Annotated in this window: 196 protein-coding genes, 2 tRNA genes, 1 other RNA gene, 1 pseudogene, 3 riboswitches and 2 other annotated features (1 of these 205 only partly in view); of the genes and pseudogenes, 42 read left to right on the top strand and 158 right to left on the bottom strand. The window is 35.6% G+C overall.

Going from position 1 to position 202,451, the window contains the following annotated elements; all coding sequences use genetic code 11:
• Positions 1 to 145 precede the first annotated feature (145 nt).
• The gene (locus HF969_RS03580; protein WP_090289399.1) at positions 146 to 1,480 is read right to left on the bottom strand and encodes a DEAD/DEAH box helicase; all 1,335 of its coding nucleotides are present in this window, start codon (positions 1,478 to 1,480) and stop codon (positions 146 to 148) included.
• 150 nt (positions 1,481 to 1,630) lie between these two features.
• Between HF969_RS03580 and zwf the strand changes: the two genes are divergently transcribed.
• A complete protein-coding gene (gene zwf / locus HF969_RS03575; protein WP_090289398.1) occupies positions 1,631 to 3,073 on the top strand; it encodes a glucose-6-phosphate dehydrogenase in 1,443 nt (480 codons plus the stop codon).
• A 61-nt stretch (positions 3,074 to 3,134) separates the two neighbouring features.
• On the opposite strand, the gene HF969_RS03570 is transcribed toward zwf, so the two are convergent.
• From HF969_RS03570 to HF969_RS03540, 7 genes are all read right to left on the bottom strand, one after another.
• Positions 3,135 to 4,118: a DHH family phosphoesterase gene (locus HF969_RS03570; protein WP_090289397.1), complete on the bottom strand. Its 984-nt coding sequence runs from the start codon at positions 4,116 to 4,118 to the stop codon at positions 3,135 to 3,137.
• The gene (locus HF969_RS03565) at positions 4,118 to 5,452 is read right to left on the bottom strand and encodes a DRTGG domain-containing protein (protein WP_090289396.1); all 1,335 of its coding nucleotides are present in this window, start codon (positions 5,450 to 5,452) and stop codon (positions 4,118 to 4,120) included. Before HF969_RS03565 ends, HF969_RS03570 begins: the two co-directional genes overlap by 1 nt.
• Positions 5,453 to 5,498: 46 nt before the next feature.
• Positions 5,499 to 6,314 (bottom strand): ZIP family metal transporter, encoded by an 816-nt coding sequence (locus tag HF969_RS03560; RefSeq protein ID WP_090289395.1) that lies wholly within the window; start codon positions 6,312 to 6,314, stop codon positions 5,499 to 5,501.
• 13 nt (positions 6,315 to 6,327) lie between these two features.
• Entirely contained in the window at positions 6,328 to 7,446 is a 1,119-nt protein-coding gene (dinB, locus tag HF969_RS03555; RefSeq protein ID WP_090289394.1) for a DNA polymerase IV, read from the bottom strand.
• 141 nt (positions 7,447 to 7,587) lie between these two features.
• Complete coding sequence (gene yajC, locus HF969_RS03550) at positions 7,588 to 7,965, bottom strand: preprotein translocase subunit YajC (protein ID WP_090289393.1); 378 nt, start codon at positions 7,963 to 7,965, stop codon at positions 7,588 to 7,590.
• Between the two features lie 57 nt (positions 7,966 to 8,022).
• On the bottom strand, positions 8,023 to 9,162 hold the full coding sequence (tgt, locus tag HF969_RS03545) for a tRNA guanosine(34) transglycosylase Tgt (RefSeq protein ID WP_090289392.1): 1,140 nt from the start codon (positions 9,160 to 9,162) through the stop codon (positions 8,023 to 8,025).
• Between the two features lie 18 nt (positions 9,163 to 9,180).
• The gene (locus tag HF969_RS03540) at positions 9,181 to 9,960 is read right to left on the bottom strand and encodes a glutaminyl-peptide cyclotransferase (protein ID WP_090289391.1); all 780 of its coding nucleotides are present in this window, start codon (positions 9,958 to 9,960) and stop codon (positions 9,181 to 9,183) included.
• 111 nt (positions 9,961 to 10,071) lie between these two features.
• Between HF969_RS03540 and HF969_RS03535 the strand changes: the two genes are divergently transcribed.
• Positions 10,072 to 10,710 carry a lysophospholipid acyltransferase family protein gene (locus HF969_RS03535; RefSeq protein WP_090289390.1) on the top strand — a complete coding sequence of 213 codons (639 nt, stop codon included), beginning with the start codon at positions 10,072 to 10,074 and terminating at the stop codon, positions 10,708 to 10,710.
• Positions 10,711 to 10,791: 81 nt separating this feature from the next.
• Here the strand turns inward: HF969_RS03535 and HF969_RS03530 are convergent, their stop codons facing one another.
• Both HF969_RS03530 and HF969_RS03525 read right to left on the bottom strand, forming a co-directional pair.
• Positions 10,792 to 11,010 (bottom strand): YneF family protein, encoded by a 219-nt coding sequence (locus tag HF969_RS03530; protein WP_090289389.1) that lies wholly within the window; start codon positions 11,008 to 11,010, stop codon positions 10,792 to 10,794.
• A 47-nt stretch (positions 11,011 to 11,057) separates the two neighbouring features.
• On the bottom strand, positions 11,058 to 11,300 hold the full coding sequence (locus tag HF969_RS03525; protein ID WP_090289388.1) for a DUF896 domain-containing protein: 243 nt from the start codon (positions 11,298 to 11,300) through the stop codon (positions 11,058 to 11,060).
• A gap of 88 nt (positions 11,301 to 11,388) precedes the next feature.
• On the opposite strand from HF969_RS03525, the gene lexA reads away from it, so the two are divergent.
• The gene (lexA, locus tag HF969_RS03520) at positions 11,389 to 12,003 is read left to right on the top strand and encodes a transcriptional repressor LexA (RefSeq protein ID WP_090289387.1); all 615 of its coding nucleotides are present in this window, start codon (positions 11,389 to 11,391) and stop codon (positions 12,001 to 12,003) included.
• Between the two features lie 55 nt (positions 12,004 to 12,058).
• Here the strand turns inward: lexA and HF969_RS03515 are convergent, their stop codons facing one another.
• The 15 genes from HF969_RS03515 to HF969_RS03445 form a co-directional block, all read right to left on the bottom strand.
• On the bottom strand, positions 12,059 to 12,571 hold the full coding sequence (locus HF969_RS03515; protein WP_090289386.1) for an adenine phosphoribosyltransferase: 513 nt from the start codon (positions 12,569 to 12,571) through the stop codon (positions 12,059 to 12,061).
• A gap of 1 nt (position 12,572) precedes the next feature.
• Positions 12,573 to 14,891: a single-stranded-DNA-specific exonuclease RecJ gene (gene recJ / locus HF969_RS03510; protein ID WP_090289385.1), complete on the bottom strand. Its 2,319-nt coding sequence runs from the start codon at positions 14,889 to 14,891 to the stop codon at positions 12,573 to 12,575.
• 29 nt (positions 14,892 to 14,920) lie between these two features.
• Positions 14,921 to 15,850, bottom strand: coding sequence for a ribonuclease Z (gene rnz, locus HF969_RS03505; protein WP_090289384.1), 930 nt, complete (start codon positions 15,848 to 15,850; stop codon positions 14,921 to 14,923).
• A 25-nt stretch (positions 15,851 to 15,875) separates the two neighbouring features.
• Entirely contained in the window at positions 15,876 to 17,720 is a 1,845-nt protein-coding gene (locus HF969_RS03500; protein ID WP_090289383.1) for an acyltransferase family protein, read from the bottom strand.
• Positions 17,721 to 17,731: 11 nt separating this feature from the next.
• Positions 17,732 to 19,036, bottom strand: a complete 1,305-nt coding sequence (gene obgE, locus HF969_RS03495) for a GTPase ObgE (RefSeq protein ID WP_090289382.1) — start codon at positions 19,034 to 19,036, stop codon at positions 17,732 to 17,734.
• A gap of 19 nt (positions 19,037 to 19,055) precedes the next feature.
• Entirely contained in the window at positions 19,056 to 21,107 is a 2,052-nt protein-coding gene (glyS, locus tag HF969_RS03490; RefSeq protein WP_090289381.1) for a glycine--tRNA ligase subunit beta, read from the bottom strand.
• A 10-nt stretch (positions 21,108 to 21,117) separates the two neighbouring features.
• The gene (glyQ, locus tag HF969_RS03485) at positions 21,118 to 22,005 is read right to left on the bottom strand and encodes a glycine--tRNA ligase subunit alpha (protein WP_090289380.1); all 888 of its coding nucleotides are present in this window, start codon (positions 22,003 to 22,005) and stop codon (positions 21,118 to 21,120) included.
• Positions 22,006 to 22,241: 236 nt separating this feature from the next.
• Complete coding sequence (gene recO, locus HF969_RS03480) at positions 22,242 to 23,021, bottom strand: DNA repair protein RecO (protein ID WP_090289379.1); 780 nt, start codon at positions 23,019 to 23,021, stop codon at positions 22,242 to 22,244.
• 14 nt (positions 23,022 to 23,035) lie between these two features.
• Positions 23,036 to 23,938 carry a GTPase Era gene (gene era / locus HF969_RS03475; protein ID WP_090289378.1) on the bottom strand — a complete coding sequence of 301 codons (903 nt, stop codon included), beginning with the start codon at positions 23,936 to 23,938 and terminating at the stop codon, positions 23,036 to 23,038.
• 35 nt (positions 23,939 to 23,973) lie between these two features.
• On the bottom strand, positions 23,974 to 24,351 hold the full coding sequence (locus HF969_RS03470) for a diacylglycerol kinase (protein WP_090289415.1): 378 nt from the start codon (positions 24,349 to 24,351) through the stop codon (positions 23,974 to 23,976).
• Entirely contained in the window at positions 24,335 to 24,817 is a 483-nt protein-coding gene (gene ybeY, locus HF969_RS03465) for an rRNA maturation RNase YbeY (protein WP_090289377.1), read from the bottom strand. Before ybeY ends, HF969_RS03470 begins: the two co-directional genes overlap by 17 nt.
• Before the next feature lie 10 nt (positions 24,818 to 24,827).
• The gene (locus HF969_RS03460; RefSeq protein WP_090289376.1) at positions 24,828 to 27,050 is read right to left on the bottom strand and encodes an HD family phosphohydrolase; all 2,223 of its coding nucleotides are present in this window, start codon (positions 27,048 to 27,050) and stop codon (positions 24,828 to 24,830) included.
• The gene (locus HF969_RS03455; protein WP_090289414.1) at positions 27,022 to 28,035 is read right to left on the bottom strand and encodes a PhoH family protein; all 1,014 of its coding nucleotides are present in this window, start codon (positions 28,033 to 28,035) and stop codon (positions 27,022 to 27,024) included. The genes HF969_RS03460 and HF969_RS03455 overlap by 29 nt, the downstream gene beginning before the upstream one ends.
• A 194-nt stretch (positions 28,036 to 28,229) precedes the next feature.
• Positions 28,230 to 28,403, bottom strand: a complete 174-nt coding sequence (gene rpsU, locus HF969_RS03450; RefSeq protein WP_066126806.1) for a 30S ribosomal protein S21 — start codon at positions 28,401 to 28,403, stop codon at positions 28,230 to 28,232.
• 130 nt (positions 28,404 to 28,533) lie between these two features.
• Positions 28,534 to 29,022 carry a Fur family transcriptional regulator gene (locus HF969_RS03445; RefSeq protein WP_090289375.1) on the bottom strand — a complete coding sequence of 163 codons (489 nt, stop codon included), beginning with the start codon at positions 29,020 to 29,022 and terminating at the stop codon, positions 28,534 to 28,536.
• A 62-nt stretch (positions 29,023 to 29,084) separates the two neighbouring features.
• On the opposite strand from HF969_RS03445, the gene HF969_RS03440 reads away from it, so the two are divergent.
• Positions 29,085 to 29,921, top strand: a complete 837-nt coding sequence (locus HF969_RS03440; RefSeq protein WP_090289374.1) for a pyruvate, water dikinase regulatory protein — start codon at positions 29,085 to 29,087, stop codon at positions 29,919 to 29,921.
• Between the two features lie 119 nt (positions 29,922 to 30,040).
• On the opposite strand, the gene HF969_RS03435 is transcribed toward HF969_RS03440, so the two are convergent.
• The 18 genes from HF969_RS03435 to hisS form a co-directional block, all read right to left on the bottom strand.
• Complete coding sequence (locus tag HF969_RS03435) at positions 30,041 to 30,793, bottom strand: ABC transporter ATP-binding protein (RefSeq protein WP_090289373.1); 753 nt, start codon at positions 30,791 to 30,793, stop codon at positions 30,041 to 30,043.
• Positions 30,780 to 31,838, bottom strand: coding sequence for a FecCD family ABC transporter permease (locus HF969_RS03430; protein WP_210727875.1), 1,059 nt, complete (start codon positions 31,836 to 31,838; stop codon positions 30,780 to 30,782). The genes HF969_RS03435 and HF969_RS03430 overlap by 14 nt, the downstream gene beginning before the upstream one ends.
• Positions 31,825 to 32,742: an ABC transporter substrate-binding protein gene (locus HF969_RS03425; protein ID WP_090289372.1), complete on the bottom strand. Its 918-nt coding sequence runs from the start codon at positions 32,740 to 32,742 to the stop codon at positions 31,825 to 31,827. The genes HF969_RS03430 and HF969_RS03425 overlap by 14 nt, the downstream gene beginning before the upstream one ends.
• A gap of 20 nt (positions 32,743 to 32,762) precedes the next feature.
• Positions 32,763 to 33,365 (bottom strand): bifunctional adenosylcobinamide kinase/adenosylcobinamide-phosphate guanylyltransferase, encoded by a 603-nt coding sequence (gene cobU, locus HF969_RS03420; protein ID WP_090289371.1) that lies wholly within the window; start codon positions 33,363 to 33,365, stop codon positions 32,763 to 32,765.
• 4 nt (positions 33,366 to 33,369) lie between these two features.
• On the bottom strand, positions 33,370 to 33,861 hold the full coding sequence (locus HF969_RS03415) for an ECF transporter S component (RefSeq protein WP_090289370.1): 492 nt from the start codon (positions 33,859 to 33,861) through the stop codon (positions 33,370 to 33,372).
• An 88-nt stretch (positions 33,862 to 33,949) separates the two neighbouring features.
• Positions 33,950 to 34,076: riboswitch (cobalamin riboswitch) on the bottom strand.
• Between the two features lie 36 nt (positions 34,077 to 34,112).
• On the bottom strand, positions 34,113 to 34,859 hold the full coding sequence (locus tag HF969_RS03410; RefSeq protein WP_090289369.1) for an adenosylcobinamide-GDP ribazoletransferase: 747 nt from the start codon (positions 34,857 to 34,859) through the stop codon (positions 34,113 to 34,115).
• Positions 34,856 to 35,587, bottom strand: coding sequence for a hypothetical protein (locus HF969_RS03405; RefSeq protein ID WP_090289368.1), 732 nt, complete (start codon positions 35,585 to 35,587; stop codon positions 34,856 to 34,858). Before HF969_RS03405 ends, HF969_RS03410 begins: the two co-directional genes overlap by 4 nt.
• A 2-nt stretch (positions 35,588 to 35,589) precedes the next feature.
• Positions 35,590 to 36,411 (bottom strand): metallophosphoesterase, encoded by an 822-nt coding sequence (locus tag HF969_RS03400; protein WP_168427150.1) that lies wholly within the window; start codon positions 36,409 to 36,411, stop codon positions 35,590 to 35,592.
• Positions 36,412 to 36,441: 30 nt separating this feature from the next.
• Positions 36,442 to 36,996, bottom strand: a complete 555-nt coding sequence (locus HF969_RS03395) for a cob(I)yrinic acid a,c-diamide adenosyltransferase (protein WP_090289366.1) — start codon at positions 36,994 to 36,996, stop codon at positions 36,442 to 36,444.
• Between the two features lie 23 nt (positions 36,997 to 37,019).
• Entirely contained in the window at positions 37,020 to 37,718 is a 699-nt protein-coding gene (locus HF969_RS03390; protein WP_090289365.1) for a Crp/Fnr family transcriptional regulator, read from the bottom strand.
• A gap of 299 nt (positions 37,719 to 38,017) precedes the next feature.
• On the bottom strand, positions 38,018 to 39,709 hold the full coding sequence (argS, locus tag HF969_RS03385; protein ID WP_090289364.1) for an arginine--tRNA ligase: 1,692 nt from the start codon (positions 39,707 to 39,709) through the stop codon (positions 38,018 to 38,020).
• Positions 39,710 to 40,011: 302 nt separating this feature from the next.
• Complete coding sequence (arcC, locus tag HF969_RS03380; RefSeq protein WP_090289363.1) at positions 40,012 to 40,953, bottom strand: carbamate kinase; 942 nt, start codon at positions 40,951 to 40,953, stop codon at positions 40,012 to 40,014.
• A gap of 16 nt (positions 40,954 to 40,969) precedes the next feature.
• Positions 40,970 to 42,307 (bottom strand): M20 family metallopeptidase, encoded by a 1,338-nt coding sequence (locus tag HF969_RS03375; RefSeq protein WP_090289362.1) that lies wholly within the window; start codon positions 42,305 to 42,307, stop codon positions 40,970 to 40,972.
• 12 nt (positions 42,308 to 42,319) lie between these two features.
• Complete coding sequence (locus HF969_RS03370; RefSeq protein WP_090289361.1) at positions 42,320 to 43,825, bottom strand: YfcC family protein; 1,506 nt, start codon at positions 43,823 to 43,825, stop codon at positions 42,320 to 42,322.
• Between the two features lie 97 nt (positions 43,826 to 43,922).
• The gene (gene argF / locus HF969_RS03365) at positions 43,923 to 44,924 is read right to left on the bottom strand and encodes an ornithine carbamoyltransferase (protein WP_090289360.1); all 1,002 of its coding nucleotides are present in this window, start codon (positions 44,922 to 44,924) and stop codon (positions 43,923 to 43,925) included.
• Positions 44,925 to 44,963: 39 nt separating this feature from the next.
• A complete protein-coding gene (gene arcA / locus HF969_RS03360; protein WP_090289359.1) occupies positions 44,964 to 46,175 on the bottom strand; it encodes an arginine deiminase in 1,212 nt (403 codons plus the stop codon).
• A gap of 141 nt (positions 46,176 to 46,316) precedes the next feature.
• Positions 46,317 to 48,089, bottom strand: coding sequence for an aspartate--tRNA ligase (gene aspS / locus HF969_RS03355; RefSeq protein ID WP_090289358.1), 1,773 nt, complete (start codon positions 48,087 to 48,089; stop codon positions 46,317 to 46,319).
• Position 48,090: 1 nt separating this feature from the next.
• On the bottom strand, positions 48,091 to 49,410 hold the full coding sequence (gene hisS, locus HF969_RS03350; RefSeq protein WP_090289357.1) for a histidine--tRNA ligase: 1,320 nt from the start codon (positions 49,408 to 49,410) through the stop codon (positions 48,091 to 48,093).
• 36 nt (positions 49,411 to 49,446) lie between these two features.
• Positions 49,447 to 49,634, bottom strand: a binding site (T-box leader).
• 184 nt (positions 49,635 to 49,818) lie between these two features.
• On the opposite strand from hisS, the gene HF969_RS03345 reads away from it, so the two are divergent.
• Complete coding sequence (locus tag HF969_RS03345) at positions 49,819 to 51,231, top strand: N-acetylmuramoyl-L-alanine amidase family protein (RefSeq protein ID WP_090289356.1); 1,413 nt, start codon at positions 49,819 to 49,821, stop codon at positions 51,229 to 51,231.
• A 32-nt stretch (positions 51,232 to 51,263) separates the two neighbouring features.
• Here the strand turns inward: HF969_RS03345 and dtd are convergent, their stop codons facing one another.
• The 5 genes from dtd to HF969_RS03320 all read right to left on the bottom strand — a co-directional run bounded on the left by dtd (position 51,264) and on the right by HF969_RS03320 (position 56,452).
• Complete coding sequence (gene dtd / locus HF969_RS03340; protein WP_090289355.1) at positions 51,264 to 51,707, bottom strand: D-aminoacyl-tRNA deacylase; 444 nt, start codon at positions 51,705 to 51,707, stop codon at positions 51,264 to 51,266.
• 8 nt (positions 51,708 to 51,715) lie between these two features.
• A complete protein-coding gene (locus tag HF969_RS03335; protein ID WP_090289354.1) occupies positions 51,716 to 53,914 on the bottom strand; it encodes a RelA/SpoT family protein in 2,199 nt (732 codons plus the stop codon).
• Between the two features lie 161 nt (positions 53,915 to 54,075).
• Positions 54,076 to 54,720, bottom strand: a complete 645-nt coding sequence (gene deoC, locus HF969_RS03330; protein WP_090289353.1) for a deoxyribose-phosphate aldolase — start codon at positions 54,718 to 54,720, stop codon at positions 54,076 to 54,078.
• Positions 54,707 to 55,495 carry an RsmE family RNA methyltransferase gene (locus tag HF969_RS03325; protein ID WP_090289352.1) on the bottom strand — a complete coding sequence of 263 codons (789 nt, stop codon included), beginning with the start codon at positions 55,493 to 55,495 and terminating at the stop codon, positions 54,707 to 54,709. Before HF969_RS03325 ends, deoC begins: the two co-directional genes overlap by 14 nt.
• 3 nt (positions 55,496 to 55,498) lie before the next feature.
• Entirely contained in the window at positions 55,499 to 56,452 is a 954-nt protein-coding gene (locus HF969_RS03320) for a 50S ribosomal protein L11 methyltransferase (protein WP_090289351.1), read from the bottom strand.
• Between the two features lie 258 nt (positions 56,453 to 56,710).
• On the opposite strand from HF969_RS03320, the gene gpsB reads away from it, so the two are divergent.
• The 3 genes from gpsB (at position 56,711) to HF969_RS03305 (ending at position 58,662) form a co-directional block, all read left to right on the top strand.
• A complete protein-coding gene (gene gpsB / locus HF969_RS03315; protein ID WP_090289350.1) occupies positions 56,711 to 57,046 on the top strand; it encodes a cell division regulator GpsB in 336 nt (111 codons plus the stop codon).
• A gap of 10 nt (positions 57,047 to 57,056) precedes the next feature.
• Positions 57,057 to 57,435, top strand: an RNA gene (rnpB, locus tag HF969_RS03310) — RNase P RNA component class B.
• 99 nt (positions 57,436 to 57,534) lie between these two features.
• Positions 57,535 to 58,662 (top strand): THUMP domain-containing class I SAM-dependent RNA methyltransferase, encoded by a 1,128-nt coding sequence (locus tag HF969_RS03305; RefSeq protein WP_090289349.1) that lies wholly within the window; start codon positions 57,535 to 57,537, stop codon positions 58,660 to 58,662.
• Here the strand turns inward: HF969_RS03305 and HF969_RS03300 are convergent.
• Positions 58,638 to 59,078, bottom strand: a complete 441-nt coding sequence (locus HF969_RS03300) for a ribonuclease HI family protein (RefSeq protein ID WP_090289348.1) — start codon at positions 59,076 to 59,078, stop codon at positions 58,638 to 58,640. The two genes, HF969_RS03305 and HF969_RS03300, sit on opposite strands and share 25 nt — an antisense overlap.
• A 38-nt stretch (positions 59,079 to 59,116) precedes the next feature.
• On the opposite strand from HF969_RS03300, the gene HF969_RS03295 reads away from it, so the two are divergent.
• Positions 59,117 to 60,082: a hypothetical protein gene (locus HF969_RS03295; RefSeq protein ID WP_090289347.1), complete on the top strand. Its 966-nt coding sequence runs from the start codon at positions 59,117 to 59,119 to the stop codon at positions 60,080 to 60,082.
• Between the two features lie 69 nt (positions 60,083 to 60,151).
• Here the strand turns inward: HF969_RS03295 and HF969_RS09825 are convergent, their stop codons facing one another.
• Together HF969_RS09825 and HF969_RS03285 are read right to left on the bottom strand one after the other, a co-directional pair.
• Positions 60,152 to 60,583, bottom strand: a complete 432-nt coding sequence (locus HF969_RS09825; RefSeq protein WP_090289346.1) for a DUF2187 family protein — start codon at positions 60,581 to 60,583, stop codon at positions 60,152 to 60,154.
• A gap of 69 nt (positions 60,584 to 60,652) precedes the next feature.
• Positions 60,653 to 61,582, bottom strand: a complete 930-nt coding sequence (locus HF969_RS03285) for a diacylglycerol/lipid kinase family protein (protein WP_090289345.1) — start codon at positions 61,580 to 61,582, stop codon at positions 60,653 to 60,655.
• A 100-nt stretch (positions 61,583 to 61,682) separates the two neighbouring features.
• Positions 61,683 to 61,779: riboswitch (THF riboswitch) on the top strand.
• Between the two features lie 50 nt (positions 61,780 to 61,829).
• On the opposite strand from HF969_RS03285, the gene HF969_RS03280 reads away from it, so the two are divergent.
• From HF969_RS03280 to HF969_RS03270, 3 genes are all read left to right on the top strand, one after another.
• Positions 61,830 to 62,387, top strand: coding sequence for a folate family ECF transporter S component (locus HF969_RS03280; protein ID WP_090289344.1), 558 nt, complete (start codon positions 61,830 to 61,832; stop codon positions 62,385 to 62,387).
• Positions 62,388 to 62,675: 288 nt separating this feature from the next.
• The gene (trhO, locus tag HF969_RS03275) at positions 62,676 to 63,647 is read left to right on the top strand and encodes an oxygen-dependent tRNA uridine(34) hydroxylase TrhO (protein WP_090289343.1); all 972 of its coding nucleotides are present in this window, start codon (positions 62,676 to 62,678) and stop codon (positions 63,645 to 63,647) included.
• Between the two features lie 26 nt (positions 63,648 to 63,673).
• Positions 63,674 to 66,715: a transglycosylase domain-containing protein gene (locus HF969_RS03270; RefSeq protein WP_090289342.1), complete on the top strand. Its 3,042-nt coding sequence runs from the start codon at positions 63,674 to 63,676 to the stop codon at positions 66,713 to 66,715.
• Between the two features lie 75 nt (positions 66,716 to 66,790).
• On the opposite strand, the gene ccpA is transcribed toward HF969_RS03270, so the two are convergent.
• The 16 genes from ccpA to zapA form a co-directional block, all read right to left on the bottom strand.
• Positions 66,791 to 67,795, bottom strand: a complete 1,005-nt coding sequence (gene ccpA / locus HF969_RS03265) for a catabolite control protein A (protein WP_090289341.1) — start codon at positions 67,793 to 67,795, stop codon at positions 66,791 to 66,793.
• A 146-nt stretch (positions 67,796 to 67,941) separates the two neighbouring features.
• On the bottom strand, positions 67,942 to 68,376 hold the full coding sequence (locus HF969_RS03260; protein ID WP_090289340.1) for a YtxH domain-containing protein: 435 nt from the start codon (positions 68,374 to 68,376) through the stop codon (positions 67,942 to 67,944).
• A gap of 1 nt (position 68,377) precedes the next feature.
• Complete coding sequence (locus HF969_RS03255) at positions 68,378 to 68,932, bottom strand: DUF948 domain-containing protein (RefSeq protein ID WP_090289339.1); 555 nt, start codon at positions 68,930 to 68,932, stop codon at positions 68,378 to 68,380.
• Between the two features lie 82 nt (positions 68,933 to 69,014).
• Positions 69,015 to 69,521 (bottom strand): cyclic-di-AMP-binding protein CbpB, encoded by a 507-nt coding sequence (cbpB, locus tag HF969_RS03250; RefSeq protein ID WP_090289338.1) that lies wholly within the window; start codon positions 69,519 to 69,521, stop codon positions 69,015 to 69,017.
• A gap of 2 nt (positions 69,522 to 69,523) precedes the next feature.
• Entirely contained in the window at positions 69,524 to 70,051 is a 528-nt protein-coding gene (locus HF969_RS03245) for a metallophosphoesterase (RefSeq protein WP_090289337.1), read from the bottom strand.
• A 2-nt stretch (positions 70,052 to 70,053) separates the two neighbouring features.
• The gene (locus HF969_RS03240; protein WP_090289336.1) at positions 70,054 to 70,650 is read right to left on the bottom strand and encodes an XTP/dITP diphosphatase; all 597 of its coding nucleotides are present in this window, start codon (positions 70,648 to 70,650) and stop codon (positions 70,054 to 70,056) included.
• The gene (gene racE / locus HF969_RS03235; RefSeq protein WP_090289335.1) at positions 70,625 to 71,473 is read right to left on the bottom strand and encodes a glutamate racemase; all 849 of its coding nucleotides are present in this window, start codon (positions 71,471 to 71,473) and stop codon (positions 70,625 to 70,627) included. Before racE ends, HF969_RS03240 begins: the two co-directional genes overlap by 26 nt.
• Before the next feature lie 159 nt (positions 71,474 to 71,632).
• The gene (locus HF969_RS03230; RefSeq protein WP_090289334.1) at positions 71,633 to 72,970 is read right to left on the bottom strand and encodes an ABC transporter permease; all 1,338 of its coding nucleotides are present in this window, start codon (positions 72,968 to 72,970) and stop codon (positions 71,633 to 71,635) included.
• Positions 72,963 to 73,871 carry an ABC transporter ATP-binding protein gene (locus HF969_RS03225; protein ID WP_090289333.1) on the bottom strand — a complete coding sequence of 303 codons (909 nt, stop codon included), beginning with the start codon at positions 73,869 to 73,871 and terminating at the stop codon, positions 72,963 to 72,965. The genes HF969_RS03230 and HF969_RS03225 overlap by 8 nt, the downstream gene beginning before the upstream one ends.
• 26 nt (positions 73,872 to 73,897) lie before the next feature.
• On the bottom strand, positions 73,898 to 75,646 hold the full coding sequence (locus tag HF969_RS03220) for a hypothetical protein (RefSeq protein WP_090289332.1): 1,749 nt from the start codon (positions 75,644 to 75,646) through the stop codon (positions 73,898 to 73,900).
• Positions 75,647 to 76,540: a PfkB family carbohydrate kinase gene (locus tag HF969_RS03215; RefSeq protein ID WP_090289331.1), complete on the bottom strand. Its 894-nt coding sequence runs from the start codon at positions 76,538 to 76,540 to the stop codon at positions 75,647 to 75,649. It lies immediately after the preceding gene.
• A 112-nt stretch (positions 76,541 to 76,652) separates the two neighbouring features.
• Positions 76,653 to 77,759 (bottom strand): alanine dehydrogenase, encoded by a 1,107-nt coding sequence (gene ald, locus HF969_RS03210; RefSeq protein ID WP_090289330.1) that lies wholly within the window; start codon positions 77,757 to 77,759, stop codon positions 76,653 to 76,655.
• A 133-nt stretch (positions 77,760 to 77,892) separates the two neighbouring features.
• Positions 77,893 to 78,204: a thioredoxin gene (gene trxA, locus HF969_RS03205; protein ID WP_090289329.1), complete on the bottom strand. Its 312-nt coding sequence runs from the start codon at positions 78,202 to 78,204 to the stop codon at positions 77,893 to 77,895.
• A 94-nt stretch (positions 78,205 to 78,298) separates the two neighbouring features.
• Positions 78,299 to 80,656 (bottom strand): endonuclease MutS2, encoded by a 2,358-nt coding sequence (locus tag HF969_RS03200; protein ID WP_090289328.1) that lies wholly within the window; start codon positions 80,654 to 80,656, stop codon positions 78,299 to 78,301.
• Between the two features lie 32 nt (positions 80,657 to 80,688).
• Positions 80,689 to 81,228 carry a CvpA family protein gene (locus HF969_RS03195; RefSeq protein WP_090289327.1) on the bottom strand — a complete coding sequence of 180 codons (540 nt, stop codon included), beginning with the start codon at positions 81,226 to 81,228 and terminating at the stop codon, positions 80,689 to 80,691.
• Between the two features lie 81 nt (positions 81,229 to 81,309).
• Positions 81,310 to 81,552 carry a cell division protein ZapA gene (gene zapA, locus HF969_RS03190; protein WP_090289326.1) on the bottom strand — a complete coding sequence of 81 codons (243 nt, stop codon included), beginning with the start codon at positions 81,550 to 81,552 and terminating at the stop codon, positions 81,310 to 81,312.
• Positions 81,553 to 81,689: 137 nt separating this feature from the next.
• Between zapA and rnhC the strand changes: the two genes are divergently transcribed.
• On the top strand, positions 81,690 to 82,628 hold the full coding sequence (rnhC, locus tag HF969_RS03185; RefSeq protein ID WP_090289325.1) for a ribonuclease HIII: 939 nt from the start codon (positions 81,690 to 81,692) through the stop codon (positions 82,626 to 82,628).
• Positions 82,629 to 82,755: 127 nt separating this feature from the next.
• On the opposite strand, the gene HF969_RS03180 is transcribed toward rnhC, so the two are convergent.
• From HF969_RS03180 to HF969_RS03165, 4 genes are all read right to left on the bottom strand, one after another.
• On the bottom strand, positions 82,756 to 83,331 hold the full coding sequence (locus HF969_RS03180) for an NADPH-dependent FMN reductase (RefSeq protein WP_090289324.1): 576 nt from the start codon (positions 83,329 to 83,331) through the stop codon (positions 82,756 to 82,758).
• Between the two features lie 15 nt (positions 83,332 to 83,346).
• Positions 83,347 to 83,961 carry an NADPH-dependent FMN reductase gene (locus HF969_RS03175; protein WP_090289323.1) on the bottom strand — a complete coding sequence of 205 codons (615 nt, stop codon included), beginning with the start codon at positions 83,959 to 83,961 and terminating at the stop codon, positions 83,347 to 83,349.
• Positions 83,962 to 83,991: 30 nt separating this feature from the next.
• A complete protein-coding gene (locus HF969_RS03170; protein ID WP_090289322.1) occupies positions 83,992 to 84,678 on the bottom strand; it encodes a DUF554 domain-containing protein in 687 nt (228 codons plus the stop codon).
• A 134-nt stretch (positions 84,679 to 84,812) separates the two neighbouring features.
• Positions 84,813 to 86,075, bottom strand: coding sequence for an AI-2E family transporter (locus tag HF969_RS03165; protein ID WP_090289321.1), 1,263 nt, complete (start codon positions 86,073 to 86,075; stop codon positions 84,813 to 84,815).
• Positions 86,076 to 86,199: 124 nt separating this feature from the next.
• Between HF969_RS03165 and HF969_RS03160 the strand changes: the two genes are divergently transcribed.
• The gene (locus HF969_RS03160) at positions 86,200 to 87,240 is read left to right on the top strand and encodes a lactonase family protein (protein ID WP_090289320.1); all 1,041 of its coding nucleotides are present in this window, start codon (positions 86,200 to 86,202) and stop codon (positions 87,238 to 87,240) included.
• Between the two features lie 118 nt (positions 87,241 to 87,358).
• Here the strand turns inward: HF969_RS03160 and HF969_RS03155 are convergent, their stop codons facing one another.
• Positions 87,359 to 87,844 (bottom strand): PTS sugar transporter subunit IIA, encoded by a 486-nt coding sequence (locus HF969_RS03155; protein ID WP_090289319.1) that lies wholly within the window; start codon positions 87,842 to 87,844, stop codon positions 87,359 to 87,361.
• Between the two features lie 130 nt (positions 87,845 to 87,974).
• Here HF969_RS03155 and HF969_RS03150 point away from each other — a divergent pair, with 130 nt between their 5' ends.
• Complete coding sequence (locus HF969_RS03150) at positions 87,975 to 88,808, top strand: undecaprenyl-diphosphate phosphatase (RefSeq protein WP_090289318.1); 834 nt, start codon at positions 87,975 to 87,977, stop codon at positions 88,806 to 88,808.
• A 481-nt stretch (positions 88,809 to 89,289) separates the two neighbouring features.
• On the opposite strand, the gene HF969_RS03145 is transcribed toward HF969_RS03150, so the two are convergent.
• The 6 genes from HF969_RS03145 to HF969_RS03120 all read right to left on the bottom strand — a co-directional run bounded on the left by HF969_RS03145 (position 89,290) and on the right by HF969_RS03120 (position 96,413).
• Complete coding sequence (locus tag HF969_RS03145; RefSeq protein ID WP_090289317.1) at positions 89,290 to 90,834, bottom strand: ATP-binding cassette domain-containing protein; 1,545 nt, start codon at positions 90,832 to 90,834, stop codon at positions 89,290 to 89,292.
• A 285-nt stretch (positions 90,835 to 91,119) separates the two neighbouring features.
• Complete coding sequence (serS, locus tag HF969_RS03140; RefSeq protein ID WP_090289316.1) at positions 91,120 to 92,412, bottom strand: serine--tRNA ligase; 1,293 nt, start codon at positions 92,410 to 92,412, stop codon at positions 91,120 to 91,122.
• Between the two features lie 39 nt (positions 92,413 to 92,451).
• Positions 92,452 to 92,678 (bottom strand) — a binding site (T-box leader).
• Positions 92,679 to 92,711: 33 nt separating this feature from the next.
• On the bottom strand, positions 92,712 to 93,239 hold the full coding sequence (locus HF969_RS03135; RefSeq protein WP_281241368.1) for a tRNA (cytidine(34)-2'-O)-methyltransferase: 528 nt from the start codon (positions 93,237 to 93,239) through the stop codon (positions 92,712 to 92,714).
• 4 nt (positions 93,240 to 93,243) lie between these two features.
• Positions 93,244 to 94,374, bottom strand: a complete 1,131-nt coding sequence (gene queG / locus HF969_RS03130; protein ID WP_090289314.1) for a tRNA epoxyqueuosine(34) reductase QueG — start codon at positions 94,372 to 94,374, stop codon at positions 93,244 to 93,246.
• 119 nt (positions 94,375 to 94,493) lie between these two features.
• Complete coding sequence (locus HF969_RS03125) at positions 94,494 to 95,105, bottom strand: 50S ribosomal protein L25 (protein WP_090289313.1); 612 nt, start codon at positions 95,103 to 95,105, stop codon at positions 94,494 to 94,496.
• A gap of 189 nt (positions 95,106 to 95,294) precedes the next feature.
• Complete coding sequence (locus HF969_RS03120) at positions 95,295 to 96,413, bottom strand: hypothetical protein (RefSeq protein ID WP_143406543.1); 1,119 nt, start codon at positions 96,411 to 96,413, stop codon at positions 95,295 to 95,297.
• A gap of 161 nt (positions 96,414 to 96,574) precedes the next feature.
• Here HF969_RS03120 and HF969_RS03115 point away from each other — a divergent pair.
• Positions 96,575 to 96,646 (top strand) — tRNA-Arg (locus HF969_RS03115).
• Between the two features lie 401 nt (positions 96,647 to 97,047).
• On the opposite strand, the gene HF969_RS03110 is transcribed toward HF969_RS03115, so the two are convergent.
• Positions 97,048 to 97,998: a hypothetical protein gene (locus HF969_RS03110; RefSeq protein ID WP_090289312.1), complete on the bottom strand. Its 951-nt coding sequence runs from the start codon at positions 97,996 to 97,998 to the stop codon at positions 97,048 to 97,050.
• Positions 97,999 to 99,021: 1,023 nt separating this feature from the next.
• Positions 99,022 to 99,783, bottom strand: a complete 762-nt coding sequence (locus HF969_RS03105; RefSeq protein ID WP_090289311.1) for a hypothetical protein — start codon at positions 99,781 to 99,783, stop codon at positions 99,022 to 99,024.
• 247 nt (positions 99,784 to 100,030) lie between these two features.
• Between HF969_RS03105 and HF969_RS03100 the strand changes: the two genes are divergently transcribed.
• From HF969_RS03100 to HF969_RS03090, 3 genes are all read left to right on the top strand, one after another.
• The gene (locus tag HF969_RS03100) at positions 100,031 to 100,465 is read left to right on the top strand and encodes an HIT family protein (RefSeq protein WP_090289310.1); all 435 of its coding nucleotides are present in this window, start codon (positions 100,031 to 100,033) and stop codon (positions 100,463 to 100,465) included.
• Entirely contained in the window at positions 100,466 to 100,822 is a 357-nt protein-coding gene (locus HF969_RS03095; RefSeq protein WP_090289309.1) for a YtxH domain-containing protein, read from the top strand.
• 146 nt (positions 100,823 to 100,968) lie between these two features.
• Complete coding sequence (locus tag HF969_RS03090) at positions 100,969 to 101,985, top strand: peptidylprolyl isomerase (RefSeq protein ID WP_090289308.1); 1,017 nt, start codon at positions 100,969 to 100,971, stop codon at positions 101,983 to 101,985.
• Positions 101,986 to 102,083: 98 nt separating this feature from the next.
• Here the strand turns inward: HF969_RS03090 and HF969_RS03085 are convergent, their stop codons facing one another.
• From HF969_RS03085 to HF969_RS03020, 14 genes are all read right to left on the bottom strand, one after another.
• Positions 102,084 to 102,743 carry an SRPBCC family protein gene (locus HF969_RS03085; protein WP_090289307.1) on the bottom strand — a complete coding sequence of 220 codons (660 nt, stop codon included), beginning with the start codon at positions 102,741 to 102,743 and terminating at the stop codon, positions 102,084 to 102,086.
• An 8-nt stretch (positions 102,744 to 102,751) separates the two neighbouring features.
• On the bottom strand, positions 102,752 to 103,699 hold the full coding sequence (locus HF969_RS03080; protein ID WP_090289306.1) for a 3'-5' exoribonuclease YhaM family protein: 948 nt from the start codon (positions 103,697 to 103,699) through the stop codon (positions 102,752 to 102,754).
• Positions 103,700 to 106,525, bottom strand: coding sequence for an ATP-binding protein (locus HF969_RS03075; RefSeq protein WP_090289305.1), 2,826 nt, complete (start codon positions 106,523 to 106,525; stop codon positions 103,700 to 103,702). It lies immediately after the preceding gene.
• On the bottom strand, positions 106,515 to 107,783 hold the full coding sequence (locus tag HF969_RS03070) for a metallophosphoesterase family protein (protein WP_090289304.1): 1,269 nt from the start codon (positions 107,781 to 107,783) through the stop codon (positions 106,515 to 106,517). The genes HF969_RS03075 and HF969_RS03070 overlap by 11 nt, the downstream gene beginning before the upstream one ends.
• 94 nt (positions 107,784 to 107,877) lie before the next feature.
• The gene (locus HF969_RS03065) at positions 107,878 to 108,222 is read right to left on the bottom strand and encodes a YlbF family regulator (protein ID WP_090289303.1); all 345 of its coding nucleotides are present in this window, start codon (positions 108,220 to 108,222) and stop codon (positions 107,878 to 107,880) included.
• Positions 108,223 to 108,317: 95 nt separating this feature from the next.
• Positions 108,318 to 110,441, bottom strand: a complete 2,124-nt coding sequence (locus HF969_RS03060) for a PBP1A family penicillin-binding protein (protein WP_245694802.1) — start codon at positions 110,439 to 110,441, stop codon at positions 108,318 to 108,320.
• 199 nt (positions 110,442 to 110,640) lie between these two features.
• Positions 110,641 to 112,095 (bottom strand): glycogen synthase GlgA, encoded by a 1,455-nt coding sequence (glgA, locus tag HF969_RS03055; RefSeq protein ID WP_090289302.1) that lies wholly within the window; start codon positions 112,093 to 112,095, stop codon positions 110,641 to 110,643.
• 9 nt (positions 112,096 to 112,104) lie between these two features.
• Entirely contained in the window at positions 112,105 to 113,259 is a 1,155-nt protein-coding gene (glgD, locus tag HF969_RS03050; protein WP_090289301.1) for a glucose-1-phosphate adenylyltransferase subunit GlgD, read from the bottom strand.
• Positions 113,260 to 114,396 carry a glucose-1-phosphate adenylyltransferase gene (locus tag HF969_RS03045; protein ID WP_090289300.1) on the bottom strand — a complete coding sequence of 379 codons (1,137 nt, stop codon included), beginning with the start codon at positions 114,394 to 114,396 and terminating at the stop codon, positions 113,260 to 113,262.
• Between the two features lies 1 nt (position 114,397).
• Positions 114,398 to 116,329 carry a 1,4-alpha-glucan branching protein GlgB gene (gene glgB, locus HF969_RS03040; protein ID WP_090289299.1) on the bottom strand — a complete coding sequence of 644 codons (1,932 nt, stop codon included), beginning with the start codon at positions 116,327 to 116,329 and terminating at the stop codon, positions 114,398 to 114,400.
• Between the two features lie 508 nt (positions 116,330 to 116,837).
• Positions 116,838 to 117,230: a lactoylglutathione lyase gene (gloA, locus tag HF969_RS03035; protein ID WP_090289298.1), complete on the bottom strand. Its 393-nt coding sequence runs from the start codon at positions 117,228 to 117,230 to the stop codon at positions 116,838 to 116,840.
• 24 nt (positions 117,231 to 117,254) lie between these two features.
• On the bottom strand, positions 117,255 to 117,662 hold the full coding sequence (cdd, locus tag HF969_RS03030) for a cytidine deaminase (RefSeq protein ID WP_090289297.1): 408 nt from the start codon (positions 117,660 to 117,662) through the stop codon (positions 117,255 to 117,257).
• Positions 117,663 to 117,688: 26 nt separating this feature from the next.
• Complete coding sequence (locus HF969_RS03025) at positions 117,689 to 118,981, bottom strand: hypothetical protein (RefSeq protein ID WP_143406542.1); 1,293 nt, start codon at positions 118,979 to 118,981, stop codon at positions 117,689 to 117,691.
• Complete coding sequence (locus HF969_RS03020) at positions 118,971 to 119,219, bottom strand: hypothetical protein (RefSeq protein ID WP_090289295.1); 249 nt, start codon at positions 119,217 to 119,219, stop codon at positions 118,971 to 118,973. The genes HF969_RS03025 and HF969_RS03020 overlap by 11 nt, the downstream gene beginning before the upstream one ends.
• 140 nt (positions 119,220 to 119,359) lie before the next feature.
• On the opposite strand from HF969_RS03020, the gene HF969_RS03015 reads away from it, so the two are divergent.
• The 3 genes from HF969_RS03015 to lepB all read left to right on the top strand — a co-directional run bounded on the left by HF969_RS03015 (position 119,360) and on the right by lepB (position 123,449).
• Positions 119,360 to 120,193 carry a DUF368 domain-containing protein gene (locus HF969_RS03015; protein ID WP_090289294.1) on the top strand — a complete coding sequence of 278 codons (834 nt, stop codon included), beginning with the start codon at positions 119,360 to 119,362 and terminating at the stop codon, positions 120,191 to 120,193.
• A gap of 186 nt (positions 120,194 to 120,379) precedes the next feature.
• Positions 120,380 to 122,665 carry a glycogen/starch/alpha-glucan family phosphorylase gene (glgP, locus tag HF969_RS03010; RefSeq protein WP_090289293.1) on the top strand — a complete coding sequence of 762 codons (2,286 nt, stop codon included), beginning with the start codon at positions 120,380 to 120,382 and terminating at the stop codon, positions 122,663 to 122,665.
• Between the two features lie 277 nt (positions 122,666 to 122,942).
• Positions 122,943 to 123,449: a signal peptidase I gene (gene lepB / locus HF969_RS03005; RefSeq protein ID WP_168427149.1), complete on the top strand. Its 507-nt coding sequence runs from the start codon at positions 122,943 to 122,945 to the stop codon at positions 123,447 to 123,449.
• A gap of 54 nt (positions 123,450 to 123,503) precedes the next feature.
• On the opposite strand, the gene HF969_RS03000 is transcribed toward lepB, so the two are convergent.
• From HF969_RS03000 to HF969_RS02980, 5 genes are all read right to left on the bottom strand, one after another.
• Positions 123,504 to 124,169, bottom strand: a complete 666-nt coding sequence (locus tag HF969_RS03000; protein WP_090289291.1) for a YggS family pyridoxal phosphate-dependent enzyme — start codon at positions 124,167 to 124,169, stop codon at positions 123,504 to 123,506.
• Complete coding sequence (locus HF969_RS02995) at positions 124,162 to 125,112, bottom strand: AEC family transporter (RefSeq protein WP_090289290.1); 951 nt, start codon at positions 125,110 to 125,112, stop codon at positions 124,162 to 124,164. The genes HF969_RS03000 and HF969_RS02995 overlap by 8 nt, the downstream gene beginning before the upstream one ends.
• 135 nt (positions 125,113 to 125,247) lie before the next feature.
• Positions 125,248 to 126,453 carry an ABC transporter permease gene (locus HF969_RS02990; protein ID WP_090289289.1) on the bottom strand — a complete coding sequence of 402 codons (1,206 nt, stop codon included), beginning with the start codon at positions 126,451 to 126,453 and terminating at the stop codon, positions 125,248 to 125,250.
• Complete coding sequence (locus HF969_RS02985; protein ID WP_090289288.1) at positions 126,440 to 127,669, bottom strand: ABC transporter permease; 1,230 nt, start codon at positions 127,667 to 127,669, stop codon at positions 126,440 to 126,442. Before HF969_RS02985 ends, HF969_RS02990 begins: the two co-directional genes overlap by 14 nt.
• Positions 127,662 to 128,600, bottom strand: a complete 939-nt coding sequence (locus HF969_RS02980; RefSeq protein ID WP_090289287.1) for an ABC transporter ATP-binding protein — start codon at positions 128,598 to 128,600, stop codon at positions 127,662 to 127,664. Before HF969_RS02980 ends, HF969_RS02985 begins: the two co-directional genes overlap by 8 nt.
• Before the next feature lie 151 nt (positions 128,601 to 128,751).
• Here HF969_RS02980 and HF969_RS02975 point away from each other — a divergent pair, with 151 nt between their 5' ends.
• Together HF969_RS02975 and HF969_RS02970 are read left to right on the top strand one after the other, a co-directional pair.
• Entirely contained in the window at positions 128,752 to 129,897 is a 1,146-nt protein-coding gene (locus tag HF969_RS02975; RefSeq protein ID WP_090289286.1) for a sensor histidine kinase, read from the top strand.
• Positions 129,878 to 130,516, top strand: coding sequence for a response regulator transcription factor (locus HF969_RS02970; RefSeq protein WP_090289285.1), 639 nt, complete (start codon positions 129,878 to 129,880; stop codon positions 130,514 to 130,516). The genes HF969_RS02975 and HF969_RS02970 overlap by 20 nt, the downstream gene beginning before the upstream one ends.
• Positions 130,517 to 130,562: 46 nt before the next feature.
• Here HF969_RS02970 and nagE read toward each other — a convergent pair whose 3' ends face one another.
• The 9 genes from nagE to HF969_RS02925 all read right to left on the bottom strand — a co-directional run bounded on the left by nagE (position 130,563) and on the right by HF969_RS02925 (position 138,699).
• Positions 130,563 to 132,062 (bottom strand): N-acetylglucosamine-specific PTS transporter subunit IIBC, encoded by a 1,500-nt coding sequence (gene nagE / locus HF969_RS02965; protein WP_090289284.1) that lies wholly within the window; start codon positions 132,060 to 132,062, stop codon positions 130,563 to 130,565.
• Positions 132,063 to 132,254: 192 nt separating this feature from the next.
• Positions 132,255 to 132,458 (bottom strand): cold-shock protein, encoded by a 204-nt coding sequence (locus HF969_RS02960; protein ID WP_090289283.1) that lies wholly within the window; start codon positions 132,456 to 132,458, stop codon positions 132,255 to 132,257.
• Between the two features lie 188 nt (positions 132,459 to 132,646).
• Entirely contained in the window at positions 132,647 to 133,174 is a 528-nt protein-coding gene (locus tag HF969_RS02955; protein WP_090289282.1) for an NADPH-dependent FMN reductase, read from the bottom strand.
• Between the two features lie 119 nt (positions 133,175 to 133,293).
• A complete protein-coding gene (locus HF969_RS02950; RefSeq protein ID WP_090289281.1) occupies positions 133,294 to 134,151 on the bottom strand; it encodes a glutathione S-transferase C-terminal domain-containing protein in 858 nt (285 codons plus the stop codon).
• 39 nt (positions 134,152 to 134,190) lie between these two features.
• Positions 134,191 to 134,652: a YaiI/YqxD family protein gene (locus tag HF969_RS02945; RefSeq protein WP_168427148.1), complete on the bottom strand. Its 462-nt coding sequence runs from the start codon at positions 134,650 to 134,652 to the stop codon at positions 134,191 to 134,193.
• Positions 134,653 to 134,839: 187 nt separating this feature from the next.
• Positions 134,840 to 136,141 (bottom strand): glycine reductase complex selenoprotein B, encoded by a 1,302-nt coding sequence (grdB, locus tag HF969_RS02940; RefSeq protein ID WP_090289279.1) that lies wholly within the window; start codon positions 136,139 to 136,141, stop codon positions 134,840 to 134,842.
• 23 nt (positions 136,142 to 136,164) lie between these two features.
• Positions 136,165 to 137,451, bottom strand: coding sequence for a glycine/sarcosine/betaine reductase component B subunit (locus HF969_RS02935; RefSeq protein ID WP_090289278.1), 1,287 nt, complete (start codon positions 137,449 to 137,451; stop codon positions 136,165 to 136,167).
• 36 nt (positions 137,452 to 137,487) lie between these two features.
• Positions 137,488 to 137,886: a GrdX family protein gene (locus HF969_RS02930; RefSeq protein WP_090289277.1), complete on the bottom strand. Its 399-nt coding sequence runs from the start codon at positions 137,884 to 137,886 to the stop codon at positions 137,488 to 137,490.
• Positions 137,887 to 138,180: 294 nt separating this feature from the next.
• The gene (locus HF969_RS02925; protein ID WP_090289276.1) at positions 138,181 to 138,699 is read right to left on the bottom strand and encodes an SGNH/GDSL hydrolase family protein; all 519 of its coding nucleotides are present in this window, start codon (positions 138,697 to 138,699) and stop codon (positions 138,181 to 138,183) included.
• 233 nt (positions 138,700 to 138,932) lie between these two features.
• Between HF969_RS02925 and HF969_RS02920 the strand changes: the two genes are divergently transcribed.
• Complete coding sequence (locus HF969_RS02920; RefSeq protein ID WP_090289275.1) at positions 138,933 to 139,160, top strand: putative Se/S carrier protein; 228 nt, start codon at positions 138,933 to 138,935, stop codon at positions 139,158 to 139,160.
• A 150-nt stretch (positions 139,161 to 139,310) separates the two neighbouring features.
• Complete coding sequence (locus HF969_RS02915) at positions 139,311 to 139,838, top strand: TDE2712 family protein (protein ID WP_090289274.1); 528 nt, start codon at positions 139,311 to 139,313, stop codon at positions 139,836 to 139,838.
• A gap of 99 nt (positions 139,839 to 139,937) precedes the next feature.
• Here HF969_RS02915 and grdD read toward each other — a convergent pair whose 3' ends face one another.
• The 3 genes from grdD to grdA all read right to left on the bottom strand — a co-directional run bounded on the left by grdD (position 139,938) and on the right by grdA (position 143,280).
• Positions 139,938 to 141,092, bottom strand: a complete 1,155-nt coding sequence (gene grdD / locus HF969_RS02910) for a glycine/sarcosine/betaine reductase complex component C subunit alpha (protein ID WP_090289273.1) — start codon at positions 141,090 to 141,092, stop codon at positions 139,938 to 139,940.
• A 15-nt stretch (positions 141,093 to 141,107) separates the two neighbouring features.
• The gene (gene grdC, locus HF969_RS02905; protein WP_090289272.1) at positions 141,108 to 142,658 is read right to left on the bottom strand and encodes a glycine/sarcosine/betaine reductase complex component C subunit beta; all 1,551 of its coding nucleotides are present in this window, start codon (positions 142,656 to 142,658) and stop codon (positions 141,108 to 141,110) included.
• Positions 142,659 to 142,806: 148 nt separating this feature from the next.
• Positions 142,807 to 143,280, bottom strand: a complete 474-nt coding sequence (gene grdA / locus HF969_RS02900; protein ID WP_090289271.1) for a glycine/sarcosine/betaine reductase complex selenoprotein A — start codon at positions 143,278 to 143,280, stop codon at positions 142,807 to 142,809.
• A gap of 265 nt (positions 143,281 to 143,545) precedes the next feature.
• Here grdA and HF969_RS02895 point away from each other — a divergent pair, with 265 nt between their 5' ends.
• A complete protein-coding gene (locus HF969_RS02895) occupies positions 143,546 to 144,775 on the top strand; it encodes a glycosyltransferase family 4 protein (RefSeq protein ID WP_090289270.1) in 1,230 nt (409 codons plus the stop codon).
• Positions 144,776 to 144,968: 193 nt separating this feature from the next.
• Here the strand turns inward: HF969_RS02895 and selA are convergent, their stop codons facing one another.
• The 5 genes from selA to HF969_RS02870 form a co-directional block, all read right to left on the bottom strand.
• On the bottom strand, positions 144,969 to 146,360 hold the full coding sequence (gene selA / locus HF969_RS02890) for an L-seryl-tRNA(Sec) selenium transferase (protein WP_090289269.1): 1,392 nt from the start codon (positions 146,358 to 146,360) through the stop codon (positions 144,969 to 144,971).
• Positions 146,360 to 148,273 carry a selenocysteine-specific translation elongation factor gene (selB, locus tag HF969_RS02885; RefSeq protein ID WP_090289268.1) on the bottom strand — a complete coding sequence of 638 codons (1,914 nt, stop codon included), beginning with the start codon at positions 148,271 to 148,273 and terminating at the stop codon, positions 146,360 to 146,362. The genes selA and selB overlap by 1 nt, the downstream gene beginning before the upstream one ends.
• Positions 148,274 to 148,299: 26 nt before the next feature.
• Positions 148,300 to 148,638: a sulfurtransferase-like selenium metabolism protein YedF gene (yedF, locus tag HF969_RS02880; protein WP_090289267.1), complete on the bottom strand. Its 339-nt coding sequence runs from the start codon at positions 148,636 to 148,638 to the stop codon at positions 148,300 to 148,302.
• Positions 148,639 to 148,661: 23 nt separating this feature from the next.
• Positions 148,662 to 149,639, bottom strand: coding sequence for a selenide, water dikinase SelD (gene selD, locus HF969_RS02875; RefSeq protein ID WP_281241370.1), 978 nt, complete (start codon positions 149,637 to 149,639; stop codon positions 148,662 to 148,664).
• Between the two features lie 234 nt (positions 149,640 to 149,873).
• Positions 149,874 to 150,380 carry a hypothetical protein gene (locus HF969_RS02870; RefSeq protein WP_090289265.1) on the bottom strand — a complete coding sequence of 169 codons (507 nt, stop codon included), beginning with the start codon at positions 150,378 to 150,380 and terminating at the stop codon, positions 149,874 to 149,876.
• 163 nt (positions 150,381 to 150,543) lie between these two features.
• On the opposite strand from HF969_RS02870, the gene HF969_RS02865 reads away from it, so the two are divergent.
• The gene (locus HF969_RS02865; RefSeq protein WP_090289264.1) at positions 150,544 to 151,149 is read left to right on the top strand and encodes a methyltransferase domain-containing protein; all 606 of its coding nucleotides are present in this window, start codon (positions 150,544 to 150,546) and stop codon (positions 151,147 to 151,149) included.
• Between the two features lie 18 nt (positions 151,150 to 151,167).
• Positions 151,168 to 151,329, top strand: coding sequence for a hypothetical protein (locus tag HF969_RS02860; RefSeq protein WP_168427147.1), 162 nt, complete (start codon positions 151,168 to 151,170; stop codon positions 151,327 to 151,329).
• A gap of 63 nt (positions 151,330 to 151,392) precedes the next feature.
• Here HF969_RS02860 and HF969_RS02855 read toward each other — a convergent pair whose 3' ends face one another.
• The 22 genes from HF969_RS02855 to HF969_RS02745 form a co-directional block, all read right to left on the bottom strand.
• Positions 151,393 to 152,244: a MurR/RpiR family transcriptional regulator gene (locus tag HF969_RS02855; RefSeq protein WP_090289262.1), complete on the bottom strand. Its 852-nt coding sequence runs from the start codon at positions 152,242 to 152,244 to the stop codon at positions 151,393 to 151,395.
• Between the two features lie 59 nt (positions 152,245 to 152,303).
• Positions 152,304 to 153,800: a PTS transporter subunit EIIC gene (locus tag HF969_RS02850; RefSeq protein WP_090289261.1), complete on the bottom strand. Its 1,497-nt coding sequence runs from the start codon at positions 153,798 to 153,800 to the stop codon at positions 152,304 to 152,306.
• Entirely contained in the window at positions 153,800 to 154,702 is a 903-nt protein-coding gene (murQ, locus tag HF969_RS02845; RefSeq protein WP_090289260.1) for an N-acetylmuramic acid 6-phosphate etherase, read from the bottom strand. The genes HF969_RS02850 and murQ overlap by 1 nt, the downstream gene beginning before the upstream one ends.
• 1 nt (position 154,703) lies before the next feature.
• Positions 154,704 to 155,768 (bottom strand): DUF871 domain-containing protein, encoded by a 1,065-nt coding sequence (locus HF969_RS02840; protein ID WP_168427146.1) that lies wholly within the window; start codon positions 155,766 to 155,768, stop codon positions 154,704 to 154,706.
• Positions 155,769 to 155,991: 223 nt separating this feature from the next.
• Positions 155,992 to 156,567, bottom strand: coding sequence for an anaerobic ribonucleoside-triphosphate reductase activating protein (gene nrdG, locus HF969_RS02835; protein WP_090289258.1), 576 nt, complete (start codon positions 156,565 to 156,567; stop codon positions 155,992 to 155,994).
• Positions 156,564 to 158,729 (bottom strand): anaerobic ribonucleoside-triphosphate reductase, encoded by a 2,166-nt coding sequence (nrdD, locus tag HF969_RS02830; protein ID WP_090289257.1) that lies wholly within the window; start codon positions 158,727 to 158,729, stop codon positions 156,564 to 156,566. The genes nrdG and nrdD overlap by 4 nt, the downstream gene beginning before the upstream one ends.
• Positions 158,730 to 158,747: 18 nt before the next feature.
• Positions 158,748 to 159,743: a class 1b ribonucleoside-diphosphate reductase subunit beta gene (gene nrdF / locus HF969_RS02825; RefSeq protein WP_090289256.1), complete on the bottom strand. Its 996-nt coding sequence runs from the start codon at positions 159,741 to 159,743 to the stop codon at positions 158,748 to 158,750.
• A gap of 9 nt (positions 159,744 to 159,752) precedes the next feature.
• Positions 159,753 to 161,948, bottom strand: a complete 2,196-nt coding sequence (gene nrdE / locus HF969_RS02820) for a class 1b ribonucleoside-diphosphate reductase subunit alpha (protein WP_090289255.1) — start codon at positions 161,946 to 161,948, stop codon at positions 159,753 to 159,755.
• A complete protein-coding gene (gene nrdI, locus HF969_RS02815; RefSeq protein ID WP_090289254.1) occupies positions 161,941 to 162,309 on the bottom strand; it encodes a class Ib ribonucleoside-diphosphate reductase assembly flavoprotein NrdI in 369 nt (122 codons plus the stop codon). The genes nrdE and nrdI overlap by 8 nt, the downstream gene beginning before the upstream one ends.
• Entirely contained in the window at positions 162,303 to 162,536 is a 234-nt protein-coding gene (locus HF969_RS02810) for a glutaredoxin family protein (protein ID WP_090289253.1), read from the bottom strand. The genes nrdI and HF969_RS02810 overlap by 7 nt, the downstream gene beginning before the upstream one ends.
• A 116-nt stretch (positions 162,537 to 162,652) precedes the next feature.
• Positions 162,653 to 162,793: riboswitch (adenosylcobalamin (AdoCbl) riboswitch) on the bottom strand.
• A gap of 224 nt (positions 162,794 to 163,017) precedes the next feature.
• Positions 163,018 to 163,114, bottom strand: a tRNA-Sec gene (locus HF969_RS02805).
• A 202-nt stretch (positions 163,115 to 163,316) separates the two neighbouring features.
• Positions 163,317 to 164,054, bottom strand: a complete 738-nt coding sequence (locus HF969_RS02800) for a YdjY domain-containing protein (RefSeq protein WP_245694800.1) — start codon at positions 164,052 to 164,054, stop codon at positions 163,317 to 163,319.
• 23 nt (positions 164,055 to 164,077) lie between these two features.
• Positions 164,078 to 164,458: a hypothetical protein gene (locus tag HF969_RS02795; protein ID WP_090289252.1), complete on the bottom strand. Its 381-nt coding sequence runs from the start codon at positions 164,456 to 164,458 to the stop codon at positions 164,078 to 164,080.
• Between the two features lie 15 nt (positions 164,459 to 164,473).
• Positions 164,474 to 165,382 (bottom strand): nucleoside hydrolase, encoded by a 909-nt coding sequence (locus tag HF969_RS02790; RefSeq protein WP_090289251.1) that lies wholly within the window; start codon positions 165,380 to 165,382, stop codon positions 164,474 to 164,476.
• A 4-nt stretch (positions 165,383 to 165,386) separates the two neighbouring features.
• Positions 165,387 to 166,034: a TVP38/TMEM64 family protein gene (locus HF969_RS02785; RefSeq protein ID WP_245694799.1), complete on the bottom strand. Its 648-nt coding sequence runs from the start codon at positions 166,032 to 166,034 to the stop codon at positions 165,387 to 165,389.
• A 16-nt stretch (positions 166,035 to 166,050) separates the two neighbouring features.
• Positions 166,051 to 166,740: a TVP38/TMEM64 family protein gene (locus HF969_RS02780; RefSeq protein WP_090289250.1), complete on the bottom strand. Its 690-nt coding sequence runs from the start codon at positions 166,738 to 166,740 to the stop codon at positions 166,051 to 166,053.
• 76 nt (positions 166,741 to 166,816) lie between these two features.
• Positions 166,817 to 167,494: a TlpA family protein disulfide reductase gene (locus tag HF969_RS02775; RefSeq protein WP_090289249.1), complete on the bottom strand. Its 678-nt coding sequence runs from the start codon at positions 167,492 to 167,494 to the stop codon at positions 166,817 to 166,819.
• A gap of 10 nt (positions 167,495 to 167,504) precedes the next feature.
• Positions 167,505 to 168,158 (bottom strand): cytochrome c biogenesis CcdA family protein, encoded by a 654-nt coding sequence (locus HF969_RS02770; protein ID WP_090289248.1) that lies wholly within the window; start codon positions 168,156 to 168,158, stop codon positions 167,505 to 167,507.
• Positions 168,159 to 168,524: 366 nt separating this feature from the next.
• A complete protein-coding gene (locus tag HF969_RS02760; protein WP_342706689.1) occupies positions 168,525 to 169,244 on the bottom strand; it encodes a glycine/sarcosine/betaine reductase selenoprotein B family protein in 720 nt (239 codons plus the stop codon).
• 11 nt (positions 169,245 to 169,255) lie between these two features.
• A complete protein-coding gene (locus tag HF969_RS02755; protein WP_090289245.1) occupies positions 169,256 to 169,936 on the bottom strand; it encodes a TIGR04283 family arsenosugar biosynthesis glycosyltransferase in 681 nt (226 codons plus the stop codon).
• The gene (locus HF969_RS02750; protein WP_090289244.1) at positions 169,933 to 171,450 is read right to left on the bottom strand and encodes a TIGR04282 family arsenosugar biosynthesis glycosyltransferase; all 1,518 of its coding nucleotides are present in this window, start codon (positions 171,448 to 171,450) and stop codon (positions 169,933 to 169,935) included. The genes HF969_RS02755 and HF969_RS02750 overlap by 4 nt, the downstream gene beginning before the upstream one ends.
• Positions 171,450 to 171,908 carry a hypothetical protein gene (locus tag HF969_RS02745; protein ID WP_090289243.1) on the bottom strand — a complete coding sequence of 153 codons (459 nt, stop codon included), beginning with the start codon at positions 171,906 to 171,908 and terminating at the stop codon, positions 171,450 to 171,452. The genes HF969_RS02750 and HF969_RS02745 overlap by 1 nt, the downstream gene beginning before the upstream one ends.
• Before the next feature lie 169 nt (positions 171,909 to 172,077).
• On the opposite strand from HF969_RS02745, the gene HF969_RS02740 reads away from it, so the two are divergent.
• Positions 172,078 to 172,794 (top strand): rhodanese-like domain-containing protein, encoded by a 717-nt coding sequence (locus HF969_RS02740; protein WP_090289242.1) that lies wholly within the window; start codon positions 172,078 to 172,080, stop codon positions 172,792 to 172,794.
• Positions 172,795 to 172,858: 64 nt separating this feature from the next.
• Here the strand turns inward: HF969_RS02740 and HF969_RS10160 are convergent, their stop codons facing one another.
• From HF969_RS10160 to HF969_RS02715, 5 genes are all read right to left on the bottom strand, one after another.
• Positions 172,859 to 173,896, bottom strand: a complete 1,038-nt coding sequence (locus HF969_RS10160) for an ABC transporter ATP-binding protein (RefSeq protein ID WP_090289241.1) — start codon at positions 173,894 to 173,896, stop codon at positions 172,859 to 172,861.
• A gap of 10 nt (positions 173,897 to 173,906) precedes the next feature.
• Positions 173,907 to 174,701: an ABC transporter permease gene (locus HF969_RS02730; RefSeq protein ID WP_090289240.1), complete on the bottom strand. Its 795-nt coding sequence runs from the start codon at positions 174,699 to 174,701 to the stop codon at positions 173,907 to 173,909.
• Positions 174,691 to 175,599, bottom strand: a complete 909-nt coding sequence (locus tag HF969_RS02725; RefSeq protein ID WP_090289239.1) for an ABC transporter permease — start codon at positions 175,597 to 175,599, stop codon at positions 174,691 to 174,693. The genes HF969_RS02730 and HF969_RS02725 overlap by 11 nt, the downstream gene beginning before the upstream one ends.
• A gap of 1 nt (position 175,600) precedes the next feature.
• Positions 175,601 to 176,827 carry an ABC transporter substrate-binding protein gene (locus HF969_RS02720; protein ID WP_090289238.1) on the bottom strand — a complete coding sequence of 409 codons (1,227 nt, stop codon included), beginning with the start codon at positions 176,825 to 176,827 and terminating at the stop codon, positions 175,601 to 175,603.
• Between the two features lie 73 nt (positions 176,828 to 176,900).
• Positions 176,901 to 177,980: a sulfurtransferase gene (locus HF969_RS02715; RefSeq protein ID WP_090289237.1), complete on the bottom strand. Its 1,080-nt coding sequence runs from the start codon at positions 177,978 to 177,980 to the stop codon at positions 176,901 to 176,903.
• Between the two features lie 195 nt (positions 177,981 to 178,175).
• Here HF969_RS02715 and HF969_RS02710 point away from each other — a divergent pair, with 195 nt between their 5' ends.
• From HF969_RS02710 to HF969_RS02700, 3 genes are all read left to right on the top strand, one after another.
• Positions 178,176 to 179,321: an aminotransferase class V-fold PLP-dependent enzyme gene (locus tag HF969_RS02710; protein WP_090289236.1), complete on the top strand. Its 1,146-nt coding sequence runs from the start codon at positions 178,176 to 178,178 to the stop codon at positions 179,319 to 179,321.
• A gap of 120 nt (positions 179,322 to 179,441) precedes the next feature.
• Complete coding sequence (locus HF969_RS02705; RefSeq protein ID WP_090289235.1) at positions 179,442 to 180,365, top strand: selenium metabolism-associated LysR family transcriptional regulator; 924 nt, start codon at positions 179,442 to 179,444, stop codon at positions 180,363 to 180,365.
• A 94-nt stretch (positions 180,366 to 180,459) separates the two neighbouring features.
• On the top strand, positions 180,460 to 181,062 hold the full coding sequence (locus tag HF969_RS02700; protein WP_090289234.1) for a TVP38/TMEM64 family protein: 603 nt from the start codon (positions 180,460 to 180,462) through the stop codon (positions 181,060 to 181,062).
• A 52-nt stretch (positions 181,063 to 181,114) separates the two neighbouring features.
• Here the strand turns inward: HF969_RS02700 and HF969_RS02695 are convergent, their stop codons facing one another.
• From HF969_RS02695 to ntdP, 5 genes are all read right to left on the bottom strand, one after another.
• The gene (locus HF969_RS02695; RefSeq protein ID WP_090289233.1) at positions 181,115 to 181,474 is read right to left on the bottom strand and encodes a Spx/MgsR family RNA polymerase-binding regulatory protein; all 360 of its coding nucleotides are present in this window, start codon (positions 181,472 to 181,474) and stop codon (positions 181,115 to 181,117) included.
• A gap of 137 nt (positions 181,475 to 181,611) precedes the next feature.
• The gene (locus tag HF969_RS02690) at positions 181,612 to 182,517 is read right to left on the bottom strand and encodes a YitT family protein (protein ID WP_090289232.1); all 906 of its coding nucleotides are present in this window, start codon (positions 182,515 to 182,517) and stop codon (positions 181,612 to 181,614) included.
• Between the two features lie 139 nt (positions 182,518 to 182,656).
• A complete protein-coding gene (gene glmS / locus HF969_RS02685) occupies positions 182,657 to 184,447 on the bottom strand; it encodes a glutamine--fructose-6-phosphate transaminase (isomerizing) (RefSeq protein WP_090289231.1) in 1,791 nt (596 codons plus the stop codon).
• Between the two features lie 321 nt (positions 184,448 to 184,768).
• The gene (gene pulA, locus HF969_RS02680) at positions 184,769 to 186,652 is read right to left on the bottom strand and encodes a type I pullulanase (RefSeq protein ID WP_090289230.1); all 1,884 of its coding nucleotides are present in this window, start codon (positions 186,650 to 186,652) and stop codon (positions 184,769 to 184,771) included.
• Between the two features lie 111 nt (positions 186,653 to 186,763).
• Entirely contained in the window at positions 186,764 to 187,309 is a 546-nt protein-coding gene (gene ntdP, locus HF969_RS02675; RefSeq protein WP_090289229.1) for a nucleoside tri-diphosphate phosphatase, read from the bottom strand.
• Between the two features lie 204 nt (positions 187,310 to 187,513).
• Between ntdP and HF969_RS02670 the strand changes: the two genes are divergently transcribed.
• Positions 187,514 to 188,647: an LLM class flavin-dependent oxidoreductase gene (locus HF969_RS02670; protein ID WP_090289228.1), complete on the top strand. Its 1,134-nt coding sequence runs from the start codon at positions 187,514 to 187,516 to the stop codon at positions 188,645 to 188,647.
• A complete protein-coding gene (locus HF969_RS02665; RefSeq protein WP_090289227.1) occupies positions 188,647 to 189,213 on the top strand; it encodes an NADPH-dependent FMN reductase in 567 nt (188 codons plus the stop codon). Before HF969_RS02670 ends, HF969_RS02665 begins: the two co-directional genes overlap by 1 nt.
• Before the next feature lie 112 nt (positions 189,214 to 189,325).
• Here the strand turns inward: HF969_RS02665 and mutY are convergent, their stop codons facing one another.
• Both mutY and HF969_RS02655 read right to left on the bottom strand, forming a co-directional pair.
• Positions 189,326 to 190,507, bottom strand: a complete 1,182-nt coding sequence (gene mutY / locus HF969_RS02660; RefSeq protein ID WP_090289226.1) for an A/G-specific adenine glycosylase — start codon at positions 190,505 to 190,507, stop codon at positions 189,326 to 189,328.
• Between the two features lie 20 nt (positions 190,508 to 190,527).
• Positions 190,528 to 191,463 carry a RecX family transcriptional regulator gene (locus HF969_RS02655; protein WP_168427144.1) on the bottom strand — a complete coding sequence of 312 codons (936 nt, stop codon included), beginning with the start codon at positions 191,461 to 191,463 and terminating at the stop codon, positions 190,528 to 190,530.
• 112 nt (positions 191,464 to 191,575) lie between these two features.
• Between HF969_RS02655 and HF969_RS02650 the strand changes: the two genes are divergently transcribed.
• The 7 genes and pseudogenes from HF969_RS02650 to sdaAB all read left to right on the top strand — a co-directional run bounded on the left by HF969_RS02650 (position 191,576) and on the right by sdaAB (position 197,176).
• Positions 191,576 to 192,367, top strand: coding sequence for a threonine/serine exporter family protein (locus tag HF969_RS02650; protein ID WP_090289224.1), 792 nt, complete (start codon positions 191,576 to 191,578; stop codon positions 192,365 to 192,367).
• Positions 192,358 to 192,813: a threonine/serine exporter family protein gene (locus tag HF969_RS02645; protein ID WP_090289223.1), complete on the top strand. Its 456-nt coding sequence runs from the start codon at positions 192,358 to 192,360 to the stop codon at positions 192,811 to 192,813. Before HF969_RS02650 ends, HF969_RS02645 begins: the two co-directional genes overlap by 10 nt.
• Positions 192,814 to 192,831: 18 nt before the next feature.
• Positions 192,832 to 193,071, top strand: a complete 240-nt coding sequence (locus tag HF969_RS02640) for a DUF1858 domain-containing protein (protein WP_090289222.1) — start codon at positions 192,832 to 192,834, stop codon at positions 193,069 to 193,071.
• A 4-nt stretch (positions 193,072 to 193,075) separates the two neighbouring features.
• On the top strand, positions 193,076 to 194,380 hold the full coding sequence (locus HF969_RS02635; RefSeq protein ID WP_090289221.1) for a DUF438 domain-containing protein: 1,305 nt from the start codon (positions 193,076 to 193,078) through the stop codon (positions 194,378 to 194,380).
• A 111-nt stretch (positions 194,381 to 194,491) separates the two neighbouring features.
• Positions 194,492 to 195,448, top strand: a complete 957-nt coding sequence (locus HF969_RS02630; RefSeq protein WP_245694798.1) for a DUF697 domain-containing protein — start codon at positions 194,492 to 194,494, stop codon at positions 195,446 to 195,448.
• 111 nt (positions 195,449 to 195,559) lie between these two features.
• A pseudogene (gene sdaAA / locus HF969_RS09815) lies at positions 195,560 to 196,429 on the top strand (L-serine ammonia-lyase, iron-sulfur-dependent, subunit alpha); the annotation flags it as partial.
• Positions 196,409 to 197,176, top strand: a complete 768-nt coding sequence (sdaAB, locus tag HF969_RS09810) for an L-serine ammonia-lyase, iron-sulfur-dependent subunit beta (RefSeq protein ID WP_281241369.1) — start codon at positions 196,409 to 196,411, stop codon at positions 197,174 to 197,176. The pseudogene sdaAA and the gene sdaAB, both read left to right, overlap by 21 nt.
• A 55-nt stretch (positions 197,177 to 197,231) precedes the next feature.
• On the opposite strand, the gene HF969_RS02620 is transcribed toward sdaAB, so the two are convergent.
• The 8 genes from HF969_RS02620 to HF969_RS02585 all read right to left on the bottom strand — a co-directional run.
• A complete protein-coding gene (locus HF969_RS02620; RefSeq protein ID WP_210727869.1) occupies positions 197,232 to 197,648 on the bottom strand; it encodes a hypothetical protein in 417 nt (138 codons plus the stop codon).
• Between the two features lie 47 nt (positions 197,649 to 197,695).
• Positions 197,696 to 198,217, bottom strand: coding sequence for a hypothetical protein (locus tag HF969_RS02615; protein WP_090289219.1), 522 nt, complete (start codon positions 198,215 to 198,217; stop codon positions 197,696 to 197,698).
• Positions 198,201 to 199,046, bottom strand: coding sequence for an NAD(P)H-hydrate dehydratase (locus HF969_RS02610; protein ID WP_168427143.1), 846 nt, complete (start codon positions 199,044 to 199,046; stop codon positions 198,201 to 198,203). Before HF969_RS02610 ends, HF969_RS02615 begins: the two co-directional genes overlap by 17 nt.
• 149 nt (positions 199,047 to 199,195) lie before the next feature.
• On the bottom strand, positions 199,196 to 200,047 hold the full coding sequence (locus HF969_RS02605; RefSeq protein ID WP_090289217.1) for a DegV family protein: 852 nt from the start codon (positions 200,045 to 200,047) through the stop codon (positions 199,196 to 199,198).
• A complete protein-coding gene (locus HF969_RS02600; RefSeq protein ID WP_245694797.1) occupies positions 200,040 to 200,573 on the bottom strand; it encodes a DUF1836 domain-containing protein in 534 nt (177 codons plus the stop codon). The genes HF969_RS02605 and HF969_RS02600 overlap by 8 nt, the downstream gene beginning before the upstream one ends.
• A 133-nt stretch (positions 200,574 to 200,706) precedes the next feature.
• The gene (locus HF969_RS02595; protein ID WP_090289216.1) at positions 200,707 to 201,438 is read right to left on the bottom strand and encodes a YebC/PmpR family DNA-binding transcriptional regulator; all 732 of its coding nucleotides are present in this window, start codon (positions 201,436 to 201,438) and stop codon (positions 200,707 to 200,709) included.
• A 21-nt stretch (positions 201,439 to 201,459) separates the two neighbouring features.
• Positions 201,460 to 202,287, bottom strand: coding sequence for an exodeoxyribonuclease III (locus HF969_RS02590; protein WP_090289215.1), 828 nt, complete (start codon positions 202,285 to 202,287; stop codon positions 201,460 to 201,462).
• A 65-nt stretch (positions 202,288 to 202,352) separates the two neighbouring features.
• Positions 202,353 to 202,451: the 3' end of an MATE family efflux transporter gene (locus HF969_RS02585; RefSeq protein ID WP_210727880.1), read on the bottom strand. 1,233 nt of this gene lie beyond the right edge of the window; the window shows 99 of its 1,332 coding nt (coding positions 1,234-1,332); its start codon lies off the right edge, out of view; it ends in the stop codon at positions 202,353 to 202,355.

Genomic DNA, 202,451 nt, shown 5'->3' with positions numbered 1-202,451 from the left:
CTATTAAATCACGACCACCGGTCGTTCCATCAAGATATTCATTCACTAATTTGATTTTAAATCCTTTTGAATATTTAGACATAAAAAGAACCCCTCTATCCGAGTCCGGATTTAGGGGTTCAGTACATAATTAGGAGTCCTTTTTTTACTTCTTACGTTCTTGTCTAGCCTTCAATTTACTTTGGCGGCGATTGGTTGAACGCTTATGCTCTTTTATTTCTTGTTTTAACTTATGCTTGTAACCGGGCTTTACTTTAGCCTTTTTAGCTCGATTGAGAAGCTGTTTCACTTTAGGATCCGGAGTCTGATCTTGGGTATTCTTTCGGGCTGTTCGTCGGATTCGATGATCCACTTCTTTCAATTCACCATGACTATACTTGACCTCAGTAAATTCAATTCCCTTAGCTTCCAGACTAGCAATTGCAGCTTCATCATTTGGCCCCATGAAAGTATACGCGGTTCCAGTCAATTCATTTCGAGCCGTACGACCTACTCGATGGATAAAAAATTCTAAATCTTTAGGCAGCTCCGTATTGATCACATGAGAAATACCTGGAATATCAATACCTCTAGCAGCTAGATCGGAAGCAACCACATACTGAAACTCTAAATTTCGAATTTGTTTCATGATCCTGTTTCTTTCTCTGGGAGGTATTCCACCATGAATGGTGGCGACTTTTAACCCTTTCCCTTTAAGAAATCCACTTATCTCATCAGCATAACTACGCGTATTACAAAAGATAATCGCCAAATAAGGTTGCCCTATGGTCAGTAAATTATAAACTAATTCTTCACGTTTAACTCCTTTGGTATCAATTAAATAATTTTCTACTTGATCAGTTAAAACTTGTTTGGGTTCGATAGTGATTTCTTTGGGACCTGTCATATATTTATTTAAGAAAACAGAAACCTGTTGAGGAATGGTAGCTGAAAAAACCATCATTTGAAGCCTTTCTGCCATTCGAGAAGCAATTTCATCAACAATTGCTAAAAAACCTAAGTCAAATGTCATATCGGCTTCATCGACAACGAGTGTTTTTGCACTTTGAACCCATAAGGCATTTTCTTGCATTAAATCAAAAATCCTACCAGGCGTTCCAATCACTAAATGAGGTTGCTGATTTCCTAGTTTTTCAATCTGTCTTTCCTTATCAGTACCCCCAACAAAACGAGATACACGAATTTCTTCGCTCTGATCTCCTACTAGTTCCATTGCAAATTCATAAATCTGATTAGCTAATTCACGGCTTGGTGCAGTGATAACCGCTTGAACCTTTTGATCATCTGGGACAATTTGATTCAATATCGGAATCAAAAAAGCATGTGTTTTACCAGACCCCGTTTGCGACTGTACGATCAAACTTTCACCCTTCAGTGCAAGAGGAATCACCTCTTCTTGGACTGACGTCATTTTTTTAAAAGAAATACTATTTAGGGTATCTTTAATAAAAGGTTTTATATTTAATTCATTAAAATTCATTATACTCTCCTTTATTTGTTACTTGATATTGACTATCTTTTGCCAAATAGTATACCACAATGCTCTTTAATTAAATATGACCGATTCTGTAGGTTGAATCCAAAGGCTATTTTGATATAATGAAAACTATATGAAATTGGAGGCTTAAAGATGAAAGATTATCGCTTAATCATGACTATTTTTGGGGCTAGTGGTGATTTGGCCCGCCGTAAATTATATCCTGCTCTTTATCAGTTATATAATAAAGGTTTCTTAGCTGAACATTTTGCAATTATCGGAACCGCTCGACGTGAATGGGATCATGACTTTTTCCGCCAAATTATTAGAGAAAGTCTTAATGAAGGTATCCAGGTAAATGATAATATTGAAGCTTTTCTATCGCACTTCTATTATCAATCCAATGATGTTAAGCAGGTCGAACAATATTTTGACTTAAAAAAATTATCCCACTTACTTGCAAAAAAATATCAAACAAATGGCAATCAAATTTTTTATATATCTTTATCCCCAAATTTATTTCCGATTATTACCAGTCAATTAAAAGAACAAGGCTTACTCACTAAAAAAGGTTATAATCGTTTAATTATTGAAAAACCTTTCGGATACAATGAAAATAGCGCTGAAGAATTACAAGCTCAACTCACTCAATCTTTTAGTGAAGAACAAATCTATCGTATTGACCACTACTTAGGTAAAAGTATTGTTAATCAAATACTACCCATCCGTATGAACAATTTTCTCAGTCGTTTCTTATGGGATCCAACCCATATCGACCATATCCAAATCACTTTAGATGAAGAGTTGGGTGTTGGCGAACGTGGAACTTATTATGAAACAAGCGGTGTCAGTCGTGATATGATTCAAAACCATGCCTTACAGCTTTTAACGTTGGTTACGATGGATCTTCCTGAAAATACCAGTAACGAATCTTTACGTCAGAAAAAAATTGCTAGACTCAAACAACTAAAACATTACGCAAACTTGAAAGATTTAAAAGAGCATGTTGTTCGTGGGCAATATATAATGAGTAAGGATCAAAAAGAAATAGCCTATCGACAGGAAAAAAATGTAGCTCCTGACTCAAAAACAGAGACCTATATGGCCTTAAAAATAGGTATTGATCAAGAAAATTGGCTTCATACACCTATTTATCTTCGCTCTGGTAAACAACTTAACAATAAACAAACCGACATTAAAATTATTTATAAAAAGGAAGCCGAAAATATTCCAGCTAATTATTTACAAATTGAATTAGCTCCTAAACCAGGTATACGTTTGGCTTTATCACAATCTGATTCGACCCACTGCAAAGAAATAAAAGAGCTTCATCTTTCCTACCAACTTCCCCATGAATTAGCAAAAATAATTCCTGGAGATTATGAAAAGTTACTTTTTGACTGTATGAACGGAGATCTTAGTAACTTTGCTCATTTTCTTGAAGTTAAATATGCCTGGCAATTTATTGATTCCATTCATTCACTATGGCAAGAAGAAGATATCCCAGACTTGGCTTTTTATCCCGCTCAATCCAACGGCCCGGAGGCAGGTGACTGGTTAATTGAAAAAGACCATCGCTTTTGGTTTAATGAATAAGTTATTTCATTTTAAAATCCCCCACTTTCATTCAAAAAGTTGAAAGCGAGGGATTTTGTCTTTAAGGATTAACTTGATTCTTTAAATATTCCTTATTAACTTGAATCATTTGGTCAATTAAGTCATTTTTCTCTTCTTCGTCATAGACATTTGCTCCAGAAGCCATTTCATGTCCACCGCCCTTAAATTGAATCGCTACTTGGTGAATGTTTGGTCCCTTTGAACGAATGCGAGCGCGGTATTCCCCATAGGAATCTTCTTTCTCAATAAAAATAACCCATGTTAGGACTTCCTTTAAACGGCCTGGTATATTGGTCACAGCATTCGTATCTTCAACAGATATCTTTCTCTGAATCAAATCAGCCTGCTTAAGGGTCATCGCAGCTACTCCTGCTTCGAATAATTCAATTTGAGCAATAGCAAAGGATTGAAAGTTTAATTCATTAAGAGAAAACTCATTCATCTTTCGGTTTATCCACGTATTGTCAGCTTGATGCTGCATGAGATAGGCCACAGCTTCAAAAGTTGCTTGGGTCGTGTTCGAGTGAAGAAAACGTCCAGTATCGCCGGCAACACCCGCATACAAATAAGTGGCAGCTTCCGGCGAAAGAGGCAATTTACTACCTGCTTGCATGAGGATCTTGGTGATTAATTCAGCTGTTGAGGAACTTGCTATTTCTACAATTTCTAAATCTGCAAAATGTTCGACAATAAGATGATGATCGATTTTGATTAGAGGATTATTTAAGATTTTATCATTACCATCGATTCGTTCGAAGATAGGGGTATCAAGAACAATCACTAAAGCATCTTCATAGTCTTGTTTTTCCACGGTATCCATTTGTCCTAACCACTCTAATCCTTTACCTATTTTCCCAGCAGCTAGGACGGTCTTATCTGGGAATTTAGTTTGGATAATCGCCTTTAAACCTAACTGAGATCCAATAGCATCAGGATCTGGATTAATATGGCGATGCAAGATTATACGGTCATATTGGTCAACCAAACTAATTAATTTATCAATTAAGCTTTGCTTAAGTATCATTAGTTGAACTCCTTCTGTCTTTTATTTACCATTTGCGTGCCTACTGTAGCTTGGGCAACAAGAATATTCTCAACATATACTCTTACTTGAGAAATCGCTGAGCGTCGATTATAGTTTGATATTTCTACTTGAAAATCTATGAGATTGCCTAACTGTATAAAAGTAAAATAATTAAGATTTAAAGATTCGAGGATATTATTATGGCCAGTCAATTCCTTAACTTTAATAATTGCAACTTGGGCAATTAATTCACACAACCCGCCATAAGAGAGAGTTCCTAAATGGTTTACCATTTGAGGTTGAACCTTAAATTGATAATCATAGCGATTTTTAAAGTCATTGCGATTAACTTCCACTAGGTGTTTTAAAAGTTCGTGTTCAAAAGTATTGGCCGTCTGGGGCTGTTGTTGGACATTTTGTAAAGCCTTCATGACGTCTTGGCGTGAAACTACACCCAAAAGTTGTAAATTATCTGCAACAACTGGGATCATTTCAATGTCTTCCCAGATCATCTTATAAGAAACCGATGCTAAACTCATATGTGGTTTAACTGTAATTACATTTTTGCTCATGGCCCTTTCAATTGAAACATTATTCCCACGCCCCATTAAATCATTGGCTGTAACAACTCCAACCAATCGATTGTTTGTAACCACAGGAAATCTTGAAAGGCCTGTTTCATTGGATTTTTTCTTGAAATTTTCAATCGTATCTGATGGCTCGAGTGAAACAGTACTTTCAATCGGTGTATAGACTTGTTCAACCGTGACAATTTCTTGCTTTATCATTTGTTCATTAATTGATTGATTAATTAAAGAGGCAACGGTAAAAGTATCATAACTGGTCGATATAATTGGGAGTTCTTGCTGATTTGCCAAACGAATAACATCTAAATCTGTTTCAAAGCCACCAGTAATTAATACAGCAATTCCATGTTTTAAGGAATGACGATGTACTTCTGAGCGATTTCCAACAATAATTAAGGTCTGACTTTCAAAGTAACGTTCCATTGCATGTAAGGTCATTGCACCAATGATAAATTTGGTGAGGGGTTTATCGAGACCATTTTGCCCGCCTAAGACTTCTCCATCGATAAGCGGTATAATGTCTCTAAAAGTTAAATGACCCGCTGATAGATGGTTTTTTTGTTCAATACGAATCGTTCCCACCCGTTCAATGGTCGAAACTAAACCTTTTTCCTCAGCATCCTTAATGGCTCGATAAGCTGTTCCTTCGCTCACTTGTAATTGCTTAGCTATTCCTCTAACGGAAATCTTATTCCCGATAGGTAAGGATTGAATGTATTGAATAATGCGGTCATGCTTTGTTCCCATGGACTCACCTCATTTTCCTTAAAATAATCATACCTTGCTTCATTATCTAACCCAAAGCTACGTCTAAAATCATCATAATCACAAATCCTGCCATAAAACTCATCGTAGCTATATCCGTGTTACCTTCAGTTTGCGATTCAGGAATTAATTCTTCAACCACCACGAAAATCATAGCACCAGCAGCAAAAGAAAGAGCATAAGGCAAGATGGTCTGCATTGCTAAGACAGTGGCTGCCCCTATCATAGCGCCAAATGGTTCTACTAGAGCAGACATTTGACCCATGTTAAAGGCATAGCCTTTGCCCTTACCTTCTCCCATTAATGGCAGTGAAAGGGCTGACCCTTCAGGGATATTTTGAATACCGATACCAATTGCCAAACTTATCGCCGAAGCTAAAGTTGCTCCCTCGATTCCGATCGTAGCAGCAGCAAAGGCTACACCAATAGCCATACCTTCAGGAATATTATGAATGGTCACTGCTAAAAAAAGCATCCACGTTTTTGATAGACTTGTTTCACTGAGATTCGTGTCCCCATGGTCCCCAGCATAATGCAAATGTGGCACAAATTTATCGATTAATCGTAAGAAGATTCCTCCTGCTAAGAATCCAACCGCCGCCGGAAACCATTCGGGTATGTTTGACTCCACACTAGCTTGTTGTTCAAGAGCGGGAGCTAGAAGTGACCAGAAAGAAGCAGCCACCATAATTCCACCAGCTAAACCTTGCATCATTGCTAATAATTTACTGTCTATTTTTCTAACTAAAAAGACAAAGGATGCTCCTAGTACTGTGCATAACCAGGTTCCTATACCCGCAATCCCCGCTTGATAAACAGGATTCAATTGGATAAACCATCCCATTTCAATACCTCCATTATAGCTCTAATTGTATCGGAAATGGCTGACTTTGGGGATCTAATAATTTTGAAACGGAAATACCTAATAAGCGAATATCCTTTTCTAATTTTCCATGTTCATCCCACAATTCTAAAGCCATATTAATTAACTGATACCGATCTTTGGTCGGATAAGCAAAGCTATCCTGTCGAGTCATTGTTTCAAAATCAGCATAGCGAATTTTTAAAGTAAGTGTCTGACAATATAGGTGCTTCGTATCAAGTTCATGATTAATTTTTAGCACAAGTTGACGAATCTTCTCCTTAATAACATCCTCATCTGCAAGAAAATTCTGGAAGGTTTGTTCAGTTCCTAAAGATTTTCGCTCGCGATCACGGCTGACGGGCGCATTATGAATCCCTCGCACTTTAAAGTATAGAGAATGTCCCATCTTGCCAAATCTTGCAATTAATTCTTCTAAAGAAAATTTTGCAAGATCACTTCCTGTCTTAATACCTTGGCTTTCAAAATAGGTCAATGATTTCTGTCCAACGCCATAAAAATCTTTAATAGGAAGCGCATGAAGAAAAGGAATAGCCTCTTCAGGAGTCACTAAGGTAATACCGCTTGGTTTATGAAAATCAGAGGCTAGCTTTGCAATGAATTTATTATAAGAAACTCCCACCGAACAAGTTAAACCTGTTTCTTCCAAAATCTGTTTTTGAATCAACTGGGCCATTTTTAAGGCAGAATTTTCATGATAATGGTTTTGAGTCACATCTAGATAGGCTTCATCTAATGATAAGGGCTCTACTCGATCAGTATATTGATAAAAAATCTGACGAATTTCTTGCGAAATCGATCGATAATGAGCCATATTCCCCTTTATAAAAATTGCTTGCGGACATCTCTTATAAGCCTCCAATGAGGACATCGCTGAATGAATACCATATTGACGAGCAATATAGTTACAAGTAGTTACGATACCGCGTCCATTGGTTAATTTAGGATGTTTAGCTATGACTACGGGTTGATTTTTTAAACTTGGATTATCACGAATTTCAATCGAAGCGTAGAAAGCGTCCATATCGACATGTAATATTTTCCGTGAGGTATCTGGTTTTGGATCATCAAATGTTAGTAAGCCATACTTCATAATTAGCCCCCTAAAGACTTAACATTCATACCTCTATTAAATGTCGTCTTAGTGATAATAAATAAGCGAAAAAACATTTATTAATAAGTAAATACTACCTACTAATAAATGTTCTCAACTATTCATTTTGAATACCAACTTTTATAAATTAGTATCCGTTTCTAATTCACCGTCTACTGAATTTTCTTCTTCTGAAGAAAATTCTGAGTCTTGTGAATGGTCATAGGCTTCTTCTAATTCTTCATTATGTCCGGCACTTTTTAAAACATTAGCGATTGCACTAAGTTCGAAAGTTAGATACACGCCTTCGCAATCAATTACAACTAATCCATCTTGTTGGTTCACTTCATCAATGATTCCATGTAATCCACCAATCGTAACCACTCCGTCGCCTGCTTGCATCGATTCGATCATTTTGCGTTTTGCTTCAGCGGCCTTTCGCTGTGGACGGATCAGCATAAAGTAAAATAGAGCGAACATGATAATCATTGGTAAAAAAGTAAAATAAGAATTATTCATTAAAATTCCTCCTCTTAATATCTTCTACATTATAACAGTTTATTTGAATTTTCTCCATCAAAATTCAGGTGCATTCGGTTTATTATAGCCATACTCTTCACGAAAGGCTTGACGGAAATCTAATAGATTGTCTTCTCGAATCGCCTGACGGACATCACGCATTAATTGTAATAGAAAGTGCGTATTATGAATCGAAGTTAATCTTAAGCCAAAAGTCTCTTGACTCTTCATCAAATGTCTTACATAAGCTCGACTATAATTACGACAGGTATAACAATCACACTTGAGATCTATTGGGCTGTAATCTCGGGCATATTTTGCATTTTTTACAACCAGTCTGCCTTGGGAAGTCATACAAGTCCCATTACGAGCAATCCGCGTCGCTAAGACACAATCAAACATATCTACACCACGAATAGCCCCATCAATTAGGGCATCTGGTGAGCCTACGCCCATCAAATAACGTGGTTTATTTTTCGGAAAAACAGGCATTAAATAATCGAGCACTTCGTTCATTTCCTCTTTCGTCTCTCCGACTGAAAGACCACCGATCGAATAACCCGGAAAATCTAAAGCGATCATATCCTTAGCATGTTCCAAACGTAAATCCTTATAGCCAGCCCCCTGACAGATGCCGAAGAGGGCTTGTTTATCAGGATTCTGATGGGCTTTAAGTCCTCTTTCAGCCCACCGTGTTGTTCTTGCAATTGATTTTTTGACGTAATCATAAGGTTGATGATAGTCCGGACACTCATCAAATGACATCATAATATCAGAACCTAAAGCATTTTGAATTTGAATGGCCTTTTCAGGTGATAAAAATAATTTTTCCCCTGAAATATGATTACGAAAATGAACCCCTTCTTCTTCAATATCACGAATTTCACTCAGAGAAAAAACTTGAAAACCACCAGAATCGGTTAAAATTCCCTGGTCCCAATTCATAAACTGATGCAGTCCGCCTGCTTCTTCAACAATGTCCTCACCTGGTCGTAACCATAAATGATAGGTATTACTTAGGATAACTCCTGCTCCCATGGCCTTTAATTCTTCTGGGGATAAGGATTTGACCGTCGCTAATGTCCCAACCGGCATATACATGGGGGTTTCGAAAGAACCATGTGGCGTATGAAGAATCCCTAACCTCGCCCCTGTGTGTTTTTCTTCTTTGATTAATTCATATGATACTGCAGCCAATATAAGCCTTCCTTCCTGTTATTTCAAATTAACTTTAAAGATAAGTGGATAATTTTTACCCGTGATATAAAACTGATCGCCTTCAATTTGAGCGATGCCGTTTAAGACATCCATCTTATCTTTTTGAACATCAGTTAGATCTAACTGATCTAACAAAGTCGTTAAATCATATACCTTTTTAATTTCACCTGTATCAGGATCAATTTTCACAATGCGATTATCATACCAGATATTAGCATAAATTGCACCATTAGCATATTCCAGCTCATTTAATTGATCTACTGGTTCGCCATCTAACGTTACTTTTAGTTGATCAACCAACTCAAAACCATTCGGCTTATATATAAAAATAGTAGACGAACCGTCCGATAAAAAGAATTGATCTTTCTTATCATTATATGCTAGTCCCCAGCCTTCGCGGTCTAGTTCATACGTTTTTAAGAGCTGTGCATTGGCTAAGTCCCACTGAAAGACTTTGCCTTCTTTCCATGTGAGTTGCCATAAGTCATTGTTTCTTTTCGAAATGCCTTCGCCAAAGTACATTTTATCTAATTCAATGGACCGGTCTAAAAGGCCTAGCTCCCAATCAAAATAACCCCAAGCCGATTCTCCATATAGTCCTGTCCCTACTAATAATCTCTTATCATCATCTAGTTCAAATCCTTGAATAAAAAGTTGTTCATTGACAGGATAGGATTCGATTAATTCTACCTCTCCTGATTGAGTAGTTGATAAAACTGGGTGTGTATATATAAGACTAGCTATGATTAATAAAGAGATCGATAAGAGCTTATACATTTTCATTCCTCCCTTATAATACTTGAAATTTACAGCTATATATGCTGGCTTGCAACTTAAAAGAATCTTGGTAAAATGATAACAAACATTGTTTGTGAAAGGAAATTTAAAATGACATTTTATCAATTTGTTTTCGGAATTCTTCGCTTCCTCTTCCGCATTTTTAATGGGAAACCCCATGTAATCGGTAAAGAAAATATTCCCAATCCAGATCAGTCAACCTTTATTTTAGCGGCCACACACCGATCATTTTGGGATCCTTTATATCTAGCCATTGAACTTTACCCCGTCCCAATCTCATTTATGTCAAAGGAATCCCTGTTCCGCAATTCTTTATTTGCTAAGATTTTAAGAAAGGTATACGTTTTTCCGGTTAATCGAGAAAAACCAAGTCCTAAAGCCATAAAATTTGCTGTTAAACAATTAACGCAAGAAAATTTAAATTTGGGTATTTTCCCTTCAGGTAGTCGTTATTCAACAGAAATTAAGGGGGGCACCGCTTTTATTCAACGTCTTTCGAAAAAAGATATTATTCCAATAGCGATTCAACCTCCTCTTGATCTTAAGTCTTTTTTTAAACGTCAAAAAGCTAAAATAGCTTTTGGTCCTGCGATTAAGTATGACTCAAATTTAGATTATAACAAAGAACAATTAGGCAAGATTGACCAAAAAATCGCTAATGCTTTTGACGCTTTAGACCAACAATTAGATCAAAATTATAGCTATGTTCCAGCAAAAAAGAAAAATTAAAAATTTACTAGCTAAATAAAAAACCTCCTCCCGTCAATCAGTTATTTAAGACTGATCTTGGAAGGAGGTTTTTATCATTTTCTATTTAGATTGCATCTTCATTGACTGCATGATTTGTTGAACTTTTTTCTTTGAAGGCTTTTGACCCATTTGAGCCATCATCGCTGTGATCATGCGTTCATCGATCGGTGGATTCTCCTTAAAGTAGTTCATCATATATTTTCGTGAAATAAAGAATCCTAAAAGTGCTCCTAAAAGCAATGCTAAAATAACAATTAATACCCATGAAAATGTTGACATACAATCGCTCCTTAAATTTATTTTCTAATTATCAACCAAGACTTGTATTATATACGATTATGAAGTCCCTTGGCTTTTTGAATTTGTTTCACTTTTTCAGGTGTTAAATCATTGCCATCTTGATCAACAATTTTTACACCTTCTACCTGCTTAGCCATATGTTGTCTAAATGCTTTTAAATATTCTTGTCTCAGCTGCTTTTGTTCTTCTTTTTCTGCTTCAGTTAAGCCTTTTGCTTTTTGTAATTTAGCTAATTCATTAATCCTAGCTATTTTTGAAGAAGAAAGCATAGCAATCCCTCCTTTTTTACGAACATTTGTTTGATTTCGATCGGAACTTCTGCTAAAATTAATCTATCATAAAGAAAGAGTGAGTGAAATGATCAAGATAACTACAAAACAATTAAATGTTTTAAAGTCGATTCATGAGTTGCTCAATGAAAATGGCTATCCACCCACTGTTCGAGAAATAGGCACAAGAGTCGGACTATCCTCTCCTTCAACTGTTCATGGCCATCTAGACCGTTTAGAAGAAAGTGGACTCATTGAAAGATCTGCTAGCAAAACACGCACGATCGAGATTACATCTTTAGGAATTCAAAAACTTGGAATTAAGACAGATAAGATCCCCTTACTTGGTTATGTAGCAGCCGGTGCTCCTATTCTTGCTGAGGAAGAAGCCATGGAATACTATCCCAAGCCTAAAGATCTTCAATATGATTCTAGCGAATTATTTATGCTGATCATTAAAGGAGATTCAATGGTTAATATTGGTATTCTTGATGGCGATATTATTACAGTCCGCAAGCAAGCTACAGCCAATAATGGTGAAGTTGTCGTTGCAATGACCGAAGATAATGAAGCTACTTGTAAGACTTTTTATAAGAAAAAAGACCACATTATTTTGAGACCCGAAAATGACCAAATGGAAGATATTATTTTGCCGAATGTTTCCATTTTAGGCAAAGTAGTAAGTCTTAATCGTTATTATTAACTTTTTTATCAAAGATTAGCCTAACCAATTGAGTTCTAATTGGCTAGGCGTTTTTTTAATAATGCATGAGTGTAAAATAATCATGACCTGCTAATTTTTCTCTACCTTTTAGATCATCTAATTCAATTAGAAAAGCACATCCTGCAACAATTCCACCTAGATTTTCAACCAGTTGGATCGTAGCTTGAATTGTTCCACCTGTTGCTAGTAAGTCGTCAGTTATTAAAACTCTCTGACCGGGCTGAATAGCATCTTTATGAATTTGTAGTATATTTGATCCATATTCTAAACTATAATCAACCTCAATGGTTTCACGAGGGAGTTTGCCTTTTTTACGAACGGGTGCAAATCCTACTCCCAAAGCATAAGCGACGGGGCATCCAATGATAAAACCGCGTGCTTCAGGCCCCACAACCATATCTACTTGTAATTCTTTAGCATAATCTACGATTTCTTGAGTTGCTGCTTCAAAGGCAGGTCCATTTCCCATCAAGGGAGTAATATCTCGGAAAATAATGCCTGGTTCCGGGTAATTATCAACACGTGCTATATAGTTAGTATAATCCATTTTAAATCTCCTCATTTATCCACGATTTTACTTGATCGATCGTTTGAAAGTTCAAGACTCTTTCTGCTTCCATTGCCTGCTGATACTTTTGCATAGCAGGTAATTGCATTAAGTCATGTTTATTGGCTTGTTCAATCATGTTCATTATCACAAGTCCATCTTTTATTGTAACAAAACCTGCTTCAAAAAACACCACAATCATTGTTTTTATTTTTATTAATGGAATTACTAAATAGTTAGAAATGTCTTGAAAATCTTTTAACTGAATCTGTTTTTTTTCAAGAAGAAAACGATATAATTTTGCAAACTCTTCTCGTTGAGGGAGTCCAGCCAAGTAACGAGATTCTACAACGATGCTGACCAAATAAATTTTTTGCCAAGTCTGGACTTTTAAGAGGGTTCTTAATTGGTCAAGATTTTTAGGTGGTTCCATCAGTACTAAATCTTCATACTCAAGTTTCTGGTCAATTTCTTCATACAACATTATTTGATGATTACTATCTAAACCATTTGAGAAAGATTTGGCATGCTTCTCATCTTGAAAGCAATAAACGACTTGCGAAAGCTTTTGTAGTTTTTCAAGTTGTGATTTCCCGCGATAATCAATCCACCACACACCGTCTACGGCAATATCTTTAACGATTAATTGACACTCTTTTTGTTTCTTCCATTCATTAATCGAAAGCTCTCCGACTACATTTAAGCGATTACCCACTTGACAATCTTGCAAATTATCCGCCATGCTAAAAGCGATGGCTGCTAGGGAGTCTTTTGACGCATTCGCTTCAAACTGTAATTTTACATGTTGCTTATTGGTACCAATTAGTCGCTTATCTGTCATTGTTAAGTCTTCAAATAAGATAACAGGTTTGGGATTATGCATACCAAAGGGTCCTAAACTTTGAATTTCTTCAATCAGCTGAAGACTAATGTCAGATACTGCTAGACTGGCATCTATATTAAGACTTGGCTTAGTTTTAATTGAATCTTGTTCTTTTTCCGCTAAAAGCTGTAATTGTTTTTGGAAATCTTCCCAACTATCTTCTTCGATCGTCATGCCAGCTGCTTGACTATGTCCACCAAAATGCAGTAGGTATTGTTTTATCTGACTAAGGTTCTCAAATAAATTAAAAGTTTCTTTTGACCTAGCAGATCCGCGATATTGATGTTTTTCTTCATCATAAAAGAAAAGTAAACAAGGACGTTGGTACAAGTCACATATCCGACTCGCTACAATTCCTAAAACACCCGGATGCCAAGTCGTGGAAGCTTGACAAATAATTGAAGGTATATCTTGCGAGCTATTTATTCGATCGCTCACCTCTTCAAAAATTTGACTAACCAGTTCTTGTCTTTGCCTATTTTCACTTTCAATAAAGTCTAATAAATTAGATGCTTCTTCTTTCGTTAAAGCTGCTAACCAATCAAATCCAGGGCGTGGGTCTCCTAATCGACCAACGGCATTGAGTCGAGGTCCTATCAGAAATCCAATCGTTTCAGCAGACAGGTCATCTATCGATTGCAAATTTTCTTTAAATAAAAGTTGTAACCCTGGACGATCAGTAACTTTTAACTGCTTTATCCCTCCTATAACGAGGGTTCGATTTTCATCTAAGAGGGACACCATATCCGCAACTGTGCCTATAGCTACTAAATCTAACATTTCTACGGGTATTTCATCAAGGATGGCTGTCGCTACTTTAAAAGCGACACCAGCCCCGGACAAATCACCAAATGGATAATCACCCTTCGGATGACGTGGATGAATTATAGCATAAGCTACAGGTAAGGTTGCCTGTAACTCATGGTGGTCTGTGACAATTACATCCACTCCCTTATCTTGAGCTACCTGAATAGCTTCATGACCAGCTACCCCATTATCAACGGTTACAATCAATTGAATCCCTTGATCGATAAAGGTTTGGTAACGATCAACATTTGGCCCATACCCGTCAGTAAAACGATTAGGTAAATAAACTTGACTATCTGCTCCTAACGTATCCAATGCTTCTTTAAGGATCAAGGTAGACGTTATTCCATCTGCATCATAATCCCCATAAATAAGAATTTTTTCTTCTTTTTCAATCGCTCTATGTATCCGTTCAACTGCTTTATCCATCTGGTAGAGCTTAAAAGGATCGTGATACAGTGTGGGCTCTTGATCTGTCGCTTTTTTAATTGCTTCGATACTGTGAAGACCACGATTAAAACATATCGATAAAAAAGCGGGGGAATAATCTTCTCCCGCTTCTTTTAAGGTTTCATACGCTTGGCTTTCACTTATTTTTTTTGAAAAATGCCAGTGGTATTTAGATAACATTTTGATTCTCCTAACTCTTATACATCCTTTTAATTAAGCGGAATTTCAAATTCATCAAAATCATTCACAAGATGACTCTTTTCAAAAATAGAAGCAGCTTCTTTTTCTAATTGGTAAAGAGCTTTACCAAGGTATCGAGCTGAAATATGGTTGAGATAGAGCACCTTAGCTTGACTATCTTTGGCTACTTGTGCAGCTTGATGAGTGGTCGAGTGGAAATAGGCACGTGCCATTTTACCTTCTGAAGCTTCATGCGTTGCTTCATGCACCAAGGCATTAGCATGCTTTGCCAAGCGTTTACTATTTTGACAAAAACGAGTATCTCCTAAAATCGTTACCACTCTTCCCGGTCGATCAGGAGCAAGAAAATCTTGTCCATCCAACCAAGTACCATCTTCTAATTGAACCCGCTCTCCCCGCTTTAATTGACCAAATATAGGGCCACTCGGTATGTTGAATTTAGCTAAGTCTTCAACTAAAAGTTGACCAGGTAAATCCGGCTCTTCGATTCGAAATCCAAATGAGAGAATCCCATGATCTAAGGGAAGATACTTAACTTGCCACCCGTTGTCAAATGTTAACTCACCGCCTTGATCAGCTAATTCGTTAATTTTTAAAGGGTAGGATAGTTTTGATTTTGAATGTTTAAGAGCCCCTTGAATATAATCTCTGATCCCTTGGGGACCATAAATTTCTAGACAATCGACGCCACCTTGAAAAGACCTTGAACTTAGCAGACCTGGCAAACCAAAAATATGATCTCCGTGCAAATGTGTTATAAAAATTTTATTGATTTTCCGAGGGCGAATGGTTGTTTCTAGGATTTGATGCTGAGTGGCTTCGCCACAGTCAAAAAGCCAGACTTCATTCAATTCATCGAGTAGTTTTAAGGCAAGCGAAGAAACGTTTCTTTGTCTGGATGGAATACCAGCTCCTGTACCTAAAAAGTGTAATTTCATTTTGCCATCAACCTCTTTTCTATGACTATCGCTGACGGTATATCTCCTTTGCAATAAATTTGGCTAGTTCTAATGACCCTTGGTCATTTAAGTGAACCCCATCTTCTGCAAACCATTCCGTATGTCCGCGAGCATAACTTGCCCAGTCAATAATTCTAACATTCCCAAAATTTTGAGCAGCCTTAACCAATTGACGGTTAGCATCATCGGTCCAAATTCGATCAACTATAACATTCACATAATATTGATCGCGGTCTAAACCAACTGCATTAATATAGTCATTAATCTGTCCTGTTGTAAAAGTACCATTTGATCCCAACATAGTAACAACAGTAGGTTTTAAGCTGCCCGATTGGTTCAAAGCATAGACTGTATCGTATGATTCATAGAGTTGTCGACCAACTTTGGGATCAAAAATCGCTTTAGGGAAAACTTCTCTTAAACGTTCTGTAGCTGCTGCTAAAGTGGAGTCACCAATAAAGGTGATATCTAATCCGTTGGCAAATAGCAAAACGCCTTGATCCAATCCTTCTATATTATTCACAATAACCTGTTTTTCTTCACTTTCCTTTGATTTATCAGCAATTTCTAGATTATTCTCAATTATTGTTTGAATCTCTTTACTTGATTCTACTCCTTTAGCTGGTGATGATATTGCCAAGGCAATTCCTCCCATTATTACGTTGAATATATACCATCCAGTAATGAATTTAACCCCTTTTAAAGAATGAGGATGAGATCGTAAATAATCAAATTGGTGCTTCATTTTACGCCAATTAAAATCCTGTCCTATTGGTAGACTAATTTTCCTTTTCTCAAATAATTGATATGTAATTTCTGCTAATATCATGATTAACAGAAATTGAAAGCAGTAATTTAACCAAGGAGATCGGTTTAAGTAGCTAATATTTTCTGGCATCAAGAGATAAACAGGATAATACCAAAGGTAATATGAAAATGAACGCTGGCCTAGCCACGTAAAGGGTTTAAAACGAAAGAGCTTGTTCCAAATCGTTGAAGGATGCATACTTGAAACAACAATCAATCCAGAAATTATAGAAAACAATGTTAACCCAAAGCGATAAGCAAAGGGCTTTGTTCCAAACATATATTTAATCATAAAGAAAGCGATTATGACAGCTATTAAGCCAATGAGGTTCATCGTCATAGTCTTTTTCTGTGTAATCTTTTTAGGAGATAAATTGACTGGCATGGCCATCCCTAATGAACCACCCAACGTGAAAGCAGATAAACGCGTTAAAAGATCATAATAAATCCTTGTAGGATCTTGATTGTCTTTATAAAGATAACCCATTAAAAACGCAGATAAGGCAGAAATGATCAGTAACATTCTAATTGTCACTTGCGGTTTCTTGTGCCAACTATAAAGCAAAAATATTAAAATTGGTGTCAAAATTACTAATTGACCATATAAAGAAACATACCATAAATGTGTAAAAGGACTAGGGTTAGCCGCTTGAACAAAATAAGATTGTTGATTAAAGATTTGATAATAATTATTAAGGAAAGCTAAAGAACTTAGCCCCATCCAACGAATGTTAGATAACATCTCTCGATTAAACAACAAAATATAAGTAGAAGTCGTTAAGACCACTGAAAGTGTCGGGAAAAAAAGTCTTTCAAAACGAATTTTAAAAAATTGCCAAAAGCTTTCTTTCCTTCCTTGTAAATCCCTTATGTAAAAATGTCTAAAGTTAAAGAAGCCAGCTATAAATAGAAATAAATTTACTGCAAGAAAGCCACCAGGGACAATATGTTCAAAGAAATAATAAGCAATAATGGTAAGAATTGCTATCCCTTTTAGGCCATCAAAAATTGGAATTCGACCTTGTTTAACTTTACTTTGCATATGCTCACCACCTAATCAACAAACTCAAACTGATAATTATCTAAGTAGACTGTATCACCGTCTTTAGCTCCAGCTTCTCTAAGGGCTTGATCTACACCCATTGAACGCAATTGGCGGGCGAAACGTTGTAAACTTTCATCATGAGCCGTATTAGTCATTTTATAAAGCTTAACAATCTTCTCACCTTCTAGTTCCCAATACCCTTCTTCAATTTTACGTACTGTAAAAGCAGGTGTCTCTTCCATCGTATAATTTTTATGTTCACTTTCTTTTTCTTCTATAGGAATAAATACACTGGTCGCAACTAATTCAGCTGTCGCTTTCATCAATGCATCGATACCCTTTGCTTGCCAAGCAGAAATTTGATGAATAACGGGTACAGACAATCCCAATTCTTTGTAATAGTCGGTTATTTTTTGACTAAATGCTGGCAAATTTTCTTTAGCTTCATCTAAGTCCATTTTATTGGCCACTATTAACATAGGTCTTTCTAATAAACGCGGATGATAGTTGGCTAATTCTTGCATAATTGAAAGAAAATCCTCAAACGGATCTCTTTCATGAACAGCAGCCATATCAACCATATGGATTAAAATTTTAGTTCTTTCAATATGACGCAAGAAATCGATACCTAAACCTACACCTTCCGATGCTCCTTCAATTAAGCCAGGCATATCGGCTACTACAAATTCTTGACCATCATCTATTTTCACTACCCCCAGATTGGGAACTAAAGTTGTAAATTGATAGTCAGCTACCTTGGGTTTGGCATTGGAAATGATCGAAAGTAAAGTTGACTTACCCACACTCGGGTAACCAATTAAACCGACATCCGCTAGAACCTTAAGTTCTAACTGTAGTTCTAACGCTTCACCTGGTTCACCATTTTCAGCAATGGAAGGTGCAGGGTTTTTGTGGGTAGCAAAACGAATATTACCCCGTCCGCCACGGCCTCCTTTTGCCACAATTACTTCTTGACCATGATCTACTAAATCAGCAATTAATCTTCCCGTCGATTCCTCAAAAACAGAGGTTCCTGGAGGCACTTTAACATACAAGTCTTCCGCACTTGCTCCATATTTACTCTTGCTCATACCATTTTCACCATTTTTGGCTTTAAATTGTCGATTATAACGAAAATCCATTAAGGTGCGAAGGCCTTCATCAACACGGAAAATAACATCTCCTCCTCGACCTCCATCCCCGCCAGCTGGTCCTCCATCTGGACGGTATTTTTCTCTCAGGAAAGCGACCATTCCGTCGCCACCTTTACCAGCAATAACTTTAACTTTTGCACGATCTAAAAAGGTAGACATTACACTCGCTCCTTTGCTCTTATTTATGGACCACTTTTCTTGGATCCATGAGACTGAGAATTATTTCTGTTAATTGATACATCATCTGATAGCGATTATAACGCAACGCCTCTTGATCAGAATTCACCATATGTGATTCTAAATAGGAAGCAATTATTGGACTAATAGCCTCAAGACTTTCCATTTGATCTGAAGTTTCATGTCTTGTTTCCATAGTTTGGATACGTTTGATTAAGTCTTTTTCTAATTCACTTTCTGCTAACTCTTCTGAAATAATCACTTGTTCACTTACTTTTTCACCTAAATTAACAACACGTGATAAGTTTTCAATTAATTTAGAAAAATCTTCCGCTTTATTGTTTTTCAAAGTCTGCATGTGTTTAGCTGATTCTTTGATTTTTACAGGATTGAGACCTTTTTGAGCGAGGGCTGCTTGGATAATATCATAATCAATCGCTTCATTATCCAATCTCACTTGAATTCGTGCTTGTATAAACTGAATAAGATCATTTAAATAATCGTTTGAATGATCCCTTTGATCACTCGTTAATTCTTCAAGTAAAGATTGTAAATCCAAACTCCAAGATTGATCCAAAAGAATATCAATTAATCCCATTGCCTGTCTTCGGAGAGCGTACGGATCATTTGAACCTGTAGGAATGATACCCGCTTTAAAATAAGCAATGAGTGTGTCTAATTTATCTGCAAGGGATAGAGCCGCCGCAGCTGGTTCACTAGGCAAGTCTCCTCCCGCTGAAGTAGGTAGATATTGTTGAGAAATAGCATTTGCTACACTAGTGTCTTCACCATAATGTTTCGCATAAATCCCACCAATTATACCTTGCAGTTCAGCAAATTCATTAACAGCCTGAGTGACTAAATCAAATTTATAGATCTCACTGGCACGTATGCTCGTTCTTTGGTCTTCGTTCGATAAATTTATACGGTTCATCAGTTGTTCAAGTATCTGTTTAACCCGCTCTTGTTTTTCACTATAAGTTCCTAATTTAAAATGTTCTTTCAAATTAGCCAATTTACTTAAGTTTTCTTCTAAAGTTGACTTCAAATCTTCTTCATAGAAAAACAACCCATCTGCTAATCTAGCTCTCAGTACTTTTTGATTTCCCTTAATTACTTGATCAAGATGGCTATTATTACCATTGCGGACAGAAATAAAATAAGGTAATAATCGCTTAGTAGATGGATCAAGGGCGTAAAAATACCGCTGATGATCACGCATAGCGGTGATAACCATTTCTTGCGGAATTTCTAAGTACTTTTCTTCAAAACTTCCATGAAAAGCAGTTGGCCATTCAACAATGGCTGTAACTTCCTCAAGTAATTCATCATTTTCAGGTATGAGCCACCCTTTTTCTTGTTCAATGCTTTGAATTTGTTGATAAATAAGAGCTTGTCGCTTCTCAAAATTTGGTATCACATATCTTTTTTCAAGCTCTTTTTCATAGTCCTGACAGTGATTAAGCACAATTTTAGCATTATTAGATAAGAAGCGATGTCCTTTTGAATAATTATTGGCTTCAATTCCAGCAAATTCAAATTCTATGACTCGATCTTCTAAAAGAGAAAGGATCCAATGAATCGGACGAATATATTCCAAATTAAGGTCTGACCAACGCATAGTAACAGGAAAGTGCATATTAGCTAAAACAGAAGGAACTCCTCTCAAAACTTCTTCAAGTGTCTTTTGCTCAGCTACCTTGTTTATAAAGAAATAATCTGTTCCTTTAACATTTTTAACAAATAAATCTGATTCTACACCAGTTTGCCCCTTCAAAAAGCCGAGTGCCGCTTTAGTTAAATTGCCCTCTGCATCCCGTCCTACTTTTACAGAAGGTCCTCTGACTTCTTCTTCTAAAGCGGTCTGCTGATCAGCCAATCCCTCGACTCTCAAGGCAAGTCTTCTAGGTGTTGCAAATGTTTCGATTGAATTAAAAGTAATTCTCTCTTCTTCAAGAAATGCTGCCGTTTTTTGAGCGAGTTGGTCGCGCAATTTCAATAAAAATCTTGCGGGAATTTCTTCCATTCCTATTTCTAATAAATAATCTTTCATAGCCATCCTCCTAGTCTTTATCATGCTTTAACAAAGGAAATCCAAGCTTTTCACGCTCTTCAACAAACGATTTTGCTACTCCCCTTGCTAATTTACGAATGCGGCCTAAATAAGCAGGTCGGTCGGATGCAGAAATCATCCCTCTAGCATCCATTAGGTTAAAGGTATGACTGGTTTTTAAGATATAATCATAAGCGGGATGAACTAAGTGCTCCCCTAATAAGCGCTGAGCTTCCTTCTCGAACGCCTCGTACTGACTCATTAGTAAATCAGGATCCGCTAATTCAAATGAATATTTAGACTGTTCATATTCTTGCTGATAAAATATTTCACCATATTTAACGCCTTTCGTCCATTCCAGATCATAAACATTTTCGACATCAAAAATATACATAGCCAAACGTTCCAAACCATAAGTAATTTCCGACATGACGGGATCGCATTTAAGTCCTCCTACTTGTTGAAAATAAGTAAATTGGGTTACTTCCATTCCATCAATCCAAACTTCCCAACCTAATCCCGCACAACCTAGGGAAGGGTTTTCCCAATTGTCTTCAACAAAACGAATATCATGTTCTAAGGGGTCAATTCCTAATTCAATCAAAGAATCTAAGTAATATTCTTGAATGGCTAAAGGTGATGGTTTCATAACCACTTGGAATTGATGATGTTGGTATAAACGGTTAGGGTTTTCTCCATAACGTCCATCAGCTGGTCTTCTTGATGGTTCGACATAAGCTGCATTCCAAGGTTCTGGTCCATTAGCTCTTAAAAAAGTATAAGGGCTCATGGTTCCTGCTCCTTTTTCAGTATCATACGATTGAAGGATGAGACACCCTTTTTTCGACCAAAAATTTTGTAAAGTTAAAATCATATCCTGTAAGGATTCAACTGCCATTTCGACACCTCTTTCTTAAAATAAAAACCCCTATGACCCCATCCGAGGTCATAGGGACGAAGTAATTTCGCGGTTCCACCCTAATTCTAGATAAACTAGCACTCTTAAGATTCATTTGTAAATCCAAAGTACCATTCGATTTGCCCTAGCTCACACCTTCCTAGAGTCGCTTTACTATCTTATTTACTATTGCTTTGGCTTGTACAAATTCTACTAATTATCCCCGCCTTTGTCAATTAGGATCCTTTAACTTTTGAAGGCATTAATTGATCTGCCACTTTATATAACTGATTTAAATAAGATTCTCCTTTTAATTTAATACCGACTAATTCATGGTAAATTTCAAAAATGACTTCATTGATCCTTCGATAAGTATTATCTGATATATCAACATGGCCAAGTTGACTCAAATTTAGGTGACTAAATAATTGGAGTATTTTAATTTGTTTTTGGCTCAGATGCATTCGATTAGGATCAACTTCTAAGTGTTTTTGACAGAGAACGCCTTGGTGAGCCATTGAAAAGTCCATAATCCCTTCACTCGACCCACAAACAAGGCAATTTTCCCAATTTAATTGGACTCCAAACCGTTGTAACAATTTCAATTGAAGAAGTAATTGAATAGGCCGAGCATCTTCACGCTGATCGACTATCGCTAAACTTTGTTTAAATATTTGAAAAAGTTCTTGATCGGCACAATTGTCTTCAATACTGGCATCAATCAGTTGGCTAAGATAAGCTGCATGAGCCTGCTTAAAGGGATCTGATTGAATCGACTTGAATACGTTCAAAGTGTGCCCTTCCTTCAAAAATGACAGTCCTTGTTGATGAATGGTGCCTAAATATTCATGCTCAGTTAATGGAATTAGATGTTTCTTTAAAGGATGATTGAGTGATTGTAAACCTCTAACGAAAAACATTTTTGTACCATATTCATGGGTAAAAATTTTGACTAAACTATCTTTTTCGCGGTGCGGTCGAATAAACAAAACAATTCCTGTAAATTTTTCGTTCATTCTTCCACTCCTTATTAATAATTATCACTTTGATAGCCCAAGTCATTTAAATTTGAGGGTCGATCGCGCCAATCTTTTTGAACTTTTACCCATAAATCTAAATAGACCTTAGTGGCTAAGAGTTTTTCTATATCACGACGCGCCAAGTGACCGATTTTTTTGATCATTGATCCTTGAGCTCCTATTATAATACCTTTTTGGCTTTTACGCTCTACAATGATTGTGGCTAATACTTCAACTTTATCATTTTCGTTTTTTTGCATTGACTGTACTTGCACGGCTACGGAATGGGGAATTTCTTCTCGAGTCAACATTAGTATCTTCTCGCGAATTAATTCCGCTACCAAGAAATACTCTGGGTGATCCATCACTTGGTCTGCCGGGTAATATTGAGGTCCTTCTGGCATCATCTGGATCAGTTGTTCTAATAAGGCGTCAACGTTATCCCCTGTTAATGCAGATAATGGGATAATTTGATCAAAATCAAAGGCTTCTTGATACTTAGTAATGATTTCAAATAATTGATTCTTTTCAATTAAATCTACTTTGTTAATCACGAGATATACTGGTTGTTGAATTTCCTTTAATCTTTCGATGATGAATAAATCACCGGGACCTAACTTTTCAGTAGCATTTACCACCATGATCACCGCATCTACACCACTCAACGAAGAATAAGCGGTTTTCATCATAAAGTCGCCCAAGGCATGTTTGGGCTTATGAATGCCTGGGGTATCAATAAAGATAATTTGTGCATTATCGCGTGTATATACCCCTTGAATTTTATTCCGTGTCGTTTGAGCTTTATCGGACATAATAGCTATTTTCTGGCCAATAATTTGATTGAGTAAGGTCGATTTCCCCACATTGGGGCGACCAAGAATGGCAACAAATCCTGATTTAAAATTCTTTTTCATTGATACTCCTTTAGTGTTCTATGTTGATTATCACTTTAAAATAGATAGGGTAGAAAGAGTAAAGCTCCTATCAGCATTGAAACAATAGCAGTTACTAAAACCGCAGCTGCAGCAATGTCTTTTGCCTTCTTAGCCAATGGATGCCATTGGTCTTTCACAATCAAATCGATCACAGCCTCTATTGATGTATTAATCAACTCTGAAAAAATAACAATCCCAATAGTTACTATTAAAATCGCCCATTCTATTGTTTTAAAACCGAATTGTAAGGCTAAACCACTCGCAATCACAGCTAATAGTAGGTGAATCTTCAAATTTCTTTCACTCTTTATTGCTTGAAAAAGTCCTTGACTGGCACATCTCAACGATTGACCAAAATTTGAATTTTTAAATGGATTATCTTGTGAGTCCATATTCACTCAGCACCTCTTCTTGAATAGCAAACATCTCACGTTCACTTTCGCTTGTTTGATGGTCATAACCATTTAAATGTAAAAAGCCATGAACTACCAAAAAACCTAATTCTCGTTCTAAGGAATGATTATATTCTTTTGCTTGTTCAAGCGCTCGTTCAATTGAGATGATGATATCACCTAAGTGAAGATTTATCAGCTCCTGGTCTTCTTCAGACACAATACTCGTCCAGTCAATGGGTTCTTCGCCTTCTAATAAAGCAAAGGATAAGACATCCGTTGCTCGATCCATATGGCGATATTCACGATTCAATTCTCTAATTGTTTGGTTATCTACAATCGTTACATCTAACTCAGCGTGAACAGGGGCGCCTATTTTCGCTCCTGCTTTTTTAATAAGTTCTGTCATAATTGTTTTTTGTTTGTCAGTTAATACCTGACCTTCATCAATTAATTCAATCTCCATTTTTCGCTCCTTATTTAGGATATTCAACCCGTGTATGATACATACTAGCAATCCCTAAAATTAGTGATTTTCTTACTGTTTTTAATTCATCAACGGTTAGACCACAATCCGCAAACTGTCCATCATTTATTTTACCAGCAATAATAGAATCTAACAGCTCTTCTATTCCCTTTTGAGTGTGTTCTTTCATCGCGCGAGATGCTGCTTCCAGCGAGTCTGCAATCATAACAATCGCTGATTCTTTGGATTGTGGAATAGGACCAGGATAACGAAAAGCCTCTTGACTTATATTCAATTTTTGCTCTTTTGCCTGATGGTAAAAGTAACTTGTCATTGTGGTCCCGTGATGTTCGCGACAAAGATCAATCACTGATTGAGGCATTCGATACTCTTCTAACAATTTTACTCCTTGCGCAACATGATCAATAATAATTTTTGCAGATTCATCAGGACCAACCATTTGATGGGGAGATTCTATTCCACCTGATAAGTTTTCTACAAAGAACAAAGGATGGACTGTCTTACCTACGTCATGATAGTAAGATGCTACTCTGGTTGTTAATGAGTCCCCTCCAATAGCTTCAACAGCATTAGCAGCTAAGTTGGCCACCATAATAGAATGATGATAAGTACCAGGTGCTTTTTCGATCAAAAGTTTCAATAAGGGATGATTGAGATTGGCTAATTGATTCATGGTCATAGCGGAACGACTTGATAATAATTGTTCCCAATAAGGTTCGAAGACCGCAATTAAGAGAAGACCTAGTAAATTAGCAGCAATCGTCATCATTAAAATGACAAATCCTTGCCTAGAAAAAATAGGAATATTTAATACAGCCATTAAGGGCAAGGCTATCATAAATTGCCACAGACTATTTAAAGCCACTCTTTTCTCGACTTTCATCACTTGAAGCCTTGTAAAAGTGGTCAATAAAACCGAAATAATAGTTGAGAACAGATAAAACAAGCAAATGAATGTAACGACTGTTTGATTATCCTGGTCGCTCACTAAAAAGATAGCAAAAATATTAATGAATAAGCTGGCCAGCAAAGTAATTTTATATGACGATTTCTCTTTTAAATAACCTGGTGAAATCATTAAGGGAACGAGTAACATGGCGTATTCTAGACCAGCGCGTTGGATAAAATGACCTAATTTTGCCATAATAAGTGTTCCCAAAACAACAAGCACATAGGCTGTAGCTTCCATATTCAATCGACTTAATTCTTTCCAAGTAAGGCCATTTGAAAAAAGATAGATAAAAAGAAAAGCATGAACGAAGATCAATAAAATAAAGATTGGCTTCAAATACTGCTTTGTTGAAGCATCTAAATATCCGAACAACTCTAGTTGCCGCATATTATTCTGGTTAATAATATGTCCTTCTTGAACAATCACTTGTCCTTGGAGGATGTAGGAAGTTTGAACCTTTGAGGCTGCTTCTTCTTTTAAGCGGTTCGTTTCCGATTCGGAATAAATCATGGTCGGCTTGATCAAAGAATTCAAGAAATTTAAAGTTGTTTGTTGAGCAACGTCAGACATTTCAGATGAAGAAATTTGCAAGCGATATTTGTCAAGTTCCTTATCAATTTGGTCTGGACCTAACTCTTGTGCCAAACTTTTAGATACAAAGTCGGTTAAGTTAGACTGCAACTCTGATAATTCTACCGGACTAATGTTAAAGACTTGGTCAATTGAAAGGTTGGATAATTGCTCAAAAAGTTTGACAACATTCTCATCTGCTAATAAAAGTAGCGTTTGAATAACTGTTTTTTGTTGGTCTTCTGTTAATTGTTCAAAATCCGTTTTCTTTTTGGGAAGTTCATTAATTTTTTTAATTAGACCCTCATCCAATTTTTTTTGCTGTGTAATTGAAGCGATTGCTTCATTTACAGACTCAAGTGAAAATTGCCCATTACGGACTTCACGTACAAAACCAAAAAATTGTTCAATACGTGTCATTTCTTGTGTTCGAATGTCTTCTTGGTATAAATAAATATCATTAATGGCGTCCTTAGCTCTTTGTTGATTGATCTTAGTTTGTTCAACATCCTCCATTGTTACAGGAGCCAAGATCGTTTCCTCTGCTACTTGATTCAATTTAAAATGATAAACTTCTGGTTTTACGTGTTGATAACCAATTAAAAAGATACAAACTGATGTGATTAAGGCCACCAGCGGTATATACAGCTTGCCTAAACGCTCATGAATTAACTGTAGTCGACGATTCATTTTCTTCTCTCCTTGGAGGGTTTTCAATCATTGGATCTTTGCTATATGCTCTTATAATATCCGCAACTACCGGATGTCGAACCACATCAAATTCGTCAAAAGATACAAATTCAATTCGTTTGACGTGTCTTAATTTATTGTATGCATCTATTAAGCCCGACTTGACACCCTTAGGTAAATCAATCTGTGATTGATCTCCATTAATAATCATTTTTGAGCCGAAGCCTAAACGTGTTAGAAACATTTTCATTTGAGCGATCGTTGTATTTTGTGCTTCGTCTAAAATGACGAAAGCGTCATCTAAAGTCCGACCTCTCATATATGCCAACGGGGCAATTTCAATGATACCCCTTTCCATTAAACGATTTGTTTGCTCTGTGCCATAGATATTATATAAGGCATCATAGATAGGTCGTAGGTAAGGATCTACCTTTTCTTTCAAATCACCTGGTAAGAAACCCAGATTTTCGCCTGCCTCAACTGCTGGACGAGTTAAAATAATTTTTTTAACTTTTCCTTCACGCATCGCCTGAACAGCCATCAAAACTGCTAGATAAGTCTTACCAGTCCCTGCTGGTCCCATGCCAAATACAACATCTTGACGATTAACGGCTCGAACGTATTGTAACTGTCCAAAATTTTTAGCACGTATAGCGGTTCCATCGGCTGATCGACCAACTATTTCTTCATAAAGATTAATAAAATAGTCTAATCTATCACTTTTAGCCATTTTAATTGCAGTCATAACATCCATTGACCGAGGAGTTATCCGTCTTTCTAATAGCTGAATTAGATTTAAAAGTATTTGACGAACGGATTCGACAGTTTCCTCACTCTCGCCATTAATCGTGATCAATTCACCACGGTTAGTTATTTCAACAGCAAAGCTGTCCTCAATCATTCGAATGTATTTATCATGGTTACCTAACAATGAGATTAACCAGTCAGTGTTTGTGACGGTGACCTGTTTTGAGCATTTTTTAATTTTATTCAAATAGTCGTCTCCTTTATTATTAAACTAAGTTAAGATTACCATAAAATCACTAAAAAATGGAATAAAAGACTGATATATTCATTCTTATTCGTATTTCTTTCTCACAAAAATAAAAAAGAATCAGAAAATCTGATTCTTTTTTAAAACAGAATATTTTATTCTATACTGTTGCTTAGGCGACACGCTTAAAACTTGCGTTTACGAGCTGCTTCTGATTTCTTTTTACGTCGAACACTTGGCTTTTCGTAAAATTCACGCTTACGAGCCTCTCTCAAAGTACCGGTTTTAGAAACGTTACGCTTAAAGCGACGAAGAGCGTCATCCAATGATTCGTTATCACGAACTACTGTTTTTGACATATGGTTCCCCTCCCCCCGAGCTTATAGTAACCTTTCCTTAGAATTAATAATCTAAACAAAGTCCTCCCTATATTATAGCATGAATCTTAAGCTTTTCAAGAAGAAAGAATTTTTTAATTCATTAAGCATTCTAAGTTTCAATTTCGTTTTTGCATTCGGCACATAATCCAAACACTTCGAAGCGGTGACTCTGAATTTCTACTCCTGAAAGATCAGTCGTAACTTGTTGCATGGGACAGGCATCTAGCAAAATTGTTTTGCCACAATTAGTACAAATGAAATGATGATGATGGTGATGACTTGAATCGTGGGATAAATGACAATTGTATCTAAATAATTGTTCTTGTTGGTATTCAGTTGTCTCAAGGATTCCCACTTCTACAAAGTCATAAAGATTACGATAAGTGGTATTATAGGACATGGTTGGGTATTTAGCTTCTAGAGCCTTATGAATTGCTAAAGCCGATAAGTATTGTTGATTTTCAGCAAAAAGCGAGAGAATTTCGCGTCTTTTCTTGGTAATTTTAAATCCTGTATTTTTTAGAACTTTTAAACCTTCATTAACTAATTCTTCAGCTTCAGGGGATAATTGACCATCATTTAATATAACTTCCTTCAAAACTGTCACCTCTTCCTTAAGATATGGTAAACTTAATGTAATTCAACGATTGGAGGGCACTTATGGATCAAAATAATCAGTCAAAACTTCACTTCTTTATAATATCTGATTCGATTGGTGAAACGGCTTTAAAAGTTGCCAAAGCAGTTGCCTATCAGTTCCCAGATGTTCATATATTATTACACAAATATGCCTTTGTTTCAACCGAGTCGCGTCTTCAAGAAGTTTTAGAAGAAGCTAAAAATTATCAAGCATTGGTCTTTTTGACCCTAACTAAAAATGATCAAGTGAATCTGGTAGAAAAATTTTGCACTAAGAATGAGCTCCATTTTTTTAACCTTTCACAACCCTTCACTCAAGTTATTTCACAACTTACAGGAAAAAAGCCAAGTCAGACAGTTGGTGCCCAACACGAATTAAATGATGAGTACTTTGAACGTATTAATGCTATGGAATTTGCGATGAAATACGATGATGGGAAAGATCCAAAAAAATTTATGGAAGCAGATATCATCCTCTTAGGCGTTTCACGCACCTCAAAAACACCCCTTTCAATGTACCTAGCTACAATGGGGTATCGGGTAGCAAATCTTCCTCTTATACCCGAAAACGAATTGCCAGAAATTATTTTTGAAATCGATCCCAATAAAATCATTGGATTAACCAATGACTTGAATGTTATTCAAAAGTTTCGCCAAAGTAGAATGTTAGAATTTGGCCTATCAAAAAATGCAACCTATGCTTCAGAAGATCGAATTGTTGAAGAGTTGAATTATGCAGACCAGGTCTATCGCAAATTAAATTGTCCGGTCATTAATGTAGCTGACCGATCCATAGAGGAAACCGCTCATATTATCATCGAACTACTTAACTTTTCGAATATTGATGATAACTTATAACATTAAGACTCTCTCAAATAACAATAAGACTCTCTCAAATAACAATAAGACTCTCTCAAATAACAATAAGACTCTCTCAAACGCCATAATGTGTTAAAGGTTTGAGGGTGTCTTCTTAATTACCATTGTTGGTATTTATCTCTTAAATATCTAGAAACATCCATTTGGTAACTTGCATATAAATTTTCGGCTGATAAACAGGAAGTAACTTCCCCAAATGCTATTTGTTGACCCTCTTTTAGGAGCAAAGCTTGATTGCCATACTGTTTAGCAAGACTTAAATCATGCATAACAGTTATGATTGAGCGGTCTGATTCTTTTAACCATTCCCTCAATCTTTGAAATAAATCCTGTTCATAATTAAGATCTAAATGATTACTTGGTTCATCAAGTATTAAAATCTTAGGATCTTGTAAAAAAAGTTGAGCTAAATAGACACGTTGGCGTTCTCCGCCTGATAAGTTTTGGATCGATTGATCACGTTTGTCCCATAAATAGGTTTCATATAATACTTGTTCGAGCGAAGTTTGATCTGCTGCCGTCCACTTTTTTAGCCATCCCTTAAGATGAGGATATCTACCCATCCGAACGAGTTCTTGAACAGTAAAATCAAAATTGGAACCAGGATGTTGTTCAAGAACACCAAAAATAGTAGCCCTTTGGTCAGGTTTCAGAAACCGATGATTTTTGCCATCTATGAAGATGTTACCTGTGTATGAATTTTGGCCAGATAAGGCTTTAATTAAGGAAGTTTTCCCCGATCCGTTTGGTCCGCAAATCATTAACCATTCTCCTGCTGCGACGGAAAAATTGATATTTTGAAGGATTACATGATGATCAAGTTCAACCTTTAAGTGATTAACTTCTAGCACGGCCTTTCCCCCTCGCAAAAATCAAAATAAATATACAACTACCTAACAATGAAGTGATGGCTCCGATAGGAATTTCTAGTGGTGAAGCAATTGTACGTGCTAAAAGATCGGTCAATAATAAGAAGTTGCCACCAATGAATATCGTCCAAGGCAGTAGTCTTCGGTGATTAGAACCTACGATTAATCGACTAATATGGGGAGTAATTAAGCCAACAAAAGGTATTGCTCCTCCAATTGAAACAGCTATCCCAATTAAAATAGAAGTTGCAATAAATAATTTTAACCGAAGCGAGACTGTATTAATGCCTATGTTTCGAGCGATATTATCACCCATCGAAAAAGCATTCAACTCTTGCCACTTAGTCACAATATATCCACCAACCAAAACTACTGTTCCAAGTAGTATCCATACGTCGGAATATCTTGTCCCAGCTAATGAACCCATGGTCCAGAAAACTAAAGAAGGTAATTTTTCCCTACTCACTATAATCAAAATATTCATTAATGATGAAACTAACATTGTAAAGACAATCCCCGTTAAGATCACAGTTATATTCTTTAATTGACGATCTAAATAATAAGAAAAAGATAAAATTAAAACTAACGACCCAAAAGCAAAAATAACGGCCATGAAAAAGACTCCTTGCCTTTGAAAAAAGGAAGGAATCCCAATAACAATTGCAATACCGGCTCCCAAACTTGCTCCAGCAGATACTCCTAGAGTCGAACCATCAGCCAAAGGATTCATCAGCAAACTCTGCATAGTCATTCCGCTTATTGACAAAGCAATCCCTATTAAAAAGGCACATATTAATCTAGGAAGTCGAACTGCTAATAAAATTGTTGCTTTTTGATCTGGTAAAATTGGAGAAGGTTCTATAAATTGATTTTGTAAGACATGAAGAAGATCGTCAAAGGAAATCTTAACACTTCCAATCATTAAAGATAGGATTAAACATAAAAGCGTAATCCCTAGCATGGCAACTATCTTTAAAATCTCACCTTTTTGAACATGTGGGAGGCGTTTTAGTTTACTCTTGACCATATACTAGTTCATATAATTCTCTTACAGCATCCATTAAGCGCGGTCCAGGTCTTGTGAAAGCTGAATTATCTACTGCAAAAACCTTTTCTTCCTTAACAGCTGAAAGACCCTTCCATTCTGCACGTTGCATAATTTCTTCCTCTGGTGAAGGTGCTTTTTCATCTATTGGCATCGAAGTAGTGATGATAACTTGCGGATCCGCTAGCAAAACTTGTTCTTCTGAAACTTCAACAAATGATTGTTGGTCTGCAAAAATATTTTCCAAGTTGAGCATGTGACCTATTTCATCCATGAAAGTTTCGGATCCTGCTGTCCATAAACCAAATTCAAGTGGTGATACCTCATAATAGACACTTGACGAATCATCGTGATCGGCTGCTTTTTCTTCATATTCTTTAAAAACAGCTTCCATTTCTTCAATTAATTGCTTTGCTTCTTTTTCTTTTCCAACGACTTGCCCTAATAAGTCAATCGCATCATAAACACCTTCAATGGTCTTAGCATCGGTAACAAGCACAGGAATCCCCGCTTCTTCAATTCCTGCTATTTGATCTTCTGTTAAAGACATGGTCGACATCACTACCACTTGGGGATCAAGGGCAATAATTTCTTCAATATTAAGTGTCTCACCTGTCGCAATTGCCGGTATGTCTTCCACATCATCCGCTGGATAATCAACATAGGTCCCACGACCCACAATTGTATCGCCAGCTCCTAGTTTAAAAAGAATTTCTGCATCCGCAGGCATAAGCGTGACAATTTCTTCAGCTGGCCCATCTTCTAGCACAACTTCTCGTCCCACCATATCGGTTAATTTTAAACCAGTCATTTCTTCCGCTGATGCAACATGACCTGTAAAGAGAGTTAATACAACCATCATGACAAGTGTGATATTTTTTTTCATTCAAATCGCTCCTTTAATATTTATTTAATTTTAACTGCAATTCCTGAAACCACCCAATATACTTGATTCGCTTGTTTGGCAAGTTCTTGATTCATTAGCCCATGTATATTTCTAAAAATTCGGCTAAATTTATATTCAGGGACTAATCCCAACCCCAGCTCATTTGAAACTATAATAAAATCCGTCTTAGCTTCTTTTGCTTCCTTTAAAAATAAACGAAGCTCCTGCATCACATATTCTTCTGCTTTTTGAATTTCTACACCCGTCAAATTGTTTACACACTGATCAAAGGAAACTTCTTGATGATCTGCTAAATTCTGCCAAGAATCAAAAAGAAGGTTCGTTAACCAAACCGTCATACAATCCACCAAAACACATTGGTAGTCTTCTGAAATTTTTTTAATTAGTTGGTCTAGTTTTTGGGCTTGTTCATAAGTATGCCAATGACTAGGTCGAGATAAACGATGTTTTTCAATACTCCTTTCTATCTCAGGATCTAAGAACTCATTTGCTTGAGTCGCAATATACGCAACCTGTTGATGCTTTCTTATATATATTTCTTCTTGAGCCAGTCTTGATTTTCCTGATTTGGCACCACCGGTATAGTAAATTATTTCACCCATTTACTCACTCCTTGAAAATTATTAGGTTAAGTTTTTTCAACCACTTAAATAAGAAGTAGGCCAAAGCAATATTGGCAACCGTTGCAAAAGTCAAAGGCCAGAAGAAACTGACTACCAACCCACTTCCTAAAAAGGGTAAAAGACAAAGCAGTGGAAATAGAACATTGAATAACCAAGCCATGATAGTTGGGTAAATATAAGAAAGATGACCTTTATGCTTAAATTGTCGAAACGTTTTTGCAAAAGCTATTTGTGTCATTCCCATAAAGAACATCAATATAAGATGAATAGGCAAGGTGAGAGGAAAACCTGAACTCATAGCAGTGGCTAAATGCCCCACCACACCCACTATAGCCCCTACATTAGCACCCATAATCAAGGATAGAAGAAAAGCTGGACTTGAATCAAAAGCGACTGTCGAAAAAATTTTAAATTGGGCCAGAATGACCGATAAGGAAATCATAAGAGCTACTGTTACCAAGTCTTTTGTCTTCATTTTACCTCCTAAAAAAACCAGACAAGGTCACTTGTCTGGTTATTAAACAAATTTGTTAACGAACCCTGTTACTAGACCCTGAGAAATAACAATCATTCTTGATAAAATAGGTAATCTGGCTTAGAAATTTTTCCATACAGTAGCAAGGGGCTGCGCATGACTCTCACATGCTTCCCCTATTCTATCTTAATTTTCAATGATCTTGAAATAATTATAGCACACTCTTTTCTAGAAAAGTAAACATGTCTTTCTTACAATTGTATAACTAAAATCAGTAAATAAATAACTTGACCGATCATAACAGCTGCCCCCATTGTATCACCTGTCATACCACCAATTTGTTGGTTAACAAAGTGACGGTAGATAAGAACAATGGGAAGTATGATAAGGTAGGCAAGTAAATATTGCCTACCTAAAAATGCATAGAGTGCCATGCTTAAGCACTGGCTTGCCCAAACTCTCCAGTTAGCAACACCTAGAAAGCTACTACCCAAACCCCTAGGATTATCACCAACATAGACTAAGTGAAAAAATAGTAAGGGTAAAATACAGCGCCCACTAGCTGCCCACGCAAGAACAACCAACATTTCATTAAGATTGCTCGTTTCTAAAATTTCTTTTCCTACCACATAAGTTAATAGAGAAATCAGAATCAAAATTAATGCCCCATTGGCTCCAATCGCTGGATCTTTCATAATACGGACCATCTCATCAGCTTTTTTGGAAGACAATAAGCCATCAGCGGTATCAGCCAAAGCATCATAGTGAAAACCTCTTGTCAAAAGAACATCCATTAAAATTAATAGAATCCATGCAATTGATGGTGAAAAAAGAAAACGACTTAAGACAAAAATAAAAGCTAAAATCCCCCCATAAATAAAGGCAAAAAGAGGCAAATATATAACCCCTTTTTTAAGCTTAACCTCTGCTTGACTAATTGAATAATTGATTGGAATCGCAGTAAAAAACTGAAAATATAATAAGATAGTGTGTATCAATAAAGTTCACCCACCCATTGAATGTTTGTAAAAGAAGACAATAGTTGGTTTTTAAGACCCGGTTTGACGGAAATTAAAAGAGAGGTTGCGGGCCCTGCAGATTGATAAAATTGATCTTGGTCTTGATCGGCTCTCAATTTCAATTGATTAAATGACGCAATTTGTAGGGCTTCATTTAATGCCCCTTTTGAACCTATTGGTACGATTTCACTAATTACATCACCTAAACTCAACAAATAGTACAAGTCTTGATAGGTGATGATTTGATCAAAATGATTAAGTAGTTCCTGACCCATTAAAGGTTTGCCTACCTGATAAATTTGATCACCAGCTCTAGCTTGTTTTATTTTCAGCTCCGATTGTTTAGCTTTAGCGATAAGCGTTAATCCAAATGACGTCATTTTAGTGGGCATATTTTCTTCAGTTGATCCATTGAGCGAAAGTTTAGGAAAACCAGCAAGAGCCAATTCCTTTTTAATCCCTTTGAGCATTAAACTACCTGTCGGTTCCATCTCATTTCCAAACAGATTTATTAATAATTGAGGTTGTGCATTAAGTGAAAGAACTTCCATTAGAACGACTCGTACCGCAAGGCTCGCAACAATCTCGGGTGAAACTTTCAAAGCATCTGCCTCTTTTTCTCCAATAGATGCTGAAGAATCACAAGCTATGATTAGCGATTCTTCAAAATTCACTGGCATCAAATGTAAATCACGGTACTTTTCCATTTTTACTCCTTTATCTCAATTACTTTAAGGGCTTGATAAATATTTTCAGATAGAACCGAATCCTTCTCCCACTCTTGTGGAGTTCCTAAGCTGGTTTGAAAATATTTTCTTCCTGAAATGTTAATAGTTTGTCTTCGATGAACATGCCCCATAAAACTATAACGAATTGGGTACTTCCGATATAGGTATGCAAGGTCATCGGTAGAAATAAAAGCATTAAAATAATCAATATCAACTTGATAATTTGGATCAGGTAAAATTTGCAGTTGAAAATCCGTTACAAAATGAGTAATAAGGATATAATTTTCTTTCCTCAAATTGATTAAATCTTTTTCAATTGTTTTCACGAATCTTTTTGAGACTTGCCGATCTGATATTTGCCAATTAATTTTTTCTTTATCAGACCATTTATAACCTTGATAAATTCCTTTTTCAAGAAAAATTTCGCTATGTCGTCCGAAATTGCCCGCATGATTATACCAAGCAGAATGTCCAACTAAACCCCAGTTTTTAGTTAAAGAAAGCGGTTTAGTCATTAAACACTTTGGATGTTTACAGTAGTTGTCATAAATCGTCCAAGTATTCTCTTTGTCCGACCAATAATCGTGATTGCCTGGAATAAAATAGAGAGGGATTTTAATGGCTTTTTGAAGCTGCTCAATAAATGCGTAAACTAAAGAATAGTGATTAGCAACATCACCGGCAATTATTAAGATAGTTAACCCTTGTTTACGACATTCTTTAGCAAGTAATTTAATTAATGATTGCTGATAGGAATCTTCTTGTAAATCGACATGGAGATCAGAAATAACACCGAGCCTCACTATTTGCCCCCTTCAAATCAGGTATTAGCTCTATCTAAAAACTTTCCCTGAACGTAAATATTGTGGTTCTTCCTGATTATGATCATGATTTATCAAGCGGCCACAAACAAATAAATAATCCGATAAGCGATTCAAATATTTTAGAACATTTGGATTGCCTTTTTCTGCAGTTGGTAACCCAACTAGTCTTCTTTCGACTCTCCGAGCAATGCTCCTAGCAAATTGAATTTGACTCGCCTCAAGCGTTCCACCTGGTAAAATAAAAGATTCGATAGGTTTAAGGCGCTTATCATAATTATCAATTCGCTCTTCAAGCCAAGTAATTGCCTTCTCTTGTGTACGGTAGGGAATCTTACCATCTGCATTAGCAACATCAGTCCCACAATCAAAGAGTAATTGTTGTATTTCAAATAAATCGCTTCTAATTTCTTCAGTTAGATTTGGACTGGCAATAATCATCCCGATAAAAGAGTTTAGTTCATCAATACTTCCATAAGCTTCAACAAGTGGATCATTTTTAGCAACCACTCGATTACCAATTAATCGCGTATCCCCTTTGTCTCCAGTTCGAGTATATACTTTCATAAAAATTCACCTCACGTAAATAACTAAAGAATTAGGTCATTGAAATATTTCCAATCATGATAAATAATCTTTTTGCGGCTAAAGGTTATTTTATGATCTTTTGTCAAATCTTTAATTACTCTCCCAGCTGTTTCTCTAGTCGTTCCAGCTACCATTGCCGCTTCATTAATCGTTAAGGGATGTGGAATGACAACATGATCGCCGGAAAAACGACCCATATCATACATCCATAGTGCTAAGGTTTGAACGACGCGCGAACTCGCACTAGGAATAGCTGTCATTTGGACTCTTTTTTCCAAATAATATTGAACACTTGCTAGATTTTCATAGATAAAACGAAATTGTTCAGCGTTTTTAAAAACAATATTTTCCATTAATTTTTTTGGAATATATGCCAGATCAACATCGGTGGCGGCGTATGCGTCATAAAGATGATGATCTTTAAAAAAGAATTCCGCATAAGGAAAAAAACTTTCTTCAGCAACATAATCTAAATAAAAAAATTCACCTGAAGCGTTTTCTCTTTCTAAACGGACGAGCCCTTTAAAGACAAAATAGCAGTAAATGCTAGGATCGTCTTGAAAGAAAATCAATTGACCTTTTGGAACATGATGAAAGATTGAATTCGATGTAATTTCATTTACTTCATCAATTGAAAGTCGATTAAAAAAATCATAGTTGTAGATATCGTTTATATATGTTTCTATTGCCCGATTAACCATAAAAACCCCTTTCCTTGTCAAAATAACATGGCGTTGTCTGACAATAAAAGGGGGCCTTTGAAAGCTAAAAATATTCGATTTAAACGTATTCAAATCAAAAGATGTCTATCTTATAACCACCTTTTATGTCATGAAAAATTCATTTTTATTATCGCATGACTATTTGTATAAATCAAATCTTCATTTTTGTTTTAGAATGAATTTGTGAAAAAGGTGATTTGGACTTTAACAATTCTTAAAGGTTAGATAAATCAGACTGATAGTGCAATTTGGGTTTGCATTAAATTCAATCAGTAGTCCTACATTTTTTCTGGTGCACCAATACCTAATAATGATAAAGCATCCTTTAATACAATTGTAATGGCTTTAACCAATTGAATTCTAGATTCTAATTGGTCATTCTCTTCTAAAATACGAACTTTAGCGTAATATTTATTTGATAGTTGAGCTAATTGTATAACATATTTAGCGATTACTGATGGTTCGAAATTTTCAGCTGCTTTGATAATAACTTCTGGATATTGTTTAATTAACTTAATAATTTCCCAGGAATGTTCATGATCTAAATTCAACTCTTCACTCGGTTTAATTTCTTTCCCGTATTTATTAAGGACTGTATTCAACCGTGCATATGTATACTGAACATAAGGTCCTGTTTCACCTTCAAATTGAACAATATCATCTAAGTTAAAGTCAAAGGAATTGAGACGATCGGCTTTTAAGTCATGGAAAACAACTGCTCCAACCCCAACTTGTTTGGCGATTTCGGCTTTATTTTCGAGATCAGGATTTTTAGCTGTAATTTGTTGGTCCGCAATCTCAATCGCTTCATTTAATACTTTTTCAAGTAAGACAATCTTTCCTTTACGTGTGGATAATTTCTTACCATTTAACGTGATTAAGCCAAAAGGAATATGATGCATATCCTCAGCCCAATCATTACCCATTTCTTTTAAAACTGCCTTTAATTGTCTGAAGTGATCGCTTTGCTCATTACCAACCACGTATAAGCTCATGACAAAATCAAAAGTCCGTTTCCGGTAATAAGCTGTTGCTAAGTCTCTTGTTAGATAAAGTGTGGCTCCATCTGATTTTTTAATTAATGCAACGGGCAAATTATATTTTTCTAAATCAACAATAGTAGCGCCGCGCTCAATTTTTGAAATATTATGATCCGCTAAATAATCTAAAACTTCATCCATCTTATCGTTATAGAAAGACTCTCCAGTATAATGATCAAATTCAATGTCTAACAGATTGTAGACACGCTTGAATTCATTAATTGACTCTTCTTTAAACCATGTCCATAATTGATGATATTCTTCATTTCCTTGTTCTAATTCTTTGAAAACTTGTCTCGCTTGATCATCTAATTCAGGATTTTCTTCGGCCTTTTCATGAAAATCGACGTACAGTTTAACTAACTCATTGACAGGATCCTTTTTAACAGTTTCTTCATCACCCCAACCTTGGTAAGCAACAATTAATTTACCGAATTGTGTTCCCCAATCTCCTAAGTGGTTAATGCGAATTGGATTGTAATTCAATTTTTTCAAAATTAAAGCAATAGAATTGCCTAGAACAGTTGAGCGTAAATGACCCATTGACATTGGCTTAGCGATATTTGGTGAGGACATATCGATCGGAACATTTCCACCTTTACCAATATCAGTTTGCCCATAATCTTCTCCTTGTTCAAGCACTTCTTTAATAACCGTGCTCGCTAGGTCATCGCGTTTAATATAAAAGTTAATATAGGCTCCTACAACTTGAACTTTCTCAAAAGCGGATGCATCGATTTGATCAGCTACATCTTGAGCTATTTGATTAGGTGCTTTACGGAAAATTTTTGCTAGAGAAAATACCGGGAAAGCATAATCGCCATGCTCATTATTATTGGGTTGTTCAATTAAATTTTCAATTTGTTCTTGCGTTAAATGTTCGGACAATACTGGCAGCAGAGTTTCGACAATTTGTTTTTTTACTAACATAAAATCTTCCTTTCTATACAAAAAAGCCTCTAGAATTTCTTCTAGAGGCATATGGTTATACGCGGTACCACTCTAATTCACCTTAACAAGTTTTATTAAGGTCTCAAATTGATAACGCAGTTGCCTACGTGATGAACTACTCATTTCATTCACCCAACATACTAAAGTGCGGTTCAATTAATTGAAACTCATCGGCTCCCATCATCCCGACTTGCTAGTGAGTTTCGCATAATTTACTCTCTTTAAGATTTAATTATTAATTTTGTCTCATTGTATATTAGATTCGAGAAAATGGCAACACCTTATTTTTGAATAATTGTTCCTGAGTCACTTTCGATTAGCGCTTGAAGATTTTCTAACGAAGTAATAACCGCTTTACCATGATCAGTATTTTCAACAAAGGCAATAGCTGCTTCTACTTTCGGTAACATTGAACCTGGGGCAAATTGATCTTCTTTAATATATTCTTTCAAACTTTCAATTGAAACTTTTTCTAGTTTTTCTTGATTTGGTTTATTGTAATTAACATAGACATAGTCCACACCCGTTAATACGATAAACAAGTCTGCACCAAGGTCATTGGCTAATTTTTGCGAAGCAAAATCTTTATCAATTACGGCTTCTACGCCTACTAACTGACCATTATCTTCAAGAACTGGGATTCCGCCGCCACCTGTAGCCACCACGACGTTTCCTGCATTTACTAAAGTTGCGATTGAGTCGATTTCTTTAATCGCTACCGGTTTCGGTGATGCAACAACTTTACGCCATCCTCGTCCTGCATCTTCTTTAAAGCTAGCGTTCGTTTCAGCCATTTGTTGTTTGGCTTCTTCTTCACTGTAGAATGGTCCGATTGGCTTAGACAAGTTTTCAAAAGCTGGATCATTTTTGTCCACTATCACTTGAGTTACTAGACTAACTACTGGTTTTTCAATACCGAGTTTATTTAATTCATTTTGCATAGCGTTTTGTAACCAATAGCCAATTGACCCTTCAGTCATCGCAACTAGAGAATCTAACGGGAAAGCAGGGTTTTTTTCTGAATCCGCGGCGATATTCTGCAACAATAAATTACCTACTTGTGGGCCATTACCATGTGTAATGATCACTTCATCACCATTTTGAATTAATTTAACTAAATGCTTAGCTGTTTCTTTCAAAGCATCCTTTTGCGCTTGTGCACTTGGGTCAGAAGATAAAATGGCATTCCCACCTAGTGCAACAACTATTTTACGTTTTTCCATATATTCAATCCTTTCATTAGGCCTTAATAACTAAAGCCTTCAATGCATGTGCATAAATTTCCATTGTTTGATAGAAATTATCAAGTGGCATTCTTTCATCTACTTGATGCATGGTGTCAGCTACTCCTTCTTGAAGGGCACCAAATGCTACGCAATTTTTCATAGTTCTGGCAAAGGTAGCTCCACCAGAAGAGATCGGTTCTGTCATATCACCTGTTAAATCACGATAAACTTTTAGTAAAGTTGTGACTAATTCGGAATCAACAGGTACATATAAAGAAGCTAGATAATCAAACTCTTCGTATTCAAGTTGATATTCTTTAGCTGCTTTAGTCAAAGTTTCCACCAATTGATCCTTGTCTGCAGTAACAGGAATGCGCATATCAATTCCTAATTTTGAATGGTTAGCATCCACTTCAAGATTGGCGATATTACAAGTTAAGCTGCCTGAAGCTTCATCTTCCACTTGACCAAAAATACTTTGACCGTTTACATCTTTGGCAAAGTTATCTTTAACAAAGTTTAAAATAGGATGATCATATAATTCAGACATGGCTTCAAGTAAATGCGCTAAAGCATTATCACCTTTTAAAGAATCTTTTGAGTGAACGGACTTACCAAGAACTGTCAAGGTTTCTTCATTCACCTCATATTTATAAGCTAATTCATTTAGAATATTGCTCAATTCTTCTGTTTTATCGCCCTTGTAAACAGCTTTATCAGGAACCACATTTAAGGCCCCTTTATTATTCATTTCAAAAGCATCTGAACCTGGTCCCGTAATATGCAACTGCAAAAGCCCTTTTTCAGCATATGTCAAAGGAAAAGCAGAATCGGGTACAATTCCCATAGAAACTTGTTCTTCCTTTTCGTTATAGCGGTTTAAACCACGCCATAAGTTTTCTTCATCAGTTCCAAAGATAAAACGCACCCGTTTATTTAGCTGATGTCCTTGATCCAATAGAGCTTTTAATGCATACAAGGCAGCAATAGAAGGTCCTTTATCATCCTGAGTACCACGTCCGAATAAGGCTCCATCACGAATATCCATCTCAAATGGAGGGGTTGTCCACTCGGTAGGGTTTAGTGCGGGAACGACATCTAAGTGACATAGAACACCAAACAACTCTTCACCCTGTCCCATTTCAGCGTAGCCATAATAGCCCTCTGGATCAATATAAGTTTCCATGCCCATATCTCGACATGTTGCTAAAGCTAACTCTAACATCTCTTGAATAGGTTGCCCAAATGGCGTTTTGGAGTCATTCTCATCCAAGACAGATGGAATTGAGATCCACTGTTTTAAGGTTTCAATTGCTGGTTTTTGATGATCTTTAGTTAATTGGTAATCCATTCTAACACTCCTTTAAATTCCTAAGTAAGCTCCAATCAGTAGTAAAACGATGGTTACTACAAAAATAATGATAATCAAATTACGCATAAATTTCCACCAAGTTGATAGATCAATATTCGCAATTGCTAAAGCTCCCATTACCACACCTGAGGTTGGTGTAATTAAGTTAACAATACCACTAGCGGATTGGAAAGCAGTTACGACAATACTTTCTAGTACACCGGCAAACTGTGCTAATGGTGCCATAATACCCATCGTAGCCGCTGCTAAACCGGATGTCGATGGAATTAAGAAGGACATAGGGATATAGAAGATATAAGTTAGGACGGTGAAGACACCTTTTGGTAAATTCGCTAATCCTTGTTCTCCCCAATGTAAGACAGTGGCGGTAATTTGTCCATCATTCATAACCACTTGGATTCCACGGGCAACTGCTGCAATTAAAGCGACTGACATTAAATCTTTAACTCCGGCAATGAACACTTCTACGAAACGATCTTCTTTAATACCGTAGTATGCAGCAATCACAATAGACATTAAGAAAAATAGTACAGAGATTTCGACTAAATACCACATTCCGAATGGGAGTTCTTCGAGTGACTGACCAATCAAATCACCTAAGAACGGTATACCCAATAACCTTTCGTGGAAGGTACTGAAGAATGTGAAATTCTCATTTAAATCTGCCCAAGGAATTAAAGCTAGAATCATAATGACAAAAGTAAGAGCAAATAGCCATAGGACACCCTTTTGCTTACCAGTTACTTTCGGCATATCTTCTGGGACTTTCCACTTTTCTTTATCTTCTTCCATTTGATCAACAATTAGAGAATTATTCTTATCTGCTAATACTTTCTTAGCATAATTCGAAACATACATTGCACCAATTACATAAGTTACAATTAAGAAAATAAAACGAAGCAACATACCATCGGCCATAGAAATCCCTGCCATGTCCGAAGCAATAGTGGTAGCAAAGGGGTTAACGGTTGAAGATAAAACCCCTAGACCTGCTCCTATTAAAACTACCGCTACAGCTACCAAAGCATCCATTCCAATACCAATCATTAATGGAATTAAAAGAGGATAGAAAGCAATTGTCTCTTCAGCCATTCCGTAAGTTGATCCACCAATGGCGAAGATCGCCATTAAAATCCAGATTAAACCAGAAACATTATTTTTATTGTTTTTAATGGTAGAAGCAATTCCTGCATCAATCGCACCGGTTTCGGTCACAACACCTAGGAATCCACCAACAATCATTATGAATAAAGATACCTCAACAGCTCCTGGTGTTGTTTCAGTACCTAAAAAACCACGAATAGGTGCAGCAAATAAATCCCACAACCCCTGACGTGTACGCTCTACTGTGTGATAAGTTCCAGCAATAAATTTACCATCAGGATCCACATCATAGGCTCCAGATGGAATAATCCAAGTTAAAACAGCAATCACTGCGGTAATAATAAACAGAATCGTAAATGCATTCAGCATCTTTCTTTTCTTCGATTTTTCCATTTTTCTTCCTCCTTCTTTTTTAAAACAAAATCCGATTGCGGTTCATGGCCACAATCGGATTTCATGCCCCGTTTCACATTATAAAAGGGTATTATTATTAAGCTTTAGGGATAAACAAGTTACCATTTGTAACTGCCATAATCGCTTTAATGGAGTGCATACGGTTTTCAGCTTGATCAAATTGACGTGCTTGCTCGCTACGGAATACTTCGTCCGTAATTTCCATTTCACTAATACCAAATTTGTCTAGAACATCTTTACCATATACAGTTTCTGTATCGTGGAAAGCTGGTAAACAGTGAAGAATGATGTAATCACCTTCAATTAAATCGGTTAATTCTTTATTAATTTGATAAGGTTTCAATAAGTTAATACGCTCTTCGAATTTATCTTCTTCACCCATTGATACCCATACATCAGTATATAAAGCGTCTGCATCTTTAACAGCACTCTTAATGTCTGAAGTGATCTCAATTTTAGCACCAGATTCTTTCGCATATTCTTGTGCTTTAGCTACTAATTCTTCATCTGGGAATAATTCCTCTGGAGAAGCGATTGTTACGTTAACACCGATAATTGCTCCTGTGATGAATAGTGAGTTAGCAACGTTATTACGTCCGTCTCCACAATAGACTAATTTTTTACCTTTTAGTTCACCAAAGTTTTCTTTTAAGGTCATATAGTCAGCAATCATTTGTGTTGGATGCCATTCGTCAGTTAAACCATTCCAAACAGGAACGCCGGCATATTTTCCTAGATCTTCAACCATCTCTTGACTGAAACCACGGAATTCAATTCCATCGAACATACTGCCTAAAACACGAGCAGTATCTTCAACTGATTCTTTTTTACCTAATTGAATATCATTAGCTCCTAAGAATTCTGGAGCTGCACCTAAATCGTTTGCAGCAACAGTAAAAGCTGAACGCGTACGAGTAGATGTTTTTTCGAATAGAAGACAAATATTTTGCCCTTTTAGATACTCATGTGGAATACCACGTTTTTTCAAATCTTTTAAATGGATTGAAAAATCAATTAAATAGTTTAATTCATCAGCAGTAAAATCGATCTCTTTTAAAAAGTTTCTTCCTTGGAACATAAATTCCCTCCTATAATTTAAATATATTAATGATTAAGTTTAAATGTCTTCACGAACGAAAGGCATTGACATACAACGAGGACCACCACGACCACGTACTAATTCACTACCTTCAATTTGGTGAATCTTGATGCCGTTTTCAATCAATAATTTGTTCGTAACGGTGTTTCGGTTATAAACAATTACTTCACCAGGAGCAACAGTTAAAGTATTTGCCCCATCATTCCATTGCTCACGAGCACCTGCAACAATATCATCGCCACCACAACGAATTAAAGTGACTTTATCTAAACCTAAAGCTTCGGCTAAAATATCTTCTAAAAGTCCTTCTTTTTTAGCTACTTTAATTTCACCATTTTCACCTGGTGTCACTGAGAAGACTTGTAATTCTCCTTCAATTTCAGGGTGAATTGTAAATTTGTCGTGGTCAATCATGGTAAATACAGTATCTAGATGCATGAACTTACGATTGTTATCGATTAAGAAAGCTAATACTTCTTTAAATTCAGTTTCTTTGAACAAATTACGAGCTAATTTTTCAATCGAATATTTATCGGTACGTTGAGAAATACCTACAGCTAAAGTATTCTTAGATAAGACTAGTTCATCTCCACCCTCAATACGAGTGTCTTCATCACGTTCATAATATAATGCTGTTCCCTTATATTCTGGGTGATGTTTGAAAATGTATTTTCCATATAAAGTTTCACGATTACGTGTATCTGAATACATATGATTTAAGGAAACACCATTGCCCATTGTTGCAAATGGATCACGTGTGAAATATAAGTTTGGCATTGGATCAACTAAGAAAGGATAGTTTGAAAGCAATTCATCAAAACCATTTGATTCATGCTTAATCTCACTCTTTTTGAATCCTTCCATTGTTTTTAATACCATTTCATAGGTATCTTCCATGTCCATCAAATATTTTTTAACATCGTCATAATTTTGACCAGGTTCTAATCCGGTTTCAGCCATCCATTCATCAATGAACTGCTCCTTCAAACCTTCAGCGTCAATGGCCTCGGCTACAAGTTTTTCAAGATAAAGAACTTCTACACCTAGGCTTTCTAATAGTTTAGCAAAGTCATCATGTTCCTTTTGCGCAGCTTCAAGATAAGGAATATCATCAAACAATAAGCGTTCTAGATAGTCTGGCATCAAATTTTCTAATTCTTTGCCTGGGCGGTGAAGCATTACTTTTTTCAAGCGACCAATTTCAGAATTAACATTAATACTGTGAGACATTTAATTTCCTCCTTAATTATTTGTTAACTCTATTGTAACATAAACAAGAAAACGTTTACGTTAAATTAATCACTTTCACGACTTATATTATTCACATTATAAATGAGAGATTCGTCACATATTACATATTTTGCATTTAATCTAGTCAGAACCTTTTAATTTTAGATGCAATTCCGCCAATTGATCCATAGATACAATACTTGGGGCATCAGTTAAGAGATCATGCCCCCGTCCATTTTTTGGAAAGGCAATGACTTCACGGATATTAGGTTCTTGTGCGAGAATCATTACTAAACGGTCTAATCCTAATGCAATTCCGCCATGAGGAGGGAAACCATAGTCCATTCCTTCTAATAGGAAACCAAATTGTTTCCTTGCTTCCTCATCAGTGAACCCTAACAATTCAAACATCTGATCTTGCATTTCCCGCTGATATATTCTTAAAGATCCTCCTCCCACTTCATAACCATTTAAAACAATATCATAAGCTTTCGCTTTAGCATCTGCAGGGTTTTCTTTTAAAGCTTCAACATCATCATTTTGTGGTGCTGTAAAAGGATGGTGCATAGCCACATATCTTTGTGTTTCATCATCATATTCGAATAGTGGCCAATCAGTCACCCATAAGAAAGCTAATTCAGCCGTATCATATAAAGCGTGTTTCTTGGCCAAGTGATTGCGTAAGGCTCCTAAGGAACTAGCTACGACATCTTTTTGATCGGCTACAAAAAACAGAATATCTCCTTTTTCAGCTTCTAGTCTTTTTTTAATTAAAACTTGATCTTCACCATTAAAAAACTTAGCAATTGGCCCATTAAAACCATCTTCTAAAACCTTGACCCATGCTAATCCTTTGGCTTTATATGGCTTCACGATGTCTACCAATGCATCAGCTGTTTTACGTGTATACTCATCAGCTAATCCTTTTAAGTTTATTGCTTTAACTTGCCCGCCGTTAGAAACGGTATTCTTAAAGACCCCAAATTCGCTCGTTTTAGCCCATTGCGATAGGTCTTTCAATTTCATATCAAAGCGAATATCTGGTTTATCTGTACCATATTCTTCCATTGCTTGAGCATAAGTCATTGTTGGAAACGCTTCTTGAATTGATATTCCTCGTGTTTCTTTCACAACTTCTTTTAGCATTTCTTCGATATAACCTTGAATTTCCCTCTGACTTAGAAAGCTCGTTTCAATATCGACTTGTGTAAATTCTGGTTGTCGGTCTCCACGTAAATCTTCATCACGGAAACATTTAACGATTTGGTAATAACGGTCTATTCCTGCACCCATTAATAATTGTTTGAACAGTTGTGGCGATTGAGGCAGTGCAAAAAAGGCTCCACCTTCCCGACGCGTTGGTACTAAATAATCTCTAGCTCCTTCTGGTGTTGATTTGGTCAACATAGGGGTTTCAACATCAATAAAGCCTCTTTCATCTAAATAATTACGTATGGTTCGTGTCACTTTGTGACGTAAACGGATATTGGCTTGCATCTTTGGTCGGCGCAAGTCTAACATACGATTCCTTAGACGAACTTCTTCATCCACATCAAGATCATTTTCAATATAAATTGCTGGTGTTTTAGCTCTTGAGTAGATAGTTAAAGAATTTGCGTATAACTCATAACGACCCGTTTTAATTTGTGGATTAATTTGATCATCTGCGCGTTTGGCTAACTCTCCTGTAACTTCAATAATATATTCTGAACGAATTAGATTGGCTAATTCAAAATCTTCTTTTGAAAGTCGTTCCGTATTAAAAACGACTTGACAAAAACCTTCACGATCCCGTAAATCAACAAAGATCAGACTACCCAAATCTCTTCTTTTTTGTACCCATCCTTTCAATGTGATTTCTTTACCAAGATATTGATCATTCACTAACCCGCAATAAACTGTTCTTTCTGTCATTTTATTCACCTCTAAAATATTTATCGATTACACTAGTATCTGTTGTTAGGCGACGGTATACACCATAAAAATCATCGTATAGGTCTTCTTTTGAGATCTCTGTTTCAATTCCTGTTTCTTGATTTTTTATAATTACTTGTTCTGAATTTACTTCTTGATCACCTAACATAATAGTTAACTTAGCCTTTAACTTGCCCGCTGTTTTAAATTGAGATTTAATACTTCTAAATAAGTAATCTCTTTCAGCGATCAAACCTGCTTGTCGGGCATTTTGTACTAATTCCATTGCTAATTGATTTACGGATGCATCGCGACATAATATGTAAAGATCGACTGGCTCATAGTCCGGGATCGAAACAGCTTGTTGATCCATTAACAATAACAGACGTTCGATACCTAATCCAAAACCAAAGCCTGGTTTTTCGGGTCCCCCTATCTGCTGGACCAAGCCATCATATCGTCCTCCACCACAGACGGTTGATTGAGCTCCAATTTGATTGTCATCGACTACAAACTCAAAAATGGTATCTTGATAATAGTCTAAGCCTCTAACAACTTTATCATTAACTTCAAAAGGTATGTTTAGTCGTTTTAGCATTAACTGGACCTGATCAAAATGTTCCTTACTTTCATCTGACAAATAATCCAAAATACTAGGTGCTTCTTTTACAAAACGTTTATCTTTAGGATCTTTTGAATCTAAAACACGTAGAGGATTATCATGTAATCTCTTTTGAGAATCTTCACTTAATTCATTAAAATGCGGTTCTAAATACGCAATTAAAGCTTGACGATAGACTTGGCGATCAGCTGGTTTTCCTAAAGAATTGATTTGTAATGATATCTCTTTTAAACCTAATTCTTGGAACAATTGCCAAGCCAGACTGATAACTTCCACATCCGTCGCTGGATTTTCTGAGCCAAAAACTTCTACTCCTAACTGATTAAATTGGCGTTGACGACCAGCTTGAGGTCTTTCATATCGGAAATAGGGTCCCATATAATAGACCTTAAATGGCTGGGCATGTTCTGGACCAAATAATTTATTTTCAATATAAGCCCTTACTACACCAGCGGTTCCTTCTGGTCTAAGACTAATGTGTCTTTCACCTTTATCAAAAAAATCGTACATTTCCTTAGAAACAATATCCGAACTGTTCCCGACAGACCTCGAAAATAAATCATAAGCTTCAAAGATCGGTGTTCGAATTTCACGATATAGATATTGATCAAATAAATCGCGTGCTACATCTTCTACATACTGCCAACGATGAATTTCTTGTGGCAAAATATCCACAGTGCCCTTCATTTTTTGAATCATTTTACTCCTCCTAATATAAAAGCGTCCTAAGTTCTCACTTAGGACGCAATAACGTGGTACCACCTATTTTCGCAGTGCATATACACTACCTCTTAATTGTAACGTGATTAACGGAATAACTTTTCATTATTCTTCTCCATAGTGTCTTCACTCTTGAATGCAACTTTTCACCTTGTGTTGCTCACTGTTTGTTAAGAGTTACTTGTCTATTTCAGCGAATTAAATAATTAGTTATGTTCAGATTACTCAATGGTGAAGCATTTGTCAAGCTTATAAATACTCTTATTAACAAAATATACCATCCAATTAACAATCTGATTACTATTGTGTGACAGTCGTTTTAAAATTTGACTTTTGCTGGATACAATCAATTATAATAAGCTCAGCAAATGGATAGGGAGGGTAAAAATGTTATTAAGAGAGCCTACAATTAAAAAAATTCTACAACACAAACAAATCGTTGCTTTCTTTTTCACCTTTACTATCTGTATGGTCTCTTTCTGGTGTATTTACAGTCTCAGCAATTTGCAGGTTCTTCAAATTGAGCGCCAAGGTGTATCTCTTCATCCCTTTCCTACTACTAATTCTGACATCTTAACTGAACTTAAGCCTCATTCATCATTCGAAGTGATTCAAGAAGAAGGGGGTTGGATTAAAGGCCGTTATCAAGGCAAGTTTGAAGGTTGGTTGCCAACTTGGTTATTGAATAATAAGCATTTAAAGTCCGATCAAAATTTAGCCGGAGTATTTAAACAATCTACCGCTATCTTTCAAGAACCTGATTCAAAAACGCCCGTTGTCTCGCAGATTGCCCAAGATAGTTTAATACCAATTAGTTATGTTGAAAAAGATTGGGCCCTAGTGAATTATCAAGGCAGACCTGCCTTTGTTGAATTAAATAAGCTTGAATTAATTGATCGCCAAGAAGCAGAAGTGATAATGGCAGAAAAAGAAGCCAATAAAAGTGCTTTAAATGAGAAACAAAAAGCAAAAGAACGTTTAAAAAACATTGTGGTTATGCGTGATAAAGAAGGTTACTTACTTGAAGAAGCTGACAACTTATCCAATATTATTTATCAAACAGACTTTTTACAAGAATTTACCAAGCTTGATTACATTGAGTATAGTCCACAAGAATCCTATTATTTAGTCGAAGATTCTCAAGGGATCAAAGGTTACATTAATTCTTTTTCTCTTTCTGAACCCATCTATTCACTTGACCACCGCTACTTACCAATTAATCATAAATTAGCACAAGCCACCATTATGTTAGATCCTGGGCATGGCGGAGAAGATCCTGGCACGATCAGTACGGATCAACAACACTTTGAAAAATCTTTCACCTATAAGATCGCACATGTTCTAAAAAATACCCTCGAAGCTTTCGGTGCTACAGTCATTATGACGAATGAACAGGATCAATTTCTAGATCTTTCAGAAAGAGCGCAAATAAGTAATCATAAACAACCCGATTTGTTTCTCTCCTTACATTTCGACGCCTCCTATGATACCGATCTTAAGGGCATCCGCACTTACTTTTATCATCTGGAAGACGAAGAGTTCGCTAAAACACTCCATAATGGTTTTAATACTGCCAATCGACCTGATTTAGGTGTAGAGTATGGGAATTTTCAAGTTTTACGAGAAAACACTGTGCCTGCTGTACTATTAGAGCTAGGTTATATAACGAATGCCGAAGATTTAGAATTGATGTTAACAGACGAATACTATCAAGTTTTAGCAGATTCAATTACAGACGGTCTCGTTAAATATTTTAATCAAATTGAAAATCAACACACAATAAATAACCCTAATCGATAAACAAAAAGCTTATCGATTAGGGTTATTTGATATTACTCTTTTGAATCCAAAATAATCGTCACTGGTCCTTGATTGATTAATTCAACTTGCATATCCGCTCCAAAAACACCAGTTTGTAATGGAATATCTTGCATTACTAATAAATGATTAAAATAATTGTATAATTCTTCAGCTTGGTTTGGTTTTGCAGCATTTGTAAAGCTAGGCCGATTACCTTTTTTACAAGAAGCAAAAAGAGTGAACTGGCTGATTGAAAGAATACTTCCCTCAATGTCTCTTAATGATAAATTCATTTTACCAGCATCATCTTCAAAGATACGCATATTGATTATTTTCCTCACACAATATTCACAATCTTCAAAGGTGTCTTCAGGTCCAAAACCAACCAATAATAACAAGCCTTCTTGAATGGCTCCAACATTCTTGCCATCAATTTTAACCTTAGCTTGGCTTACTCTTTGTATTACTACCTTCATACTGCCTCCTAATTGACTTGTCGCTCTACTTCATAGACATCCGGAATGTTTTTTAATTTTACAATTAAGTCTTGTAATTGCTGAGTATTAGCAACTAATACTTTTAAATTAATAATTGCTTGACTTTGATCATCAATACGGCCATTGACACCTTTTAAATTTTTTACTGTATGGTTTACAACGTGTAAAACATCATTAATCATACCTGAACGATCAAATCCGATTATTTGAATTTCTGTTTCATACTCATGTTGATCTTGATCGTTTTCAGCCCAATGAACCGCAATTGTACGATCAGCTATTTCTATTTCACTTAATAAATTGGTGCAATCTTTCCGATGCACAGAAATACCCCGTCCTCTGGTAATATAACCTACAATCTCGTCCCCTGGCACCGGATTGCAACATCTACTGAGTCGTATCATCAAATTATCAACACCATCTACCACGACACCATTTTCATTGCCTGATTTGTTTTTATGAGCTTCATTCTCTCTATCTTTAGAAATTATATTCGTTAACTTTTCAACTTTATCAATTTTCTTAATATTCCAAAAATGTAAGATCGAGGTTGGTGAGATTTCACCTAGGCCTACTGAAGCATAAAGATCTTCAATATTATTAAAATTGAATCTTTCAAGCAAATCTTTTTCTTTGTTCTTTTTCAACTCTGCTTTTAAGGAAGTGTCATTTTCTTTAAGAGCTTTTTCTAAAAGTTCTTGTCCAATTTCACTATTTTTCTCACGTTCTTGCATCTTAAAGTAGCGTTTGATTCGATTGCGCGCTTTAGAAGTCTTAACAAATTTTAACCAATCGCGACTGGGACCGACTGAACTAGGATTTGTTAATATTTCAACAATATCACCGTTTTTCAAACGATAATTTAAAGGAACTATATTCCCATTAACTTTAGCACCGACCGTTTTATTTCCAATTTCTGTATGGATATGAAAAGCAAAATCAACAGGTCCAGAACCAAGTGGCAATTCAAAGACGTCCCCTTTAGGTGTGAAGATATAGACTTGATCCTTAAAGACATCTTCCTTAATAAACTCCATAAATTCACTCGCATTTCCAGCGTCATCTTCATACTCAACGATGTCGTGGAACCATTTCAATTGTTGTTGGATATTATCGCGTGGCTGCTCATCCACTGTTTTTCCTTCTTTATATGCCCAGTGAGCTGCCAAACCATATTCAGCCACTTCGTGCATGAGATGAGTTCTGATTTGAACTTCAACTGGTTTGCCTTGTGGTCCAATAACAGTCGTATGAATCGATTGATACATATTCGCCTTAGGCATGGCAATATAATCTTTAAAACGACCGGGCATCGGCTTCCATTTAGTATGAATTATCCCTAACACACCATAACAATCTTTTATGGAATCCACTAATACACGTACAGCTAACAAATCATAAATATCATCAAAATCTTTGTTTTGATCAACCATCTTACGATAAATCGAGTAAATATGCTTGGGTCTCCCATATACGGTTGATTCCATTGATAGTTCTTCGATGGCATCCTTAATTTGATCAATCACTACTTGGATATAGGCTTCACGTTCATCACGTTTTTGGTCCATTTGGTGAACAATATCATAATAAGCTTGTGGGTTTATATAGCGTAAAGAAATATCTTCCAATTCCCATTTAATAACACTCATACCAATGCGTTCTGCTAGAGGTGCATAGATATCTAATGCTTCTTGAGACTTTTCAATCTGTTTTTGCGGTTTTTGGAACTTTAACGTTCGCATATTATGTAAACGGTCTGCCAACTTTACCATCACTACTCGGATATCCTTAGCCATTGCTATCAACATTTTACGATGATTTTCAGCTAATTGTTCTTCTTTACTTTGAAATTTAATTTTTCCGAGTTTGGTCACACCATCCACTAAAAAAGCAACTGATTCTGAAAATTCTTCTCGAATTTTTTCTAAAGTATAATCTGTATCTTCAACAACATCATGTAAAAAACCAGTAGCTACTGTATCAGGATCTAATTTGATGTTAGCTAGAATACCTGCTACTTGAATGGGATGATTAATATAGGGTTCGCCAGAGAGTCTTTCTTGTCCTTCATGTGCCTTTGTAGCTACTGCTAGAGCTTTTTCAACAAAAGCAACTTTAGTATCATTCATGTAAGATCGACATATCGCGATAACTTCTTCTCCAGTATATATATCATTTCTGCCCATATTATCACCACGCCTTCTCTATAATTTTTCTACTATTATAACTTAAACACTTACAATAAAACAATACTTGTCTTTTCAGGGAAATAAATCAATCACTTTTGCTTTTATATAGAGATGATGCTAAAAAACAACTGGTCAATAGACGCAGTTGTTTTCAAAATTTATTCAGATACAATTTTAATTCCTTTAGAAGCTCCGATGCGACTGGCTCCTGCTTCTATCATCATCAGTGCAGATTTTTTATCGCCAACCCCGCCTGAAGCTTTTACGCCCATTTCTTCACCTACAGTAGATCGCATCAATGCAACATCTTCTTTAGTAGCACCTCCGGTAGAAAAACCAGTCGATGTTTTAACGAAATCAGCTTTTGCCGTTTTAGCTGCTTGACAGGCTTTAACTTTCTCATCATTATCCAACAAACTTGTTTCAATGATGACCTTTACTATAATATTTTCAGGTACAGCTTGAACAACTTGACGGATATCTTCTTCTACTTTTTCCCAATCTCCAGCTTTCGCTGCTCCGATATTAATAACCATGTCAATTTCGTCCGCTCCGCTTCCTACTGCCTCTTTGGCTTCAAATACCTTGGTAGCAGTAGTGGTTGCTCCTAAAGGAAATCCGATAACAGTGCAAACTTTAACTTCTGAATCTTTTAAAAGTTCTTTAGCATAAGTCACCCATACTGGATTAATACAAACCGACATAAACTCATATTGCAGTGCCTCTTGACAAATTTGTCTTATCTGGTCTGATGTTGCATTTGCATTTAGTATTGTATGATCAATGTATTTATTTAACTTCATTTTCAAACTCCTTTTCAATTTCAGTGACATAGGAAATAACACTCAACAAATAAATAGGTGCTGTTTCAGCACGTAAGATTCTGGGTCCTAAACTACAAGCTTGGAAACCATGTTCTATTAAAAAATCTACTTCTTCTTGATCCAAACCACCTTCAGAACCAAATAACATAACAACTTTTTGATTCTTAATAAGCTTTTGCATTATTTTAGCTAATAAATGGTGTTCTCCGTCTTTAGCTTTCTCTTCAAATGCTACTAATTTAAAATCAAAATCTTGGTATTGAGCAACAAATTCTTTTAAATTCATCAGATCTTTAATTTTAACTTGTTTCAAACGCTTCGACTGCTCAGCTGCACTATCAGCAATTTTTTGCAATCTTACGATTTTCTTACCTGCCTTACTGTGATCCCATTTTACTACATCTCGTTGTAAAGCTAAAGGTTGAAAAAAACTCATGCCACATTCTGTACCTTTTTGAACGATTGTATCTATCTTGTCATTTTTTGATAAGCCACAGGCAACAACTACCTCAACTGGTAGTTCGGTTTGACTTTGTTTATCGCTCACCTCATAAGATACTTCTAGTAATGCAAGATCATTTTGTTTTTCAATATATTTCGCGAGGTATTTTTTATGATTATGAACGACCAGTAATTGCTTATTATGCCTAGCTCTCAAAACATTAATCAAATGATGACTGTCGGCTTGATTCAAATATACTCTATGACCAGGTTCTAAAATTTGATTTTGATCCTTAATAAAATACTGATGCATAATCTACTCTTTCTTTTGAGCTATCATTCCAGCCCAATCCTTGAAATAATTAATTTGAATAATATCCCACTGTGCTTTTGGTAAAGACGCTACTACTTGTTGAGCCTTTTCAGCTAAAATGCCTCCTAAAATGAGGTAACCATCTTTTTCGAGTAGTCGATAAGCATCGTGGTAAAGATCGGTTAAAATATGGGGTAAAATATTAGCCACAATAATGTTCGCTTGATCCTGAACACCTTTTAAAAGGTCATTCACTTGAAAACAAATGGCAGGATGTTCATCCTGTGAATAACCTGCCTTCTCCCATTTTTGGTAAGTCAAGTTTTTTTCAGCTGCCGCTATTGCTTGCGGATCCAAGTCATAACCTTCAACTTTATGAGCACCAAGAGCAGCAGCAATTAAAGCGAGGACACCCGATCCTGTTCCAACATCATAAACTTTCTCTCCGCCTCGCATGACCATTTCTAATGCTTGAGCACCTAATTGTGTCGTTGGGTGGTCGCCCGTTCCAAATGCTACCCCGGGATCCAAGTAAATGATCTTCTCATCCACAAATTGTGGCAAATAGTTTTCCCACACGGGAACTACTTTTATAAAGCGGGAAATTTCTTGAACATGATAATTTTTCATCCAATTTTTTTGCCAGTTTTCAATGACAATTGGCGCTTGTTCCCAGCTAAAGTCAAAATATAAGTTGTCGATTAAAAAATTATTAAATAAATGCTTGTCAATTGCCTGATCAAAAAACCCAACAAGTCGACTCTTTTTTCTTTGGTCACTGGCGGATGGCTCTAAAGGGATTTCTCCGAAGAGGTTCTCTTTATTTTCTAAATAGCCTTCAACATTAATGACCTGAACCCCTTTAGCTCCCCACTCAAATAACAAATGAGAAGCATAGTCTATTTGATCTGGTTTTTTTGTTTGAAGATAAATCGTTACTTGAGTCCAATTGGTCATTTTACTCCCTCCTTTTTAATACACTAACACTATTATACAAGTGTTCTTAACCACATTATGGAGGACTATCGAATATTTTTCAATCAAAAGAAGCTAATTTTTCATGATTAAGTCTAGCTATTTTTACAAGGGCATGTCATAATAGTGGATAGACTTTTGGTTATTTTTAAAATATTTTTTGAAATCTCCAACTGAAAAGGATAAAATAGAAATTAGTATCCTGTTTTTTTATAAAAGCTGATAAACGAGGTGAACTTCATGGCAGAAAAAAACTTAACAGCAAAAGACATCTTACAGAAAGAATTTTCTCGTACCATGCGTGGCTATAACGCTGCTGAAGTCGATGAGTATCTCGATAGTATCATACGTGATTATGATTCTTATCAAAAAGACGTTGTCTTTCTAAAAAATGAAAATGAACGACTCATTGCTAAAATTGATGAGCTAACCAAGCAATTATCTCTCGCAAAGAAAAATGTTGCGACTACTCCAGGCTCTGGTGTTACAAATTTTGATATCCTAAAACGATTATCCAATTTAGAAAAACATGTTTTTGGCGCAAAAATTTCAAACTCTGACTCTACTCAAAACTAAAAACATAGTAAATTTCAGGTAATCGCGGTCAATTAATTTGGCTGAGGAAAGTCCATGCTCGCACAAGCTGAAATGCTTGTAGTGTTCGTGCTTAGCGAAACAATAAGCTAAGGTAGCCTTAAGGTGAACGGCGAGTGAAAATTCTAAGGCTTAGCTAAGAATCAGTAACTTATAAAGTGCCACAGTGACGATCCTTTTTGGAAACAAAAAGCTGAAACGCGGTAAACCCCTCGAGCGAGCAACCCAAATTTGGTAGGGGCACTCTCTAAATGGAAAAATGCTCAAGCATTGGTCAACCATAGGAGAGACAAGTTATCTTGTAGATAGATGATTACCCTTTATTTATTCTTGCCTATGGAATAAATATTGACAGAACATGGCTTATCGAAATTTACTAAAATAGGTATTAATAGATGCAGACAATCAATAACACGATTCTGAGCCTCCAAGCTTACTGAATCGTGTTATTTTTTAAGAAAGGATAAAAAATGAAAAATTACAATTTAATTGCTACAGCAGCAGCAGGTATCGAGGGCATCGTCAATCAGGAGCTCAAAAAACTTGGCTATGAAACTCAAACTGAAAATGGACGAGTCCGCTTCAGTGGAACTGCTCAAGATATTGCTAAAACAAATTTATGGCTTAGAACTGCTGATCGTATCAAAATTAATATCGCAGAATTTAAGGCCAGTTCTTTTGAAGAATTATTTGATCAAACATATGCAATCGCTTGGGAAGATATTCTTCCTATGGACGCAGAGTTTCCCGTTTCAGGCAAATCTGTTAAGTCTCAACTCTATTCGGTTCCAAACTGTCAACGAATTGTCAAAAAAGCCATTGCTAAACGTTTAATGGATTATTATGCACGTAAAATGCCCCTCAGTGAAACAGGAAATTATTATCCAATTGAAATTTCGCTTCTCAAAGATATGGCGATGATTACGCTTGACACAAGCGGAACTAGTCTTTTCAAACGCGGTTACCGAACAGAAAAAGGTGGCGCTCCCCTTAAAGAAAATATGGCAGCTGCTTTAGTCAAATTAACGACTTGGTTTCCGGACCGACCGCTCTATGATCCTACATGTGGTTCAGGTACCATCTTAATTGAAGCAGCCTTAATGGGACGTAATATAGCTCCTGGCTTAAACCGATCTTTCGCAGCTGAAAAGTGGGAGTTTTTTAATCCCGAAGTATGGCCTCAAGAAAAAGCTGACGCCAGAAGACAAATCAATCATGAAATTGAACTTAATATTTTTGGTAGCGATATTGACGGTAAAATGATTGAAATTGCTAGGCAAAATGCTGAAAATGCCGGTGTTGGACCAGATATTACTTTTAAACAAATGCAACTTAAAGACTACCGTCCCGATCAAGAATATGGTATTTTAATTTCCAATCCTCCTTACGGGGATCGCTTGCTAGACGAAGAAAAAGTACGACAACTCTATCAAGATATGGGAGATGTTTATCGGCCAATGACCACTTGGTCAAAATATTTTCTTTCTAGCGATGACTCATTTGAAAAATATTATGGCGAAAAAGCAAGTAAAAAACGTAAATTGTATAATGGTGCCTTAAAGGTTAATTATTATCAATACTGGTCAAAAAATAAATAAGAGTCTAAGATACTTACCTGCCCTTGCTTATGTAAGGCTTGTTTGGCAGCTTGATCCGCTGCTCGATTTTCTTTTTCGGGGATCCATTTTAAAAAGAGTAAGGGGTATTTGTTCATTTCATTTAAAATAGTGGTGAGCAATACTTTAAAATGTTCTTTTTTGGCATATTGTTTATTAATTGATTGAAAGACTATTTTTGAATCCGTCTTAATTTGAATCAACTGGTTTGCTTTTAAATTTTGTTGCTTTAACCATTGCATAGCTAATAATAACGAAATAAATTCTGCCAGGTGATTATCAGTAATTTTGGCTAAAAAGAATTTATGCGTGTCCACATTTCCCTTGTCAAAAACTAAAAAAGCTAACCCCGCTTCTTTAGTTTTAGGATCAAAAGCCGCATCAATTTGTATCCACATTTGCTTACCACCTTGTCTATCTTTGAAAGGAGTCTCTTGTGACCGATCTCATTCATTTACCAAACAATGACGAAAACTTCTACCGTAAAGCTATCAATGCTTTGGAAAATAACGATCTTGACCAAGCAAATACATTATTAGAAGAAAGTTATCGAATTGAACCTTCTATAAAAGTCTTTAAAGAATTAATTCATCTTAATCTTATTAGAAATAAACCTGACCCTATAAAAAAGCTTTGGAAAGATTTTCTAAGTATTAATGCACTCGAACATTTTGATTTTGAATTAGCTTCACTTTATGTTCATTCTTTACCTCGTCTTTTTGCTCAGCATGAACAACTAATAAAACTTTATGAACTGAAAGATCTTTTTGATCAAAAAGAATGGAACACTACATTCATTATCGACCAAATCCAACAGATTAAACAGCAAGACCAAATTTTGAATGAAATTCAATTCTATTTTGAAAAGAATCAAATAGATCAATTAATTGATAAACTACGCAAACAAACGATTTTTGAGCTTTTAAAAACAATCAAAATTATTTATTCTTTGGATTTCTCAATCAAACATTCTATTTTATCTAAATTATTACTTCAAAAGGAGATCAGCCAGTTTGTTAAGAGTGATATCCTACATCACTATCTATACCAAGATTATCGAATAAAACTAAAAATAGCATGGTTTGGCACAATCGAAACGATTAATATACAGGAATTGTATCCTTATAAAGAAGATCCAACCTATCTGACCATAAAATCTTTGCTAGAAAATTACACGAACGACAACAATCCACATATCTTCGAAGGACTTTTAACGGAAATCAATCTTTTAATGATGGTCTATTATCCCTTCATAGACCAAAAAATAACAGAACCAGTACAATGGTTCAATACTTTTCTAGCTTATTATAATATTGAAGAAGGAGCAACTCCAGATCAAGATACAAATACATTAGATATCTTACAACAAGCGATAAAAGAAATTAAACAATTAGGTGTTTAGCTTTTATAAGACCTAAAGATAATTTAAGTTTAAAAGAAGCAGGTCAAGGCATTGACCTGCTTCTTTCATTTAATCTTCTTCTGTGTACTCATCGTATTCTTTGGTTCCTTTAAGATGTACGGTAGGTTGAGGATCAAGAATGACATGTTTATCCTCTTCTTGAGGTGGTAGAGAAATAAAATCAATAATGTCTTTAAAGTTAACAATTGTCTTATCTTCAATAATATCTTGCATCATTAAATCAGATTCTTGCCAATAGATTTCAACAACTGCGCTATTGGAAAGCAACTTAGTAATTATTCCTGTCATACTACTTTCTCTAAACTTGAAAGTAATCTTATCGCCAATCGCTGGACGTATTGCTAATTTTACTGCTTCAATCATCTCAAGTCCCGTATCATAGTCTACATCTAACAACGAAGCGATACGTGACTTGCTAGTTCCACGTCTTAACTCTTTTTCAATAAGACTTCGTTGCTCTTCTGAAAGTTTTTTCGACACGATATCCCTCTTTCCTTATTCATACCCAACTAATTCAAATAATAGTATACCATATATTTAATGTTTTCCCTAAGCCTTCGTCTTTATTCTTTTCGGCACCCAAATAGAAAGTGCGTGAGCATGAATGGCAATTGTTAATGGCAAGATAGGGCCTTCATCACCATCTATATTTGCCTTGATCGCTTTAGCTTTATTGGAATCGTTAGCTTTTAACTTAAAAGATTTACCCACTAAGGATAGCAAGGAGTCGTTATCTACTTCATGACTTGGTAGACCTTTCTCTTCTATAAATGTCATTAAACTTGATACAGCTAAAGAGCCCTTAAATGCATAAAGATGACCATAGCCATCAAATAGATGATCTTTGGAAAGTATATTTTCCATCCCTCCAACACTACTAGTTAATGTCAATAATAAGAGATTAGTCTGGATTTGATAACTTTCTTCATCATCGACCGTTATTGATAAATCAAAATTTTCTTCTTCAAACATCGCTTTAACGCCGTCAAAAAAATAAGCCAAAGAACCAATTTTGTTTTTAATTTTTGACTCGGTCTCTAATACGGCAGAAGGTATCGCCCCGAGTGCAAGAACATTGACAAAGTACTGATCATTTACTTGTCCAACATCGAGTTTTTTCTGTTCTAAAAAACGGAATTGTTGAATTGCTTTTTCTGGATTGAGTGAAATTCCTAAAGATCTTGCCAAATCGTTAACGGTTCCTAAAGGTAAAAAGGCAAAATGAGGTGGGTGTTGATTCTGCATCAAACCTGAAATGACCTCATTGACTGTTCCATCGCCTCCAAGACAAATAATTGTATCCCTATCCTTTGATGAAGTGGTTTTAGCCCATTCGTATGCATCTTGCGGCTTTTCAGTAACACGTTGCTCTATCTCAACATTGTAACTTTCAATTAAGACTTCTGCTAATTGTTCTGCATAGCTAACAGCTTTTCCCTTACCGGAGCCTGGATTCGCGATAATTAAAATTTTCTTCATTGCTCATCCTCCTTTGATATATTATAGCACAAGAATGAAAATAATAGATTTACCCTCTTTCATTTTTTGGTAATATACGTTACAATGATGCATATCATAAGACAGAGTAAAAGATAGAACGTTAAGTGTTGTTGGATGGGATGTGGCCAGCAAACGAAAAGAATTATTCTTGCGATACTATCTTTGCATTCGCTGCATAAATATTATTTGTAGCGCTCTCTTGTCAAATTAAAGGAGCGTATTTTTTATGGAAAAAACAGATTCTCGTCGTGTAAGTTCTTATGGTCAAAAAGGGAGATTAACGACTCTTCAATTAACCACTATGGCTTTACTTTTGGCTTTTCGTATTATGTTAGCCTATATTCCAGCTTTTAGAATTGGTGAAATTGCCCAAATAGGAGTTGGCTTCATTGGTACAGCAATCTCGAGTGCTATTATCGGTCCATGGTGGGCTATCGTTCTTTCAATGGCAAATGATATCATCACTGCCCTTTTAAATGGTTATAGTTTCTTTTTTGGTTATACTTTGAGTGCAGGTCTAGCAGGTTTCATTTATGGTTGGTTTTTATGGCGTAAAGAACTTAATTGGAAAAATATCTTAATAAGTGTCTTATTAGTCACTTTAATTGTTAACCTAGGTCTTGGTTCTTTATGGATTCGTATGATGCAAGGTAAAGCATGGGCAGCCTTTATGCCCATTCGCATTGCTAAAAATGCTGTTTCCTTCCCTCTAAATACAATCATCTTAGTGATCATACTACAATTACCTGTTATTAAGCGTCTCATTCGAAAATTCCAATTTTAATAGAATTTTATTAATTCACTAGTCGATAAAGCACTATTGAATAGCCCAATGACATGATAGTGAAATACTAAGTAGAGAGCAGGATTATGCTAAATCTTGCTCTCTCTTTTTTTAAAACTATTACAAATTACAATAAGAATTGTTTTTTAAACAATCATTTTATAGTCTGTTTAATAAAGTTGTTTAACAATCTGATTAAAAACGGTAAAAACTTGTGACTTTTATTGATTTTACGTATAATATGAAGATATGAAAATAAATGTAGCTTGCAACTACAGGAGGTAAATTATGGAAAAAAACTATCGTGTATTACTCTATTATAAGTATCAAAAAATTGACGACCCTGAATTGTTTGCTAAAGATCACTTAGCTTTCTGCCATAGCATTGGTCTTAAAGGACGCGTTTTGGTAGGGCAAGAAGGTATCAATGGAACGGTTTCTGGTACAATAGAGCAAACGCAAAAATATATGGATTATGTGCATTCTCTACCAGGTTTTGAAGACTTATGGTTTAAGCAGGATCCAGCGGATGATTACGCTCATAAAAAGATGTATGTACGAACTCGTGAGGAAATTGTTGCTTTAAATTTAGAAGAAGACATCGATCCTCATCAACTCACGGGTCAATATTTATCGCCAAAGGAATTTAAACAAGCCCTTCTTGATGAAGATACTGTCGTTTTAGATACGCGCAATGACTACGAGTATGATTTGGGGCATTTTAAAGGAGCAGTCCGACCTGAAATACGTAACTTCAGAGAGCTACCTGATTGGGTCAAAGAAAATAAAGAGCAATTTATGGATAAAAGAGTTGTTGTTTATTGCACCGGAGGTATCCGCTGTGAAAAATTCTCTGGTTGGCTTTTAAAAGAAGGTTTCAAAGATGTTGGGCAGTTACATGGCGGGATTGATACTTATGGGAAAGATCCCGAAACAAAAGGTGAACTCTGGGATGGAAAAATGTATGTATTCGATGAAAGAATAGCTGTTCCTGTTAACCAAGTAAATCCAACAATCGTTGGAAAAGACTATTTTGATGGAACTCCTTGTGAAAGATATGTAAATTGTGCAAATCCAGAGTGCAATGAGCAAATTTTAGCATCAGAAGAAAACGAAGCTAAATTCCTACGCGGATGCAGTCAAGCTTGTCGCTGTCATCCACGTAATCGTTATGTAGCTGAGCATAATCTTTCAACTGACGAATGGGAAGAAAAATTAAATGCAATTGGAGAAAGCTTAAATAAATCACATTCTGCTTAATTTAAGCCTGTAAAGGGGATAGTGAAATGACTAATGAAGAAAGCAAGAAGCATCTGCCACCTTTGGATGGTCATGTATCAAAAGATTCAATTCAAGAAAGACGTCGAAGGTTAACAAATTTGAAGTCTTCACGCTTTGTTAACAGTAAAGAGGCTCGTTCAAGACGCCTAAAACGAATTGATGAACTTGAAAATGAGAGCTTTAAAGATGTACAGATGCCGACGCTCCATTCTGATTCAAATGAAAAAAAGCAAATAAAAAGTAATAGACAACACTCGATTCAATCGAAGCGATCCATTCCGGAAAACAGTGGATCAGGACTCCTCAGCGATCAAACCCTTGAATCACCAATCGGAGAAATTAAAGAGACCCGATTTTCTAATGAAGAAGCTGAATTAGATAAAGATGATTCAAAAACCGATTCATTTAATCAAAACGATGAAACGATCTCAAGAGATGAAAGTTTTGATGATGTTTCGCAAAAAAACTTTTTTCAACGCTATATCCACACAAGGAAGATGCGAAAAAAAGCTGCACGTAATCAACTGTCTTTAAAAGGTCTCAATCGAACATCAAAAATGTCTATAGTTGTCTCTGTTATTTTTAACGTGCTTAAGCGCATATTTATTTATATTGTTTTTATTGGGCTTTTGCTTGGCTTTCTCTTATCCGGAATTGGAATAGGTTATTTTACTTCTCTTGTTTCTGATACGACTCCACCAACTAAACAAGAAATGGCTGAAGCCATTAATCAAGTTGAACAACAATCAAGTCTTTATTATAATTCGGGCGACCTTATTGCCGACATCCGGTCAGATGTTGTAAGATCAGTGACAAAGTTGGAAGATATCTCACCTTATATAAAACAAGGATTAATTTCTATTGAAGACCAAGCCTTCTATGATCACCTAGGTGTAAATCCTAAGTCAACGCTAAGAGCTATTCTTCAAACACTAATATCAGGTTCAGGGACAGGCGGATCAACTTTAACACAGCAACTGGTTAAACAACAGTTATTGACTAATGATGTCACTTTTTTTAGAAAGGCTAATGAAATCTTACTAGCTTTAAGACTCGAAAAATACTTTACCAAAGATGAAATATTGAACGCTTATCTTAATGTTTCACCTTTTGGTCGTAATAATATGGGGGATAATATTGCTGGTATCCGAGAAGCTTCGGAAGGGATATTCGGTATAGAACCATCAGACGTTAATTTGGCTCAAGCAGCTTTTTTAGTTGGGCTACCCCAAGATCCTTATACTTATACACCTTATAATTATAACAGTTCACTCAGAGATGATTTTGAAGCCGGCATTAATCGAATGAAAGCTGTGCTTTTCAGTATGTATCGCAATAAAGTTATCACTAAAGAAGAGTATAATGCAGCGATTCAGTATGATATCAGTAAAGATTTTCTTAAACCAAAAGACCGACCCGTTGAACGTCAATCCTACTTATATCAAACAATAATGAATGAAGCAATCAATAAATTAATGGAGATTAATATTAATGATGATGGTCTTCAAGTCAGTGATGTTTTACAGGATACAGATATGTATAACCAATACTACTCTGAAGCAGAAAACCAATTACGTACTGGTGGCTATCAAGTTTATTCTACCATCGATAAAGAAATTTATGATCAATTACAAGAAACAGCCAAAGAATATGTAGAAACTTTAGGTGTAAGTTATGATGGAGTTTATACTGACCCTAGTACCGGTGAAGAAATATATTATGTTGAAAATATACAAACTGGAATTGTAGTGATTGAAAATACGAGTGGTAAAGTTTTGGGCTTCGTTGCCGGAACTGATTACGATAACAACCAAATTGACCATGCTTTCGCAACTCGTCGCTCCCCTGGTTCAACAATCAAACCACTGGCAGTCTACGCTCCAGCCATCGAAAATGACCTTATTGCCCCTGCTACCATTGTTCCTGATACACCATTTGTCGAAACATACGCGGATGGTACGCAGTGGAAACCGACTAACTATGGCGAATCGATTTCAAATCAATTTATTTCTGCTCGTGAATCGCTCGCTAAATCACTTAATTTACCAACTATACGAATTTATCAAGGCTTATTACAGCAGAATGTACCTGTTTATGATTACCTAAAACTGATGGGCTTTAAAGAAGGTTTTGCCTATGATAAGGATGAAACGAACAACCTTGCCTTTTCAATTGGAGGTGTTAGTACAGGTCCTACTGTATTTGAACAAACTTCTGCCTTTTCAACTTTTGCTAACGACGGTTACTATGTTCAAGGCCATATCATCAGTAAAATTGTTGATTCTTTTGGTAATATTGTCTTTGAACAAGAGGTTCAACCACAAAAGGTATTTAGTGAAGACACGAATTATTTGATGGTAGATATTTTACGAGATACTACCGAGTTTGGTTCAGGTCAATACGCTAAGGCAAATTTAAAAGTGCCTGGTGATTGGATTGCTAAATCTGGAACAAGTGAGAATGCTAAAGACCTCTGGTTCATAGCTTCTACACCTGCGATTACAATAGGATCCTGGGCAGGCTATGACTCTCAATACTATGAATATTTTGTCAATCCAGACGATGGACTTGGAAACGAATCAGTGCGTTCGCAAGTTTTCTGGGCCAATATAGCTAATGCACTATATGCCATTCGACCTGAAATTTTTGGTTCCAATGAAATTTTTGCTCAACCTACTTCAGTAATTAGTCAAAACATAGTTGCCCTTACTGGAACTTTACCAGGCAGCATTACCTATAATAATCGAATTGCTAACCTTTCAGGTCCTCTTAAACAAGACCTCTTTAAGCAATCGAAGCCCGCTGCTGCCCTCAGCTATAATTTTATGTTCAATGCTAATGATGAAGAAATAGGTCGTTTCTGGGCAGCATATATGCGCTCATTAGAAGAAACGACAGAATCGACCTCAACTAGCGAAGAAACAAGCGAAGATCCTAATTCAACTAGTTCAGAAAACACAAATGAAGATGGAAGCATTTCTACCACGGACCCTATTCCTGATACAGTTACAGAAGAAACTTATTATGAAGAAATTTCGTCCTATTAATTGGTTGGATATAGCGATCAAAAAGAGCTATGAGTTAATTTGATAACTCATAGCTCTTTTAAACATTTAATTGGTTTAATTACTGATCGTCGAATCGCGATGAACAAGTTTATGTGGCAAAACAATTTGACGTTGATCTATCTCTTCATCATTCATAATCTTGGTCAAAAGACGCATTGCTACTGCACCAACATCGTACAGAGGATATTGTAAAGAAGATAATTGAGGACGTGCGTATTTGGTTAAAACTGAATTTTTACTAGTAATAACTTGGAATTCCTCGGGCACTTTAATTTTTCTATCTGTAAGCACATTAAGAACTGCAACAGCTAAAAAGTCTTTTGTTGCAATAACTCCAGTCGCTTTGGCAGCTAACAGCTGGTCCACAATAATATCACCCTCATCATCGGTGAAATCACTTTGGATAATTAGATCATCATCAACCGGTATATTATGCTTAGCCAAAGCGGATTTATATCCCGGAATTCGATGAACCCGATTTGCATAATACTTTTCTGAATCAGTGATAATTGCCGGTCTATTTCCTGATTGAAGTAAGAAGTCAGTCATTTCTTCAATGGCTTGACGAATATCAATTGAAACTGTATATAAGTCAGGATCTTCACTGACCATTCCTGCAATAACAACCGGTGTTCTTGAGGACTTGATAAGCGAGGTAAGTTCTTCCCCCACGTTATAGCCCATATAAATAATACCATCAACTTGTTTAGCTAAGAGATTATTGAAAACATTAATTTCTTTATCGACACTCTCGTCAGCATTTGCTAAAATAATATCATATTTATACATAGCAGCAATATCATCAATTCCACGTGCTAATGCAGAAAAGAAGATATTAGTTATATTTGGAATAATGACCCCCACAGTGGTAGTTTTCTTACTAGCCAATCCTCTGGCTACCGCATTTGGCCGATAGTCTAACCGTTCTATAACTTCAGACACTTTTTTTCTTGTACTTGGTTTTACATTAGGATTACCATTCACAACACGTGAGACGGTGGCCATAGACACGCCGGCTTCACGAGCTACATCATATATTGTAATTGTTTGTTTTTCCATGCCTACCCTTCTTTCAAAATTTAATTTACTCTTTGAATTTAACATAAGAAGGTTAATAGTGCAAGCGTTTTCTATAAATATCGTCAAGTTTTCACAGTTTTTTCATAATAATAAAACTCCCTCAGTATGAGGGAGTTTTTAAAAGTTTAGTTTAAAAGTTCGTCAGTCTTCTTTTCAACTTCTTCTTTTACATCCTTAAACTCATCTTTAGCTTCAACTTCAATATCTTCAATTTCAGCTGTTAAGATATCTTTTGATTGATTTAAATCTTCTTTTACATGATCCCATTCTTTACTCGCTTCTTTCTTTAATTCTTCAGCGGAACGTTTAATTTGATCAGCCGAAGATTTAAGGTTTACACGAATATCTTCTCCTGCTTCAGAAGCGGCATCGTACATTTCAACGCCTCTTTCAACAGCATAATCAGTATAATCATTTACACGATCAATCCAATAGTCCAACTCTTCATTTAAGTCTTCTCGTAATTCTCTTCCAGACTTAGGAGCAAAGAGTAAAGCGGCAGCTCCTCCAATCGCAGCACCTAAGAGTGCGCCTGCTAAAAATCCATCATTATTTTTCATATTATTTTGCCTCCTTTAAATTAATTGAAATTTCACCCGCTGTTTTAGACGGTTGGCCTTGAATAAAAGAATCCAAAGTTCTTTGTTCCTGTTTTACTGGAACTTTATCCATTTGATCTGACTTTCTTGCCTGGGGTTTTACTTTGAAACGGTTGACCATTTTTGACGCTTTTTGAAGCGAATTGATCGGTGATTTTTTCTTATTTTTTTTCGAAAAATTCGAAACGAAATTAGTTGTCATTTCTTTAGTGGAATCATTCAACTCAGATACTGATGTTCCCACATCACCAATCGCAGTAAATAATGGATCCGTTTTACCCAATTTTCCGTTAAGGTCGTCAACAAGCGTATTCGCTTTATTAAGTAACCCCTCAACTTCAATTGATAAATGATCGACGTCTTTAGTCACTACATCAATCGTATTATTTAATTTACTCACCGTTTCCTTTAAATCGGTTAAAATGGCGCTAATTTTTACTAGGGTCATTGATAAGAATACAACAAGAATTGCAAAGGCTAAAGCTGCAATCAAAGCTGCAATTTGACCAAGTGTCATATCTAATCCTCCTTTGCTATGTTATTGATTTAAATATAGCATGAAAGCGTATTTAACTCAAAGAAAAGCCCTTAAAATGAGTTTATTTATTGTATACTTTCTTTCTATGGGCTGGGGCGAAATCAGTAATAATTAAGTCGTTCAAACAGGTTCTATGTAAAAAAGCATTGATTCGCTTCAAAATCATATTCCGTGTGATAATGCCAAGAAATTTTTTATCATGATGGTTCTCAACTACACATAAGAAGTTATTGTCGACTAATTTATGTAAAATTGATTCTAAATCCTCACTCATGGTAATGAATTCTGGTTTTCTTAAGTCTAAATGTTTGATTAATTTATGATTCAAGTTGTCAAAGTCTATATCTTCTAAAGATATTGCTTCTTTAACGATCATATTAATACTGACAAGTCCTACTATCTGATCATGTTGATTGACAACTGGAATCATTGAATAGTCCACTTGATTTAGGACTAGTAAGCCGTGAATAAGTGAATTAAAGTCATAAAGATACGCTACATCATCAGCTGAAATTAAAACTTCATCCAGACTCTCAACTATTTTTTTTGATAACTTAGGATCTATCAAGATCAATCAGCTCCATCTAGTTTAAAATAATGAGTTAAGTCTTCCAAAAGAACAGATTGGTGATTATAATAATCTACTTCTATAAAATCTTTTGAAATTTCAACGACTGCATAGGTTTTTGCTTGAATTTCACCTCTTGGTTGAGCGATCGATCCTGGATTCATTAGCAAAATCCCATCTTTCAGCTCAGCATACAAACGATGAGTGTGACCATGAAAAACAAATTGTGCATCTTTTTCAAGTGCCAAATCGAATAGCATTTGATTGCCTTGATTGACTTGAAACAAGTGGCCATGAGTGATTAACAATTTGCCAAGAGGTGTTTGTAGCGTTTCGATAGTCGGATAGCCTGGCGAAAAGTCCATATTTCCTGCCACTTTAACATCAACGAGTTGCCATATTGGATCTTCAAAGGAAAATTCCGAATCACCACAATGAATTATGTAATCTACTTTATCTCTATACTCAGTAAATATTTGATTGACGGTTGAATAATTTCCATGATTATCACTTAGAACTAAAAGTTTCATCATTAGCCCTCCAACCAATCATTTAATTTTTCTTGTAAATTTTTAACGGCTCGCCCGCGATGTGAGATTTCGTTTTTGCGTTCAGCTGACATTTGTGCAAAAGTTTTTTGATCTTCTGGATAGTAAAAGAGCGAGTCATAACCAAATCCTCCCTGTCCAACTGGTTCTTTAGTAATCATTCCTTCAACCATTCCTTCAACTATTAAAGAGTCTTTTTGTGGATCCGCTAAAACAATCGAAGTTATAAAATAGGCCTTTCGATCTGCTCCTTCAAAGCCCTTTAAATTATCCAGCAACTTAAGACGGTTCTTTTCATCATCTTTTTCTTCTCCAGCATATCGAGCTGAGAAAACGCCTGGTTCATTATTTAATTTTGGCACACATAAGCCCGAATCATCAGATAGGGCCAAACAGTTCATTTGATTAGCAATTGTTTCTGCTTTTAGTCGTGCATTTTCTTCAAAAGTCTTTCCTGTTTCTTCAACTTCTTCTACTTCAGGATAATCCAAGAGTGATTGCACTTGCAAGTCAATATTTTCAAATAGTGCTTTGAATTCTGCAATTTTTCCTGGATTATGACTCGCTATAATAAGTTTCATAAATAACTTCTCCTTTTATTTCACATTTTCTAATATCGAGATCGTCTTGATTCAACCAGTCGCTTGCCATTCGATGAAAACGATCCGCATCACCAGTCGTATAAAAGATATGTTTGGGAGATTGCATAGCTGCATCACTTGCTGTACGACTCAAATTAAAATAATCTAACAGCATGCTCACATCATTAATTGTTTCTACACCTGAATCAATCAAATGAACCTTAGGTCCGACTACTTCTTGGATTAAATCGCGCATAAGGGGATAATGTGTACAACCGAGTACCAATGTATCTATCTCTTCATCTAAAATGGGAGAAAGTTCTTGTGTGACCTTATCTTTAGCTCGGCCACTATATAGTTGACCTGTTTCGACCATATCGACAAAAGAAGGACAGGCTATACCCTTAACGGTCACATCATTTGTTTTATTGGTGATTGTATTTTCATAAATCTGACTTTTAATCGTTCCTAATGTTCCGATTACTCCTATTTTTTTATTATTGGTTTGAATAATGGCGGCTCGACTTCCAGGAGCAATGACACCAACCACTGGAATTGGTAAAGTTTTCTTAAGCTCCTCTAAAGCTGCGGCAGTCCCAGTATTACATGCTATTACGAGCATTTTGATCCCTTTTTCTCGTAAAAAGTTGCTTAATTGCCAGATATACTTTTTGACCTCTTCTAAGGGGCGAGGACCATAAGGACAACGTGCATTATCACCAATAAAAAGAATAGATTCGTTAGGTAGTTGTTTTAAACTCTGCTTAACAACGGTTAATCCTCCAAATCCTGAATCAATAAAACCAATTGGTAATTCTTTCATAAATTTTCCCTCACTTCACAACTATTATTCTAACATATCCGCATGAAAAAAGAATGAATCTCAACTTGTTATTTAAGCAAAAAACAAGGCTCTCCGAAAGCTACTTTCATAAAATAGCTTTAGAAAAAACCTTGTTTTTTAGTTTTTCATTGAATTAGATTATTCTTTTTCGTTTTTCCAAATAGCCAATGATTGCTTAAAGGTACCTATCAAGCCTTTTTCACTATAGACTAATACATTCGACTTATAGAAAGTAATTGAAAGCCAGATACATAGGGCTAAGAAAAGAATGGCAATTCCAACAGATAGCCAAATTTCACTTATAGCAACGGTATCATTAGCCAAACGAAATGGCATAACAAATGGTGTGAATAATGGGAAATATGATCCAAAGCGAACAATGGACGAGTTAGGTGACTGCATGGCATAAATAGATATGTAAAATCCGGCCACCGCCAATAATGTGATAGGAGCAATCATCTTATTTACATCCTCTGTCTTAGAAACCAGTGAACCCAAGAAAGCAGCAATGATTGAATAAATAAAAATACCAATTACCGCAAATAAGATTCCATACAAAATCACCGGCCTAGCTTCAGCAATATAACCACTGATCAAACTTGGGTCAAATCCGCTAGACATAGCTTCTGAACCTGCCTGAATGGAATCCATACTTTCAGGTGAATTCATCACATATTGAGCCATTACTAAACTGAAAATATAAGAGAAAATCACTCCGAGTATGGCATAGATTCCTAGCTGAGTAAGAATCACTAAACCTACCCCAATCAATTTCCCCATAAAATGTTGCGTAGCTGAGATACTGGATAAAATAATTTCCATTATTTTAGACCCCTTTTCAGCAGCGATCTCTTGTGAAACAATTGAAACATAGTTCATGATAAACATAAAGACTACAAAACATACAATATAAGCAATAGCAATTTTTGCTGCTGTAACTGGATCATCTTCAGAAACTTCGGTCACATCCCCATCTTCACCAGACTGTATACGGATCGTTTCAATATCTACCGAGCTTTCTTTTAACTGATTAACCTCTTCGGGTTTTAAGTTAAAAGCTTCTGCTTGTTTTTGAATACGATAATCTGATAATACTTCCTGTAAAGAATAAGTTGCTATATTTTTACCAGAATTATGACGGTAAAACTTAGCATCGATGTCCGTTCCTTGTCCATCTAGGACTAAATAACCATCAATTTCATCAGCGAATAAAGCTTCTTCAGCGCTCTTTTCATCAAAATCGAATTTATATTCGTTTTCATCTTCAATACCTTCTATCAATTGGTTTATTTCGCTATTATTAGAAACAATACCAACATTCCCGACTGAAGAACTGGACTGGTCTAAGTAAATGAAATAACCAATCGCTAATATTACCAATCCCATTAGGATAGGACCGGCTATCATCCAAAAAAAGGCCCAAGATTTTACATTTTTGCGATAAACTTCTTTTGCTACTAGCCACATTTTATTCATGAATTCGGTCACCTACTTTCAATTTAAAAATTTCTTCCAGAGTTGGTGGTTGTTGCGAAAACATTGAAATATACTGACCTTGAGTAATTTTTTGGAAAATACTTGGCCCATAGGATTCATCTGAAAGATTCAAGGTGTAATGATCAGGGCTAGTACGGATAACAGACTCGACCCCTTCTATTTCTGATAAGGATTCTTGATTCCACTTATTACTCTCAATATAAATACGAACGCGGCCAAATTGCTCTCTCACTTCATTAATCGTTCCATAAAGAACTTGTTCTCCATTGAGGATCATTGCTAATTTATCACAGATTTGTGAAACATTCTCCATATTATGACTTGAGAAAATAATACTGGATCCACCTGCTTTTAATTCCAAAATACCTTGCTTTAATAGATCTGCATTGACTGGGTCTAAGCCTGAAAATGGTTCATCTAAAATAACCAACTTCGGCCGATGAATTAAAGTTGCGATGAGTTGGATTTTTTGCTGATTCCCTTTTGATAAAGTATTAATCTTATCTTTTCTTTTTCCTTTAACAGCAAATTTTTCCATCCACTCGTCAATTTGCGTAATAATATCTTGATGCTTCATACCTCTTAAACTAGCAAAATAAATAATCTGATCTTCGATCGTCATCTTTTCATAAAGGCCTCGTTCTTCGGGGAGGTACCCTACTATATTATATAGTTGCTTATTAACAGGTTGTTGATTCCATGTGATTTTCCCACCAGGTTCTGGATTAAGAAAATCTAAAATCATTCTAAAAACAGTTGTTTTCCCAGAGCCATTTGGACCAATAAAACCCATGATCATTCCGGGTTCTATATCAAAAGAAACATTCTTAACAGCTTGGAAATTACCAAATTTCTTTGATAAATTTTGAACTTCTAACATTATATCCTCCTCTAAATCTTAAAATTTTATTCAATGTTATCTAATAATGGATCTGCTTCCTCACTCGATTCAATGACTGTTTCTTGATTTGCTTTATCGCCAAATATTTCAGTCAAATCAACAGAATGGATATTAGATAATTCGTCAATTTTTAACGAAATGGTCTGTCCTTCTTCAACAAATGGCAAGTATTCATTCAGTCTAGCAGGAACTTGGTAAACTTTTCCATCTAACATGAAATAGTAGTATGTTTCTCCTTCTTTAATTACTGCTTGAATTTTTTCAACTTGACCTGAAACTTTTTCGAGCGTTTCTTCATTGATTGCTTCCAGAACAACAGGATTATCTTCTCCGTATTTTTGGATCAATTGCTTCATATTACTTGCAATATAGACTTTCTGATAATCTTGAACATCCACCAAACTATAATTTTTAATCAGACCCGATGAATCTTTTAAAGTAAGAATATACATAGGGTTCCCTTGTAGATTAATTAAAAGTGGGAATGTAGCCTTATAGCCTTTTTCTTGAACTGAACCCTCTGCTGAAGCCATAGCAGAAAATTCTTCTGCAGCCGACAAGGTATACATTGTGGTTTCTTTTGTACGTAAGTTTACTAAAACGAAGCCGATATTTGACTCATCAGATACGACAGAAGTAATACCTGTATAAAGGTAGATATCATCATTCATTGGTAAATAATTATAACCATCTGATGTTTCAGTAACACCTTCTTTAGCAAAGACTGAGTTCCAGAAGCCATTTTTAAATTTACCATTTTGATCTAACTGGTGCATTATTAAATCAGCTGAATACACTCTGTCTACCCACGAAGGGATTTCGTCCATCGCATATTTTTGATGCTCACCAGTCATCGCATTTACTACTATTAAACCGTTTGGTTCGGGTTCATTTAAAAAGAAATTACGCCCATAACTTGTAGCAATATAATATGGATTACCTTCATCATCCACTTCAAAATCAGGACTTTCAAAAATACTAAATGGGTAATTAAATCTTAGATGTCTCGATATATTCCGTCCAAAGTGATCTGAGTAAGAATATCTAATCGGCTTCTCAGGTGTTTTTACTTCGACTTTTCCTGTAACATTATCTACCTGTAAATAATGTGGGATCCCTTGAGAAAAATTATTTAGCCATTTGAACAGACCTGCATATTTCAAAGGAGTTACTCGATAAGGTTCTGCTTTAATATTGATTTGAGTGTATTCATCGGAAACTTCAAATTGAGAAACAAGCTCAGTCAAGGCTCCTAAATGACGGTTCCCAAGTCGCACAGCGGTATCTCGATCTACTAATGGTACATTATCAATGTTAACTTCTGGGAAAGTTGTTTTAAAGTCTTTACTAACTGGATTGATCATTTGTCCATAATCTTTAGCCATAAAAAAAGGCGAGAAGATAAATTTACCTACTAATCCAATCAATAGGATAGCAATTACCGGCCAATAAAAATACCGATATTTTTTTGGTAATTTACCAAATTTTATCTCTGTTGCTTGATTTGAATTATTTTTAATTTTTTTAAGCCATTGGTTAGAATCTTTGATAAGTTCAATCGCAAAGATACCTGCATATATTAAAAGCAGAAAGAACCATGTCTGATAAGATGCGTAGTGAAGAGGTGGAAGTGTGAGATAATAATAAATAAAAATACCAATTGCTAATAAGAAATATAAATAATTTGGGTTAAAAGAACGCTTTGTTCTTTTTTTATTTATTGTATCATTAGGTGTAACATCTTTAATTATCATTTAATTCCTACTTTCTTTTTTCTGACTAAAATAGTTGGAAATATCTTTTAAAAAGGGTTCAAAATGGATAGGACCGACTTTACTCTCGTTTTGGCTGATGGAAAATGGAATCATTTTTTCAACTATTTCGGCCGTGAATTGCACTGACTCTTTGAGGCTGTCACCCGCTAGTCTACTAGCTGTAATGATTGAAGCGACTGTATCTCCTGTCCCAAATACATAACCATCAAAATAATCATGTAAGACAAGTCCTTTTTCTCCAGTGTGACTAGCATAATAAAAGCCCAAACGCTCATTATCGTTTTGACCCTCTTTGGCTCCGGTTATAATGATGTTTTTACAACCTAATGCCAGGAGATCATCTGCAATTTCAGCAATTTCTTCGTATTTAAAATCTTCTTTATAATCACGACCTAAAATCAAACAAGCTTCAGTTAGATTAGGCATAACTAATTCAGCGTGTGGAATCAATTCTCGTAAATGATGAGCCACTTCTTGATCAAAGCCAGCATAGAATTGACCATGGTCACCCATAATCGGATCCATAAACAAAGAAATATTGGGATTAATTGCTTTTTCTTTTAAATAATAAGTTTTTAAATCATCAATTTGCTTCGTATCAGCAAAATAGCCTGTTAAAACCGCATCAAAATGATAACCAACTTCTTGCCAATGATTCAACATCTCTTGAAAAGCTGATCCCATTGGGAATCGCACAAGAGCACCTGCCTCTCCGGCATGTGACGAAAGAATTAGGGTCGGTAAAATGGCTGCTTCTAATTGTGCAGCGGCGAGAACCGGCAAATTGATTGCGCCTGCTACCCTACCTGCTCCAGGAATATCATTAACAACTAAGATTGTATTTAAATAATTTTTGCTATTGAGTGAAAACATAAAAACCCCCTACAATTATAACTTCATAGTACCTCTTTTAATTAAATAAATAAAGATAAATACTATTTTTTTTCACTCAAAAAGCAGAGATTCCATTGCTTTGAATTTAGATTTAAAATACGGTTTGAATATCAACAAATGCTCGATCTTGAGATTCTGCAACCGCAATCGAAGTAAGATTTCCGAAATAAGTATTAATACCAGACAAAATGGCGTCGTTTTGCTTAGCAGCACCTTCGATACCTGCGTTGGCAATTTCTTTAGCATATTGCAAAGTCGCATTGGTTAACGCAATGGTTGAAGTTCTTGGAACAGCACCTGGAATATTTGCAACGGCATAGTGAATAACATCGTGTTTAAGAAAAATAGGATCTTTATGTGTAGTTGGTCGGGTTGTTTCAAAATTCCCACCTTGATCCACCGCAATATCTATCAAAACGGATCCAGAACGCATTTGCTGAATGGTTTCTTCTTTAACTAGGACTGGTGCACGACGTCCTGCCAACAAGACTGAACCTACTACTACATCCGAATCAACAACTGCTTTATGGATATTCGCTTCATTGGACATTAGTGTTTGAACACCATTCCCTAGAATATTTTCAATCTCTGCTAAACGTTGTGGATTAATATCTAGGATCGTCACGTTGGCACCTAGGCCATAAGCCAACTTCGCAGTATTAAAACCTACAACTCCTCCACCAATGACAGTAACGTTTGCTCGACGAACGCCTGGAACCCCTCCAAATAAAATGCCTGGGCCTCCCTGATTTTTTTCTAATAAACGTGCACCAATTTGGACGGCCATACGACCTGCTACTTCAGACATTGGTGTTAATAAAGGAAGTGTTCCCTTATCTGCAACCGTTTCATAAGCCACACCTATTACACCCTTATCTAATAAGGCCTGAGTCAATTCTAATTCTGGAGCTAAATGTAAATAAGTAAACAAGATCAGTCCCTCGTAAAAGTATTGATATTCTTCCTTTACGGGCTCCTTAACTTTTATAACCATTTCGGCTTCCCAAGTCTCTTTTGCAGAGGTTACAATCCTCGCACCTGCTTCAACATATTCTTGATCCGTAAAACCAGATCCAAGACCAGCCTTTTCCTCAACCATTACTTCATGACCGGCCGTAATCAGTTCTTTAACATTATTCGGTGTGAGACCCACACGATCTTCATTAGCCTTCAGCTCTTTGGGTATTCCAATAATCATTTACAAATCCCTCCTTTGGTTTTTTTAATTATACCACATGCGATTTTTATCACAAGAAAATTATAATGACATATCTTAAAAATTAAATGCCCGCTTATCCTTAAGGATAGGCGGGCGTATAAAATGATTCTGCTTAAATATATTTTTTTAATATTTCACTTAAACGTTCTTTATCATGAAAGCCAACTAATTTCTCAACTACTTGTCCATCTTTTTTAATGATCATAGTAGGGATTGACATAATGCCAAATTCTCCTGCTATCTTAGTCTCTTCATCAACATTCATCTTGAAAAAGTCAATTTGACCTTCCATTTCTTGAGATAATTCATCAATAATTGGTGATTGCATGCGACAAGGTCCACACCATGGTGCCCAAAAATCAATAATACTTACGCCTTGTGCTGTTTCTGTTTTAAATTCTGTATCTGTAATTGCCTTAACCATCTTAAAGCTCCTTTCACTAATCACTTTTGTATCGTTATCTTAGCACATAAAAAATATCTCTTACTAATAATATGCTTATCGTCTTGCTAATAAATTAATCAAAATATACGCGTGTTGACCCATCTCCACCCGCATTTGGAGGCGAATATTCAAAATGATCCACATGAGGATGGCCACTTAACTGATCTTTCACACCTTGCCGTAAAGCACCTGTTCCCTTACCGTGAATGATCGTTACCAAAGAATGATTAGACAAAAGAGCTTGGTCTAAGTACTGTTTTAGTTTACCCATTGCTTCTTCATACCTCAACCCTCGGATATCTAAACTGGTCTTCACTTTAGAGCCTGCTTTTCTTTGAATATTAACCTTTTGCTTGGGCTCTACTTTACCAAGTGGTCTTAATTCTTCAAGCGGAATTTTCATTTTAATAATTCCCATTTGAACTATGTATTCATTTTTAGCTACTTGTTCAAGGATAGTTCCTCTTTGTCCATAAGAAAGAACTTCAACATCATCACCCGCTTGCAAATCTTTTGCTTTTTTTACTCGTTTTAAGACTTTGTTCTTACGTAAGTTCTCTGGTTGCTTTAATTGGTCGAAAGCCTTTTTCTTATCGATTAAGACATGTTCTTTAATCGTTTTGTTTTGTCCTTGTACTAATTGTAAGTCACGAATTTCTTGCAGCAAACCTTCTGCTTGTTTTTGAGCTTGCTCGACTTTGTCATTGGCTTGACGCTTTGCTTTTTCCATTAAAGCTTGTTTTTGTTCTAAATAGCGATCATATTCTGTTCTTAAATCTTGCCATAATAATTCTGCTTTTTCTAAAAAGATCTGCGCTTCATTATTCCTAAGCTCGCTTTCTCTTCTTTCACGCTCTAGTTTTGCAACCATTTCATTCAGTGATTGACTATCTTGTGAGATCCCCTTTTGAGCGCCTTCGATAATATCTTGTCTAAGTCCTAATCTTTTGGATATTTCTAATGCATTCGATCGACCAGGCACGCCAATCATCAAGCGATAAGTTGGTGATAGGGTTTGGACATCAAATTCCATGGAAGCATTAATTGTTTTGGCACTCTCGTGAGCATAAACTTTCAGCTCTGGATAATGTGTCGTAGCTAATACGGTTGCCCCCACTTTTCGTAAGTAATCCAAAATCGAAATAGCCAAAGCCGCTCCTTCTTGAGGATCCGTTCCCGAGCCGAGTTCATCGAATAAAACGAGTGATTGATAATCTGCTTCTTCAATAATATTGACTATATTGGTCATATGACTCGAAAAAGTGGATAAAGATTGTTCAATCGATTGTTCATCACCTATATCAGCATAAATTGATTGAAAGACTCCCAATTGAGAGCCTGGATCACATGGCACATGTAAACCTGATTGCCCCATTAATTGAATTAAACCAATTGTTTTTAAAATAATTGTCTTTCCACCAGTATTAGGACCTGTAATCAATAGAACATGATAATGTTCTCCTATTAAAATATCATTTGCCACAATTATTTCAGGATCAATTAAAGGATGTCTAGCTTGCCACAAGGCCACTTGATTTTCGAGGGAAAAAGCTGGCTTAGTCGCATTGATTGATTTCGCATATTCCGCTTTGGACTGAATTGAGTCTAACTGCGCAATCATCGACTGATTGTGTTTAATCTCTTCTACATAAGGAGCTATCATGAGAGAAATTTCTAAAAGAATTCTCTCAATTTCAGCTCGTTCATCAAGTGCCAGTTGAGCCAATCGATTGTTTAAATCTACAACTGCCTTTGGTTCAATAAAGACCGTTTGACCCGTTGCCGATTGGTCATGAATGGTACCACCAAATTGTCCTTTATACTCTGCCTTAACAGGTAAGACATAACGATCATTACGAATTGTTATTAAGCGGTCACTTAATTGATTCCCTTTGGTTTTAAGCAGTTGATTAAGCTGATTACGGATTTGACTTTCTGTTTGACTTTGATTTTTTCTAATGGCTGCTAAATGACTAGACGCCGAATTTAAAATGGATCCTTCATCACTGACCGTCAGTTGAATTTCCTTAACAATTTGAGGAAGACTTACACACTGGTCTACCCAATAATTTAGTGCAGGATAGTCTTTCTCCTCAGCTTTTAAGTCTTCGAAAAATTGTGTGACTTGCTTAGTAGTCGTTAATAAACGACCAATTTGACCCAATTCTTTAGCATTTAAAGCTGCTGAGATTTCTAAGCGCCTAAAAGCCATACTCAGTTCAGCTAAGCGCGGAATAGGTATCGTCTTACCTTGCTCAAGAATGGCTAAACTTTCTTCGACTTCATCTTGCCATTTTTGAATGGTGTCTAAGTCAAAAGATGGTTTCATTTTGAGAATCATGGCTTTAGCCATTTCTGTATTTGCAAAGTGGGAGACTTGTTGAATAATTTTAAAATATTCTAATTTTTCTAAAGTTTTCGTATTAGTCATCCAAGATTCCTCCCTCTATTTATTAAAATTTTTTATGAGCCTAACCCAAACTTCCCTACAAAATCAGTTAAAATGGGTGTTGAATCAACCATCCGAAAGATTAAGGGGTTATTGACAAATTGTTGCTGAATAAACTCCAAAGGTATTAAAGAAAGTAAGTATAAAATCATGAATAGGATAAAATATACCACGCAAAAGTTCAAAATTCCACCAATGATTCGATTACCAATATTTAAAACTGTATAGTAAGAAACGCGAGTAAATAATACTGACAAAACATTTGTCAGTACCCATCCGATTAACCAAATAATCAAAAAAGTGATGAGTTTATAAAAGGTCTGATCCAATAAGAAAGATTGAGCTTCAGTATACATAGCCAATTGGCTATCCGGTTGAACAGCTGGGAAAGGAATGATCATCTCCACCCACTTACTTAAGGCATCAAAATACTGCGTCGCAATAACGTATGTAATAATATAGCCCAGCAATCTTACAATCTGCATAATCATTCCGGAGCGATAACCTGAATAAAAGGCAAAGGCTAAAATTAGAATCACAATTATACTTAACATGTGTTACCCCCTCTAATGATAATCATTAGTTTATAATAAATATATTTTTGGATATAGTTATCTTAAAGCTTAATGGATCACTTAACCCATTTGTTTTTCTAAAGCTACTATCCGTTGTTCTTTAGTAATTTGATCTGAAATAGCATTAATTGCCATTAAAATAGCTCGATCCTCTTTTGTTAAATCAGGATCAAGTTCTTTAAGTTGTTCCAATTGCTGGGTTAAAAGTTGCACTACTACATCCATATGTTCTCTGGACCGATGCCCCACAATGGTATATACTCTTCCCTCAATAATTGCCTTATAACGATGTCTATTTTCCATATTTTCTCCTCTTTAAGCTTGATTCTCTCACTATTTTACCAGAAGTCCCCCTATCATGCACCTTTCCTATACGAATAATAGCGAACATGGTAAACTGTAAATGATAGACTTAAAGAATTAAAGTGAGGGAACAATTGATGAATAGTGTAACACTTAAATTAAATCCAATAGATCTCAACAAGATGAAGGAAAAATACCAGAATGTATTGATTGATCCCGTACCCTATAGTTTATTTAGGGCGAAATTACCTTACGTAACAGTCACTGCCTATCAGTCCGGAAAGGTTCTTTTCCAAGGCAAGGCAGCAGAAGAAGAAGCTCTCTTTTGGCAAAAGCCCCTATCTGGACAAGAACATTCCTCTTCTTCATTCGAATTAAGTAGTCTGCCCAAAAATATTCACACCAAAAACCTAATCGGTTCAGACGAAGTGGGTAATGGTTCATATTTTGGACCTCTCACCGTATGCGCAGTTTATATTCCTTTTGAACAAGCAGCCTTAGTAAAAGAGTTAGGCGCAAAAGATTCTAAAAGTTTATCCGCTCAGCAAATTCAGCAAATTGCAGAAGATCTCATGCATACTGTTACCTACCATTTAACCATAGTTAACCCAACAAAATATAATCAACTCATTCAGAAATATAATGCCAATGGACTGAAAGCCAGACTCCATAACTTCACTATTCAAAAATTACACGATAAGCTATCTTCCGACCAACTAAAACAGCTTGATGGTATCTTAATCGATCAATTTACACCCGAAAAAAATTATTATCAGCATTTAACCAATGAAAAAGAAGTCTATAAAGAAAATGTCTATTTTGCAAAAAAAGCAGAATCAATTCATCTTTCAGTAGCCTGCGCATCAATCATTGCTAGAAACGCTTTCGTTAAAAGCCTATATTCCTTAGGAAAACCCTATGGGGGTCCCTTGCCTTCAGGAGCTGGAAAAAATGTCGATGTATATGCTGCCAAATTAATTGACCGCTATGGAATGGACAGTCTTTATAAAACGGCTAAACTCCATTTTGCTAATACTCAAAAAGCTCAGAAGCTAAGTAAACAATTTAAAAACTAAATAAACACTCAAAATAAAAAGTGCCAGGTTGATGATGCGACTTCCAAAAGTGAGTTTTATAACTCTAATTTATGGAAGTCATATCATAATTACCGGCACTTTTTATTTTGGTAAGATTTTATCTTAACTATTCAATAGTCGTCTCTGGGATATTTTCAAGATGATTGATCAAATTGACGTAACGTATAAATTTAGCCATGCATTTTTCGAGATGTGCAATCGTTTTAGGATCAGTAATATTTCCCTCTGAATCAAATTTTTCTTTAGCTCTTCCTAATAAAAATTCATTACCTGGGAAAACATAGGCATCAACCCGAGGGGACTCTAAAATCTGATCCATATGAATTTGAGCCCGTGAGGTCCCTTGTTCTAGGTGTGAAGCGCCAATAGCATAGACAGGTTTGTGAATGAAAGGTGTAATTTTAAAAGATAACCATTCAACTGTAGCTTTTAAAGCTGGAGGGATCGTATGGATATGCTCAGGGGTTGCAATGATCACACCATCTGCTTCTAGGATTTCTTTATTTAATAATTGAATAGCTGGATGATCTGTTTGATCAAAACTAGCATCAAACATGGGTACTTGGTCTATCTCTAATATTTCTAAATGAAAATTTTTAGCAAAATGACGCTTAATAAATTGCAATAATAAACGATTATATGAAAAAGCTGCATTGGATCCTACGATTCCTACTAATTTCACAAGCATCCTCCTATCCTAAGAATCAAACTGTTGGTGATAGAATTTTTGAGCTTCTTTTACATTGTCTTGATGCCGTTCTTTAAGAAGCTCGGAAATTTCAATAAACCTCAGAAAATCATCAAAATAGCCCTCTAATTGATGAACTTTATCCGTGAAAATCAAATTTCCTTCCTGATCAAAAGCTTTTAAAGAGTTTCCCATTAGAAACTCACTACCCGGCATTACCATCGCTCGAATAACTGGTGCATTTAAAATCGTGCGTAAATGTTGTTGAGCTCTAGAAGTTCCCAGAACACCGTAAGATGCTCCTACAATCATTACTGGCTTATCTACCAAAGGAAAGGTATTGAATGAAAGCCACGATAAAGCATTGGTTAAAGCAGCAGGGACTGAATGGTCATATTCGGCAGTAGCAATTATCACTCCATCTGCTGCATCAATTTTTGCAGCCATTTCGACTATTTTTGGAGGCAACTTACATTCAGTTGACTTATTAAAAAGAGGAAAATCACGCACCTCTAACAATTCAATATCTGCCTTTGTTTGAAAATGTTTTTGGATAAATTGTAATAGTTTCCGGTTAGTTGAATTTTTCGAATTGTTTCCCACTATTCCAATAATTTTTTTGATAGTGAACCCTCCTTAGGCAGATTGATTTTATTAGAAAAGAGACATCATGCTTAAAAAGATAGGTGGTAAAAAGATAGCAGGTGTATAGTTCATAATTTTTAACTCAGTGATATTTAAAATGTTTAACGCTAGCCCAATTAGCAATAATGAACCCACTGCAATAATTTCATTAACCACGGCCACTGACAGAATTGGAGCTAAAAAACCTGCCAGAATAACGAGTATCCCTTGAATGATTACCACAGGTACAGCTGAAAGTAACACTCCAGCTCCCAAAGAAGAACTTAGAAGGATAGCCGTAATGCCATCGAGAATTGACTTCGTGTAAAGTGTCGTATTATTACCTGTTAATCCACTTTCTAACGAACCAAGAATTGACATTGAACCAATACAAAAGATCATTGCCGCTGAAATAAAGCCTTGACCTAATTGGCTATCAGAGCCGGGCTTTGATACCTTTTTCTCTATCCAAGAAATCCCATTCGTTACTTTATGGTCAATATCAATCGATTCTCCGATAATTGCACCCACAACAACTGATAGAATCATAACGATTGTATTGTCGCCTGCGAGCGTTCCGTCAATTCCAATGGCAAGAACACATAAAGCAATACCATGCATTAAACGTTCATGGATCTTCACAGGAATTCCTGCTTTAAGTCCCATTCCTATAAGGCTACAAATAACAATTACAATACCATTAATAATTACTCCCATTTTAACAAATCCTTCACATAAAAATTAAGAGCATCCAGTGGATACTCTTGTATATTTAGCATAAATTGACATTCTTTCCATAATTATTATAGGGATAAATAGTCACATTTTCCATAGAAAATTAAGATCTCATGCTATTTTAATAATTGGTTGGAGTTAAGTAATTTATCCACTTGATCTTCAGCAGCTAAACCATCTTGCCCATCATCAATAAGACTCATATCGATTAATTGTTCTTTTGAAAAGTAGTGGTCACTTTGATTAGTATCATCTGCATATAAATCAGAATGTTTGCGATAAATGCGATAAAGCTCCGTCACAATCACTTTGATGACAGCAAAAGCCGGAACACCCAATATAACTCCAGTGACTCCAAACAACCGACCTGCTCCTAATAAAACAATTAAGATGGTAATAGGATGGATTTTTAAATTTGAACTGAGAATTTGAGGTTGAATTAATCGCCCTTCTACCAAAGCTTCAATCCCTAAGACTATAAGAACTTTAATAAACATAAAAGGTGAAGCGATAAGTCCGATAATTAAGGCGGGAATCGCTGCAATCACTGATCCTATATATGGTATTACGTTTAAAAATGTTGCCAAGACACCTAAAGTAATCGCGTAATCTAAACCAATAATTGAAAATCCAGCGGCAAAAATCATACCAACTATAATTGCTACAATGATTTGTCCACGAATATATTGACCAATTTGATAATGTGATTGGTAGATCATTGTTTTAGTCGTTTCACGGTAACGGGTCGGGATATAATAGAGTAACTTAGGAAATAGTTTGTAACCCTCTAAGAGTAAATAATATAAAAGAACTGGGATTGTAACTAAGCCTGTCACAACAGTTGATACCGTTCCGATGACACTTCCTAATCCTCCAAAGGTTGAAGTAACAAGAGGTTGAATTTGTTGGATTAAACCATTGAGATCAATGCTACCTTCTTGGTTAGCTAAGTTAGGGAAAACTTCATTAAAATCAGGTAGTAAAGGCAATTTATTAAAAATGTCTTCTATTCCCGCGACATATTTTGGCAAATCATTAATAAAGGATCGGGTCTGACTTTGAACAATTGGAACAAGGGTTGCGATTCCCCATGTAATTAAAAGTGAAAGACCAATAAAAATTAGCCAGATTGATAAATGTCGATTTACACCACGTCTAGAAAGTTTAACGACTAAAGGCGAAAATAAATAATACATTATGCCAGTTCCAATAAAAGGAAAAGCGAAAAAATTCATAAAATCAATAATAGGTTGAAACAAATAAGCAATTTGAGTAAAGGCAAAAATTGCTAAAACAATTAAAATAAATTTTAATAACCGGATAACATTACGATCATTTAAAAATTCAGACTTAAATATGAATTGATCTAATTTACGCATGATTACCCTCCTATTCCTAAAATAACGTCTCTATCTTATCATATTTTAAACTAAAAAGATCCTTTCAAATAATAATTTTTTAACCTATGTTATAATATATTAGAATAGGAAAGGAGCCGATTTCATGAAAGAAAAATACCTTTTAGGTGGTTATACCCGTCGAAAGAACCAAGGTCTTGCACTGATTGAATATAATCCTCAGCAAGAGAAATTTCTTGAAAGACAAGTTTTCAGTTCGCTTCAAAACCCTACTTATCTTGCACTTTCAGTCGATCATCGTTATTTATTTTCAATCGAGAAAGAAAGTCCCCTTTCAGGAGTTTCAGTATTCAAAAAAGATACTTTTGGACAATGGGAAAAAAAGGATCAATTTCTACATACAAAAACTGCTGGTTGCCATCTTTTTTATTTAGATCAAACAAGAACGCTCTATCTTTCAAATTATCATGAAGGCACCTTAGAAATCTACCATCTCAATACAAAAGATCAATTAGAGCATATCGAAACGATTGCACACGAAGGATCTTCGATTCATCCCAACCAAACTCAATCGCGCATTCATTTTTCATCAACATTGGGACAGGATAAACATCTTTATGTTTGCGATTTAGGTAGTGATAATGTCCTCATCTATGCATTAACTGAAAGTGGGACCATTCATCACCTTCAACAGACTCTTAGCCTTCCTCGTGGAACTGGTCCAAGACACCTCGCTATCCATCCCGATTTGCCATATGTTTATATTATTGGCGAGTTGAATAATACTACGACTTTATGTAAACTCAATCAAGAGGGACACTTGAGAATAATTGAAAACTATCCAAACATTGAAGGCGATTCTAACAAGGATGCAACGGGGGCTGCAATTAAATGCTCAAAAGATGGCCGCTTTATCTACGTATCTACTCGCTATCAAGATCAAATCAGTCTTTTTGCTGTGAATAAGAAAACTGGACAACTTTCCCTCATAGAAAGTGTTTCTTCCGCCGGAAAGGTTCCCCGCGATTTCTGTTTTTCCCAAAATGAAAACTATCTTATGGTTGCCCACCAAGATTCTGATAATCTTGCTTTATTTAGAAGAAATCTCGAGACGGGAAAATTAACACTGATTAGCAAGGAGACTTATGCTCCTGAATGTGTTTGCATTATCAATGACCCTAGTTAATAGATTTTTGATCTTATTCTTTGACTTTCTTCTTTAATTTTAAATTAAATGTCTCATTTTAAAAAAGTGAAAATGATTAGCCATTTAAAGCGGCTAATCATTTTTTCATTAAGTATAATTACCTCAAAGTGATAGATCCTATTTCTTGTCCTTTTGTTACTGAACCGGAAGCAGTTAAGTTAAAATCTTCAATCACTTCTGAACCATTCACAAAAATAACTAACATGACATTATCTTTATCCGCCTCTTCTAGGATTTTATAATCAACTTCTGATAAAGCAGTGGACGGTGATAGACTTTCTCCTTCGGTAACTAGAGTATTAAAAGGTCGCCCTTCTAATTCAACCGTATCTAACCCCATATGTAATAGTATTTCTAAGTCCTTTGCTTGAATGCCAATTGCATGCTGAGTTGGAAAAATATTCATAACTTTTCCTTCAACAGGCGAATAAATTGTCGATTGATGAGGTTTAATGGCGAAACCATCCCCCATCATTTTCTTAGAAAAAACTTGATCATTGACTTGTTCCAAAGGAATTAAATCGCCATCACAGACCGCGTGCAAGCTAATTTTCTTTGGTTTTTTCTTAAATAAGCCAAACATGATATCCCTCCTCTTTTTATTTATTTTACCATATTTAAGAACATACTCCTATTGATACAGCTATGCCCTTAGTGACAATCATTCATTTCTTAGTTATAATAAGCAAGAAAACGATCATGAGGTGAAAAAATTGCAAGAATTAGAATTAATTGAGTTATTAAAAATTATTTTTCTGAGTATAGTTCAAGGAATTACAGAATGGTTACCCATTTCTTCAACAGGACACCTAATATTAGTGGAAGAATTTATTCATTTAAACTTAGATCCAAATTTTATCGAAATGTTTCGAACAGTTGTCCAATTTGGTTCGATCATAGCCGTTGTAGTTCTTTACTTTAATAAACTAAATCCTTTGGACTTTAATAAATCTAAACAAGAACAAAAAGATATTTGGTTCCTCTGGTTTAAAGTTGTTTTTGCTACCTTACCAGCAGGAATTTTAGGTTTAATAATTAATGATTATATGGAAGAGTACTTTAATACCCCCTATGTAGTTGCTGCTGCTTTAATTATCTATGGATTTGCTTTCTTATGGATCGAAAACAGAACACCTGCCCGACATGCTAAACAAGTCAATACCCTTAAGAAAATTTCTTTCCCAACTGCATTCAAAACAGGACTCTTTCAAGCTTTATCTCTTATACCAGGCACTTCACGTTCTGGCTCAACCATTCTAGGGGGACTCATGCTAGGCATGGAGCGAACAGTTGCAACAGAGTTTTCCTTTTTCATGTCCATGCCTGTGATGTTAGGCGCTTCATTAGTTAAGTTAAAAGACTTTGGTTTCATATTTACAACCGCTGAACTCGTCTACCTTTTAGTGGGAATGTTTGTTGCCTTTATTGTTTCTTTAGTTGTTATTCGATCACTTTTAAAATTCATTAAAACGAATGACTTTAAACCATTCGGCTACTACCGCATTATTTTGGGTGCTATTGTTATCCTATATTATTTATTTAAGTAATTATAAAGGAGACCTTAACTTACTCAATGAAGTAACACCCAAATTTAGATCTAAGAGAGAGTTAACCATTTGATTAACTCTCTCTTTTGTTTGCATAATGTTAGTACTATGATTTAAATATTTGCCCATTAGTCATTCTGAGAGGTCAAGGAAAAAAGAATTCTCCTTGGATGTTACTGAAAGGCTGTAAGCGAATTAAACAGTCACTAATACTTTGCTTATCGATACACTAGCAGACTCATCCCCCCCTCGTTTTCTTTTATAAGATTGATACTAAGGTCTTTTATAAATATAAGAAGGTACTTATAATTTAAGCTTTAAATGATTTTCGACCTTTCTTCTTATTTACATACATACCAAGTTTTAAATTCGACGGTCATGCGTCAATAGTGATGTGACTCTCAAAAGGGTAAAATTTTAGGTCTAATTTTTGGAGGCGTTACACGATTGGATTAACTATTCGCTAAATTTTATACATAAGTCATCCAATTGAATTAAAGACTTTAAGCCCATCGGGTTGAAGTAGATACATCTGATCACATACTTCATTTAAATATAAACGATCATGTGAAACACTAATAATAGCTCCTGGAAATTCTCTTAATACTTTCCGTATTTCTGGTTGCGAATTCGGTGAAAAATTGCGAGTTGGTTCGTCTAAAAAAAGGAGATTTGCTCCCATAAAGTCCATTTTTAATAGGAATAATTTTGCTCGTTGTCCTCCTGATAACTCATTGATAGAGTGTGTCATTTCCTCAGGCATGAAATTCATACTGGCCAAAAAAGTCATTATTTGTGTTAATTCTTCGCTCGTTTTTTCCTTAGTAAGAAATTGAATCGGTGTCAAGTTAGTATCGATGAATTCATTATAGTTTTGAGGCATATAAGCAGAAATAATTCCTTCTCTATCAGTTTCTTGATTGAATAAAAACCACATATATTTTAAAAGCGTTGATTTACCAACCCCATTAGCTCCAATAATTCCTATTTTATCTTGTCCTTGAACCGATAAATTAATGTTTGATACAAGTAATCGGTCTTCAATCTTTAAATTAAGATTTCTTATTTCCATGATTATTCGCGATTTAGCGATTGGAATGGAATTTTTAAAATAAATTTCAATGGGGTCTTCACTAAACACTTTTTGACTTCCCTGTTGATACTCTCTTTCAAATCTCTTGGCCATTGACTTGACGGTCTTCATTTTCTTCGCCAACAGTCTACCACTTGTTGAATCCTTAGTATGATTTAAACGATAATGCAAAGCTGATTCAAGCTTTTGTTGACGAGCAAATTTTTGAGCATACATTCTTTCATTTTGCTCATAGTCTTTTTGCTGGCTGCTTAGGCTTTGCTCACGATGAAAAAGATAGTCCTTGTAGGAAAATTTAGAGACTGTATGATGGGGATCCTTCCGATGCAACAGTCGCTCTAAATGAATAATAGAAGTCGCTGTTGATTCAAGTAGAGATTCATCATGTGAAACAAACAATATTGCTTGCTTACATTCTCTAATAAACTTCTCTAAACCCATTATCGAATCAATATCTAAATCATTCGATGGTTCATCTAGTAGTATTAAATCAGGTTCTTGAGCTATTAATCGTAAAAGCGATAATTTTATTTTTTCACCACCTGACAATGATCTCACTATTTGATCAGAATATACCCGATCCAAATCAAAACCCATTCTTTTACCGAATTCTATCATTTTATTATAATCCATCAAAAATGGATCCACATTTGAGAAAAAGAACTTATTAATACTTAAGTTGAGATCTTCTTCTTTCATTTGTTGAGGAAGATAACCAATCTGACTAAAATGATTTATTTTCTCTCCTTCAATAATTAAATAGTTACTAAGCGATTCGTCATCCACTAACCACTTTAATAGTGTAGATTTGCCATTACCTTCTTCGCCAATAATTGCTACTTTTTCCCCCGGATGAATAATAAAAGACAGATTATCAATAATTTTAACGAAGTCCATACTATGGTATACATGCAGATTATTTACTTGTAACATAAAAAAACTCCCTTCTACTCCTGTGCCAAATATCAATTATGTTTAGCAGCTTGGAATAGAATAGAAGTATCTCCTATATAACATTTGATACTTTCTAAAAAAGGCCACAATAAATAGAAGTCACTTCTATTCATGCTGCTTTCTTAGAAATTATTCAAATGTAACACCCCTCTTATTAAGTTACTTTAATTAAAACATATCTTTTCACTCAATTCAATTTTTTTCTCATAAAATCTTATACAAAAAACCTTCCCTTAAGTAAAAACTCAAGAAAAGGTTTTTATTTTAGCCCATTGCATTTTCTTTAGTGATTTCAGTAATTCCACCCATATAAGGTACTAGCACCTCAGGAATCTTGACACTTCCGTCAACTTGTTGATAATTTTCTAAAATAGCAACTACTGTTCGACCAACAGCTAAGCCTGACCCATTTAAAGTATGAACATAATCTAATTTGCCTTCAGCATTTCGATAGCGGATCATAGCACGTCGTGCTTGGAAAGCTTCAGTATTTGAACAAGAAGAAATTTCGCGATAAGTATCTTGAGCAGGAACCCACACCTCAATATCGTAAGTTTTAGCCGCTGAAAAGCCCATGTCTCCTGTACATAGAGTAATGACACGATAGGGTAATTTTAAGGCTTGTAAGATACCTTCTGCATTTTCAACCATGGCTTCTAATTCTTCATAAGAAGTATCTGGATGAGCAAATTTGACCATTTCCACTTTATGGAATTGGTGCATCCGGATGAGTCCTCTGGTATCTCGTCCTGCTGAACCTGCTTCAGACCTGAAAGAAGGAGACATAGCTGTAAACTTAACGGGCAAATCTTCCATTGCAATTACTTCATCACGGTAGTAGTTCGTTAAAGGAACTTCTGCAGTTGGAATTAAGATAAAGTTACGATCATCATTCAATTCAAACGTATCTTCTTTGAATTTAGGGTATTGGCCAGTCCCAAACATTGACTTTTCATTGACAATATACGGTGGAATAACCTCTGTATAACCATTTTTACCTGTATGAGTATCAAGCATAAAGTTGTAAATAGCTCGTTCCAATCGTGCGCCTAATCCTTTATAGAAGACAAACCGAGAGCCAGTGACTTTTCCTGCTCGATCAAAATCAAGGATTCCTAAGTTTTCTGCGATATCCCAATGATTTAAGGGCTCAAAGTCAAACTTTGTAGCCTGGCCCCAACGCCGATTTTCAAGGTTGTCTTCTTCATCTTCACCGATTGGAACAGATTCATGGGCAATATTAGGTAACCCATGTTCAATTTGAGCAAGCAAATGATCAATTTGATTAAGTTCTTCATCTAATTGTGCGATTTCTTGACCTATACCCTGCATAGACTGAATTTGCTCATCAACATTTCCTTGGTTACGTTTAATGGTAGCAATTTCTTGCGAAACCTTATTACGTATGCCTTTTTTCTCTTCTACTTGCCCAAGTACTAATCGCCTCTTTTGGTCTAACTCTTGAAATTCTTTTAAAAGTTCAGCCTTTACACCGCGATGGCTCAATTTTTCAGCCACTTCATCGATATGATCTCTTAAATACCGTCTGTCTAACATAAAGATTCCTCCTTTATATAATAAAAAGACCTTCGTCATATTTGGGACGAAAAGGTCTTAATTCCGCGGTACCACCCGTTTTTAAGAATCGTTAGTTGTGATTCTTACACTCACATCATAACGGTGATGACCGGCTTTACTTATGCTAAGCTTTCATAAAGCAGATTGGATACGTGGATTCACTGAATCAAGTGGTTAGCTTGCATCAACCGCCAACTTTCTTCTTGACCCTTACTTCAGCTACTATTCGTACTAACTATTAAATTAATTATATTAAACCGCCTCTATTTGTCAAGTAATTACCATTTAAGTCTCTGCGCTTTTTCAGTATCTCGGTAATGATGTACAGCTTCTAGACCAGTGAAATTCTGCTGTCTGAGAGCCTCATAAATAATAATGTTAGCAGTATTTGACAGATTTAAAGAGCGTATGTGTTGGTCATTCATAGGTATTCTTAAACACTGATCTTTATATTTTTCCATAAATTCTTCTGGTAGCCCAGTGGTTTCTTTTCCGAAGATAAAAAATTGTTCATCGATCATCGGATCTGCCAAATCAGCTTCACTATATACTCTAGGAGCAAACTTACTAATAAGAAATAAACGACGATTCCCCAGAAAGTCCATGAAAGCTGGTAAACTTTTATGATAAGTAATATCAACATGTTTCCAATAATCTAAACCTGCTCGCTTTAACATTTTATCATCCGTTGAAAAACCGAGTGGTTCTATCAAATGAAGACAAGTGTTGGTTCCCGCACAAGTTCTTGATATATTACCAGTATTGGCGGGCATCAGTGGCTCATAAAGTACAATATGATTTTTCAAACGTCTAGCTCCTTTTACTTTTTCGATTTTTTTTGCTTTGTAACCGGTCGATCGCATCTTGCATCTCTTCAATTGTTTCTGGATCACTTTCTCTTTGGAGTTGTTGCTGAATTAAATCGACCATTGAGGGGTTTTTTTCTCTTTGTATAACGCTAACAGCATAAGCGGCGCTTGCTCGAATAACTGGTCGAGGATCATTTTCAATCAGATCTAATAAATAAGTTAAAGCTGTCTGATCGCGGTAATTGGCTAATGCTATAATCGCATTCCTTTGCAACGGTTTCTTTCCGCGCCAAGAGCCCGCTAGATGACCAAACTGTTTTTTAAATTCTTTGTTAGATAGATTGAGCATATCTTTTAAAACAGGAGTCACATGTTCTGGATTCGGCTCCATCTCAAGATGATTATGAAAGTCGATGCCCTTATTATATGGACAAGTCATTTGACAAATATCACATCCATAAATGACATGAGTGATTTTCCGCCGAAATTCTTCTGCCAGATGCCCCTTAGTTTGGGTTTGATAAGATAAACAACGTTGAGCATTCATACGACCATCCCCTAATAATGCTTGAGTGGGGCAAGCAGTGATACATCGATTACAATCACCACAGCCATAATCAACTTTTGAGTCTGGTGCAAAAGGAATATTAGTAATAATTTCACCAAGATAGACATAACTACCAAATTCTTTTGTGACTAATAAGCCGTTTCTCCCTATAAAGCCTAATCCAGCTCGTTCAGCCACTACTACATCCATTAATTCTCCTGTATCAACCATCGGTTTAAAACGCGCATCAGGAATTTCATTTTTTATAAAGTTAATAATTCTTTGCATTCGATCAGATAAAATATGATGATAATCTTCGCCCCATGATGCTCGCGCAAAACTTCCCCGCCGCTCTTCTTTGTTATAAGGTAGATTATTATCCATTCTGCTAGGGTAAGCTAGGGCTATCGAAATAATCGATTGTGCACCCTCAAAAATCTTTTCAGGATAAATACGCTCTTCTATGATAGGATGCTCGAACCCAGTGGTAAATCCTTTGGCCTTTTGTTCCCTTAAACTGTCTTCAAAGTGAACAAAGGGCTCCGCTGAGGCAAAGCCAATCTTATCAATCGCAAATTCTTCCATTGAATTTTTTAAAACCTGTTTTATTCGATTCGCCGTTTCTTTAGTGATCAGATTGGCCACCTCCTATCTAAAAAAGCACAATAAACGCTAAGCGTTTACTGTGCTTACTGATCTTATTTTTACTCAGCTTCTTCTTCTTTAGCACCGATGACTTCAGGTTCTACTTCTTCTGCGTCTTCATTTTCTTCTGGTTCTTCAGATGGAGCAGAAACAGTTACAATTGTTTCTTCCAATTCATCTAAGATCTTAACTCCTTCAGGAACTTCTAAGTCAGAAATTGTTTTAGTATCGCCGATTTCCATACCAGTAACATCAATTTCAAATGAGTTCGGAATAATATCAGGTTTTGTTTCAACTTGAACTGTATTTAAGGTTAATTCAACAATACCTAATTTAACTGTTTCTTCATTGATAATATTCAATGGTACTTCAACAGTGATTGTTTGGTCAGCTGAAACAGCTTCTAAGTCAATTGAGTAGAATGTATCTTTTAATGCTGCTTTTGAAAAGTCTTTAAGAATTACTTTTTGTGTTTTTCCATCATAATTCAAATCAAAAACCGCGTTAGAACCTTCTTTTTTTAGAATGGTTTCAAATTCACGACGGTCCACTAACAAAGCAGTTGCTTCTAACTCATGACCATATAATATAACTGGAATTTTGCCTTCGCGACGTGCTTGTTTGGAAGCACCTGTACCTGTTTTTGTTCTTAATTCTGCACTAATTGCCATATATTAAAGCTCCTTTATTACTTATTGCATACAAGATGCGTATTTGCTGTAATTTTTACACATAAATTATCATATCAAAAAAAATCCAACAATACCAGTATTTTCTTAATAGCTGAAGAAAAAAATAAAAAGTGAGCAGAAAAATTGGATCGGCTCACTTTTTATACTATCTAATAATTCATCCAGTATCTAATTCTTAGATTTCTTAGTGGTTGTAGTTATTTCAAGTTTTTCTTCCTCTTTTTCATCTGAAGAAGACTTCTCTTCATCATCTTTCGTTGAATGCTTTTCTAAGTCGATTTCTTGTTCTTCTTCATCCCCTTCTTGAGCAGCTTTTACCAGTGTGTAAGCAGAAAGCCTAAAAGCATCACTGGTCTGTGTTGCGCCAGTTACAACATCAATATCTGCAAAAGGATCTTCTAAGAAGGCTTCGTTCATCTCTTCAATCGCTTCAATAACGGTCATTCCAGTTGCTTCTTCCATTTGAAGATTATATTCGTCTTTTTTCGTTAATTTTTCACCTTTATCATTGACATAATTAAAATCGGATTTAGTAATTTTGCCCTCTTCAACAGTAATCTTATGCTCCAAAGCCCATCCTTGTTCATTTTCTTTAGAGACAGCCACATATTCTCCATCTTTAAGATCAATTGAATCGTCCAATGCAGGTAGTCCGGCTAAAATGTCTGACTCATCTTTTTCTTGGTCTTCCATAGTTGTTTCGCCGTCTTCATCAGTCGCTTCTTCTTCTTTAGTTGTTTCTTCATCTTTAGTTGTTTCTTCATCTTTAGTTGTTTCTTCATCTTTAGTTGTTTCTTCATCTTTAGTTGTTTCTTCAACTTCTTTTGTGGTTTTTTCTTTAGTTGTCTCGTCATCTTCCTTGGTTGTTTTTTCTTTTGTTGTTTCCTTGTCCTCTTCAGTTGTTTCTTCCTCGGTAGTCTGCTTTTCTTCTTTAGTGGTTTCTTCCTTAGTAGTCTTCTTCTCTTCCTCGGTTGTTTCTTGGTCTTCTTTTGTGGTTTTTTCTTTAGTGGTTTCTTCCTTGGTTGTTTCTTTCTTGGTTGTTTCTTCTTTGGTTGTTTCTTCTTTGGTTGTTTCTTCCTTGGTTGTTTCTTCCTTGGTTGTTTCTTCTTTAGTGGTTTCTTCTTTAGTGGTTTCTTCTTTAGTGGTTATTTCCTCAGTGGTTTTTTGACTAGTAGTAACATCGGTTGAAGCGGTTTCTTTGTCATCATTTGTATTGCCACAAGCAGCTAATAGAATCATTGAACCTAATAATAAAGATCCTTTTAAAAATGAGCTTTTCAAATTCATTACAATCTTCCTTCCTTATTCATAGTCATTAAACTACCTAAATTTTAATCAAACTATTCTTGAATGTCTAGTAATACATACTCAATTACTGATATTATGCAAAAGAATAAAAATTGGCTTGCTTTTATAAATAAGATTTTGGTATAATCAATTACTGTTAGGCCGCCGTAGTGTAATGGATATCACGGGAGATTCCGGTTCTTTCGATGGGGGTTCGATTCCCTCCGGCGGTATTAATTATCTATATCTTGAATATAAAAGAATATAAAATAATGTCTTCAAATGGTTATACAATAGCCTTTAAGGGCATTTTTTTATTTTGATAAAAATAAAAGAATATAAAAAGATTTTGCACTTATTTTGCACCGCGTTTGATTAAAAATCTTATTCAATCATATAATCTAATCATTTTATCTAATTATATAAAGTAATTAAATTAAAAATTTAGCTGATTCACACTAGATTTATCTAACTATACAAACTCACTCTATAACAAACTACAAAACAAAATAAAAAAAGAAAGAGCTTAAAAACTAACCCTATTTTATATCTATTACTTTATTCAGCCTTTTTTATTAGTTTTACTTAATTGAGAGTAAGACAAACTTATATTTTATCTGAAGGTTTATAGGTTTTATAACTTATAAAAACATTCAATACTAAATACTTTTTGACCTAAATTTAAGGCTGATTTAGTAGATGGAATATTTCTAGAATCGATGTGACTCCACAATACCTTGACTGATTTTGGTAAACTGGCCGCAAAATTGGCCAGCAAACTCTCTGAATATTTATTTCCACGATAGTCTTTCGCAATCATAATTTCATTGATATAGATACCTTTTATACCAAAAATATCGTTTTTTTCCGCTGCAATTAAACCCACTTTTTCATTATTTACGGTTCCATAGTACAGTAAATTTTCTTCTCGACATTTTTCCATTAACTCAAAATTATTTACAGGTACTATATCCCTCATTTCTGGGGCCATCTGATGAAACAGACTATATTCCTTTTCGTACCAACTGTAATAATCCTGATTTTCAATCTTTTCTAGAGTTAATTCTTTATTTTTATTAGGAAATGTGTGTGCGTGTATTCTCTTTAAATTAGCAATATAAAATTTTTGTGAAACACTAAAATTATTACTATTCTCATGTTTTGACAATAATTTAGGGCTACACATATAACTAATATGTAAAGGATTAAAAATTTCAAAATACGGAAGGATGTTTTTAGTTATACTTTCCATCTTATTTTCTTCTATTTTAAAGTTCGCCCATATATAAATAAAAGGTTTTTTTGGGTTTTGACCAAAATGTCGAATTCCGGCCAATACATACTGATCAGAATCTTCGATCCGAATTAATTTTTGTTCATAATCAGATGGAACAGTTCCAGGTATTTTAAAATATTCAGCCCTAGCTTGCATCACACTTTTATTATTTAATTCGAGTAATTCATTTAATTCAGATAAAATATATTGATCTACCCTTTTTGGATTTGTTAATTCTTCCAAACTATTTAAATCATAGTTGAATTTTGCTGCTGCTCCAACAAAGGACATTTTTAATTTTTCATTCATTCACTTTACACCTCATTTAACCCTTATTTTAAACTACTTTTAAAACCCTTTCACGCAATTTTAATCGTGTTGATTTTTCTTTGCTTCTTCTATTTTTTTTAGTATTTTATATTCCATGCTATTTAAATAGTTTTATCTTCTATTGCTTTCTCGTATCTTTCTTCTTCTAATATATCAACTTGTTTCATTATAAAATATTTTATCTTTTATATATTTATTATTTTGTATAATAATTCTTATTATGACTTGCTATATATTTTGATAGGAAGAAGACCATTCACTTTGAAATCTTGGGGTTTTGATACTCTCTTGCTGCTTAAAATTTTAAACAAGAAGGATCCACACTCATATAATGACTCCTTTGAGTTAAATTACACGAACGTGAGTCGTATTAGTGAAGTTTCACTATCTTTACCAATTATATAGATACTTAGAAATAACTCCACTCTCAATTGAAAAAGTTGTGAATAATTTAAACCAACTAAAATATTAGAATAAGTGTCTAATCATTTTCATTTTTTCTTTAACATCCTTTTTTTCGAAACTTGTTCCTTTTAATAAAGCGGAAACTAAAGATGGTAACGTTCTAACTCCAATAATAAATGATACAGTGTTGTAACCGCATAAAACTATCCGTACGGATTCAACTATTCCTATAATCTTTGTAATTCCAGCAAATATTAAGTTTTTATTAATAACGGAATTGCTACTGACAACAACATATTTTTATGACTTGATTATCCAAACTTTGTTGCTCTGCTATTTTCATTATTCTATCTGATCCATTAGAAATACTATTATTATAATGTTCCACGTCTTTCAACGGCGGTATTTCTTCAAAAAAGAATACTATTTTTAATGAGCCACGTTCGTTCTATCGTATAAAACGATAAGCCAAATCAAAACGATCATATGGCTAAATTATATTTAATTAAACACAAAAAACAAAACACCCTATTACTTTTGAGTTCAAAAGTAAATAGGGTGCTTTGTTAATAAGTTAAACTCAGCATAGTTCATCGGTTATTGATCCATAATTGATCCTTGTTTAGAATTCAAATAAATAATGGGAGAAGTTGACCCATCAGGATGTATACGTTCAATGAGAACTAGACCTGCTTCATTTGCATAATACGAACGAATTGTATCGCCATCATTCTTTTCCATTTCTTCAATAATCAACACTTGATTATAGATATCTTGCCCAATTGTTACAGTATCAACCGTTCCAATTACTTTTTTCTTTATTTCTTCTTGGTAACCTGATTTAAAGATATTTCCTTCGCTTAAATCAACTGGTAAAACCAGTGACACTGTCTCATCTTGTGCATCGGGAGAATAGCGTAGGTCTTCAACAACTGTGTAATTCTCAAAATATGCAAGCTCATAAAGACCTTCCGGGCGAATCTGATAAACGTATGCAACAGCTTCAGTATCAGTGAATTCTGCCACTTGGAAAATGCCATTAGCATCAGGCATAAATTCCATAATAATATCTTTAGAGGTAAATTTGCTCCCATCACCTACATATTGATAATTTAAATACCGCGCATATGGAATGACTTCCTTAAATAAACTAGCATCGATAACCTCTTCCATTACTGATTCTTCTGTAGTCTCAAAGACCTCTTCATTCGTAGTTTCTTCACTTTGGTCAATTACCACTTGATCTTGTGATGTTTCCTCTTGCCCATATATTTCTGCACTTGGATTTAATAATAAGATGAAAAATAGGCCTAAAATGTTTAGGAGCATCCATTTATTTTGAAATTTATTTTTTTTCAAATTTATCCTACCTCCTATACTAGTTATATTATATAATAGAATACCTTCTTCAACGGAACTATTATACCACACCTATTATTAAGGAGACTTGAGTTAAAATAGAATATTTAATGAATTTAACTTCTTCTCCCTTATTGGATATGAATTTTTTATGAATGTAATCCTCTTAACGGGAATTAATAACCTTTCTTTTTAAATTATGATATGCTATAGAAGAAAAGTTAGACAGTTAAAAGGAGAGTGCAAAATGACAGATTGTATTTTTTGTAAAATTATTAACGGTGAAATTCCTAGCGCTAAAGTCTATGAAGATGATGAAGTATATGCCTTTCTAGATATCACTCAAGTTACAAAAGGGCATACGCTTGTTATTCCAAAAAAACACGTTAAAAATATCTTTGAATATGACAGTGATTTGGCTTGTAGCATTTTTAGTCGAATTCCAAAGATTGCCAATGCCATTCAAGATAGTCTGCCAGGAGTTAAAGGAATGAATATTCTTAATAATAATGGAGAAATAGCCTATCAGTCAGTTTTCCATTCACATATTCATCTCATTCCCCGATACCAAACAGAAGAAGGTTTTAAACTGAGTTTCACAGATAATTCTAAATCCTATACGAATGATGAATTTCAGCAATTAGCTGCATCGATTAAAAAAACGATAGAAAGTGTGAGTTAAATGAAAAATTTTCCACAAGGTTTCATTACTGGATTGGCACTTGGTGTTCTCGCTGGTCTTATGAACGCTAGACAATCCGGTGAAAAAACTCGGTATCAACTAAAACAAGCATATAATGACTTGCAAGTCGACCTTGACCAGATGGACCAAGATTATGAACGATTTAATAATTCTATTAAAACACTAAATTATGAAAGTAAACAAACAATAAAATTTCTTTCGCATTTAATCACACAAACTAAAAATAAATTCGAAGATGAGACACAGCCAAGAATGAGAAGAATTAAGGGGAATTTAAATCAATTGAATAAAGATTTGGAAACTGTTACACAATTAAAGCAAGTCAAAAAAAATTAATATTCCTCTGTATTAATTTTTTAAAAAAATATGATATTTTTAAGAATTTCAAGCTTTAATTACCTTTTCTAATGATTAAATGTTAAGATAAAGTCATGCTAGTTTATTTAGCAAATCACAGTAGTTCTACAGGAGTGAAAAGTATTATGAAAAAATCAATCCGTACATGGATTCTAACAGCAGCGAGTGTTGCAATTGTAGCTTTGCCTAACTTAACGAGTGTATCAGCTCAAGAAGGTGTTATCGCCACAATTGGTGATACAACGATTACAGCCGAAGATCTTTATAAGAACATGAAAGAACAATTTGGAGCGACAGCTTTGCGTTCTAAAATCATTGAAGCTGTACTCATTGAGAATGTTGAAGATGCTGAAGGCGCTAAGACAAAAGCAGCTGAAGAAGTTCAATCTCAAATTAAAGAATTGGGGGGCGAGGAAGTTTTCCAACAATTCTTATCCTATCAACAAATAGGTAGTGTTGAACAATACGAATACCAATTATATATTCGTAACCTCTTACAAGAAATTGTTGAAGGCCGCATTGATATGTCTGATGAAGCGATTCAAAACTTCTATGACAATGATTATCAACCAATGATGGAAGCCCAACATATTCTGGTTGATACAGAAGAAGAAGCATTGAATGCCATCGAACGTATCAATAATGGTGAAGAATTTGATGCCGTAGCTCAAGAGGTTTCTAAGGATGGTTCAGCCCAAAATGGTGGACTTTTAGCACCTTTTTCTCCCGGACAAATGGTTCCAGAATTCGAAGAAGCGGTTAAATCTCTAGCGAATGGTGAAATGACTTCTGAACCTGTTAAGTCTGAATTTGGATATCATGTAATAAAAACAATTAATAATGGCGAGAAAAAACCTTTAGAAGAAAGTCGCGAAGAAGTTATAGAAGCTTATAAACAAAGTAAGTATGCTGATTCAAACTTCACCTATGGCATTGTAGGGGAACTCATTAAAAATTCTGATTTGAAGATTGAAGACCCCGAACTTAAAAATGCAGTAGATGATCTCATTAATTTAGCCGATCAACCTGCTGAAGAAGCTCCAACTGGAGAGGCTCCTGCTGAAGAAGCTCCTGCTGAAGAAGCTCCTGCTGAAGAGGCTCCTGCTGAAGAGGCTCCTGCTGAAGAGGCTCCTGCTGAATAAGATACTCTAAATGAGTAAAATTTAATAAAAGGTTGAGGACATAAATCCTCAACCTTTTTGCATTCTATAAGTAATATTAGCTACTTTAATTTAAAAGTTTAATCTAATTGTCGTGCTTGTTGATCTTCAATTAACAGACTGATTTCGCTTAATAATGAACTCGTAAGGTCTTGAGAATCAAGTTGATCATTATTCTTAATAAAGTATTCAAGTTCATAAAGATTTACTAACCAAGGCACGACATCCTCTGCATTCGCTCCTTCTTTATCTGCAAACCAATACTCAAACGTAAAGAGTGTATTATTTATCTCGCCTGCTTCTAAATTTAAAACAATATCATCATTGCCCCATAAAAATGCTAATAAATGACCTTCTTCGACATCAGTCAACATCAACTGATGATCTTCATCATTTCTAATTATTTTAAATGACCCACCAGGCGTGCAATCGATCATTACCATATCGGGATTCCATTGAGATAAGAATTCATTATCTGTAAGGTGTTTCCATACCTCTTCAGGGCTTGCATCAATCTCACCTTCAAAAAATAATGAAAATCCTAAATCTACTTGCGGATCAAATGAATGATTATGATGACACCCACAACCACTTTGTTCATTATGACTGGAGTGGTGTTGGCAACCACATTCATGATCAGAAATAGATTTATTATGTTGACATTGGCATTCATGGCCGGGTTGGTGGTGATGACCATGGTCTTGGCAATTACATTTCTTTTGATTGTTATTTTCGGTCATTCTTATTCCTACTTTCTAAAATTCGGTTGATAAAAACTACGGCGCTCAAGTGGATAAATTTGAGCACTTTCTTTACCTGGTTCTGTTTTATCTAAGACAGAAGTAATCATATTGACAGTTGCATCTAAGTTATCTATATGATGGAGAATTTCAGCTTCTAATAAACGTGGTTGGACTGGACTACCATATTCTAACTTCCCATGATGAGCTAAAACAACATGTTTAAGTAATACCACGGGCTCTTTATCCGGATCAATACCAATTTGCTGGCAAACTTGATCAATCATTTCTGACATAATAACAATATGGCCGAGCATTTTTCCTTTAAAAGTATACTCAGTTGAAATTGCTCCCGAAAGCTCAATTGTTTTGCCTATGTCATGTAAAATAAGTCCTCCAATCAAGAGACTTGAATTCAATTGAGGGTAAATTTCTAAAATGGCTTTCGCTATCTTTAACATCGAAACGGTATGGAAACTAAGACCACCAGCCATTGCATGATGATTTCTTTTAGCAGCAGGGAAGGTATAAAATGCCTCTTCATGTTCACTTAAAATCTTGCGCACAATCCGATTAATATTCGGTTCATGTATTTGGAATAAAGCATCATTAATCTGTTCCTTGATCTCATCAATTTTCATATCAATTCTTTCAACGTAAAGAGTGGGATCGTTTGGTTCGCCCTCTTCAGCTAAACGAAGAGCTTTGATTTTTACTTGAGGGCTGCCTTGATAATTATCGCGATCTCCCCTTAAGAAGACCACTCTTCCTACTTGAAACTTATTAATTTCTTCTTCAGTGGCAGACCAATACATACCGTCCATTGAGCCGGACCGATCTTGGAAACGAAAAGCAATAAATGGCTTACCATTACGCGCGGTTCTAACATCTGCGGCTTTAATTAAGACGTAAATGCCAAATTCGTCTCCTTCTTTTACTTCATATAATAAACTCATTTAGCTCTCCCTTTCTGTCTCAGTTGAAATATTTTCGATCAAATCATCTAAATTAATCATGCTATCAACTGCTAGTGTATCAGCAGCTTGCTGATCAAAAGTAAAGAATAGGACTTGATGGTTCTGACTGATTGTCTCTAGTACTTGATACATGCTTGCTTTACGTACCTCATCAAAATTCACAAACGCATCATCTATTAAGATAGGCATTGATACCATTGATGACGCATTTGCGATAAACGCTAAACGTAATGCTACATATAATTGCTCAAGTGTTCCTTGCGAAAGTTCATGGGGGGCAAAAAGTACGTCTGAAAACTGCTTCACTTTAATCCCATTCTTATTCAACTTAATCTGATTATAACGTCCATAGGTTAATTTAGAAAAGATTTCGTTGGCCATTTTGTTCATTTCAGGAATTGGATTATCCATGCCTTGTCTGAGCGTACGGTAAATTAATTCAACCGCTATTTTCTTCTTACTCCACTCTTGAATACCATTTAAGACTTCTGCTTTTTTATCTTCCAATTTTTGCTGTAAGACTTGATAACTACCATCTTGTTCCAACTGATTAAGAGCTACTTCTATATTGGCTCGTTGATATTGATGGGGTTGGATTCGACTTTTATTAAGTGTTAATTCGTTTTGAACCTTATTATATTGATTAATTAATGATTGTTTACTATCAATACCGGCCATTTCATTTTCGAAACCTTTTATTTGATCACTATATAATTCACGCTTTTCTTTTAGCTGTTGAATCTGTTTATTCGTTTGAACTTTTTGTCTAAAGTCTATTTCATCAAATGAATTGGTTGATTGATAGATTTCTTCAATCACCCTAATTTGATTATTTAGATTGATTTTCTCTTGTGAAATGATTTCTTGAGCATTATTGATACGTTCTTCCATCGCCTTACCTCGCTCAACTTGCCGAGCAATCGATACTTCTGTTTCTTCGATATGATGAATCAAGACTTTTATACTTTGATCGCCTAATGGAAAACGTTCAAGCAACGGCGTTATCTGTTTACGCCATTTAGCTACTTCAACATTTAGATCGTTACGTTCTTCTTCATACTGTTGTCGAATCGTTTCAGCTTGAAAATATTCTTTAACAGGGTTCGACTTAAGAATAATCTCAGCATCCGCCGTCGGATAAAAACCTAAGGCTACTAACCATCGTTGTTGTTCTTGTTTCTTTTTAGCGAGTTCATTCTCAATCGCTCGCAAATTAGCTTCTCTTTGATTAATATCTTTACCCAGTTCTTGACTTCTTTCATGATACTGATGATCTTTGCTTTGTAATTCGGCCATTTTTTCAATAGCTGGTGAAGAATTATATTTCTTTTTATATTTTTGATGCTCAAAAAAAACATAAAGTGTTGATAAAATTCCTATACCTATTAATATCAACGCAATCCAGCGGAAATTAATTCCTGTTTGTTTCAGAGTGTGATAAACCCCAATAATTATACCCACTAAGATAGCCAAAATCCCAATAAAATAGTGTCTGAAATTAGTAGCCTGTTGCATTTGGGCTTTTTCATTCATGCGCATATTTTCTAGCTTAGCATATTGTTGTCTGACAGTGATTGAGTAGGTTTGTAGCTCTCTCCGCTGGTCAAGAAATACTTTTCTTTGAGCTTGCAAGGATTCTTTCTGTCCTTCTAGGTCATCAATTGCAGCCTGCAACTCGTACCCTTCTTCGATTTCACGATCAAATTCAGAAGTCTTTTTTACTTTTTCTGGATAAAATTGCCCTTCTCTAGCTAGTCTTGCCATCGTATTAGTTTGTTCTTGAATTCGCTCTAATACATGTTCTAAGCGTAAATCAACTTCCTTTATATGCGAAGTTTCACTCGACCATATTCTTCTTTGATCGGCATGATTTTTGCCCCAAATTAAACGGGTTAATGCACTCATTTCATTATTAAGATTACGGATCCGTTCTTCCATCTGTTGAATAGTCTTTTGGCTTTCAATTTTAGACTGAATTGCCTCTTCTAGTTTATCTGGAAGTTCTGGATCCATTTTGGTATAGACGAGTTGTTCTAACTCTCTTTGAGCTGCTTTATCTTTTTGATAACTATCATAACGAGTCATTAATTGATCAAGTTGTCGTTGTTCTTCTTCTAATTGCTGAATCGTTTCATTGAGAATTTCAATTTTTTGAATTTCTTCTTGCTGTTGCTCAAACAATTGATCGTACCGAGCCATATTCGTCTTCATCTTTTCAATCGACTGAGCCAATTCCTCATATTCAAACAGGGCTTGGTTTAGTTTCGGATTCTTCCCTTTTAATTTATAAATTTGACCAAGATCTTTTTCAAAATACTTGGCTACCGAAAGAAACTTATCCGAACCCACTGTTCCAATCGAAAGAAAGTAATCGCCTAATTTGTCTGCATCAACGTTAGATAATTCTTGCAAATTTTGCAGTGAAAAAGCATAAAAAGAATCAAAAAGATTTTCATCCAAACCGCCCAAGATTTGATCTAAAACCTGCTGATCTAACTCTTGACCGTGAGTATCAGTCAAGGTCAGTCCCTTATTCGTTCTTTCTACCCAGATATCCCCATAGGTCGTATCAGTAAGTAGAATTCTACCACCATAAACTTCACTAAGTTTGGGCTCATAACGATTAATTTGATTAATGCGACGACGTTTAGAAGGAAACCCAAAAAGGATACTTCGAATGAAAGACTGAAGCGTTGATTTACCTGCCTCATTCTGGCCAAAGATTAACTGTAATTGATTATCTAAGTCAAAGCGTTGGTTGACCCACTTTCCATACCCGTAAATATCTAAAGTGCTAATCTTCAAGTTCAACCGCCTCCTTAAATTCAAATCCAATTGCTTGAATCATCAGTTCTTTAGCCGATTGAATTGTTTCTTTCTTCAACTCTTCATCAGAGATTAAATCGGGCATTCTTTGTTTAATGACCGGGTGATCAAACATTTCTTCTAAACTCTCTTTGTATGCAGAACCTTTAGCCATCTCCAGACAAGCCTCTTTAAAACTTGCCTTTAATGTTTGATCATACTCAAAGGCATCAAGAACCATCTGGCGTTCAAGTTTCACCCGCACAATGATGGCAAACTGTTCTGTCGATTGAGGTTCTGTCAGAATCGTTTCAATCTCTCCCTTTTCAATTTGCTCTTGCAAGTCAATCGGAAGACGCTGAGCATTCGTTAAGGTCAAAGATATGATCTTAGAAGGTAATCCCTTATCGACTTCGTCTTTATAATTGTCAACTAAATCATTGATTGCCCATAAAAGTTCGTTGATTTGCCAATTTTCCTGACATTCAATTTTCTCGTCTTTCCATTCAATTTCAGCTAAATGAATAAATTCAGAGTCTACGTTTCGATCTTCATTAAAAGTTACTATGTAAGCACCCTTTTCCCCAGTTTCTAAGCGGTTTCTACCTTGCGGACTACCTGCATATTGAATTAAAGGGAACTGAGATAAACGAATTCCTTGGTGAATATGACCTAAGGCCCAATAATCATAATTTTTCGAAGATAAATCATCTATGGTAAAAGGCGCATAATTACCTATTTGGTTTTGGCCTAACAACTCTCCATGATAGACCCCAACGGTAAAATCTGTTTCCTTTGGATTAATGGGAAATTCTTTAGCTTTAGATTCATGAATCCACCGGTGAGAATACGAAAAACCATAAAACCGACAAGTAATATCTTCAGCCGTTTTAATATCTATATAGTCAATCGATTCCTCTCTAAAAACATAAACATTTGCCGGATACTGAACGAACAAGCGTTGGTTGTTCAAATAATCATGATTCCCATGACAAATAACGACTGGAATTTCTGCTCTTTCCAATCGCTCTAGTTCTTTTAAAAAAGCATGTTGGGCATAAATCGTTTGTTTTTGTGTGTCGTAAATATCCCCTGCAATAATAACAGCATCCACACCCTCTTTAATAGCATAAGAAACGCCTCGATGAAAAGCTTTATAAGGTGCTTGGATTAAGACTTCTTGTAAACTTGGATACTGCTTTTGCATTCCAGCAAAAGGACTATCTAAATGTAAGTCAGCAAAATGCATGAAACGCATTTCGGTCTCCTCTCTCCAAAATTCATGGTTGATAAAAACAACTGAAAGAACCTCGAAATTTATTTGTTCGATGGCTTTCAGTTGCCAAGTCTAATTATTCAGTTGGCGCTTGATATAATTCTTGTAATGGCTTTGTAATGATTTGATTAATTTCTTCCATTAGGAGACCAAGTTGTTGTTCATTCTCCATTAACTTCTTAATAGAAGGGTTTTCCATTACTTTTGCATACAAGCTTTGAACCTCTGTAATTTTTTCTTCACTCGGCTCTTCAGTCATTGTTTGAAGTGATTGTGATACATGACGAAATTCTTCAAATAATCGATTGCTCTCTGGATTTTGTTTAATTTCTTCAAGCGCTGACTTTACATTCAAATAAGCGGGCAACTGTCTTAATTCGCGTTCTAAAGTGTTGGCTGTATCATAAATATTAATGTTCATAATAACCTCATTTCTATAGTTCAATAGTATCAATTTATTGGCTTTATTTCAATGAAACAGGAGCGAAAATCGTGAATTTTTATTAAGCTAATACTTTAAATTGGAAGATCTAAGGTATCCAACCAATTGATCATTTCTTGCGTTTTTTCATTTGTAAAGGACTTTACTTGCTCCCATAGATTCTCACCATTTTCTTTAAGAGTCGAAAGTTCTTCATTAAAGTCTATGTCAAGCCCTTCTAACCAGTCTCCTCCTAATTTTCCATTGGTATCGTCTTCCATTTGAGAAGCATAAGTTACTTCAAAAGGAGTTTGTGGCGAGTAAGCCATGATATAAGAGGTTTGGCTATTAAATAATTTACCCATACCATTTGGCATAATTTCATCTAAATCGGCACTTTCAACATCATCAAGACCAATCCAGGTTGCAATGGCAAAGTCCGGTGTATAGCCTACCATCCAGTGATCTCTGGTCTTTGTAGAGCCATCCGAAACTTCAGTTGTTCCCGTTTTACCTGCAATTATTCCACTATTTGGTCCAGCACCATATCCCGTACCATTCCCTCCATATGTATCTAGCATCATACTTGTCATATCTGCTGCTACTGTTTTGGTCATTATCAGATGCCGTCTCGGTTTTTCATTTTCATAAACAACTTTTCCTGAAATATCTTCAATACGTCTAATAAAATAAGATTCATTGCGAATTCCTTTGTTCGCAAAGGTTGCATAGGCTGAAGCTAATTGCACTGGACTCACTCCAGTAGAAAATGCTCCTAAAGCTAAAGTTAGTTGCTGGTCTTGTTTAGGAACCTCAATGCCAAATTGATGAAGTTTATCTACCGCTGTTTGAATACCTAACTTGTCTAATAGATAAACGGCTGAAGTATTTTTACTCTGTGCTAGAGCATAATATAAGGGTACTTCGCCTCTGGGATCCGTCTCGCGGTTAAAATTTTCTGGTGCAAAATGATCTTTACCATACGCTTTAACTTCATCAGGCACCATAGAATGTATATTATAACCACTTTCTAAAGCTGGCAAATAAACTGCTAGAGGTTTGATAGTTGAACCGGGAGCTCGGAACATGTCACTCGCTCGGTTAAACCCTCGGTAGACATAGTCGCCTCTACCGCCGAAAATAGCCATAATCCCTCCAGTATGGGTGTTTACCACCGCACTAGCACTTTGTACGATCGGCGCATCATAAACACCATCATTAAATAAATAAGCATTTTCCTGATAAGCATTATTGAGTCCCTGTTGCGCATTTACATCTAAATTAGTATAGATGCGGTATCCCTTAGACATTAAATCTTCCTCAGGTATATCCACCAGTCGGATGGCCTCATTAATAACCGCATCAAAATAAAAGGGAAACTCATGTCCAGAACTAGTCGGAATATAATTATCCATTAAAGGAATGGGCATTGTTTTGTATTCTTCAGCATTCACAAATGAAATAACGCCCTCTTTAGCAAGTAAGTCAGCAATTACATTCCGACGATCGATAGCAGCTTGATAATCGTCAATGGGATTATAAATTGAGGGACCTTTCAAAATGCCTGTTAAAACCATCGACTGATTTTGATCTAATTGATAAGCACTAATTCCAAAATATTTTTGAGCAGCATCCTCGATCCCCCAAACACCATTACCAAAATAGGCATTATTTAAATACATTTCTAAAATTTGGTCTTTAGAATACGTTTTTTCAATTTCTAAGGCCAAAAATAATTCTTTTAGTTTTCTCTGAAAGGTTTGATCCAGGGTTAGAAAGGCATTTTTTGCCAACTGTTGCGTTAAAGTGGACCCACCACCACCAGAAGTATTACGATTAATTAATAAGCGAAAAAGAGCCCGTCCGATTCCTATTGTGTCAAAACCATTATGCTCATAAAAACGTTTATCCTCTGTTTTTACTACCGTCTCTTGCATAATTGGAGAGATTTCATCTAAGGAAACATAGGTTCCCTTTTGTGATAAAAGCGTTCCTGCATACTGATCATCTTGGTCATATATTTCAGTTTTTGTTTGTAAAGAATCGTGAAGTTGCTTAACATCCGTCGACTTTGCAATAAAAACTAAATAGGAAGTTAAGAATAAAGAGAGTGATAAAGTAATAAAAATTAACCATTTCCAACCTCGATAATAGCGCCATAGATTTTTTAATCCTTGAATCATTGTATATTGTTTAACTTTCAATTTATTTTTTACCATATAGTCACCTGCTTCTCTAATACTATCATAGTTAGGATCAAAATCACTGGCTTCCTACTATAGCCTGATTTTATTTGTAATTATACTAAAAGTTTAAGAAATTTTATTAAAGATTATATGATTTTTAAACAGGCATTCAAAAAGCCTTCTAATAAAAGTGTCAGTTCAAACACTGTAGAAGGCTTCAAATAGTTCTATCTTAATTTAAAATAATAGTTTCTTTAAGAAGGTCGTCATATATCTTTTTATAGGCTTTAGCTGGTACTGACCAAGAAAAATCCTTTTCCATCGCCTGTACAATTAAATGCTGCCAAGCATCTTTATGGTTAAAATAGGTATCTAAGGCCATATTAAGCGTAAAAAGTAAATTGTCCCGATTAAAACCGTGAAATGAAAAACCTGTGCCTTGACCTGTGAATTTATTATAGGCTTCAACCGTATCCTTTAGACCTCCCGTTTCATGAACGAGCGGAAGCGTTCCATAACGCATAGCGATCATTTGCGAAAGACCACAGGGTTCGAAGGCTGAAGGCATTAAAAACAAGTCGCTAGCTGCATAAATCTGCTGAGCTAAATTAATATCAAATTGTATACAAGCTCTAAACTGACTAGGGTATTTATTTTCAAAATAGCGAAACGAATCTTCAAAACGTTGATCACCCGTTCCCAAAATAACCATTTGAACTTTTTGCTGTAATAAATCATCTAGGACTTGTTCAACGAGTTGCATGCCCTTTTGATCCGTTAAACGACTGACAATCCCTATTAAAGGGACATTTTCATCTTGTTCGAGCGATAAAAATGCTTGGAGATTAGTTTTAAGTTTAACCTTATTAGAAATATTCTTCGCATCATAATGATGGGATAAAAATTTATCTGTTTTAGGGTCATTGGATGCTTGATCAATTCCATTGATGATTCCTCGCAGCTTCCACTCGTTGACTCGTAAGACTGGATCTAATCCCTCACCAAATTCTGGGGTTAAAATTTCTTTTGCATAAGTTGGACTAACCGTTGTTACACGATCAGCAAAATTTATCCCCCCTTTAAGGAAATTCATCTGGTCACCAAATTTTAGTCCATCTTCGGTAAAAGCATTATAACCTGTACCAAACACATTAGGGAGCATAGCAGCATCATAAATTCCTTGAAAACGCAAATTGTGAATGGTTAGTACTTTACGAATATGTTGAAGTGATTGTTTCCAATGATAGCGATCAACTAACAAAGCGGGTACCATAGCTGTCTGCCAATCATTACAGTGAATAATATCAGGAATCCAATCAATCACTTCCAACATTTCAATAATAGCTGTTGAAAAATAGGCAAAACGTTCTCCGTCGTCCCATTCACCATATAATCCTGCTCGATCAAAGTAGGCCAAGTTATCAATAAAATAATAAATTACACCCTGATAGCATAACTGCTTGATACCACAATAAACATTACGCTGTCCTAATTGGAAGCGAAAATGAGCGATTTCTTCTACTTGTTCAGAATATTCTTGCGACATTTGACTGTATAAAGGTAATACAACTCTGATATCAATAGATGTATCTTTAGCCAATTCTTTAGGTAAAGCATAAGAGACATCACCTAGACCACCAGTCTTAAAAAAAGGAGCCGCTTCTGCTGAGGCAAATAATATTTTCATGTCGACCTCCTAGTCTACACGTGCATCCACAACTTCATTTTTAGCTCTGACAATTAAATGATCTGGGCGTCCACGAATGACTGTGCCTGGTTTGACCACAACGTTCTTATCTAAAATTGCATATTCAACCGTGGCTCCTTCACCAATAACTACTCCTTGTTGAATGATAGAATTTCGGACACTTGCATTCTCACCAATTTGAACTCTACGATTAATCAAGGAATCAATGACTTCACCATAAACCGTTGTTCCTGTGGCCAAAATCGCATTCCGGACATAAGATCGTTCATGGTAATAGGTCGGGATGCCATTTTTAGACTTGGTTCGAACAGGTTGATCTGTATGAAAAAGGGCTGCAAAAGATAAGTGATTAAGCATATCCATATTCGCTTGATAATAAGCTTCAATTGAATTGATATTTGCTGTGTATCCTCTATATTCATAGGGGTGAATACTGAAATCCAGCAAATAAAATTGAATAAGATCATCAATTTCTAGATATTGTTCTTCTTTTTCTGCGCGATTAATTAAATCTAAGAGAATATCAACTGAAAGAAAGTACATATCTAAACTTGAACTGACTGAAGCTGCAGCAGGTTTTTCAGAATTGGGCAATAAATCAACGATATTCTTTTCTTCGTCAAATGCAACAATTCGTTCATTAGGATGGTTCATACCAATAGTTGAACTGATTACATTCTTATAAACTAAAGTGACGTCTTTGCCACTTGTGATATGAGATTGTCTTAAATCATTTATATTTAGATTTGCAATAATCTTAGACCCTGACACAAAAACATACTCTGCTTTCGATCTTTCTAAAAAGATTCGATGGTTATAATAGTACCCTTCATGATCATTCTCATGATGATAACGAGCCTTCCAATTCTGTTGTGAAAAAGTGAAAATACCGCCTCTAATTCGTGAATCAAGATTCCAAGAACCCCCCGAACGAATATGATCATATAGCGAACGTCCTGATTCTCCAATAAACATTGCTACTGACTGGACTTGCGCATAAGAAAGTGAGGATAAAATAAAATCAATAATCCGGTAACGACTGGCAAAAGGCAGGGCTGCAATTGGACGATTAAAAGTCAAGGGGTAAAGGGGCTGATTATCTTCCGTTAAATTTAAAATTGCACAGGTCTTCCGCTGAACCATTTAATTCTTCCTTTCTATTTGATCTCCAAAACCGACTACAGCTATATCTCTTTCCGTTCCAATGACCATTGCTCCATCAGCAATTCTCGCATTTTCACCAATAATCGCATATTCAATCCGACATGAAGCACCTATTCTGGCATTAGCCATGATTACTGAATCAGTAATCTGCGAATCTAGCCCTACTTTTACATTTTCTGAAAGAATCGAATGGTGAATTTCTCCTGACACATAACACCCATCAGTTACGAACGAATCGTAAATAGCTGCATGATCAGTGACGACTTGCGGAGGCAAAACAGGATTATTAGAATAGACACGCCAATCGGGATTGGAATGATAAAGAGGATGATCTTGATTCAAAATCTCCATATTCGCTTCCCATAAGGAGGCAATGGTTCCTACGTCTTTCCAATATCCATCGAAAGCATAGGCATAGCATGCTTCCCCATTGGCCAAATAAAGCGGAATTACGTGCTTTCCAAAATCTTCTAGTTGATTTTCTTTATCTTGATCTTCAATCAAATACTTGCGTAAAGTTTGCCAGTTGAAAATATAAATTCCCATTGAGGCAAGATTTGATTGGGGTTGTTCAGGTTTTTCTTCAAACTCAACAATTCGATCTTTTTGATCAGTATTCATAATGCCAAAGCGATTTGCTTCTTCCATCGGCACTGGTTTAACTGCAACTGTTAAAGAAGCTCCTTTTTCTTTATGAAAGTCTAACATCTTTGCATAATCCATTTTATAAATATGGTCCCCAGACAAAATCAAGACATACTCAGGATTGATCGAATCAATGTAAGCAATGTTTTGGTAAATAGCATTAGATGTACCCTTAAACCATTTTTCTCCATCTGTTGATGAATAAGGCTGTAAAATGGTTGTTCCACCACCACTCGCATTGAAGCCCCATGCTTCTCCATTGGCGATGTGCCCATTTAATTCTAAAGGTTGATACTGGGTTATGATTCCTACTTTATGAATGTTCGAATTTGCGCAGTTACTAAGAGTAAAATCTATAATTCGATAGCGTCCACCAAACGGCACTGCAGGCTTAGCAATGCTTTTGGTCAATACTCCTAATCTTGTTCCTTGACCACCGGCTAGAATCATAGCTATCATTTCATCTTTCATTTTAATGTTTGGATGCTAGCTGATTAGCACCCTTCTCCTTTCTATCTTGATAGTAAATATGTTCAATAAACTGCACCGATAAGGCTGGAACCTCAATCAAACAACTATAATCTTGTTTCTGACAAGCTTTATTGAATGAATGATATGTTTTTAACCAATCTGTTTGATAACCAGCAAATTCTTGGGCTTGACTATTCAGATAAACTTTGTATTCTCCACTTTCAGGTACACCTATTTCGACATCATAATAATGATTTTTTGAAAAATTGATCATAATGATAGAATATGACTTTTTATCCTTAGACCACCGAATCAAGCTCAGCAATCCTCTTGTCAAATCGTCAGCATCTAGAATAGTTATACCTTTAGGACTGTGATCTAATTGATAAAACTCTGGTCTTTCCAAACCAATCGTGTTAATTGTCCGAATAAAAGTTTGATATTCACTATTATACTCTCTACTTAAGCCTTTCCAATCAAGCTCTTCATAATAGCGCCATTCAAGAAATTGGCCCAACTCATTCCCCATAAAATGCAATTGCTTTCCAGGTTGTGCTAACATATAGGCATGTAATAAACGTAAATCAGCAAATTGGTCATAACGATCCCCAGGCATCTTAGCTAAAAGAGACTTCTTCCCGTGTACTACTTCATCATGAGAGAAAGGCAGTAAATATCTTTCTTTAAATTGGTACATAAAGACAAATGTGATTAAGCGAAGCTGGTTTGGACGCTGATCATAGGGTAGTTGGAAAAAGCGTAAAACATCATTCATCCATCCCATATTCCATTTATAGTCAAAACCAAGGCCCCCTTTAGCAATTTCAAGTGTTATTCCACTCGAAGATGTTGCTTCTTCTGCGATCATGTATACATCGGGATAGTAATCTTGAACCCATTGGTTCATCATTTGAAGAAAAGCAAAACCTTCTAGGTTCTCATTACTACCATATTGATTCGGTGTCCAAGGCCCTTGGTCGAAATCAAGGTAGAGAATATTAGAAATGGCATCAGCACGGATACCATCCAGATGAAATTCGGTCAGCCAATAATTTAAATTGGATATTAAAAAGGATTGAACCTGTAATTTTCCTAGATCAAAATTCAAACTCCCCCAACTATAGTTTTCAGCTTTCTGAGCGTCTTGATATTCATAACAAGCATGTCCATCAAAATAAGCTAAGGCGTTAGCATTACGATTAAAATGGCCGGGTACCCAATCTAAAATGACTCCTATACCTTCTTGATGAGCGAAATCCACAAAATATTTGAAATCATTGCTGCGACCGTATTGACCTGCTACGGCATAATACCCTGTCACCTGGTAGCCCCAAGAAGGCGGGTATGGAAAAGCCGTTAAAGGCATAAATTCAATGTGAGTATAACCCATCTCCTTAACATAGGGAACTAAACTATGCGCTAATTCTTTAAATGAATAGTGGCGACCATCAGGATGTTGGCGCCAAGAACTTAGATGCACCTCATAAATTTGTAAAGGACTCGCATATTTGTCTTTTAATTTGCGCTTTTGTAACCAATCATGATCCTTCCAGTAGTAATCATCTAGATCTTCAATAATTGACGCGTCTTGCGGAGGGGTCTCAAACCGGATGGCATAGGGATCTATTTTATATTCAATGTGATTATTTCCATGATCTATACCATACTTGTAGCATTGACCTGCTTGAGCTTTTTCTACAAATAAGGTCCAAACTCCTCCCTCTACTCGTTCCATTGGAAGATTTTCCCAATTCGAAAAATCTCCCAATAAATACACTTGCCAAGCTTTCGGAGCCCACACACTAAATTGATAGCCATTAGAATGAGATTCTATACGCTTTGATCCAAGAAAGTGATAGGCCTGATCATGGATTTCAAACGCAAACTTCTTGATTTCATTAATTAACCTATTTCGATCCAAGGAAAATTTCATTCGCAACCTTCCATTCTTATAATTTGATAAGTAAGAGACGGACTATTAAGTGAATTAGGTAACTTTGTCAATTACTAATATTGTAACGGATCATAAGCTATTTTGAAAGAACAAACCCATAACAAAGCTTAATTTAAAGACTAATTCTTTGAATGAATGACGCTCATTTTTTAATAATCAAGAAATGATCTTAAGTTTATATCAATCAAAATTACAATATTTTTAAATGATAAATCAATTAAACAAATAAAGCCCCTATAAACACTAAGTACAAGTGGTTATAGGGGCTTTATTATTCGAAACTCTTAATAGAGCTCCAGCGAGTATTATAATACTCACGAATCGCAAAATATCATAAGATATTGCAAGTTGGAGTTCACATCTCCAACTTGCCCTGTCACCTTCCTGGCTTGAACTCGAAGTTCTAGACAGTCTGCTTCCAATCTACCAGATTGTATTCGACTCATCGCAAGCAGTATCGTAACATAGCTTAGAGACATTTACAAGTTTATACTGCTAAATTTTTATTTTCCATGACTTCCAAACGAAAACCATCAGGGTCACTCACGAAGAAATAGGAAGCTTTTTGTCCTGGTAATCCTTTAAGCTCCGTTGTTTCATAACCGGCTGCCTTGCATTTCTCATGCTGGGCCTGCAAATCATCGACTCCAATTGCCATATGAGAAAAGCCATCGCCAATTGTATAACCCTCTGAATCATAATTGTAGGTTAACTCTAATTCGAAGTCAGATCCTGGAACTTGTAGGTAAATGAGGTCAAAATTATGTTCAGGAAAACGACGATCACGCATTACTTTAAAATCAAATGTTTCAGTATAAAACTTCAAACTTGCCTCTCGATCCTTAATACGATAGCAAGTATGCAATAGTTTCTGTGTCATTTTAATTCCTCCTCTAATATTATTCTACATATTTAAACTTTGAAAGGCCATTGGTACCAATTCTCTGACACTTGTTTGATAAATCTCTTGATCCTTACGTGTTAGGTACACAGGAGTATCGGGTCCAGCCATTTCAACTAATACCTGACGGCAAATCGAACAGGGGGTTAGAAAATCATCCGTTTCTCCTGCAACCGCGATCGCTTTAATAAAACCAGGTCGGTAACCTTCAGAAACGGCAGTATAGATTGCTGAACGCTCTGCACAATTTGTCGCACCGAAAGAAACATTTTCAACATTGACTCCTGTATAGATTTTTCCATCCTCGGTCAAAAGGGCTGCACCTACTGGAAAGTGCGAGTAGGGGCAATAAGCTTTTTTTACTGCTTCACGAGCATGTTCCATCAACGTATTAATAGTTTGTTTGTCCACTTTAATCCTTCTTCCTAATCTATTATCTAATCCTTTGACTCATCTATTTGAAGATGAATCACTTGATTCTGCTGTAAGCTGGCCGTTAATTGACGCATTGGATCGGAATAATTAACCCAAGCATAATAAGAGAAACCCGTCATTAAATAATAAGCTGAGCTGTCTGACGCTCCTAAGGCATCTTCTAACTCTTCCACTGTGATATAGCCGTTTGTCTCATAATTGCTATAAGGTGTTTGAAAGTCCCTATTGGCTTTAAATACTTCCTCATCAAAAGAATGGAAATTTGCTTGCAACAACTGGTCTGATGTGTAGGTTATTTTAAGATAGACTAACTGGTCAGAAGAAAGAAAATAGTATTCTTCGACTAATAGATCGTCTTCGTCTTTACTGATACTTGCTTCTCCTATTTGTTCATGAATTGAGGAGCGAGAAAAATTACTAGCTGTAATTTCTGTTTGCGTTTTGGATTGATAAAGTTTTATTTGATCTTCAAGTGTTTGGATATTTTCTTGATAATTATTTAAATCTTTGACTTTTGACAGAGCTAATGATGCAGGGATCAAACCCTTTAGTTGAGCTTTTAAAGAACGATTGTCGTCTTTTAAATCATCCATTTTTTCTTCACTTGGCTTAGGAACTTTTCGTTTTTTAGCCAATTCAAGTGTTAAATTTGGATTCACCAATGGAATGTGATGCGTTTTTAAGAATTCATTTGCCAAGTAATCTGCTAAAACAGCCTGTTCTCGAAAATAAGCTAAGTGAAAGTCTTCTTTTTTTTCACCTGAATGAACTTGGACCAAAAGTCCTTTATCTTCTATAATATCGCCATCCAATGTGGCCGTTATTTGAAAATCCTCTCCAATACCACGCGCAATTTCTAACGGTTGGTTTGATTCTCTTATTGACTTCAATGGCCCATAAAATTGACTACCAAGATAAATAAGCTGATCAACTTGATAAATTGATATTATTTCAATCCCATAGTCAGCTCCTTTTTCTTTAAGAAGGAGGGATTCCATTCGATAATCATTTTCTAAATCCACACTCGTTCTTTTAGGTTCTATATTGTGCTCTTGGACAAATTGACCGATCTTTGATTCAAGATCTACTTCTGTTAAAGAGTCTTTTAATGATTTCGTGTTATCTTTTTTTTCACTTTTATTGCTGGTAGAAAAATCTTCAAGTATTTGGTTAGCCATATCATAATAATCATTCTCCGTTAAAGCTTTTACACGAGGTACTGCTAAGAGAACACTGACCATTAATAAAACAATAGTTACTGCCCCTCTTCTTGTAAACAAAATTTTATTTTTCATCAATTTGTTCCAAATCATAAATTAAACGTCCTTCAGCATACAGCACAGGGATTCCAACATTACCATTTTTTTTCGCAACATCAAATTCCTTGCGACTATCCCTTAGTTTTAAGAATTCTTTCAGATTATTCATAGAATCTGTGATGTTAACAGCTTCATAGCTGATTTGCAGTTGATCTAATTGATTGACAAAATCCGTCGTATTTGGGCATTTGTCAGAAAAATAAACTTTGTTCATTTCTATCACTCCTATATCATATTAGTTATATTATACAATAGATTTTATAAAAGACCTACTCTCGTCTAACATTAACTTTAATTGAAAATTATAAAAATAAGGGCTAAACTAAACAGGTATTTTAATTTGGAGGTCAAACGATGGAAAAAACAATTGATTGGTTCTGGCGGTTTGTTAAGGGAATGTTTATTGGGTCTGGTTTTATCCTACCCGGTGTGTCTGGTGGTGCTTTAGCAGCAATTTTTGGTTTATACGAACGAATTATCCGCTTTTTGGCTAATATGACTAAGAATTTTGTTGAAGATGTTGTCTTCTTTATTCCGGTCGGCCTAGGTGCCTTGACTGGAATTGTAATCCTCTCATTTGGAGTCAGCCATGTGCTTGAAAATTATGAGACCTATGTCATGTGGTTCTTCGTTGGTTGCATAGTCGGAATGTTACCCTCATTGTGGAAAGAAGCGGGTGATAAAGGGCGCGTTCAGTCTGATTTCGTTATTATGATCTTCTCTTTTATTATGGCTTTAGCGCTCCTCATTTTCGGACAAGATTTGTTTGGAGGACAAGTTTCAGCCAACTTTTTCACCTGGATGATAGCAGGAGCTTTAATTGCTCTAGGGGTTCTAATTCCAGGCTTGAGCCCTTCCAACTTTATCCTTTATATGGGTATGTATAAATTAATGTCTGATGGATTTAAGAGTTTAGACTTGGGAGTCATTATCCCAATCGGTGTTGGTGGCCTGTTGACTATACTCCTTCTTTCAAAATTAATTGAAAGTATATTTGATGCTTATTACGCAAAGTTCTTCCACTTTATTTTTGGCGTCGTTCTAGCCTCCACCTTTATGATCGTTCCCACTGATTATAGTGGGATTACTTTAAATGGTTATGCAATGTGTGGACTCATGCTTTTATTAGGTAGTGCATTAGGTTGGTGGATGTCCCGCCTAGAAGAAAAATATAAAAGGATCAACTAAACTTTAATGATGTGTGCCATTTCAACTCTACCCCGCATATTTTGAGACAGGGTTTTAATTTACCATCTCTTTCCATCTAAGAGATAAAATTGCAGCTTGTAATTCTTTCACTTATAATGAAAGAGACAAAATATTAATTTGTCATACAACTAATCTAATCAATAAATCAGCAAAAAGGAGTTTCAAATGACCTTACTTGAGCGTTATACCCAAGACCTCTATCAAAAAAAAGTATATGATTGTGATAATAAAGAACTCTACACCGTTTTAATGGAAGTTGTTAAGGAACATTCTCGTCGACTTCCTTATCGTGACCAAGACCAAAAGCGAAAACTCTATTATTTTTCAGCAGAATTTTTAATCGGGAAAGTATTGAGTAACAATCTCATCAATCTCGGTATTTATAATCAGGTTAATAATGAACTGATTGCCAACGGAAAAAGCTTAATGGATATTGAGCATGCTGAAAGAGAACCGTCTTTAGGCAATGGTGGCTTAGGAAGACTGGCCGCCTGCTTTGTAGATTCAATCACTAAAATGGGTATTAATGGAGATGGCATTGGTTTAAATTATCACTTTGGTCTATTTAAGCAAGAATTTTCCGATAATCAGCAACACACTGTCCCCGATGCGTGGTTAACTGGTAAAGATTGGATTAAAAAGTCTCATCTTTCTTTTGAAGTGCCTTATGCTTCATTTATACTAAAATCAACATTGTATGATCTAGACATTTTAGGTTATAAACAAACGCACCGCAACCGTTTGCGTCTTTTTGATCTTGATACAGTTAAGGAATCAATCGTATCGGAAAACTCCATTGAATTCGATAAAACAAACATTCAAGAAAACCTAACTCTCTTCTTGTATCCAGATGATTCTGATCATGAAGGTAGATTACTTCGAATTTACCAACAGTATTTCATGGTTTCAAATGGAGCTCAACTCATACTTCATGAAGCCAAAGAAAAAGGAAGCAACCTCCACGACTTAGCTGAATATGCTATTATTCAAATCAACGATACTCATCCGAGTTTTATTATTCCTGAATTAGTGCGCCTTCTAATAAAAGAAGGTATCGATTTCGAAGAAGCTTATCAAATTGTCACAGAAATCACAGCCTTCACCAATCATACCATCCTTGCAGAAGCGTTAGAAACTTGGCCTTTCAGTGATATACAATTAGTCATGCCAGAAATCGCTAACATTATTCAACGTCTTGATCAAATTGTTAAAGATCGCTATCCAAATCAAGCTGAAGTATGGATCATTGACGGTTCAAATTTTGTACACATGGCACATTTAGCCATTCATTTTGGTTTTTCCGTTAATGGTGTTGCGGAATTACATACTGAAATTCTTAAAACATCTGCCTTAAAACCTTTTTATGAAATTTATCCAGATAAATTTCATAATATGACCAACGGTATCACCTTCCGTCGCTGGGTGATGGATGCCAATAAGGAACTATCTGAATACCTAGATTTAAAAATCGGAACGCTTTGGCATCGTAATGCGGATCTTTCGCAATTTATTAATTTTAAGGAAGATGAACGCACTTTAAGTAAATTGAGAGCCATCAAACACAACAATAAATTACGTTTGAAGAAACGTTTACAAGACCGAATGAAAATAACAATCGATGAACATTCAATTATTGATATTCAAATTAAACGCTTCCATGAATATAAACGTCAACAGATGAACGCTTTGTGGGTCATTCACAAATACTTGGAGATTAAAGATGGCAATATACCTGAAACACCAATTACGGTTATTTTTGGTGGAAAAGCTGCTCCAGCCTATACCATTGCGCAAGATATTATTCACTTAATCTTAACTCTCTCACAACTAATCCGTTTAGATAAAGACGTTGCCCCTCACCTACAAGTTGTTATGGTAGAAAATTATAATGTCACAAATGCCTCTTACCTTATTCCAGCCGCAGATATTTCTGAACAAATATCTTTGGCCTCTAAAGAAGCTTCAGGAACAGGAAATATGAAATTTATGGCTAATGGGGCTTTAACAATCGGAACCTTAGATGGAGCAAATGTCGAAATCCTTGAAAAAGTTGGAGATGAAAATATTTATATCTTTGGTAAAGAAAGTCAGGAAATTATTCACCTATATGAAAGTAATGGCTATTCTTCAAACGAATATTACCAAAAAGAAACCATCAAACCTCTAGTAGACTTTATTGTTTCGCATGGTATGTTATATTTTGGAAATGAAGACCGTCTGACACGCCTTCACCAAGAATTGATCCATAAAGATTATTTTATGACTCTGATTGATTTGGAAGAATACATTGTTACTAAGGAACAAATGTTGAGCGATTATGAGGATATTGACACTTGGTATCAAAAATCAGTTGTTAATATTGCAAATTCTGGCTTCTTCTCAAGTGATCGGACCATCGGCGATTATAATGATACTATTTGGCATCTACCGGTCTCTTATGGTGATGAATAAAAGTAAAAAAGACAGGACACTTTGTACTGAACCCCTAAATCCGGACTCGGATAGAGGGGTTCTTTTTATTTATTATTAGCTAATAATTTCCATTTAAGTCATGACAAAAGTATAATGAGAGAAAAGCTATTTTATAATTTAAATCTGCTTTTTCCCATTGCAAACCTCCACTTTACTTTTTATAATGTTTACATATCAATTATTTCTCAAATTTTTGATTTATTTACTTAATGATTCAATTATCTATCGCAAATTATTGAATATGAGGAGGTATATAATGAAAATCGAAATGAATACTATCCAGTCTTTCGTAAAAGATAACAAGTGGTTTATTTCACTCTTTACCGTCTTAATAATTCTAAGACTTTTTATCTTCAGTGTTTATAAAGTTGAAGGAGCTTCTATGATGAATACCTTTGAACATAACGATATTGTTATAGGAAGTCAAATTACTAAGGTTGACCGTTTCGATATAGTGGTATTTAAAGTCCCGGAAAAAAAGAAAAATTACATTAAGAGAGTTATTGGCCTTCCGGGAGATACCATCGAATATATTGATAGTATACTTTATGTCAATGGAGAAAAAGTTGATGAGCCCTATTTAACAGACCAAGTAACGCAGGATCTTAAAGTGGATTCGATTCCAGAAGGTTACTTATATTGCTTAGGAGACAATCGTAAAAATTCTGTAGATTCAAGAAAGATCGGTTTAATTCCTGAAGAAAATCTACTTTCAGAAATTAAAATAATCCTCTTTCCCTTTGAAAAAATAACTACTTTCTAACCGAGATATCAAAAAGGAGTTAAAACAATCGTTTAAACTCCTTTTTAAAAATCTTTATTTTTGATCATATAAAGCACTACCTACCCGAATAAAGGTTGCGCCTTCTTCTAGAGCTATTTGATAGTCCCGTGACATCCCCATACTAAGCTCTGTACAGGGAGCCCAAGGATAATTCTTTCTAACAATTAGTTGTTGTATTTCTTTCAATTCAGCAAAATAGTGATGGAGTTCCGTTTCTCCAGCATCAATTGGAGCCATGGTCATTAATCCAACAATTTGAACTTTATCATAGACCTCAATAGCTTCTACTGCTTCCATCACGCGATCCGGATCGAATCCTCCCTTTGTCTCTTCACCAGAAACGTTGACCTGCAGAAAGCATTTAACTGCCTGGTCTGCTCTTTTTTGAATTTCTTTTGCTAAAGATAAACGATCCAATGAATGTAAATAATCAACCTGATTAATAATTAATTTTACTTGGCGTGATTGGAGATGACCAATAAAATGCCAAGTAATTTCTGATTGAATATCATTTAGAGCTTCTATTTTCGCTAGGAATTTATCCGAGCGATTTTCACCCATATCACGAACCCCTAAATCATAAAGTTCTCTGGTAGTCTTAGCATCAACAAACTTTGTCACTGCCACCAATTTGGCCCGATAAGGCGCTATATCTTTCTTTACTTTTGCTAAATTCTTAGCTATCCTTTCTTTATCCATTCATAAATCCCCCTAATACATAATAATTTTCATATAGCCAAGTTGCAAAATTTAAAATGAGTGGAATTGTAATCAAAGAGCCGACGGTTGTCAGTAAAACTATTTTAGCCCCTTTCAAATAATCGCCTCCCACTAATTGGCTCAATAGTGCTGCCATCATGGCGGAAGGGCCAGCAAGTATCATTGTTAAAATAAAGAAAGTCTCAAAACTTAGACCAGGTATTAACAACAGCATAAATAAATTAATAAGCGGCCATATAATTAATTTAATAACAGCTGTTTGCCATAATTTCCAATCAAGATAGTCTGAAACTTTGGCAATATCGACAAAATATGCTCCCAATATTATCATTGCTAGAGGAGAATAAACTTGATTTAATTGATGAATTCCTTGTGATAGGATGGGTGGAATAGGCAAATTCAACACTTGGATTATTGCACCAATTAAAAAAGCTAGAAGAATCGGACGTGGTGAGAATTTTACTTTAGGTTCTTTATCTTTGACTCTAATCATTCTTAAACCAAGCGTCCATGAAAAGAAGTTCGTAACCAGAAATAGTCCTGTGGTAATCATAACGAAGGAAGGATCAAAAACCGCTAAGGTCAAAGGAATACCGATAAATCCAACATTCCCAAAGACTGTCGCAAACTTAGACACCCCGTCCTCATCTTTACCAAAATACCAATGTCCCACATAAATTCTCAATAATACAAAACAAGCATAAATAATCATTGCTAGAAAAAATTGTATAATCAGTTCTTGGTGGATCGGCTTGAAAAAAGCTTCAACAATTATCAAGGGAGTTAAATATTTAACAATCACCGTATTTAATTGACTAATAGTGGTTTGCGACAGAAGATCTTTCTTAACTAAACTAAACCCAATCACCGCTATAGAAATCAGTATAATTAATTGCTTAAAAATGATGAGTGCTAAATCCATATCTCCCTCAATCTTTCATGACATTTTACTAGATCTTATTATAACTCAACTTGTCCCCTGAAGGAAGTTACCACCATAGAAAAAGCTTTCTTTGACTTTTCTATCCGTCAAAGAAAGCTTTTATAAAAGTATGATTTATGTAGTAATTATATAATTTGTTTCTTGGGCTTTCTTTTTAATCAACAAAGCTAATGACCAATACGCAAGTGTGATTAATAGCTCTATACCAATCATCCTCCAGTAATCTATCATCGCTCCTTGCGAAAAGTTAGTTGTTTCAGCGATAATTTGATTCGCTTTAACTGACCAAATAGGAGTCGCAAACGAAGAAACAAATTGAAGTTCATTAGGTATTAAATCTAGATCAACGAACAAACCAGACCCAAATGCTATTAATAAGCTAAAAAAATTACCTAAAAAATCGATAAGCCCTCTATTCGGGGCAATTACTGCAATGAAATAAGCCATAGCTTGTATACCCAATGTGGCGATAAAACTAGAAAGTAAGAAATAAAAAGCTCTTTGCGAAGCGAGGACTTCTCCACCGTAGAAAAGATAAGCTAGTAAAATCAAAACAATCCAAAAACCGATTGTATAACAGGTAGTTGCAAGAATCGTCTCAGTCAAACGACTTGATTCTTTTAACAAAGAATTTCTTTCACGTTTAATAACACTTTCCTGACGCATTGCCAATTCAACATACCCAAAATTATTGATAAAGTTCATCATGATAAAATACAAAATCATAGGCAGGAAGAGGAGGCCAAGGTACATTGTCTTTGAAGACTCTTTAGTTTGAGAACCTAGTAGGATTTCTATTTCAAAGTTCAAATTTCTTTCTAATTGGCTAAATACTTGATCGTAGTTCTTTTGGTCAACATCTTGTGGTAGATTATCAACCAACAATATGGCATTCACCATGAAAGATTCAATCAAGGAATCGATACGAATTTCATCCATCAGAGAATTATAGCTTTCCTTTTGCAATGGAATTACTGACTGACTTGTATCTAAAAGACTTTCGTTAAATCCTTCCGGAATAGTTAAAGCATAATTAATTTTACGATCAAAGAAAGCATCAGATATGGCTTCCGGAGTATTTTCAATTTCAACAATTTCAGCCCTTTGACTAAGAAAATGAATGAGAGTTTGGCTTGCCTTAGAAGAATGGTCGTTGTCAAAAATAGTTATTTGAGGATCTGCTAATTGAAACTGACTGTCGTTTTGTTCGCTCGTTGTTTGATATATTAGAGTGGCCAATAAAATAAAAACAAATAAGGAAACGAGAAAACGCGAGAAATTTGCTTTAATAATCTTAAAAAACAATTTAAAGACTGGCATAATCGGTCCTCCTTAATCCCAAATACGTTCCAATCATGCAAATGATAATGATCCCTATAATAATCAAAATGTTTTGATTGAAATGATTATAATTCGGATAATTATTTAGATAATATAAACTATCTGAAATAAGAGTCACAGGATTAATTTTATTTATCCAGGCAGCTTTTTGATTGACGAGAATCTTTACTGAATCCGACATCATCCCTGCCAAGAAAGAGAATAACAAAGGTAATAAAACAGATACAACATTATACAACCCTTGATTCCTTTTAAAGATGGCCGCACTAGTAGTCCCTAAAAGGAGCCCTAAAATCACACCTAATGTCGAAAGAATCAATATTCTTAAATAATCAATTCCAATCGGGGCATGAAAGATTTTGAAGATTAATAAAACGATGTAATTTACTAACAAACACGGAATCCCTCTTCCGATAAAGGTTGCTAAAAAACGTTTAAATTTATTAATAGGTGTCGTGGTCATCCTTAAAGCTTGGGCTGAGTGATAAGCCTCATTTTCTTCAATAATTGATGTCCCCATGGTCATAAAAAAGATACATAGATATCCAAATGTCGCATAATAAAAAACACTATTAGAAGAGGTATTCTTTTTTCTTGTTCGTTCCTTGATCATTTCCCCAGGGGATAAACCAGCTAATTTGAAATTATTATCCTGCCCATCAGATTTTGATTCACCCGCATTATGATGATTCACTAATTGGTTTGAAACCCCTTGAGATAATAATCCATAGGATTCTAATATAGTATATAAAACGGATGAGCGATAAGAATTTTTGAAGGCTGGATTGATCTCAATACTCATTTTATTAGCGAAATTATGATTATCAATTTTTATGGTTGCGAGAATTTGCTCGCTTTCTGAGAGTTTTCGTCCTTCATCTAAGTTGGTTACTTGTTGGTAAGCTATATATTTTACTTCCTTTTTATTTTGATCATTCTGAATCTTTTTATCATAATCTAATCCTTCTTTAGCGATATGACTGAAAGTCTCTTTTGCTAATTGTTCTTCAATTTGATTTCCTTCAATTACCAAGGCAACTCGTATGGGATCAAGATTAGAACCGGTATTTAGAATATTTGAAAGAGCCAAATTGATTACGATGGCAAATGCTATAGGAAATAAAATGCCATACAATGCTCCCTCCATACTGCGATAAAATAGTTTGGGAGTATAGGTCAAAATATGCTTAAACATTATCTCTTAACTCCTTTCCAGTTACTTCAAGAAAGACATCATTTAAACTCGGGCGTTTCACCGATATATTAAGCACTTCTACTTGGAAATCTTCTAGGATTCTTAATAATTGAATTAAATGACTCTGACCTTTTGAAAACACAAAATTTGCTTTACCATTTTCATAATTAAATGAAAGAAGACCTGGCAACTGACTTAATCGTTCCTTGGCTACTGAACCCAACTCAAAAATATCCATAGTAACTACTTCGCCCTTTGATGAAATATTTTTAATCTCTTCGGAAGTTCCTGTGATTATTTCCTTTCCCTTATCAATAATGGTTAATCGATCACAAAGATATTCGACTTCTTCCATATAATGAGTGGTATAAATAATCGTCTTGCCTTGATGGGCTAGATCCTTTATTCCTTCTAATATTCTACTTCGTGATTGTGGATCAACAGCTACTGTAGGCTCATCTAAGATGATCAGGTCTGGTCGATGAGCAATACCGCAAGCTAAATTTAAACGTCTTAATAATCCACCTGATAACTTTTTAGGACGGAATTTTCGAAAATCATCCAACTCTACGAATTTGATCGCATCATTTACAGCTTCCCTGCGGAGATTTTTATCTCTAATATACAATCCACAAAAATAATCAATATTTTCTTCCACTGATAATTCATCGTAAACGCCAATGTTTTGCATTACTAATCCAATTCGCTTTTTTATTTCATAGTTAGTTGGTGTCATTTCTTTTCCAAATAAATAAACACTCCCAGAGTCGTAGGATAATAAACTCAACATACAATTGATAACCGTTGTTTTCCCAGAACCATTTGGACCAAGTAATCCGTATATTTCACCTTCAGCCACAGATAATGATAAATGATCGACTGCTATCAAATCTTTATATCGCTTTACTAATTGATTAATTTCTACCAACATAATAATGCTCCTTTACTGTTAGCTTATTTAACTTAATTATCATTGAAAGACCCATAATTTACAAGCGAAATATGTCATCCTTTATAATGACAAATGTCACCATCTCTTAATCATTTCTATGGTAATATATTTTTAAAGGAGTGGGATCATCATGTCTAAACAAGAAGAATTTAGTCATTTCATTTTAATATTAACCCTTTATTGTTATCATACTGATCTTTCAACAAACAGCTACCCGATAATCGCGTTTTGTGTTTGCTTGATTCTTATTTCAATTCAAAAAATTTTACTGATTACGCTAAAAGAATCAGAAAAAAATAAAGGTTCTTTCAAAAAAAATTATTCTATAATAAAATTACTGTTTATATTTACTATTGGTATTTTAATAGTCATAGATAAAGATTTATTTGTCTTTCTTCCCGCATTTTATTTTCTCCTTGAATTAAGTAGTAAGGCCTCCTATTTCTATTTCTTCTTAATCCCTTTCGCAGCCTTACTTGCTGGTGCCTCACTGGAGCAATTTCTCTTTATTCTAGGTCAATCTTATCTAACTAGTTTATTAAATACTGTTATTATGAACAACAAGCAATTCAAAAATAAATCTTACCATGAAATAGACCGCTTAAGAATTATCAATGAAAATAGGAAACATGAACAAGAAACATTAATTAAGGCACAAGATGATCTCATTGCTAATTCGATTCTGAAAGAGCGAAGCCGTATTATAAATGAAATCCATGACATTCTAGGCCATCAACTCTCTTCAGCAATTATTCAAATCGCAGCATTAGAATATGTGATTACTGATCAAAATATCAAAAATTCGCTTCTTAATCTTAAAGATACACTCAATAGCTCAATGAATAATATTCGTTCTGTTATTCATGTTGAAAAAGCAAACTCGATTAATTTAAAATTTGAAATTCAAACTCTAGTCGATCAATTCACTAAATGTAACATACACTTTACCTATAAAAATACTGCTAATTTTTCCAATCAAGCCATTCATTCCATCGTAAATATCATTAAAGAAGCCTTAACAAATATTAATAAACATTCCAATGCTAGTTATGTAACCCTTTCAGTTCAAGAAACAGACAAATATGTTATACTACTAATTGTGGATAATGGCAACCAGATTGAGGATTTTTCGACTTGTCAAAAAGGAATCGGACTTATGATTATGGAAGAACGTGTACAACGCTTAAAAGGAAATTTACATATCATAACTGATAATGGTTTTCGTATATTTATTAAAATTCCAAAGGAGCTAAATGATGAAACTAATGATTGTTGATGATGATGCTTTAGTAACTTCTGGGTTAAAAACAATTATCGAAATGGGTAGCAAAGAACTTGATGATCCTATCAAAATCATAGCAGTCGGACATGATGGTCAAGAGGCGATTAACTTGTATAACAATAACGAAATAGATATCATTCTTATGGACATTCGAATGCCAGTAATGAATGGTCTAGAAGCCGGTAAAGAACTTTTACAACTTGATCCCCAAGTCAAAATAATTTATTTGACAACTTTTCAAGAAGACGAATATATTATTGAAGCCTTACGCATCGGTTCAAAAGGTTATCTATTAAAAACAGACTATCAAAGTCTTATTCCAGCTATTCGAGCAGTTAATAACGGCCATAGAGTTTTTGGTGATGAAATCATTGCAAAATTACCTCAATTTATCGATTCATCCCCACACCGCTCTACTCTTGATCCTTTAACGAATACCGAAAATCAATTAGTACATTGGCTTGCCCAAGGTCTAAGTAATAAGGAAATTGCAGAAAAAATGCACTTTTCGCAAGGAACTATCCGTAATTATTTATCAGTTATTCTTGAAAAATTGAACTTACGCGATCGTACCCAATTGGTTATCTACTATTATAAACATTTATCTGAATAAAAAAGACTTCGGAAAATCCGAAGTCTTTTAATTGAAATCGTTTATATTACTTCTCTTCATCTATAACATCATGTAGTGCGTCTGCAACAAATTGAACATTGGTTCCAATAATTACGTGGGCTGCATTTTTTCCCATAATCTTTACACCCGCAGCGCCAGAAGACTTAATTTTTTCTTGGTCAATAACTGATGTATCTTTAACATTCAGGCGAAGACGTGTCGCACAATTGGTAAAGTTTTCAATGTTGTCTTTACCGCCTAATGCTTCAAGAATACGGCGAGCTTGTTGGTATTCTTTTTCTGTTTTTAAACTATTAGAATTTTCAGCTTTATTAGCCAGTTTATGCTCTTTAAAACTATCCTCGTCTTTATCAGAGTCAAATGAAAGTGGACCTTTACGACCAGGTGAAGCCAAATCTAACTTTTCTATCAAGAAAGAGAATACTAGATAATATAAGACCGCAAATAATAAACCTTGAATGATCAACATATAAGGTTTATTTGCAAGTTTTAAATTCATTGATAATAGAAAATCAATTGCTCCCGCTGAGAATGTAAATCCTGCAATCCACTGCATGAATGCTGCAATACTTAATGACAACATTGTTAAAAATGCATGAGCTAAATACAAAACAGGAGCTACAAACATGAACGAGAATTCAATAGGTTCGGTAACACCTGTTACAAATGCTGCGACTGCACCTGCTAAATATAATGATCCAACTTCTTTACGGTACTTAGGATCTGCCTTCCGATAAATCGCAAAACCAGCTGCCGGTAGTCCAAACATCATTACAGGGAAGAAACCAGCCTGATACATTCCCGTGATTCCTTTAACACCAGTCGATTGCCATAAATTAGCAATATCATCAATCCCTATTAAATCAAACCAAAATACAGCATTTAATGCATGATGTAACCCAGTTGGAATTAAAAGACGATTAAAGAAACCATATAAACCTGCACCAAACCAGCCCATACCCGAAATCCAAGTTCCGAAAGATACTAGTCCTTCATAAACCGGTGGCCAAATAAAATATAAAATAGCTGAAACTACGACCATGGCAAAAGAAGTAAGAATCGGAACGAGCCGTCGACCTGAGAAAAAAGCAAAGGCATCAGGTAAACGTGTCTTTGAAAACTTGTTATAAAGTGCTGAAGCAGTAAGACCAGAAATTATTCCAATAAAAACATTTTCTATATTATCAAAGGCATAAGATAATTCATCAACTGGAACGTTTACAATATTAGCTAAATGTGTTGGCTTCAATAAATTAGTAACCATTAAATACGCAACTAAACCTGATAAAGCACTTGACCCATCGCGATCTTTGGACATACCTATGGCAACTCCCAAAGCAAATAGAATACCCAAATGACCTAAAATCGTATCGCTTCCAGTAGTTAGCAGGGAACTTAACTGTGAATTAATATTTAGGCGATCTGGTCCTAGCGTTACACCAATCCCCGAAAGTAATCCGGCTACAGGAAGTACGGCAACAGGTAACATTAATGACCGTCCCAACCTTTGTAAATATTGATACATAATCTCATCTCCTTTATTTTTTTCAATTATAATATACCTTAATTTCGAAGCGTTTTCAATGAAAAACATAAATTTGTTCTTAATATTTAAATTATATTGACTAAAAAATTTTTACAAACATTACTTATAATCTCAAAAATAAAAAAAACGACAAACTATAAAGTTTGTCGTTTGAATAGGTATTTAGTTAAATTATGCTACTACTGACACGTTACTAGCTTGTAGTCCGCGTTCACCAGTTTCAACATCAAAAGTAACTTTTTGGCCTTCTTCTAAAGTTTTGAAGCCTTCGTTGTTAATAGCAGAGAAATGTACGAATACATCTTCACCATTTTCTTGTTCGATAAAGCCAAAACCTTTTTCTGAGTTAAACCATTTTACTGTTCCATTATTCATAAATGAAATCCTCCTTGCGCTAAGCGCGATTTTTTTGCAGATGTTACATAAGATAAAGAAAAGGATTAATTATGATAATGAATTAAACTTTTAAATATTTTATTACTCTCTACCTTTACAAGTATACATCCAAATCATTTGGAAGTCAACTTAAATGATCTCTATAATTAATGTAACTAAAGAAATTATTATAATAATGCTAAATGAGCATTTACAGCAGTCTGTAAGAAGTCTAAAGTACCTTGAGGTGCTTTGCCATCTTTTAATAAATCTGGGGAATTGGATAAAATAACTTCAGGTTGTCCAACTGCCTTCATATTTAAGAAACCTAGAGATTTATGAACATCTTTATTAGCCATAGCTCCACCTAAAACAGAAATGGAGTGAGACGCTACCAGTGCTGGTTTGCCACCCCAAACTGATTCACCCCAAGGACGAGAAGCAACATCTAAAGCATTTTTTAATGCAGCTGACATCGTACGATTATGTTCTGGAGTAACAAACAAGATTAAGTCTTGACGCTTCACAGCTTCACGAAAATCGGTATACGCTTGAGGCGAATTTTCATCATAGTCTTGATTGTATAACGGTAAATTAGCAATGTCTAAATATTCAACTTCTGTTTCCTCGGGATATAAAGATACTATATTGTCTGCCCATTGTTTTGAAAAAGAATTTTTACGAGTTGATCCTACAATTACACCTAGTTTTGTCATTTTTATCATCCTTTATAAATGTATTTGTTCAACTGCATAACTTATTGAACAATTTGATTTTATCTCGAATTCGAAATAAAATCAAGTGTAATGTCTCGGTTTTTAAATTCTTTTAGGGATTATTTTTCATCCCAATAAGACATATCAGGCAGCATAGGAACGACTTCTCTTTTGAAGAAGGCGCGTCCAGTCTTACCAGAGTATTGACCAATTTGATATTCTTTAAAGTTTGTCGCTTCTTTAAAAGCTGGAATTTGATATAGATTTTTAACATACCGCCATAAATTTGGTAAATCTTGCAGCTTATACTGGAATAGGCCGTAAATTGGATAATATAACAAATCATGGCGAATTAGTGGTGTATATAAAACTATATCCGCTTCCGTTAATCGATCACCTAATAAAAATTGATTGGCAAAGAAATGTTGATCGAGTTCTTTCAGCGATTTAAAATAGGCTTTTGCATTCTCGTCAAATTCTTCTTGTGAACGCGTATACCCAGCTCCACTTGCTCGACCTAAGACATTCGTAATCACCCATTGTATCCACTCATCCACTTCTTTTTGTATATCTTTCGGATATAAATCAGGTGCTCCATCACCATGAAGTGGTTTAAAACGAGTGGTAAAATCGCGTAATATATCTAATGACTCTGAATTCACAACCTGATTATTAGTAGTATCTACCAAGGCTGGAACAGAAAAAGGCCCTTCATAATCTGGATCAGTATTTTTATATAGTTCAGAAACAAATTCAACGCCTAAGACGGGATCTTTTCCGTCTTTTTGATTTGAAAAATCCCAAATGCGCTTTGTTTTAATTGAACTAGTAAGAGCTAAGCCAATTACTTTATCCAAACCTAAAAGACGTCTGGCAATTTCGGCCCTTTGGGCATAAGGGCATGGGAAGGCAAAAGCCAAACGGTAACGATTAGCTTCAATAGGATAAGCAAAATCTTCTTTATAAACTTTTGACATATAATCAACTCCTTTTATTTATTATAACAGTCTCCTACTTTACTTGTGACTTTCTTGCTCACTGTCCTCAATTATTCTACTTAGGCTTTCAACAAAACGATCACGGTCATCTTTGGTAAATTTACCGGTACCTTTATTTTTCTTTCCGGCCTTACGCATTTTTTGGCCAAGGTGTCTTTCAAACAAGAGTTGATCGATATTAAACTCATCATATACCTTTCCTGAATGATGAATTACCTTATATTTTGAAAACAATAAAGAAGCTAGACCATAATCTTGTGTAACTACGATATCGTCCTTTTTTGCAATTGAAAGTAGATAATAATCGACTGCTTCGATACCTGGTTCGATATAAATCACCTGAAGGTATTTGGAGTCAATAATATGACTAGAATAATGGTCGGTTGTTGTAACCATAATCACATCAACTCCATAGTACTCACCGATCTTAATCGTTTCTTCTTTAACTGGACAAGCATCCGCATCAATTAAAATTCGCATAATCTCTCCTTTTTCAAACTGAAAAGTTTTTAAAAACATAAGAAGACTAATTTATTGCATTATAAAGATTTCTCCAAAAAATAACAACCATGGATGATATTGCTTAAAAAAAAGAGCCACTAGCAGAATACTAGTGACCCTAATCTAGAATAATCTAGATAGTTAAACTATTTATTTAAAGAACGGATTAGTCTTCAAATACAGTTTGTTCTGTAACTTCAGTAGTTAAAGCTTTTAAAGCCTTATCTACTAAATGAGTACGTAATTTATATTCTTCTTCCTTAGATAATGAAGGATTACCTAATGGGTGAGGAATGGCGATTGCAGGGATAATACGGTTAGCTCCTACAGTTAATGAGATAGGTGTAACTGTACAAATATGAACCACAGGTAGACCAGTTTTTTCGATTTCTTTTACCATTGTTGCTCCGCAACGAGTACAAGTACCTCAAGTAGAGGTTAAAATAACTGCATCTACATTATGCTCATGTAAGTCTTTAGCAATTTCAGCAGCATAAGCTTTTGAAGAAGCTACGGCTGTACCGTTACCTACTGTTGAATAATAGAAGTTGTGTAATTCACCAATTTCTCCATTACGCTCTTTTTCACGTAATACGTCAACAGGAATAACACGGTCAGCGTCTTGGTTTGCATAAACTGGGTCATGTCCACCGTGAGCTGTCTCATATTCGCCTTCTTTTAGGTCTTGAACACCAGTGATGTCATAGCGTCCATATTTAGAAGCAGAAGAAGATTCAATATGGTCTGGGTTACCAAATGGAACGATACCACCTGAAGTAACGATTGCAATTTTAGCTTTTGATAGATCCTTAATTGCTTTACCAGGTTCAACATTGTCAAAGTCTGGCATTGGGAATTCTGAAGTGAATTCGTCACCAGCTAATTTCTTAACTAACATGTTAACTGCACGTTTAGAACCACGCTCTTCAGTAGTAAAGTTCTTACGATGACGTTCGAAGTACTCATCAGTAGTTGGGTCTAGTTCTTGTTCAGTCAAGATCTTGTTTACGACATTTGCAATAGCTGGAATAGCTTTACGCATTGTAGCAGCAGAATTACCAGTCTTAACAATGTAAGGAACTTTCTTATACATGTCAACACCAGGGTTTTCTTCGTACATACCAGCAACTGCAGGAATATTCAATTCTTGCATTACAGCTGTTGCAACAGCACCTGCAGCAACACCGTAACGACCAGCGTTAAATGCTGGACCGGCGATGACTAATTCTGGATCAAATGACTTAATCATTTCCAAAACTTCTTTAATTGCTTCTGGGTTTTCGTTGAAGTATGAATCTCCACAAACTACTGTACCAACGATTTCACCGTTTTCAGCAATTGCGCCATTAATTCCAACACCAGGTCCTACAACGCCTTCTTGTTTGAAAGGTTTTGTATCAGCTTTTTCTTCTCCACCAATACCTGCGTAGAATTGGTTAATATAATGAACTATACGTTTTTTTGTCATGGTTTTACCTCCTTATTTAAATATTATACACCGCGAGCAGTACGCTTGTTGAAGCCTAATTCATTTGTAGCTCCAGTAATGGCTTGAATTTCAACTTCAATTTCTCCGTTTTCGCGTAAGCTTCCGTCAAATCCACCGGCAATTGTATCGACATAATCTAATGAGCCGATTACTTTGTCCATTGGAGGTAATACAACTACTTCGTTAGCGTTTCCACCAGTAACAACAGCATCTGCAGCTTTGTCAGCATCCGCTAAACCTTGAGAAGCACCATCACGACCAGCATACTCGTCAGTTACGATAACTGTCTTAACACCTTCAGCTTCGATTTTCTTAGTATTCATAATTAAGTCAGTATCTGGGTTACCGAATCCTTCTTGAGATACAATTACACCATCTAAACCTAAGAATGAACATAACTTAGAAGTCCAGTCTGATGAACGCTTTTTGTCATTTAAGTAAACAGCTTCGTTAGTGATAATTACACCCATGAAGTTGATATCTTTACCATGACGCTCATACAAATCTTCGATGATTGGATTATTTAAGTGGTGGTAAGTTGTGTTTTTATCACAAGCAGATACACAGTTACCAGAAATAATTGCTCCGTCCATTACTTCTGTTGGATAAAGGATTGAAGGAACGATATGTTTTGCGTCAGTTCCATATACATAAGTATCATGTAATAATCCTTGAGTTTGTAACATATATACATATCCCACTTTTGGAAGTTCTGGATATTCAGCAATTTGTTCTAATAAAGGCTTAGTTTCATAGGTTACAACTTCATCTGGTTCGATTGAAGCAGATAATTTACCTAAGTGTTTAGCAACTTTTAGTCCAGCTTCACGAACAGCTTGCTCATAAGAGTGAGTTTTTACATTTTCAGCTGGCTCAACAACTAAACAGATGTTGATTAATTGAGAAAATGGTGTTAATTCAGCACCAGGACCTTGCATATCAACAATACCTTCTTGGAAACCTACAATTTTACCAACTGTAGCTACTGCACAACCTTTTAAAGCGTGAGTGCGGCCTTCACCAACACGGTCTACTTTACTGACAACACCTGGGAAGATTTCTGAATTTGAATCAACTTTACAACGTGGCTCGATAACGTCTTTGATAGGTGTGATACGTACTGACTCACCAGGTTTTGCTATTTCGATTGAAACCTTTGCGATATGATCGTCTTCTAAAACGATATTTTTAATTTCTTCTTCGTTGATGTATAATACATTGCTTTCAACTTTGGATTGATCAGCAAGTTTTACATCATTAATTTGAATTTTACCTAATTCAAGTTTCATTCAATCACCTCTATTGTTATTTTCTAAATTTGGGAGTTAGTTAAAGCGTAATTCTGGTGAAAAACGAATACGCTGTAATGTACTCTCCATTAAATCTAAATCGATCGTAGCAAAATCCTCCAAGACTGAATCCAGCCAATTTGGAGTTGCACGGTCCTTAATGAATTTTTCATACACAGTAATGGCTTGTTCAATGATTTCGAGACTTTCAAGATCGATTTGTGATTGTTTAGTAGTAGTGATAATTATTGATTTGTAGAAAGTTTCGTTAGGCTTGATCGAACCACTAAGCGGATGAGTCAACAATACATAATGTTCATTAATTATGAGCTTTTTAGTCTCATATAGAACATCTCCATAGTCTCCGTCAATAAAAATGACAGGACATTGGTCGATTGTTTCTTTCACTTTCGGATTATTCGATATGATTTTCATGGTTTCACCTCTAGACGCCAGTGCTTGACATTTCTTCAAGAATGATTCGCATCAGTCTTTTATAAATGTTAAGAACAAAGCCAAATTATGGCCGCACTCTCCTTAGTTCTTGTGAACATTATAACAAAAACTTATATAGTTTACAAGAATAATACCAAATAAAGTAGACTTTAAAGTAAGGTCATATTTTTAAAAAAAATTTAATTATCAATAACTGTCTGATTGTTTGATAGTAAAAACGATTGCTTGTTAATTAATCAATAGCAGACATATTCACCAAATTTATGAGTATAGCTATCTTTTCAGAAGTTCTAGCAATCTATTTTCAAAGATTTCATACCCTGCTTTTGTTAGATGAATACCATCTATAGTAAATTCGCTAGCAATATTTCCAGAATGATTATACATTTGCTCCCATGTAAGAATCTTTGTGTGATAATTTTCTGATATATTTATAATTTCTTGATTAACCCAGTCAATTTTGTTTGGCTTTAATCTATCGGTTTCCTTAGTTTGAATAATTTGTGAAAGTATGATATCAATTTCTGGGTTGATCCGTTGAATCAGTTGTACTATTAGTTTGAGATATTTTATTACGCCTTCTTGTTTCATTTGATAATAAAGTTCATTAATACCAAACATAATAAGAACCGCCTCACTATTTTTTAGCGCTTCACTTCTATCTTTAGCAATTTTCAAACCATCCTTAGCGATAATTCCTTGCTTTGAAATATTTCTTATCTGCCAATCTCCAAGTGTATTCTTTGTGTACAAAGAAAGAATAGAATGACCAAGAAAAATTAATGTTTTCATTATATCTCCTTTCGTATTTCTATATTAATTAAAAATAATTCTACTGGATTTTGATAGGTTCAGATCATATCATTAGAGAAATTAGATATTTATGCTTTTGATCTCCTAAATGATAAAGTAGTATTGAATCATTTTGATTGCTATAATAATCTTATCAATTATTAAAAAAATTCCAAGTCTGAAAGGAATTCAACAAATTTAAAATATGAAGTAATTGGGAAAGAAGGTACCTTATGGCAAAAAGAGAATATTTATATTTAACTTTTAACTCAACAACAGATGCTATGGCAGCTGAAAGCTTGTTTAAAGAAAGCAATATTAAGGGACGCTTAGTTATTATTCCTCGTGAATTATCGGCTGGTTGTGGTATGGCCTGGCGTTCTGACCCTGCATACAGAACTGAGCTTATTCAAGTTGCTAAACAAAACAATATCACTTTAAATCAAGTAGAAATATTATAAGTTAATTAAAAGAACAAGAGATTTTATAAACTTTTACCCTCTTTTTGTTAAATAATTAACTTGTTTTCTATTTTTGTTTGATCAGGTATTTAATCGTTTATCATATCTGTTATAATGGATAGTGTAATTTATAAACGAAGGAGAATACTGATGTTAAAGACGATTAAAATCAACTTTGAAACAATTGAATTGATGGATTTTTACTGGCAAACTGCAGCACGTAGAGAAAAGTTAGCTGATACATACCTCTTAGATATTGCTAACCGTCCTGAAATGGAAGCAGTTTATACGGATGGATTTGACCAAAATTCTGTACGAAAAGTTTTATCAGCAGTGATTAATTATGAACCTGTTAATGAAGCAACTGAAAAGGAACTTGAGTTTTATCAATCAAATAAGTTCTTTGCTGATGATCCTGGAAATGTGGAACTTACTTTACCAACCGTAAAAACACTAAATGTCGATGCACTAAAAGAAGCATTCTCTGGTGAAACTAAATATGAAGAAGTAAATATTCATTTTGTTCCATCATATAATATGGTTGATAAAATTGACAACAGTACCTTAACTATTAATTTCTTTAAACTTGGTGTGGATTTTTCTGATTTTGAAACCGTTCTTATTGAAGGCCAACCCCTTAAAGAATATATTCAAAATAAACTGAGTGAAATGTTATAAAAATTAAGGAGTGATGAATTAAAATTGATCACTCCTTTTTAATACTTAAACAGAGCTCCTCATTGAATGAGGAGCTCTGTTTAGTCTGAATTTATTTGATTACATGAAACCTGCATCTTTAACAACTTGATGAGCTTTCTCAGCATTTTCATCGCTAACCATTACGATAGGACCTGAACATCCCATACCAGATTCAGCATAAATGCCTTCTTTCCATAAAGCTTTAACAGCATCTTCAAGGTCTAAAACATCTATTCCATTTAATTGTGCAGTAACGACTTCTTTAGCTGGAGCTTTAATCTCTTCTTCAGCTACTGCAGCTTTCGGTTGTAATCCCTCACGGACTGAAGCTAAACCGGCCTTTTTAGCTGCTTCATATTCCTGCTTAGCAACAGAGACCAATTTACCTTTTGCCATTTGGAAAGCGTATTTCAAGGCATTAGCAATAACAGGTGCGCCAGATGCACGTGAAACGATATTAATGATATGGTCATACCCATCACCTACACCAGGTCCATATCCGAATCCTGTTGTTTCATAAGTTCCACCTGAAGTATACGATCCAAATAATTTCATTAAGATATTCCCTGTTAATGAGTCACATACCATAACATCGGCAGAACCTAATAATAGGTCGTTACCACGTAATACAACACCACCATCAGAGCGAGCAGACTCACCAAAAGTAATGTCATAGCCCTTTTCTTGTAATTGTCTCAATGCGCGTTCTACAGTATTTGCTCCATCAACATTAACAATTCCTACAGTTGGGTTCTTGATTCCTTTTGCTTTAGCAACTGCAATACCGTTAATTGTATTTAAAACCATAGCTTCTGCACGAACAGTAGCAGTCGTACCTGTTGTAGTCGCAATAAACATTTCACGTCCTAAAGCAGGAGAAATCACACGACCAACAGTAGATACACCAATTGGGAAAGTATGATGAAGTGTAACTGCACCATGAATAGTTCCATCATTTAATAATTTATTCAGCATTTCTTCAACTGCTGTTTCATCATTCGCTTCATAATGTTCGTATTCTTCGGTCCAATCTAATTTTTCACCAATCAGAACAACTTCAAACATACCTTCTGACTTGGCAAGAGCAGCTGCTTCACGCATAACATCAAACCCTAGTTCAGAGCCATTGATGGTTAGACCAATTTTAATTGAAGGTCCAACTTGACCGCTCTCTAACGTATGAGCTAATTCGTTTAAAACATCTTTAATTGCTTGATTCACTTGGTTAGACATGCGTATTGCTCACCTCTATTCTTCTTCTGATGAAAAGTTTTCAGCAAATTGACGTAATGCTTTAGCAACTTCTGCTTTAACAACTTCTTTCAAGTCACCATCTACACCCGCTGCTTCAACTTCTCCTGAGTTACGTTCAATAATTACAGATACACCATCAAATAAGTTAGTCATACGGCCTAAGAATAATGAACCTTTACCAACAATCATCGCACGATTAATATCTGAATCACTTGTCATATCATCGTAGGCAAATCCTAAATAAGGCGCTCCTGAAGGGATATGACCTTGAGTTGGTGCCCAACCAGGAATACCTTTTTCTGCTACGAAATTACCTAATTCGGCACGTTCAATTTCTTTGCGAAGAACACCTACTGCACCAATCATTTTTAGGTTAGCAGTCGGTACATCACCGGCACCAGCAGACTTAGTAATGTCTGGGTTCTGCATTTCAACTGAGAAGATATCGATATCTGGAATAGTTAAACCGGCCTTGTCTAATGGATCGCCAACTAATGCAGTCATTACAGCTTGAGGTGATGAACCAGATGAAACTGTATGACGACCAGCAACTTCAGTACGGATAACTGGACTCTTACCATCGTTTTGAGACACTAAGAAAGCTACACCTGCTACTGAATCTTCTAATAATGGCATATCTTTTTCAAAGTGAGACTTACCATTCATTCCTAATTTAGCAGTTGAACCACCAGCTACTACCGCAACAGCTTTATAAGTACCTGCCTTTACAAGCGAAGCTGCGTTAATTAAAGCATGTGTTGGTGCACCACAGAAAGCACGTAAGTCTGAGCCAGAAGCATTTGTAAGTCCGCAAAGCTCAGCAATCGCTTTAGCCATGTTACCTCCACCACGTTGGTTCATATCGCCAATAGCCTCTTCAGAACACTCAATAACGTACTCGATATCTTCAGCATTTAAGTCCTCAGTATCACGTAATAAGTGACGTAAAGAAAGGACACCGGATGCTTTATTAACTAAATTTTCTAGCATAACATGGGCATTTAAGTTCGGATCAATATCATGTGCACGTGATACAACCCCAACCAATTCACCTTCATAGTATAAGCCTTCTGCAGCGTATTCGTCGATGTGCTTTTGTAACCATTCTGCAGATTCGATATTTTTGATTTTTGCTACATCTTCTTTGAAGATTTCGTTTTCAGCCATTACTTCTTTAACTTTAGCAGCAAATCCTTCTTCAAGGTAAACTAAATCAAAAACGTCAACGATAGAAAGTAAACCATAGAATTCTAACTCAGGCATGATTTCGCCACGTTTTGAATAACGTTTTCCTTCAGCCTTTGTTTTGAAACGAGGTTCTTCGATCTTTTTCAATTCAGAATAATGCATATTGTTAATATATGTTTGGTTGTTTGGATCGGTTAAAACTTCTTCATATGAACGTAAATGCTTGTCTAGATTCTTAAGATATTCAGAATCCGGAGTGGTAATACGTTCGGTCGATTGAGTTGTACCATTATGAATTAACATGTTTGGTGTATGTGCAAGTGTATAAGCTGCACCTTTCAATACTGGAAGAGTCATTTGCATTCTCCTTTTTTATAGTTAGTTTATATTGTTTATTATTTCACATAACAGGTAAAAAATCAAGTCGTGCGACTTTTTTTGACAAAAAAAGCCAGTAGAAGCAAACTGCTTATACTGGCCCTCCTTTATGTATAATGTAAGTTAATTATACTGTATATTTAGAAAATTGATCGCGAATTGATTTCATTTCTTCGGCGATTGAATCAACATCCAATACCATTTCCATCATTCCGATTTGCTCATCGTAAACATCTGGATCAGCATATTCTTTGAACTCAGGCTCTGTTGCATGATATACAGCTAAACCTAGAGGTGTATTTGTTAATGCACCTGCATAAGTTGGGTCTCCGTTAGTAACTGTTTCGGCTGCTAGACCAGCAGATTCCGCTTCAGCTCCACCTAAGATCACGACAAGATTCTCTGCACCGTGTTTCTCAGCAGCTTCTTTGATACGACGTTGGTTTTCCAAATCCATGGCACCTGCAGCCGTTCAAACAAAACACTCTGTTGATGACATTAGAATCTCAACTGGTTTACCTTCTAAACAAGCTTCAATCGCTTGTCCTGGAATACCGTCACGGTCTCCAATGATCAATAATTTTTTATTATCCATTGACATAATGTTACCTCCTAAGAAATTTCGAAATAAAATTGTTCGCAACAACAATATATCACTACTATGAATGTAGTATAACCTTAGGTTACCTATTTGTCAAACCTATTTATAAACGATTGCGCTTTCATATTTTGAGCTTTATTGTTTGAGTCTGAACACTCTACTATCAAGCCTTAAACATTTATTTGAATTTCTAATAAGTGTAATAATGAAACATTTTTTAATTCCTTTTGCGTTATAATATCATCATATAGTTAGGAGGAATTATATGAAGATTTTACATATTCTAGCTCAACTACCAGGCCAAACAGGTTCTGGTGTGTATTTTCAAAATCTTATACAAGGCCTAAGAATGAAAGGTGTCTTAAATGGTGTTATTTATGCAAATCAGTCTCCTTTTCAATATAAGTTGCAAGCCGAATATTCTAATCCTGTTCAGTTCAATTCAAAAGAACTCCCCTTTTCTATCGTTGGCATGTCAGATGTTATGCCTTATCCAAGCTCCGTATACTCTCAATTGACTGACAATGAAATCAAGCTGTGGCAGCGAGCCTTCACGAAAAGATTAAATCAAGCAAAGGAAGAATTTCAACCTGATATTGTTATTTGCCACCATCTTTGGTATTTAACTGCTTTAGTGTTAGACCTTTATCCTGACATTCCAGTTGTAGGTATTAGCCATGGAACGGATATTCGTCAGGCCAGACGGCATCCACACCTCAAACAAAAATATTTAGGTGATATGAATCGTTTATCATTAATATTTTCTCTTTCACAAGAAAATCGTAAAAATTTAATCAAAGAATTTGCAATTAATCCTGAAAAAATAAAAGTAACCGGTAATGGCTTCAATTCTGAAATATTTAATTTGACAAAATCTTTAAATAGCAAAAAAAAATCGATTGAATTACTTTTTGCAGGGAAGATTACCAGATCTAAAGGTGTTTTTGAATTGGTATTAGCTTTTCAAAATGTAAGAAAAAAATTTCCTCAAACTAACTTATTTCTAATAGGTAACGGTGAGCAAACAGAAATCAATGAACTTAAGAACATAGTTGCTCAAAAGGATATTGCAGGCATCCATTTTCTTCCAGCAGTTAACCAATTAGAGCTGGCTGAATGGATGAAGAACTCGGATGTTTTTATTTTACCATCTTATTATGAAGGTTTGGCTACAATTTGTTTAGAGGCTATGGCATGTGGTCTTCGGCTTGTTGTAAGTGAGCTTGAACCCTTGAAGAACTTTATTAAGCCTGAAATCAATCAATCAGGAATTATTGAATACGTTCCACTTCCTACTATTATCGATCAAGATCAAGCCCACGAAAAGGATATCCCTTTATTCATTCATCAACTGACTCAAGCAATTAGTCTTCAAATAGAAAGAGTCTTAAACGGAGAAATAATTGATCCAAGTATTTTTGATAAAATTCATAGTTATTCATGGCAGCAACTCATTAATAAGCAGTATATATTCCTCAAAAAGCTCCTTTCTTAAATAGAAAGGTCATAAGAGATATAATAAATTATGATTAGATTGAAACACGGAAGGAATTTAATAAAAACAAAAAAGACTAAATGTCGTCGGCTATACACCATAGACATGTAGTCTCTTTTTATTTTTTGTTCAATTAATTTTTAATCTAATGTAATCTTTTTGCAAACCAATGAAAATAACCGACCTATTGAAGTTATTTTATGAGTTGATCTAAATCAGAAACAATTTGTTTAATATCTTCATTAGATAGCGTTCGAACATCAAATTGAACATGATCTTGATGGACTCTTGCAATTACTGGTTTTTCTAACGCTCGTAAATAAGACTCTATTTGAGCAGCTTTTTGTGTGGGATGATCGATTTGAACCAAAATGGTTGGTAGAGTTGTTCCCGGATATGATCCTCCACCAACTTGCGATTGGCCTTTTATAAGGTCAACTTGCCACTGAGAGTCTAATTCTTGAATAGCTAATTGCATCATTTCTGCTTTTTTGATGAGTTCTTCTTGTCTTTGGCTCACCATTTGTAATACCGGAATTTTTTCAAGCGCTAATTCTGGATTTAGGTACTGACGCATGGTTACTTCTAAAGCAGCTAGAGTCAGTTTGTCTGTTCGAAGCGCGCGTGTTAAAGGATGCACCCGCATTTTATCGAGTAGGGCTTTTTTACCTACAATAATTCCAGCTTGTGGTCCACCTAAAAGTTTATCGCCAGAGAAGGTTACCACATCATAACCAGCTTGAATCGCTTCTTGAACAGTCGGCTCATAAGGCAAACCAAAAGCTTGCATGTCCATAAATAAACCTGATCCCAGATCATTAAGAGCGAGAATATTATGCTGATGAGCTAGATCTACTAGCTCATGGTCATCAACTTTATCAGTGAAACCTACCAGCTGATAATTCGAGGTGTGAACTTTTAATAGCGCACCTGTATTTTCATTAATTGCAGTCTGATAATCTTTTAAATGCGTCTTATTCGTTGCACCCACCTCATGAAGAAGTGCCCCACCCCGCGTAATCACATCGGGTATCCTGAATGAACCGCCAATTTCAACCAATTCTCCACGAGAAATAACAACTTCTTTAGCTTCAGTTAAGGCAGATAACATTAAGAGTACAGCAGCAGCATTATTATTAACTACTAGAGCATCCTCTGCACCCGTAATTTGTATCAATACATCTTTAAGGTGGTTATATCTTGATCCACGCTTACCTTTAACTAAATCGTATTCTAAATTCGAATAGGATGGTCCCAGCTCTATAATTGCATCAATCACGGTTTGTGATAAAGGCGCTCTTCCTAAGTTGGTATGTAAAACTGTTCCAGTGGCATTAATTACCGGTTTTAAAGAAGGAGCCAATCTCTCGGATAGGGTTTCTTCTATTCGTTTAATCACATTCTCGAACTCTACAGAATCGTGATCCTTTATCGAACCGTCTAAAATACCTTGACGAATAGAATCAATTACAATTTGGCTGCTTTCTTTAATATAAGATAGGTCCAGTTCTTCTGTCCAAGATTTCATACGATCATCTTGCAGAATTTTATCAATTTTTGGCAAGGATGATAATAACTTTTTCATTACATGAAAGCCTCCTCAATCTTTTGGAGATACTTAGGATTTATCACACGAACATCCCCATCTCTTTTAGTTATGCCTCGCTTATCGAAATCTTCCAGAAGCAAAAGCGCATATTTACGACTAGTACCAAGTAAATTCCTAAAATCTGCTAAAGCAATCGTATCCTTATCCTGGAAGAAATCCTTCAGTCTTCTTAGCGCTTCATTATAATAGGAAATATGAATCTCAGTCTGTTTATCTAAGCGATAAAATTCATTTTGTTTGCGCATCAACATATATACTTCACGCATCGTTTTATCTTTTCCGACAACCTCTTCAAAAAGTGGTGGCGCAAAAGGATTTTCAGCCAATTTTTCTTCAATAGCCTTCCTTGCCTTAGCTTGAGCTGGTGAAATTGCAATCGAGTGACTCGCTAAACGAATCAAATCTCCTTCAATCACAAATTGTCCTTGAGAAACGATGGATTGAATAATGGCATTTAATTCTTTAGGTGTAATTTTATTAAAACGTGAACGAAATTCTTCTAAAGACATTCCAGCAATCATATTATTAATCCGGTGAAATTCTTTTAGCATTTCTTCCATTTCTCTTTGAATCGCTTCAAAAGAAACTTTAGCCATATAGAATTGACCAAATTTGATTAGATCCCCCGCATCAACCATTTCCTTTACATAACCTTCGATCGTACGCATTTCTTCGTTAAGATAATCCGCCATTTCTTTAATGGAAGTGAACCCTGCCGAACGATTAGCTAAGAAATCAAGTAATACATCAGACATCGTACCCGATTCAAGGACTTCAAGAGAATCGATCACATCTTGATTATAGCGTTTATGTTTTTTAGGGGTTGGGTCGAGAACCTCTCCTCCCCCAATTGTCGTAACCGGTGAATAGTTTCTTAAAATGAAACGGTCTCCCTTTTTAACAGCAATTTGTTCTTCCAAACGAATTTGCATAAAAGCTGTTTGTCCTGGTTGGACTTTTTCTATCCCTAATGGGACTAGACGACCTATAACTTCACGAGTCCCAATATGGACATGAACCCTATCCCATAGTTCCATAGCTTGATTGGCATCTTTGAGACACTGGACCTTCGTATCAAGCATATAAGAAGATTCCAAAGGAGCGGCACTTAGCACGTCACCACGACCAATTTGATCCAAATCAACCTTGGTTAAATTAAGTGCCGTTCGATTACCAGCATGAGCTATTTCTTGATCTTGCTCATGAATTTGAATGGTCCGAATGCGCGTCGGTATACCTGCTGGATAAATGGTTAAATCATCTCCGACCTTAATGGAGCCATCAATCAAAGTTCCTGTAACTACTGTTCCAAATCCTTTTACTGAAAAAGCACGATCAACATTGAGTCGAGCCGGTAATGACTCATTATTCCGCTGAATGTTTTCGACTTTTTGAACCAACAGAGCTTTTAAATCTTCAATACCAATCCCAGTCATAGCATCTGTTTCAATAATTGGTGCTTTTTCCAAAGGCGTTCCTTCAAACTGTTCCCGAATGTCTTCATAAACTAAGAGTTTTAAATCTTCATCAACATCAGCTACTTTAGTTAGCACAATAATAAAATCTTCAATACCTAATAAATTGAGAACCGAAACGTGCTCTTTGGTTTGAGGCATGATTCCTTCATTAACATCAATCACGAGCATGACTAAATCGATGCCTGCAGCCCCTGCTAACATATTCTTAATAAATTTCTCATGACCTGGAACATCTACTATTCCAACCCGCTCTCCATTGTTTAGATCGATATAAGCAAAACCTAAATTGATAGAAAGGCCACGCTGCTTCTCTTCCTTTGAAGTATCTGTTTCGATACCTGTCAAGGCTTTGATGAGCGTGGTCTTTCCATGATCAATATGGCCTGCCGTTCCTAAAACGACATTTTTCATTGACTAATTCCTTTCTATTATAACAACTATGGTCTTACAACACGGTCATAAGATCGTAACTGTTCAAGAATATAGCGCATATTGGTTTCTTCACCAACTGCAAGTTTATCTTTTAATTCATAAAAAGACACGCAAGTCCCACATGCTTTAATGGATACACCTTTATCCATCAAACTTTGTAGATCTTCTACTGTATCAGCTCCTTCAGCGGCTAAAGTTACACCGCCATTATACAATAAAATTTCTTTAGGTAATTCTTCTTCTTGAGCAAGAGCACTTATAAATGACTTAATCAATGTACGACCGAGATCATTATTCCCTGCCCCTAATTTATCACTCGCAATTACTACAATATATTCTGCCATAATCTTTTCCTCCATTCGGCTGACTATTTAACGATAATCGCTTTTTCTTGTTTTTCAATCATATAACCGATATGTGCCGCTTGAATTGATTGCTCATTATATGCAGTTAACAGTGCTTCTAATTGATCTTCTGGTACTGTTATTAGAAGTCCACCTGAAGTTTGCGGATCAAATAGTACTTCCTCCATCGCTTGATCATCAATTTGGAAATCGATCGCATCTGCATAATATTGTCGATTCCGTTTTGCACCGCCCGTTGTTAAATTCTCTTTGGCTGCTTGATAAGCCCCTTCAATTATAGGAATCTTATCCGCATAGATCTCAGCTGTCAACTTATTATCACACATTTCAATCGTATGACCTAAAATACCAAATCCTGTAATATCGGTACAACTGGTTACTTGGTAATTTAACATCGTTTCGGCCGCATATTTATTGAGGGTCGTCATCGATTCAACAGCTTCATCAAAAGCCTTCTCATCAATTAAGCCTTTATTATGTGCTGTAGTAACGATACCCACACCTAACTTTTTAGTAGCAATGATCGCATCTCCAGCTTTCGCACCATTATTAGTAACAATTTTATCAGGATGAACGACTCCTGCAACTGCTAAACCATACAAAGGCGTTGATTGACGAATTGTATGCCCCCCAGCAAGTATACCCCCAGCTTCTAATACTTTCTCAGCACCTCCACGCAAGATTTCTCCTAGGTTATCTAGAGGTTGTGTATTGTCGGGATAAGCTACGATATTGAGTGCTGTAATTACTTTGCCGCCCATGGAAAAAACATCAGACAAAGCATTAGTAGCTGATATTTGTCCAAATAAATATGGATCTTTTACCATCGAAGGAAAAAAATCAGTCGTTTGAATGACTGCTACATCTGGAGTAAGCTGATAAACCGCTGCATCATCACTCGAATCATAACCTACTAATAAATTTGAATCAAATTGCTTTGGAAGATTGCTTAAAATTTCAGACAAACTGCCTGGACCAATCTTAGCGTTTCAACCTCCACAAATTTCTAATTCTGTCTTTTTCTGTTTATCTACCATTTTTAAACCTCATTCCTTCTTCTATAATTACTATTATATCGCATGCTTTTATAAATTTCAGTAATGAAACAAGATATCTCATGCTTTTATAAATCTCAGTAATGAAACAAGATGATTTATTACTTTTGATAATAAAAACAGCACAAGCTTCCTTGTGCTGTTTTTTAATATAGTTGATTAAAAATCAACTTTTTCTGATTTAACGCGGCCTTTTTCATTTACATAATATAAATCAACACGGTCTGTAAATGGAGTTGCTCCTGCTCCTACACCGTCTTTACGTAATGAAACTTGTAAAGCCTTGTGATTGAAATCTTCTTTTTCTTTTAAGACTGACTTCATAACCTTCATAATAGAGATTGGTGTTTCAGGCTCTTTCAAAGTAACGACTGCTTTACCTTTTTTCAAAGCTGCTTCTACTAAGCCTTCAACTTGGTCAGCTGGAGCTCCAAAGATTAAATAGTATTCGCCTTCTTTTTCTAAGTCCTCTGCTTTACGTACTTGAACAGAATCATAAGATTTCTTAGCCAGTTGCATGATATTTGCCATCAATGGACGAGAACCTGTTGAACGGTGACCTGCAATAATTACAGAAGATTTTTCTGCAAAAGCTTCTTCAATTGCATTTGCTACTTTCTCGTTAAATAATCCATCTTCAACAAATTTACCTAAAATTGCGTTCATAATTAAACCTCCATATAGTTAGTTATGTGTATAGGTTCACAATATCACAAATTTTACTTTTTGCAAAGGGGTTGACTCAATCTTTTCAGAGATAAACAAAAGATGTGATTTTTTATTACACAAAGTTTATAATAGAACAGACTCTACCTAAGGAGGTATATGTATGTTTGAAAAGGAACCTAATGCTCCACTAGATGCTGATCAAATCAAAAAGTCTGTCGCTGATTTTTATCATGAAATTGCAACAGATCAACAAAAAACAAAAGTAGATACCAATCAACTGAATCAATCCATTGGATACTCTGTTGAAGAAATTGCTTCAGCACCTGAAGAATCAAATATGGGTTTAGGCTGTGGCAATCCTCAAGAAAAAGCAAAACCTCAACCAGGAGAAACGATAGTCGACTTAGGTTGTGGTAAAGGCTTTGATGCTTTTATCGCCGCTAAAGCAGTTGGGGAAAAAGGCCGTGTAATCGGTGTCGATATGACTCTTCAAATGATTCAACGAGCGAGAGCAATTGCTCAAAAACGCCATTTTGAACAGGTCGATTTCCGCCTCGGTGAAATCGAACACCTACCCGTTGCTGATAATACAGCAGATTTAGTTATTTCTAACTGTGTGATCAATCTTTCGACAGCTAAACAAGATGTATATAATGAAATTTTTCGTATTTTAAAACCCGGAGGCCGCATTGGAATTTCTGATATCACTCTCTATGAAGATCTACCTCACTCCGTTTATGAAAACCCAAAAATGTATGGAACCTGAGTGGCTGGAGCTATAACTTTGGATAAGTTAGAAAGAATCTTAAAAAATGCAGGCTTTACATCCATCGATATCGAGCGAGCGGTCGTATCCGATCAATATGCTAATAAATGGGGAATTAATGATGTTGATTTAAAACATTATTTACGCTCTTCGACTATTACTGCCTATAAACCCGTTTAAAAGATACAATAAGCATCTGATCTTAAGGGATCAGATGCTTTTCTTTTTTTAAAAAAATTTACATTAATAAAAATCACGTAAAGAGTCTGTGGCTTGCCGCGTTTTCATGAGAATTTCAATATTCTCATCATAATTTAAAGTCAGGTAACTATAGTAGATGATGCCAATAACATATAAATGATTAATAATTGATAAAGTCGCTCCGCTACGCAAGATAACTAGATCTGTTTTAGCGGTTTTTAAAGCAATATCAGCTTTTTCACAAAGTCTATTTTCAGTGTCCTCGGTTAAGGCTAAGGTTCTTAAACCACATGTTTTGGCTAACTCTAACAAATAGATAACCTCACTCGTTTCTCCTGAAGCAGAAATACCCACAAATAAAGCTTCTTTACCTTGTAATGAAATAGCTGCTACTAACTCATGATGATCTAAACTACAAATTACTTGCTTTCCTAAACGGGTAAACTTTTGTTGAATATCTTTAGCGACTATATGGGATGCTCCAATTCCATAGACAAAAATGATTTTAGCTTGGTTCAATTCTTCTACTACCTTTTGAATTAGCTCTTCGGATATCTTTGCATTATTAGTAGAAAGAAAATGATTTAAATTCATAGCTAACTTATCTTTTATTTCAGATACTGTTTCAAATTCTGAGATATCTGTTAAAGGTTGTTGACCAAGATGTCCGATTTGACCTGATAACTGAACTTTAAACTCAGTAAAACCTGAAAAATCTAAAGCTTTAACCAAACGTATTACAGCCGATGACGAGGATCCACAAATTTTACCTAAGTCTTGAGCGCTCATTGTTACAATTTCTTGAGGATGGTCGATAATATAGTTTGCGACTTTACGCTCTGAAGATGTTAAACTATCCAAATTGTCTCGCATAGTCAAAAGTATATTTTGCAAGTCTTATACCCCTTTCTAGCGAAAAAGCTAGGTCAAAGCCTAGCCTTTTCGTTCTTTAATTATAGATTATTTAACATTTCATTTACATCTAAGTTACTTGAAGAGCCATGAATTTCGGTTGGAAGTGTTGCTTCGTGAGGAACTCCAAAAAGATAAGTTAAAACAAACCCACCTGCATAAGCTGCAAGTAAACCTAAAACATATCCAAACCAACGTCCATCTGCAATTAGCGGAATTAAAGCAACCCCACTTGGTCCTATTGCTGTTGCTCCAATATTTCCGATTCCTCCAATTACCGCACCACCAATACCACCACCTAAGCAAGCTGTTATAAATGGTCGTCCTAAAGGTAGAGTAACTGCGTAAATTAAAGGTTCACCTATTCCAAGAATACCGACTGGCAATGCGCCCTTAATCATGGATGATAATTGTTTGTTTTTACGAGCTTTTAACCATAATGCTATTGCAGCCCCAACTTGTCCTGCTCCTGCCATTGCTAAAACTGGTAATAAATAGGTTGCTCCACTTGAGTTGATCATTTCGACATGGACAGGAGTTAAAACCTGATGAAGCCCAAACATTACTAATGGTAGGAAAGTTGCTCCTAAGATGAACCCTGCTAAGGCCCCTCCTACTTCTAAGACCCAATTTACACTACCCACAAGACTGGAAGAAACTACTCCAGCAAAAGGCATAATTAAGAAAATAGTAATTAATCCGGTCACGAGAAGTGCCAAAGTTGGTGTGAAAATAATATCTAAAGAATTTGGTATGACTTTACGTAATTGCTTCTCCATGATACTTAAGAGATAAACAGCAAGAATTACACCAATCATACCACCTTGACCAGGAGATAAAGGTTGACCTGAAAAAATATTCATCAAGGGCGCTTCTGCACTCATTCCTGTTAAGTAAATTACTCCAGCTACAACGCCTCCTAGACCTTCTGTTGCGCCGAAAACCTTAGCTGCATTAATACCCACATATATATTTAGATAAGCAAAGAGTCCATTTTTAAGAATATTGAGAACTGTAAGAATTTGTCCCCAATTCGCTTCACTTATATGCCCACTAGTAATAAGGTTACCAATAATAGAAGCAATCCCCCCAATAATACCCGCACCAACAAAAGCAGGAATGAGAGGGACAAAGATACTCGCGATAATACGTGTAAAGCGTTTAAATTGATTGTCACTTTGCTTTTGTTTTAAAGCAGCTTTATTATTAGCTGCTCTTTGCCTAACAGTTGTTTGGTTATTAGTTAATTCTGGATCTAGATTTTCATCAATATGTTCAGTATGTTGAATACCTGCCATATCATTTAACTCTGTCGCTACTTTGGTAGAAGCGCCGGGTCCTACAATGACTTGAAGATTGTTGCCATCTTCGACGACTCCCATTACACCTTCAATTTGCTTTAATGCTTCGACCTCTACTTCGCTAGGATCTAGTAAATCAATTCTAACTCGAGTCATACAATTGTAAATTTTGCTGGTATTTTCCAATCCTCCAATTTTCGAGGCGATTTGTTTAGCCATATCTTGTTCTTTAGACATTATTTTTCCTCCTTAATTATAGCTTGTCGCACAAATCCATCATTATTCTTTAATAAATCCTTAGCTTTTTCTTTATCACTTTCAGTTAAAATCATAACAATGGCTGTTTTAACATCATAGTCAGCCAAGTTAAAGAATTTTTCAGCAGTTTCATAATCAACATCTGTTGCTTGCATGATAATTCTTTTAGCTCTTTCTATTAGTTTTTGATTAGTCGGTTGCACATCAACCATTAAATTTTGATAGACTTTACCAATTCCAACCATAGCCGCAGTAGAAATCATATTCAATACTAATTTTTGTGCAGTTCCCGCTTTTAAGCGAGTCGATCCTGTTAAAATTTCTGGACCAACCACTATTTCAATCGCCGTTTGACTATAGTTGGATATCTCCGCTTCTTTATTACAAGCTAATGTTGCACGGTACGCCCCTACTTGACGAGCATACTCTAACCCACCAATCACATAGGGGGTTCGCCCGCTAGCTGCAATTCCTACAACTGTATCCTTTTCATTCAAATTAATGGACTTTAATTCTTCCTTTGCTAAGTCTTTAGAATCTTCCGCCCCTTCAACAGCCTTTAACATGGCTTTATCTCCGCCAGCAATTAATCCAACAACCATTTCAGGTGAAACCCCAAATGTAGGAACACATTCAGCTGCATCCAAAACACCGAGTCGACCACTAGTTCCTGCTCCAAAATAGATTAAACGACCTCCGCGATTAAAAGATTCAACAACTGCATGAATAACTTCAGCAATTTTCGGCAATTGATTTTCTATAGCTAACGAAATTTTTCTATCTTCTTGGTTCATTTTTTGAATAATCTCAAGTGTCTCCATTTGATCTAAATTAAGAGTGTTTTTGTTACGTGTTTCAGTTGATAAACGGTCTAAATCCAAACTATCTACCTCCTTCCCATTCAATTTCAAACCCTTGTCCAGGACCTATTAGATCCAGTAACGCCAAATCTTGTTCCACAATTTGACCAATTACATTTACTCGCTTATCAGCTGGTAAAGTCTTGACGATAATCTGTAATTCTCCCTGATAACGTTGATACATATAGTTGTCTAAAGTAATTGCCCCCTTTTTACGTTCTTTAATTGCTTGGGCTTCCACCGTTACATCTTTTAAATCTAAACGAGACTCTTGACTACGAATAGCAAATGAACCTGGATCCATACGATTTGTATGTTTTTTTCCAATAAGCGGTAGGTCTACAGCTGTTTTATAAGCTCTTAAAGGAACGACTTTATCCATTAAATATTTATCAAACTGATGTTTTGAATCCGGCGAAATACCTGGATCTGCAAGATAAATTTTATCTATATGGTAGGTCTGCTGTAAATCGAGAAAGGCTTGAAAAGGATTGCTCCTACGATGCATCTCTAAAGTCGGCAAAGACTCAAATATTGGACCTCTCATTTGCTTATCTCCTGGTATAAAGGCCATAATTCTAAGTCCCATACTTCGCAAAAATTTATTTTTAAGATCAAAAAACTGCTGACTTAGACCAGTCTCAGGTCTGGGATAATAATTGTGACATGCCTCAAGTCTTTGGAAATTAGCCCCCCTATTTTTTAATTCTATAATATCTTCATAATCAATTGTTGAAGCATTCAAAGCTATATCTATGTGGTGAGTTAACTTGGCAATAATTTGATTATTAATTCCAAAATCGGGTCTTAAGCAGGTTACGCCCAAACCAACTAATTGATCGACGCGATCCATGCTAAAGCCAATTTTTTCAAGTGATCGAGCAGAAATATCAACAGTAAGCTGTAATTGCAATTCTCTACATAACTTCCCGATGTCTCCCAATAGTCGAGCATAATTTTCCACATCTTCTTCAGGAATATGCAATGAAGTAAAGACACCTTTTGCACCAATAGAACGCATCTCTTTGATATATTTCAAATTTGACTGATGCTGATCAATATTTAAAAATACAGAAATACCAAACAAATTATCCCTCCCTAATGTAACCGCTATCTTAATTGTATTATATCAACTTTAAAATAATATTTCAATACACTCGTTAAATAAAGAAGACATCTGAAAAAATATTTCATAATTACCATAATAGATACACTGTTAGTGATTATTAATTTCTATTAAATACAAAAAAATCCCTCCCAGAAATTATCTAGAAAGGATTTTAAAAATTTTTATATAGTTTTAGTGATTACTAACGATAAGCCCCTTGTTTCCAAAGGCATACTTGTTTCTCTTGTAACGACTTAGTAACATCAATAATTCTTTGATTACTGCTTCCTCTAAATTGCAGACTCAAATTTTTACGATCAATATCAAAGCGGCCATCAACCAGAACATCAATCAATGACAAGAGTTCATTTTTATCCTGGGAATCTTTTAATAGTTCCTCGAAATAATATCCTGACCAAGACCATATATCCTTAGTGTTACCATAGATCATACGAACTTTCTTGACCAGGGGAATCAAGATTGGAGTACTTAGAAAAGGTTCTCCTCCTAAAAGCGTTAATCCTTGAACATAATCATGAGATAGGTCTTCGATAATTTGATCTTCTAGCTCTTTAGTATAAGGTACGCCATAATTAAAATTTTGTATCCGTCGATTAAAGCAACCCTTACAATTAAAAGGACAACCGCTAACATAGATACTGTTACGAACTCCTTCACCATCAACAAAATTAAAAGGTTTATAATCAGCAATTTTACCTAAACAGTAATCTTCTGCGAGCCATTCTTTTGGTTTTGGATTTTTATATTTCTCATTCACTCATCGCACATTCTCTCAGTTAAATGCTTCTTGCGCGAGCGAATTTCTTTATGACGCCCTTTTACCATGGGTCGAATATTAGGATTGCCCAAATAACCACAGGTTCTTTTAACAACATCACAAGTTTCTGGATTGCGATTATTACATTGTGGGCAAGAAAAACCTCTTTCAGTAGGGTTGAATTCACCTTGAAAACCACATTCATAACAGCGATCGATCGGTGTATTGGTTCCCAAATAGCCAATTTTGTCATAGGCATAATCCCAAACGGTTTCTAACGCCTTAGGGTTTTGTCTTAAATTAGGATACTCACAATAATGGATAAACCCGCCCGAAGTAAAAGGGGCATAATCTTTTTCAAAATCAATTTTTTCAAAGGGATTGGGACTTTTACGAACATCGTAGTGGAAGGAATTGGTGTAATAATCTTTATCCGTAATATCTTCAACCGAACCAAATTTTGCTTGATCTAAACGACAAAAACGATCGGTTAAAGACTCACTAGGAGTAGAATAAACACTAAAATGATAACCATATTGGTCCGCTAATTGATCGGCTTTCTTTTTAAGTGTTTGAATAACTTCTAATGAGAAAGCTTTGGCTAATTGATTTTGTTCCCAATTCGAACCATAAAAGTAGGCGGTAATTTCATAAAGCCCGATATAGCCGAGCGACAAAGTAGCACGTTTGTTTTTAAATAGTTGATCGACCTCGTCTTCAGCCCCTAAATAGTGGCCAAATGCACCTTCACGGTACAAGATTGGAGCATTTTCTGTTTTAGCTTCTTTAACCCGCTTGGCTCGATAAATCAGTGCTTGTCCGACAATTTCTAACCGGTCTTTTAACAGGTCCCAAAAATTTTCAAAGGAATGATCAGATTCGATGGCTATCCGTGGAAGATTCAAAGTAACTACTCCTAAATTCATACGTCCACTGTTAACCTCTTTGCCCGACTCATCTTGCCAACCTTGTAAAAAGGATCGGCAGCCCATTGGCACCTTGAAGCTACCCGTTAATTCTTTAATCTTGTCGTACATTAGTACATCCGGGTACATCCGATTACAGGCACATTTAAGCGCTAATTGTTTAATATCGTAGTTTGGATCTTCTAACATAAGATTAGTTCCCTTACGTAAAGTGAATACTAATTTAGGAAAAATAGCAGTCCGATGTTCTTTACCTAAGCCCTTTAATCGAATTTTTAAAATAGCTTTTTGAATTTCTCGTGCATACCAACTTGTGCCTAATCCAAAACCTAAAGTGGTAAATGGGGTCTGACCATTTGAAGAATAAAGAGTATTGATTTCATATTCTAAGCTTTGCATGGCATCATAAATATCCTTTTGCGTTTTATTTTTAGCAAAAGCTTCTGCTTGGTCTTGATCGTCTGTCAATTCTTTTGCCAAGGCAATATTCTTTTGAAAGTTTAGATCAGCATAGGGAGCTAGCACTTCATCAATTCGATCAATTGAGCATCCACCATATTGACAAGAGGATACATTGGCAATAATCTGAGCAATTTGAGCTGTCGCGGTATTAATCGAACGCGGACTTTCCACTTCTGCATTACCAATATGAAACCCGTGTTTCAACATGGTCTCAATATCGATTAAACAGCAGTTAGTCATAGGACTATAAGGGGAATAATCTAAGTCATGGAAGTGTAAACTGCCTTTCAAATGACCATTAGCTACTTGCTTAGGTAACATATTCAAACCAATAGCCTTAGCCGTAACGCCGCAAGTCAGATCTCTTAATGTATTAAAAACTCGACTATCTTTATTGGCATTTTCGTTGACCAAACGCGGATCTCGTTTAATAAGTTGATTCATTCGGTCTTGTAGTTGCATTTGTGAACGATAGTTTTCAAGTTTAGCCTCTGCATAAGCGAGATATTCATCAGCTACCGTCTCTCGACCCATTTTTATTAATTCTTCAACAATTACTTGTTTAATTTCAGAACTGTCGATCAGGTCTACTAACTGTTCTGATATCACTTGACATATAGCTTCAATTACATGCTCATCTTGTGAATTTAAAGCTTTTTTGAGGGACCATTTTAATTTACCCCAAATAAATTTTTCAACACTTCCATCCCTTTTTTTAACCTTTATAGTGATCAAAGTAGATTTCCTTTTTTTAAATGCCACTGTTCGATCCATTTTCTGGTTGTCACTCCTTTACAAATACTGGTAATCTTCATCCTCCATTGCTTCGACACGTCCCATTAAATATCCAGATCCCACTTGTGAGAAAAAGTCATGGTTGGTTGTTTCAGTTGATAATCCGTTGTAAACGATTGGATTAATATCTTGAGCTGTTGCACCCTCAAAGATCGATTCGAAACCAAGGTTTTGTAGGGCTTTATTCGCATTATATTTAACAAAACAATCCACTTCTTCTACCCAGCCAATCGCACCATAAACTTCTTGGGTATATTGAGATTCATTCATATAGAGATCAAAAACAAGATTATACGCCCATTCTTTAACTTCTGCTTGCTCTTGGTCCGTTAATGCTTGGTAGCCTAGTTGAAACTTATAGCCTAAATAAGTCCCATGAACCGATTCATCTCGAATGATCAATTTGATGATTTCAGCCACATTGGCTAATTTATTATTACCTAAATAAAATAAAGGGGTGTAAAAACCGCTGTAAAAGAGAAAGGATTCTAAGAAAACACTGGCTATTTTTTTCTTTAAGCCATTAATGATCTGTTCAGTCGTTTCTTTTCCTGAAGGTAATAGATAGATGTCTTCAATGACCTTTGCTTTATACTGCAAAGAAGGATGATTATTGCCCCATTCAAAGATTTCATCAATTTCAGCTGAATCATTTAAAGAAATAAAGATGGTTGAATAGGATTTTGCATGGACTGATTCCATAAACAAAATATTATTCAAGACAGCCTCTTCATGAGGAGAACGGACATCTGCCCGCATAACATTAGCTCCCTCCTCAGATTGGAGCGTATCTAGTAAAGTCAAGCCGACAAAGGCTTTATTCACTACATCTTTTTCAATTTCACTCAGCGAGCGCCAATCCTTTAAGTCGTTGGAGACTGGAATACGGGTATCTAACCAGAACTGAGAAGTTAATTTTTCCCAAGTCATTTTGTCGACGATATCTTCTATCCGATTCCAATCAATTGCTTGGTAATGTAAAAAATTTGTCATAATTTCCTCCTAAATCATACATGATTCACATTGATTAGCTCCGATTACATCGCCGTCTAGGCTATGAGTTCTTACATAATAGAGCGATTTGATACCTTTCGAGAAAGCATAATGGCGGAGGATATTCAAATCACGCGTGGTCATTTGATTAATTCCTGGCTGCTTCCATTCATAAATCCCTTCAGGAAGTTCAGACAGCATAAAGAGCGTTAATGACATTCCTTGATCAATATGTTTTTGAGCAGCAGCATAGACATCAATAATGCGTCTTTGGTCCATTTCATAAGCGGTTTGATAATAAGGCAAAGTTTCATTTGATAAGCCCGGAGCAGGATAATAGATTGCTCCATTTTTTTGTTCTTGCCTCAACTCCATCCGGTGAGTAATGGGGTGTAAAGAGGCAGAAGTTTCATTTAAGTATGAAATAGACCCATTAGGTGCTACTGCTAAACGATTCCTGTGGTAAAGACCGTGTTTTTTAACTCTTTCTGCCAATGTTTGCCAATCTGCTCTTGTAGGTAATTGGATATTTTTGAATAATTCTGCAGCGGCTGGTTCTTGGAAAGTGAAATCTTCTTCAAGATAAGGTAGAAAATAAGACCCATCAGCATACTTCGATTTTTCAAAGTTATGGAAGGCTTCTCCCTTCTCTTGCGCAATTTTATTAGATGCCAGTAAACTATAATAGTTCAAACCAATAAAGTAGGCTTCAATAATCTCGATAGAAGCTTTTGATCCATATACGATTTTGTTTTTTGCTAAAAGGGTGTGAAAACCCATTGCTCCTAGACCAATCGTATGGTAAAGATCATTACCATTTTGAACGGTTGGTACTTCTTTCATTTTTGTCTTGTCCGAAACAGTTGTCAAAGCACGTACAGCTACTTCTACCGACTTGCCGAAATCAGGACTTTTAAGCATTTTTTCCATATTGGTAGAAGCTAAGTTACAAGAGATATCGCTACCTAGCTTTTGGTAAGATAAATCATCATTTAAGATCGATGGCTCTTGAACTTGAAAAATTTCTGAACAGAGATTGGACATGATAACTTTTCCCTCTACTGGATTGGCCCGATTTACCGTGTCAATATTAATAATATAAGGATAACCTGACTCCTGTTGCAATTTGGATATTTCTGTTTCTAATTCACGGGCTTGAATTTTCTTTTTACGAATATTGGGATTGTCCACTAAGTCTTGATAATTCTCACTAAGATCAAAATAAGAGAATGGTACGCCGTATTCTTTTTCTATGTCATAAGGACTGAAAAGATACATCGCCTCATTATGTTTTACTAAGTCGTAAAACTTGTCTGGAACAACCACTCCGAGCGAAAGTGTTTTAACACGAATCTTCTCGTCTGCGTTCTCCTTCTTACAGGATAGAAAAGCAAGGATATCTGGATGAAAAACATTCAAGTAAACAACGCCAGCTCCATTTCTTTGTCCGAGTTGATTAGAATAAGAGAAAGAATCTTCTAATAACTTCATTACTGGAACAACACCTGAAGATGCATTTTCGATAGACTTAATCGGATCACCTGCAGCTCGAATATTGGAAAGGTTAACGCCTACTCCTCCCCCTTTTCTGGAAAGTTGTAGCGCTGAATTAATCGCTCTTCCAATTGATAACATGGAGTCATCGACATCTAATAAGAAACATGACACCATTTCACCCCGACGTTTCTTACCAGCATTTAAGAAAGTAGGTGTTGCGGGCTGATAACGCTGGGAAATTAATTCTTCAGCAATATCCAATGCCAGTTGGCGATCACCATCTGCTAAATATAGAGCATTCATTGCCACACGGTCGACGAAACTTTCTAAATACTTGCGCCCATCATTCGTTTTTAAAGCGTATTGATTATAAAATTTATAAGCTCCCATAAAAGACTTAAATTTAAAGTTTTTGTTTTCTAAAAATTGATACATTCGTTTGATAAAAGCATATCGATCTTGGTCGCTTTCAGCAGGCTCTAAATATTTGTTAATGAGTTCTTCTTCTAAATAATCATTTTTCAATAAATAGTCAATTTTTTCTTCCAAAGAAGCAAATGAAAGACTATTGGCTTCAATTTCTTCTTGATAATACGCCTCAAGTGCTTTTTGATCTTTATACAGAGGGATCACTCCCTCTTCAGGAATGTTTAATTGATTATTCCAATGGAAATAACTTTTTTTCTTTAGTGTTTGCTCCTCACCCATTACGCATTACCTCCTTAATATATGAGACATCTGTCTCATTGCCTTGAAATTCTATCTGGTGAATTAAAGGAATTCGATAGTCACGACTAATATCCTTAGCCGTAAAACAAAATAATTGGGCAAAATTCAAATTTCCAGCGCCTACTATACCGCGGCACTTTTCCAAATTACCTTCAACGGCTAAAAAGTCATCGACCAACTCGCGGACTATTTCTTGGTAGGTAGGAACAATCAATAAGAAAGGTTGTTTCATTGTAACATCACAATTTCGGTCATCTATTTCTAATTGTTGATCCGCAGAAAGTTTTTCCACGAAACGCCGAGTTTGTCCAGTTAAACTAATAAAAACGATAGCTAGCATTGACTTAATAATCTTTCGATTAAATCGGGTTTAAAGCCGACAATCGGTTCAGAATGTCCAATCAAAACAACAGGTAAACTCTGACAATTGAGCTCTTTCACTTCCTCTAAATTATTTTGATCTTCCACACTTTTCTCTTGATAGCTAACACCTTTACTATCCAAGTATCTTTTTAAAAAGACACACTGCCCACAACCTGATTTGCTGTATAAAGTAATTTTTTCCATAGTATTGTTCTCCTCCTTGACAAAAAAAGACTTTCCTTCTCAGGAAAGTCGATGGTCAAATCAAAAGGAGGCAAAGCCTAGGTGGAGACCTAGATCTGCTACTAAAGAATATTTCCAAAGATCACTAAACCCTGAGAAGTGATAAGTGTGATAAATAATCTGGCGATCTGACTTATGAGATAACTCAAATACAGTAGCATAGGGACTGTGCAGGATTCTAACCTGCTTCTCCAAAATTATTTATATTTTGTCTATATCTTGTGTTCTAAAATTAGATTACCACAAGATGTTGGGTTAAACAAGTTAAATCGTCCAAAATAAAAAAACATTTATATTCCGAATACAAACATGAATTAGCGACTTTTACTTAGTACATTCGAGAAGATCGCTTAGGACGATTCCCAATAAAAAATCCTACGTGTAAAAATAATAGCCTAGTCGTTCACACATTTGTGTGATTAACTAGGCTAGTTTAATTTCCTGGCGGGAACGTGTGAGAATCGAACTCACCCAAGACGCTCTTAACGCCTCATACTGGTTTTGAAGACCAGAGGGCACACCAGAACCCATCCGCTCCCATGCAAGATCTTTGAACAAGACTCTTACAATATTACCAATCTTTAAATAAAAATGCAAGTGATTTTATCTATTTTAAAAAGGGGGGAAAGGTTCTCCCCCCCTCTTAATTCAAGCCTTAAGAAAGACTTTTACCATTGCACTTTAAAAAGAAACGGTTTGAAACAGACAGACTAGCTTCCGTTAAATTTCTCAGAAGTAGAATTATTTTTCTTCCTCACTTGTTTGCTTTGATCCTGTTTTTTTATCTTCCTTTTTATTTAAAGATTCTACTTTATCCCCCTCTTTGTGAAAGGAATAAGTGATAATTACAGGTGTTCCTTCTTCAGGAAGAATTTTAGGGTTGCCAAAAAATTCTACTTCTCCTCTTTTTTCAACTGCACCATAAGTATATGTTGAATTCGAGATTAAACCTACAGGACAAGAATCTAAACAAGTGATACACCCAGTATGTTTTTCATGAGCACGGCCTTTATTTCCTCCAAAGTGAAATTCGAACTCCTTTCCATTTGAGTCTACAATTGTTTCGCCAAGATCGTATTCTTTGTCAGCCCCTTCCCAAAACACCTTAATATCCATCAAGTCACCTTCAACATGTGTTTCTTCAGCATTCTCAACGGTCATATTGTTTCCTGGCCTTGCACCAATCTCCAATAAAGCTTCATAAAAGTCATTTTGATTCGCTTTTGTGCCATATACAGATTTACCACCAAAGTTGCCGTCATCAAATACCACCGCATGACGTGTGGAAGTCTCTAAATATTTTCCATTTACATAAGCATAGATCGAGATGGTTCCAGCTTCTTTGTCAACAACCATAGGATTCTCTTCAGTTGGTAATTCGACTGCTTTTTCAGTTTCGGCGAACGTTGGGACTGTCAAAGAGAAAATCACTAAAACGGATAAAACTACTGTTGTGATTTTTGTGACTATTTTTTTCATTATATTTATCCTTTCATATTCAACTAAAATTTATTTAACTTTCTTTCTCTATACCATAGATAGATCATAACTACTGTCATCATCAACATGATAGATAGTGTGATGATTTTGATTTGACCAAATTTCATATCCAAGAAAAACATGTCGCGAACATTATAGAAGAAAATATTTGGCGACTTAGCGATCATTAAAACGACTACACTAATCAGACCAATGAAATAAGTGATCGGTTTGATCTTGAATAACATACTTAGCACAATAAATAGAGCAAAAACAAGCCAACACAGTACCCAGGTATGGACTCGCATTTCAAGCCAAACCCAGTAAGACATTAAACCACCGGCTAAGATTGCAAATATAAACCCGGAGCAAATTGCTGATAATAAATTATCCCACTTAAACATCTATTTCCTCCTTTCTTATTCAAAACTATCCACTTTAACATTAAGCCAGCGCTGGAATAAATTTTCTCTTATAAGATTATCCTTTTTGACTCTTGGCGTATTTATATATACTTTTTTAAATGGTCTAGATCTCGCATAGGTGGTAGGGTCCCAATCATCCGCATTTAATGAACCCGAGGATAAACTCTTAATCGAAACATAGCGATGTGTCCATTGGTCTTCATAAAGCGCTGGATTCACTAAATAAACCGCAGCTAAAGAATCCCAATTATAAAACCCTTTAATTCCATACTCATATTCATTATCTATAAACCAAGGTTCAGCATATTTTTGAATGAGAGAAGCAATGCGCGAAGAATTTCCTGCAAAAGCTCGTTCATATTCATCTCTTGTAAACAAGAGATCTAAACAGTTGTTACCAGTCAGGGTAGAAACATTATTTCCCTTAGTTAAAACAGTAAAACTTGCTTGTGGATCACAAGAAAAATTTAATTCAAGCATTTCTTGGTTATCAAATATTAAGGGCTGTGTAACTCCCCCCATTAAAACTATTTGTTTCACTTTTTTAAAAAAATTCCTATTTCTCAAATAAGCACCATGAAGATTCGTCATAGAACCCACAGCGATCACGGCTAATTCTCCCGCATACTGATTGGCTAAATCAGACAATAATTTACTGGCTGGTGTCAAGTAATCGCCGGATTCTTTAGCTCCTCTGGCATAAGGAATTCTTTGAATAGCTAAATCACTCATTAATCTTCGAGTGCAACGATCGACTTCTTTGATTGAAGCATTTCCAAAGGTTGAAGTTATACCTACCAGATCAACTTCAGGACTACCTAATAAATACATTAAGGCAAGGCCATCATCTATGTCTCGGTTGGGGATATAAAAAGTGTTATCAAAATCAATTACAACTTTCATAATTTTAGTCTCCCTCATCTACCTCTAATTTATCTGCTACTTCTGGATTTTTCTTTTTTATAAATTTAGCCAGAAAAGCCGTTCCAATAACGAGCAAAGCCATTAAAGCAATTGATAGCATAAATGGAGTGTCGGTTGGTTCAAGTGCCTTATCTCCTACATTCACAAAAATAAAAGTACCTGGCAAAATACATAATAATGAAATCCATAAATAATCCCACAAAGAGATATCCGTCAAACCAAAAGCATAATTTTCAACATTATAAGGAATGATTGGCATGATACGGGCTAATGCTAGGACCAATTTTAAATGCTGATTATCCGTTGTTAGAATCCCTTTAGACTTTGGATAGCGCTTAAACAGAAAGGTTTGGACCGGTTGTCTAAATAAGTAACGTGAGATGAGAAACATAAAGGTTAAATTTAAGGCCGCTCCAATAAAAGTTAAGAAGGAGCCCATCCATAAGCCGAATCCCATTCCACCAACAAAGGCTAAAAATGCTACTGGAAAAAAGCCCATAGGTAAAAAGACCCAAAGTAATATATATATCCACTTACCGGAGGAACCCGATTGAATAATCATCTCACGAACACGATCCGTTGAAAAATTTAAGGTAAGCCAAATACTTAAGAACGTTAGTAGGATAACCATGCCTATTTTGAACCACTTATTTAACTGTATTTTTCGCATGGCGTTCATTATAAATTGATTTAACAATATAAATAACAATTGTTACGGCAAATAATAGCATTAAACCATAAAACAATTGTTTGCCTCCTCCACTAAAATTCTGACCGATATAAGAGTAAACGATCGTTGCTGGCAACTGACCAATTCCAGTTGCTAAGAAAAAAGGCCAAAATGTCATTGAAGTTAAGCCAGCAGCATAAGACACCAAGTCAAAACTAATAAACGGTAATAAGCGACAGACAACAATTGTATACTGACCATATTTCTCAAAAAAGACATCCAATGATTTCAAAGCTGTATTGCTCGTAAATTTAGTCACCACATCACGTCCCAAAATTTTTGCAATATAAAAGCATAAAGCCGCTCCAGCCATCGAAGATGTCCAAGATAATACAGCACCCCATAACCAACCGAAAATCGCTGCATTAGATAAGGTAATTAAAAAAGCGGGTATGGGTGATAAAACGGATTGCAATATCATGAGGAAAAAAGAGACAACCACCGCAACATTACCATAAGAACGAATAAAAGAAATGGTATCTTCCAAATTAACAGACTTCATCGCTGAGATAGACTCATTAATAAAGGACTGAAACGATGGAATGAAGAAATAGCATAAGAGTGAAAGGATTAGTGCAAAAATAACAGCAATTTGACTTTTTTTCATGAGTACCTCCTAATTAATAAAATTAAAAAATGATCACTATTTACAAAAAACTTCTTCCCTCCTTTAAAGTGTGGATTTATAATAATTCCTCAATCTTTTCTAACAATTGGTCTTCACCCATTAAGCCAAGTTGGTGGTGAACGACTTCACCGTCTGCATTAATAAAGATGGTGGTTGGTAAAAAGGTTGCCTGTAAGGCTAACATAGTTGAAAAGTTTACATCAAAATAAATTGGTAAATTTAAGTCTAGCTCTGCAACATATTCATTGACTGCTTCACTGGTTTCCCCTGGTTTAGAATGGGTAGCATTGATCATATAGAAGTCAATATCGCCTTGATACTGTTCCCAAGCTCTTTGAAAATAGGGCATTTCCTTACGGCAAGGTGGACACCAAGTAGCCCAAACATTGATCACCATAGGCCGCCCAAAATTTTCCGATAATTGAATGGTCTTCTCAGTTTGATCTTTAATCAAAACACTCTCGACATCTAGATGTTTAAAAGGATCTTTTTCCTCTTCTAGAGTAGTCATCGTCACATTTTTTTCTTGACTTGTTTTTTGACTAAGTTTAGTTTTTTTCTCTTCATCTTCTGTTTTTAGTTCTTCAGTAGTGATAATGGAATCGTCAACAGTCTTTGGATCAGAAGTTGATTGATTCAAAGACAGAGGTTGATCGTGTACCTGATTGTATACAAAAGCTCCTAGACCAATGACGGCTACTAGAAGCAATCCATAAGTTAGTAATTTCTTCATTTTATTCCTCCTAAATAAGTTTCAGTAATAATGACTCTAAAAAACCAACCATCGTTAATAACCCAAAAATAATCAAGAATAGGCCTGAAAAAGTATTAACCAATCGGTAATGTTTTTTTATAAAATTTAGGGCTTTTTTACTCTCATCAACAAGTAAAGCCGATAATATAAAAGGAATTCCTAGACCCAAACAATAACTAACGATTAATAGAAAAGAAGTCCAGCTTGTAGCCACGCTAGCTATATAGGTTAACGCAGAAGCTAGAAAAGTTCCCACACAAGGTGACCAAGATAGAGCAAAAATTAAACCAAATAAATAAGGATTTGCCACTTGACTACCCGTCGATTGGGGCAATATTTTGGTCATTAGTTTTTGGCCATTTAAAAAGTCAATACCCATCACTATCATCATACTACCTGCTAGAAGATTAACGAACTGACGATGAGCCATAAAATAAACGCCAATTGTCGATACAAACAAACTCAACAAAATAAAAATTGTTGAAAAACCTAACATAAACATGGTCGACTTTATCAATGTTTGTTTGGTTGTGTTTTCACCCTTTCCACCAGCAAAAAAAGCAATATAGAGAGGAATCATGGGCAACAAACAAGGTGAAATAAAAGTCATTAATCCTTCAATAAACAATAACAAATAGTCCATCATCTTTTCTCCTTTCTATCAAATTTTATCATGTGCAACGCTTCAAACAATTAAAATGCACTCAACTCGGTAGAAAAGGCCCTCCTATTCATCAGGAGTTAAAATTCCATTCCTTTAAAGATAGACCAAAAAAATGATTATAACTATAAGCACCCTTTAATATACAAAGACGCATATTAATAGAAGAAACACCTGATCAGTCTATCAAATGTCTGTACTTTTGTTAATAGACTTTGTCATAGTTAAACACACTCATTAAACTTTCTAATGATACTAAATCCTTTTAGATAGCCGCATCGATAGGATAATTGGTCGAAAGCCATACTATTTATCATAAATCTAAATAGATATATTTACCAAAACATCCTACTCACGAAAGGCTTTTACTTCTTCAACACCCCCGTTGACGGCGAAATCAAGTAATTGTTCCATCACTTGCCAATGCTTCGTTTGGTCGTGGGCTGCACCGAAAGTTAAACCAAGTGGAAAATCGACCGTAAGCATTCTTGGAGGTCTAGTTTTTATGGCTAACTTCGGTAAATGCATGATTGAAACAGATCGAATTCCCTGTTTCTCTATTTCTCTTTGAATAAGTCCAACGGACTGATGGCATATATATCAACCAGGCGAAAGCAATGCTAAATCAACTTGATCTGCAACGAGTTGACCAGCGATTTCTGGAGCCGTCTCATTCATTAATAAGTTGACTTTAGGAATGTACCCCATCAAACCATAATGACGAGGTGCCACTGAACCAATTCTGCCCTGATCAGCCATTTCTTGTAGCATTTCGAGCGGGAAAACACAGTTTAAATCTTGATCTGCCGGTCCGTGATCATAATGATCGTGAGTGATCATTATATCCGCCTTCTTACTTTTACCAGGAATTACTCGGTAGGTATGATCGCCTTTGATATTAAATGGTTGATCAACTTTTAAATGAGCCCCTGCTGTCGTTATGAAGGCTACGTTACATTTTGAAAGAGGCTTTGTTAATTCCACGATTTGTGGTGGTTCTTCAATTGTAACTACCATCCGCTTGGCCATAGCAGCGATAATATTTTCTTTGATACTTCTTTTCTTCATAATAATCCCTTCTACGAGTAATAGACATTCATAATTCTTTCCATTGAGGCATTTTTGCGAAAGAGATACTGACAATATTGCATCTTCAACAAAGTTTTTAAAATGCCTTTTTCTTTAAAACGGCGGTCAGAAGTATGAATAAACTGTTCAGCACGCATCATCTTTTCGCCTTTCGATCTACTTCTCAACGATAAATCATAATCTTCCATTAAAGGTAAGGAACGAAAACCACCTAACTCTTGATAATAATTCTTTCGCACAAAAATACCCTGATCACCAAAAGCAATCTTTCGGTGCTTCAAACGCCAATTGGAGCCATAGGCAATGCATTTTTGTTTCCAATTATCGGATGTAAAGCTAAGTTTGAAAGCCCCTATTTTACCTTGTGATAAACATTTGAGGATTTCTCGTTTAGGTGAATCTATAAAATAATTGTCTGCATGCAAAAAAAGCAGATAATCACCTTGAGCCTGTTTAACCCCTTGATCTAGTTGGTGACCACGACCTTTGGAGCTTTTTATAACTCTATACTTATGTTTGTTGAGATAAGCCAGCGTCCCATCAATACTTCCACCATCTACAAAAATTAATTCAACATCAGAGTCTTTCCATTGCTCAAAATTTTGAATAGTTTCTGGCAAGATTTCGATTTCATTGAAAACAGGAATAATCACACTTAACTGAATAATCATAAATCTGCCTCCTCAAGAGACTTAATATATTGCTCAATACGAGTTAAGAATGCAGGACTAATAAAGCGTTTGATTGTTTGAAAAGACTGATCGTTGGCTTTGATTTTCTCTGATTCTAAATATTGAACGTAAGCCATAGAACACCAGGTTATTCCCCGTAAACAAGTGAAATGTAGATATTTTTTAAGTTTATTCGTATTGATCTTTACCCCTGAAACCTCATTATAGTCTCTGATAAATTCTTTAATCTGGCTTGAGGTAAGTAATTGATTAGTCTTCCAAAGTGTAGTTGTTGGCGCTAGAAAGTGAGCTATATCTTGTTCCCTTTCTCCAACCAAAGGTTTTTCCCAATCGATTATATAAGAGTGCTCTCCCGGATTAATTAAAAAATTATGCGAGTTAAGTTCTGTATTGATTACACAAGGATTACTCAATTCACTCCGCAAGGAATATTTTTTTAACCCTTGCATTAAAGAGTCAATTAATTCAATAACCTTAGGATCCCTACCTGTCCAGCTTTGATAGTGACTATACATGTCAAGAAATTCATTATACATTACTGAAAATGGAAACTTTGCACGAATTAAATGGGGAATCTTTTCACTATCTACACTATGAATTTTCGCTAATAGTTGAGCTGCAATCGATAAATCTGTCTGATAATCTAAAGGACGACCTGGTAAATATTCTTCCACTAAATAACCCTTGCCTAGCAATTTCGTCTGAGGATGACATTCATAGACTTTAGGGACCACCCCTGTCGGGGCTAAAGCCTTCAATACTTGAAACTCATATTCAATTTGATTAGATAATTGCATTTGCGAGCCTAAGGCGATTCTGAAAATTTTCTTGCCTTTATCAATCAAAAAATTAGCATTATATTCACCTTGATTAAAATACACAGCGTTCGGATCTCCCGATAAAAAACGTACCACATCTTCTCGTGTATCTAAGTCTCGAATGGTTTCAGTGAGGGCATAAGAAAGTCCGGCTTCAGCAATTTTTTTTATTGTTTTTTGACAAACCTCATCGTGCGAATAAGTCTCCAAATCAAACATAACAGGAGAAAAAAAACGACTACCAATAATGCCATAACCTCCATCTAAGGTAGGCGTTAAGACGACATCTTCATGATCAAGCATCCTAATCACACGATTCAATAAAAGATGATTGACATCGACAAGATCACAGCCTAATAAAATAACTTTATCATAGCCTTGCTTAAAGATTTGTTGCATGGCTTGTGACATTCTTTTACCCAAGTGTGATTCCTCACTTTGACCATAAATATTTTTCTCATCAATCTTTAAATAAGACTGTATTTCCAACTTTTTTTCAGCTGGGGAAACATAAACAAAAACATCTGCTTCTGTTTGACAAATTTCTTTAAAAGTTTCTTGTAAAAGATAGATCGATAAATGATGAATATCTTCTTTTGGTAAGAAACCTTGTAGTCGCGTTTTGTTATAGCCAATCAGAGGGAGTTTCACAAAATAAATGATTGCATTTGACATTACATTCCTCCAGTTTTTGTCTTAATTTCTTGACCTGAAGGATGAAAGCCTAAGATCAATAAACCACCCATTAAGTTTCCTATTCCTAAGAGTGGCAAGCCTATTAAAAAATAAGGATAAGCGATAAAAACCTTCTTATCGGCAAGAAAAGTTAATATCCCGAACATTGATAAACCGATCATTGCTAAAATGAACCAATGCACCTTCCATGAAAGTTGATAGGAAACATGAATGTGTTTTTTTGTTTGGATTAAAGCAAAAAAAGCTACTGTCATGAGTAATAGGGCAAGCCCAAACCAGAGCCAATGCATATTTTCAGCAAACCAGCTTTCCGTAAATTGGAATTCCCGGTAATAGAGATGTCGATATAATCCCGAACGTTTTTTTGCATAATCATTTAAGAAAAATCCTACCCCAATAATCACAACTTCTAGAAACCAATATATTTTACTAATCATAACAAGCCTCCTATTATAACTCTGATCATTATAGCATAGAGTGCGCTTATTTTATGACTACCCATTATTGAGAATGCTAATAAATCGTGGTCACTTATTAGCATTAAGTATTTGTGAATGATTATACAATGCATTAAAATTAATGTATTAAATAAAAGGAGTGTATTTTATGATGAAGGTCTTATCAAAGATATCAAAATTTACTATTGTTTTATTGAGTACGTTAATGATTAGTGTTTCAACTATTTATGCTCAAACAGAAATAATGCCAGGTCAAGAACTAGAAAGGATTCAATTAGACAAAAAAGCCAAGGAAAAATACTTGGTCATTGATGTGCGCCCAGAGGAGCAATACGAAAAGGGGCATCTTTCTCACGCAATCAATATTCCACTAGAAGATTTAGGAAACGAATTGGATCGATTAGAAGATTATAAAGAAATGCCTATCATTGTCTATTGCAATACTGGTAAAAAGTCGGCCGAAGCAGCTACTCTTCTTTTAGACAAAGGATTTAAAGACGTTAAAGATGCCCAAGGCGTTAAAGAGTTTGAATATACCTTGGTAACCTATGAATCGATCTTACCTGATGAGTTTATCGAAGAAGCTAAGGATAAAGAGACGTTATTTATTGATGCACGAGATGCCAAAGATTTTGAGAAAGCTTCGGTAGAAGGTGCAATTAATGCTTCTGTTGATAACCCCGAAGCTGTCTTGGAACAATTGCCAGAAGATAAAACAGCAAAAATCATCACATTCTGTTATTCAGGTAATAAATCAGCTGATATTGCTAATTTTTTAGAAGAACACGGATATACCAATGTGAAAAATTCACTCGATGGAACTAAAGAAAACGAAAACCTCCCGCTCGTTGAAAAAGCTTCATAAATTATAAACAAACAAAATGACCCCACTCGTTTTGAGTAGGGTCATTTTATAGTAAAAGACTCCCTTAAAAACTGATAATATCTTCAAAATTGACATAGAGCCAATAATCTTCACCAATTTTATAGTCTTTAGTAGACTGGTGCAAAACATTAACATTCCATTGCTCACTATAATTAGTTAATTGAAATTTCAGATCCACGTATTCAGGGTATTCGACTAAATGAGTGAGTTTTGCAGGTAAAATCAAGCTTGAGTCTAAATCAATACGCATCGGTTTAACCTCTACTCGAATCGGTCTCACAAAAATTTTCTGGCCAAGATATTCTTTGAATTTAGAATTAGGATCCATTTCTAACCATTGCTTTCGGCTTTCATCAATAACTGTTAACGAATTTAATTGACCAAAAAAATTGCCCACATATTCATCTCTAGGTTGATTAAAAAGTTTTTTAGGAGAATCTACTTGAATTAAGTCTCCGTTATGTAAAAAGGCGATACGATCAGCAAATTGAACGGCTTCTCGCTTATCATGAGTAACTAGAATGGTAATTAATCCATTTTTTTTATGTAGATTATGAACTAACTGACCCATCTGTCTTCTTAAAGGCTCATCAAGACCAGAAAAGGGTTCATCCAATAAGAGAACTTGAGGTTCAGCAGCTAACGCTCTAGCTATAGCTACCCTTTGTTGTTGCCCTCCTGATAGTTCTTGTATAGGTTGATTTTCGAAATCAGGTAAACGTACATCATTTAACAATGACTTTACACGCTCATCTATCTGTTTTTCTGTCATCTTTTTTAGTTTCAGGGGAAAAGCAATATTATCTCTGACGTTATAATGTGGAAAGAGTCTTAAATCTTGAAATACTACTGATACGTGACGAAGATGACTTGGTTTTGCCATTATAGAATTGTGATTGAGAACTATGTCTCCCTTCGCCTGCTCGATCAATCCAGCAACTGTTTTCAAAAAAGTAGTCTTGCCTGATCCCGAAGGTCCTAAAAGAGCTATATATTCTCCATTCTCAACTTCAAGATTAATAGCATTTAAAATATTCTTATGATTAAGAATGACCGTTAAGTCGTCAATAACTAGAGACATTGTCCACCTCCTAATAAAATTCTACTTTCTCATATTTCTTTTGATAATGTTTTGTGAGCCGATTAAAGAGTCCCATAACAAGAAATGTCACAATCAAAAAGAATATAGCATATACGCTAGCTATCGTTCGATCATTTCTTTGTAAATAAGGATAGATGATGATTGATAGAGTCTGTACTTGACCACCGCCAATCATTAAAGTTAAAAAATACTGACTAAATGACACAACAAAAGATATAGCTAGACTAGTTGAAAGAACAGGAAGCAATTGCGGAAAAACAATCTTTCTAAAAGCGCCCCATTTATCAGCTCCCAATAGCCAGGCTTGTTCTTCAAGTTTGATACCTACAGCCTGATAAGCATCAATAATTAGATAGGAAGCATACGGCAAAGAATAAACAAGATGCACCAGTATAATGCCAGTCGTTGTATTCGCCAAGCCCCACTCCAGCATTTTTTGGTGAATACCTGTTGCAAAAACAATAATTGGTATCAAAAAAGGTAGAGAGATACTCAGGACAATTACTCTTTTTAAATGACCTTTACTTATCACAAAGGCACGCGCAGTCATTAAAGCAATTATACATGATAAAATCGCTACCAATGAAGAAATAAGGGTTGATGATAAAATCAGTTTTATCAAATGATCAGGTTGACTTATTAAACTTTCAATTCCTCGTAAAGAAAAAAATTGCGGAAGAAGTTGTGGCCATGGCCATCGTGCAGCAAATGCCCACACTAGTAATATAACAATTGGTAAAAGAATTGCTATAAGTACAAAAAGGCGAAAAATTTTAAACCGCATCTTTAGCTACTCCCTTCCCATTAAATAAGCGATTCTTGATGCGTGGAAAAACGACTAAAAGATAAATGGTTATTGCTGCAATTATACATATTAATAAAGTGATGCCATTATAAGCCATGGCCATAGGCCGTTGTTTGAGGTCAGGGTGAATATATGCCTCATAAGATGCCACTGGCAATGCTTTTGGTAGGGTTGGTCCTAGTAAAGCTGGGAGCTCATAAGATCCAAAGGCAAACATAAATATAATAAAAAAGGCTGCCAAGATAGTGTTCCTGGCTAAGGGAATAACAATTTTAACAAACCCCTGGAGTGGAGTGGCGCCTAATGTTTGTGCAGCTTCTCCTAATTTTCCATTAATTGATTCAATCATTGGGAAACAATAAAACAAGACGAAAGGAATTTCTTTCCACATAAAAGAGAGTATTATGCCCCACGCATTGGACTGAAATAAAATGGACTCAAACCATATTTGAGCGTTTTTTAAACCTATTGCATAAAATAAGCGCGCAAAAATACCTGTTCGACCAAATAATTGCAAGATAAAAAGGGCGACTACTAAATGAGGAACAATTATAGGTATTCGGACCAACATGCGCTGCCATTTTCGTAATTCTGATTGAATCAGCCAGAAATAAGCCCAAGCTATTCCGAAAAAAGTTGAGAGAGTAGCCGAAAATAAAGCAATCTTTAATGAAAAAATAACTGAGTGTTTAAACTGATTGTTAGCTAATAGCTCTTGGTAATATGCAAAAGTAAAATCATTTAAACCCAATGAAGGAATGATACCAAATGATTGTACCATTCCTATAAGGACTCCAAAAATCAAAAATAAAGTGATTATTAATTGAGGCATGAAAAGAAGCCAAGCAAATCCTTTTCTCTTTTTTACTCCATTCATACTAATTTCCTGCCACTTCTTCTAGCCATATTTCTTCAATTAAAGGGATGAGTTGAGCAGGCATTTCTGGCAAACGCTTAGCTAACAATTCATCCTGTGGAATAGTCCCTTTCTCGTTTTCTAAAGCTTTAAATTCAACTTTTGTTTGATCATCAATTCTCTTATCATCAATTACAGGTATTAAACCAAGATGCTCATATTTTGATAATTGCATATCAGGTGATAACATTTCATTGATTGCTACTATGGCTGCTGCTTTATTTGCGGAGTTTTTTCCAATAGCTATATAGTTAGTATTACCTACCGTTCCCTTGTCAAAAATAAATGATTGGGCAGTTGATGGATATGTACCATCTTTAATGGAATCAGCCACCTCGTTCGCAGTATATGTTATATAAAAATTAACTTCTTCGTCCATGAATAGATTATTTAAAGCGGGGCCATCGGAGGGATACGTTTTACCTTGATTCCATAAATAGGGAGATAATTCCTTCAAGTAATCAAGAGCTGGCTTTATCACTTCTTTTAACTTTTCTTTATTAACATCCATATTTTGGAATTCTTGGTAATCGACAAATTGGTAAATAATATTACGTACAAACGCTGACCCCGTAAAATCTGGCAAGGCTGGGTAAGTAAACATGCCTGGATTTTCTTTAGCATACCTTAATAATTCCTCTGCATTCTTTGGAGTCTCCTGAGTTATGGCAGAATCCTTAATCAAAACCAATTGCGCTTTAGAATACGGTGCTTCGTATCCTTCAATTGGAAAGCCGAAGTCTTTAATGTTTTCAAGCTCTTTCCTATCTATATACTTTATATAATTAGGTAATTTTTCTGTGAAAGGTCCAAATAACAGGTCGTTCTCGCGAGCTGATTTAAAATTCTCACCATTAATCCAAATCATATCGATTTCACTTTCTGTGATTTTCGCTTGCTTTTCACTCACTAATTGGCTCAAAATTTGATCGATATCCATAGGTATGCGATTCAAAGTAATATCATATTTTTCTTTAAGTTTTACTCCGTAAACTTCATCTAACCATTGATTAAGTTTCTCATCGCCACCCCAGCCATAAAAATTAACCTGACTTCCTTTTGCCAATTCAATCATTTCTTCAAAAGATAATCTTTTGACCTTTTCCGCTTCTTCTGCAAAGACATTTGTTAAATTAAAAACCAGGCTTAATAGAAAAGAGATACTTAATATTTTTATACATTTTTTCATTTTTTCTCCTTAATAAAAAGCATGCTCGTCTTACTTGGCGAGCATGCTTTGTTCTACTATTTTAAGATGCTTCCTATTCGGTTTCTTTTCCTGCATCCAAGTCCCCAACCGTTTTATATTCCACGGAGTCTGACTTAGGATCGCCGATTTGAACTTCTAAGTCATCGTTCATTTGCCATTCATTCCATCCACCATCAAACATAGTAGCTTCTAAACCACGTTCGTACATCATTAGAAATGGTAAGGAAGATCTCCAACCTGTTCCACAGTAAAAGGCTAAATCATTATCTACATTAAACCCTTCTTTTTCCCAGAAAGCAACAATTTCATCAAAATTTTTATTCGTTCCATCTTCATTCTTATAATCTTCCATATCTGAAATGTTGGCTTGACCAGACCCTTTTAATAATGGACGCCCCCAAACGGCTCCTTTAGGTTCACCTGCTTTAGGTATATAGGAATACCCTGACTCTATACCTAACCACTCATTTTCGGAACGAAGTGAAACTAAACGAAAATTATCATTATTAGCTAAAGCATCAACTGTATCTTCTAATGATAGGAGGAAGTCTGGATTAGCAGGAACTTCAACGCCAAATTCTTCAACGGTTTGTGGTTCAACTTTCCCTTCTTCCGTTTCAAAGCCAGCAGCTTCCCAAATAGCTAAACCACCATCCAATATTTTGACAGACTCGACTCCCGTGTAAAGAGCAGCATAGGCTACACGATCAACTCCAGTGTCTGGTCCATATAATATAAGTGTCGTATCCTTATCAACCCCATAATTTAATAAGGCTTTTTCAATCGCATCAGCCGATTTTAAATTCCAAATGGGGCCTTCTTCAATTGAATCAGTATTAATATGGATCGCTCCTGGTATGTGTTTTTTTAAGTAATCTGGACTAGCATCTGCTTCACCCCAGGTTACTTCTGCTAAAACATATTTCTCAATCGTTGAATTACCTTCTAGTACATCCTTAACCCACTCTGCATCTACATAAACTTGTTTAGTAGGATCAACCGGATATTTTTCATTATTTTGAACTTCAGCAGTTGTTTCTTCTGAATTATCCTCAGCATTGATAACGACCGTTGGCTGTATGATTCCGATAAACAAGAATGAGACTGTTAACCATGAAAATATTTTTTTCATAAGACACCTCTTTAAGATATAGTATTTCTGATTAAGCATAGCACTTCCTATTTTACCCGACAAGCTTGCTAAAATAACATCTAGCATTTATCAGCATCTCTGATGAAAGCGTTATCGTCTAAAATAAGAATGAAGACCACCTTTTTATTAGCTATAATAGTAATAATAATAAAATGATAGAGGAGAATAGATCTCATGATTTATTTAGATAATGCTGCAACCTCTCTAAAAAAACCTCAAGGGGTAATCGATGCTGTTGTTTCTGCTATTCAACATTCTGGTAATGCAGGCAGAGGATCATCAGAAACTGCTTTACAAGCCTCTCGAACTATTTTTCAGGCCCGTCAGGCCTTAAATCAGTTAATCAATGGACACGACCCTCGACAAATTGTCTTTACTCATAATGCGACTGAAAGTCTCAATACTGTTATTAAAGGAATTTTTAATAAGGGTGACCACGTAATTTCCACTGTTATGGAGCACAATTCTGTTTTAAGACCGCTTTATGAATTAGAAGAAAAAGGGGTTGAACTGACATTATTAAGCATAAATGATACAGGCACTATTGACCCAGAAGCCGTTAATAATGCTATTCAAGCAAATACTAAGGGAATGGTCATCACCCATGCTTCAAATGTTACCGGAGATATCAATCCAATTAAAAAAATTAGCCACCTGCTTCACCAACATCAGCTACTGTGTATTGTAGATGCTTCTCAAACGATAGGCTCTATCCCGATAGATGTAAGAGATTTAGATGTCGATATCCTTTGCTTTACTGGACATAAAGGTCTTTTAGGTCCTCAGGGTACTGGTGGCATTTATATTCGACCAGGAATAAGCATTCAACCGTTAAAATCAGGCGGAACAGGTATTGATACATTTAGCCATCATCAACCAATCGACTATCCTTCACGCTTAGAAGCAGGAACTCTGAATAGTCACGGCATCGCGGGGCTTTATGCAGGTGTTTCCTACTTGCTAGATTTTGGAGTCGATAAGATAAGAGATTATGAGCGCGAACTCTTAAACTTCTTTTATCAAGAACTTATAACGATTCCTTCAATTAAAATATATGGTCACTTCGATTCGAATGTTGACCGCTGTGCCATTCTATCCATTAATATAGGTAATATCGATTCAGCAATTATTGTAGAAGAATTGATCGATCGGGCCGAAATTATCACACGTGGGGGTGGCCACTGTGCGCCATTAATGCATGAAGCGCTTGGAACCAGGGAACAAGGGGTAGTTCGTTTTTCTCTTTCACATTATACCAGTAAAGAAGACCTCTTAACTGCTGTGAAATGTCTGAAAGACATTCCAAAAGATCTAAATTAATTGCGATTCACCTCAAAGCTTGATTTATCATTTTTATTAATAAATACACATGCTTTACAACAAGTAAAACTTTAACCATTCATTAAGATTTATCAGATCATAAGAAAGTAGTGACTCACTGTGGAACTAAAACAAATTCAAACCTTTATTACTATTGTAGAATGGGGTAGTTTCTCAGAAGCTGCCAATCAATTATACCTTTCACAACCTACTGTCTCCTTACATATTAAGCAATTAGAAAATGAATTAGGAATTGAACTCATTTCACGCACAACTAAAAGCCATGAATTAACTAGTCAAGGACAAGAGTTTTATAAATACGCACAATCTCTATTAAAAATGTCACGGAATATTGAAACCACCTTCTCACAAAGAAATAATCATCAACTTACAATAGGCGCCTCCTCAATTGCAGCTTCGTATTTATTGCCAATAGCTCTTTCAGAATTTGCTAAAGACAACCAGCAAATGCGCGTATCACTCCACCAAAGTGATACAATTGAAATTATTAACGATATTGCCTTAGGTTCTTTAAATATTGGAATTGTGGGCTCTAAATCAATGAATAGTAACCTAACTTTTGAAAAGCTTTTTTCAGATAAATTAGTAATCGTCACACCCTATACTGAAGAATATCGACAATACAAAAAAGTTGGCTATTCTATTTCGAAATTACTGGATAAACCATTTATAACTAGAGAAGAAGGCTCTGGAACTCTTAAAGAATCTGCTCTGATACTCCGCGAATTAAACATTGATCCTCTTAAACTGAACAAAGTATTTGAAGTCAATGATAATGAAACAATTAAACAGTTCATAAAGCTAGGTGTTGGAATTTCTATCCTATCGGAGTTAGCTGTACAGCCAGATGTTAAACATAAAGAACTCCTAACCTTTGATATTGAAGGTGTAGATTCGACACGTAATTTCTATTTAGTATACCGAAAAAACACCCATCTTCCTGAGTCAGTTAAGAACTTTATTAATTATATACGCAATTATCAACTGAATTTTGAGATTAAGAAATTAATGGAGGATAACTAAATAAGACTTAAGACTGGCCTTTTTTCTGAAGAATATGTCTATGATTGTCTTATCGCGGACATGTGATAAAATGTTGGTTGAGGAGTGTGATCGGATGGATGAAAAAAAGCGAATTAAGACCCAAAAATGGATGCATTTTCTGAATATCTTGGGTTTAATCGTCACTTTTTTATTAGTTGTGTGGGGATTCCAAGCAGGTGTTTTCACTGATGAACAGAAAATGCTGGATCTTATAAAAAAATTAGGCTTTTGGGGGCCCTTCGTTTTTATCATTATCCAAATCGCCCAAACTATCATTCCTGTTATGCCAGGAGCGATTACTATTCCAATAGGCATTCTTGCCTTTGGTCCATTATGGGGGTTTTTCCTTAATCTTCTGCCCATTTATTTTGGATCATGGGTGAATTTTTGGATTGGTAGAAAATATGGTAAACCGACCGTTCGTGCTATCCTCGGTGACAAATCATATTATTCAATGCTTAATCTTTTTGAAAAGAAAAATATTGGGAACGGATTATTTACTTTTCTAATGTTCTTCCCCTTCTCGCCTGCAGATATTCTCTGTTATGGAGCAGGAATTACTAATATGACATGTAAATATTTTTTTTATTCTCTTCTGTTAGGAAAGCCTGTTTCACTAGCTTTCTACGGTTTTGGCACAACTTATCTTTTAAAATGGTTAACCGGCCTATTTTAAACAAAAGAACAGCCACTTACCTGGCCATTCTTTTGTTTTTGTATTTAATTTTTTAAATGGACCAAATTTGTTTTAATTGTTTGATATTTGACCCAGCGCTTCCTTTTTCGTTGTCTAGTATTAAAGGTCGCTTAATCAACATACCATCTTCAAGCATTAAAGTGAAAACTTCATCTTTAGACAGATCTTCCAATCGGTTCTTTAAATTCAAATCCCGATATGCCTGACCAGAAGTGTTTAGCATTTTTCGAATATGACCTTCATAAGACTGATAAACACGTTCTAATTCTTCAATAGTCGGTGGCTCTTGCCTGATATCGATCATTGGTGACAATTCAAATCCTTCTGACTGCATTAGTTTAATAACTTTTTGACAAGTTGAACATTGTTTTAAACCATAAATTTTTAGCATTCTAACCCTCCAAGATTTTTAAAAATCATGAAACCCTTTTAGTTTATATCTTTTTGATAAGAGATTACGCCTTAAAATAAATTAAAGCAAGTAAAATCAAAAAACTCGCCCTCTTAATGCGGAAGGCGAGTTTTCTTCTATTCATCATAAAAGCGACGGTTTTTATTATTTGGATTATAAAAGGTAAAGCCTTGACCTATCACCTCTTGAACATCACTGACTGTCACAAAAGCATTTGGATCAATGGAGGCGATCCGGCGTTCTATTTTCATTACTTGCGGTTTAGATACAACTATATATAGCACTTCTCTTTCCTTATGCGTGTAGTACCCGTAAGCTCTAAAAACTGTAATACCTCGATTAACTGTTTCCGTAATCATTTGACAAACTTGTTCTGGTTCTTTGGTAACAATTAGCATCGCTTTACGTCGACTAAATCCATCCGTCACAAATTCTAGTGCCGCTGAAGTTAAAAACTTCATAAAGATCGTGACAATTGTATTTTCAGCACCAATAACGAAACCAGAAGCTAAAACGATGGACATATTAAGTAAGAAGGTACCAGTAGCAAAATTTATTCCTAGATATTTCTTTAGAATCATAGCTATAATATCTGTACCAGCTGATGAACCATGGCCCTTGAGGATTAGACCCAAACCGATTCCCATTATAACTCCACCTGCCATCGCTGAAATTAAGCGATTGTCTGAAATGAAAACAGGTGGAAAGATGGTGTTAAGGGCCCATGAAGTTACAAACATAGCATAGATTGTAAAAATTAAAGTACGTTTTTCAAGGAAACGATACCCAATCAATAGGATAAAGGAATTAATGATTAAGTTTGTCGTTCCAGTAGGAATATCCTTGATATACTTCAAAATAATCGCAATCCCGGCTACTCCCCCATTACCAAAATGGTTAGGGATAACAAAGCTATTCACACCAGCAGCATACACAAGACAACCTAAAGTCACCATAAAGATAGAATAAGCAAGCGCCCAAGGTTTTAGCTTCAATTGAAGTTTTGTAATTGACGATTTCATTTATTCGCTCCTAATTATATTTTTCATTGTCTATTATATAGTTTCTAAATCCAAAATACAGATTAATATGTAAATTTTCTATTAAAATTTTGCGTCTTAATAGTTAAGCTACTCTAATTAAAGTAAAACACAATCTATTTTACTCCACTGTTACTGATTTAGCTAAGTTACGTGGCTTATCGACATCTAAACCACGAGCAACAGTTGCTAAATATGCGAGCAATTGACAAGCAACCACACTGACAATTGGTGTTAAAAGTGGATGAACTTGAGGGAGAGTAAAATCACCTTCTTTAGCCAATGAGTCACTAGCAATTACAAAGGTTTTAGCGCCACGAGCCTTTACTTCTTCTAGATTAGAACGTGTATTTAAAGCCGTCACTTCATCAGTAATTAAAGCAATCACTGGTGTCCCTTCTTCGATTAAGGCAATTGTTCCGTGCTTTAATTCACCAGAGGCAAAAGCCTCAGTATGAATATATGAAATTTCCTTCAATTTAAGGGCCGCTTCCATGGCAACCAGATAATCCAGATAACGACCGACATAGAAAGCATGACTCACTTCATTTAATCCCATTTGAACCCATGAATTTAATTCTTCTTTTTGGGCAAATACTCTCTCGATCGCTTGAGAAACCATCGATAACTCATGGGCCATTGAGAAGTCATGGTTTTCAGCGAGAACATCCGCTAAAATAGCTAGCACCGTTAATTGAGCAGTATAAGCCTTCGTTGAAGCAACTGCTATCTCCGGACCAGCATTTAACAAAAGTGTAAAGTCTGATTCTCTCGATAAGGTGGATCCTTTGACGTTCGTAATCGTTAATGATGGCAAGTTTAACTCATTCACTTTTACTAAAGCTTGACGACTATCTGCTGTTTCCCCTGACTGAGAAATAAAGATAAAGAAGGGGTGTTGACTAAGAAGTGGTTGATGATAGGCAAATTCAGAAGATAAATGAACTTCAACTGGAATCTTAGCTAATTCTTCAATTATTACTTTACCAACTAATCCTGCATGGTAGGACGTTCCACAAGCTAAAATATACAAACGATCTGCTTGGTGAATTTTTGCCAAAAGTTCTGCTTCAATTTCAAATTCACCTGCTTGAGATTGATAAGACAATATATTCTTTCTGACAACTGCGGCTTGTTCATCCATTTCTTTAAGCATATAGTGAGGATAGGTGCCCTTATCAAGATCACTCGCATCAAGATCTGCTATATAAGCAGATCGCTGAACAGTCTTTCCTGTCGAATCTTCGATCGTAACCTGATCAGAACGAATCATTAGAAGTTCGCCGTCATGGATTTCAATATATTTACTAGTCAATTCAATCGTTGCCATTGCATCAGAAACAATCACATTAAAGCCTTCCCCTACTCCTACTAAAAGAGGCGACTTTTTCTTAGCAGCATAAAGTAGCTCGGGGTCCTCTTGATCAATTAATCCTATAGCATAAGAACCTTCAATTAAATCAAGCACCTTTTTAAATGCTTCTTTAGTACTAAGACCTTGTTCTGAGAAATGAGCAATCAAAGCCACAATTATCTCTGTATCTGTTTCTGATTTTAAGTCGACCTGACTCAAATAAGTAGTTTTCAAGTCTAAGTAATTCTCAATTACACCATTATGAACGAGTGTATAACGACCTGAATTGGACTGATGGGGATGAGCATTTTCTCTAGTAGCGGACCCGTGAGTCGCCCATCGAGTATGTCCAATACCTATTCCAGAATCAAGGGTGTGATTAACTGCTTTTTCAAGATCAGCAATTCTACCCTTTTCTTTAAAAAGATATCCTTGTCCTTGCTGACTTAATAAATAAAGACCCGCCGAATCATAACCACGGTATTCTAGTTTAGCTAAACCGTCCAGTATTACTCTTGGTACATTTCCTTCTCCAATAAATCCAACTATTCCACACATAAAATACGCCTCATTTCTTTCAATATTTTATGCTTTCGGTGCATAGAATAGCCTCTGTGCAAGACCTTGCGACCTTGTTTTAACTATTCTTAAAGACTGCACTGCCTTGAGTCATCCGCCGAAATTTCGATAAACTCATCCTCGTCACCTAATTTACTAGGTCTGGCGCTATCCATTTTAATCCTCCTATTTTTTTCTGAAAGCTCATTTAATTTACACTATGTGTTGTCAAATGTCAAAAGCTACACTTGAATAATAAGAAACAAAGCAAGGATAGCTACCCACCCTTGCGTTAATTTTTAAAAGACCTTGACTATTTAATTATTTCTTTAAGCGTTTAATAACAGTTGTTGAATAAGGGAGTAAATTAATCGATTTAACTTGATTTAGATATTCTTTTTCCTCATTATCAACGATGCCATTATATACTAGCATTGTATAGTTGCCCAAAGGAACATTGAAATGCGCATATTCTTCTCCCCCATTAAACATCAGGATGAGATCATATTTTTCACCAGCATAGCGAACAGCCATGATTTGATCTGAAGCTTGAATAACCTCTGTCGAACAATGCAATGCTTGGTAACTTGTTTGACGTAAAAGTGGTTCTTCTTTCCTTAACTGAATTAAACCTTTTACATACTCGACAGTCTTGCGATGCTGAGTCATTAAGGACCAATCTATTTGATTGATCGAATCTGGGCGGTTGTATGAATCCCTAACTCCTTGCTTACTTCTTAGGAATTCTTGTCCTGCATGAATGAAGGGAATACCTTGAGCTAAGATCACTAAAGCTAATCCTAACTCTTGTTTCTTTATAATGATTTCGGGTAAATGATATGGATCGGCCATCATAAGGCGATCATAAAGTGTATAGTTATCATGTGCTTCACAATACTGAATGACCTGCTTTGGATTGTTAAATTTTTCTGAATCATAGCGAGCTAGAAAATTATTAACTAGAGGTTCTTCCATATACCAAGCTCCATTAATAAACCCCCGTGCTTCAGGATTAAAATCATTCCCTTTTATAGCCTCTCGGATTCCATCATTAAATTGAGCTATTCTAGGCATTTTAAAAGCATTATTTAAATTGGCTTTTTCATCAGCTGGAATCGGACTACTCATATCCCATCCCTCACCTAGGATAAAGATACTCGGATCAATTTGATCAAGGGCCTGTCGAATCTTTTGCATGGTTGATTGATCATGCAATCCCATCAAGTCAAAACGAAAACCATCGATATGAAATTCATTTGCCCAGTATACAACCGAATCAATCATATATTGTTGCATCATAATGCGTTCAGATGCGGTATCATTTCCAACCCCACTGCCATTAGTTAACTGTCCCGATTGATCATAACGAAAATAATAATGGGGTACGGTTAACTGAAATGGGTGATTCTCTACTTGATAAACGTGATTGTAAACGACATCCATAATCACTCGGATACCCCTTTGGTGAAGCGCATGAATCATTTGCTTAAGTTCTTTAATTCGTGTTACCGGATCATAAGGATCAGTTGCATAAGAACCCTCAGGAATATTATAGTTATAAGGATCATATCCCCAGTTATATTCATTTGGTTGCTCAAAGGTCTCATCTATTGAATCAAAATCAAAAAAAGGTAAAAACTCAAGATGAGTAACTCCTAATTCACTAAGGTAATCCAATCCTGTGGCATATCCTTCTTGATTTTGAGTATTTGCTTGACTTAAGCCTAAATATCCACCTTTATAACTAACGCCTGAATCAGGATGGATCGTTAAATCACGAATATTAACCTCATAAATAATCATTGCCTCATCATCAGGAAAAGCTGGCATCCTCTTAGACCATTGTTCTGGATTTGTTCTTGCTAGATCGACAACAACAGACCTTCTGCCATTAACAGTACAAGCTTTAGCATAAGGATCAATGGTTTCTGTAGTACTGCCATCATTGAAAAAAATACGATAACGATAAGTCGTACCGTGCTGATCTCCTAGTAATTCTAACTGAAAAAGGGCTTCCCCTTCTTGATTTTCCATGGGTAGCGTTTCTTTAACTCGGCCATAATAACCGTCGAAAACGATTAAGTGAATGGTTCGAGCGGTGGGTGCCCAAATTTTAAACAGTGTTTTTTCAGGAACATAAATAGCTCCTAATGAACCTAAATATGCCATTTGATCTAGTTCTTTAAGCCTCTCTTCTGTATACATACCCTTCACTCTCTCATCTTTATTTTTAAAAAAAAGCAATAGAATAGCGATCTTCTATCGCCTCTATTGCATTTTACACAAAATTTCTCTCTCAGTGAATTCTACCATTAACTATTTATAACGTTTGCGATGTGATAATTGACAATAGCGTTCATACCAAATATCGATAAAGGCAGGATTGAAAGGACCCTTCTTTTCTTCAATCCATCGAACCAATTCTTGAATATTATATTTCAAAATCCGATCAATTTCGACTGGGTAATTATAACGTCTGCTATGCACCTCATACTCATCTAAATCCAATAATCGTTTCTCACCATCCGGAAACATTTTTATATCGAGATCATAATCAATATATTTTAATGCTTCTTTATCCATCACATATGGCGAGGCTAAATTACAATAATAAGTGACACCTCTTTTACGAATCATCGCTACAATATTAAACCAAAAATGTTGATGATAGTATACAATTGCAGCTTCTCGTGTCACCCACCGACGACCATCTGATTCGATCACTAAAGTATGATCATTACATCCTATAATGGACTGCTCACTGGTCTTTAAGACCATTGTGTCACGCCATGTTCGATGCAATGAACCATCGTGTTTATAACTTTTAACAGTAATGAATTCACCTTCTCTGGGCTGCTTCATCACTGAACCTACTTTCTATTGTGTAAATAAATTAGCCATTTGGCTATCAACTTTTCCTAAAATATTATATCATACTCCTTTGTCTTTATGGGAGCTAATTTCATTTTAGCTAAAGAAACCCTTCTCTATCAATGCAGACGACTATTTTCGCAAATTTCTTAAAATGGTATAATGATAGAAAACAAATAAGAAAGGAAGCTAATAATGACTATTTCCTCTTCCCTTAGCCACCCTTTAGAAATTGGCATTTACACTTTGGGTGATCATGTCCCCCATCCACTAACTGGAGAACGTATTTCTCAAGAACAAAGAGTGAATGAGATTATTCGGTACGGAATTGAAGCAGAAGCAGCCGGTTTAGATCTTTTTAGTGTCGGCGAAAGTCATCAGCCCTATTTCACGAGTCAAGCCCACACGGTAATTTTAGCAGCAATTGCCCAAGCAACATCAAAGATCAAACTTTCTTCAGCAGCTACCATTGTCTCTACTTCCGATCCAGTTCGTATTTTTGAAGATTTTGCCACTCTCGACCTGATTTCTAAAGGTCGGATGGAAATTATTGCTGGCCGTGCTTCACGAGTTGGACTCTTTGATTTATTAGGCTATAATATGCGTGATTATGAGGCATTATACGAAGAAAAGTTTGACCTCTTACGCCAAATCAATGAAGAACTGATTATTAATTGGGAAGGAGAGTTTAGAGCCCCATTGAAAAATGCCTCTATTTTACCTAGACCTTACCAAAATCGTAAGCTTCCTATTTGGCGTGCCGTTGGCGGTCATCGTACTTCTGCTATCCAGGCAGGACGTCAAGGAGCGCCAATCTTCTTAGCCCACTTAACTGGACCCGTTGACGTTCATTTAGCAAACATTCAAGCTTACCGTGAGGCTTTAGAAGAAAGTGGCTATCAAAGTCAAGATTTCCCTGTAGCGACTGCCGGTATGTTATATGTAGCAGAGACTTCTCAAAAGGCAAGACAAGAAGCTTATACATTCATTTCAAAAGGATTTACTTTCTCAAATGGCCAAGCATTTCCTAAACGTGCCTTTGCTCAATCTGAAAATCTCAATGATATTCTCAATATTGGTAGTCCACAAGAAATTATTGAAAAGATCCTTTACCAATATGAGACCTTTGGCATTAGTCGTTATGTCGCTCAAATCGACTTTGGAGGTATTCCTTTCGCCAATTTGATGAAGAACTTAGAGTTCTTAGAAGCTGATATTTTACCTGCCATTCGCCGTTACACAGGCCAAAAAAATGCGGATCAAATCGAACCAACTGACCACATGCAATTTAGAGAAAATGTGCAAAAACTTACGAAGGAAGTGGAATAATGAAATTAGTTTTACTTTCTGGTTCAAAAATGGGAAATAAAACTCGAATTGCGATGAATTTAACCTATGAAATTGTTAGTACGAATTATCCCGATTTTGATGTGGAACTAATCGATCTAGCTGAAAAGACAATTGATTTTGCAGATGGTCATCACTATGTTGAACTTACCGGTGACAGTGCCTATGTAACCAGAGCTATCATGGAAGCTGACGCTATAATTATTGGAAGTCCTATCTTCCAAGCATCCATTCCAGCGACTCTTAAAAATATCTTCGACCTATTGCCACAAAATGCTTTACGTGATAAGACGGTTGGGATGGTCATCACAGCAGGCAGTCCAAAACATTATTTAATTGCCGAATATCAATTAAAACCTATTCTTTCCTATATGAAAGCAATGGTTATACCTTCTTATGTTTTTATTGAGGAAGCAGACTATCACCAAGGTGAAATTATTAATAAGAACATTCACTATCGTATAGACGGTTTAATCAAAGATACTTTACTATTCAGCCAAGCGATGGAACTAAAACGTCAAAAAGAAGATGATACCTACGATTTTTAGTCATTTATAAAAATTTAGTGAATAACTAGAGACTCCGCTCAAGTTTAATTTCTTGATCGGAGTCTTTAGATTTTTGTGATAAATTCCTTCTCTTCGTTAATGATATAAGTCGCTATCTAATTACTTTATTCGCTAAGTCGAATAATTTAACTTGTAAAGAAGATAACGCCAGCTGCTCTATTTCATCTTTGGCCACCCATTGAAAACTTGTATCCGTTACATGAAGTTGTTCTAGCAATTGGTATCCGCTGTCTTTGAGATTGACGGGAACAATCATAACCTGCCAAATCCGATGACTAAAGACATGTTTCACAGTAGCTTTTAAATTATCAATTTGAGGAATAAAGTATTGCCTAAATTGATCCGTTAGAGATTCTGCAACAAGTTGGTCATGCTTTAAATAAGTATAAACAAAAGCATCTCGTGCTTCACTTGCCTCTTTTAAAGATAAAAGGTCAAAAGCTACTAATGGATAATGCCACAATCCGACCAACAACTCACCGGTTTGATGCTGCCGCATCAAAATTTCTCCCTTTTCATTTTGGATAACAAAAGCCAGCCATCCCTGCTCAATTTGCTTGGTTTTTTTGCGTTTTACGGGATAAAGATGACTGGTATGATTTTGGTAAGACTGATCGAAATCTTTTAAAATATGATTTTCTGGTCGATAATTATTTGGTGTCATGATGGTAGCACCAATATCCATCAAGGCTTGATTAAAATCACCAGGGCGTTCTGGATCGATTAAACGGTCGAGAATTTCTTTAAAAACGATACGGTTTTTTGCTTGACTAATATCTTCTTCCACTTCAAACAACCTAGCTGTGATGCGCATTAAATTACCATCAATTGCTGGTTCTACTAATCCAAAAGCTATCGAACCAATAGCTGCTGCCGTGTATGGACCAATCCCCTTAAGACTTAATAAATCTTTCATGTTTGACGGCATAATCCCATCATAGTCAGTCATAATTTGTTTAGCAGCACTCTGCATATTCCGCACTCTTGAATAATACCCTAACCCTTGCCATAATTGATGAAGTTTTTCTTCTGGACAAACTGATAAATCCTCAATCGTAGGCAGTTCAGTGATAAAACGCTCATAATAAGGAAGAACCGTATTCACCTGTGTTTGTTGTAACATGATTTCACTGACCCAAATATGATAGGGGTTTTTACTTTTTCGCCAAGGTAAGTCACGACCTTCTTGATCATACCAATTTAATACCGTTTTACGGAATTTATGTATCTTTTGGAAAGACCAATTTAGATAATTATTACTTTCTTCACTCATTAAACCACCTCACTTCTAACTTACTCCTCTAGCATTGATTCATTATCAGCTAACCAATTTTGAATGGCATCATAATCAAAACCCTTTTGTTTTAAGTCTAAAAAAAGCTTTTGTCTTAATTCATAGCCCTTTAATTTTTTTGACCGTTTTCTAAAATACTTCTGGCCCTCCAAGTCGAGTAAGTCCGCTTGTAGGTCTTGATCGACTTCGATCTCATAATCATCTAAAAAGCTTTGAATCAAGGTTCGATCATAGCCTTTCTGATTTAGATGTTGATAGAGTTTTGTCTTTTGCATAGCAAGTGCTAGTCTTTTTTTACTTTTAATAAACTTATCTGCTAGGATTTGTAGATTTTCCCTTTGTAGACTTTCTGGATATTCATTGAGAGCATCCTCGATTAAGTGTTCATTTAATCCTTTAGCTTTTAACTCATAGGCAATATTTCTAGGGCCTTTACGATTGATCGATGCCTGTGTTCGAACATATGCTTGGCCGTATGTTAAATCGTTGATTAAGTTTTGCTTTTTTAATTTAGCAATTATTTGCTCTACTAAGATTTCTGAAACTTCAAAAGAAGCATAATTAAATGGCTTTTGTTGAACTGAAGTAGAATTGGTCCGGATTTGATTAGACCTTAAATCAGATTCTACTGTCAGATCTTCCCGTTCTTCTTTTTTATCCTTTTGAGACTCATTGATTAATTTAGCAAGGTACTCACGAATTTCTTGCTCAGATTTCAGACCATAAGAGAGGTAATTAAGTGTTTTTTGATAAAAACTATAATGAAATTCGGCTTCTAAAAATTTTTTTATGTCTTTTTCATTGACATCCATTCCTTTTCTGATCGCAAATTGAATTAAAATAGGTTCAGCAATACCAAAAGCAAATTGGTCATCTATATAAATTGAATAGCGTTGTTTATTCTTTTTTTGAACTTGAATTTTTGAAATTTTCAAATCATCACCTCTAATTGATATTGTAACATGATCCGTCCAAGTTATCTGATTAGACCTTTTATTCATTTAGTAAGATTATGCTATAATAAACAAAATGAAAAGGGGTGCAGCTATGGACAAACAAGAAAAACTTATTCTTCAACTGGCCACGCTAGCAGGAACCCTCTTGATCCAATCAGAAGCTGAAGGATATCGGGTTGAACGGACTGTTACACAGATCCTCTCCCTCAGTAAATTTGATCAACCTGCCGTTTTTTCTTCTGCTTCTGGCCTCTTCTTAACATTACAAGATAGTCAATTTATAGAAGAGAGCCCGACAGGAAGCACCATTATTGTCCGAGTCAAAAACCGCAAAAACCACATGCGCATCATCCATCAAGTTAATCAGATTGTTTATCAACTTTTAGATAATAAGATTAGTCCGCAGCTTGCATACAGTCAATTAAATAACATCCAAAATCAAGAATATTCAACTCATAGTCAATTTGTTTGGACTATTCTTTTGATTATGTCGTATGTCATCTTATTAAAAGGTGGTTTAGGGGATCTTGTAATTGCTCTTATTCCTACTATTATGATCTTATTTTTTAAATTATCGGAGGATGATTTTGGCCTCAATCGCTTTGCTGTCAACGTATTAATGACAAGTTCACTAGCCTTTGTCTTACCGATCATTCATCTCTATGTGACAAACAACTTTAATTTAAATATTGTTATAGGAGCTACTTTAATGCCGCTATATCCGGGCACAGCTTTTACCAACGGAATTCGCGACTTACTTCACGGTGATTATTCCACAGGCCTTACACGGCTAGTAGATGCTATCAAAGAAGGTTTAAGTTTAGCTTTAGGTGTTGGGATTGGTTTAGCAATTTCTTATGGGGTGATTAACTTATGGAATTAAAGCAATTAATAATACAACTCGTTGCCAGCTATCTTGCAACTGTCGCTGCTGCAATTAATGTGAATGCCCCCCGCAATTTCATTTATTGGGCAGGCATACCGGGATTAGTTTCTTATGCAGTTTATTTATTTGTCCTAAACCTTACAAACTCCTTTATTGCGACCTTTATTGGCAGCCTTATCGTCAGCATTATGGGACAGTGGATGGCGCGTAAATTTAAAACGGTCGTTAATGTCTTCTACATTCCTGCTTTCTTTCTTTATGTTCCAGGTGTTGCCATATATGAAACAGCCGAATATTTTATGGAGAATAACCTGATCGCAGCAAGCCAATCCTTCTACCAGGCTTTAGTCACTGCACTAGCGATTGGACTAGCTGTCTTTGTTGTCGATTCAGCTATGGACACCTATAAATATCATCTCAATAAAAGATCGCAGATAAAATAGGAAAGGAGCTAATAGTCATTGAATAACCAAGTAAATATAAGTCAACCCGTTTCACAAGCTGTTGAAGGTCGTCCGGATTTGTTAAATTTGCTTGTTGAAATAGGTTTTACACCTTTAGCAAACCCAAAAATGTTAGCGACAGTTGGACGGTTAACTTCAATCAAAAAAGGCGCTAAATTAATCAATGTCCCAATCGATTCAATCATACAAAAATTACAATGGAATGGCTATGAAGTAATTGATACAGAAGAGGAGTGAAAAAATGCCCCAATCAAAAGATAAAATTAATATTTTAAGAGATATTTTGATTAAATTACACCACGGTGCTGATCCAACGAGTGTTCAAGAAGAATTTAATCAACATTTTACAGGAGTATCTGCAATAGAAATTTCTCTCATGGAACAAGAACTTATTTCTGAAGGATCAGGAATATCTTTTGAAGATGTTATGTCACTTTGCAATGTACATGCTAACCTATTCAAAGGTTCCATTGATCAAAATGAAAGAGCTGATTTCGAATTACCAGGCCACCCAGTCAAAATCTTCAAAGAAGAAAACATAGCCCTTCAAGCAGCTATATTGCGAATTAAGCGTCTATTTGAGGCCTTGAAAGAAACTGATTCTTCCCATTGGGATCTAGGACTAATTCAAGGGTTACAAAGGCAAATGCTTTTGCTTGGTCAATTTAAAAAACATTATATACGTAAAGAAGAAATTTTATTTCCAATTATGGAGAAATATGGCCATGATGCTCCGCCAAAAGTGATGTGGGGAGTGGATGATCAAATTCGAAAACTTTATGATACTACGTTTGAATTAGTCAAAAAATTGCCGAATGCTAATATTGAAAAAACCATTCAATCATTTAGACAATTTGAATTAGAGTTCCGTGAAATGATCTTCAAGGAAGAAGCGATCCTTATTCAGATTCTTTTAGAAATATTTAATGAAGATGATTGGATCGCAGTCGAACAAGCAAGTGATCAGTATGGTTATGCTATCATCAAGCCAAACGAAAGATGGCATCCTCAAAGAAAGAACTTTGAAGAAAATGTAAAGGTAATAAATACAGTTGAAAATGATAAAATCCCTACTGTTTTAGACGTTAATAATCCAACCCATCAAGAAATGCAAATCAAATTCAATTCAGGTTATTTATCACTTAAAGAAATCGATCGTATTTTAGATCATTTAGATTTAGAAATCACTTTTGTTTCAAAAGATGACATCTTTACTTACTTTAACAATCAAGTACATGATCATAAAAAAATACTTCCACGAAATACTAATGCTATTGGTAGAAATGTTGAAAAATGTCATCCGCCACGTGTAGTTGAAAAAGTAAAGACAATTTTCGAAAATCTAAGAACCAAGAAAACATCAAGAGAAACCATGTGGTTTTCTCGCGGAAATTTTTTCGCTTTGATCATTTATCAAGGGGTTTATGATTATAATGGTGAATTTATGGGGGTATTGGAAACCGTTCAAGATATTCAGCCACACTTTGAATTACAAGGCCAAGCCGATCAGCGGAACCTCTCAACAGAAAGAATTAATAAAAACTAAGGGAATATGCGTCACATTAAACTCGATCCTCTCTTCATTTAAAATATACATCTTAAGCACGAAGTAATTCACTCTCAAAATGTTAAGCTAAAAAAATAAAGGGGTGATTTTTTGAACAATTGGCGACACTGGTTAAAAGTTATTGCTTCGGCTTTTTTAATTTTAACCATTATCTTTATTTTTAATCAATTTATGCAATTATACCGCAATTTAGCCTATATCCATCCATTATTAGCTATTTGCGTAGTTGTTGTTTTAGGTTTAATTTTAGGATACTTTATTTTTGTTACTATTCGTGAGCTTATGAAATTACCAAAAGAAATTGAACTGGCTGACGGAGCGGGACCTGAAGAATACGAACAGTATGTCAAAGACAGTTTAACCAAACTAAGGAAGAATCCTACTTTGAAAGGTTTAAATTTCGAATGGGATGATTATCAAGCTTTAACAGAAGAAGAACAAATAAAAATAGCTCATCAAAAACTCAAAGACCATGGCTTAATTAATGTAAAAAAACAAGCCCAAATGGTATTTCTTACCACCGCCATTTCGCAAAATGGATCATTGGATGCAATCACGGTGCTAGTTGCTCTAATGAAAATGGTCTGGCAATTAATTAAAGTTTATGACACGCGTCCTAGTTTTGGGAAAATAATTTCAATTTATACTAATGTAGCGATGACCATCTTAATGACTCGAGGAATTGAAGACTTAGACTTAATTGAAGCTCAAATGGAACCTTTAATTTCCTCTATTCTAGGTGGAAGTCTTCTATCAATGATTCCAGGTTCGGTTTCGATTACCAATTTATTAGCTAACTCGATTTTAGAAGGTTCGATCAATGCTCTTTTAACCCTACGTGTTGGAATTATAACTATGGATTATCTAGGTAGTTTAAAAGATGCTGATAATCAAGTCATTAAACGCTCTGCAACGATTGAAGGTACAAAACTATTAGCTCAAATTATTAAAGATGGTAGTATTAACGTCGTTCAAGCAATGGTCAAATCAGTCAAAAAATCAGGATTAGAAAATAGTAAAAAATGGAATCCGTTTACAAAGTTTTAATAGCAATGCTAGCGAAAATCGCTAGCATATTTTTCTGAAAAAGGTTAAATTACTGGGAATTCTGTGCTATAATGCTCAAAGTAAATAAGTAACTAGATAGGGGTTGATTTTATGTCATTCACAAGTTTAAAAGGTTTAATCGATGAAGCTAACGAAAAACATCTTACAATTTCGCAAGTAATGATCCAAAATGAAATGGAGTTAAGAGGAATTACGGAAGAAGAAATGTTAGCTGCCATGGAAGAGCAATTTGATGTCATGGTCAATTCTGTGCGCAAAGGTACTCTCGAATCCGTTATGAGTCATACAGGTGTGACTGGAGGAGATGGTCACCGTGTTTTCCAATATAGTCAAAAAGGAAATTCTTTAGTTGACCCATTCACTTTAAGAGTAGTTGCCAATGCGATGGCGGTAAATGAGGTCAACGCTTCAATGGGACGAATTGTAGCAACCCCTACGGCTGGATCAGCAGGCATTTTACCAGCTTGTTTAGTCCATATGCTAGATACTGGTAATTTTGAAAAAGAACAACTGGTTCGTGCTATGTTCACTGCTTCTGCCCTTGGTCTGGTTATTGCTAATAGGGCTTCAATCTCAGGCGCTCAGGGTGGATGCCAAGCTGAAGTTGGATCAGCAACTTCCATGGCTGCAGGGGCTCTAGTTGAATTAAAAGGCGGAACACCAGAGCAAGTAGGAAACGCTGTCGGGCTCGCATTAAAAAATTCTTTAGGCTTAGTTTGTGATCCAGTTGCTGGTCTAGTCGAGATTCCTTGCATCATTCGCAATGGTTTGCACGCACTTACTGCCATGGCTGCTGCTGATATGGCTTTGGCTGATGTCGTTTCTATCATTCCTTCGGATGAAGTGATTGATGCTATGGATGCTATTGGTAATGAATTACCACAATCGCTTAGAGAAACAGGAATCGGTGGTGTAGCAGGAACACCCACTGCTCGTCGCATTAAAGAACAAGTCTTTGGCAATTCAGATGAATTAGTAGCCGATGTCGAAGTTGAACTTTCCGGTACAGGGGAGAAGATCTTAGAAGATGGAGTCAGTGCCTCTTACCAATCTGGCTTCGAAATCATTGGCCCAGTCATGGTCGGACCATCCTCTTCACACACAGCCGGTGCAGTTCGCTTAGGTAATGTAGCTCGCCAACTATTAGGTGAAGAACCAGAAGAAGTTGTATTTACCCTTATGGACTCTTTTGCAAAAACCTATCAAGGACATGGAACAGACCTAGCTCTAATTGCTGGAGTATTAGGCTACACGACACGTGATTCAGAAATTGCTGATATTCGTGATATTGCAGAAGAACGTGGTTTGAAAATTAATTTTCTTGAACGTAATCTCGGAAATTATCATCCAAATACAGCCCGCATTCACATCTTTGGTCCAAATAATCACATCACTATCATTGGTTCATCCATTGGTGGAGGCAAAATTGAAATTAATAAATACGATGAATATGATGTGCGATTCTCAGGTGAACGCCCTACATTAATTATTCGCCACAAAGATAAGATTGGTACAATCGGACGTCTTTCAACCTTCCTACAAGATCATGATATTAATATCTCTTACATGACTCACCAAAGAGCTAAAATTAATGGTCCAGCTATCACTATTTTTGAGATGGATCAAGAACTTAGCCAGGAAGATACAGAAGAGCTTCTTTTACGCTTTAGTTTTATCGATGATTTAAAAGCTATTTATGTCAAATAATTTTTCGTCAAAAAGAACCATCCTCAATCACAGAGAATGGTTCTTTTTTTATAGTTCATTCATCATCATTTCTCAATAAATGACCATCTTCATCTTTGACTAAATAGTGCACCGTCGCAAAGACAATGAAAATAGCAACTGCTCCCCATACTAAATCTTCCATCGACTTAGCATAAATTAACATTTTACGTGCAATCACAAACAAGATCAATTCTAAAACTGCCTTGGGAGAATGAAATAAGAGCATAAATATCAACTCAATACCTACCAAAAGTAATAAGGCATAGCCTAAAAAATTCTGAAAAACAGAATAGGTCTCTATAACATCAGCTTGTAAAACTAAGTACCCATACTTAAATAAATCAATCATTCCAACAGCTACAACGATAGCTATCGCTATCACTATCACCATTTCTAACAAACGAGAATAATTTTCAAGTAAATGCTTTACTTTTTCAATATTAATTTTCATAGATGTTTCCCCCAAGGTCTATTTTATTTATTAACTTGCTGATTCTTTTACCAATCAATAATGCGCTCAATCGCTTTGCTATACGAATGAATGAGGTCTTCTTCTCGTCGGATTAATTGCCCAAGTGTCAAAGTCAATTGCTGAGAGTCTTCCAGACTATCTAATTGATCCTTTTGGTATTCTATATCTTGCCATACTAATTCATGGTCTAGAGCTTTTCCAATCTCATCAAGTTTCTCATGAATCTGATGTTTAAGACGGATCTTTCTTTGTTCTTCATATAATTTAATCTTAGGAAGAAGTCGATAGATTTCTTGACCCGAAACGCTCCTTTGCATATGAGCATTACTTACGATGCAATATTCCTTATTAAAGGGACTAATCCCTGCATGTATTCCGTGAATTTGATAGACACCATCGTATAAATGGTAGACACCACTTTCGAACTCTGGTAAAAAGACTCGCTTCAAACGATAGACAGAATCTTCTCCCGTAATTTCAGCTATCCACATTTTTCCATCATTATTTGGAGTTAAGGTAAGTTTTTGAGCCTTAAATTCTTCGTTCAATTTGATTTCCTTTCGGTTGAAACAAGTCTTTCATAAATCCAGGTATAGACTGAATAATCCTAGAAGGCAAAACAATATAGTTATTTTGATAGATGCGATTGGCAATAGCGGTATGCATATAGCAAGCAATTAAGACAGCTCCTAAATGCGAAGAACACTGCCCCATTAATCCAGTGATCATACCCGCCAAACAATCCCCCATACCACCAATTGCCATACCAGGATTACCTGAAATATTTGAATAAGATAAACCTGAAGGTTGATAAATTTTAGTTTGATGTGATTTAGAGACTAAAATGGCTTGATAGTGGTCTGAAAATACTTGTGGATCTTCGATGCCAGTAACTTCTTTCAGTTTTGACCACTCTCCTAGATGAGGTGTGAAAATTAACTGCCCTGCGCATGCAAAAGGACCTTCTTGTGCCCATAGAGTAATCGCGTCTCCATCAAGGATTAAAACCTGATCCGAATGTATTTTTGAAATAATTGTCTTTAATAGTTGAATGCTCTCTTTACTTCTACCCATTCCGGGGCCAATAAGCACTTGATCCGCTTTATTCAACCATATCGTGCTTAAGTCGTTATTCAACCAGTCTCCCACCATAATCTCAGGTAAATAAGCATGACAAGAGCCTATATTATTTTCAGATGTCAACAAACTAGTTAAGCCCGATCCTACATGAACACAAGCGCTGGCGGCTAACAAAGCTGCCCCACCCATCTCTTCATTACCGCCAATAATCAAACTATGTCCATAATTACCCTTATAGCTATCCGTTGGACGCGGATCTATAAGTGATCTTATCTTAGTCAAGCTTAGTTCGATCATGATGTCCCTCATTTCTCTCATTATAGTATAATATTAAGCTGAAAAAAGGTATCTAGCAAGTCTTAATTATACGCTTACAAAATAAAAACGCTGAGGATCTTTTAGTCCCCACCGTTTTTTAGATTTTAATTCCTTTTATAATCAAAAGTCTACTCTAAAACAAGTATCGAAACACCTACAGATTGTGGACCAGCATGGACACCTAAAACTGGCGTTAATTCCGTCACAATGGATGTCTCGGCTTTAGAAATTTCATCTGCGAGATCTTTTTGTAATTGAGCGATTTCTTCATTATTATTTCCAGCAAAAAGGGCTATCTTATAGCGTTTTGCTCCCTTAAGTTTTTCCCTTGCTGCTTCTAATAAAGTTAAATAAGATTTTTTCTTACCTCTAGCCTTATTAATGACACCTATTTCTCCATTTAAAATAGTTAATAATGGATTGATATTAAAAAATGATCCAATTATGCCGGCATATTTATTAAATCTTCCGCCCTTAACGACATATTTTAGCGTTCTAAAGAGAGCGAAGATCCCCGTTTGAGAGTTTGCTTTTTCCAATTCAGGTAAAATTTCCTGAACAGTCTTTCCTTCTTTTTTAAGCTCTGACGCATAAATTGCAAGTAAACCTGTTGCTGAAGCGATATAGTCTGATTCAACAATAAAAATTTCTAATTGTTCATATTGCTCACGAACTACTTCATAAAGTTGACGCATCCCTGTTAGTTTTAAAGAGCCAGTAATAACGAGTGCTTGAGTATAACCTTGTTCAACTAATTGGTCTAAAAGATTAACAACATCCTGGATAGGAGGGATTCCTGTCGACAAGACGTCATAGTCATGCATTCTTTCATAAAATTGTCTAGAGTCAATATCAATCTGATCGCGGTAGTGATTGTCTCCCATTTGCACTTGATAATAGATCAATTCAATCCCATAATGCTCAGCAAGATCTTTCTTTAAATCCTGTGCGGTATCTGCAATAATAGCTAGTTTATTCATTATATTCTCCTATCTGGTCATAGCCACCTGATTCAATAATCAATTGGGCTAGTAATTTAGTGGCATATGCATGTGATATGGCATTTACCCCTTCCGTCTTGCTACTTAATTCTATCCCCTCCACTGAAAAGGATCGCTTCTGACCAACTGTTTTAAATATTCTTTGAACAGCAACATTCATGGATTGAGCAAATAAATTATACCCTTGTTCAATGGATACACTTCTCATTTGGATTTCAATTCCTTGCCGGACTTTTTCTATAGGTAAAATTCTTTTATAGACCGCAATGATCAATAAAAAAGCTAATTGTTCACGGCCATATTTTCTACCATGAATTTTAGGAATCACACCCCATTTAGAATAGTTTTGAATCATAGTGGAAGTCATTGCGACTTCACTATTCATAATTGGATCTAAACATTCTTGGATATAATCAACTACTTCTTGATTAAACATCAACCCTTTAGGTAATTCATCCCAAGCTGGACAGTGAAAAGCAAGTATCTTCTCAATCGTTATTGTCACATAGCACCCCTTTATCTAGTTATCACTACTACATATTACCATTCAATCTGAGTCTGTCAAGCAATACTATTCTTTTCACCTATCAGAAAGGAGCATTTTAAATAAAAAACTCGAGAAAATTCTCGAGTAAGTTTTATTCTGCTAATTGACCATTGTGATAAACTTCTGATACATCATCATCATCTTCTAATGCAGCAACAATAGTAGATAAAATCTGAAAATCTTCTTCCGGAAGTGTTACCCAAGTCTTTGGAATCAAAGTTAATTCAGCTGTATGAATTTCTAATTTTTTTGCTTGTAAGCTATCGCGCACTTTTGCTAGTTCACTAGGGTCTGTATAAACTTCAAAAACTTCTTCAGAAGTCTCTAGGTCTTCTCCACCTGCTTCCATTACAAACATCAACATTTCTTCTTCATCCAAGTTATTTTTGGATCTTTCTAATACAAGATAACCTTTTCGATCAAACATATAATTAACAGTTCCTGATTCGCCAAGATTACCACCATTTTTATTATAAGCAATCCTGACATTTGTCATGGTTCGATTCCGATTATCCGTCAAAGTTTCCGTTAAAATTGCAACGCCTTGAGGACCAAATCCTTCATAGACAACTTCAGCATAATTTTCGCCCTCAGCTGAGCTAGTTGCTTTATTTATAGCTCGCTCAACATTATCATTGGGCATATTATTGGCTTTTGCCTTATCCATTGCTAAACGTAAGGCTGGATTCGTATCTGGATCGCCTCCCCCTTGCTTAGCTGCCATATAAATTTCACGCGATAACTTTTGAAAGAGCTTTCCTCTTTTAGCATCTTGGGCACCCTTACGGTTTTTAATATTATTCCACTTAGAATGTCCTGCCAATGCTATCGACTCCTTTCCCTATTATAGATCGATTTCTAATAAGATCGGTGTATGATCTTGACGATCCCCCGAATCGATCATCTCAGATTTTTTTACTTTTTCAACGATACGTTCACTCACTAAGAAATAATCAATTCTCCAGCCTGAATTATTAATTTTACTTGTTTTAACTCTTTGTGCCCACCAAGTATAAACACCCTCTACTGGTCCATGCAAATAACGGAAAGTATCCACAAAACCTCTATTCAAAAGATTAGTGAAACCTTGACGTTCTTCATCAGTAAACCCAGCAGAAAAGTGATTATTGGCAGGATGAGCTAAGTCGATTTCTTCATGGGCTACATTGAAATCACCTGTTGCAATTACCGGCTTAATTTGATCAAGGCTTGCTAAATAATCTGCATATTTTTGATCCCATACTTGACGATCATCTAACCGTCTTAACTCGTTACCCGCGTTAGGAGTATAAACATTGGTTAAAAAGAAATCGTCAAATTCGAGTGTCATGATCCTGCCTTCTGCATCCATTGGATGCGGGCATGAAAGCTCCGGATGGCTGACAATAGGCTCTAGCTCTTTTTTATACAAAAACATTGTTCCCGCATAGCCTTTTCGGGCTGGTTCTTGCGAAGAGCGCCAAGCAATATTATAAGCTGGGAAAAGTTCCTCAATGACTTCAATATGCTTTTTGGTCGGCCCCTTAGCAGAAAGCTTAGTCTCTTGAATTGCCAAAACATCCGCTTGCATAGCATTCAGTTTAATCAAAACTTCTCGTGACATAATGGCTCGATTAGAATCACTGGTCAGAGCAGCATTTAATGAATCAATGTTCCAAGATATTAGTTTCATTCCATTCTCCTTTTAACTTATTAGCATCTTTATTCTACCATATTTATCCTAGCTTCTCGAATGGACTAAAAATCGTCTAAAAGCCTTAATTCCTTGCGTTTTCGATAAAAAGCCGGCACCAGTATTATAATGGACCCTAACCAGGCCATAGGATTTGAAAGGAC

This window comes from Facklamia miroungae, assembly GCF_012396555.1.
Lineage (GTDB): Bacteria > Bacillota > Bacilli > Lactobacillales > Aerococcaceae > Facklamia > Facklamia miroungae.
The sequence above is the reverse complement of the archived record's forward strand: the minus strand, read 5'-3'. Positions and strand labels throughout refer to the sequence as shown.

What these genes read in the sequence shown, in the direction of transcription:
- HF969_RS02970 (WP_090289285.1), top strand. Translation starts at nt 129,878, where the DNA reads ATGAAACTAATGATTGTTGATGATGATGCTTTAGTAACTTCTGGGTTA.
- HF969_RS02665 (WP_090289227.1), top strand. Translation starts at nt 188,647, where the DNA reads ATGAAATTAGTTTTACTTTCTGGTTCAAAAATGGGAAATAAAACTCGA.
- HF969_RS03260 (WP_090289340.1), bottom strand. Translation starts at nt 68,376, where the DNA reads ATGAAAAATAATGATGGATTTTTAGCAGGCGCACTCTTAGGTGCTGCG.
- HF969_RS03530 (WP_090289389.1), bottom strand. Translation starts at nt 11,010, where the DNA reads ATGTCAACATTTTCATGGGTATTAATTGTTATTTTAGCATTGCTTTTA.
- grdD (WP_090289273.1), bottom strand. Translation starts at nt 141,092, where the DNA reads ATGTCTAACCAAGTGAATCAAGCAATTAAAGATGTTTTAAACGAATTA.
- queG (WP_090289314.1), bottom strand. Translation starts at nt 94,374, where the DNA reads ATGGAAGAATTTGCGATTGATAAGATTGGCTTTGCCTCAGCGGAGCCC.
- HF969_RS03570 (WP_090289397.1), bottom strand. Translation starts at nt 4,118, where the DNA reads ATGATACTTAAGCAAAGCTTAATTGATAAATTAATTAGTTTGGTTGAC.
- HF969_RS03525 (WP_090289388.1), bottom strand. Translation starts at nt 11,300, where the DNA reads ATGCTTTCTTCTTCAAAAATAGCTAGGATTAATGAATTAGCTAAATTA.
- HF969_RS03560 (WP_090289395.1), bottom strand. Translation starts at nt 6,314, where the DNA reads ATGGGATGGTTTATCCAATTGAATCCTGTTTATCAAGCGGGGATTGCG.
- HF969_RS03170 (WP_090289322.1), bottom strand. Translation starts at nt 84,678, where the DNA reads ATGGGAGTAATTATTAATGGTATTGTAATTGTTATTTGTAGCCTTATA.
- HF969_RS02975 (WP_090289286.1), top strand. Translation starts at nt 128,752, where the DNA reads ATGTCTAAACAAGAAGAATTTAGTCATTTCATTTTAATATTAACCCTT.
- nrdE (WP_090289255.1), bottom strand. Translation starts at nt 161,948, where the DNA reads ATGGGTGAGGAGCAAACACTAAAGAAAAAAAGTTATTTCCATTGGAAT.
- HF969_RS02745 (WP_090289243.1), bottom strand. Translation starts at nt 171,908, where the DNA reads ATGATTAGTAAAATATATTGGTTTCTAGAAGTTGTGATTATTGGGGTA.
- deoC (WP_090289353.1), bottom strand. Translation starts at nt 54,720, where the DNA reads ATGAAGTTAAATAAATACATTGATCATACAATACTAAATGCAAATGCA.
- rnhC (WP_090289325.1), top strand. Translation starts at nt 81,690, where the DNA reads ATGAATAGTGTAACACTTAAATTAAATCCAATAGATCTCAACAAGATG.
- HF969_RS02650 (WP_090289224.1), top strand. Translation starts at nt 191,576, where the DNA reads ATGGACAAACAAGAAAAACTTATTCTTCAACTGGCCACGCTAGCAGGA.
- HF969_RS02715 (WP_090289237.1), bottom strand. Translation starts at nt 177,980, where the DNA reads ATGAAAAAAATATTTTCATGGTTAACAGTCTCATTCTTGTTTATCGGA.
- HF969_RS02775 (WP_090289249.1), bottom strand. Translation starts at nt 167,494, where the DNA reads ATGAAGAAATTACTAACTTATGGATTGCTTCTAGTAGCCGTCATTGGT.
- grdC (WP_090289272.1), bottom strand. Translation starts at nt 142,658, where the DNA reads ATGACTCTTCCAGTATTGAAAGGTGCAGCTTATACACTTGCACATACA.
- HF969_RS03440 (WP_090289374.1), top strand. Translation starts at nt 29,085, where the DNA reads ATGGATCAAAATAATCAGTCAAAACTTCACTTCTTTATAATATCTGAT.
- HF969_RS03500 (WP_090289383.1), bottom strand. Translation starts at nt 17,720, where the DNA reads ATGCAAAGTAAAGTTAAACAAGGTCGAATTCCAATTTTTGATGGCCTA.
- HF969_RS02945 (WP_168427148.1), bottom strand. Translation starts at nt 134,652, where the DNA reads ATGCGAATTTTAATTGATGCGGATGCTTGTCCAGTTAAAGAAGAAACG.
- hisS (WP_090289357.1), bottom strand. Translation starts at nt 49,410, where the DNA reads ATGATTCAAAAAATGAAGGGCACTGTGGATATTTTGCCACAAGAAATT.
- HF969_RS02700 (WP_090289234.1), top strand. Translation starts at nt 180,460, where the DNA reads ATGGATGAAAAAAAGCGAATTAAGACCCAAAAATGGATGCATTTTCTG.
- HF969_RS02755 (WP_090289245.1), bottom strand. Translation starts at nt 169,936, where the DNA reads ATGATTATTCAGTTAAGTGTGATTATTCCTGTTTTCAATGAAATCGAA.
- era (WP_090289378.1), bottom strand. Translation starts at nt 23,938, where the DNA reads ATGAAAAAGAATTTTAAATCAGGATTTGTTGCCATTCTTGGTCGCCCC.
- HF969_RS03110 (WP_090289312.1), bottom strand. Translation starts at nt 97,998, where the DNA reads ATGAATGAAAAATTAAAAATGTCCTTTGTTGGAGCAGCAGCAAAATTC.
- ybeY (WP_090289377.1), bottom strand. Translation starts at nt 24,817, where the DNA reads ATGGAGATTGAATTAATTGATGAAGGTCAGGTATTAACTGACAAACAA.
- trhO (WP_090289343.1), top strand. Translation starts at nt 62,676, where the DNA reads ATGGAAAAAAACTATCGTGTATTACTCTATTATAAGTATCAAAAAATT.
- dinB (WP_090289394.1), bottom strand. Translation starts at nt 7,446, where the DNA reads ATGAAGTATGGCTTACTAACATTTGATGATCCAAAACCAGATACCTCA.
- gpsB (WP_090289350.1), top strand. Translation starts at nt 56,711, where the DNA reads ATGGCAGAAAAAAACTTAACAGCAAAAGACATCTTACAGAAAGAATTT.
- HF969_RS02620 (WP_210727869.1), bottom strand. Translation starts at nt 197,648, where the DNA reads ATGAAAATTAATATTGAAAAAGTAAAGCATTTACTTGAAAATTATTCT.
- selA (WP_090289269.1), bottom strand. Translation starts at nt 146,360, where the DNA reads ATGAAAAAGTTATTATCATCCTTGCCAAAAATTGATAAAATTCTGCAA.
- ntdP (WP_090289229.1), bottom strand. Translation starts at nt 187,309, where the DNA reads ATGAAGCAGCCCAGAGAAGGTGAATTCATTACTGTTAAAAGTTATAAA.
- HF969_RS03300 (WP_090289348.1), bottom strand. Translation starts at nt 59,078, where the DNA reads ATGTGGATACAAATTGATGCGGCTTTTGATCCTAAAACTAAAGAAGCG.
- HF969_RS02990 (WP_090289289.1), bottom strand. Translation starts at nt 126,453, where the DNA reads ATGCCAGTCTTTAAATTGTTTTTTAAGATTATTAAAGCAAATTTCTCG.
- nrdD (WP_090289257.1), bottom strand. Translation starts at nt 158,729, where the DNA reads ATGGATCGAACAGTGGCATTTAAAAAAAGGAAATCTACTTTGATCACT.
- HF969_RS02635 (WP_090289221.1), top strand. Translation starts at nt 193,076, where the DNA reads ATGCCCCAATCAAAAGATAAAATTAATATTTTAAGAGATATTTTGATT.
- HF969_RS03515 (WP_090289386.1), bottom strand. Translation starts at nt 12,571, where the DNA reads ATGGATTATACTAACTATATAGCACGTGTTGATAATTACCCGGAACCA.
- ccpA (WP_090289341.1), bottom strand. Translation starts at nt 67,795, where the DNA reads ATGGAAAAACAAACAATTACAATATATGATGTAGCTCGTGAAGCCGGC.
- glgD (WP_090289301.1), bottom strand. Translation starts at nt 113,259, where the DNA reads ATGGTTCAGCGGAAGACCTGTGCAATTTTAAATTTAACGGAAGATAAT.
- HF969_RS03225 (WP_090289333.1), bottom strand. Translation starts at nt 73,871, where the DNA reads ATGTTAGAAGTTCAAAATTTATCAAAGAAATTTGGTAATTTCCAAGCT.
- glgP (WP_090289293.1), top strand. Translation starts at nt 120,380, where the DNA reads ATGACCTTACTTGAGCGTTATACCCAAGACCTCTATCAAAAAAAAGTA.
- HF969_RS03000 (WP_090289291.1), bottom strand. Translation starts at nt 124,169, where the DNA reads ATGGATAAAGAAAGGATAGCTAAGAATTTAGCAAAAGTAAAGAAAGAT.
- zwf (WP_090289398.1), top strand. Translation starts at nt 1,631, where the DNA reads ATGAAAGATTATCGCTTAATCATGACTATTTTTGGGGCTAGTGGTGAT.
- HF969_RS03285 (WP_090289345.1), bottom strand. Translation starts at nt 61,582, where the DNA reads ATGAAGAAAATTTTAATTATCGCGAATCCAGGCTCCGGTAAGGGAAAA.
- HF969_RS03025 (WP_143406542.1), bottom strand. Translation starts at nt 118,981, where the DNA reads ATGAAAAATAAAATTTTGTTTACAAGAAGAGGGGCAGTAACTATTGTT.
- HF969_RS02865 (WP_090289264.1), top strand. Translation starts at nt 150,544, where the DNA reads ATGTTTGAAAAGGAACCTAATGCTCCACTAGATGCTGATCAAATCAAA.
- HF969_RS02725 (WP_090289239.1), bottom strand. Translation starts at nt 175,599, where the DNA reads ATGAATGGAGTAAAAAAGAGAAAAGGATTTGCTTGGCTTCTTTTCATG.
- trxA (WP_090289329.1), bottom strand. Translation starts at nt 78,204, where the DNA reads ATGGTTAAGGCAATTACAGATACAGAATTTAAAACAGAAACAGCACAA.
- HF969_RS02695 (WP_090289233.1), bottom strand. Translation starts at nt 181,474, where the DNA reads ATGCTAAAAATTTATGGTTTAAAACAATGTTCAACTTGTCAAAAAGTT.
- HF969_RS03240 (WP_090289336.1), bottom strand. Translation starts at nt 70,650, where the DNA reads ATGAAACTTATTATAGCGAGTCATAATCCAGGAAAAATTGCAGAATTC.
- HF969_RS03335 (WP_090289354.1), bottom strand. Translation starts at nt 53,914, where the DNA reads ATGGGCAGAAATGATATATATACTGGAGAAGAAGTTATCGCGATATGT.
- HF969_RS02985 (WP_090289288.1), bottom strand. Translation starts at nt 127,669, where the DNA reads ATGTTTAAGCATATTTTGACCTATACTCCCAAACTATTTTATCGCAGT.
- HF969_RS02935 (WP_090289278.1), bottom strand. Translation starts at nt 137,451, where the DNA reads ATGAAACTTGAATTAGGTAAAATTCAAATTAATGATGTAAAACTTGCT.
- HF969_RS03395 (WP_090289366.1), bottom strand. Translation starts at nt 36,996, where the DNA reads ATGAAAGTATATACTCGAACTGGAGACAAAGGGGATACGCGATTAATT.
- HF969_RS03390 (WP_090289365.1), bottom strand. Translation starts at nt 37,718, where the DNA reads ATGGTTAATCGGGCAATAGAAACATATATAAACGATATCTACAACTAT.
- HF969_RS03165 (WP_090289321.1), bottom strand. Translation starts at nt 86,075, where the DNA reads ATGCGTAAATTAGATCAATTCATATTTAAGTCTGAATTTTTAAATGAT.
- HF969_RS03320 (WP_090289351.1), bottom strand. Translation starts at nt 56,452, where the DNA reads ATGACCAATTGGACTCAAGTAACGATTTATCTTCAAACAAAAAAACCA.
- HF969_RS03065 (WP_090289303.1), bottom strand. Translation starts at nt 108,222, where the DNA reads ATGAACATTAATATTTATGATACAGCCAACACTTTAGAACGCGAATTA.
- HF969_RS03230 (WP_090289334.1), bottom strand. Translation starts at nt 72,970, where the DNA reads ATGAATAAAATGTGGCTAGTAGCAAAAGAAGTTTATCGCAAAAATGTA.
- HF969_RS03470 (WP_090289415.1), bottom strand. Translation starts at nt 24,351, where the DNA reads ATGGACTCACAAGATAATCCATTTAAAAATTCAAATTTTGGTCAATCG.
- recJ (WP_090289385.1), bottom strand. Translation starts at nt 14,891, where the DNA reads ATGTTATCTAAATACCACTGGCATTTTTCAAAAAAAATAAGTGAAAGC.
- HF969_RS03160 (WP_090289320.1), top strand. Translation starts at nt 86,200, where the DNA reads ATGAAAGAAAAATACCTTTTAGGTGGTTATACCCGTCGAAAGAACCAA.
- HF969_RS03580 (WP_090289399.1), bottom strand. Translation starts at nt 1,480, where the DNA reads ATGAATTTTAATGAATTAAATATAAAACCTTTTATTAAAGATACCCTA.
- HF969_RS02605 (WP_090289217.1), bottom strand. Translation starts at nt 200,047, where the DNA reads ATGAATAAACTAGCTATTATTGCAGATACCGCACAGGATTTAAAGAAA.
- HF969_RS03280 (WP_090289344.1), top strand. Translation starts at nt 61,830, where the DNA reads ATGGAAAAAACAGATTCTCGTCGTGTAAGTTCTTATGGTCAAAAAGGG.
- HF969_RS03535 (WP_090289390.1), top strand. Translation starts at nt 10,072, where the DNA reads ATGACATTTTATCAATTTGTTTTCGGAATTCTTCGCTTCCTCTTCCGC.
- HF969_RS03375 (WP_090289362.1), bottom strand. Translation starts at nt 42,307, where the DNA reads ATGGATTACCAATTAACTAAAGATCATCAAAAACCAGCAATTGAAACC.
- HF969_RS02730 (WP_090289240.1), bottom strand. Translation starts at nt 174,701, where the DNA reads ATGCGGTTTAAAATTTTTCGCCTTTTTGTACTTATAGCAATTCTTTTA.
- HF969_RS02670 (WP_090289228.1), top strand. Translation starts at nt 187,514, where the DNA reads ATGACTATTTCCTCTTCCCTTAGCCACCCTTTAGAAATTGGCATTTAC.
- HF969_RS03090 (WP_090289308.1), top strand. Translation starts at nt 100,969, where the DNA reads ATGAAAAAATCAATCCGTACATGGATTCTAACAGCAGCGAGTGTTGCA.
- glgB (WP_090289299.1), bottom strand. Translation starts at nt 116,329, where the DNA reads ATGAAATTTTCCTTGGATCGAAATAGGTTAATTAATGAAATCAAGAAG.
- HF969_RS03100 (WP_090289310.1), top strand. Translation starts at nt 100,031, where the DNA reads ATGACAGATTGTATTTTTTGTAAAATTATTAACGGTGAAATTCCTAGC.
- HF969_RS02750 (WP_090289244.1), bottom strand. Translation starts at nt 171,450, where the DNA reads ATGTCAAATGCAATCATTTATTTTGTGAAACTCCCTCTGATTGGCTAT.
- HF969_RS03540 (WP_090289391.1), bottom strand. Translation starts at nt 9,960, where the DNA reads ATGTATAAGCTCTTATCGATCTCTTTATTAATCATAGCTAGTCTTATA.
- lexA (WP_090289387.1), top strand. Translation starts at nt 11,389, where the DNA reads ATGATCAAGATAACTACAAAACAATTAAATGTTTTAAAGTCGATTCAT.
- HF969_RS03245 (WP_090289337.1), bottom strand. Translation starts at nt 70,051, where the DNA reads ATGAAACTTTTAGTTCTAAGTGATAATCATGGAAATTATTCAACCGTC.
- HF969_RS03070 (WP_090289304.1), bottom strand. Translation starts at nt 107,783, where the DNA reads ATGCGTTTCATGCATTTTGCTGACTTACATTTAGATAGTCCTTTTGCT.
- rnz (WP_090289384.1), bottom strand. Translation starts at nt 15,850, where the DNA reads ATGAAATTACACTTTTTAGGTACAGGAGCTGGTATTCCATCCAGACAA.
- HF969_RS02610 (WP_168427143.1), bottom strand. Translation starts at nt 199,046, where the DNA reads ATGATCGAACTAAGCTTGACTAAGATAAGATCACTTATAGATCCGCGT.
- glyQ (WP_090289380.1), bottom strand. Translation starts at nt 22,005, where the DNA reads ATGGCAGTTGAATCCTTACAGGATATGATTTTAACTTTACAAAATTTT.
- HF969_RS02740 (WP_090289242.1), top strand. Translation starts at nt 172,078, where the DNA reads ATGATGAAGGTCTTATCAAAGATATCAAAATTTACTATTGTTTTATTG.
- HF969_RS02800 (WP_245694800.1), bottom strand. Translation starts at nt 164,054, where the DNA reads ATGAAAAAAATAGTCACAAAAATCACAACAGTAGTTTTATCCGTTTTA.
- lepB (WP_168427149.1), top strand. Translation starts at nt 122,943, where the DNA reads ATGAAAATCGAAATGAATACTATCCAGTCTTTCGTAAAAGATAACAAG.
- nrdF (WP_090289256.1), bottom strand. Translation starts at nt 159,743, where the DNA reads ATGACAAATTTTTTACATTACCAAGCAATTGATTGGAATCGGATAGAA.
- HF969_RS03120 (WP_143406543.1), bottom strand. Translation starts at nt 96,413, where the DNA reads ATGAATTTGAAAAGCTCATTTTTAAAAGGATCTTTATTATTAGGTTCA.
- HF969_RS03195 (WP_090289327.1), bottom strand. Translation starts at nt 81,228, where the DNA reads ATGTTAAGTATAATTGTGATTCTAATTTTAGCCTTTGCCTTTTATTCA.
- HF969_RS02980 (WP_090289287.1), bottom strand. Translation starts at nt 128,600, where the DNA reads ATGTTGGTAGAAATTAATCAATTAGTAAAGCGATATAAAGATTTGATA.
- HF969_RS03305 (WP_090289349.1), top strand. Translation starts at nt 57,535, where the DNA reads ATGAAAAATTACAATTTAATTGCTACAGCAGCAGCAGGTATCGAGGGC.
- HF969_RS03125 (WP_090289313.1), bottom strand. Translation starts at nt 95,105, where the DNA reads ATGGCAATTAGTGCAGAATTAAGAACAAAAACAGGTACAGGTGCTTCC.
- HF969_RS03155 (WP_090289319.1), bottom strand. Translation starts at nt 87,844, where the DNA reads ATGTTTGGCTTATTTAAGAAAAAACCAAAGAAAATTAGCTTGCACGCG.
- HF969_RS03270 (WP_090289342.1), top strand. Translation starts at nt 63,674, where the DNA reads ATGACTAATGAAGAAAGCAAGAAGCATCTGCCACCTTTGGATGGTCAT.
- HF969_RS03415 (WP_090289370.1), bottom strand. Translation starts at nt 33,861, where the DNA reads ATGAAGACAAAAGACTTGGTAACAGTAGCTCTTATGATTTCCTTATCG.
- HF969_RS02915 (WP_090289274.1), top strand. Translation starts at nt 139,311, where the DNA reads ATGTTAAAGACGATTAAAATCAACTTTGAAACAATTGAATTGATGGAT.
- HF969_RS03425 (WP_090289372.1), bottom strand. Translation starts at nt 32,742, where the DNA reads ATGAAAAAAAATATCACACTTGTCATGATGGTTGTATTAACTCTCTTT.
- HF969_RS02785 (WP_245694799.1), bottom strand. Translation starts at nt 166,034, where the DNA reads ATGGTTATCCTACTAACGTTCTTAAGTATTTGGCTTACCTTAAATTTT.
- obgE (WP_090289382.1), bottom strand. Translation starts at nt 19,036, where the DNA reads ATGTCTACCTTTTTAGATCGTGCAAAAGTTAAAGTTATTGCTGGTAAA.
- HF969_RS02720 (WP_090289238.1), bottom strand. Translation starts at nt 176,827, where the DNA reads ATGAAAAAATGTATAAAAATATTAAGTATCTCTTTTCTATTAAGCCTG.
- HF969_RS03085 (WP_090289307.1), bottom strand. Translation starts at nt 102,743, where the DNA reads ATGACCGAAAATAACAATCAAAAGAAATGTAATTGCCAAGACCATGGT.
- HF969_RS02780 (WP_090289250.1), bottom strand. Translation starts at nt 166,740, where the DNA reads ATGAAAAAAAGTCAAATTGCTGTTATTTTTGCACTAATCCTTTCACTC.
- HF969_RS10160 (WP_090289241.1), bottom strand. Translation starts at nt 173,896, where the DNA reads ATGTCTCTAGTTATTGACGACTTAACGGTCATTCTTAATCATAAGAAT.
- HF969_RS02870 (WP_090289265.1), bottom strand. Translation starts at nt 150,380, where the DNA reads ATGAACGCAATTTTAGGTAAATTTGTTGAAGATGGATTATTTAACGAG.
- HF969_RS02645 (WP_090289223.1), top strand. Translation starts at nt 192,358, where the DNA reads ATGGAATTAAAGCAATTAATAATACAACTCGTTGCCAGCTATCTTGCA.
- recO (WP_090289379.1), bottom strand. Translation starts at nt 23,021, where the DNA reads ATGAACGAAAAATTTACAGGAATTGTTTTGTTTATTCGACCGCACCGC.
- HF969_RS02770 (WP_090289248.1), bottom strand. Translation starts at nt 168,158, where the DNA reads ATGGACTATTTGTTATTGTTTATTGAAGGATTAATGACTTTTATTTCA.
- HF969_RS03080 (WP_090289306.1), bottom strand. Translation starts at nt 103,699, where the DNA reads ATGAGTTTATTATATGAAGTAAAAGAAGGAGACGAATTTGGCATTTAC.
- HF969_RS03405 (WP_090289368.1), bottom strand. Translation starts at nt 35,587, where the DNA reads ATGGAAAAGTACCGTGATTTACATTTGATGCCAGTGAATTTTGAAGAA.
- dtd (WP_090289355.1), bottom strand. Translation starts at nt 51,707, where the DNA reads ATGAAGGTAGTAATACAAAGAGTAAGCCAAGCTAAGGTTAAAATTGAT.
- HF969_RS02960 (WP_090289283.1), bottom strand. Translation starts at nt 132,458, where the DNA reads ATGAATAATGGAACAGTAAAATGGTTTAACTCAGAAAAAGGTTTTGGC.
- HF969_RS02955 (WP_090289282.1), bottom strand. Translation starts at nt 133,174, where the DNA reads ATGACAAAACTAGGTGTAATTGTAGGATCAACTCGTAAAAATTCTTTT.
- glgA (WP_090289302.1), bottom strand. Translation starts at nt 112,095, where the DNA reads ATGAAAATATTATTTGCCTCAGCAGAAGCGGCTCCTTTTTTTAAGACT.
- HF969_RS02795 (WP_090289252.1), bottom strand. Translation starts at nt 164,458, where the DNA reads ATGTTTAAGTGGGATAATTTATTATCAGCAATTTGCTCCGGGTTTATA.
- HF969_RS03095 (WP_090289309.1), top strand. Translation starts at nt 100,466, where the DNA reads ATGAAAAATTTTCCACAAGGTTTCATTACTGGATTGGCACTTGGTGTT.
- HF969_RS03220 (WP_090289332.1), bottom strand. Translation starts at nt 75,646, where the DNA reads ATGATAATTAAAGATGTTACACCTAATGATACAATAAATAAAAAAAGA.
- arcA (WP_090289359.1), bottom strand. Translation starts at nt 46,175, where the DNA reads ATGTCTCACAGTATTAATGTTAATTCTGAAATTGGTCGCTTGAAAAAA.
- HF969_RS02950 (WP_090289281.1), bottom strand. Translation starts at nt 134,151, where the DNA reads ATGTCAAAAGTTTATAAAGAAGATTTTGCTTATCCTATTGAAGCTAAT.
- nrdI (WP_090289254.1), bottom strand. Translation starts at nt 162,309, where the DNA reads ATGCTAGCTATCGTTTTTATTAGTTTAACTGGACAAACTCGGCGTTTC.
- HF969_RS02895 (WP_090289270.1), top strand. Translation starts at nt 143,546, where the DNA reads ATGAAGATTTTACATATTCTAGCTCAACTACCAGGCCAAACAGGTTCT.
- ald (WP_090289330.1), bottom strand. Translation starts at nt 77,759, where the DNA reads ATGATTATTGGAATACCCAAAGAGCTGAAGGCTAATGAAGATCGTGTG.
- HF969_RS03565 (WP_090289396.1), bottom strand. Translation starts at nt 5,452, where the DNA reads ATGGGAACAAAGCATGACCGCATTATTCAATACATTCAATCCTTACCT.
- HF969_RS02995 (WP_090289290.1), bottom strand. Translation starts at nt 125,112, where the DNA reads ATGGATTTAGCACTCATCATTTTTAAGCAATTAATTATACTGATTTCT.
- HF969_RS02920 (WP_090289275.1), top strand. Translation starts at nt 138,933, where the DNA reads ATGGCAAAAAGAGAATATTTATATTTAACTTTTAACTCAACAACAGAT.
- HF969_RS02810 (WP_090289253.1), bottom strand. Translation starts at nt 162,536, where the DNA reads ATGGAAAAAATTACTTTATACAGCAAATCAGGTTGTGGGCAGTGTGTC.
- HF969_RS03060 (WP_245694802.1), bottom strand. Translation starts at nt 110,441, where the DNA reads ATGGTAAAAAATAAATTGAAAGTTAAACAATATACAATGATTCAAGGA.
- argF (WP_090289360.1), bottom strand. Translation starts at nt 44,924, where the DNA reads ATGTTCCAAGGAAGAAACTTTTTAAAAGAGATCGATTTTACTGCTGAT.
- HF969_RS02710 (WP_090289236.1), top strand. Translation starts at nt 178,176, where the DNA reads ATGATTTATTTAGATAATGCTGCAACCTCTCTAAAAAAACCTCAAGGG.
- pulA (WP_090289230.1), bottom strand. Translation starts at nt 186,652, where the DNA reads ATGTATACAGAAGAGAGGCTTAAAGAACTAGATCAAATGGCATATTTA.
- HF969_RS02590 (WP_090289215.1), bottom strand. Translation starts at nt 202,287, where the DNA reads ATGAAACTAATATCTTGGAACATTGATTCATTAAATGCTGCTCTGACC.
- HF969_RS02790 (WP_090289251.1), bottom strand. Translation starts at nt 165,382, where the DNA reads ATGAAAGTTGTAATTGATTTTGATAACACTTTTTATATCCCCAACCGA.
- argS (WP_090289364.1), bottom strand. Translation starts at nt 39,709, where the DNA reads ATGTTAGTAAAAAAACAAATTGTCGAAACTCTGCTGCCAGTATTGTCC.
- HF969_RS02925 (WP_090289276.1), bottom strand. Translation starts at nt 138,699, where the DNA reads ATGAAAACATTAATTTTTCTTGGTCATTCTATTCTTTCTTTGTACACA.
- HF969_RS03015 (WP_090289294.1), top strand. Translation starts at nt 119,360, where the DNA reads ATGGAAAAAACAATTGATTGGTTCTGGCGGTTTGTTAAGGGAATGTTT.
- HF969_RS02690 (WP_090289232.1), bottom strand. Translation starts at nt 182,517, where the DNA reads ATGAAATCGTCAATTACAAAACTTCAATTGAAGCTAAAACCTTGGGCG.
- HF969_RS02930 (WP_090289277.1), bottom strand. Translation starts at nt 137,886, where the DNA reads ATGAAAATCATATCGAATAATCCGAAAGTGAAAGAAACAATCGACCAA.
- aspS (WP_090289358.1), bottom strand. Translation starts at nt 48,089, where the DNA reads ATGACAGAAAGAACAGTTTATTGCGGGTTAGTGAATGATCAATATCTT.
- HF969_RS03460 (WP_090289376.1), bottom strand. Translation starts at nt 27,050, where the DNA reads ATGAATCGTCGACTACAGTTAATTCATGAGCGTTTAGGCAAGCTGTAT.
- rpsU (WP_066126806.1), bottom strand. Translation starts at nt 28,403, where the DNA reads ATGTCAAAAACAGTAGTTCGTGATAACGAATCATTGGATGACGCTCTT.
- cobU (WP_090289371.1), bottom strand. Translation starts at nt 33,365, where the DNA reads ATGGGTGAAATAATTTACTATACCGGTGGTGCCAAATCAGGAAAATCA.
- gloA (WP_090289298.1), bottom strand. Translation starts at nt 117,230, where the DNA reads ATGACACAGAAACTATTGCATACTTGCTATCGTATTAAGGATCGAGAG.
- HF969_RS03430 (WP_210727875.1), bottom strand. Translation starts at nt 31,838, where the DNA reads ATGGTCAAGAGTAAACTAAAACGCCTCCCACATGTTCAAAAAGGTGAG.
- arcC (WP_090289363.1), bottom strand. Translation starts at nt 40,953, where the DNA reads ATGGAAAAACGTAAAATAGTTGTTGCACTAGGTGGGAATGCCATTTTA.
- HF969_RS03020 (WP_090289295.1), bottom strand. Translation starts at nt 119,219, where the DNA reads ATGAACAAAGTTTATTTTTCTGACAAATGCCCAAATACGACGGATTTT.
- HF969_RS03215 (WP_090289331.1), bottom strand. Translation starts at nt 76,540, where the DNA reads ATGTTTTCACTCAATAGCAAAAATTATTTAAATACAATCTTAGTTGTT.
- mutY (WP_090289226.1), bottom strand. Translation starts at nt 190,507, where the DNA reads ATGAGTGAAGAAAGTAATAATTATCTAAATTGGTCTTTCCAAAAGATA.
- zapA (WP_090289326.1), bottom strand. Translation starts at nt 81,552, where the DNA reads ATGGAAAATAGACATCGTTATAAGGCAATTATTGAGGGAAGAGTATAT.
- HF969_RS03255 (WP_090289339.1), bottom strand. Translation starts at nt 68,932, where the DNA reads ATGACACTTGGTCAAATTGCAGCTTTGATTGCAGCTTTAGCCTTTGCA.
- nagE (WP_090289284.1), bottom strand. Translation starts at nt 132,062, where the DNA reads ATGTATCAATATTTACAAAGGTTGGGACGGTCATTAATGTTACCTGTT.
- HF969_RS03345 (WP_090289356.1), top strand. Translation starts at nt 49,819, where the DNA reads ATGTTATTAAGAGAGCCTACAATTAAAAAAATTCTACAACACAAACAA.
- glyS (WP_090289381.1), bottom strand. Translation starts at nt 21,107, where the DNA reads ATGAAAGATTATTTATTAGAAATAGGAATGGAAGAAATTCCCGCAAGA.
- HF969_RS03325 (WP_090289352.1), bottom strand. Translation starts at nt 55,495, where the DNA reads ATGCATCAGTATTTTATTAAGGATCAAAATCAAATTTTAGAACCTGGT.
- yajC (WP_090289393.1), bottom strand. Translation starts at nt 7,965, where the DNA reads ATGAATAATTCTTATTTTACTTTTTTACCAATGATTATCATGTTCGCT.
- HF969_RS03370 (WP_090289361.1), bottom strand. Translation starts at nt 43,825, where the DNA reads ATGGAAAAATCGAAGAAAAGAAAGATGCTGAATGCATTTACGATTCTG.
- serS (WP_090289316.1), bottom strand. Translation starts at nt 92,412, where the DNA reads ATGTTAGACAGACGGTATTTAAGAGATCATATCGATGAAGTGGCTGAA.
- yedF (WP_090289267.1), bottom strand. Translation starts at nt 148,638, where the DNA reads ATGGCAGAATATATTGTAGTAATTGCGAGTGATAAATTAGGGGCAGGG.
- glmS (WP_090289231.1), bottom strand. Translation starts at nt 184,447, where the DNA reads ATGTGTGGAATAGTTGGATTTATTGGAGAAGGAAATGTACCAAGAGTA.
- selB (WP_090289268.1), bottom strand. Translation starts at nt 148,273, where the DNA reads ATGAAAAATGTCGTTTTAGGAACGGCAGGCCATATTGATCATGGAAAG.
- HF969_RS03200 (WP_090289328.1), bottom strand. Translation starts at nt 80,656, where the DNA reads ATGACTAATACGAAAACTTTAGAAAAATTAGAATATTTTAAAATTATT.
- HF969_RS03145 (WP_090289317.1), bottom strand. Translation starts at nt 90,834, where the DNA reads ATGTTACAAGTAAATAATCTGCATGTATACCATAGTATGGACTTCGTT.
- HF969_RS03045 (WP_090289300.1), bottom strand. Translation starts at nt 114,396, where the DNA reads ATGAAAGATGAAATGATAGCTATGATTCTAGCCGGTGGTCAAGGAACA.
- racE (WP_090289335.1), bottom strand. Translation starts at nt 71,473, where the DNA reads ATGAAAGAATTACCAATTGGTTTTATTGATTCAGGATTTGGAGGATTA.
- HF969_RS02850 (WP_090289261.1), bottom strand. Translation starts at nt 153,800, where the DNA reads ATGTCTAAAGAACAAGATATGGCTAAACAAATCGCCTCGAAAATTGGA.